At 69.7% G+C, this 224,920-nt stretch carries 223 protein-coding genes, 1 tRNA gene and 7 pseudogenes (1 of these 231 only partly in view); 129 read left to right on the top strand and 102 right to left on the bottom strand.

The annotated features are described in order from the left end of the window. Window positions 1-200 carry the 3' portion of a VOC family protein gene (locus tag OG439_RS25190; RefSeq protein ID WP_326943321.1) on the top strand. Its footprint begins 175 nt before the window's first position, so only the last 200 of its 375 coding nucleotides appear in the window; its start codon lies off the left edge, out of view; its stop codon occupies window positions 198-200. On the opposite strand, the gene OG439_RS25185 is transcribed toward OG439_RS25190, so the two are convergent. Further along, window positions 197-817, bottom strand: coding sequence for a class I SAM-dependent methyltransferase (locus tag OG439_RS25185; protein ID WP_326943320.1), 621 nt, complete (start codon window positions 815-817; stop codon window positions 197-199). The two genes, OG439_RS25190 and OG439_RS25185, sit on opposite strands and share 4 nt — an antisense overlap. A 115-nt stretch (window positions 818-932) precedes the next feature. On the opposite strand from OG439_RS25185, the gene lepA reads away from it, so the two are divergent. Together lepA and OG439_RS25175 are read left to right on the top strand one after the other, a co-directional pair. After that, entirely contained in the window at window positions 933-2,774 is a 1,842-nt protein-coding gene (gene lepA, locus OG439_RS25180) for a translation elongation factor 4 (protein WP_326943319.1), read from the top strand. Window positions 2,775-2,906: 132 nt separating this feature from the next. Beyond that, window positions 2,907-3,476 carry a Uma2 family endonuclease gene (locus tag OG439_RS25175; protein WP_326943318.1) on the top strand — a complete coding sequence of 190 codons (570 nt, stop codon included), beginning with the start codon at window positions 2,907-2,909 and terminating at the stop codon, window positions 3,474-3,476. Here the strand turns inward: OG439_RS25175 and OG439_RS25170 are convergent. The 3 genes from OG439_RS25170 to OG439_RS25160 are packed head-to-tail and all read right to left on the bottom strand — an operon-like array spanning window position 3,456 to window position 5,048. Beyond that, a complete protein-coding gene (locus OG439_RS25170; protein WP_326943317.1) occupies window positions 3,456-3,974 on the bottom strand; it encodes a PH domain-containing protein in 519 nt (172 codons plus the stop codon). The genes OG439_RS25175 and OG439_RS25170 overlap by 21 nt on opposite strands. Window positions 3,975-3,994: 20 nt before the next feature. Next, entirely contained in the window at window positions 3,995-4,576 is a 582-nt protein-coding gene (locus OG439_RS25165) for a hypothetical protein (protein WP_326943316.1), read from the bottom strand. Between the two features lie 25 nt (window positions 4,577-4,601). Continuing rightward, window positions 4,602-5,048 carry a pyridoxamine 5'-phosphate oxidase gene (locus OG439_RS25160; RefSeq protein WP_326943315.1) on the bottom strand — a complete coding sequence of 149 codons (447 nt, stop codon included), beginning with the start codon at window positions 5,046-5,048 and terminating at the stop codon, window positions 4,602-4,604. Window positions 5,049-5,143: 95 nt separating this feature from the next. Here OG439_RS25160 and OG439_RS25155 point away from each other — a divergent pair, with 95 nt between their 5' ends. Further along, complete coding sequence (locus OG439_RS25155; protein WP_326943314.1) at window positions 5,144-5,689, top strand: hypothetical protein; 546 nt, start codon at window positions 5,144-5,146, stop codon at window positions 5,687-5,689. Window positions 5,690-5,742: 53 nt separating this feature from the next. On the opposite strand, the gene OG439_RS25150 is transcribed toward OG439_RS25155, so the two are convergent. Continuing rightward, window positions 5,743-7,518 (bottom strand): family 20 glycosylhydrolase, encoded by a 1,776-nt coding sequence (locus tag OG439_RS25150; RefSeq protein WP_326943313.1) that lies wholly within the window; start codon window positions 7,516-7,518, stop codon window positions 5,743-5,745. 117 nt (window positions 7,519-7,635) lie between these two features. Here OG439_RS25150 and OG439_RS25145 point away from each other — a divergent pair, with 117 nt between their 5' ends. Beyond that, a complete protein-coding gene (locus OG439_RS25145) occupies window positions 7,636-8,685 on the top strand; it encodes an NAD(P)H-dependent flavin oxidoreductase (protein WP_326943312.1) in 1,050 nt (349 codons plus the stop codon). Here OG439_RS25145 and OG439_RS25140 read toward each other — a convergent pair. The 3 genes from OG439_RS25140 to OG439_RS25130 all read right to left on the bottom strand — a co-directional run bounded on the left by OG439_RS25140 (window position 8,682) and on the right by OG439_RS25130 (window position 12,397). Next, the gene (locus OG439_RS25140) at window positions 8,682-10,142 is read right to left on the bottom strand and encodes an amino acid permease (protein WP_326943311.1); all 1,461 of its coding nucleotides are present in this window, start codon (window positions 10,140-10,142) and stop codon (window positions 8,682-8,684) included. The genes OG439_RS25145 and OG439_RS25140 overlap by 4 nt on opposite strands. 89 nt (window positions 10,143-10,231) lie before the next feature. Further along, window positions 10,232-11,281 (bottom strand): alpha/beta fold hydrolase, encoded by a 1,050-nt coding sequence (locus OG439_RS25135; RefSeq protein WP_326943310.1) that lies wholly within the window; start codon window positions 11,279-11,281, stop codon window positions 10,232-10,234. A 150-nt stretch (window positions 11,282-11,431) separates the two neighbouring features. Further along, window positions 11,432-12,397, bottom strand: a complete 966-nt coding sequence (locus tag OG439_RS25130; protein ID WP_247055144.1) for a quinone oxidoreductase family protein — start codon at window positions 12,395-12,397, stop codon at window positions 11,432-11,434. A 58-nt stretch (window positions 12,398-12,455) separates the two neighbouring features. On the opposite strand from OG439_RS25130, the gene OG439_RS25125 reads away from it, so the two are divergent. The 4 genes from OG439_RS25125 (at window position 12,456) to OG439_RS25110 (ending at window position 14,399) form a co-directional block, all read left to right on the top strand. After that, window positions 12,456-12,659, top strand: coding sequence for a hypothetical protein (locus OG439_RS25125; RefSeq protein ID WP_247055142.1), 204 nt, complete (start codon window positions 12,456-12,458; stop codon window positions 12,657-12,659). Between the two features lie 11 nt (window positions 12,660-12,670). Further along, window positions 12,671-13,135, top strand: coding sequence for a ribonuclease domain-containing protein (locus OG439_RS25120; protein ID WP_326943309.1), 465 nt, complete (start codon window positions 12,671-12,673; stop codon window positions 13,133-13,135). Further along, window positions 13,132-13,500 carry a barstar family protein gene (locus OG439_RS25115; RefSeq protein WP_247055138.1) on the top strand — a complete coding sequence of 123 codons (369 nt, stop codon included), beginning with the start codon at window positions 13,132-13,134 and terminating at the stop codon, window positions 13,498-13,500. Before OG439_RS25120 ends, OG439_RS25115 begins: the two co-directional genes overlap by 4 nt. Before the next feature lie 77 nt (window positions 13,501-13,577). Further along, window positions 13,578-14,399 (top strand): alpha/beta fold hydrolase, encoded by an 822-nt coding sequence (locus OG439_RS25110; protein ID WP_326943308.1) that lies wholly within the window; start codon window positions 13,578-13,580, stop codon window positions 14,397-14,399. 52 nt (window positions 14,400-14,451) lie between these two features. On the opposite strand, the gene OG439_RS25105 is transcribed toward OG439_RS25110, so the two are convergent. Beyond that, a complete protein-coding gene (locus OG439_RS25105) occupies window positions 14,452-15,225 on the bottom strand; it encodes an enoyl-CoA hydratase family protein (RefSeq protein WP_326943307.1) in 774 nt (257 codons plus the stop codon). 101 nt (window positions 15,226-15,326) lie between these two features. On the opposite strand from OG439_RS25105, the gene OG439_RS25100 reads away from it, so the two are divergent. Both OG439_RS25100 and OG439_RS25095 read left to right on the top strand, forming a co-directional pair. Next, window positions 15,327-15,902 carry a helix-turn-helix domain-containing protein gene (locus OG439_RS25100; RefSeq protein WP_326943306.1) on the top strand — a complete coding sequence of 192 codons (576 nt, stop codon included), beginning with the start codon at window positions 15,327-15,329 and terminating at the stop codon, window positions 15,900-15,902. A gap of 85 nt (window positions 15,903-15,987) precedes the next feature. After that, a complete protein-coding gene (locus OG439_RS25095) occupies window positions 15,988-17,268 on the top strand; it encodes an alpha/beta hydrolase family protein (RefSeq protein ID WP_326943305.1) in 1,281 nt (426 codons plus the stop codon). Window position 17,269: 1 nt separating this feature from the next. Here OG439_RS25095 and OG439_RS25090 read toward each other — a convergent pair whose 3' ends face one another. The 9 genes from OG439_RS25090 to OG439_RS50440 all read right to left on the bottom strand — a co-directional run bounded on the left by OG439_RS25090 (window position 17,270) and on the right by OG439_RS50440 (window position 24,386). Then, window positions 17,270-17,782, bottom strand: a complete 513-nt coding sequence (locus OG439_RS25090; RefSeq protein ID WP_326943304.1) for a DUF3291 domain-containing protein — start codon at window positions 17,780-17,782, stop codon at window positions 17,270-17,272. Between the two features lie 52 nt (window positions 17,783-17,834). Then, window positions 17,835-18,467 carry a cyclase gene (locus tag OG439_RS25085; RefSeq protein ID WP_326943303.1) on the bottom strand — a complete coding sequence of 211 codons (633 nt, stop codon included), beginning with the start codon at window positions 18,465-18,467 and terminating at the stop codon, window positions 17,835-17,837. Window positions 18,468-18,660: 193 nt separating this feature from the next. Continuing rightward, window positions 18,661-19,404, bottom strand: a complete 744-nt coding sequence (locus OG439_RS25080; protein ID WP_326943302.1) for a sirohydrochlorin chelatase — start codon at window positions 19,402-19,404, stop codon at window positions 18,661-18,663. Then, window positions 19,401-20,663, bottom strand: a complete 1,263-nt coding sequence (locus tag OG439_RS25075; RefSeq protein ID WP_247055122.1) for a sulfate adenylyltransferase subunit 1 — start codon at window positions 20,661-20,663, stop codon at window positions 19,401-19,403. The genes OG439_RS25080 and OG439_RS25075 overlap by 4 nt, the downstream gene beginning before the upstream one ends. After that, window positions 20,663-21,649 (bottom strand): sulfate adenylyltransferase subunit CysD, encoded by a 987-nt coding sequence (gene cysD / locus OG439_RS25070; protein ID WP_326943301.1) that lies wholly within the window; start codon window positions 21,647-21,649, stop codon window positions 20,663-20,665. Before cysD ends, OG439_RS25075 begins: the two co-directional genes overlap by 1 nt. A gap of 12 nt (window positions 21,650-21,661) precedes the next feature. Next, the gene (locus OG439_RS25065) at window positions 21,662-22,357 is read right to left on the bottom strand and encodes a phosphoadenylyl-sulfate reductase (RefSeq protein WP_326943300.1); all 696 of its coding nucleotides are present in this window, start codon (window positions 22,355-22,357) and stop codon (window positions 21,662-21,664) included. Beyond that, window positions 22,354-22,509, bottom strand: coding sequence for an Insertion element protein (locus tag OG439_RS25060; protein WP_247055118.1), 156 nt, complete (start codon window positions 22,507-22,509; stop codon window positions 22,354-22,356). Before OG439_RS25060 ends, OG439_RS25065 begins: the two co-directional genes overlap by 4 nt. Next, window positions 22,506-24,200, bottom strand: a complete 1,695-nt coding sequence (locus tag OG439_RS25055; protein ID WP_326943299.1) for a nitrite/sulfite reductase — start codon at window positions 24,198-24,200, stop codon at window positions 22,506-22,508. The genes OG439_RS25060 and OG439_RS25055 overlap by 4 nt, the downstream gene beginning before the upstream one ends. A gap of 99 nt (window positions 24,201-24,299) precedes the next feature. Beyond that, entirely contained in the window at window positions 24,300-24,386 is an 87-nt protein-coding gene (locus tag OG439_RS50440; RefSeq protein WP_371827718.1) for a putative leader peptide, read from the bottom strand. Between the two features lie 269 nt (window positions 24,387-24,655). Here OG439_RS50440 and hemW point away from each other — a divergent pair, with 269 nt between their 5' ends. Next, window positions 24,656-25,888 carry a radical SAM family heme chaperone HemW gene (gene hemW, locus OG439_RS25050; RefSeq protein WP_442788304.1) on the top strand — a complete coding sequence of 411 codons (1,233 nt, stop codon included), beginning with the start codon at window positions 24,656-24,658 and terminating at the stop codon, window positions 25,886-25,888. A 70-nt stretch (window positions 25,889-25,958) separates the two neighbouring features. Further along, complete coding sequence (locus tag OG439_RS25045) at window positions 25,959-26,879, top strand: NADP-dependent oxidoreductase (RefSeq protein ID WP_326943297.1); 921 nt, start codon at window positions 25,959-25,961, stop codon at window positions 26,877-26,879. A gap of 3 nt (window positions 26,880-26,882) precedes the next feature. On the opposite strand, the gene OG439_RS25040 is transcribed toward OG439_RS25045, so the two are convergent. Continuing rightward, the gene (locus OG439_RS25040) at window positions 26,883-27,590 is read right to left on the bottom strand and encodes a TetR/AcrR family transcriptional regulator (RefSeq protein WP_326943296.1); all 708 of its coding nucleotides are present in this window, start codon (window positions 27,588-27,590) and stop codon (window positions 26,883-26,885) included. Window positions 27,591-27,705: 115 nt separating this feature from the next. On the opposite strand from OG439_RS25040, the gene OG439_RS25035 reads away from it, so the two are divergent. The 4 genes from OG439_RS25035 (at window position 27,706) to OG439_RS25020 (ending at window position 30,570) form a co-directional block, all read left to right on the top strand. Continuing rightward, entirely contained in the window at window positions 27,706-28,122 is a 417-nt protein-coding gene (locus OG439_RS25035; RefSeq protein WP_326943295.1) for an SgcJ/EcaC family oxidoreductase, read from the top strand. After that, a complete protein-coding gene (locus tag OG439_RS25030; protein ID WP_326943294.1) occupies window positions 28,119-28,454 on the top strand; it encodes a hypothetical protein in 336 nt (111 codons plus the stop codon). The genes OG439_RS25035 and OG439_RS25030 overlap by 4 nt, the downstream gene beginning before the upstream one ends. A 67-nt stretch (window positions 28,455-28,521) precedes the next feature. Further along, window positions 28,522-29,334 carry a siderophore-interacting protein gene (locus OG439_RS25025; RefSeq protein WP_326943293.1) on the top strand — a complete coding sequence of 271 codons (813 nt, stop codon included), beginning with the start codon at window positions 28,522-28,524 and terminating at the stop codon, window positions 29,332-29,334. A gap of 9 nt (window positions 29,335-29,343) precedes the next feature. Continuing rightward, the gene (locus OG439_RS25020; RefSeq protein WP_326943292.1) at window positions 29,344-30,570 is read left to right on the top strand and encodes a serine hydrolase domain-containing protein; all 1,227 of its coding nucleotides are present in this window, start codon (window positions 29,344-29,346) and stop codon (window positions 30,568-30,570) included. Here OG439_RS25020 and OG439_RS25015 read toward each other — a convergent pair. The 6 genes from OG439_RS25015 to OG439_RS24990 form a co-directional block, all read right to left on the bottom strand. Beyond that, window positions 30,552-31,703 carry a type I restriction endonuclease gene (locus OG439_RS25015; RefSeq protein ID WP_326943291.1) on the bottom strand — a complete coding sequence of 384 codons (1,152 nt, stop codon included), beginning with the start codon at window positions 31,701-31,703 and terminating at the stop codon, window positions 30,552-30,554. The two genes, OG439_RS25020 and OG439_RS25015, sit on opposite strands and share 19 nt — an antisense overlap. A gap of 118 nt (window positions 31,704-31,821) precedes the next feature. After that, window positions 31,822-33,276 (bottom strand): alpha/beta hydrolase, encoded by a 1,455-nt coding sequence (locus OG439_RS25010; protein WP_326943290.1) that lies wholly within the window; start codon window positions 33,274-33,276, stop codon window positions 31,822-31,824. 142 nt (window positions 33,277-33,418) lie between these two features. Beyond that, the gene (locus OG439_RS25005) at window positions 33,419-34,417 is read right to left on the bottom strand and encodes a TIGR03842 family LLM class F420-dependent oxidoreductase (RefSeq protein WP_326943289.1); all 999 of its coding nucleotides are present in this window, start codon (window positions 34,415-34,417) and stop codon (window positions 33,419-33,421) included. Between the two features lie 9 nt (window positions 34,418-34,426). After that, window positions 34,427-35,809, bottom strand: coding sequence for a dihydropyrimidinase (hydA, locus tag OG439_RS25000; RefSeq protein WP_326943288.1), 1,383 nt, complete (start codon window positions 35,807-35,809; stop codon window positions 34,427-34,429). Further along, complete coding sequence (locus tag OG439_RS24995) at window positions 35,809-36,591, bottom strand: nitrilase-related carbon-nitrogen hydrolase (protein ID WP_326951613.1); 783 nt, start codon at window positions 36,589-36,591, stop codon at window positions 35,809-35,811. Before OG439_RS24995 ends, hydA begins: the two co-directional genes overlap by 1 nt. Before the next feature lie 10 nt (window positions 36,592-36,601). After that, the gene (locus OG439_RS24990; RefSeq protein ID WP_326943287.1) at window positions 36,602-38,155 is read right to left on the bottom strand and encodes an NCS1 family nucleobase:cation symporter-1; all 1,554 of its coding nucleotides are present in this window, start codon (window positions 38,153-38,155) and stop codon (window positions 36,602-36,604) included. Window positions 38,156-38,402: 247 nt separating this feature from the next. Between OG439_RS24990 and OG439_RS24985 the strand changes: the two genes are divergently transcribed. From OG439_RS24985 to OG439_RS24975, 3 genes are all read left to right on the top strand, one after another. Continuing rightward, window positions 38,403-39,095 (top strand): response regulator transcription factor, encoded by a 693-nt coding sequence (locus OG439_RS24985; RefSeq protein WP_247055097.1) that lies wholly within the window; start codon window positions 38,403-38,405, stop codon window positions 39,093-39,095. Then, on the top strand, window positions 39,092-40,111 hold the full coding sequence (locus tag OG439_RS24980; protein WP_326943286.1) for a HAMP domain-containing sensor histidine kinase: 1,020 nt from the start codon (window positions 39,092-39,094) through the stop codon (window positions 40,109-40,111). Before OG439_RS24985 ends, OG439_RS24980 begins: the two co-directional genes overlap by 4 nt. Before the next feature lie 456 nt (window positions 40,112-40,567). Continuing rightward, window positions 40,568-41,968, top strand: a complete 1,401-nt coding sequence (locus tag OG439_RS24975) for a DUF4153 domain-containing protein (RefSeq protein ID WP_326943285.1) — start codon at window positions 40,568-40,570, stop codon at window positions 41,966-41,968. Between the two features lie 105 nt (window positions 41,969-42,073). On the opposite strand, the gene OG439_RS24970 is transcribed toward OG439_RS24975, so the two are convergent. Together OG439_RS24970 and OG439_RS24965 are read right to left on the bottom strand one after the other, a co-directional pair. After that, window positions 42,074-42,436 (bottom strand): SSI family serine proteinase inhibitor, encoded by a 363-nt coding sequence (locus OG439_RS24970; RefSeq protein WP_326943284.1) that lies wholly within the window; start codon window positions 42,434-42,436, stop codon window positions 42,074-42,076. Window positions 42,437-42,464: 28 nt separating this feature from the next. Then, complete coding sequence (locus OG439_RS24965; RefSeq protein WP_326943283.1) at window positions 42,465-44,102, bottom strand: PucR family transcriptional regulator; 1,638 nt, start codon at window positions 44,100-44,102, stop codon at window positions 42,465-42,467. Between the two features lie 145 nt (window positions 44,103-44,247). On the opposite strand from OG439_RS24965, the gene OG439_RS24960 reads away from it, so the two are divergent. Continuing rightward, the gene (locus OG439_RS24960) at window positions 44,248-45,738 is read left to right on the top strand and encodes a CoA-acylating methylmalonate-semialdehyde dehydrogenase (protein WP_326943282.1); all 1,491 of its coding nucleotides are present in this window, start codon (window positions 44,248-44,250) and stop codon (window positions 45,736-45,738) included. A gap of 75 nt (window positions 45,739-45,813) precedes the next feature. After that, window positions 45,814-46,668 (top strand): aldo/keto reductase, encoded by an 855-nt coding sequence (locus OG439_RS24955; protein WP_326943281.1) that lies wholly within the window; start codon window positions 45,814-45,816, stop codon window positions 46,666-46,668. Between the two features lie 108 nt (window positions 46,669-46,776). On the opposite strand, the gene OG439_RS24950 is transcribed toward OG439_RS24955, so the two are convergent. The 4 genes from OG439_RS24950 to OG439_RS24935 are packed head-to-tail and all read right to left on the bottom strand — an operon-like array spanning window position 46,777 to window position 49,224. Further along, window positions 46,777-47,271, bottom strand: coding sequence for a hypothetical protein (locus OG439_RS24950; protein WP_326943280.1), 495 nt, complete (start codon window positions 47,269-47,271; stop codon window positions 46,777-46,779). Further along, window positions 47,268-48,473 (bottom strand): hypothetical protein, encoded by a 1,206-nt coding sequence (locus tag OG439_RS24945; RefSeq protein WP_326943279.1) that lies wholly within the window; start codon window positions 48,471-48,473, stop codon window positions 47,268-47,270. Before OG439_RS24945 ends, OG439_RS24950 begins: the two co-directional genes overlap by 4 nt. Then, complete coding sequence (locus OG439_RS24940; RefSeq protein WP_326943278.1) at window positions 48,470-48,781, bottom strand: type VII secretion target; 312 nt, start codon at window positions 48,779-48,781, stop codon at window positions 48,470-48,472. Before OG439_RS24940 ends, OG439_RS24945 begins: the two co-directional genes overlap by 4 nt. 8 nt (window positions 48,782-48,789) lie before the next feature. Then, the gene (locus OG439_RS24935; RefSeq protein WP_326943277.1) at window positions 48,790-49,224 is read right to left on the bottom strand and encodes a YbaB/EbfC family nucleoid-associated protein; all 435 of its coding nucleotides are present in this window, start codon (window positions 49,222-49,224) and stop codon (window positions 48,790-48,792) included. A 211-nt stretch (window positions 49,225-49,435) separates the two neighbouring features. Between OG439_RS24935 and hrcA the strand changes: the two genes are divergently transcribed. The 19 genes from hrcA to OG439_RS24840 all read left to right on the top strand — a co-directional run bounded on the left by hrcA (window position 49,436) and on the right by OG439_RS24840 (window position 64,544). Continuing rightward, on the top strand, window positions 49,436-50,458 hold the full coding sequence (gene hrcA / locus OG439_RS24930; RefSeq protein ID WP_247064483.1) for a heat-inducible transcriptional repressor HrcA: 1,023 nt from the start codon (window positions 49,436-49,438) through the stop codon (window positions 50,456-50,458). Between the two features lie 31 nt (window positions 50,459-50,489). Then, complete coding sequence (gene dnaJ, locus OG439_RS24925; protein ID WP_247055076.1) at window positions 50,490-51,662, top strand: molecular chaperone DnaJ; 1,173 nt, start codon at window positions 50,490-50,492, stop codon at window positions 51,660-51,662. An 8-nt stretch (window positions 51,663-51,670) separates the two neighbouring features. Then, on the top strand, window positions 51,671-52,423 hold the full coding sequence (locus tag OG439_RS24920; protein WP_326943276.1) for a 16S rRNA (uracil(1498)-N(3))-methyltransferase: 753 nt from the start codon (window positions 51,671-51,673) through the stop codon (window positions 52,421-52,423). Between the two features lie 466 nt (window positions 52,424-52,889). Next, window positions 52,890-53,249: a histidine triad nucleotide-binding protein gene (locus tag OG439_RS24915; protein WP_326943275.1), complete on the top strand. Its 360-nt coding sequence runs from the start codon at window positions 52,890-52,892 to the stop codon at window positions 53,247-53,249. 90 nt (window positions 53,250-53,339) lie between these two features. Continuing rightward, window positions 53,340-54,416, top strand: coding sequence for a PhoH family protein (locus tag OG439_RS24910; protein ID WP_247055070.1), 1,077 nt, complete (start codon window positions 53,340-53,342; stop codon window positions 54,414-54,416). Next, window positions 54,413-54,991 (top strand): rRNA maturation RNase YbeY, encoded by a 579-nt coding sequence (ybeY, locus tag OG439_RS24905; RefSeq protein WP_326943274.1) that lies wholly within the window; start codon window positions 54,413-54,415, stop codon window positions 54,989-54,991. Before OG439_RS24910 ends, ybeY begins: the two co-directional genes overlap by 4 nt. A 9-nt stretch (window positions 54,992-55,000) precedes the next feature. Beyond that, window positions 55,001-56,347: a hemolysin family protein gene (locus tag OG439_RS24900; protein WP_326943273.1), complete on the top strand. Its 1,347-nt coding sequence runs from the start codon at window positions 55,001-55,003 to the stop codon at window positions 56,345-56,347. Then, window positions 56,340-56,678 (top strand): cytidine deaminase, encoded by a 339-nt coding sequence (locus OG439_RS24895; RefSeq protein WP_247055064.1) that lies wholly within the window; start codon window positions 56,340-56,342, stop codon window positions 56,676-56,678. The genes OG439_RS24900 and OG439_RS24895 overlap by 8 nt, the downstream gene beginning before the upstream one ends. Beyond that, complete coding sequence (era, locus tag OG439_RS24890; RefSeq protein WP_326943272.1) at window positions 56,675-57,571, top strand: GTPase Era; 897 nt, start codon at window positions 56,675-56,677, stop codon at window positions 57,569-57,571. The genes OG439_RS24895 and era overlap by 4 nt, the downstream gene beginning before the upstream one ends. Window position 57,572: 1 nt before the next feature. Beyond that, the gene (locus OG439_RS24885) at window positions 57,573-57,875 is read left to right on the top strand and encodes a CD225/dispanin family protein (RefSeq protein ID WP_247055060.1); all 303 of its coding nucleotides are present in this window, start codon (window positions 57,573-57,575) and stop codon (window positions 57,873-57,875) included. 28 nt (window positions 57,876-57,903) lie between these two features. Further along, window positions 57,904-58,227 carry a CD225/dispanin family protein gene (locus OG439_RS24880; protein WP_247055059.1) on the top strand — a complete coding sequence of 108 codons (324 nt, stop codon included), beginning with the start codon at window positions 57,904-57,906 and terminating at the stop codon, window positions 58,225-58,227. After that, window positions 58,224-58,673, top strand: a complete 450-nt coding sequence (locus OG439_RS24875) for a DUF2752 domain-containing protein (protein WP_326943271.1) — start codon at window positions 58,224-58,226, stop codon at window positions 58,671-58,673. Before OG439_RS24880 ends, OG439_RS24875 begins: the two co-directional genes overlap by 4 nt. A 185-nt stretch (window positions 58,674-58,858) precedes the next feature. Beyond that, entirely contained in the window at window positions 58,859-59,956 is a 1,098-nt protein-coding gene (locus OG439_RS24870; protein ID WP_326943270.1) for an RDD family protein, read from the top strand. A gap of 72 nt (window positions 59,957-60,028) precedes the next feature. Next, window positions 60,029-60,490, top strand: a complete 462-nt coding sequence (locus tag OG439_RS24865; RefSeq protein WP_247055052.1) for a CD225/dispanin family protein — start codon at window positions 60,029-60,031, stop codon at window positions 60,488-60,490. A gap of 52 nt (window positions 60,491-60,542) precedes the next feature. After that, on the top strand, window positions 60,543-61,346 hold the full coding sequence (gene recO / locus OG439_RS24860; RefSeq protein ID WP_326951612.1) for a DNA repair protein RecO: 804 nt from the start codon (window positions 60,543-60,545) through the stop codon (window positions 61,344-61,346). A gap of 60 nt (window positions 61,347-61,406) precedes the next feature. Then, on the top strand, window positions 61,407-62,258 hold the full coding sequence (locus OG439_RS24855) for an isoprenyl transferase (RefSeq protein ID WP_247055050.1): 852 nt from the start codon (window positions 61,407-61,409) through the stop codon (window positions 62,256-62,258). Next, window positions 62,255-62,680: a YbjN domain-containing protein gene (locus OG439_RS24850; RefSeq protein ID WP_247055048.1), complete on the top strand. Its 426-nt coding sequence runs from the start codon at window positions 62,255-62,257 to the stop codon at window positions 62,678-62,680. The genes OG439_RS24855 and OG439_RS24850 overlap by 4 nt, the downstream gene beginning before the upstream one ends. A gap of 77 nt (window positions 62,681-62,757) precedes the next feature. Beyond that, window positions 62,758-63,801: a permease gene (locus tag OG439_RS24845; protein WP_326943269.1), complete on the top strand. Its 1,044-nt coding sequence runs from the start codon at window positions 62,758-62,760 to the stop codon at window positions 63,799-63,801. Next, complete coding sequence (locus OG439_RS24840) at window positions 63,798-64,544, top strand: TIGR03943 family putative permease subunit (RefSeq protein ID WP_326943268.1); 747 nt, start codon at window positions 63,798-63,800, stop codon at window positions 64,542-64,544. Before OG439_RS24845 ends, OG439_RS24840 begins: the two co-directional genes overlap by 4 nt. Here OG439_RS24840 and OG439_RS24835 read toward each other — a convergent pair whose 3' ends face one another. Both OG439_RS24835 and OG439_RS24830 read right to left on the bottom strand, forming a co-directional pair. After that, entirely contained in the window at window positions 64,545-64,958 is a 414-nt protein-coding gene (locus tag OG439_RS24835) for a Fur family transcriptional regulator (RefSeq protein ID WP_326943267.1), read from the bottom strand. Beyond that, window positions 64,958-65,338, bottom strand: a complete 381-nt coding sequence (locus OG439_RS24830; protein WP_442792217.1) for an ArsR/SmtB family transcription factor — start codon at window positions 65,336-65,338, stop codon at window positions 64,958-64,960. The genes OG439_RS24835 and OG439_RS24830 overlap by 1 nt, the downstream gene beginning before the upstream one ends. Before the next feature lie 270 nt (window positions 65,339-65,608). Here OG439_RS24830 and OG439_RS24825 point away from each other — a divergent pair, with 270 nt between their 5' ends. The 12 genes from OG439_RS24825 (at window position 65,609) to OG439_RS24770 (ending at window position 78,395) form a co-directional block, all read left to right on the top strand. Then, window positions 65,609-66,700 carry a hypothetical protein gene (locus OG439_RS24825; protein ID WP_326943265.1) on the top strand — a complete coding sequence of 364 codons (1,092 nt, stop codon included), beginning with the start codon at window positions 65,609-65,611 and terminating at the stop codon, window positions 66,698-66,700. After that, entirely contained in the window at window positions 66,701-67,339 is a 639-nt protein-coding gene (locus tag OG439_RS24820) for a class F sortase (protein ID WP_326943264.1), read from the top strand. It begins immediately after the preceding gene. A gap of 79 nt (window positions 67,340-67,418) precedes the next feature. Next, window positions 67,419-68,078, top strand: coding sequence for a class F sortase (locus OG439_RS24815; protein ID WP_326943263.1), 660 nt, complete (start codon window positions 67,419-67,421; stop codon window positions 68,076-68,078). A 92-nt stretch (window positions 68,079-68,170) separates the two neighbouring features. Continuing rightward, window positions 68,171-69,559, top strand: coding sequence for a glycine--tRNA ligase (locus tag OG439_RS24810; RefSeq protein ID WP_247055032.1), 1,389 nt, complete (start codon window positions 68,171-68,173; stop codon window positions 69,557-69,559). Between the two features lie 160 nt (window positions 69,560-69,719). After that, window positions 69,720-70,652, top strand: a complete 933-nt coding sequence (locus tag OG439_RS24805) for an ABC transporter ATP-binding protein (RefSeq protein ID WP_326943262.1) — start codon at window positions 69,720-69,722, stop codon at window positions 70,650-70,652. Then, window positions 70,649-71,389, top strand: a complete 741-nt coding sequence (locus tag OG439_RS24800) for an ABC transporter permease (RefSeq protein WP_326943261.1) — start codon at window positions 70,649-70,651, stop codon at window positions 71,387-71,389. Before OG439_RS24805 ends, OG439_RS24800 begins: the two co-directional genes overlap by 4 nt. A gap of 27 nt (window positions 71,390-71,416) precedes the next feature. Then, window positions 71,417-72,622, top strand: a complete 1,206-nt coding sequence (locus OG439_RS24795) for a sensor histidine kinase (protein ID WP_326943260.1) — start codon at window positions 71,417-71,419, stop codon at window positions 72,620-72,622. Then, entirely contained in the window at window positions 72,619-73,224 is a 606-nt protein-coding gene (locus OG439_RS24790; protein ID WP_247055024.1) for a response regulator transcription factor, read from the top strand. Before OG439_RS24795 ends, OG439_RS24790 begins: the two co-directional genes overlap by 4 nt. Window positions 73,225-73,256: 32 nt before the next feature. Continuing rightward, window positions 73,257-73,910, top strand: coding sequence for a YdcF family protein (locus tag OG439_RS24785; RefSeq protein WP_326943259.1), 654 nt, complete (start codon window positions 73,257-73,259; stop codon window positions 73,908-73,910). 34 nt (window positions 73,911-73,944) lie between these two features. Beyond that, complete coding sequence (locus OG439_RS24780; protein ID WP_326943258.1) at window positions 73,945-75,222, top strand: deoxyguanosinetriphosphate triphosphohydrolase; 1,278 nt, start codon at window positions 73,945-73,947, stop codon at window positions 75,220-75,222. Window positions 75,223-75,489: 267 nt separating this feature from the next. Next, complete coding sequence (locus OG439_RS24775; protein ID WP_326943257.1) at window positions 75,490-76,584, top strand: serpin family protein; 1,095 nt, start codon at window positions 75,490-75,492, stop codon at window positions 76,582-76,584. A 95-nt stretch (window positions 76,585-76,679) separates the two neighbouring features. Then, window positions 76,680-78,395, top strand: a complete 1,716-nt coding sequence (locus OG439_RS24770) for a glycosyl transferase (protein ID WP_442792346.1) — start codon at window positions 76,680-76,682, stop codon at window positions 78,393-78,395. Between the two features lie 82 nt (window positions 78,396-78,477). Here the strand turns inward: OG439_RS24770 and OG439_RS24765 are convergent, their stop codons facing one another. Beyond that, window positions 78,478-79,164 carry an alpha/beta fold hydrolase gene (locus OG439_RS24765; protein ID WP_326943255.1) on the bottom strand — a complete coding sequence of 229 codons (687 nt, stop codon included), beginning with the start codon at window positions 79,162-79,164 and terminating at the stop codon, window positions 78,478-78,480. 50 nt (window positions 79,165-79,214) lie between these two features. On the opposite strand from OG439_RS24765, the gene OG439_RS24760 reads away from it, so the two are divergent. After that, window positions 79,215-79,754 carry a DinB family protein gene (locus tag OG439_RS24760; RefSeq protein WP_326943254.1) on the top strand — a complete coding sequence of 180 codons (540 nt, stop codon included), beginning with the start codon at window positions 79,215-79,217 and terminating at the stop codon, window positions 79,752-79,754. Between the two features lie 453 nt (window positions 79,755-80,207). On the opposite strand, the gene OG439_RS24755 is transcribed toward OG439_RS24760, so the two are convergent. Both OG439_RS24755 and OG439_RS24750 read right to left on the bottom strand, forming a co-directional pair. Beyond that, on the bottom strand, window positions 80,208-80,558 hold the full coding sequence (locus tag OG439_RS24755) for a VOC family protein (RefSeq protein ID WP_326943253.1): 351 nt from the start codon (window positions 80,556-80,558) through the stop codon (window positions 80,208-80,210). Window positions 80,559-80,582: 24 nt separating this feature from the next. Then, window positions 80,583-81,188: a TetR/AcrR family transcriptional regulator gene (locus tag OG439_RS24750; RefSeq protein WP_247055007.1), complete on the bottom strand. Its 606-nt coding sequence runs from the start codon at window positions 81,186-81,188 to the stop codon at window positions 80,583-80,585. Between the two features lie 102 nt (window positions 81,189-81,290). On the opposite strand from OG439_RS24750, the gene OG439_RS24745 reads away from it, so the two are divergent. The 3 genes from OG439_RS24745 (at window position 81,291) to OG439_RS24735 (ending at window position 83,491) form a co-directional block, all read left to right on the top strand. Then, on the top strand, window positions 81,291-81,992 hold the full coding sequence (locus OG439_RS24745; protein ID WP_326943252.1) for a carboxymuconolactone decarboxylase family protein: 702 nt from the start codon (window positions 81,291-81,293) through the stop codon (window positions 81,990-81,992). Between the two features lie 99 nt (window positions 81,993-82,091). Then, complete coding sequence (locus tag OG439_RS24740) at window positions 82,092-82,658, top strand: carboxymuconolactone decarboxylase family protein (protein WP_326943251.1); 567 nt, start codon at window positions 82,092-82,094, stop codon at window positions 82,656-82,658. A 62-nt stretch (window positions 82,659-82,720) separates the two neighbouring features. Beyond that, complete coding sequence (locus OG439_RS24735) at window positions 82,721-83,491, top strand: hypothetical protein (RefSeq protein WP_326943250.1); 771 nt, start codon at window positions 82,721-82,723, stop codon at window positions 83,489-83,491. Here OG439_RS24735 and OG439_RS24730 read toward each other — a convergent pair. Then, window positions 83,463-84,416 (bottom strand): sigma-70 family RNA polymerase sigma factor, encoded by a 954-nt coding sequence (locus OG439_RS24730; RefSeq protein ID WP_326943249.1) that lies wholly within the window; start codon window positions 84,414-84,416, stop codon window positions 83,463-83,465. The two genes, OG439_RS24735 and OG439_RS24730, sit on opposite strands and share 29 nt — an antisense overlap. Before the next feature lie 32 nt (window positions 84,417-84,448). Between OG439_RS24730 and dnaG the strand changes: the two genes are divergently transcribed. Genes dnaG through OG439_RS24715 form a run of 3 tightly spaced genes read left to right on the top strand, consistent with a single transcriptional unit; the run spans window position 84,449 to window position 87,702 of the window. Beyond that, complete coding sequence (gene dnaG / locus OG439_RS24725; RefSeq protein WP_247054997.1) at window positions 84,449-86,365, top strand: DNA primase; 1,917 nt, start codon at window positions 84,449-84,451, stop codon at window positions 86,363-86,365. A gap of 1 nt (window position 86,366) precedes the next feature. Next, window positions 86,367-86,891 (top strand): hypothetical protein, encoded by a 525-nt coding sequence (locus OG439_RS24720; RefSeq protein ID WP_326943248.1) that lies wholly within the window; start codon window positions 86,367-86,369, stop codon window positions 86,889-86,891. Between the two features lie 49 nt (window positions 86,892-86,940). Then, window positions 86,941-87,702, top strand: a complete 762-nt coding sequence (locus tag OG439_RS24715; protein WP_326943247.1) for a trans-aconitate 2-methyltransferase — start codon at window positions 86,941-86,943, stop codon at window positions 87,700-87,702. Here the strand turns inward: OG439_RS24715 and OG439_RS24710 are convergent. Beyond that, a complete protein-coding gene (locus OG439_RS24710) occupies window positions 87,699-87,875 on the bottom strand; it encodes a hypothetical protein (protein WP_247054991.1) in 177 nt (58 codons plus the stop codon). The two genes, OG439_RS24715 and OG439_RS24710, sit on opposite strands and share 4 nt — an antisense overlap. Window positions 87,876-88,039: 164 nt before the next feature. On the opposite strand from OG439_RS24710, the gene OG439_RS24705 reads away from it, so the two are divergent. The 3 genes and pseudogenes from OG439_RS24705 (at window position 88,040) to OG439_RS50435 (ending at window position 89,345) form a co-directional block, all read left to right on the top strand. Further along, a tRNA-Asn gene (locus OG439_RS24705) sits at window positions 88,040-88,112 on the top strand. Window positions 88,113-88,645: 533 nt separating this feature from the next. Beyond that, window positions 88,646-89,131: pseudogene (locus tag OG439_RS24700) on the top strand (TIGR02391 family protein); the annotation flags it as partial. Window positions 89,132-89,186: 55 nt separating this feature from the next. Further along, entirely contained in the window at window positions 89,187-89,345 is a 159-nt protein-coding gene (locus OG439_RS50435) for a TIGR02391 family protein (RefSeq protein WP_442792216.1), read from the top strand. 65 nt (window positions 89,346-89,410) lie between these two features. On the opposite strand, the gene OG439_RS24695 is transcribed toward OG439_RS50435, so the two are convergent. Then, window positions 89,411-89,650 (bottom strand): hypothetical protein, encoded by a 240-nt coding sequence (locus tag OG439_RS24695; protein ID WP_326943245.1) that lies wholly within the window; start codon window positions 89,648-89,650, stop codon window positions 89,411-89,413. A 675-nt stretch (window positions 89,651-90,325) separates the two neighbouring features. Between OG439_RS24695 and OG439_RS24690 the strand changes: the two genes are divergently transcribed. From OG439_RS24690 to OG439_RS24665, 7 genes and pseudogenes are all read left to right on the top strand, one after another. After that, complete coding sequence (locus tag OG439_RS24690) at window positions 90,326-91,081, top strand: IS110 family transposase (protein ID WP_326943244.1); 756 nt, start codon at window positions 90,326-90,328, stop codon at window positions 91,079-91,081. 12 nt (window positions 91,082-91,093) lie between these two features. Further along, window positions 91,094-91,396: pseudogene (locus OG439_RS50430) on the top strand (transposase); the annotation flags it as partial. Between the two features lie 228 nt (window positions 91,397-91,624). Then, window positions 91,625-91,987 carry a hypothetical protein gene (locus OG439_RS24685; RefSeq protein ID WP_326943243.1) on the top strand — a complete coding sequence of 121 codons (363 nt, stop codon included), beginning with the start codon at window positions 91,625-91,627 and terminating at the stop codon, window positions 91,985-91,987. A 111-nt stretch (window positions 91,988-92,098) separates the two neighbouring features. Next, complete coding sequence (locus tag OG439_RS24680) at window positions 92,099-92,254, top strand: hypothetical protein (RefSeq protein ID WP_326943242.1); 156 nt, start codon at window positions 92,099-92,101, stop codon at window positions 92,252-92,254. 116 nt (window positions 92,255-92,370) lie between these two features. Then, window positions 92,371-93,171, top strand: coding sequence for a hypothetical protein (locus tag OG439_RS24675; protein WP_326943241.1), 801 nt, complete (start codon window positions 92,371-92,373; stop codon window positions 93,169-93,171). After that, a complete protein-coding gene (locus OG439_RS24670; protein ID WP_326943240.1) occupies window positions 93,153-94,385 on the top strand; it encodes a hypothetical protein in 1,233 nt (410 codons plus the stop codon). Before OG439_RS24675 ends, OG439_RS24670 begins: the two co-directional genes overlap by 19 nt. Before the next feature lie 212 nt (window positions 94,386-94,597). Continuing rightward, window positions 94,598-94,732, top strand: coding sequence for a hypothetical protein (locus OG439_RS24665; protein ID WP_326943239.1), 135 nt, complete (start codon window positions 94,598-94,600; stop codon window positions 94,730-94,732). A 612-nt stretch (window positions 94,733-95,344) separates the two neighbouring features. On the opposite strand, the gene OG439_RS24660 is transcribed toward OG439_RS24665, so the two are convergent. The 3 genes from OG439_RS24660 to OG439_RS24650 all read right to left on the bottom strand — a co-directional run bounded on the left by OG439_RS24660 (window position 95,345) and on the right by OG439_RS24650 (window position 99,034). Next, a complete protein-coding gene (locus OG439_RS24660; RefSeq protein WP_326943238.1) occupies window positions 95,345-95,689 on the bottom strand; it encodes a hypothetical protein in 345 nt (114 codons plus the stop codon). Window positions 95,690-96,154: 465 nt separating this feature from the next. After that, on the bottom strand, window positions 96,155-97,657 hold the full coding sequence (locus tag OG439_RS24655) for a putative PEP-binding protein (RefSeq protein ID WP_326943237.1): 1,503 nt from the start codon (window positions 97,655-97,657) through the stop codon (window positions 96,155-96,157). 24 nt (window positions 97,658-97,681) lie between these two features. Continuing rightward, window positions 97,682-99,034 carry a lipase/acyltransferase domain-containing protein gene (locus OG439_RS24650; protein WP_326951611.1) on the bottom strand — a complete coding sequence of 451 codons (1,353 nt, stop codon included), beginning with the start codon at window positions 99,032-99,034 and terminating at the stop codon, window positions 97,682-97,684. Between the two features lie 57 nt (window positions 99,035-99,091). Here OG439_RS24650 and OG439_RS24645 point away from each other — a divergent pair, with 57 nt between their 5' ends. Together OG439_RS24645 and OG439_RS24640 are read left to right on the top strand one after the other, a co-directional pair. Beyond that, a complete protein-coding gene (locus OG439_RS24645; protein ID WP_326943236.1) occupies window positions 99,092-101,041 on the top strand; it encodes a caspase family protein in 1,950 nt (649 codons plus the stop codon). A gap of 40 nt (window positions 101,042-101,081) precedes the next feature. Further along, window positions 101,082-103,262 carry a WD40 repeat domain-containing protein gene (locus OG439_RS24640; RefSeq protein WP_326943235.1) on the top strand — a complete coding sequence of 727 codons (2,181 nt, stop codon included), beginning with the start codon at window positions 101,082-101,084 and terminating at the stop codon, window positions 103,260-103,262. A 372-nt stretch (window positions 103,263-103,634) separates the two neighbouring features. Here the strand turns inward: OG439_RS24640 and OG439_RS24635 are convergent, their stop codons facing one another. Together OG439_RS24635 and selD are read right to left on the bottom strand one after the other, a co-directional pair. After that, on the bottom strand, window positions 103,635-104,222 hold the full coding sequence (locus OG439_RS24635) for an NUDIX hydrolase (protein WP_326943234.1): 588 nt from the start codon (window positions 104,220-104,222) through the stop codon (window positions 103,635-103,637). Window positions 104,223-104,312: 90 nt separating this feature from the next. Next, window positions 104,313-105,377, bottom strand: coding sequence for a selenide, water dikinase SelD (gene selD / locus OG439_RS24630; RefSeq protein ID WP_326943233.1), 1,065 nt, complete (start codon window positions 105,375-105,377; stop codon window positions 104,313-104,315). A 1,129-nt stretch (window positions 105,378-106,506) separates the two neighbouring features. Between selD and OG439_RS24625 the strand changes: the two genes are divergently transcribed. The 5 genes from OG439_RS24625 to OG439_RS24605 are packed head-to-tail and all read left to right on the top strand — an operon-like array spanning window position 106,507 to window position 113,223. After that, the gene (locus OG439_RS24625) at window positions 106,507-107,130 is read left to right on the top strand and encodes an adenylyltransferase/cytidyltransferase family protein (protein ID WP_326943232.1); all 624 of its coding nucleotides are present in this window, start codon (window positions 106,507-106,509) and stop codon (window positions 107,128-107,130) included. After that, window positions 107,127-109,022, top strand: coding sequence for a PEP/pyruvate-binding domain-containing protein (locus OG439_RS24620; protein ID WP_326943231.1), 1,896 nt, complete (start codon window positions 107,127-107,129; stop codon window positions 109,020-109,022). Before OG439_RS24625 ends, OG439_RS24620 begins: the two co-directional genes overlap by 4 nt. A 22-nt stretch (window positions 109,023-109,044) precedes the next feature. Next, entirely contained in the window at window positions 109,045-109,980 is a 936-nt protein-coding gene (locus OG439_RS24615) for a DHH family phosphoesterase (RefSeq protein ID WP_326943230.1), read from the top strand. A 42-nt stretch (window positions 109,981-110,022) separates the two neighbouring features. Then, a complete protein-coding gene (locus OG439_RS24610; RefSeq protein WP_326943229.1) occupies window positions 110,023-112,671 on the top strand; it encodes an ATP-binding protein in 2,649 nt (882 codons plus the stop codon). Between the two features lie 57 nt (window positions 112,672-112,728). Next, window positions 112,729-113,223: a hypothetical protein gene (locus tag OG439_RS24605; RefSeq protein WP_326943228.1), complete on the top strand. Its 495-nt coding sequence runs from the start codon at window positions 112,729-112,731 to the stop codon at window positions 113,221-113,223. A gap of 269 nt (window positions 113,224-113,492) precedes the next feature. Here the strand turns inward: OG439_RS24605 and OG439_RS24600 are convergent. The 3 genes and pseudogenes from OG439_RS24600 to OG439_RS24590 form a co-directional block, all read right to left on the bottom strand. After that, window positions 113,493-113,756 (bottom strand): annotated as a pseudogene (locus OG439_RS24600) (DUF6247 family protein); the annotation flags it as partial. 776 nt (window positions 113,757-114,532) lie between these two features. Then, window positions 114,533-115,300 (bottom strand): hypothetical protein, encoded by a 768-nt coding sequence (locus tag OG439_RS24595; protein WP_326943227.1) that lies wholly within the window; start codon window positions 115,298-115,300, stop codon window positions 114,533-114,535. Between the two features lie 15 nt (window positions 115,301-115,315). Continuing rightward, window positions 115,316-115,750, bottom strand: coding sequence for an AAA family ATPase (locus tag OG439_RS24590; RefSeq protein WP_326951610.1), 435 nt, complete (start codon window positions 115,748-115,750; stop codon window positions 115,316-115,318). 439 nt (window positions 115,751-116,189) lie between these two features. Here OG439_RS24590 and OG439_RS24580 point away from each other — a divergent pair, with 439 nt between their 5' ends. After that, a complete protein-coding gene (locus OG439_RS24580) occupies window positions 116,190-116,609 on the top strand; it encodes an ArsR/SmtB family transcription factor (RefSeq protein ID WP_326943226.1) in 420 nt (139 codons plus the stop codon). A 71-nt stretch (window positions 116,610-116,680) separates the two neighbouring features. Here the strand turns inward: OG439_RS24580 and OG439_RS24575 are convergent, their stop codons facing one another. Continuing rightward, complete coding sequence (locus tag OG439_RS24575; protein ID WP_326943225.1) at window positions 116,681-118,111, bottom strand: hypothetical protein; 1,431 nt, start codon at window positions 118,109-118,111, stop codon at window positions 116,681-116,683. Window positions 118,112-118,669: 558 nt separating this feature from the next. On the opposite strand from OG439_RS24575, the pseudogene OG439_RS24570 reads away from it, so the two are divergent. Both OG439_RS24570 and OG439_RS24565 read left to right on the top strand, forming a co-directional pair. Beyond that, window positions 118,670-119,377: pseudogene (locus tag OG439_RS24570) on the top strand (hypothetical protein). A gap of 46 nt (window positions 119,378-119,423) precedes the next feature. After that, window positions 119,424-119,693, top strand: coding sequence for a hypothetical protein (locus tag OG439_RS24565; RefSeq protein WP_326943224.1), 270 nt, complete (start codon window positions 119,424-119,426; stop codon window positions 119,691-119,693). A gap of 270 nt (window positions 119,694-119,963) precedes the next feature. On the opposite strand, the pseudogene OG439_RS24560 reads toward OG439_RS24565, so the two are convergent. Continuing rightward, a pseudogene (locus OG439_RS24560) lies at window positions 119,964-120,110 on the bottom strand (IS256 family transposase); the annotation flags it as partial. A gap of 49 nt (window positions 120,111-120,159) precedes the next feature. Between OG439_RS24560 and OG439_RS24555 the strand changes: the two are divergent. Beyond that, on the top strand, window positions 120,160-121,356 hold the full coding sequence (locus OG439_RS24555) for an IS30 family transposase (protein WP_442792215.1): 1,197 nt from the start codon (window positions 120,160-120,162) through the stop codon (window positions 121,354-121,356). 8 nt (window positions 121,357-121,364) lie between these two features. Here the strand turns inward: OG439_RS24555 and OG439_RS24550 are convergent. The 4 genes and pseudogenes from OG439_RS24550 to OG439_RS24535 form a co-directional block, all read right to left on the bottom strand. Continuing rightward, window positions 121,365-122,516: pseudogene (locus tag OG439_RS24550) on the bottom strand (IS256 family transposase); the annotation flags it as partial. After that, a complete protein-coding gene (locus OG439_RS24545) occupies window positions 122,506-123,666 on the bottom strand; it encodes a tyrosine-type recombinase/integrase (protein ID WP_326943223.1) in 1,161 nt (386 codons plus the stop codon). The gene OG439_RS24545 and the pseudogene OG439_RS24550, both read right to left, overlap by 11 nt. Before the next feature lie 1,205 nt (window positions 123,667-124,871). Continuing rightward, window positions 124,872-126,092 carry a CHAP domain-containing protein gene (locus OG439_RS24540; protein ID WP_326943222.1) on the bottom strand — a complete coding sequence of 407 codons (1,221 nt, stop codon included), beginning with the start codon at window positions 126,090-126,092 and terminating at the stop codon, window positions 124,872-124,874. A gap of 200 nt (window positions 126,093-126,292) precedes the next feature. Then, window positions 126,293-126,838 carry a hypothetical protein gene (locus OG439_RS24535; protein ID WP_326943221.1) on the bottom strand — a complete coding sequence of 182 codons (546 nt, stop codon included), beginning with the start codon at window positions 126,836-126,838 and terminating at the stop codon, window positions 126,293-126,295. A gap of 150 nt (window positions 126,839-126,988) precedes the next feature. Between OG439_RS24535 and OG439_RS24530 the strand changes: the two genes are divergently transcribed. The 3 genes from OG439_RS24530 (at window position 126,989) to OG439_RS24520 (ending at window position 128,783) form a co-directional block, all read left to right on the top strand. Continuing rightward, window positions 126,989-127,408, top strand: coding sequence for a barnase inhibitor (locus tag OG439_RS24530; RefSeq protein ID WP_326943220.1), 420 nt, complete (start codon window positions 126,989-126,991; stop codon window positions 127,406-127,408). Window positions 127,409-127,522: 114 nt separating this feature from the next. Next, window positions 127,523-127,933, top strand: a complete 411-nt coding sequence (locus OG439_RS24525; RefSeq protein WP_326943219.1) for a hypothetical protein — start codon at window positions 127,523-127,525, stop codon at window positions 127,931-127,933. A gap of 406 nt (window positions 127,934-128,339) precedes the next feature. Next, window positions 128,340-128,783, top strand: coding sequence for a hypothetical protein (locus OG439_RS24520; RefSeq protein WP_326943218.1), 444 nt, complete (start codon window positions 128,340-128,342; stop codon window positions 128,781-128,783). Window positions 128,784-129,148: 365 nt separating this feature from the next. On the opposite strand, the gene OG439_RS24515 is transcribed toward OG439_RS24520, so the two are convergent. Both OG439_RS24515 and OG439_RS24510 read right to left on the bottom strand, forming a co-directional pair. After that, window positions 129,149-132,271, bottom strand: a complete 3,123-nt coding sequence (locus tag OG439_RS24515) for a hypothetical protein (protein WP_326943217.1) — start codon at window positions 132,269-132,271, stop codon at window positions 129,149-129,151. Window positions 132,272-132,837: 566 nt separating this feature from the next. Further along, window positions 132,838-133,896, bottom strand: a complete 1,059-nt coding sequence (locus tag OG439_RS24510; RefSeq protein WP_326943216.1) for an FAD-dependent monooxygenase — start codon at window positions 133,894-133,896, stop codon at window positions 132,838-132,840. Between the two features lie 83 nt (window positions 133,897-133,979). Here OG439_RS24510 and OG439_RS24505 point away from each other — a divergent pair, with 83 nt between their 5' ends. After that, a complete protein-coding gene (locus tag OG439_RS24505) occupies window positions 133,980-134,471 on the top strand; it encodes a TetR/AcrR family transcriptional regulator (RefSeq protein WP_326943215.1) in 492 nt (163 codons plus the stop codon). A 166-nt stretch (window positions 134,472-134,637) separates the two neighbouring features. Here OG439_RS24505 and OG439_RS24500 read toward each other — a convergent pair whose 3' ends face one another. The 5 genes from OG439_RS24500 to OG439_RS24480 all read right to left on the bottom strand — a co-directional run bounded on the left by OG439_RS24500 (window position 134,638) and on the right by OG439_RS24480 (window position 137,953). After that, window positions 134,638-135,054 (bottom strand): hypothetical protein, encoded by a 417-nt coding sequence (locus OG439_RS24500; RefSeq protein ID WP_326943214.1) that lies wholly within the window; start codon window positions 135,052-135,054, stop codon window positions 134,638-134,640. A 90-nt stretch (window positions 135,055-135,144) separates the two neighbouring features. Next, window positions 135,145-135,924 (bottom strand): transposase family protein, encoded by a 780-nt coding sequence (locus tag OG439_RS24495; protein WP_326951577.1) that lies wholly within the window; start codon window positions 135,922-135,924, stop codon window positions 135,145-135,147. A gap of 375 nt (window positions 135,925-136,299) precedes the next feature. Continuing rightward, window positions 136,300-136,596 carry a hypothetical protein gene (locus tag OG439_RS24490; RefSeq protein WP_326943213.1) on the bottom strand — a complete coding sequence of 99 codons (297 nt, stop codon included), beginning with the start codon at window positions 136,594-136,596 and terminating at the stop codon, window positions 136,300-136,302. Continuing rightward, window positions 136,593-137,234: a serine hydrolase gene (locus tag OG439_RS24485; protein ID WP_326943212.1), complete on the bottom strand. Its 642-nt coding sequence runs from the start codon at window positions 137,232-137,234 to the stop codon at window positions 136,593-136,595. The genes OG439_RS24490 and OG439_RS24485 overlap by 4 nt, the downstream gene beginning before the upstream one ends. Further along, on the bottom strand, window positions 137,231-137,953 hold the full coding sequence (locus OG439_RS24480; RefSeq protein ID WP_326943211.1) for a Clp protease N-terminal domain-containing protein: 723 nt from the start codon (window positions 137,951-137,953) through the stop codon (window positions 137,231-137,233). Before OG439_RS24480 ends, OG439_RS24485 begins: the two co-directional genes overlap by 4 nt. A 271-nt stretch (window positions 137,954-138,224) precedes the next feature. On the opposite strand from OG439_RS24480, the gene OG439_RS24475 reads away from it, so the two are divergent. Beyond that, a complete protein-coding gene (locus OG439_RS24475; RefSeq protein WP_326943210.1) occupies window positions 138,225-138,761 on the top strand; it encodes a GNAT family N-acetyltransferase in 537 nt (178 codons plus the stop codon). Here OG439_RS24475 and OG439_RS50425 read toward each other — a convergent pair. Next, the gene (locus tag OG439_RS50425; RefSeq protein ID WP_442792214.1) at window positions 138,712-139,725 is read right to left on the bottom strand and encodes a DUF6000 family protein; all 1,014 of its coding nucleotides are present in this window, start codon (window positions 139,723-139,725) and stop codon (window positions 138,712-138,714) included. The two genes, OG439_RS24475 and OG439_RS50425, sit on opposite strands and share 50 nt — an antisense overlap. A gap of 35 nt (window positions 139,726-139,760) precedes the next feature. Here OG439_RS50425 and OG439_RS24470 point away from each other — a divergent pair, with 35 nt between their 5' ends. Beyond that, a complete protein-coding gene (locus OG439_RS24470; RefSeq protein WP_326943209.1) occupies window positions 139,761-140,168 on the top strand; it encodes a hypothetical protein in 408 nt (135 codons plus the stop codon). 216 nt (window positions 140,169-140,384) lie between these two features. On the opposite strand, the gene OG439_RS24465 is transcribed toward OG439_RS24470, so the two are convergent. From OG439_RS24465 to OG439_RS24440, 6 genes are all read right to left on the bottom strand, one after another. Next, window positions 140,385-140,549 carry a hypothetical protein gene (locus tag OG439_RS24465; protein WP_326943208.1) on the bottom strand — a complete coding sequence of 55 codons (165 nt, stop codon included), beginning with the start codon at window positions 140,547-140,549 and terminating at the stop codon, window positions 140,385-140,387. Between the two features lie 62 nt (window positions 140,550-140,611). Continuing rightward, window positions 140,612-140,746: a hypothetical protein gene (locus OG439_RS24460; RefSeq protein ID WP_326943207.1), complete on the bottom strand. Its 135-nt coding sequence runs from the start codon at window positions 140,744-140,746 to the stop codon at window positions 140,612-140,614. Next, window positions 140,743-144,897, bottom strand: coding sequence for a hypothetical protein (locus tag OG439_RS24455; protein ID WP_326943206.1), 4,155 nt, complete (start codon window positions 144,895-144,897; stop codon window positions 140,743-140,745). The genes OG439_RS24460 and OG439_RS24455 overlap by 4 nt, the downstream gene beginning before the upstream one ends. A gap of 210 nt (window positions 144,898-145,107) precedes the next feature. Continuing rightward, on the bottom strand, window positions 145,108-146,610 hold the full coding sequence (locus tag OG439_RS24450; RefSeq protein WP_326943205.1) for a hypothetical protein: 1,503 nt from the start codon (window positions 146,608-146,610) through the stop codon (window positions 145,108-145,110). Window positions 146,611-147,360: 750 nt separating this feature from the next. Beyond that, on the bottom strand, window positions 147,361-147,585 hold the full coding sequence (locus OG439_RS24445; RefSeq protein WP_326943204.1) for a hypothetical protein: 225 nt from the start codon (window positions 147,583-147,585) through the stop codon (window positions 147,361-147,363). A 58-nt stretch (window positions 147,586-147,643) separates the two neighbouring features. Further along, entirely contained in the window at window positions 147,644-147,781 is a 138-nt protein-coding gene (locus OG439_RS24440) for a hypothetical protein (protein ID WP_326943203.1), read from the bottom strand. Window positions 147,782-148,361: 580 nt separating this feature from the next. Between OG439_RS24440 and OG439_RS24435 the strand changes: the two genes are divergently transcribed. The 3 genes from OG439_RS24435 (at window position 148,362) to OG439_RS24425 (ending at window position 152,674) form a co-directional block, all read left to right on the top strand. Next, complete coding sequence (locus OG439_RS24435) at window positions 148,362-148,565, top strand: hypothetical protein (protein ID WP_326943202.1); 204 nt, start codon at window positions 148,362-148,364, stop codon at window positions 148,563-148,565. 186 nt (window positions 148,566-148,751) lie between these two features. Then, window positions 148,752-151,265: a P-loop NTPase fold protein gene (locus OG439_RS24430; RefSeq protein ID WP_326943201.1), complete on the top strand. Its 2,514-nt coding sequence runs from the start codon at window positions 148,752-148,754 to the stop codon at window positions 151,263-151,265. 1,010 nt (window positions 151,266-152,275) lie between these two features. Beyond that, the gene (locus tag OG439_RS24425) at window positions 152,276-152,674 is read left to right on the top strand and encodes a hypothetical protein (protein ID WP_326943200.1); all 399 of its coding nucleotides are present in this window, start codon (window positions 152,276-152,278) and stop codon (window positions 152,672-152,674) included. Between the two features lie 269 nt (window positions 152,675-152,943). Here OG439_RS24425 and OG439_RS24420 read toward each other — a convergent pair whose 3' ends face one another. Next, entirely contained in the window at window positions 152,944-153,792 is an 849-nt protein-coding gene (locus tag OG439_RS24420; RefSeq protein ID WP_326943199.1) for a hypothetical protein, read from the bottom strand. Between the two features lie 9 nt (window positions 153,793-153,801). After that, window positions 153,802-154,887: a hypothetical protein gene (locus OG439_RS24415; protein WP_326943198.1), complete on the bottom strand. Its 1,086-nt coding sequence runs from the start codon at window positions 154,885-154,887 to the stop codon at window positions 153,802-153,804. A gap of 180 nt (window positions 154,888-155,067) precedes the next feature. Between OG439_RS24415 and OG439_RS24410 the strand changes: the two genes are divergently transcribed. Beyond that, a complete protein-coding gene (locus OG439_RS24410) occupies window positions 155,068-155,370 on the top strand; it encodes a YciI family protein (protein ID WP_326943197.1) in 303 nt (100 codons plus the stop codon). Between the two features lie 134 nt (window positions 155,371-155,504). On the opposite strand, the gene OG439_RS24405 is transcribed toward OG439_RS24410, so the two are convergent. Further along, window positions 155,505-156,293 (bottom strand): ABC transporter permease, encoded by a 789-nt coding sequence (locus tag OG439_RS24405; RefSeq protein WP_326943196.1) that lies wholly within the window; start codon window positions 156,291-156,293, stop codon window positions 155,505-155,507. Then, window positions 156,290-157,198, bottom strand: coding sequence for an ABC transporter ATP-binding protein (locus OG439_RS24400; protein WP_326943195.1), 909 nt, complete (start codon window positions 157,196-157,198; stop codon window positions 156,290-156,292). The genes OG439_RS24405 and OG439_RS24400 overlap by 4 nt, the downstream gene beginning before the upstream one ends. A gap of 320 nt (window positions 157,199-157,518) precedes the next feature. On the opposite strand from OG439_RS24400, the gene OG439_RS24395 reads away from it, so the two are divergent. Both OG439_RS24395 and OG439_RS24390 read left to right on the top strand, forming a co-directional pair. Further along, complete coding sequence (locus tag OG439_RS24395; RefSeq protein WP_326943194.1) at window positions 157,519-157,965, top strand: CBS domain-containing protein; 447 nt, start codon at window positions 157,519-157,521, stop codon at window positions 157,963-157,965. 16 nt (window positions 157,966-157,981) lie between these two features. After that, a complete protein-coding gene (locus OG439_RS24390; RefSeq protein WP_326943193.1) occupies window positions 157,982-159,274 on the top strand; it encodes an ArsB/NhaD family transporter in 1,293 nt (430 codons plus the stop codon). A 711-nt stretch (window positions 159,275-159,985) separates the two neighbouring features. On the opposite strand, the gene OG439_RS24385 is transcribed toward OG439_RS24390, so the two are convergent. The 5 genes from OG439_RS24385 to OG439_RS24365 all read right to left on the bottom strand — a co-directional run bounded on the left by OG439_RS24385 (window position 159,986) and on the right by OG439_RS24365 (window position 162,901). Next, window positions 159,986-160,162: a hypothetical protein gene (locus tag OG439_RS24385; RefSeq protein ID WP_326943192.1), complete on the bottom strand. Its 177-nt coding sequence runs from the start codon at window positions 160,160-160,162 to the stop codon at window positions 159,986-159,988. A 37-nt stretch (window positions 160,163-160,199) separates the two neighbouring features. Beyond that, entirely contained in the window at window positions 160,200-160,535 is a 336-nt protein-coding gene (locus tag OG439_RS24380; RefSeq protein WP_326943191.1) for a hypothetical protein, read from the bottom strand. Beyond that, window positions 160,532-161,002 carry an Asp23/Gls24 family envelope stress response protein gene (locus OG439_RS24375; protein WP_326943190.1) on the bottom strand — a complete coding sequence of 157 codons (471 nt, stop codon included), beginning with the start codon at window positions 161,000-161,002 and terminating at the stop codon, window positions 160,532-160,534. The genes OG439_RS24380 and OG439_RS24375 overlap by 4 nt, the downstream gene beginning before the upstream one ends. A gap of 386 nt (window positions 161,003-161,388) precedes the next feature. Further along, window positions 161,389-162,201 carry an arginase family protein gene (locus OG439_RS24370; RefSeq protein ID WP_326943189.1) on the bottom strand — a complete coding sequence of 271 codons (813 nt, stop codon included), beginning with the start codon at window positions 162,199-162,201 and terminating at the stop codon, window positions 161,389-161,391. Continuing rightward, window positions 162,194-162,901, bottom strand: coding sequence for a GntR family transcriptional regulator (locus tag OG439_RS24365; RefSeq protein WP_326943188.1), 708 nt, complete (start codon window positions 162,899-162,901; stop codon window positions 162,194-162,196). The genes OG439_RS24370 and OG439_RS24365 overlap by 8 nt, the downstream gene beginning before the upstream one ends. A gap of 358 nt (window positions 162,902-163,259) precedes the next feature. Between OG439_RS24365 and OG439_RS24360 the strand changes: the two genes are divergently transcribed. From OG439_RS24360 to OG439_RS24350, 3 genes are all read left to right on the top strand, one after another. Continuing rightward, complete coding sequence (locus OG439_RS24360) at window positions 163,260-164,474, top strand: PucR family transcriptional regulator (RefSeq protein WP_326943187.1); 1,215 nt, start codon at window positions 163,260-163,262, stop codon at window positions 164,472-164,474. 153 nt (window positions 164,475-164,627) lie between these two features. Continuing rightward, entirely contained in the window at window positions 164,628-166,958 is a 2,331-nt protein-coding gene (locus OG439_RS24355) for a molybdopterin cofactor-binding domain-containing protein (protein WP_326943186.1), read from the top strand. Window positions 166,959-166,967: 9 nt separating this feature from the next. Beyond that, window positions 166,968-167,444 carry a (2Fe-2S)-binding protein gene (locus OG439_RS24350; RefSeq protein ID WP_326943185.1) on the top strand — a complete coding sequence of 159 codons (477 nt, stop codon included), beginning with the start codon at window positions 166,968-166,970 and terminating at the stop codon, window positions 167,442-167,444. Window positions 167,445-167,584: 140 nt separating this feature from the next. On the opposite strand, the gene OG439_RS24345 is transcribed toward OG439_RS24350, so the two are convergent. Then, window positions 167,585-167,887 (bottom strand): hypothetical protein, encoded by a 303-nt coding sequence (locus OG439_RS24345; protein ID WP_326943184.1) that lies wholly within the window; start codon window positions 167,885-167,887, stop codon window positions 167,585-167,587. Window positions 167,888-167,911: 24 nt separating this feature from the next. Between OG439_RS24345 and OG439_RS24340 the strand changes: the two are divergent. Both OG439_RS24340 and OG439_RS24335 read left to right on the top strand, forming a co-directional pair. After that, a pseudogene (locus OG439_RS24340) lies at window positions 167,912-168,088 on the top strand (response regulator transcription factor); the annotation flags it as partial. 272 nt (window positions 168,089-168,360) lie between these two features. After that, entirely contained in the window at window positions 168,361-169,548 is a 1,188-nt protein-coding gene (locus OG439_RS24335; RefSeq protein WP_326943183.1) for a cytochrome P450, read from the top strand. A 30-nt stretch (window positions 169,549-169,578) separates the two neighbouring features. Here OG439_RS24335 and OG439_RS24330 read toward each other — a convergent pair whose 3' ends face one another. The 4 genes from OG439_RS24330 to OG439_RS24315 all read right to left on the bottom strand — a co-directional run bounded on the left by OG439_RS24330 (window position 169,579) and on the right by OG439_RS24315 (window position 175,041). Then, window positions 169,579-170,649, bottom strand: coding sequence for a DUF2855 family protein (locus OG439_RS24330; protein WP_326943182.1), 1,071 nt, complete (start codon window positions 170,647-170,649; stop codon window positions 169,579-169,581). A gap of 133 nt (window positions 170,650-170,782) precedes the next feature. Beyond that, a complete protein-coding gene (locus OG439_RS24325; protein ID WP_326943181.1) occupies window positions 170,783-172,516 on the bottom strand; it encodes a thiamine pyrophosphate-dependent enzyme in 1,734 nt (577 codons plus the stop codon). Between the two features lie 19 nt (window positions 172,517-172,535). Next, window positions 172,536-174,119 (bottom strand): FMN-binding glutamate synthase family protein, encoded by a 1,584-nt coding sequence (locus tag OG439_RS24320; protein ID WP_326943180.1) that lies wholly within the window; start codon window positions 174,117-174,119, stop codon window positions 172,536-172,538. Between the two features lie 109 nt (window positions 174,120-174,228). After that, entirely contained in the window at window positions 174,229-175,041 is an 813-nt protein-coding gene (locus OG439_RS24315) for a phosphatase PAP2 family protein (RefSeq protein ID WP_326943179.1), read from the bottom strand. 73 nt (window positions 175,042-175,114) lie between these two features. On the opposite strand from OG439_RS24315, the gene OG439_RS24310 reads away from it, so the two are divergent. The 11 genes from OG439_RS24310 to OG439_RS24260 all read left to right on the top strand — a co-directional run bounded on the left by OG439_RS24310 (window position 175,115) and on the right by OG439_RS24260 (window position 185,712). Beyond that, a complete protein-coding gene (locus OG439_RS24310) occupies window positions 175,115-175,702 on the top strand; it encodes a methyltransferase family protein (RefSeq protein ID WP_326943178.1) in 588 nt (195 codons plus the stop codon). A gap of 99 nt (window positions 175,703-175,801) precedes the next feature. Then, window positions 175,802-176,518, top strand: a complete 717-nt coding sequence (locus OG439_RS24305; RefSeq protein WP_326943177.1) for a hypothetical protein — start codon at window positions 175,802-175,804, stop codon at window positions 176,516-176,518. 128 nt (window positions 176,519-176,646) lie between these two features. Continuing rightward, complete coding sequence (locus OG439_RS24300) at window positions 176,647-179,079, top strand: tetratricopeptide repeat protein (RefSeq protein WP_326943176.1); 2,433 nt, start codon at window positions 176,647-176,649, stop codon at window positions 179,077-179,079. Window positions 179,080-179,834: 755 nt separating this feature from the next. Continuing rightward, complete coding sequence (locus OG439_RS24295) at window positions 179,835-180,002, top strand: hypothetical protein (protein ID WP_247054947.1); 168 nt, start codon at window positions 179,835-179,837, stop codon at window positions 180,000-180,002. A 64-nt stretch (window positions 180,003-180,066) separates the two neighbouring features. Then, window positions 180,067-180,573: a MauE/DoxX family redox-associated membrane protein gene (locus OG439_RS24290; protein ID WP_326943175.1), complete on the top strand. Its 507-nt coding sequence runs from the start codon at window positions 180,067-180,069 to the stop codon at window positions 180,571-180,573. Continuing rightward, on the top strand, window positions 180,573-181,076 hold the full coding sequence (locus OG439_RS24285) for a TlpA disulfide reductase family protein (RefSeq protein WP_326943174.1): 504 nt from the start codon (window positions 180,573-180,575) through the stop codon (window positions 181,074-181,076). The genes OG439_RS24290 and OG439_RS24285 overlap by 1 nt, the downstream gene beginning before the upstream one ends. Further along, entirely contained in the window at window positions 181,073-182,884 is a 1,812-nt protein-coding gene (locus OG439_RS24280; RefSeq protein ID WP_326943173.1) for an ABC transporter ATP-binding protein, read from the top strand. The genes OG439_RS24285 and OG439_RS24280 overlap by 4 nt, the downstream gene beginning before the upstream one ends. Continuing rightward, a complete protein-coding gene (locus OG439_RS24275) occupies window positions 182,881-183,309 on the top strand; it encodes a S26 family signal peptidase (protein WP_326943172.1) in 429 nt (142 codons plus the stop codon). Before OG439_RS24280 ends, OG439_RS24275 begins: the two co-directional genes overlap by 4 nt. A 109-nt stretch (window positions 183,310-183,418) precedes the next feature. Continuing rightward, on the top strand, window positions 183,419-183,970 hold the full coding sequence (locus OG439_RS24270) for a YbaB/EbfC family nucleoid-associated protein (protein WP_326943171.1): 552 nt from the start codon (window positions 183,419-183,421) through the stop codon (window positions 183,968-183,970). 15 nt (window positions 183,971-183,985) lie between these two features. After that, window positions 183,986-184,321 carry a hypothetical protein gene (locus tag OG439_RS24265; protein ID WP_326943170.1) on the top strand — a complete coding sequence of 112 codons (336 nt, stop codon included), beginning with the start codon at window positions 183,986-183,988 and terminating at the stop codon, window positions 184,319-184,321. Beyond that, window positions 184,318-185,712 carry a hypothetical protein gene (locus tag OG439_RS24260; RefSeq protein WP_326943169.1) on the top strand — a complete coding sequence of 465 codons (1,395 nt, stop codon included), beginning with the start codon at window positions 184,318-184,320 and terminating at the stop codon, window positions 185,710-185,712. Before OG439_RS24265 ends, OG439_RS24260 begins: the two co-directional genes overlap by 4 nt. Window positions 185,713-185,767: 55 nt before the next feature. Here OG439_RS24260 and OG439_RS24255 read toward each other — a convergent pair whose 3' ends face one another. Beyond that, entirely contained in the window at window positions 185,768-186,748 is a 981-nt protein-coding gene (locus tag OG439_RS24255) for a hypothetical protein (RefSeq protein ID WP_326943168.1), read from the bottom strand. 210 nt (window positions 186,749-186,958) lie between these two features. Here OG439_RS24255 and OG439_RS24250 point away from each other — a divergent pair, with 210 nt between their 5' ends. Beyond that, window positions 186,959-187,987: a LacI family DNA-binding transcriptional regulator gene (locus tag OG439_RS24250; protein ID WP_326943167.1), complete on the top strand. Its 1,029-nt coding sequence runs from the start codon at window positions 186,959-186,961 to the stop codon at window positions 187,985-187,987. Here OG439_RS24250 and OG439_RS24245 read toward each other — a convergent pair. After that, window positions 187,980-188,744, bottom strand: coding sequence for a thioesterase II family protein (locus tag OG439_RS24245; protein ID WP_326943166.1), 765 nt, complete (start codon window positions 188,742-188,744; stop codon window positions 187,980-187,982). The two genes, OG439_RS24250 and OG439_RS24245, sit on opposite strands and share 8 nt — an antisense overlap. A 95-nt stretch (window positions 188,745-188,839) precedes the next feature. Between OG439_RS24245 and OG439_RS24240 the strand changes: the two genes are divergently transcribed. Then, window positions 188,840-189,601: an HpcH/HpaI aldolase/citrate lyase family protein gene (locus OG439_RS24240; RefSeq protein ID WP_326943165.1), complete on the top strand. Its 762-nt coding sequence runs from the start codon at window positions 188,840-188,842 to the stop codon at window positions 189,599-189,601. Then, window positions 189,601-190,086: a GNAT family N-acetyltransferase gene (locus OG439_RS24235; protein WP_326943164.1), complete on the top strand. Its 486-nt coding sequence runs from the start codon at window positions 189,601-189,603 to the stop codon at window positions 190,084-190,086. The genes OG439_RS24240 and OG439_RS24235 overlap by 1 nt, the downstream gene beginning before the upstream one ends. On the opposite strand, the gene OG439_RS24230 is transcribed toward OG439_RS24235, so the two are convergent. Beyond that, window positions 190,047-190,529 carry a MarR family winged helix-turn-helix transcriptional regulator gene (locus OG439_RS24230; protein ID WP_326943163.1) on the bottom strand — a complete coding sequence of 161 codons (483 nt, stop codon included), beginning with the start codon at window positions 190,527-190,529 and terminating at the stop codon, window positions 190,047-190,049. The genes OG439_RS24235 and OG439_RS24230 overlap by 40 nt on opposite strands. Window positions 190,530-190,591: 62 nt before the next feature. Here OG439_RS24230 and OG439_RS24225 point away from each other — a divergent pair, with 62 nt between their 5' ends. After that, the gene (locus OG439_RS24225) at window positions 190,592-191,002 is read left to right on the top strand and encodes a DUF6069 family protein (protein WP_326943162.1); all 411 of its coding nucleotides are present in this window, start codon (window positions 190,592-190,594) and stop codon (window positions 191,000-191,002) included. 219 nt (window positions 191,003-191,221) lie between these two features. Here OG439_RS24225 and OG439_RS24220 read toward each other — a convergent pair whose 3' ends face one another. From OG439_RS24220 to OG439_RS24205, 4 genes are all read right to left on the bottom strand, one after another. Next, entirely contained in the window at window positions 191,222-192,094 is an 873-nt protein-coding gene (locus OG439_RS24220; RefSeq protein WP_326943161.1) for a hypothetical protein, read from the bottom strand. 61 nt (window positions 192,095-192,155) lie between these two features. After that, window positions 192,156-192,614, bottom strand: a complete 459-nt coding sequence (locus tag OG439_RS24215; RefSeq protein WP_326951608.1) for a peptidase inhibitor family I36 protein — start codon at window positions 192,612-192,614, stop codon at window positions 192,156-192,158. Window positions 192,615-192,711: 97 nt separating this feature from the next. Beyond that, window positions 192,712-193,620: an NADP-dependent oxidoreductase gene (locus OG439_RS24210; protein WP_326943160.1), complete on the bottom strand. Its 909-nt coding sequence runs from the start codon at window positions 193,618-193,620 to the stop codon at window positions 192,712-192,714. Next, complete coding sequence (locus tag OG439_RS24205; RefSeq protein ID WP_326943159.1) at window positions 193,617-194,066, bottom strand: nuclear transport factor 2 family protein; 450 nt, start codon at window positions 194,064-194,066, stop codon at window positions 193,617-193,619. Before OG439_RS24205 ends, OG439_RS24210 begins: the two co-directional genes overlap by 4 nt. Before the next feature lie 98 nt (window positions 194,067-194,164). Here OG439_RS24205 and OG439_RS24200 point away from each other — a divergent pair, with 98 nt between their 5' ends. After that, the gene (locus OG439_RS24200) at window positions 194,165-194,983 is read left to right on the top strand and encodes a LysR family transcriptional regulator (RefSeq protein ID WP_326943158.1); all 819 of its coding nucleotides are present in this window, start codon (window positions 194,165-194,167) and stop codon (window positions 194,981-194,983) included. 42 nt (window positions 194,984-195,025) lie between these two features. Here the strand turns inward: OG439_RS24200 and OG439_RS24195 are convergent, their stop codons facing one another. Next, window positions 195,026-195,943: a hypothetical protein gene (locus OG439_RS24195; RefSeq protein ID WP_326943157.1), complete on the bottom strand. Its 918-nt coding sequence runs from the start codon at window positions 195,941-195,943 to the stop codon at window positions 195,026-195,028. Window positions 195,944-196,017: 74 nt separating this feature from the next. Further along, window positions 196,018-196,878, bottom strand: coding sequence for a helix-turn-helix domain-containing protein (locus OG439_RS24190; RefSeq protein WP_326943156.1), 861 nt, complete (start codon window positions 196,876-196,878; stop codon window positions 196,018-196,020). Between the two features lie 133 nt (window positions 196,879-197,011). Here OG439_RS24190 and OG439_RS24185 point away from each other — a divergent pair, with 133 nt between their 5' ends. Then, complete coding sequence (locus OG439_RS24185; RefSeq protein ID WP_326943155.1) at window positions 197,012-198,334, top strand: alginate lyase family protein; 1,323 nt, start codon at window positions 197,012-197,014, stop codon at window positions 198,332-198,334. 1 nt (window position 198,335) lies between these two features. On the opposite strand, the gene OG439_RS24180 is transcribed toward OG439_RS24185, so the two are convergent. Further along, window positions 198,336-198,737: a hypothetical protein gene (locus OG439_RS24180; RefSeq protein ID WP_326943154.1), complete on the bottom strand. Its 402-nt coding sequence runs from the start codon at window positions 198,735-198,737 to the stop codon at window positions 198,336-198,338. Between the two features lie 139 nt (window positions 198,738-198,876). On the opposite strand from OG439_RS24180, the gene OG439_RS24175 reads away from it, so the two are divergent. Both OG439_RS24175 and OG439_RS24170 read left to right on the top strand, forming a co-directional pair. Then, window positions 198,877-201,609 carry a ricin-type beta-trefoil lectin domain protein gene (locus tag OG439_RS24175; RefSeq protein ID WP_326943153.1) on the top strand — a complete coding sequence of 911 codons (2,733 nt, stop codon included), beginning with the start codon at window positions 198,877-198,879 and terminating at the stop codon, window positions 201,607-201,609. 176 nt (window positions 201,610-201,785) lie between these two features. Beyond that, entirely contained in the window at window positions 201,786-203,240 is a 1,455-nt protein-coding gene (locus OG439_RS24170) for a glycoside hydrolase family 76 protein (protein ID WP_326943152.1), read from the top strand. Between the two features lie 9 nt (window positions 203,241-203,249). On the opposite strand, the gene OG439_RS24165 is transcribed toward OG439_RS24170, so the two are convergent. After that, complete coding sequence (locus OG439_RS24165) at window positions 203,250-204,068, bottom strand: glycoside hydrolase family protein (protein ID WP_326943151.1); 819 nt, start codon at window positions 204,066-204,068, stop codon at window positions 203,250-203,252. 98 nt (window positions 204,069-204,166) lie between these two features. On the opposite strand from OG439_RS24165, the gene OG439_RS24160 reads away from it, so the two are divergent. From OG439_RS24160 to OG439_RS24150, 3 genes are all read left to right on the top strand, one after another. Beyond that, window positions 204,167-205,699, top strand: a complete 1,533-nt coding sequence (locus tag OG439_RS24160) for an FG-GAP-like repeat-containing protein (protein WP_326943150.1) — start codon at window positions 204,167-204,169, stop codon at window positions 205,697-205,699. Between the two features lie 97 nt (window positions 205,700-205,796). Then, window positions 205,797-206,135, top strand: a complete 339-nt coding sequence (locus tag OG439_RS24155; protein WP_326943149.1) for an effector-associated constant component EACC1 — start codon at window positions 205,797-205,799, stop codon at window positions 206,133-206,135. A 1-nt stretch (window position 206,136) separates the two neighbouring features. Further along, entirely contained in the window at window positions 206,137-208,767 is a 2,631-nt protein-coding gene (locus OG439_RS24150) for a caspase, EACC1-associated type (protein ID WP_326943148.1), read from the top strand. Window positions 208,768-208,770: 3 nt separating this feature from the next. Here OG439_RS24150 and dapA read toward each other — a convergent pair whose 3' ends face one another. After that, window positions 208,771-209,655 carry a 4-hydroxy-tetrahydrodipicolinate synthase gene (gene dapA / locus OG439_RS24145; RefSeq protein WP_326943147.1) on the bottom strand — a complete coding sequence of 295 codons (885 nt, stop codon included), beginning with the start codon at window positions 209,653-209,655 and terminating at the stop codon, window positions 208,771-208,773. A gap of 73 nt (window positions 209,656-209,728) precedes the next feature. On the opposite strand from dapA, the gene OG439_RS24140 reads away from it, so the two are divergent. Next, window positions 209,729-210,661: a LysR family transcriptional regulator gene (locus OG439_RS24140; RefSeq protein ID WP_326943146.1), complete on the top strand. Its 933-nt coding sequence runs from the start codon at window positions 209,729-209,731 to the stop codon at window positions 210,659-210,661. A gap of 4 nt (window positions 210,662-210,665) precedes the next feature. Continuing rightward, window positions 210,666-211,271, top strand: a complete 606-nt coding sequence (locus OG439_RS24135) for an RDD family protein (RefSeq protein ID WP_326943145.1) — start codon at window positions 210,666-210,668, stop codon at window positions 211,269-211,271. Here the strand turns inward: OG439_RS24135 and OG439_RS24130 are convergent. Both OG439_RS24130 and OG439_RS24125 read right to left on the bottom strand, forming a co-directional pair. Then, complete coding sequence (locus OG439_RS24130; protein ID WP_256475199.1) at window positions 211,152-211,802, bottom strand: response regulator; 651 nt, start codon at window positions 211,800-211,802, stop codon at window positions 211,152-211,154. The two genes, OG439_RS24135 and OG439_RS24130, sit on opposite strands and share 120 nt — an antisense overlap. Window positions 211,803-211,815: 13 nt before the next feature. Then, window positions 211,816-212,979 (bottom strand): sensor histidine kinase, encoded by a 1,164-nt coding sequence (locus OG439_RS24125; RefSeq protein WP_326943144.1) that lies wholly within the window; start codon window positions 212,977-212,979, stop codon window positions 211,816-211,818. 180 nt (window positions 212,980-213,159) lie between these two features. Here OG439_RS24125 and OG439_RS24120 point away from each other — a divergent pair, with 180 nt between their 5' ends. After that, on the top strand, window positions 213,160-213,612 hold the full coding sequence (locus OG439_RS24120) for a hypothetical protein (RefSeq protein WP_326943143.1): 453 nt from the start codon (window positions 213,160-213,162) through the stop codon (window positions 213,610-213,612). Window positions 213,613-213,639: 27 nt separating this feature from the next. On the opposite strand, the gene OG439_RS24115 is transcribed toward OG439_RS24120, so the two are convergent. After that, the gene (locus tag OG439_RS24115; protein WP_326943142.1) at window positions 213,640-214,404 is read right to left on the bottom strand and encodes a DUF1206 domain-containing protein; all 765 of its coding nucleotides are present in this window, start codon (window positions 214,402-214,404) and stop codon (window positions 213,640-213,642) included. A 113-nt stretch (window positions 214,405-214,517) separates the two neighbouring features. On the opposite strand from OG439_RS24115, the gene OG439_RS24110 reads away from it, so the two are divergent. Next, entirely contained in the window at window positions 214,518-215,630 is a 1,113-nt protein-coding gene (locus OG439_RS24110) for a DNA alkylation repair protein (protein WP_326943141.1), read from the top strand. A 107-nt stretch (window positions 215,631-215,737) separates the two neighbouring features. Here the strand turns inward: OG439_RS24110 and OG439_RS24105 are convergent, their stop codons facing one another. Continuing rightward, window positions 215,738-216,682 carry an NADP-dependent oxidoreductase gene (locus OG439_RS24105; RefSeq protein ID WP_326943140.1) on the bottom strand — a complete coding sequence of 315 codons (945 nt, stop codon included), beginning with the start codon at window positions 216,680-216,682 and terminating at the stop codon, window positions 215,738-215,740. Window positions 216,683-216,731: 49 nt separating this feature from the next. On the opposite strand from OG439_RS24105, the gene OG439_RS24100 reads away from it, so the two are divergent. Beyond that, window positions 216,732-217,397 carry a TetR/AcrR family transcriptional regulator gene (locus OG439_RS24100; protein ID WP_326943139.1) on the top strand — a complete coding sequence of 222 codons (666 nt, stop codon included), beginning with the start codon at window positions 216,732-216,734 and terminating at the stop codon, window positions 217,395-217,397. Here the strand turns inward: OG439_RS24100 and OG439_RS24095 are convergent. Then, entirely contained in the window at window positions 217,357-217,731 is a 375-nt protein-coding gene (locus tag OG439_RS24095; protein WP_326943138.1) for a hypothetical protein, read from the bottom strand. The genes OG439_RS24100 and OG439_RS24095 overlap by 41 nt on opposite strands. A gap of 75 nt (window positions 217,732-217,806) precedes the next feature. Next, window positions 217,807-218,691 carry an RNA polymerase sigma-70 factor gene (locus OG439_RS24090; RefSeq protein WP_326943137.1) on the bottom strand — a complete coding sequence of 295 codons (885 nt, stop codon included), beginning with the start codon at window positions 218,689-218,691 and terminating at the stop codon, window positions 217,807-217,809. 157 nt (window positions 218,692-218,848) lie between these two features. Between OG439_RS24090 and OG439_RS24085 the strand changes: the two genes are divergently transcribed. Next, complete coding sequence (locus OG439_RS24085) at window positions 218,849-219,340, top strand: carboxymuconolactone decarboxylase family protein (protein ID WP_326943136.1); 492 nt, start codon at window positions 218,849-218,851, stop codon at window positions 219,338-219,340. A 48-nt stretch (window positions 219,341-219,388) separates the two neighbouring features. Here OG439_RS24085 and OG439_RS24080 read toward each other — a convergent pair whose 3' ends face one another. Both OG439_RS24080 and OG439_RS24075 read right to left on the bottom strand, forming a co-directional pair. After that, complete coding sequence (locus OG439_RS24080) at window positions 219,389-220,261, bottom strand: LLM class flavin-dependent oxidoreductase (protein WP_326943135.1); 873 nt, start codon at window positions 220,259-220,261, stop codon at window positions 219,389-219,391. A gap of 1 nt (window position 220,262) precedes the next feature. Further along, window positions 220,263-221,282, bottom strand: a complete 1,020-nt coding sequence (locus OG439_RS24075; RefSeq protein WP_326943134.1) for an aldo/keto reductase — start codon at window positions 221,280-221,282, stop codon at window positions 220,263-220,265. A 95-nt stretch (window positions 221,283-221,377) separates the two neighbouring features. Between OG439_RS24075 and OG439_RS24070 the strand changes: the two genes are divergently transcribed. Next, window positions 221,378-221,962, top strand: coding sequence for a TetR/AcrR family transcriptional regulator (locus OG439_RS24070; RefSeq protein ID WP_442792213.1), 585 nt, complete (start codon window positions 221,378-221,380; stop codon window positions 221,960-221,962). Between the two features lie 4 nt (window positions 221,963-221,966). Here the strand turns inward: OG439_RS24070 and OG439_RS24065 are convergent, their stop codons facing one another. Beyond that, window positions 221,967-222,428 carry a MarR family winged helix-turn-helix transcriptional regulator gene (locus OG439_RS24065; RefSeq protein ID WP_326943133.1) on the bottom strand — a complete coding sequence of 154 codons (462 nt, stop codon included), beginning with the start codon at window positions 222,426-222,428 and terminating at the stop codon, window positions 221,967-221,969. Between the two features lie 371 nt (window positions 222,429-222,799). Between OG439_RS24065 and OG439_RS24060 the strand changes: the two genes are divergently transcribed. After that, window positions 222,800-223,651 carry a geranyl diphosphate 2-C-methyltransferase gene (locus OG439_RS24060; RefSeq protein ID WP_247054861.1) on the top strand — a complete coding sequence of 284 codons (852 nt, stop codon included), beginning with the start codon at window positions 222,800-222,802 and terminating at the stop codon, window positions 223,649-223,651. 15 nt (window positions 223,652-223,666) lie between these two features. Further along, complete coding sequence (locus tag OG439_RS24055) at window positions 223,667-224,773, top strand: family 2 encapsulin nanocompartment cargo protein terpene cyclase (protein ID WP_326943132.1); 1,107 nt, start codon at window positions 223,667-223,669, stop codon at window positions 224,771-224,773. Window positions 224,774-224,920 lie beyond the last annotated feature (147 nt).

The following is a 224,920-nucleotide window of genomic DNA, read 5'->3' as shown; positions in this document are numbered from 1 at the left end:
CCGATCTGGTGCTCTGGGTGCAGGTCCGCGACCTGGCCGGCGAGCTGGCCGAGCTGAAGGCGAAGGGCCTGACGCCGGTGCGGGACGCCCAGCGCGAGCCCTGGGGCCTGGACGAGGCTTGGATCGCCGATCCGGACGGCACGCGCATCGTGCTGGTCGAGGTGCCGGAAGGACACCCGATCCGCACGGACACCCGCTAGGCGGGCTTGACGGCCCGCAGCTGCGCGGCGAGCGCGGTGAAGCCGGGCGGTTCCCAGGTCCACGTCTGCAGGTCGGCGAAGCCCGCTTCGGCGGCTTCGTCGGCCAGCACGTGCCTGCTCACGGGCAGCCACTTCTCGTGCGCGGACAGCAGCAGCCGGCCACCCGGGCGCAGGACGCGGAACAGCTCGGCGAAGCCGGCCGCGCGGTCGTCCCAGAGCATGACGTTGTTCACGGTGAGGACGACGTCGACGGACTCGCCGGGCTCGCCGGTGTGCGCCGCCGACCCCTCCCGGAGCTCGACCTGGTCACCGCAGCGCTCGTGGCACAGGGCCAGCATCGCGGGGGAGGGGTCGACGCCGATCGTGCGCCCGGCCAGCCGTGCGGCGGCGTGGAGGCCGACGCCGGGGCCGGGGCCGACGACCAGGACGGTCTCGTCCGGCTCGAGCTTCGCCAGGTCGACTACGCGGTGTTCGGTGGCGGAGTTGCCCCGGGCCATGAGCCGGCCGCCGAGGCGGCCGAGCAGGCCCGAAGGGTGACCGAAGACACGGTCGAGAACCCGGGCGAGGCCGTCCGGATCAGGCTGGGGAGGTGGTGCGGGCTGGTGCGATGTGCTCATACTTCGAGGGCACCACGGATCACGTGGGCTCGCATCGGGGATGACCCCCACTCGCACCCGGAGCGCCATGGGAGCATAGAGGTGGCCATCCCCGACTTTCCGAGGACTCATTCGAGTGACGACGTTCGCCGACACGACCTTCACGCCTCCGGAGCTCATCCGGAACTTCTGCATCATCGCGCACATCGACCACGGCAAGTCCACCCTGGCCGACCGCATGCTGCAGCTCACCGGCGTCGTGGAAGAGCGGGCCATGCGCGCGCAGTACCTCGACCGGATGGACATCGAGCGCGAGCGCGGGATCACGATCAAGGCCCAGAACGTCCGGCTGCCCTGGCAGGTCGACGGGCAGGACCACGTCCTGCACATGATCGACACCCCGGGCCACGTCGACTTCACCTACGAGGTCTCCCGGGCGCTGGAGGCGTGCGAAGGCGCGGTCCTGCTGGTCGACGCCGCGCAGGGGATCGAGGCCCAGACCCTGGCCAACCTCTACCTCGCGCTCGAGAACAACCTCCAGATCATCCCGGTGCTCAACAAGATCGACCTGCCCTCGGCCGACCCCGACAAGTACGCGGGTGAGCTGGCCCACATCATCGGCTGCGAGCCCGACGACGTGCTGCGGGTCTCGGCCAAGACCGGCATCGGCGTCGGCGCGCTGCTCGACGAGGTCGTGAAGATGGTCCCGGCGCCCCAGGGCGACGCGGACGCGCCGGCCCGCGCGATGATCTTCGACTCGGTGTACGACACCTACCGCGGCGTCGTCACCTACATCCGGGTGGTCGACGGCAAGATCACCCCGCGCGAGCGCATCAAGATGATGTCCACCGGCGCCACCCACGAGCTGCTGGAAGTCGGCATCATCTCGCCGGAACCCAAGCCCAGCAAAGGACTCGGCGTCGGCGAGGTCGGCTACCTGATCACCGGCGTGAAGGACGTCCGCCAGTCCAAGGTCGGCGACACCGTGACGTCCGAACGCCACGGCGCCAAGGACGCGCTGGCCGGGTACCGCGAGCCGAAGCCGATGGTCTACTCCGGACTGTATCCGGTGGACGGTTCGGACTACCCCGAGCTGCGCGAGGCCCTCGACAAGCTCCAGCTGAACGACGCCGCGCTCGACTACGAGCCGGAGACGTCGGTGGCGCTGGGCTTCGGCTTCCGCTGCGGTTTCCTCGGCCTGCTGCACCTGGAGATCACGCGTGACCGGCTCGAGCGCGAGTTCGGCCTCGACCTGATCTCCACGGCACCGAACGTCGTCTACGACGTGGTGCTGGACGACGGCAAGGAAATCCACGTCACCAACCCGTCGGACTGGCCGACCGGCAGCAAGATCGACAAGGTGCTGGAGCCGGTCAGCAAGGTCAGCGTCCTGGCGCCGTCGGAGTTCATCGGCACGATCATGGAGCTGTGCCAGAACAAGCGCGGTCAGCTGCTCGGCATGGACTACCTGTCCGAGGACCGGGTCGAGCTGCGGTACAACATGCCGCTGGGCGAGATCATCTTCGACTTCTTCGACACGCTGAAGTCGCGTACGCGCGGCTACGCGTCGCTGGACTACGAAGAGGCCGGCACGCAGGCGGCGGACCTGGTCAAGGTGGACATCCTGCTGCAGGGCGAGGGTGTGGACGCGTTCTCCGCGATCGTGCACAAGGACGACGCCTACAACTACGGCAACCGCATGGTGAACCGGCTGCGCGAGCTGATCCCGCGGCAGAACTTCGAGGTCCCCATCCAGGCGGCCATCGGCGCCCGGATCATCGCGCGCGAAACGATTCGCGCGATCCGCAAGGACGTTCTGGCCAAGTGCTACGGCGGTGACATCTCGCGTAAGCGCAAGCTGCTGGAGAAGCAGAAGGAAGGCAAGAAGCGGATGAAGACCGTCGGCCGGGTCGAGGTCCCGCAAGAGGCTTTCGTCGCCGCACTGTCCACTGAGGACTCCGGCAAGAACAAGAAGTAAGTGTTCCGCTGATGTGACACCGGCGCCTGCATTCACGCTTCCGTGTGAATGCGGGCGCCGAACCCGTGTTCGACGCCGTTTCTGTCGGTGCCCTCTGGTGTGCTCTGGTGCGAAGAGCGAAAGGAGAGCACCATGACGGTCATGGCAGACATCGAGCATCCCGCCGATTCGGGCCCCCTGACGGTGCAGGACCTCGAGGGGATGCCGGATGACGGGCGAAGATACGAGCTCATCGACGGGGTGCTCATCGTGAGTCCCGCGCCTGGTCTCAGACATCAGACAATCGGGTATCGGCTCTACGGTGTGCTCGAGTCCGTGTGTCCAGCTGAGTTCTACGTCGTCGGAGCACCGTTCGCGGTGCACTCGGGCGACAAGATCGAACTGCAGCCGGACGTCCTGGTCGGCCGGGACGAGGACTTCACCGAGAAGGATCTCCCGGCACCCCCGGTGCTGGCCGTCGAGGTGCTGTCGCCCAGCACGGCGATCTACGACTGGAACCTCAAGAAAGCCATCTACGAGCGGCTCGGTACCGCCAGTTTCTGGGTGATCGACCCTACCGAGCCCGCGTTGACGGTGTTCGAGCTGGACGTGGACGGCAACTACCAGCAGGTGGCCAAGGCGGCGGGCGACGAGATCTTCGAGGCCGAGCGGCCGTTCCCGGTGCGGATCGTGCCGCGGGAGCTACTGGGCCGGCTCGGCTGAGCCCGGCTGTTCCTGGGCCTGGCGCACGTCGCGCAGCGCTTGGACCACGTCGGTGAACTCGGTCGGCCCGAGCTTGAGCCAGCGCCGGGTGCTCACCCGCTCGCCCTGCTGCGGGTGGTCGTAGCGCACCACCTGGGTCTGGATCCGCTCGTCGGCGGCGGTGACGATCCAGAGCGCGGTGTAGGACGTGTCGGCGCCGAGGTGCTGCGCGGGCGCGGTCGTGACGTCGGCGACTTCGGACCACGGCAGCTCACGGACGGTCAGCAACCGCCGGAGGCGAAGGCCGCTCGGACCGGCCTGGATCCCGGAGAGGGCGCTCAGCGCCATCACAACGCCGGCGACGGCGATGAACACGAGGAGGAAGATGGCCTGAGGCACGTGACCGAGGGAGATCGACACCCCGGTCAGGGCGAGTCCGATGGCGCCGAGGACAACAGCGTTGCGCTTCGCGAGATGCCGGTGCGCCTCGGGAGGTGAGATGCGCTGCCATTCGCTCATGGCGGAAGTATGCCTGAGCGTCAGCGACGCCGGAGGCGGGGTTCGCCGCGGGTGTCGGCGTGCAGCCGGCGGTGGCGCAGTTCGCGGCGGAGCCGGTCGATCACGGCGTTGAACAGGGCCGGGTCGAGGATCGCGGTCTGGTCGAACTGCCGTCTTCGCGCCGGTGCCGGTTCGAGCCGGCTGCGCGGCGCGAAGCACTGCACCGAGCTCTCGACACCCTCGCCGGTGACCAGGTCGAGCCAGATCGCGTCGCGCAGGTAGCCGTCGCCGAAGCGGGCCGAGCGGCGGGCGGTGACGTCGGCGATCTCGGCCCACGGCACCAGCCGGGTGCTCATCGTGCCCGCGGGCAGGCGGATGCCTTCGTCGCCGAGGGTGAGGTCACGCAGGCCGTCGAAGCCGCGCTTGAGCACACGGGCGCGTGACGCCCGGAAGATCAGCACGGCGACGAGCACGGTCGCCGCGTAGGCGCCGGCGATCAGCCAGCCGGGCAGGCCGCGCACCAGCCCCAGGGCGAGGGCCGCGCCGAAGCCCGCGTCGATGACGGCGAGCAGGCCGATGAGGACCTTCGCCGGGATGGTGACGCGGGGCGGGGACTCGGACAACGGAAGCTCCTGGGGCCGGACGGGCTCAGCGGTTGCCGATTATCCGGTCCGCCGTGACGAACACCGCAACCCGCCGCTCTTCGGCCATCACGCGGTCGTACTCGGCCCAGTCGTCGTGGGTGCCGGTGGCGGCGATGAAGACGTCGCGAAGCAGCTTCGGCAGCCCGGCGGCGTCGAAGGCCGGGTCCGGGTCGTCGGGCCCGATCAGGTGCGTGGCGCCGGTGACGGAGTGCCAGTTCCAGCCACGCCGGAACGTCACCGTGGCGTGCCCGGCCAGCCGCAGCAGCGCGAGCTTGTGCGCCCGGCCGAGGGCGACGAACGCGACGCCGGGTGCCCCGGTCACCGGGTCCTCGTAGACCCCGGCGTTGACGACGGAGGAGTGGACGGTGCCGTCGGCGCGCGTCGTGGAGATGGTGGCGAGGCCGTTTTCCTGCAGCGACAGGGTGCGAACCTGCTCGAGATCAGCGCTCATGAACCAAGCTAACCCGGTCGCGGCGCCGGGTGTTCCGGTTTCACGGGGTGGAGTGCGGCCTTGACTGTCCGCACCGGCCGGGGAAGCCTCGTTCCATGCGGCTGGGCATCGCCCACCACTTCGGGTGGGCAGTGGCTGTCACGGCGTCGGCCGACCACCGGGTCGTGGACCGCCGGCGGATCGAGCTGGTCGAGCCCGGCGTGGCAGCGGCCCCGATCCACCACGACGGCAAACACCTCGACGACCCGGCCGCGGCGGCCCTGGTGGCGCTGGTCCGCGCGTCGGCGACCCGGGCGGCGTCGACCGAACTGGACCGCCTCGCCGCCGCACTGCCCGAACCGATCGTGTCGATGTCGCTCAGGTCGTGGCCGCCGGATTTCCCCGAGGACATCGCGGTCCAGCGCCGCGTGCCGTACGAGGCCCGCGCCGACTCGGTCATGTACCGCCAGGTTCTGGCGGAACTGGCCCACGCCCGCGGCTGGCAGGTACACCTCTACGAAGCCAAGGACGTAGAACACCAAGCGGCGGCCATCCTCGGCCCACGGACCGACGAGGTACTCCACGGCCCGCGGGCGGCACTGGGCCCACCCTGGACAAAGGACCACCGAACGGCCTTGGCCGCAACGATCATGGCCGGGTGAAGTACGCCCTCAGCCGTGCGACGTGCCGGGCGGACTGGCGTCGCCCCGCCGGCTCAGCAGGGGCCGTTGTCGGTCCATGCTCCCCACTGGCCGGTGGTTCCCGGCTCCTCGCTTTGTGTCCACCACTTCGCCGTCCACTTGTGGCCGTTGTGGGAGACCACGTTGCTGCCCGTGTACACCTGCGACGCGCTCCACGCCGGGTCCGTGCACGTGCCTGGAGTCGTTGTGCCGCCCGTGTCCCAGGCCACCTGCGATGAGCGGTAGAAGTTGATCGACTGCGCTGTCCAGCGTGGGGCCTGGGCGCCCAAGCGGGTGCGGAACGTCGTCCAGTCGTGCGTCGACCACGGGGACCAGCCCAGCTCCGCGTGGGCCGCCAAGCGGGGGAAGGCCAGGTAGTCGATGTCCGCCGGGGTGACCACCGTTTCCGCCCACAGCGGGGATTCCACTCCGCGGACCGCCGATTCGCCCACGCCCGACAGGTACGCGCCCGGGTTCCAGTTGTACGCGTCCTGGACCTCGATGTAGCCCGCCCACGACAGGCCGATCGGGGTCGAGCTGTTGTACTTCATGTCCAGGTACGCCTTGTTCGCCGGCGACAGGATCACCTTGCTGCCGCGGGAAACCGCCGTCGAGACACCCGCGTCCGAGGTGGACGTCCCCCAGAACTGCGGGGTCGCAGTCGCGGGCAAGGAAGCCTTCGCGATGTCGTGCCAGCCGATCGCCGACTTGCCGGTGGCCGTCACCAACGGCATCACCTTGTTCACGAACGTCACGTAGTCCGCCGCCGACGTCGATGACGCCTCGTCGCCGCCTATGTGGAGGTACGGGCCCGGGGTCAGGGCCGCCAGCTCGCGCAGGACGTCCGCGATGAACGTGTACGTGATGTCCTTCGAGATGCACAACGAGCTGTAGCCGACCGCCGTGTCCGTCCGCAGCGCCGGTGCGACGCCGTTGCAGTTCAGCTCCGCGTACGACGCCTGTGCCGCGTTGACGTGCCCCGGCATGTCGATCTCGGGGATGACCGTGATGTGCCGCGAGAGCGCGTAGTTCACGATGTCCGTGTACTGCGCCTTCGTGTAGTAACCGCCCGCGCCGCCGCCGACCTGGGTGCTGCCGCCGTACGTCGTCAGGCGCGGCCAGCTGTCGATCTGGATGCGCCAGCCCTGGTCGTCGGCGAGGTGCAGGTGCAGGTTGTTGATCTTGTACTGGGCCAGCTGGTCGATGTAGCGCTTGACCGTCGCCACCGGGTGGAAGTGCCGGGCGACGTCGAGCATCGCGCCGCGGTAGCCGAACCGCGGGTAGTCCACGATCGTCGCTCCCGGCACGCTCCACGGCCCCGGCTGGGCCGACGCGCTCTCGACGCTGCCGGGCAGCATCTGCCGCAACGTCTGGACGCCGGCGAAGAGCCCGTCCGCCGTCTGGGCCCGCACGGTGACCGACGACGCCGTCGACACCAGCTGGTAGCCCTGCGCGCCGACCGAGGACGGCGCGCCGCTCAGCAGCAGCGCGATGCTGTCGGCCGGCACGGACGCCGGGGCGTCGGACACCGGCAGCGCGTAGCCGGTCGACGGCCGCAGGACGCCGCCGAGGTAGGTGCCGACGTCCTTGGCCGGCGCCGAACCGGCCTCGGTGACGATCTTCGTCGTCGAGACCAGGGGGAAGCTGACGCCGGCCGCCGCGGTCACCGACACCGGCACCGGCACGATCGACTGCAGCGCGGGCGTGGCGGCCGACGCGGCCGGGGCGAGCTGGGCGGCCGTCGTACTGGCGCCGACCAGGGCCACTACGGCGAGTGCGCGGCCGAGGCGCCGCGTGCGGGCTGTCTTCACCGGTCCTCCTGGCGGGAAGGGCGCGACATCGCCGTCGCGCCTGCCCGGATCGTCGCATTTCCCAGGTTCCTGGTCTAGACCAATCTGGGTGGTTTGCGCGGGACTACGCTCGGCAGCATGTTCGACGAGCTGACGTTCCCGGTGATCGCCGCGCCGATGGCCGGTGGTCCGACCACTCCCGAGCTGGTCGCCGCGGTCACCGAAGCCGGTGGCTTCGGCTTCCTCTCGGCCGGCATGCTCACGCCCGCGGCCCTGGCCGCGCAGATCGACCGGACCGCCGAGCTGACCGGCGGCGCGTTCGGCGTCAACCTCTTCGTCCCGCAGCCGGACACCGGCGCCGACCTCACGGCCTACCGCGAACGCCTGCTCGCCGTCGCCCGCGAATACGACGTCGAGCTCGGCGAAGCGCAGTGGGACGACGACGCGTACCCGGCGAAGCTGGACGTCGTGCTCGAGAAGCGTGTCCCGGTGGTGTCGTTCACCTTCGGGCCGCCGTCGCCGTCGGACGTCGTCCGGCTGCACGAGGCCGGCAGCAAGGTGCTCGTCACCGTCACCACGCCGGAAACCGCCGTCCGAGCGGCGAGCCTCGGCGCCGACGCCTTGGTCCTGCAGGGGTTCGAGGCGGGCGGGCACCGATCGCTGTTCACCGACGACGCCGACCAGCCCGGCGGTGGCGCGGAGTACGGCGTCCTCGCGCTGCTGCGGCTCGTCGCCGCCCGCGTGGACGTGCCGCTCATCGCGGCCGGGGGCCTGGTCCACGGCGGTGACGTCGCGGCCGTGCTCGCCGCCGGTGCGGCGGCCGCCCAGCTGGGCACGGTCTTCCTGCGCGCCGACGAGGCCGGCACGTCCGAGGCGCACCGCAAGGCCCTGGTCGTCGCCGAGCGCGAGACGGCGTTCACCCGCGCCTTCAGCGGCCGGCCGGCGCGCGGACTGGTCAACCGGTTCATGGACGAGCTGTCCGCGGGCGCGCCCGCCGCGTACCCGCAGATCAACCGCATGGCCGGGCCGGTGCGCAAGGCGTCGGCGGCGGCCGGCGACCCGGAGGCCATCTCGCTGTGGGCGGGCCAGACCTACCCGCTCGGCTACGACGCCTCGGCGGCGGTGATCGTCGAGCGGCTGAAGGTCGAGGCGCGCGCGGCCGCCGCACGCCTCGACCGGATCCGCTAGTCCGTCGTCTCGACCTCGCCGCCCGTGCGGTTCATCAGGGAGTGCCGCTTGCTGTAGGCGAAGTAGATGACCATGCCGATCAGGAACCAGACGGCGAACCGCACCCAGGTCGCCGGCTGCAGGAACGTGATCAGCCAGATCGAGAACACGACGCCGACCGCGGGCACCACCGGCATGCCCGGCGTCTTGAACGTGCGCTTGAGGTCCGGCCGCTTGTAGTGCAGCACGATCACCGCGACGCAGACGACGACGAACGCGAGCAGGATGCCGATGTTCGTCAGCTCGGCGGCCTCACCGATCGGCAGCACGCCGGCGATGATCGCGGACGCGCCGCCGAGGATCCAGGTCATCCGGCTCGGCACCTGGGTCTTCGGGTGCGTCTTGCCGAACCACGGCGGGAGCAGGCCGTCGCGGCTCATCGAGTAGCCGACGCGGGTGGCGCCCATCAGGAACGTGAACAGCACGGTGAGGATGCCGATGATCGCGCCGATCGCGATCACGGTGGCCAGCCCGTCGAGGCCGACCGACTTGAACGCCGTCGAGAAGCCGCTCTTCGGGTCGATCTCGGTGTACTTCTGCATGCCGGTCAGCACCAGGCAGGCCAGCACGTACAGCACCATCGAGATGGCCAGCGAGTAGATGATCGCCTTCGGCATGTGCCGCTGCGCGTCCTTGGACTCCTCGGCCGCCGTCGACATCGCGTCGTAGCCGAACACCGCGAAGAACACCGTCGCGGCGCCGGTCACCGCGCCGCCGAAGCCGGCCGGGGCGAACGGCGTGTAGTTGCCGGTCTTGACGTAGAAGAAGCCCACCAGGATGACGACCAGCACGATCAGGACCTTGATCCCGACCATCACCGTCTCGAACCGGGCCGCGCTGCGGATGCCGCGGTTGAGCAAGTACGCGATCAGCAGGCACAGCAGCGCGGCGAACAGGTCGACCTTGTGGCCGGGCCCGGTGCCGGGCGCGCCCAGCATCCACGCGGGCAGGTCGAGCCCGAGCTGCCCGAGCAGGAAGCTGAAGTAGCCGGAGATGCCGATCGCCACCACCGACACGATCGCCGTGTACTCCAGCAGCAGGTCCCAGCCGATGAACCAGCCGACGACCTCGCCGAGCACCGCGTAGCCGTAGGTGTAGGCCGAGCCGGCCTTCGGGATCAGGCCGGCGAACTCGGCGTAGGAGAACGCGGCCGCCGCGCTGGCGACACCGGCGATGAGGAACGAGATGAGTACGGCCGGGCCGACGCCGGGGATGCCCGCCGCGTCGTCGCCGTGCGCGACGCTGCCGGCGAGGGCGAAGATCCCCGCGCCGATGATGCCGCCGATGCCGATGGCGGTCAGCTGCCACAAGCCCAGGGTGCGTTTGAGGCCCGCGGCTTCGGAGGTGTCGGGGATCTGGTCGATCGGCTTGCGCCGGAAGATGCCGGAGCTGCTGCCCAGGCCTCCTGGAGCGGACATCATCGTCTCCCGAACGTCGGTGAACGGCCCGGATCACGGACCCAACGGGGGAACCTACCGGCAACCCCGCCGGGCTACAGCGCGAGCGATCAACCCGCCGCGGTGTCCTCGCTCACGCCGTCGGCGGCACTCGCCGCGGCGCGCTTCGCCTGGGTGGTGCGGACCGCGCTCGCGGCGAAGAACGTGAGCAGCTCGGCGATCTCCGCCGGGTCGTCCAGCTGCGGGCAGTGCCCCCAGTCCTCGCGGACCAGCAGCCTGCTGTGCGGCACCAGCGTGTGCAGCTGGCGCCCGGACGCGGCGGTGACGAGCTTGTCCTTGCCGCACGCGACGACCAGCAGCGGCACCGTGACGGAGTCGAGCCGGTAGGCGTCGGCCAGCTCGGCGACGAGCTGCCGGGCCTGTTCCAGGCGGCTCTTGGTCGCGCGGTAGTCGGGGAAGAGCGCGGTGAAGCGCTGCACCTGGGCGACGTCGGCCGCGTGCGCGTCGGCGTAGAGGAACCGCGGGACGAGCTGCTCGGCCACCTTGCGCACCAGGAAGCCCGGCACCGGGACGGGCAGCGACGAGTACAGCCGCAGCGGCAGCGGGTAGCGCGCCATCGTGCGGATCAGCCACGAGTCCACGAAGCCCGGTGCGGCGATCGAGACGACGCCGGAGAGCGGCAACCGGGCGTTCTGGGCGGCGCGCAGGCTCATGGTGCCGCCGAGGGAGTTCCCGGCCAGCACGACCGACCCGAGCACGGCCTGCTCGCGGACGACGGCGGTGGTGAACGCGTCGAGCTGCGGCAGCATCGGGCCGGGCCGCAACGGCTGGGCGTCCCCGAACCCGGGGAGGTCGACGGCGATCGCCGGGATCCCGGCGGCCGCGAGCTGCTCCAGGGCGGGGCGCCAGGTGTCGGCGCTGTCGCAGTAACCGTGCAGCAGCACCAGCCTCGGCGCGGACGGCCGCACGTGCGGAGCGGCGGCCCGGCGGCGCAACGAGCGTCGCGCGGGGGACTGCTCCGGGTCCTGGACGGGATCGCCGACTTCGAGGACGCGGGTGCGGACTCCGGCGTAGCGCCGGAAGGAGACCCGGACGGGGTCCGGGTCGCTGCTGGGCCGGCCGCCCGGTTCAGCCGGAACGGGCCGCTTCGTCGCGGTCATGACTCCAGATTAGCTGGCCGGAGTGGAGTTCCGGTGGACCTTCGGTGCTAACGACCAGATCTCGATAAGAGTCCGTTGACAATTCACGAAGTAGCCGGTACAAGCGGTGACCTGGGCGGATCCACGGCGGATCCGCCCAGGTCACGGCGATCAGCGGGTGAAGACGATCTTCCCGGCGGTGTCGCCGTCCAGCATCGCCTGGAAGCCCTTGGCCGCATCGGCGAACGGAAGTTCCGCGCCGATCTGCGGCCGCACGCCGGTCAGGTCGAGGTACGCGAGCAGATCCGCGAGCTCGTCACGGGTGCCCATGGTCGATCCGGAGACGCGCAGCTGCAGGAAGAAGACGCGCTGCAGCTCCGCGTTCGCGTCGGGGCCGCTGGTCGAACCCGAGACGACGATGATCCCGCCCGGCTTGAGCGACTTCACCGAGTGCGACCAGGTCGCCTTGCCGACCGTCTCGAACACCGCGTCGACGCGCTCGGGCAGCCGCGCGCCGGACTCGAACGCCTGGTGCGCGCCGAGACTCGTGGCGAGCGCGCGCTTCTCCTCGGTGCGGCCGGTGACCCAGACCCGGAACCCGGCCGCGCGGCCGAGCTGCACGAGCGCCGTCGCGACGCCGCCGGACGCGCCCTGCACGAGCATCGTCTGCCCCGGCCGCAGCCCGGACTTCACGAACAGCATCCGGTAGGCGGTCAGCCAGGCCGTGCCCATGGTGGCGGCCTCGGCGAAGTTCAGCCCGGCCGGCTTCGGGACGACGTTGCGCGCCGGCACGACGACCTGGTCGGCGAAGGTGCCCTGGTGCTTCTCGGTGAGCAGCGTGCGCTTCGGGTCGAGGGTGTCGTCACCCTGCCAGCCCGGCGCGTTGATCACCGAGTGGACGACGACCTCGGAGCCGTCGTCGAGGGTGCCGGCGCCGTCGCAGCCGAGGATCATCGGGAACTGGTCCGGCTTGATCCCGACGCCGCGCAGCGTCCAGAGGTCGTGCATGTTGAGGCTGGCCGCCTTGACGTGCACGCGGACCCAGCCGTCGGGCACGTCGGGTTCGGGACGCTCGCCGACGACGAGCGAGTCCAAGGGGCTTTCGGCGTTGGGTTCTTGCGCGTAGACGGCGAACATGTCCAGAACGTACCGCCCCTGAAGCACGACGGCACGAGACCGCGCGTAGGCTCACACCGTGTTCAACGGGCTTGCCGACTGGTGGGACGGGGTCGAGCTGTGGCTCGCCCAGGCGTGGTTCCCCGTCCAGTTCGTGCTGGTGATGGTGGTCGTGGTGCCGCTGTGCCTGGCCGCCGCCTGGGTACTCGACAAGGTCGTCGGCCTCTTCGCCAGACGACTCACCCCGGGGCGTGACGACGACCGCCCCGACCGCTCGGCATAGGCTCGCGAACCATGTTCAACCGAAGGCGGATCACCGCCGCGCTGATCGGCCTCCTCGTGCTGGTGCTGGGGGGCTGGCTGGTCAAGGACAACCTCGGCGGCTCGTCGAACTCCTCGACGGCGCCCACCACGAGCGCCGGTTCCGCCGCGCCCGCCCAGGGTGGCTCGGCGGTGCCGGGCACGGACTCGGGCCTGCCGGTCAAGGCGCTGTCCACGCTGCCGACGCAGGCCGCCGACACCTGGAAGCTGATCAAGGCGGGCGGCCCGTACCCCTACCCCCGCAACGACGACGTCGTGTTCGAGAACCGGGAGAAGCGCTTGCCCGGCAAGCAATCCGGCTACTACCACGAGTACACCGTGAAGACGCCGGGCAGTGCCGACCGCGGCGCGCGCCGGCTGATCTCGGGCCGGGCGCACGAGCTGTTCTACACCGGCGACCACTACTCGTCGTTCGTCGTCGTGGACCCGGCCCGATGACCGCCGCGGAGCAGGCGAAAGCCGCCGCGGAAGAGGCCTTCGGGCGGGGCGCGTACCCGCACCTGGTGAACGCGCGGGCCGCGGTGGACAAGGCCGGCACGCTGAGCGCGTTCGCCGAGGCACTGTCCTTTCCGGACTACTTCGGGCACAACCTCGACGCGCTCTACGACTGCCTGACCGACCTGTCGTGGCTGCCGCCGGGCGAGCACGTGCTCATCTGGCCGGGCTCGGAGGCCCTGCGCAAGGCCGAACCCAAGACCTACCTGGCGATCCGCAGCGTGCTCTCGGACGCGCAGCGCACGCTCGGGCCGAGCGGCCCGAGCGCCGGCTCGTGGCGGCTCACGGTCGTGCTGCCGGACGCCTGACAGCGCCCGACCGCGCCTGACTGTGCCTGACAGCGCGGTACCAGCGTCGTACCAGGGCCGGCTGCGAATACTTGCGCGTGACCGAATATCGCTCGACCGACTCGCTCGACGGCACCGCGATCAGCTACGCCCATCGCGGTGCCGGGCCGGGGCTCGTGATCGTCCCCGGCAACAACCGGATGGCGCACGACTACGACCGGCTGGCCGGCGAACTGGCCGATCGGTTCGCCGTCTCGGTGATCGACCGCCGGGGGCGCGGGGCCAGCGGTCCGCAGGGCCCGGACTACACCCTCGAGCGTGAGATCGAGGATCTTCGCGCTGTCCAGCGCGCCGAAGACGCGCACCTCGTCTTCGGCCACAGCTACGGCGGTCTGGTGGCCCTGCAGTCGGCGCGCGCGGACCGGTCCCTCGACCGGCTGGTGGTGTACGAGCCGGCGGTGTCGTTGAACGGCTCGTTCGACCTGTCGTTCCTGCCCGATTTCGAGCGGCTGCTCGCGGCCGGCCGGCGAACCCGGGCCATGGCCCTGTTCCTGCACCGGACCCGCCTGACTCCGCTGCCCGGCTCGACCCCGAGGGTCGTGTTCCTCGCGCTCGCCGCTCTCCTGGTGGGTGGCAAGAGCGGCGTCGAGATGCGGGATCTCATGCCCACGACGCCACCGGAGCTGACCGAGGTCGCGCGGTACGACTCCGATGGCGCGACGTACGCCGAGGTCATGGCGAAGACACTGCTGCTCGGCGGCACCAAGACCCCGGCCTATCTCCTCGGGGTGCTCGAGCCGCTGAGCCGCGTGATCCCGCGAGCGCGGGTCGAGCTGCTCGACGGGGCGGATCACAACGCTCCCGACGAGAGCGCGCCGCGGGCGGTGGCGGAGCACCTCGCCGCGTTCCTCGCCGGGTGACGGCTCGCGCGGCCGGCGTTCGGTGCGGTGGCCGCACCGAACGCCGTACCGGCTAGTCCTGCGGGACCCAGTTCGGCTTGCGCTTCTGGGCGAAGGCCAGGATGCCCTCCTGGCCTTCCTCGCTCGCGAAGAACTTGGCCGAGAGGCCGAGCATGTCCTCGAAACCGTTCGACGGCGTCGCCGGGCGGGGGCGGCTTAGCAGCGCCTTCGTCGCGGCCAGCGCGTTCGGGCCGCCCTGGGCCAAGGCCTTGACGAACCGGGCGACCTCGCCGTCCAGTTCGTCGGCGGGGACGGCGGAGTTGAGCAGGCCGATCTCGACCGCGCGGCGCGCGTCGAACGTGTCGCCGGTGAGGAACAGCTCGTGCGCGGCACGTGCGTTCAGGCGGGGGAGCACCGTCAGCGAGATGACCGCCGGGACGACGCCGATGCGCACCTCGGAGAAGGCGAACGTCGCCTCCGGCACGGCCACGGCGATGTCGCACGCGGCGACCATGCCGATGCCGCCGGCCCGCGCGGGCCCGGCCAGCCGCGCGACAACCGGCTTCGGGCTGCTCCACAGCTGCTCGAGGATATTCGGGAACTCGTTGACGCCCTGGTCGCCCGCGCCGGCGCCGCGGGCCTCCTTCAGGTCCATCCCCGCGCAGAACACCGGCCCGGTGTGGGTCAGCACGACCACGCGCACGGCGTCGTCCTCGGCGGCCTTCGCCAGCGAGTCCGAGAGTTCGCGGCGCAGCTGCGCCGAGAGCGCGTTGCGGTTGTGCGGGGAGTCCAAGGTGATCGTGGCGGTGCCGCCCACCACGTCGTAGTGCACCAGTTCGTCAGCCATGACCGACACCTTTACACACCCCGGGCGGTGCGGCCGGTGTGAGCCCGGGCACTTGCACGAAAATACGTGCACGAAAACTCGTGCAGGACTACGGTGGTGGTATGCCCGAACCGCGGACCGCCGATCTCAAGGCGCTGAAGGCCCTCGCGAACCCGCTGCGCCAGCGGATCCTCGAACTGCTGACGGCCGGCGGCCCGGCGACGTCGACGACGCTCGCCCAGCAGCTCGGCGTCACCAGCGGCGGCACGAGCTACAACCTGCGGGTGCTGGCGGACAACGGTTTCGTGGCGGAGATCCCGGAGCGGGCGCACGGCCGGGAACGCTGGTGGCGCGCGGTCGAGCACGACATCCGCCTGCCGCCGCCCGGCGACCAGGAGGACCCGGCGAAGGCCGCGATCGGCGAGCTGCACCGGCTCTGGCTCGCCGGGGACACCGAGCTGTACGAACGCTTCGAGCGGGAACGGCCGGAGCTGGGCGAGTGGGCCGACGCCGTGCCGTACTCGCGCGGCGCGATCCGCGTCAACCTCGAAGAGCTCGCCGACTTCTTCGAGGCCTACCTCGCGCTCTTGCGGCGCTACCAGCGCCCGGACGATGAAACCCCGCCGGACGCGCGCCGGGTCGAGACGCGGCTGCTCGCGTTCCCCGCGCCCGCCGAGAAGGAGGCCGGCCTGGACTGACGAAAGGCCCTGGGTGCCGAGCGGCCACTCGGCACCCAGGAAACGGAAAACCGCTCACGATCTCCCGAACCAAGGAGAACACTTCATGCTGCCCTGGGGCAAATCGCGGCTCGCTGCCGTGGTCCTCCTGCTGGGCGCGGTCACGCCGTCGACGGCGTCCGCCCAGCCACCGAACGACCTCACCTTCACCGGCGCCGGCGGGATCCCGTTGCACGCCACGGTGTTCCGCCCGGCCGGCCCGTCGAAGTCCGCGATCGTCCTGCAGGGCGGTTCGGACTGGCAGGTGCGCGACGACCTGCGTGTGCAGGTCGAGATGTTCACCCGCCTCGGCGTCACCACCCTGGTCTACGACCGCCGCACGACCGGGTACTCGAAGACCAGCCGCGACTACGGCGTGCTCGCCGACGACCTCATCGCGGCCGTCGGCGCGCTGCGCACCCAGCCGGGGGTCGACCCGGCGGACGTCGGCGTCTGGGGCGTCAGCGAAGGCGGCTGGGTCGCGCCGCTAGCCGCCACGCGTTCGCCGGCCGTCTCCTACGTGATCACCGAGGGCTCGGCCGGGATGGGCGGCGGCCGCCAGACGTCCTGGTACTGGGGCAACGTGCTGCGCCACCAAGGGATCTCGGGCTCGCTGCTGCGGACGCTGCCGGTGCAGGGCACCCGCTTCGCCGTCGGCGCCGGGCTGTTCCCCGAGGCGTACTACGACCCGGTGCCGGTGCTCGAACGGCTGAAGCAGCCGATGCTGGCGTTGTGGGGCGACTTCGACGTCAGCCACGCGCCGGTGGAGAGCTCGCGGATCTTCGCCGACGCCCTGCGCGCGAATCCGGACCACACCATCAGGTTCGTCGCCGACGGCGGCCCCGACCTCTACGCGACCACCGACGCCGGGTTCGACCGGCTGCCGCGCGTCGTGCCCGGCTACCCCGCGGCCGTCGGGGCGTGGCTGGCCGACCGGCGCGGCGTGCACGTCGAGACGCCGTCGTTCACCCAGCGCCCGACCGAGGCGCTCGCGCCCCTGGCGTGGTGGGAATCGGTGTGGGCGCAGGGAATCGTGCTGCTGGTGCTGCTCGCCGGGTTCGTGGCCGCGCTGGTCCGGCGCGCTCGCTGGCTGGGTGGGCTCGGGCTGGTGACCGTCGCCGGGTTCCTCGCCCTGCTCGGCTGGGCGCAGGCGTCGGGGATGAAGGACTTCGGGCCGGTGCTGCTCGGCCGGCCGCTGCCGTGGCTGGCCCTGCAGGCCTTGGCTGTCGCGACGGTGGTGGTGTTCGGCTTCACGGTGGCGAAACCGGCCGGCCGCCGGGTGCTCCCGGTGGCCGCCGGTGTCGTCTTCCTGCCGTGGGCCCTCTACTGGGGACTGCTGCTGCCCTGACTCAGGCCGGGCAGAGCCAGTCCGGGTCGCCTTCGCGGGCCTCGACGACGGCCGCGTCCGGGGCGGGGAAGTGCTGCTTCAGCGTGAACGCCTCGGGCGTCGGCCCGTGGACGCGCAGGTGCTTGATCTTCTCTTCGGCGTCGGCGGGTGTCGGCCGGTAACCGGCCGGTACCCACCACAGCGCGGTCATCACGTCCTTCACGCGGTGGAACCACTCGCGGCGGCGCTTGAGGATCGCCAGGTGACCCGGGGAGTACGTGAAGGCGGCCAAGGTCTCCACCGACGTCCAGGAGGACATGTTGATCAGGAGACCGGACGTGCCGCGCACGTCCCATTCGAAGGCGCGGATCGAGATCGCGTTGTCGTCCTCGGTCTGCAGCCGCCAGACGAATCCGGGGGCGGCGTCGGCGAGGGCGTTGACGGGCTCGAGCGCGTCGACGAAGTCCTTGAAGGACGGGTCGTCGATCGGTGCTTTCATCCGGGCGATGTTGACTTCTGCGAGTTCGTACCCCATGAGGCCACCCTACGGATGGTTCGCCGTCCGCAGGGTGGCCTTTCACGCGGTGTCAGCCGATGGTCGTCGTGGTGAAGACCGGGCTGGGGTTGGGGAAGCAGGCGGTGGGCGCGGTGATGTCGCCGATGAAGGTGCCCGCCACCGCCTTGAAGGTCAGGCCGGGGTCGCTGTAGCTGGTGCCGGACAGCTTCGTCTCGATGGTGCCGGACGCGCCCGCGGTCAGGTGCGCGGTGATGGTCGGCAGCTCGAAGGTGGCGCCACCGGCGATCGGGCCGGGGAAGCTCAGGGTCGCGACGCCGCCGGAGACGGCGATCGCCGGTGCGGTGGAACCGAGGCCGGAGCCGCCGGCGAGGTCGGCGCTGACGTAGGTGGAGTTGGCGGGGATCGGGAACTTCAGCGCGAAGGTGTTGATGTTCTTCACGGTGTTCCCGGCGACCTCGCCGGGCACCTCGTTCGGTGCCGGGTCGATGACGACGTCGAAGGCGGCGCCGGGCGCGACGGTGGCGGGCGCGGTGACGTCGGCGTCCTGGTTCAGCGAGACCTGCTGCGGCCCGATGATCGGGGCGTCGGCCTGGCAGTCGAAGGCGATGGTGGTGGTGGCCGCCGAAGCCGGGACGGCGAGGGCCAGCGGGAGGGCTGCGGCCGCGGTCAGAGCGGCCAGCCGGGAAAAGTGAAGCGTTTTCATCTGTATCCACCTACCTGCGGTTTTGGAGGGGAGGAACGAGAGCTGCGCAGCGCTTAGATAGTTACCGGCAAGTTAACTAGCCCGTCAAGGATTTACCGTTCCCGGGCACGGTGGGTAACAGAAATGTGAATAAGACTCGCCTTTTGGCGGTGGTGATCTTCGCGGGTGATCGTTCCGGCGCACTCAGCGTGGTCTAGACGTACGCTCCGGCGCGCAGCAGCTCGGTGACGGCGGTGGCGTACCGGGCGATCACGACGTCCGCGACGCGCGGGTCGTCCGCCAGCGGCGACGCGAGGAACGCGCCCGGGTCCGCTTCGCGGGCCAAGCGCGCGATCCGGTCCGGCAGCAGGCCCGGCGCCAGGAACCACGACGCCACGATCAGGTGCTTCACGCCCCGGTCCCGCAGCCGCGCGGCGGCCGTGGGGATGTCCGGCTGGGTCGCCGAAGCGAACGCCTCGCTCACCGGAAGCCCGAGCCGCTCCTCCCAGCGCGCGGCCACCGCGGCGATGACGGCATTAGCGGAAGCGTTGGACGAGCCGACCGCGCTGAGCAGCACACCCGTGCCACGCCGTCGCGGCGCCGCGGAAAGCCGGTCGAGGGCGACCGCTTCCAGCGCCGGGTCCGCACCGAGCACGTCCGAGACCCGGACGCGGAAGCCGGGGCACTCGGCGGTCACCGACGACACCAGCGCCGGCAGGTCGACTCGCGCGTGGAACGCGCTGCCCAGCAGCAGCGGCACCACGACCGCCGTCCGGTGCCCGGCCGCGTACAGCTCCCGCAGGACGTCCGTGACCCGCGGCTCCGACAGGTCCAAAAAGGACTCGTGCACCGACAGTCCCGGCGCCCGCGCGCGCACGACGTCGACCAGGGCCCGCACGGTCGACGCCGAGCGGGGGTCACGGCTGCCGTGCGCGACGGCGACCAGGGGCGGGGTCACGAGAACCGCTCACCCACCAGCCCGGCGGCCAGGGTGTCGCCGTCCTTCGGGTCGATCACCAGGAACGCGCCGGTGCGCGGGCTGACGCCGTAGTCGTCGACGCTCAGCTCCTCGGCCAGCGTCAGGGTGACCAGGCCGATGTCGTTCAGCTCCAGCGAAGCCGGCCCGGCCACGCTGGCCAGCTTCTGCTCGTCGAACCGCGCGTGCAGCTCGCCGACCAGCGCCTGCACCGTGCGCGCGCCGTGCTTGACCAGCACCCGCGCGCCCGGCTTGAGCGGCTTCGACGACAGCCAGCACAGCGTGCCGGTGATCTCGTCGGTCACCTCCGGCGGCGAGTCCGCGGCCGCGATCAGGTCGCCGCGGGAGATGTCGATGTCGTCGGCCAGCAGCAGCGTCACCGACGTCCCGGAACCGGCTTCTTCGAGCGGGCCGTCGGCGGTGTCGATCCGCTCCACGCGACTGCGGATGCCTTGCGGCAGCACGACGATCTCGTCACCCGGGCGGACCGTGCCCGCGGCGATCTGACCCGCGTACCCGCGGTAGTCCGGGTACTCGGGCGTGCGCGGGCGGATGACGTACTGCACCGGGAACCGCAGCGCCGAGTCGTGCGGGTCGGGCGCGACCGGCACCTCTTCCAGGTGCTCCAGCAGGCTCGGGCCGGAGTACCACGGCGTCCGGTCCGAGCGCGACGCGACGTTGTCGCCCTCCAGCGCCGACACCGGGACCGCGAGCACCGAACCACGCTGGTAGCCCAGGGATTCGGCGTGCGTGGCGAACTCCTCGGCGATCACCGTGAACGTCGCTTCGTCGTAGCCGACGAGGTCGATCTTGTTCACCGCGAGCACCAACTGCGGCACGCCGAGCAGCGCGAGCACGGCCGCGTGCCGCCGCGTCTGCTCGATGACGCCCTTGCGCGCGTCGACCAGCAGCACGGCCAGCTGCGCGGTCGACGCGCCGGTCACCGTGTTGCGCGTGTACTGCACGTGCCCCGGCGTGTCGGCCAGCACGAACGACCGCTTCGGCGTCGCGAAGTAGCGGTAGGCGACGTCGATGGTGATGCCCTGCTCGCGTTCCGAGCGCAGGCCGTCGACGAGCAGGGACAGGTCCGGTGTGGACAGTCCCTTGTCGACGGACGCGCGGGTGACGGCGTCCAGCTGGTCGGCCAGCACGGACTTCGTGTCGTAGAGCAGCCGCCCGACGAGCGTGGACTTCCCGTCGTCGACGCTCCCGGCCGTCGCGAGCCGTAGCAGGCTGGACATCAGAAGTACCCCTCACGCTTGCGGTCTTCCATGGCCGCCTCGGACATCCGGTCGTCGGCGCGGGTGGCGCCGCGCTCGGTGAGCCGCGAGGCGGACACCTCGGCGATGACCTCTTCGACGGTGCTCGCGGTGGACTCGATCGCGCCGGTGCAGGAGCCGTCGCCGACGGTCCGGTAGCGCACGGTCCGCTCACGTACCTCTTCGCCCGGCCGCGGGCCGCCCCACGGGCCTTCGGCGAGCCACATGCCGTCGCGCAGGTACACCTCGCGCTGGTGCGCGTAGTAGATCGACGGCAGCTCGACCTTCTCGCGGGCGATGTAGTTCCAGACGTCCGCCTCGGTCCAGTTGGACAGCGGGAAGACGCGGACCTGCTCGCCCGGGCGGTGCCGGCCGTTGTAGAGGTTCCACAGCTCGGGCCGCTGGCGCCGCGGCTCCCACTGGCCGAAGGAGTTGCGGAGGCTGAAGATCCGCTCCTTGGCCCGGGCGCGCTCCTCGTCGCGGCGGCCGCCGCCGAACACGGCGTCGAACTTGTTCGCCGAGATGGTGTCGAGCAACGGCGTGGTCTGCAGCGGGTTGCGCATCCCGTCGGCGCGTTCCTCCAGGCGCCCGTCGTCGATCCAGTCCTGGACCTTCGCGACGACCAGGCGCAGCCCGTGCTGCTCGACGACGCGGTCGCGGAACTCGATGACCTCGTCGAAGTTGTGCCCGGTGTCGACGTGCAGCAGCGGGAACGGCACCGGCGCCGGCCAGAACGCCTTGATCGCCAGGTGCAGCAGCAGCGTCGAGTCCTTGCCGCCGGAGAAGAGGATCACCGGGCGGTCGAACTCGCCGGCCACCTCCCGGAAGATGTGGATCGCTTCGGATTCGAGCGCGGCCAGGTTGTCCTGTGCCGCATCAACAGCGGTTGGGGGGTCCAGGGGGGCTCGTCCCCCGGCTGGGGTCTGGGGCTTGGCCCCAGAATTCACAGCGGGCTCCAGAGTCGTCATGCGTCCCTTTCCTCAACCGTGCAGTCCGCACTCGGTCTTCGACTGGCCCGCCCAGCGGCCGCTGCGGGCGTCCTGGCCCGGCTCGACCCTGGCCGTGCAGGGCGCGCAGCCGATCGAGAGGTAGCCGATCGAGACCAGCGGGTTCTCGAGGATCCCGTGCTCGGCGATGTAGCCGTTGAACTCGTCGTCGGTCCAGGCGGCGATCGGGTTGATCTTCACCAGGCCGTTGCGGTCGTCCCAGGTGACGATCGGGGTGTTCGCGCGGGTCGGCGCGTCGACCCGGCGGACGCCGGTGATCCACGCCGAGTAGTTGCCCAGGGTCTTGCGCAGCGGCACGACCTTGCGCAGGTTGCAGCACAGCGTCGGGTCGCGGTCGTGCAGCTTCTCGCCGTACTCGGCGTCCTGCTCGGCGACGCTCTGCTCGGCCTGCGCGTTGACGATCTTGACGTTCGGGTAGACGGCCTGCACCGCGTCGCGGGTGCCGATCGTCTCGGCGAAGTGGTACCCGGTCTCCAGGAACAGGACGTCCACATCGGACTTCGCCTTCGTGGCGAGGTCGATCAGCACGGCGTCCTGCATGTTGGACGCGACGATGAAGTCGTCGCCGAACGTGTCGACGGTCCAGCGGATCGCCTCGTCCGCGGTCGCGTCCGCCAGCTCCTTCGAAGCGCGTTCGGCGAGGGTCTTGTAGTCGGCTGTGGCGGTCATCGGGACACCTCCGGGAGGGACAGTCCGAGGAACTTCACCGAGAAGACCCGGCGACAAGCGGAACACAGCCAGCCGCCGTTCTCTTCCGGGCGCAGGTCCTCGTCGCCGCAGTACGGGCAGTAGTACGGCGCTGCGCGTTCGGTGCTCGTCACTGCAAAACGCTCTCTTCGGCCCGCGCCGCCCACTGCGGGAACCGCTCGCCGGGTTCGCGCCCGGCGACGTAGGCGCGCACGACGCGTTCGACGTACCCGGTCAGCTCCGACGCGGTCACCTTGTGCCCGCGCAGCTTCCGGCCGAACCCGGCGTCGAGGCCGAGGCCGCCGCCGAGGTGCACCTGGAAGCCCTCGACCTGGTTGCCGTCGGCGTCGGTGACGATCTGGCCCTTGAGGCCGATGTCCGCGGTCTGGATCCGCGCGCAGGAGTTGGGGCAGCCGTTGAGGTGCACGCTGACCGGGGTGTCCAGCTCGGCCTGGATGTCCGCAAGCGACTTCTCCAGGTCCGTGACCAGCTGCTGCGCGCGGGCCTTCGTCTCGACGATGGCGAGCTTGCAGAACTCCAGCCCGGTGCAGGCCATCACCCCGCGCCGCCACGGCGACGGGTTGCTGTCGAGGCCCAGCTCCACCAGCGCCGCCTGCAGCGCCGGCACCTGCGCCTCGGGGACGTCGAGCACGACGAGCTTCTGCTGCGGGGTGAGCCGGACCCGGTTCGACCCGGCCCGCTCGGCGGCTTCGGCGACGGCGACGAGCGTGTCACCGGAGACGCGCCCGGCGATCGGCGCCGCGCCCACGTAGAACTTGCCGTCGACCTGCGGGTGCACCCCGACGTGGTCGATCGGGGCCGCGGGGGTCTCCGGCGCCGGGCCGTCGATCAGCTCGCGCTTGAGGTACTCGTCCTGCAGCACCTGGCGGAACTTCCCGGCACCCCAGTCCTTGACCAGGAACTTGATCCGGGCGCGGGCGCGCAGCCGCCGGTAGCCGTAGTCGCGGAAGAGCGAGATGACGCCTTCCCAGACGTCCGGGATCTCGTCGCGCGGCACCCAGGCGCCGAGGCGCTGCCCGATCATCGGGTTCGTGGACAGGCCGCCGCCGACCCAGAGGTCGAAACCGGGACCGTGCTCGGGGTGGTTCACGCCGACGAACGCGATGTCGTGGATCTCGTGCGCGACGTCGGACTGGCCGGAGATGGCGGTCTTGAACTTGCGCGGCAGGTTCGAGTAGGCCGGGTCGCCGATGTAGCGGCGCTTGATCTCCTCGATCGCCGGCGTGCCGTCGATGACCTCGTCCGCCGCGATGCCCGCGACGGGGGAGCCGAGGATGACGCGCGGGCTGTCGCCGCAGGCCTCCATCGTGGTCATGCCGGACTTCTCGAGCTTGTCCCAGATCGTCGGCACGTCTTCGATCTGGATCCAGTGGTACTGGATGTTCTGCCGGTCGGTGATGTCGGCGGTGCCGCGCGCGTGGGTCTGGGAGATCTCGCCGAGCACGGCGAGCTGCTCGGTGGTCAGCGCGCCGCCGTCGAGCCGGACGCGCAGCATGAAGTAGCGGTCGTCCAGCTCCTCCGGCTCCAGCGTCGCGGTGCGGCCGCCGTCGATGCCGGGCTTGCGCTGGGTGTAGAGGCCGAACCAGCGGAACCGGCCGCGCAGGTCGCCGGGGTCGATGGCGTCGAACCCGCGGTGGGCGTAGATGTTCTCGATCCGCGCGCGCACGTTGAGCGGGTTGTCGTCCTTCTTGGACCGCTCGTTCGGGTTCAGCGGCTCCCGGTAACCGAGCGCCCACTGCCCTTCGCCGCGCTTCTGCTTGACGCGCGCGGGGCGGGCGGGGGTATCACGCGTTGGCGAGGCCATGGGGGCGTCCTCCGAGAGGCTTTCGTGGCACCGGGGGACGCGAAAACACCTTCCCCCCGGCGCCGCTGTCCAGATTTCGTGGCAGTGGTGGCGACGCAGTCAGCGAACGGGCACGCAGAGGGCACTGGCGACCCGCAGGAGGTCGACGTGGCGGCGTGCCACGAGGAGAACACCGGCAGAAGTCACCCGCTCAGCGTGCCACGCGTCCACAATGTGGTCCAGGCCTGTCCGGATGGTGGGAGAAGGGTCACTAACCAGCGAGAATGCGCCGCCCGGCGGACCCGCGACCTGCGCCTCGGCCGCGCCGGGCCCGCCGCGGCCGGTGTCAACCGCTCGACGGCCGGGCCGGTGGGGGCCGGACAGCGCAGTGGCTCTCGTCCGGCTCGGCGCGGGCGGCGGCGCGGTGAGCGGTGTTAACCCGAACGGGCCCTCGGCTGGGGTCCGGCCGAGGCGGGGTGGACAATCGGAGGGTGCCTGACCTGCGTCCCGACCCCGCCACACCGATCGACCCGGCCTTGCCGGAAAGCGCGCTGAAGGGTCTCGGCAGCAGAGCGTTCGGCGTCTACGTGCACGTCCCGTTCTGCGCGACCCGCTGCGGCTACTGCGACTTCAACACCTACACCGCGGGCGAGCTGGACTCCGGCTCGTCACCGCAGTCGTGGCTGGAAGGGCTGCGCCGGGAGCTGGAGCTGGCCGCGAAGGTGCTGGTCGTGCCGCCCGCCGCGGAGACGGTCTTCGTCGGGGGCGGCACGCCTTCGCTGCTCGGCGCCGACGGGCTGCGGTCGGTGCTCGACGCCGTCCGCGACGTCTTCGGCCTCGCGCCCGGCGCCGAGGTCACCACCGAGTCGAACCCGGAGTCGACGTCGCCGGAGTTCTTCGCCGGGATCCGCGAGGCCGGGTACACGCGGGTGTCGCTGGGCATGCAGTCCGCGGCCCGGCACGTGCTCAAGATCCTCGACCGCGTGCACACGCCCGGCCGGCCGGGGAAGGCCGCCGCGGAAGCGCGCGCGGCCGGGTTCGAGCACGTGAACCTGGACGTGATCTACGGCACGCCCGGCGAGCGCCGCGAAGACCTGCAGGCGACGCTGGAGGCCGTGCTGGCCGCCGGGGTCGACCACGTCTCGGCGTACGCGCTGATCGTCGAGGAGGGCACGGCGCTGGCCCGCCGCGTCCGCCGCGGCGAGCTGCCCGCGCCGGACGACGACGTGCTGGCCGCGGACTACGAGATGATCGACGCGACGCTGTCGGCGGCCGGCCTGAGCTGGTACGAGGTGTCGAACTGGGCGGCCACCGACGCCGCCCGCTGCCGGCACAACCTCGCCTACTGGCGCGGTGACGACTGGTGGGGCGCCGGGCCGGGCGCGCACAGCCACGTCGGCGGGGTGCGCTGGTGGAACGTCAAGCACCCGGCGCGCTACACGTCGCTGCTCGCCGCCGGCGACTCGCCCGCGGGCGGGCGCGAGGTGCTCACCGACGACGACCAGCACCTCGAACGGATCATGCTCGAGCTGCGCGTCGCCGAAGGACTGCCGCTGGACGTGCTGGACGAGCCGGGCCTGGCGGAGGCCCGCGCGGCGGCGGCCGAAGGGCTGCTCGATCCGTCCGCATTGGACTCCCGCGGCCGCGCGGTGCTGACCGACCGCGGCCGCCTGCTGGCCGACGGTGTCGTCCGCCGGCTTGCGGGATGAGGCCGTCCCGGGCATAAATCTCCGGCGCACGTCGTTACTTGCATCAAGCAACGACGTTCGAGGAGGGCCCATGGCGCGCGCGATCAGGTTCGGCGAGTACGGCGAAGCGGACGTCCTGCGGGTGGAAGACGTCCCGCGTCCGGTGCCCGGACCGGGCCAGGTGCTCGTCGAGGTCCGCGCCGCCGGGATCAACCCCGGGGAGAGCTCGATCAGACGCGGTCTGCTGCACGACCGCTGGCCGGCGACCTTCCCTTCGGGCCAGGGCAGCGACTTCGCGGGCGTCGTCGCCGAACTCGGCGAAGGCGTCGAGGAGATCGAGGTCGGCGACGAGGTCATCGGCTTCGTCGAGACCCGGTCCAGCCAGGCGGAGTTCGTCGTGGCGCCGGCGGAGAACCTGACGCCGCGCCCCGACGGCGTGTCCTGGGAAGCGGCCGGTTCGCTGTTCGTCGCCGGTGCCACCGCGTACGCCGCGGTGCGCGCGGTGTACCCCCGCGAAGGCGAGACGGTCGTCGTCTCGGGGGCCGCGGGCGGGGTCGGCTCGCTGGCCGTCCAGCTCGCGAAGCTGTCCGGAGCCACGGTGATCGGCCTCGCGAGCGAAGCGAACCACGCGTGGCTGCGCAAGCTCGACGTCGTCCCGGTCGCGTACGGCGAGGGCGTCGAAGACCGGATCAAGGCCGCGGCGCCGAACGGCGTCCAGGCGTTCGTCGACACCTACGGCTCCGGCTACGTCGACCTCGCGCTGCGCCTCGGCGTCTACGCGGGCCGGATCGACACGATCATCGACTTCGCCGCGGCCGAGAAGTACAACGTGAAGGCCGAGGGCAGCGCCGCCGCGTCGTCGGCGGACGTCCTGCGCGAGCTGGCGACGCTGATCGCCAAGGGCCTGCTGGAGGTGCCGATCGCGAGCGTGTACCCGCTCGACGAGGTGCAGCACGCCTACCTCGAGCTGGAGCAGCGCCACACGCGCGGCAAGATCGTCCTGGTCCCCTGACGCTCACGTGTTCCTGGCCGCGACCACCTTCACCCCGGCCAGGAACACGTCGAGCGCGAACTCCAGCCGCTCGGCCGCGGTCTCCTCGGTGAAGAACTCGCCCATGAGCAGCATGTTCGGGAACGCCTCGGCGGGCAGCGACCGCATGTAGGCCAGCATCTGCTTCCCTCGCTCGGAGACGTCGTCGGCGTCGATCTCACCCCACGTCCAGCCGCTCGCTTCGTAGGCGTACGCCTTGGCGTAGAGCGAAAGCGCGTCGCCCGCGAAGCTCGCCTGCTTGAGGTCGAGCCCGCCCGCGCGCAGCAGCGCGAGCATCGCCTCGCCCTGGTGCAGTGAGCTGGGGTTGACCGGCACCGCGATGTTCCACGCCACCCGGGCGATGCCCGGGTGCGCGACCATCGCCCGGATCTGCGCCCCGACCAGCTCCTTCACCTGCTCGTCCCAGCGGGCCGGGTCGGGCTCCGGCAGCGGCAGGTCGCCCAGGACGGCGTCGAGCATCAGCTCCGCCAGCTCGTCCTTGTTCGACACGTGCGCGTAGAGCGACGCGGGTCCCGTCTCCAGCTCCTGCGCGACCCGGCGCATCGTCACCGCGTCGAAACCCTCCTTCGCCAGGATCTCCAGCGCCGTCTTGACGACGAGCTCCTGCGAGAGCGCGGGTTTCGCGGCGCGGCGGCGCGGGGCGCGGCGCCACGGCGGCGGGGGAACGGTCAACGAGCACCTCCAGGGTTCTGCTGGCGAACGTAACGAACACTGTACTTGACGCGAACGACGTTCGTATGTAGAACGGTGTTCGTAACACGAACAGCGTTCGCGAAGGGGATCTCTCATGACCACGACCACCGCCGAAGCCGACGTCCGCGCCGTGCTCGACCGGCTCACGCAGGCCTGGAACGACGGCGACGCCACCGCGTACGGCCGGCTCTTCACCGAAGACGCGGACTACATCACCTTCTTCGGGCTGAACATGCCCGGCCGGGCCGCGATCGAAAGCGGGCACCGCGCGCTCTTCGAAGGGCCGTTGAAGGGCTCGAAGCTGACCGGGAACCTCGGCGCCGAGACCAAGGTGCGGTTCGTCCGGCCGGACGTCGCCATCGCCGTGGTGGGCGGCGGCTCCTCGCTCGCCGGCGGCGAGACCGCCGACGCCGGCCGCGAATCCACCGTCGGTTTCGCGCTGGTCCGGGAGGATGGCGAATGGCTGATCACGGCGTTCCAGAACACCCGCGTCTCGGATCCGCGCGGGTGAAAACGCTTGCGGAGGCGGCCGGGGTGGTGCCGCGGCCGCCGGACGAGGTGTTCGAGCGGCTGCGCGGGTGGCTGACCGCGGGCGGTCACCCGATGCGCATGGACGTCGACGCGGACCGCGGTTTCGTCGCCGTGCAGGGGGGCTGGTGGTACCGCGGCGAGTACCGCGTGACCGCCGATCCGGCCGGCAGCCGGGTCGAGCACCGGGTGGTCAACGCGGCCGAGTGGGGCCGGTGGGGCGTGCCGCTGGCCAACCGGTTCTTCCTGGGGTACCGCGAAAAGGTGGCTGCCGGATTCGCCGGGTTGCTGCGGGAGCTGGGCGGACCGGAGTAGCCGGGGGCGCGATCCGGCGCGTAGGGTGACTTAGGTAAGCCTTAGTACCTGAGCGAGGAGTTGGCCGATGGCCGAAGCACCCCGGCGGTCCGGACGGCCCGCGGTGAAGCTGCGCGTGCTGCGCACCGAGCGGCTCACCCCGCACATGATCCGGATCGTCGCGGGCGGGGACGGCATCGCCGATTTCGCGCCCAACGCCTTCACGGACGCCTACGTGAAGGTCCTGTTCAAGGTGCCCGGCGTCGTGTACCCGGAGCCGTTCGACGTCCAGGAGATCCGGGCCACGCTCCCGCGCGAGCAGTGGCCGCGGATGCGGTCCTACACGGTCCGGGCGTTCGACCCGCAGGCCGGCGAGCTGGTCTTCGACTTCGTGCACCACGGTGACGAAGGCATCGCCGGCCCGTGGGCGGCCTCGGCGCAGCCCGGTGACGAGCTGCTGCTGTCCGGCCCGGGTGGCGCGTACGCGCCGGGCGCCGACGCCGGCTGGCACCTGCTGGCCGGCGACGAGAGCGCGCTGCCGGCCATCGCGGCGTCGCTCGAGGCGCTCCCGGCCGGCGTCCCGGCGCACGCCGTCATCCTGGTCGAGGACGCGAGTGAAGAGCAGGCGCTGGTCACGAAGGCGGACGCGCAGATCACCTGGCTGCACCGCGCGTCGGGTGGTGACGTCACCGCGGCCGTGAAGGCGCTGCCGTGGCGTGAGGGCGTCGTGCAGGCGTTCGTGCACGGTGAGGCGGGCTTCGTCCGCGACCTGCGCCGGTACCTGCTCGACGAGCGGGGCGTGCGGCGCGAGCTGCTGTCGATCTCCGGCTACTGGCGCGTCGGCAAGGACGACGAAGCCTGGCGTGAAGAGAAAGCGGCCGAGCGCGCGCGGGAGAAGTAACCTCGCTGCATGGGTGAGCTGAAGGTAGACGTCGACCCGGCCGAGGCCGGGTTCGACGCGGTGCGGCTGAAGCGGATCGACGACCACTTCGCCCGGTATGTCGACAATGGACGGTTGCCCGGCTGGCTCGCGGTGGTGAGCAGGCACGGCAAGGTCGTGCACGTCGGCCGCGGCGGCCATCGCGACGTCGAGGCCGGGCTGCCGGTCGAGCCGGACACGCTCTGGCGGATCTTCTCGATGACCAAGCCGATCACGTCGGTCGCCGCGATGATCCTCGCCGAAGAGGGTCTCCTGGAGCTGGACGACCCGATCTCGCAGTGGCTGCCGGAGTTCGCGTCGCCGCGGGTGTTCGTCAAGGGATCGGCGCTGAAGCCGCTGACCGAGCCCGCCACGGCCCCGATCCGGGTGTGGCACCTGCTGACGCACACGGCGGGCCTGACGTACGGCTTCCACCACGGCCACCCGGTGGACGCGATCTACCGCGCGGCCGGCTTCGAGTGGGGCACCCCGCCGGGTCTGGACCTGGCCGCGTGTTCCGAGCAGTGGGCGAAGCTGCCGCTGCTGTTCCAGCCGGGCGCGGAGTGGAACTACTCGATCGCGACGGACGTCCTCGGCCGCGTCGTCGAGGTGGTGTCCGGCCAGTCGCTGGACGAGTTCTTCGCCTCCCGCATCTTCGGCCCGCTGGGCATGACGGACACGGGTTTCTTCACCACCGGCACCGACCGCCTGGCGGCGATGTACCTGCCGGACCCTTCTGGCGGGATCTTGCGGAACGACGCGTTCGGGGCACTGGGCACGTCCCGCCCCTCGTGCCTCTCGGGCGGCGGCGGCCTGGTGTCGTCGGCGCCGGACTACTGGCGTTTCTCCGAAATGCTGCTGCGTGGCGGAGTTCTCGACGACGTCCGGTTGCTGTCCCCGCGGACGGTGTCGCTGATGTCGAGCAACCACCTGCCGGGCCACGTGGACCTGGAGGCGTACGGTCGCCCGTTGTTCGCGGAAATGCCGTTCGACGGGCACGGTTTCGGCCTCGGGTTCTCGGTGCTGGAGGACCCGGTGAAGGCCCGGACGATCTCGTCGGCCGGCGAGTTCGCCTGGGGCGGCGCGGCTTCCACCGCGTTCTGGGTGGACCCGGCCGCGGACATCACGGTGGGCTTCTACACGCAGCTGCTGCCGTCGAGCACGTACCGGCTACGGCCGCAGCTGCGGCAGCTGGTCTATCAAGCACTCGTGGACTGAGGTTCCTCGACGACGTCGGCGGCGATCGGGGGCGCGGCCAGGTACCGCGCCACCGTTCGTCGCAGGTGGTCGGCGTGGGTGTAAATCTCCTCCACGCTCGTGATCGGGATCCGGGTCTCGGCCTTGTTCTCGTCGAAGACGCCGAGGTACTTCTTCGAGCGGTTGAACCACAGCCGCGCGATGGGCTTGCGGTTGTTGTCGTCCAGCAGCACGCCGAAGTAGGTCTTGGTGTCGCGGGCGGCGATCCTCGCGGCCGGCACCTCGCCGCAGACGATGGCGCGGACCACCCGGTAGCCCTCCAGCTCTTCTTCGGTGGTGACGAGGTCGTCCTCCCGGTCGGGGCTCTCGGCGACCGCGGGTTCGGGTTGCGGGGTGGTGTCGGTGCCGGCTCCGGTGGAGACGCTGACGTAGGCGTCGGGCCCGCCGAGGGCGTTCTTCAGGCGGTCGTTGACCTGCTCGTTCAGGAACTGGCGGGTCGCCTTGCTCACCAGCGGGCCGAACTGCTCGCGCACGCGCTGGGTGAACGCTCCTTCGTAGACCCGCGTCGTCAGGAACTTCACCCACTCGTCCTCCGGCTCCTTGAACTGCGCCGCGAGGATGCGCTTGAGCTGCCCGATGTACTTCAGCTCGCCGGCCGCGCTGATGACCGAGTCGAGGTCGAAGTCCTCCTTCGTGAGCTTCGCCAGTTCGGGCAGGAGAGTCTCGTCGATGTCCGAGAAGTCCATCACCAGGAACGGCTTGGCGTCCATCCGGTTCGGCGCGTCGAGGTCGGTGTAGAACTGGTAGACCTGCCCGTTGGTCAGCACGGCGATCCGCGCGTTCGTGACGGCGAAGTAGCGGAAGAGCTGCGACGCGTGCTCGATCTTGAGCGGGTCGTTGATCTTCTTCGCCTCGACGAGGACCTGCACCTGCCCGTTGTGCACGATCGCGTAGTCGATCTTCTCGCCCCGCTTGGTGCTCACGTCGGCGGTGAATTCGGGGATCACCTCGGCCGGGTTGAACACGTCGTAGCCGAGCACGGTGCTGATGAACGGCATCACGAAGGCGTTCTTGGTCGCCTCTTCGGTCTCGATGCCGTCCTTGTGCTTGCGGATCTTCAGGGCGAGTGCTTGCGCGCGCTCCGCGATGTCCATGCCGGTGCCGATCTCTGCGGGAACTGATCAAGCGCCAGAGTCGCCGCGGCCATCCGGTCTGTTACAGGTCGTGAGTGAGAAACAGTGTTCTAACACTGTTTCTCACTCACGACCGGCGTCAGCCGAACGGGCCCTTGTCCGGGGCGCAGACCGCGCCTCGCGCCGGGACTGTGCCCGTCAGGAAGTAGGTGTCCAGCGACTTGTCGACACACGCGCTCTTGCCGCGGGAGCCGTGGCCGTACGTGTCGAGGGTCAGCAGGCGCGCGTTGGCCAGCAGCTTCTCCGTGCGCTGGGCGCCGTCGTACGGGGTTTCCAGGTCGCCCTGCTTGTTGGCCAGCAGGAGGATCGGGGCCGTCGGGCGGTTCCACGGGCCCGTGTAGCGGCCCGGGTCCGCGACGTCCCAGCTCGCGCACGGCAGGGTCTTGTAGACGTCGTACGGGCCGAAGCCGCGGCCGACTCGGTCGGCCGCGCGGGCGTATCCCGCCCAGACCGCCGGGTCACGCGGGTTCGCCGCGTCCGAACACAGGGTCGCGCCGCCGCCCAGCATCGAATCGACGTCCGGGGGGCCGCCGGCGGACGCCGGGGCGAGCGACGATGGGTCTGTCAGCGCGGTGAGGAACGCCGCCAGCTGCGAGGCCGCCTGGGCGTCCGTCAGGTAGTTGTGGATCTGGGCGATCGCGCTCTGGTACGTGACGGCGACCTGGCGACCGTTGGTGTCCGTCACCGTGATCGGGCCCGTCGCCAAGCGGTCGAGGATGGCGGGGTAGTCGAAGGTGCAGCGCGCGGCGCAGGCGTCCAAAAAGGACTGGAGCGCCCGCGGTCCGTCGACGTAGCCCGCCAGGCGGTAGCTCATCGGGCCCGTGCCGGTCGCCCAGCGCGAGGGGTCGTCGACGGCGTCCAGGGCCAGCGTGCCGACACGGCCGGGGAACAGGTTCGCGTACGTCTCGCCGATGTACGTGCCGTACGACTTCCCGTAGTAGCGCAGCTTCGGCTCGCCGAACGCGGCGCGCAGCCGGTCCAGGTCGCGGGCGATCGTGCCGGTGGACAGGTGGTTCGCCAGCGGTCCGGCGTTCTGCTCGCACAGGTCGGTCACGGTCCGGGTGTCCGCGATCTGCTGCTGCTCGGCGGCCGGCGTCAGCGGGAACGTCCCGAGGGCGCGTTGCAGCACCTGGATCTGCGACGGGTCCGTGAAGCAGTGGATCTTCGCACTCGCCCCGACGCCGCGCGGGTCGATCCCGACGATGTCGTAGCGGGTGTGCAGGAAGGGCGTCAACGCCGGGGCGAAGCGGCCGGACGAGCCCGGGCCGCCGGGGTTGTAGAAGATCGTGCCCAGCTTGTGGGCCTGGTCGGTGGCGGGCAGGCGGCCGATCGCCACCGACACCGTCCCGGCCGAAGGGTCCTGATAGGACAGTGGGACGTCGAGGCGGCCGCAGTCGTACCCGCCCGGCGAGCCGGTGGGGCAGGTTTCCCAGACGATTCCGGCGGGGCTCGCCTCTGCCGCGGGCGCGAGTGCGCCCACCGCGAGCGTGGCGGCCCCCAGAGCCAGCGCAGCACGGAGTTTCGGAGATTTCATGGGCCCGATCGTCCCGCCGCCGGGACCGGGGGCGCGCTGGTGCGCACCCCCGGAACCGGGGTGGGGCAAGCCCTACGAACGCCGAAAGCCGTGAAGGCCTCCTTCGCGGCCATAAGAGCCGGTAAGGAGGCCTTCACGGCTTTCAGGCGGTCAGCTTCGGGATGATCTGCGACCCATAGGACGCCAGGGTCGCCTCGCGGTCGTCGTGCATCAGGTACAGCGAGAACTGGTCCACGCCCAGCTCGGCCAGCTCCTGCAGGCGGGAGACGTGCGCCGAAGGCGGGCCCAGCAGGCAGAAGCGGTCGACGATCTCGTCCGGGACGAACTCCGTCGACGGGTTGCCCGCCTTGCCGTGGTGGCTGTAGTCGTACCCCTCCCGCTCGCGGATGTAGTCGGTCAGCTCCTTCGGCACCGCACCCGACGAGCCGTAGCGCGCGACGAGATCGGCGACGTGGTTGCCGACCATCCCGCCGAACCAGCGCAGCTGCTCGCGCTGGTGCGCCAGGTCGTCGCCGACGTACGCCGGGGCCGCGACGCAGATCGTGATGCCGCCCGGGTCGCGCCCGGCCGCGCGCGCCGCGTCCCGCACCGCGCCGATCGTCCAGCGCGCGATCGCCGGGTCCGCGCATTGCAGGATGAAGCCGTCGGCGTGCTCGCCGACCGTCTTCAGCGCCTTCGGCCCGTACCCGGCCATCCACATTTCCAGCCGGCCGTTGCGGATCCACGGGATCTGCACGGTCGTGTCGTTCATCTCGACCGCCCGCCCTTCGGCGAGCTCCTTGACCACGTGCATGCAGTCGCGCACGGTGGCCAAAGTGGACGGTGGCTTCCCGACGACCCGGTGCGCGGAGTCGCCGCGGCCGATGCCGCAGACCGTCCGGTTGCCGTACATGTCGTTGAGCGTGGCGAACGTCGACGCCATCACCGACCAGTCGCGGGTGCCCGGGCTGGTCACCATCGGCCCGACCACCAGCGACGACGTCGCGGCCAGGATCGCCGAGTAGATGACGAACGGCTCCTGCCACAGCACGCAGGAGTCGAACGTCCAGCCGTAGCGGAACCCGGCGTCCTCGGCGTCCTTCATCAGCCGCACGACGTCCCGCGCGGGCGGGTCCGTCTGCAGCACGATCCCGAAGTCCATGGACCGCTCCTAGTTCAGGTACTGGTTCAGCGAGCGGGACAGGAACTTGCCGTGCGACGTCGACCCGGTGAACCCGTCAGGCGACACGACAACCCGCCCACGGGACAGCACCGTGTGCACACGACCGGTCAGCTCGAACCCTTCGTACGCCGAGTAGTCCACGTTCATGTGGTGCGTCTCGGCCGACAGCGTCTGCGTCGCCGTCGGGTCGTAGACGACGATGTCGGCGTCCGAACCGGCGGCGATCACGCCCTTGCGCGGGTACAGCCCGAACATCCGCGCCGGCGTCGCCGAACACGTCTCGACCCAGCGCCCGAGCGTCAGCTCACCCGCGACGACGCCCTGGTGCAGCAGGTCCATCCGGTGCTCGACGCCGGGCATGCCGTTCGGGATCGCCCGGAAGTCGCCGCGGCCCAGCTCCTTCTGGTCCTTGAAGCAGAACGGGCAGTGGTCGGTCGACACCACGGACAGGTCGTTCGTCCGCAACCCGCGCCACAGGTCGGCCTGGTGCGACTTCTCCCGCAGTGGCGGCGAAGCGACGTACTTCGCGCCCTCGAAGTCCGGCTTCGCCAGGTCCTCGATGGACAAGTAGAGGTACTGCGGGCACGTCTCGGCGAAGACGTTCTGCCCCTCGTTGCGTGCCTCCGCGACCGCCGCAAGCGCTTGCGACGCCGACAGGTGCACGATGTAGAGCGGCGAGCCGGTGACCTTCGCGAGCTGGATCGCCCGTGACGTCGCCTCGCCCTCCAGCTCGGGCGGCCGGGTCAGGCCGTGCTGCACCGGGTCGGTCTTCCCGGCGGCCACCGCTTGCGCGGCCAGCTGGTCGATCGCGATGCCGTTCTCCGCGTGCATCATGATCGTGGCGCCGATCTCGCGCGCTTTCTGCATGGCCAGCAGGATTTCGCCGTCGGTCGAGTAGAACACGCCCGGGTAGGCCATGAACATCTTGAAGCTGCCGACCCCGGCGTCGACGCAGGCTTCCATCTCCTTCAGCGACTGGTCGTTGACGTCGGAGACGATCATGTGGAAGCCGTAGTCGATCGCGCAGTTGCCGTCGGCCTTGGTGTGCCACTTGTCCATCGTGGACAGCAGCGACGTGCCCTTGGCCTGCACGGCGAAGTCGATGATCGTCGTCGTGCCGCCCCAGGCCGCCGCCGTGGTGCCGGTGGCGAACGTGTCGACCGAGTGCGTGCCGCCGAACGGCATCTCCATGTGCGTGTGCGCGTCGATCCCGCCGGGCAGCACGTACTTGCCGGTGGCGTCGATCGTCTCGTCGCCGGACAGCGTGCCGGGCGCGCCGACGGCGGCGATGGTCTCGCCGTCGACCAGCACGTCCGCCAGTAGCGCGCCCGACGGCGAGACGACCTGGCCGCCCTTGATCAGGGTGGTCATCAGGCCTCCGTGAGGGGGCCGTAGGTGTCCGGCCGGCGGTCGCGGTAGAACGCCCACAGGTCCCGGACCTCGTCGACCAGGGTCATGTCGAGGTCGCGGATGACGACCTCGTCGTCGGTGTCGGACGCGGCGTCGCCGATCAGCTGGCCGCGCGGGTCGGCGAAGTACGTCTGGCCGTAGAAGTCGTTCTCGCCCAAGGGTTCCACGCCGACGCGGTTGATCGCGCCGACGAAGTACTCGTTCGCCACCGCGGCCGCCGGCTGCTCCAGCTTCCACAGGTACTGCGACAGGCCGCGGCTGGTCGCCGACGGGTTGAACACGATCTTCGCGCCCGCCAGGCCCAGCGCGCGCCAGCCCTCCGGGAAGTGCCGCTCGTAGCAGATGTAGACGCCGATGCGGCCCACGGCGGTGTCGAACACCGGGTAGCCCAGGTTGCCGGGCCGGAAGTAGAACTTCTCCCAGAACCCCTTGACCTGCGGGATGTGGTTCTTGCGGTGCTTGCCGAGGTACGTGCCGTCGGCGTCGATCACCGCGGCGGTGTTGTAGTACACGCCGGGCTGCTCGACCTCGTACATCGGCACGATCAGCACCACGCCGTGGCGCTCGGCGACCTCCTGCATGAGCTTGGTCGTCGGCCCGTCCGGGATGCCCTCGGTGTAGGAGTAGAACTCGGTGTCCTGCACCTGGCAGAAGTAGGGGCCGTAGAACAGTTCCTGCAGGCAGACGACCTGGGCGCCCTGCGAGGCGGCGGAGGCGATGTGGTCCACCGCCGCCTTGATCATGGACTCCTTGTCACCCGTCCACCGCTGCTGGATCAATGCGGCTCGGACCACGCTCACTGGCTTCCTCCTTGTTCGATGATGCGGACAGGGCGGCGAAGACGACGAACGCCGAGACGAAGCCGACCACCCAGTTGTAGTCGTAAAGCGGCTTGAGGAACGGGATGAGCCCGCTGTCGGGGAACGGCCCGCCATACGCACCACCGACCGAAAGAACGGCTCCGACCAGCGTCGCGACCAGTGCGCGCCAGTTCCAGCCGCCGCTGAACCAATACACCCCATCGGGTGTGTAGAGGTCCTTCAGCTTGAGTTTCGTGCGGGCGATCACCCAGTAGCCGGCCACCAGCACGCCGGCGACCGCGCCGAGCAGGCCGCCGTAGAAGCCGAGCCACGCGAAGATGTAGATGTTCGGGTCGGAGTAGAGGCGCCACGGCTGGATCAGGATGCCGATGACGCCGGTGATCCCACCGCCGATCGCGAAGGTGATCTTCTTCGGGAAGGCGTTGGAGAAGTCGTAGGACGGGCTGACGACGTTGGCCGCGAGGTTCGCCGAGATCGTCGCGAGCACCAGCGCGACCAGCGCGACGACGACCACGACCGGGCTGGTGAACTTGTCGGCCAGCTGCGCCGGGTCCCAGATGTCCTCGCCGTAGAGCACGTGCCCGCCCGACGTGGTCAGGATGGCGACGATCGCGATGAACGTCATCGTCGTCGGCAGGCCGAGGATCTGGCCGCGGACCTGCTTGCGCTGGCTGCCGCCGAAGCGGGTGAAGTCCGGCATGTTCAGCGAGAGCGTCGACCAGAACGCGATCATCGCCATCAGGGACGGCGCGAACACCTTCCAGAAGTCCGGGCCCCAGCCGAGCTTGCCGCCGTCGGCCAGGATCGGGCCGAGCCCGCCCGCCTTGACCAGCACGTAGCCGAGCATGATCAGGAAGCCGACCGACACCAGCGGCGCCGTCCAGTTCTCGAACCGGCGGACCGCGTCCATGCCGCGCCAGATGATCAGCATCTGGCCGATCCAGAAGACCACGAAGGACAGCCAGAGCGTCCAGTGCTGCCCGGCGATCTCCGGCGCGTCCCGCCACCACGAGCCGAGCAGGCGCCCGAGGATGACGTAGATGGCCTCGCCGCCGACCCAGGTCTGGATGCCGAACCAGCCGCACGCGATGAACGCCCGCAACAGCGCGGCCAGGTTGGCGCCGCGCATGCCGTAGAAGGCGCGGGCGAACACCGGGAACGGGATGCCGTACTTCGTGCCGGCGTGGCTGTTGAGCAGCATCGGCGCCAGCACGACCAGGTTGCCGATGGTGATGGTGATGAGCGCCTGCACCCAGTTCATGCCGAGGGCGATCAGCGACGCGGCCAGTGCGTAGCTGGGGATGTTGTGGGCCATCCCCATCCAGAGCGCGAAGTAGTTGTAGGTGGTCCAGGTTCGCTTTTCGACGGGGACGGGGGCCAGTTCGTCGTTGAAGAACCGGCTGCCTTCGAGAGACCGGACGTCACCGGGTTCGAGCTCGACCCGGCCGTCCTCGTGCACGCGCTGGTCTGCGGGTGTCGGCGCCATTGCGGAATCTTCCGCGCCGGTGCGCGCGGGTGGCATTGGCAGACTGTTCACTCTTCGCCGCGTCGGAACGCAGACTGTCGATTGCGTTCACGTCGTGGCAATGCATGACGTACGTCACACATCACGCCGTAGTCCTCACGCAACCTCCTCGCAACACGCAGGCCTCGTGACCTGCCGGTTCGCGTCTCCACAAGATCTCCACAGTTCGCGCCGACCGTCTCCACCTCCGGTGCTTAAAGTCGCCCCTATGGAACTGGGTGGGCGGCGCGTGCTGGTCGTCGAGGACGACGTCACGATCGCCGCGTCGATCGCGGCCCGGCTGCGGGCCGAAGGGTTCACCGTGGACGTCGCCCACGACGGGCCGGCCGCCGTCGAGGCCGAAGCTTCGCTCGAGCCGGACCTGGTGGTGCTGGACGTGATGCTCCCGGGCTTCGACGGCCTGGAGGTCTGCCGCCGGATCCAGGGGCGGCGGCCGGTGCCGGTGCTCATGCTGACCGCGCGCGCCGACGAGACGGACATGCTGGTCGGGCTCGGCGTCGGTGCCGACGACTACCTGACGAAGCCGTTCTCGATGCGGGTCCTGACGGCCCGCGTGCACGCGCTGCTGCGACGCGTCGAGCGGTCCTCGTCCGCGCACGGTGCGCGGATCGTGCTGGGCGACCTCGAGATCGACGTCGACCAGCGGCGCGTCGCCCGGGCCGGGGTGGCGGCGCAGCTGACGCCGATCGAGTTCGACCTGCTGGTGCACTTCGCGCGGCGGCCGCGTGTGGTGCAGCCGCGGGAACGGCTGCTCTCGGAGGTGTGGGCCTGGGACGTGCACGGCACGTCCGCGGGGACGCGAGCGGTGGACAGCCACATCAAGGCCCTGCGGCGGAAGCTCGGCGCGGACCTGATCCGCACCGTGCACGGCGTCGGCTACGCGCTGGAGGCGGGATCGTGAAGCGCGTCATCGTGACGGTGGCCGAGCTGCTGCCGCGGCCGCTCGACCGCGTCCGGTCGATCAAGCTGAAGCTGGCGATCCTGATGCTCGCGTCCGGCGGGGTCGCGTTCGCGTTCTTCAACTGGCAGATCGGCTGGCTGCCGCCGAAGACGACGATCACCGCGATGGTGCTGGCCCTGGTGCTCTCGCAGGTGCTGGCGCACGGGATGACCCGGCCGCTGCGCGAGATGACGGCGGCCGCGCGGGAGATGGCGAAGGGCGACTACACGCGTCGCATCCGCGCCACCACGCGCGACGAGGTGGGCGAGCTGGCGCAGGCGTTCAGCCAGATGGCGGGCGACCTCGGCGACGCGGACCGGCAGCGCCGCGAGCTGGTGGCGAACGTGTCCCACGAGCTGCGGACGCCGATCACGGCGTTGAGCGGAGTGCTCGAGAACCTCGTCGACGGCGTCGAGGACCCGGACCCGGCGACGTTGAAGACGGCGCTGCAGCAGACCGAGCGGCTGGCGACGCTGGTCGACGAGCTGCTGGACCTGTCGCGGCTGGACGCGGGCGCGATCCCGCTGCACAAGACGTCGTTCCCGCTGGCCGGGTTGTTGTCGGACGTCGTCGGCGAGGCGGCTTTCGCGGGCCGCGGGGTGCGGTTCGAGGTGGCGGTGACGCCGCCGGAAGCGGTGGTGACGGCGGACCGCGGCCGGCTGTTCCAGGTGGTCGCGAACCTGCTGGAGAACGCGGCCCGCCACGGCCCCGCGGGCGGCGTGGTGCGGATCCTCGCGGAGACGCGGGTGGGCGAGGTGCGCATCGACGTGTGCGACGAAGGCCCGGGCATCGCCCCGGCGGACCGCACGAGGGTCTTCGAGCGCTTCACGCGCGGCGAGCGCCCGACCGGCGGCGGCACGGGGCTGGGACTGGCGATCGCGCGGTGGGCGGTGGAGCTGCACGGCGGGTCGATAGGCGTGGTGGAGCCATCGGCGGGAACCGGCGGCCGGATCCGGGTGACCCTCCCGACGGCCTGAGTGCCGGGGGTCGTGAGTGGTAATGCGGGTTAGAACCCTCATTGCCACTCACGAGAACCCGAGCACAGCGGACTTTGACATTTGCGAACGTGAACGCGAGTGCGCGAGAAAGCAGGCGAGATGCCCAAGTCCAGTGTCGGTGGCGGCGGTGTGCCGAGGGGGAAGCGCCCGGCCGGGCCTCGGGTGGCGGAGACGCCGGAGGGTTCGGGTGATGCGGGTGGTCCGGCCGCGCCGGTTGACGCGACCGGAGCGGGGAGGGGCGGCGCGCGGCGGGGCGGAGTGGGCGCGGGAGGTGGCGGCGCTCGGCCGGGTGCAGTGGCCGGTGGCGGGCCGGGATTTGGTGCTGCCGTGGGGCCGGAACCAGGGATGGGTGGTGGGGCGGGTGCGGGTGGTGGGGTGGCCATCGCCGCGCCGCCGGTGTTGATGCGGCCCTTGCCACCGCCCAAGTCTGCTGTGGTGCCACTGCCTCCGGCCGTGTTGCCGGCCGCCGGGGTGGCTGGGGTCGTCGCCGCGCTGGTGCTGCCTGTCTGGCGGCCCGGGATCGGGTGGCTGCTCAGCGGGATCGCCGTCGTCGGGGCCGTCGTCGTCGCCGATCGGCGGGCTCGGGACGGCCGAGACGGGACCTTCACCTGGCGCAACGCCGGGTGGGCCGCCCTCGCCCTCGCGTTGCTGAGCATGGGGGCCGTCCGGGCGTCCGGGTGGCTGTTCATCCTCTGCGTGCTGGGGGCCGTCGTCAGTGGATCGCTGGCACTGGTGGGGAAGCGGACCGTCCACAGCGTTCTCTACGACGTGCTCGCCGTTCCGCTCGAAGCTCTGCGGGCGGTTCCGTGGGCCGGGCGCGGACTCGGGAAGTTCACCGCCCGCCGCGACGGTGTGGCCCGGCGGATCGCGCTCGCCGTGCTGGCCGCCGCGGTGCTCGTCGCCGTCTTCGTGCCGCTGCTCGCCAGTGCCGACGCCGCCTTCGCCGCGCTCGTTCGCGCGATGATCCCCGACCTCAGCGTCGCGACCGTCGCGCGGTGGTGTCTCGTCTTCGTCGTCGCTGCATCGGTCGTCGCCGGGTCCTGTTACTTCCTCGCCGCGCCACCGCCTCGGGCGACGTCCGACCGTCCACATCGGAGCAAATATGGTCTGGAGTGGACAGTCCCGCTCGTCGTTCTCGTGCTGCTCTTCAGCGTCTTCGTCGCGGTCCGGCTGGTGGCGCTCTTCGGTGGCACCGAGTACGTCCTGCGCACCAGCGGCCTGACCGCGGCCGAATACGCCAGAGGCGGCTTCTGGCAGCTCTGCGCGGTGACGGTGCTGACGCTCGCCATCGTCGCCGCCGCGTTGCGCTGGGCGCCGGACGTCACCCGGGCCGACCGGCTCCGCCAGCGTGTCCTGCTCGGGGCGCTCAGCGGGCTCAGCCTGGTGCTCGTCGGGTCCGCGTTGAGTCGCATGTGGACCTACCAGGAGGCCTACGGCTTCACGGTGTTGCGGCTGCTGGTCGAAGTCTGCGAGCTGTGGTTCGGCGCGGTTTTCGTGCTGGTGATCGCTTCGCTGGTCAAGCTGCGCTCGACGTGGCTGCCCCGCGCGGCCATCGGCACCGCCGCCGCGGCGCTGCTGACGCTCGCCCTCCTCGATCCGGAACGGCTCATCGCCGACGCCAACCTCGACCGCGCCGCCGCCGGAAAGCCCCTGGACCACAGCTATCTCGAGGAGTTCTCCGCGGACGTCGTCCCGGTCGTCTCGGCGCGGCTGCCCGAGCCGGTGCGCACCTGCGTGCTGCGGCGGATCCTCGCCGACGACACCCCGGACGGCTGGCCCGCCTGGAACCTCAGCCGCTCCACGGCACGCGAGGTCACCCTCGGCCGGTGCGGCTGAACCGAACGGCGCGTTCGTGCGTGGTCCATGAGGTCGAGCGGGAGCCACCGGGCCGTCGTGGGGGCGGCCCGGCGGCTCCCGCGCGCGAAAACCGATGAAACCCGCTCAGAAGGCGAACACGTCGTCGGAGTCGCGGACGGCCTCGCAGCGGTTGGCGTAGGTCGTGCGGAACGACACCGGCTTGCCGCGCCAGGTGCCGACCACCGTGATGTCGACCGGGGCGTAGATCAGCGTGCACGCCTGGTGCCGGCCGCGGATGCGGGCGAAGTCGCCGTTCACGCCTTCGAGGACGTCGCACGCCTTCCCGCGCTTCGGGTGCGTGCCGCCGGTCGGGTCGCAGGTCAGCACGACCGAGCCGATCCGGTCGGCGGTGTCGTGGCTGGTCAGCTGCAACGTCGACGCCGGCGGCTGCGCGGGCGCGAGACAGCTCAGGCTCAGCAGGCAGGTAGCGAACGGGAGGAGGGCCATATCGGTCTCATCGGCAGGCCGAAGGTGATCACTGTGCTGCACGTCCGGGTGAGTCTTCTTCGCTCGGCCGGGTGAGGTCCACCGCCAGCAGCGCGACGTAGAGCGAGAGCATCGACTCCGGCTCCTCCAGGCGGACGCCGAGGACCTGCTCGATCCGGGCGAGCTGCTGGTAGTACGCCGTCCGCGAGGTGTGCGCGGCCGCGGCCGCCGCGGACTTGTTGCCGCCCTGCTCGCAGTAGTGCCGCAGCGCCTGCACGAGCCGGCTGCCGGACGCGGCGTCGCGGTGCAGCAACGGCCCCAGCTCGCGGGTCGCGAACGCCGTCACCCGCTCGTCCCCGGCCAGCAGGTGCAGCAGGCCGCGCAGCCGGACGTCGGACAGCCGGTGCAGCACCCGCTCCTCACCCGCGCCCAGGGCGGCGGCCGCGACCTGCCCGGCTTCCAGCAGCGTCCGGCTCGCCTCGGCGGGCGAGAGCACCGTGGTGCCGACCGCGAGCACCCCCGGCGCGCTGCTGCGAGCCTCGTGGACGTCGGTGGCGAGCCGCTGCAGCACCGCGTCGGCGTTCGCCTCCGGGGACAGCGCGATCAGCGCCCGCACCCCGATGTCGTCGGTCGCCACCAGCGCCGACACCTTCGCGCGGCGCGCGGCCAGCGCCGTCGCCTCGGCCAGCTCGCGCAGCACCGGCGGGGTCGACAACGCCGGCCGTCCGGTGCCGGTGAACCGCGGCCGCACCGCGAGGCCGACCAGTTGCCGCCCGGCCAGCGGCACGGCCAGCGCGGACGCCCGGGCCAGCAGCTCCGCCGCCGGCGCGGGCGACGCCAGCAGCTCGGCGAGCACCGCGCGGTGGGCCTGGCGCTCCAGGCCGTCGGAGTCCTTGGCGACCAGCCGGTGCACGGCGAGCGCGGACGCGGCGCGTTCGGCGACCACGCGGTGGCGGTGCGGCGGCTGGTCGGCGCACACGACGATCAGCCGCGCCCAGTCGTGGCCGCGCGCGCCGACGATCGTGACCAGCCAGCCCGCGTTCGCGTGGTAGCCGGTGCGCTCGCCGACCTGGACCACCCGGGACCGCGCGGGCCAGCCGGTGAGCAGCTCGGCCGGGTCGGTGCCGGCCGCGTCGTAGGCCAGCACCTCGTGCGAGAGCGTCTCCAGCACCACCGGCTGCTCGGTGAGCCGCGCGACCTCGCCCAGCACGACGCCGGGTTCGGCGCCCGCGACCGTGAGCGCGGTGAACGTCTCGTGCACCCGCTCGGCCGCGCGCAGCTCGGCGACCTGGGCGTCGACGATCTGGCCGTTGACGGCTTCGGTGACGCTCACGAACCGCGTCTCACGCGACAGCGTGACCAGCGGGAACCCGTGCGCGTCGGCGGCCTCGACCAGGGCCGCGGGCAGCTTGTCGCTCCAGTGCCGGACCAGCTCGATCACCAGGCCGGCGGCGCCGACGCCGGCCAGGTCGGCGACGTAGCGGGCCAGCGACGGGCCGTCGTCGGGCAGCGCGACGCCGGTCGTCAGCACCAGCTCGCCGCCGCGCAGCAGGTGCGCGATGTCGGCGACCTCGGCGACGTGCGCCCAGCGCACGGGCGCGTCCAGCCCGGCGGCGCCCGCGACGACGTGCGGCCGGCCCTGACGCAGCACCGGCAGCGCGAGCACGTCGGCCACGGTCGGGTACACGGCACCTCGCTGGTGATGGTTGCGATGATCGGCAGGGGACAGACTGTACGGCCGGGGCGGCGAGTCCGTACACGTTGCCGATGGCGTCCGCGTGGCGCCCGCCCGGACACTCGCAGGGACGTCCCCGAGCGAAGGAGTGCCCGTCGTGACCGACCGCATCAGCCACTGGATCGACGGCAAGCCGTTCACCGGGACCCCGGCCCGCACCGGCGACGTCTTCGACCCCGCCACCGGCCAGGTCCGCGCGCAGGTCGACTTCGCCGGGCCGGCCGAGGTCGACCAGGCCGTGGCGGCCGCGGCCGCGGCGCTGCCGGGCTGGCGCGGGACGTCGCTGGCCGGCCGGACGCGGGTCCTGTTCGCCTTCCGCGAGCTGCTCTCGGCGCGCAAGCACGAGCTGGCGAAGATCGTCACGAGCGAGCACGGCAAGGTCGAGTCCGACGCGGCCGGCGAGATCGCCCGCGCGATCGAGAACGTCGAGTACGCCTGCGGGGCCGCGCAGCTGCTCAAGGGCGGCTTCAGCGAGAACGCCTCCACCGGCGTCGACGTCTACTCGATCGCCCAGCCGCTCGGCGTCGTCGGCGTGATCTCGCCGTTCAACTTCCCGGCCATGGTGCCGCTGTGGTTCGTGCCGAACGCGCTGGCCTGCGGCAACACCGTCGTGCTCAAGCCCAGTGAGAAGGACCCGTCGGCGGCGGTGTTCCTCGCCGAGCTGTTCGCCGAGGCCGGGCTGCCCGCGGGCGTGCTCAACGTGCTGCACGGCGACAAGGTCGCGGTCGACGGCCTGCTGGAACACCGCGACGTCAAGGCGATCTCGTTCGTCGGGTCGACGCCGATCGCGCGGTACGTCTACGAGACCGGCACCCGCCACGGCAAGCGCGTCCAGGCTCTCGGCGGGGCGAAGAACCACATGATCGTGCTGCCGGACGCCGACCTCGACCTGGCCGCCGACGCCGCGGTGTCGGCCGGGTTCGGCTCGGCGGGGGAGCGCTGCATGGCCGTGTCGGTCGTGGTGGCCGTCGACCCGGTCGGCGACGAGCTGGTCGCGAAGATCGCCGAGCGGATCGGGAACCTGAAGGTCGGCGACGGGCGTGACCCGGAGTCCGAGATGGGCCCGCTGGTCACCCGCGCCCACCACGAGCGCGTCGAGTCCTATGTGGACGCCGGGGTCGGGGCGGGCGCGGCGCTGGTCGTCGACGGCCGCGGCGTCGAGGTGCCCGGCGACGGCTTCTGGCTCGGCCCGACGCTGTTCGACCACGTGCGCCCGGAGATGTCGATCTACACCGACGAGATCTTCGGCCCGGTGCTGTCGGTGGCGCGCGCGGCGTCCTACGACGAGGCCCTGGACCTGGTCAACGCCAACCCGTACGGCAACGGCACGGCCATCTTCACCGGCGACGGCGCGGCCGCGCGGCGGTTCCAGAACGAGGTCGAGGTCGGCATGGTCGGCGTCAACGTGCCGATCCCGGTGCCCGTCGGCTACTACTCCTTCGGCGGCTGGAAGGACTCGCTGTTCGGTGACAGCCACGCGTACGGGCCGGAGGGCTTCCACTTCTTCACGCGCACCAAGGTCGTCACCTCGCGCTGGCCCGACCGGTCGCACGCCGGGGTGAACCTGGGGTTCCCGCGCAATTCCTGACGTGATCCGGGATTGTCCGGGGCGCTCCGCGGGTTGAGACCCGGTGGAGCACCCCGGACGACGATGGGACGAAAGATGAGTGCGAAGAACTCTGGCACCTTCACGATCGGTGGCGACCTGCCGGTGACCCGGCTGGGGTACGGCACGATGCAGCTCACCGGGCCAGGCGTCTGGGGTGACCCGAAGGACCCGGAGGAGGCCGTGCGCGTGCTGCGGCGCGCCGTCGAGCTGGGTGTCACGCTGATCGACACCGCCGACGTCTACGGCCCGTTCGTCGCCGACCTGCTGCTGAAGAAGGCCCTGCACCCGTACGCCGACGACCTCGTCATCGCGACCAAAGCCGGCTTCACCCGGCAGGGCCCGAACGAGTGGATCCCGGTCGGCCGGCCCGAGTACCTGCGCCAGCAGGTCGAGCTGAGCCTGCGCCACCTCGGCCTGGAGCGGATCGACCTGCTGCAGCTGCACCGGATCGACCCGAAGGTGCCGGTCGCCGAGCAGATCGGGGAGCTGAAGAAGCTGCAGGACGAGGGCAAGATCCGGCACATCGGCCTGTCCGAGGTCGGCGTCGCGGACCTGCAGGAGGCGCAGAAGACCGCGGAGATCGTGTCCGTGCAGAACATGTTCAACCTGGTCAAGCGCGACGCCGAGCCGCTGCTGGAGCACGCCACCGAGCACGGCATCGCGTTCATCCCGTGGTTCCCGCTGGCCACCGGCGCGCTCGCCGGCCCGGACAGCCCGCTGAGCACCCTGGCCAAGGAGCACGACGCGTCGCCGTCGCAGCTCGCGCTGGCCTGGCTGCTCAAGCGCTCGCCGGTGGTGCTGCCGATCCCGGGCACGTCGTCGGTCGCGCACGTCGAGGACAACATCGCGGCGGCGGACATCGAGCTGACGGACGCCGAGTTCGACGCCCTGTCCGAGGCGGCCGCCTAGCGCTCGGCTCCGGTCGTGAGTGTTCAGGGCGGTTCTAACCGCCCTGAACACTCACGACCAGCCGCGGCAGACCGCACGCCGGAACCTGCCGGCGGTTCCGGTGCCGCGTCAGGCGGGGAGCACGTTGATCAGCAGCTTGCTGCGCGGCGTGATCAGCACGGTGTTGACCCGGTCCGGCCGGATCCGCCCGCGGAGCTCGCGCTCCAGCGGGTAGGTCCGGCCGCCGGCGCGCAGGCTGAACGTCTCGATGCTCTTGAACCCGGCCGGGCTGTGGTGCAGGCCGATCGGGTACTCGTCGGTGAGGCGCGCGGTGTCGAAGTCGTGCGTCCAGCCGGTGACGGCGAGCAGCCGCCCACCGGTGGCGTCGGCGAGCCGCCGCCAGCTGATGTAGGCGAACCAGGCGGTCAGCGCCAGGATCGGGACTACGGTGCCCAGCACCTCGCCCGCGGTGTCGGCCACCGTCGCGACGAGCACCGCGACCACCACCCCGGCGACCGCCACCACCGCGGCGGCCCAGAAGTTGAGGTCGAGCAGCTTCCCGCGCTGGGCGGGGTGGAGCTGCCCGTTGCGGTTGGCCAGCTCCACCTCGGCCTGCTCGATCACTCGCCCTCGCCTTCGGGGTGTTCCTTTTCGTAGGCCTCCGTGGCCTCGTGGTTCCGGTCGATCTGCTCGTTCTCCTGGCGGCGGCCCTCGGTCACGACGCCGACGGTGTCGGCCGTGCTCCAGTGCACCTTCTCGTTCGGGTCGAGCAGCTTGTGCTGGTTCAGCACGCTACGGCCCTCCTCGGAGTACTTCTCGCCGGGACCTTCGAGCTTCTCGCGGCCGGGCACGTGCTCCTTGGCGGCGTCGCTCCACCCCTTGGCCGTTTCCTCGGCGGTCTTCGCCTCCTTGCCGGCCTGCTTCAGCTCGTTGGCCTTGCGCTCGATGCCCGCGGCCGTGTCGACGCTCTTGTCCACCAGCTTGTCGACGCCCTTGCCGACCTTCTTCAGCGCGTTGGCCGCGCCTTCGAGGGCCGCCTTCGACTTGCCGGCGCCCTTGGCCAGGCTCTCCAGCTTCTCGACGACCTTCGTGATGCGCGTGCTGATCTTCTCCGCGAGCACCCCGCCCTCGACGACGGAGTCGGCGATGAACGCCGCGATCGTGCCGCCGAAGGTGCACCACGACGCCGCGAGCGCGGCCAGCGCCTTGACGATCAGCTCGCCGACGAACGACGAGATCAGGTCGCGGATCAGCCCGCGCTCGGTGCCGACCAGCGCGGCGCCGACGTTCATCGCCGTCGACGCGCTGTCGGCGTGCGAAGCCGCTCCGCGCAGGACGCCGACGTAGCTCTCCGCCGTCCGCTGGTAGGCCTCCGCGGAGCCGCAGTCGCTGAACGACTGCCCGACCTTCGCCGCCTTCTGCTCGTACTGCTCGGCCGTCTCGGTGAGCTGCTTCGAGATGTTCGACCAGGTCACGGCCTTGGCGGTGACGGCTTCGGGCTTGCCGGCGAGCTTGTCGAGGCCGTCCTTGAGGAAGCTGATGTGCTCGATCAGCCAGCCGACACCCGCGCTGGCCAGCGTCCCGAGCGGGTCCATTGCCGCGCCGAGCAGGTCGAGGGCGTCGGTGCCGACGTCCATGGCGAGGTTGCCCCAGTCGCCGTTGCGGGCGTCGGTCAGCGTCGAGGCGGCGTCGCTGAAGATGCCGGCGCCGCCGGTCTGGGCGTTGACGTTGTCCAGCTCGCCCTTCGAGCCGTCGCCCATCCCGCTCCAGAAGCCGCCGGCCGACTCGCTCGTCGCGACGAGGGGGTTCTCCTGCGTCTCGGTCATGCCGGCAGCTCCTTGCCGATGCCTTCGATGAGGCTCTTCGTGTGCTGCTCGTGCTCGCTGAACGCCGTGTGCGCGGTCTTCACCCGGTCCGCGACGTCGTGCCCGGCGTCGACGGCGGCCTGGAGGAGGCCGTCGGCCTGGTCGACCCACCCCTGGATCGGGACGGCGAAGACCTGCCCGACGATGCCGAACGCGTCGAAGTCGAGCGCCTGGGCGGTGCCCGCGGCGTCGAGCGCCTGCTGCACCCGGCCGGCGATCTCGCGGATCTCGTCCTCGTGGCCGCCGAGGACGTCGAAGTCGACCTTCATGGCCGTCATCACAGCCCCCGGCGCAGGATCGGGCCGCCGAAGTCCTCTTCGTCACCCGGCCGCGGCGGCGGTTTCCGGGGGAAATCCCGAGGTGATTCCTCTTCGGGCAATTCGGGCTCCGGAATCTGTTCCCGGAGGAATTTCATCGCGTCGCTGCCGGCGCCGATCACCGGTGCCATCACGCTCGTCAGCTGCTGGGCCGCCTGCACCTGGGCGCGTTTCGCGGTGGCCACGACGGCGGCGGCGAGGCGGGCGCGCGGCAGCTCGTCGGCGCGCGGCCCGAAGGTGAGTTCCTGCAGCGCACCGCTGGTGTTGACGGTCACCGTGACGGCGCCGTCGGCGCTCGTGGCCGTCGCCGAGATGTGCTGGAGCCGGACCTTGGCCTCCGCGGCGCGCCGGGCGATTTCGGGCATACCGGCCGAAGCGGGTTCAGTGGTGTTCACGGCGACCTCGAAAGTCGGGGGAGGGCATGCGGATCAGAGGCAGCAAACCCCGTTTCGGTTCCGCCGACAACCCGGAAAATCTTTCCGAGAACAACGCATGGGAATTCATTTATCCGTTCTTTACCCGGGGCGAGACGGGCGGTGTTGAGCGCGACCGGCTCAGGCTTCCGTAAACTCGGCATGAGCAGCGAGCGAAGTGGGTGAGGAACGGGTGGCCAACGCGGACGAACGCCGCTTCGACGTGCTGCGCGCGATCGTCGCCGACTACGTCTCCAACCAGGAGCCGGTCGGCTCGAAGACGATCGTCGAACGGCACAACCTGGGCGTGTCCAGCGCGACCGTGCGCAACGACATGGCCACCCTCGAAGAAGAGGGCTACATCACCCAGCCGCACACCAGCGCCGGGCGGATCCCGACCGACAAGGGCTACCGGCTCTTCGTCGACCGGCTGTCCGAGATCAAGCCGCTGAGCGCGGCCGAGCGCCGCGCGATCACGACGTTCCTCGACAGCGGCACGGACCTCGACGACGTCCTGCGCCGCTCGGTCCGGCTGCTCGCGCAGCTGACCCGGCAGGTCGCCGTCGTCCAGTACCCGATGCTGACCAACGCCGCGGTGCGCCACCTCGAAGTGGTGCCGCTGACCCCGGCCCGGCTCATGCTGGTGCTGATCACCGACTCCGGCCGCGTCGACCAGCGGACCGTCGACCTCGGCGACGTCATCACCGAGGACGGCGTCGCGCGGTTGCGCACGGTGCTCAACGCCGCGATGGCCGGCCGGCGGCTCAACGAGGCCGCCGCGCGCGTCGCCGAGCTGCCCGACAAGTCGCCCGGCGAGCTGCGCGACGCGCTCATCCGCGTGTGCACGGTGCTGGTCGAGTCACTGGCCGAACACCCCGAAGAACGCCTGGTCCTGGGCGGTACGGCGAACCTCACCCGCAACGTCGCGGACTTCCCCGGCTCGCTGCGCCAGGTCCTCGAAGCGCTCGAGGAGCAGGTCGTCGTCCTCAAGCTCCTCGCCGCCACCCGCAACCCCGGTGCGATCACGGTGCGCATCGGTGAGGAAAATGAGGACGAGCAGATGCGCAGCACCTCGGTCGTCTCGATCGGATACGGCCAGGACATGGTGCTCGGCGGCATGGGGGTGGTCGGCCCGACCCGGATGGACTACCCCGGCACGATCGCCGCGGTGCGCGCGGTCGCCAACTACGTGGGTCAGATCCTGTCCGGCCGCTGAGCCGGGCAGAGCAGAAGGAGAAGCAGAGACGGTGGCGAGGGACTACTACGGCATCCTCGGGGTGGCGAAGAACGCGAGCGACCAGGACATCAAGCGCGCGTACCGGAAGCTGGCCCGAGAGCTGCACCCCGACGTCAACCCGTCGGAGGACGCGCAGCACAAGTTCGGCGAGGTGACGACCGCCTACGAGGTGCTGTCCGACCCGCAGAAGCGCAAGATCGTCGATCTCGGCGGCGACCCGATGGACGGCGGCGGCCGCGGCGGCGCGGGGGGCGGCGACCCGTTCGCCGGCTTCGGCGGCCTCGGCGACATCATGGACGCCTTCTTCGGCGCGGCCGGTGGCGGCGGAGGCGGTCGCGGGCGTGGCCCGCGCAGCCGCGTCCAGCCCGGTTCGGACGCCTTGATCCGGCTCGGCCTCAGCCTCGAGGACTGCGCGACCGGCGTGGACAAGGAGATCGCGGTCGACACCGCGATCGTCTGCGACCTCTGCCGCGGCGCGGGCACCACCGAGGGCACCGGCGTCAAGACCTGTGACACCTGCGGCGGCGCCGGCGAGGTCCAGTCCGTCCAGCGGTCCTTCCTCGGCCAGGTCGTCACGGCCCGCCCCTGCCCGGTCTGCCGCGGCTTCGGCGAGGTCATCTCCGACCCCTGCCGCCAGTGCGGCGGCGACGGCCGCATCCGCGCCCGCCGCAACGTCACCGCGAAGATCCCGCCGGGCGTCGGCGACGGCATGCGCATCCGGCTGTCCGGCCAGGGCGAGGTCGGCCCCGGCGGCGGCCCGGCAGGCGACCTCTACGTCGAGATCGACGAGACCCCGCACGAGGTCTTCGTCCGCCAGGGCCACGACCTGCACTGCAACTTCCGCATCCCGATGACCACGGCCGCGCTCGGCGCCACGGTGCCCATAGCGACCCTCGTCGACGGCGACTACGAACTCGATGTCGAACCGGGCACCCAGCCCAACGCCGAGCTGGTCCTCACCGGCAAGGGCATGCCCCGGCTGCGGTCCTCGGGCCGCGTCGACGGCCGCGGCGACCTCCACGTCCACATCGACGTCGTCGTCCCGACCAAGCTCGACGAGGCCCAGCGCGAGCTGCTCATGGACCTCGCCACGCAGCGCGGTGAGGAAGTCCCGACCCTGGCGTCCAACGGCAACAAGCACGGCGGGCTGTTCTCCAAGCTGCGCGCCAAGAACCACCGCTGAGCTGCGCTGTGCCTGACACCACCCTGCCGGTCTTCCTCGCCGAATCGGTGCCCGCGTCCGGGCGCACCGTGCTCGACGGCGAGGAAGCCCGGCACGCGGCGACCGTCCGCCGGCTGCGCGCGGGGGAGCGGCTGATCCTCTCCGACGGCGCCGGCGGCCTGGCCCGCTGCGTCGTCGACGCCGTGCAACCCGGCCGCGACGCGCAGCTGACCCTCACGATCGAAGAACGCTGGACCGAGGAACCACCCGCACTGCGCGTCGTGGTGGCGCAGGCCCTCGCCAAGGGCGACCGCGGCGAACTCGCCGTCGAACTCGCCACCGAGGCCGGCGCCGACGCCATCGTCCCCTGGCGCGCCGCCCGCAGCGTCGCCAAGTGGGACGACGGCGGCCGCGGCGACAAGGCCCTCGCCCGCTGGCGCACCACCGCCCGCGCCGCCGCGAAGCAGGCCCGCCGCGCGCACGTCCCCGACGTCACCGAACCCGTCGGCACCCGCGAGCTCGCCGGCCTCGCCGCGACGATGTCCCTGGTCATCGTCCTCGAGTCCGACGTCCCCGACCGCCTCACCGACCTGACGCTGCCCGACACCGGCGACATCCTCCTCGTCGTCGGCCCCGAGGGCGGCATCACCGACGACGAACTCCACACCCTCCGCGAAGCCGGCGCCCGGGCCGTCCGCCTCGGCACGACCGTCCTGCGCACCTCCACCGCCGCGGCGGTCGCCCTCGGCGCGCTGGGCGCCCTCACCACCCGGTGGCAGTGAAAAGATCACCCCCGAAAAAAAGGCTGGATTTTGCGCCCAGTTATGGCGCGATCACGCTCCGACCCGTTACTCTCGTTTACTAACGCGCCACACAGTGTTTCGGCGCGCTACTGGGAAAACACAGACCCCGCCGGGCACCTCCCCCCTCGGTCCGGCGGAGCCGCGCAAGCGGCGGATCGACCCCCAGGATCCGCCGCTGCGCGGCATCTTCCGCTTCGCTTGCCTCGCTTCGCTTCGGCTGCTTCGCGTTCGCGATGCCCTCTGGGGGTCAAACCCCCAGACCCCCAGCCGGGGCAAGCCCCGGACCCCCGCGGCTTTTGTGTTTCTCTCGTTCAAAAGGCGCGTTCCTTGCTCGGGCCTTCGGCCCTCGCCTCGTGTGGTCGGGTTGCTTGCTTGCTCGCTTCACTCGCTTCACTCGCATCGCTCGTGTGGTCGCCTAGGCGGCTTGGTCGCTAGGGTTTGTTCTATGAGTGAGGACGAGACGCTCTTCGAGCGGATCATTGCTGGTGAGATCCCTGCCGATGTTGTGTACTCAGACGAGGCGACCTTTGCGTTCCGGGATATTCGGCCTCAGGCTCGGGTTCATGTGCTTGTGGTGCCCAAGAAGCGGTATCGGAACCTTGGGGAGCTTGCCGCTGCTGATCCGTCTCTCTTGGGTGAGGTTGTTGCTACTGCTCGTAAGGTTGCTGAGCTTGAGGGCATCCTCGGGAGTGGGTATCGGGTGGTTTTCAACACTGATGGGGATGCCGGGCAGACTGTGTTCCACGTGCATGCTCATGTGCTTGGTGGGGAGCCCTTGGGGTTCTTCGGGGCTCATGCGGGCTGATTAGCGGAAACCCGTCTGCGTTCTGTCGGTGGGTGCCAGTAGCATCGAGGGGTCAGTAGTCCCTCACCGAGAAAGCAGGGCCGAGGCCACGTGGCCGGAACCGCACCGGGTGGAGCCGCCCGACCCGACGTCCCCGGAGACGTCCCCAAGACCGACGACAGCGCTGCCACGCAGGCGGCCCAGTCCCGGTTCCCGATCCCCGACGCCGCCGCCCTCAGCCTGCTCGGCTCCCGCGACGAGAACCTGCGTGTCGCCGAGGAGCTCCTCGCCGCCGACGTGCACGTGCGCGGCAACGAGGTCACCCTGACCGGCACCCCGGCCGACGTCGCCTTCGCCGAACGCGTCTTCGCCGAGCTCGTCACCCTCGCCACCGGCGGGCAGCAGGTCGGGCCGGACACCGTCCGGCGCACGATCGGGATGCTGAGCACCGGGGACGCGTCCCCGGCCGAGGTGCTCAGCCTCAACATCGTCTCCCGCCGCGGCAAGACCATCCGGCCCAAGACGCTCAACCAGAAGCGCTACGTCGACGCCATCGACAAGCACACCGTCGTCTTCGGCATCGGCCCGGCAGGCACCGGCAAGACCTACCTCGCCATGGCGAAGGCCGTCCAGGCCCTCCAGGCGAAGCACGTCACCCGCATCGTGCTCACCCGCCCGGCCGTCGAAGCCGGCGAGCGCCTCGGCTACCTGCCCGGCACCCTCAACGAGAAGATCGACCCCTACCTGCGGCCGCTCTACGACGCGCTGCACGACATGGTCGAGCCCGAGTCGATCCCGCGGCTCATGCAGGCGGGCACCATCGAGATCGCGCCGCTCGCCTACATGCGCGGCCGGACGCTGAACGACGCCTTCATCATCCTCGACGAGGCCCAGAACACCACGCCCGAGCAGATGAAGATGTTCCTCACCCGGCTCGGCCAGGGCTCGAAGATCGTCGTCACCGGTGACATCACCCAGGTCGACCTGCCCAACGGGCAGCGCAGCGGCCTCCGCGTCGTGCGCGACATCCTCGGCGGCGTCGAAGGCCTGCACTTCGCCGAACTGACCAGCCAGGACGTCGTCCGGCACAAGCTCGTCGGCGACATCGTCGACGCCTACGAGAAGTGGCAAGCCGTGCAGGACGCCCAGGACCAGCAGAGCAACGGCTGGAAGGGCACCCGGCGTTGAGCATCGAAATCGCCAACGAGTCCGGCGTCGACGTCGACGAGACGTCCATCGTCTCCGCGGCCCGCTACGCCCTCGACAAGATGGAGGTCAGCCCGCTCGCCGAGCTGTCCATCCTCCTGGTCACCCTCGAAGTCATGGAAGACCTCCACGAACGCTGGATGGACCTGCCCGGCCCCACCGACGTCATGGCCTTCCCGATGGACGAGCTCGACTCCTCCCGCCGCCCCGACGCGCCCGACGCGTCCCCGGCGCTGCTCGGGGACATCGTGCTCTGCCCGGCGTTCGCGAAGGACCAGGCCAAGACCGCGGGCCACCGCCTGATCGACGAGCTGCACCTGCTCACCGTGCACGGCTGCCTCCACCTCCTCGGCTACGACCACGCCGAACCCGCGGAGGAACGCGAGATGTTCGCCCTCCAGAAGCGCATCCTCGGCGAGTACCAGGACGCCGTCGCCGCCCTGGAGAAACGCAACGCCCAGCGCAACACCGACGACCGCGTCCTCGGCATCGCCGGACTCGACGCGGACGCCGGGCCGGCCGTGGACGCCGGGCCAGCCGCCGGGGAAACGTCCTAGGCGCCAGCCATGGTCCAGCTCCTCTTCGCGATCGCGCTCGTGCTCCTCGCGGGCGTGTTCGCGGCGGCCGACGCCGCCGTCAGCACCGTCTCGCAGGCCCGGGCCGACGGCCTCGCCCGGATGGGCGTGCCCGGCGCCGGGCACCTCGCCGCGGTCATCGCCGAGCGGCGCCGGCACATCAACCTGCTGCTCCTGCTGCGCCTCGGCTGCGAGCTCACGGCCACCGTGCTGGTCACCGTCTTCGTCGGCACCCGGCTGCGGCCGCTCGGCCTCGCCGTGCTGGTCACGGCGGTCGTCATGATCGTCGTGAGCTACGTCCTCATCGGCGTCGGCCCGCGCACCCTCGGCCGCCAGCACCCGTACCGCATCGGCCGCTACGTCGCCGGGCCCGTCCGCGTCCTCGGCTCGGTCCTCGGCCCGCTGTCCCGGCTGCTGATCCTCGTCGGCAACGCCATCACTCCCGGCCAGGGCTTCCGGGAAGGCCCGTTCAGCTCCGAGGTCGAGCTGCGCGAGCTCGTCGACCTCGCCCAGGAACGCGGCGTCGTCGAGGACTCCGAGCGCGAGATGATCCACTCGGTGTTCGAGCTCGGCGACACCGTCGCCCGCGAGGTCATGGTGCCGCGCACCGAGATCGTCTGGATCGAGCGCACGAAGACCATCCGCCAGGCCCTCGCACTCGCCCTGCGCACCGGCTTCACCCGGCTCCCGGTGATCGACGAGTCCGTCGACGACATCGTCGGCGTCGTCAACATCAAGGACCTCATGGCCGGGTACATGGACCCGGACGGCCCGAGCACCGTCGTCGACACGCTGATGAACGAGGCCGGCTTCGTCCCCGACTCCAAGCGGCTCGACGAGCTGCTCAAGGAGATGCAGCGCTCGCACAACCACATGGCCATCGCGGTCGACGAGTACGGCGGCACCGCGGGCCTGCTCACCATCGAGGACGTCCTCGAGGAGATCGTCGGCGAGATCACCGACGAGTCCGACGCCGACGAGCGCCCCGAGGTCGAAGAGCTCGACGACGGCGCGGTCCGCGTCTCGTCCCGGATGGGCATCGACGACCTCGGCGAGCTGTTCGGCATCGACCTCGAAGACCACGACGTGGAGACCGTGGGCGGGCTGCTCGCGGAACGACTGGGTAGGGTCCCGCTACCGGGGGCCGAAGCCGAGGTCGCCGGCCTCCGGCTGTTCGCCGAAGGCGGCAAGGATCGACGCGGCCGCATGCGCATCACCTCGGTGGTGGTGCACCCGGCCGACGCCGACGCGATGACCGACCCGGCCGACCGGACCACCCGGCGCCGCACGCGCCTGCCCCACCCCGACGAACGCGACAGGAGCGTCGAACATGCCTGACCTCGAGGCGGAGGACCAGAAGCTGGTCACCCTCGCCCGGTCCTCGCGCGCCCGGATCCAGGCCTCGGAAGGCGCGGCCGTCCGCGACACCGACGGCCGCACGTACACCGCGGGCACGGTCGACCAGCCGTCCTTCAAGCTCACCGCGCTGCAGGCCGCCGTGGCCGCCGCGCTCTCCAGCGGCGCCGAAGGCATCGAAGCCGCCGCCGTCGTCACCGGGGAGGGCCTGCTCAAAGAGGCGTCCCGGCACGCGATCCGCGACATCGCCAAGTACGCGCCGATCATCCTGGCCGACCCGGCTGGCGACGTCATCGAGGTGCTGAAGCGATGACCGAACACCGTTCCGGCTTCGCTTGCTTCGTCGGCCGGCCCAACGCGGGCAAGTCGACGCTGACCAACGCGCTCGTGGGCACCAAGGTCGCGATCACGTCGAGCAAGCCGCAGACCACCCGCCACGCGATCCGCGGCATCGTGCATCGCGAGGACGCCCAGCTCGTCCTCATCGACACCCCCGGCCTGCACCGCCCGCGCACGCTGCTCGGCCAGCGGCTCAACGACATCGTGCACACGACGTGGTCCGAAGTGGACGTCGTCGGCCTGTGCGTGCCGGCCAACGAGAAGATCGGGCCCGGCGACAAGTTCATCGCCGCCGAGCTGGAGAAGATCGCCAAGCGCACGCCGGTCATCGGCATCGTCACCAAGACCGACCTGGTCCAGCCGCAGCAGGTCGCCGAGCAGCTGCTGGCGCTGCAGAACGTGATGGACTTCGCCGAGCTGATCCCGGTGTCCGCTGTGGACGGCTTCCAGGTCGGCGCGCTCGCGGACCTGCTCGTCACGAGGCTCCCCGAGGGCCCGCAGCTCTACCCGGGCGGCGAGCTCACCGACGAACCCGAGCAGACGCTGGTCGCCGAGCTCATCCGCGAGTCGGCGCTGGAAGGCGTCCGCGACGAGCTGCCGCACTCGATCGCCGTCACCGTCGAGGAGATGCTGCCCCGCGAAGGCCGCGACGACCTCATCGACGTGCACGCGTTCCTCTACGTGGAGCGGCCCAGCCAGAAGGGCATCATCCTCGGGCACAAGGGCGAGCGGCTGCGCGAGGTCGGCGCCACCGCCCGCAAGAACATCGAGGCGCTGCTCGGCTCGAAGGTCTACCTCGACCTGCACGTCAAGGTGGCCAAAGAGTGGCAGCGCGACCCCCGCCAGCTGCGCCGGCTCGGGTTCTGACGTGACCGAGCGCCCGCGCCCGCCCGCCGACTACAACCCCGGGCCCCCGCCGTCGAGCAACCTGGCCTGGGGCATCGTCGCCGCGATCCTCTGCCTGCCCTTCGGCATCGTCTCGATCTTCCAGGCGGCCAAGGTCGAGCGGCTCTGGGCCCAGGGCGAGCCGGACGCCGCCCGGGGCGCGGCCGGCGCCGCCCGGCGCTGGGCGATCATCGGCGGTGTCGTCGGGGTGGTGTTCTGGGTGGCCCTGGTCGTCGGCGGGGTGCTGCTGCTGGGAACGCTGCTCGACGACGCCGCGTCCCACTGACGACCGTCGGCAGCAGGAGGCGATACCGGTGACCCAGCCGTACCCGCAGCAACCCCCGTACGGCTGGCAGCCGAACTACGGGCCGCCCCCGGAGAACAACCTGGTCTGGGCGATCCTGTCGACGGTGATGTGCTGCCTGCCGTTGGGTATCGTCGCCATCGTGAAAGCGAACCAGGTCAACACCCTGTGGTTCCAGGGCTACCACGTCGAGGCGCGCCGGGCCGCCGACGAAGCCCGCAAGTGGGCGATGTGGTCGGCGATCGCCTTTGGTGCCCTGATCGGCCTCTACCTGCTGTTCGTCTTCGTGATGTTCGCGATCGCCGGCGTCTCGTTCTGGGGGCTGGCGTCGTGACGACCGTCTACACGGGATTCCCGGCCCAGGGGGCCAAGGCCTGGCTGCGCGCCTTGAGCGCCCCGATGGCCGTGGTGGGCGGGCTCGGCGCGTGCTGCGTGGCCGTCTGGCTCGGCGACCCCACCACTCCCGGCGGCTGGCTCCCGGTCTGCCCCACCAAGGCACTGCTCGGCATCGACTGCCCGGGCTGCGGCGGCATGCGGATGGCCTACAGCCTGATGCACGGCGACCTCCCCGCGGCCCTGCACTACAACGCCGTCTCGCTCGTCTTCGTGCTGCTCTTCGTCTGGAGCACCGTCGCCTGGGCGGTCGGGCGGCTGCGGGGCCGGTGGGTGAACAGCTGGCTGCACTGGCGCTGGACGCCACTCGCCGTCGGCGTCGTGTTCGTCGCCTGGTTCGTCATCCGCAACCTCCCGTTCGCGCCGTTCACCGGTTTGCGCGTCTGAATGGCAACAGAGCGGAACCGGCGCGCCGTGTAACGCGTCGGACCTCCACGACGTTCACTCGGACAGCGGACGCCTGACACACGCGGGCGAACGCGAACCGAGTACGCTCCCGCGGACCGTGCCGTACATTCGGGCCGGTTCCGCATGAGGTGTGCGGTGGAGTGACCAGCGAGGGGGAGACCCACATGACCGATCCCTACGGTCAGCAGCCGTTCGGGCAACAGCCCGGCGGCCAGCAGCCGTTCGGACAGCCGCAGCCGGGACAGGCGCCGCCGCCCTACGGGCAGCAGGCGCCGTACGGTCAGCAGGCCCCGTTCGGGCAGCCCGCGCCGTTCGGCCAGCAGGGTGCTCCGTTCGGCCCGCCCCAGAACTACGCGCCCTGGGGGCTGCGCGCCGGCGCTCTGCTGATCGACATCGCCCCGCTGATCGTCATCGACCTGCTGGGGTTGATCGTGACGATCGCCGGCAGCTACACCCTCGGCTCCATGCTGTACCTGCTCGGCGCGCTCGCCGGCATCGGCTGGTCGGTCTACAACCGGTGGATGCAGCAGGGCACCACCGGCCAGTCGCTCGGCAAGCGGATCACGAAGATCAAGCTCGTCGGCGAGTCCACCGGGCAGCCGATCGGCGCCGGCATGGCGTTCCTGCGCGACCTCGCGCACTTCGTCGACGGCATCATCTGCTACGTCGGTTACCTGTGGCCGCTGTGGGACGACAAGAGCCAGACCCTCTCCGACAAGATCATCGGCACCGTCGTCATCAACGCCGACGACGCCGCGCCGCACGGGCAGCCCGGTGCGCAGCAGTTCGGCGGCGGTTACCCGCCGGCGGGGCAGCAGCCCGGCCAGTTCGGCCAGCCGCAGTCCGGTGGCTTCGGCCAGCCGCCGTCGGGTGGTTTCCCGCAGCAGCCGCAATCCGGCGGGTTCGACCAGCCGCAGTCCGGTGGTTTCCCGCAGCAGCCCGCGCAGGGTGGTGGCTTCGGCCAGCCGCCGCAGGCCGGCGGTTTCCCGCAGCAGCCCCAGTCCGGTGGCTTCGGCCAGCAGCAGGGCCAGCCGCTCGCGCCGCCCCCGGGCCAGGGTGCCTTCGACGAAGGCGCCGAGCGCACCCAGATGCTGCGTCCCGATTCGGGCGGCAGCGGCGCTTCGCCGTTCGACGAAGGTGCGGAGCGCACCCAGATGCTGCGTCCCGAGGCCCAGGGTGAGGCCGAGGCGACCCAGAAGATCCAGCCGGGCCAGTTCGGGCAGCAGCCGCCGCAGCAGCCCGGCCAGCCGCCGCAGCAGTAGCCGCGGCACCTGACTTCCGCACCACCGCCGGGATTGCCGGCGGAAGTTCACGAGTAATTGGGGTAGACGTTCATGACCAATCCCTACGGTCAGCAGCAGCCGCCTTACGGCCAGCAGCCGCAGTCCGGCGGTTTCCCGCAGCAGCCGGGTTACGGCCCGCCGTCCGGGGGCATGCCCGCTCCGTACGGCCAGCCCGCGCCCTACGGCCAGCCGCCCTCCGGCGGTTTCGGCGCCCCGGGTTACGGCATGCCCGGTGGCGGCGACATCAACCAGATCAAGGACTACAAGGGCTGGGCGATCGGCTGCATCTTCCTCTGCTGGATCCTCGCGATCTTCGCGATCATGAAGTCCAACGAGGTCCAGACGTACAAGATGCAGGGCAACTACATGATGGCGGAGCAGGCGTCGAAGACGACCAAGACGCTCTGCCTCATCGCCTCCATCATCGGCGGCCTCGGCTGTGCGTTCGCGATCATCTGGATCATCGTCGCGGCCACCGCGGTGAGCACGTACTGCAGCGGCTACTACTGCTGAACCCGGGTCGGTCCACCCCGGCGTCGTCCGATAGTGGGACGATGTCGGGGTGGTGAACCTCTACCGCGACACCGGGGTGGTGTTGCGCACGCACAAGCTGGGTGAGGCCGACCGGATCATCACCCTGCTGACCCGGCGGCACGGCAAGGTCCGCGCCGTGGCGAAGGGCGTGCGGCGCACCTCGTCCCGCTTCGGGGCCCGGCTGGAGCCGTTCGGCCACGTGGACGTGCAGTTCTACACCGGCCGCACGCTCGACGTCATCACCCAGGTCGAGACCGTGGACGCGTTCGCGCTGCCGCTGGTCGCCGACTACCAGCGCTACACCGCGGCCAGCGCGATCGCCGAAACCGCGGACCGGCTCTCGGCCGAAGAGGGCGAGCCGGTGCTCAAGCTCTACCTCCTCGTCTGCGGCGCGCTGCGCTCGCTCGCCGCGGGGGAGCGCGACGCCTCCCTGGTGCTCGACGCCTTCTTCCTGCGCGCGATGTCCTACGCCGGCTGGGCGCCCGCGCTCACCGAGTGCGCCCGCTGCGGCCTGCCGGGCCCGCACGTCGCGTTCAGCGTCGCCGCCGGCGGCTCGATGTGCCAGGACTGCCGCGTGCCCGGTTCGGTGCACCCCGCGCCCGAGGTCCTGGACCTGCTCACCGCCCTGCTGCACGGCGAATGGCCGATGGCCGAGTCGACCCTGCCCGGCACCCGCCGTGACGCGAGTGGCCTGGTCGCGGCGCACCTGCAGTGGCACCTGGAGCGTCAGCTCCGGTCCCTTCCCCTGGTCGAGCGACGCGCGCGGGAGACCACGGTGAAATCCGGGGCTTCGCCCCGGGCCGAAGGCTCCGCCACCCGGACCCCCGCAGGATAGGGAGTGCGCGGGCAGTAGGGTCGGGCCTGAATCGATTTCACCCATCCAGGGAGGCTCGCCGTGCTGCGCAGGGGACGCGAGAACAAGGCGTCGCGATCGGAGCTGCGGGTCCCGGAGCCGCACCCGACCGGTGCGGTGCCGCCGGAGATCCCGCGCGAGCTGGTCCCGAAGCACGTCGCGCTGGTCATGGACGGCAACGGCCGCTGGGCCAACCAGCGCGGCCTGCCGCGGATCGAAGGCCACAAGCGCGGCGAAGCGGTGATGATCGACGTCGCCGCCGGCGCGGTCGAAATCGGCGTCAAGTGGCTCTCGGTGTACGCGTTCTCGACGGAGAACTGGAAGCGCAGCCCCGAAGAGGTGCGGTTCCTGATGGGCTTCAACCGCGACACCATCCGCCGTCAGGTCGACTACCTCGGCTCGATCGGCGTCCGCATCCGCTGGGCCGGGCGCCGGCCCAAGCTGTGGGCGTCGGTGATCAAGGAACTGCAGGCGGCCGAAGAGAAGACCAAGCACAACACCGCGCTGAACATGACGATGTGCGTCAACTACGGCGGCCGCGCCGAGCTGGGCGACGCCATGCAGCGGATCGCGCGGGACGTCGCCGACGGCAAGCTGAGCCCGGACAAGGTCACCGAGAAGACCATCGGCAAGTACCTGTACCAGCCGGACATGCCCGACGTGGACCTGTTCCTGCGGCCCTCGGGCGAGCAGCGGACGTCGAACTTCCTGCTGTGGCAGTCGGCCTACGCCGAGATGGTCTACCAGGACACGCTCTTCCCGGACTTCGACCGGACCCACCTGTGGCGGGCCTGCCTGGAGTTCGCCAAGCGGGACCGCCGGTTCGGCGCTGCCGTCGACCAGGCTGCTGCCGATCAGGCGGCCGTCGATCAGGCTTCGGAGGCCACGTCGTGAGCTCGACCGAGGCGGCCGAGACCGCGGAACTGCTGACCAGCGCCAAGGGTGCCCTCGAGCGCTACCTCGAGGTGCACGTCGACGACGACGGCGCGCTGACGTTCTCCCACGGCGACGTCCCGTGCGTCATCCAGGCGACCCGCCTCGGCGAGGGCCTCACCGTGCTGACCCTGACCTGCGTGGTCGGCTGGGACCTGGCGGACGCCCCCGAGCTGTCGATCGCGGTCGCCGAGCGGGCCGGCCAGGGGCTGTTCGGCACCCTCGGCGTCGGGCACTCCGACAACGGCGTCGACGTCACGCTGCGGTACGCGTTCCCGGCCGTGGGCCTGGACGCCGCGGCGCTGGGGACGCTGCTGATGCTCGTGGTGTCGACGGCGTCGCAGCTGCGCACCGAACTGCCGGGGATCCTGCCCGCGCAGTAGCGGATTTCGCCGCGAACGGCGTTTTCCGGTCCGAAACGGACCGTGTCCGGCCGTTCGCGGCCTGTGCGGATCACGCGATGTCCCGGCGTCCTGGCATCATCGCCGTCGTGGACACCCTTTCCGAAACTTCCACCGAGCCCGGCCGGCGTGCCCGCCGGTTCCGGGTCAGCTCGGTCGAAGTGCTGTGCGCGATCCTGCTGGTCGCGATCCTCGGCCAGGGCTGGCTGCAACGGCTGTTCGACGTGCCCGCGCTGCGCACCGGCTCGACCGTGTTCGTCGCCGTCTGCGTGCAGGCGCTGCCGTTCCTCGTGCTGGGCGTGCTGATCAGCGGCGCGATCGCGGCGTTCGTGCCCGCGCGCGTGCTGGAGAAGGTGCTGCCGCGCCGCGCCGGTGCCGCGGTCGGCGTCGCCGGGCTCGCCGGGGTCGCGCTGCCGGGCTGCGAGTGCGCGTCGGTGCCGGTGGCGCGGCGGCTGATGGGCCAGGGCGTGGCCCCGGCGGCGGCGTTGACGTTCCTGCTGGCCGCGCCCGCGGTGAACCCGGTGGTGCTGGTGGCCACCGCGGTCGCGTTCCCGGGCAAGCCGGAGATGGTGCTGGCCCGGTTCGTCGGCTCGCTGGCCACGGCGATGGTGATGGGCTGGCTGTGGGCCCGCTGGGGCAAGCTCGAGTGGATCACCGAGCGCGCGTTGCGCCGGCTGCCGGACGTCGCGGGCGGGCAACGGTGGCGCGTGTTCGCCGAGACGGCCCGCACGGACCTGGTCGAGGCCGGCGGGTTCCTGGTGCTGGGCGCGCTGATCTCGTCGGCGCTGAACGTCCTGGTCCCGGCGAAGTGGTTCGGCGTGCTGGGGGATCAGCTCGTGCTGGGCATCGTGGTGATGGCGGTGCTCGCGGTGGTCCTGGCGCTGTGCAGTGAGGCGGACGCCTTCGTGGCGGCGTCCCTGACGGCGTTGCCGCTGCTGCCGAAGCTGGTGTTCCTGGTCGTCGGCCCGGCGGTCGACGTCAAGCTGTTCGCCTTGCAGGCGGGCACGTTCGGCCGGGCGTTCGCGGTGCGGTTCGCCCCGGTGACGTTCGTGGTGGCGGCGGTCTGCGCGGTCGTGACCGGACTGGTGGTGGGGCTGGCGTGAAACGGGAGACCCAGAACATCCTGCTGATCCTGCTCGGCGGCGCGCTGGTCAAGATCGCCGTCAACGGCGACTACCTGCGCTACGTCAAACCCGCGCAGCAGCCGTGGATCATCGCCGGCGGGGCCGTCATGGTGCTGCTCGGCGCGGTCGCCGTCGTGCGGGACCTGCTGGCCGCGCGGGCGAAAGCGGCCGAGAAGGCCGGGCACGACCACGGCCACGGCCACGATGACGGCCATTCCCATTCGGCCCGGCCCGCCTGGCTGCTGCTGGTCCCCGTGCTGGCCGTCTTCCTGGTCGCGCCACCCGCGCTGGGCGCCGACTCGGTGATCCGCACCGAAGCGCGCGTCCCGGCGAGCGCGGCCGCGGCCAACGCGGCGGCCTTCCCGCCGTTGCCCGCGGGGAACGTCGTTGCGTTGTCGGTCAACGAGTTCGTCAGCCGCGCGGGGTGGGACAAGGCCGGCACCCTCGACGGCCGCACCGTCTCGCTGACCGGGTTCGTGGTGCACACCGAAGGCCGGACCCTGCTGGCCCGCTTGGTGATCAGCTGCTGCGCGGCGGACGCCTTCCCGGTGACGGTCCGCCTCACCGGCACCGACGCCGCCCGGTACGCGAGCGACGCGTGGATCGAGGTGACGGGCCAGGTCGTCCCCGGCACCGCGACCCAGGCCAACAGTTACACGCCGGACTTCACCGAGGCTTCGGTCGCGACGGTCCCGACCCCGAAGGATCCCTATGAGTACTAGTTAGTGCTGCCCGCAGGTGCCGGTGATCTCCACGGTGTGGGAGATCTCCGAGAAGCCGTGCTCCGCCGCGATCTTCTCGGCCCAGCGCTCGACCGCCGGCCCCTCGACCTCCACCGTGCGGCCGCACAGGCGGCAGACCAGGTGATGGTGGTGGTGCGCCGAGCAGCGGCGGTAGATCGCCTCGCCCGAGTCGGTGCGCAGGACGTCGATCTCGCCGGCCTCCGACAGCGACTGCAGGGTGCGGTACACCGTTGTCAGGCCGATGCCGTCGCCGCGTTTGCGCAGCTCGTCGTGCAGGTCCTGGGCGGAGCGGAAGTCGTCGACGGCGCTCAGCAGCTCGACAACCGCGGCCCGTTGCTTGGTCGATCGGCGGCCGGGCACCGGAGCCTGGCCGCGTGGCGCGACGGGAGTCATCACTGCTTTCCTTCCTGCACGTGGGCGACGGCGTCGACGACGATGTGCGCCAGGTGGTCGTCGGCGAGCCGGTAGACCACCTCGCGGCCGCGCCGCTCGCCCTGCACCACCCCGGCGGTCTTCAGCACCCGCAGGTGCTGGCTGATCAGCGGCTGCGCGACGTCGAGGGCGTCCACCAGCTCGTGCACGCACCGGTCGGCCTCGCGCAGCTGCAGCACGATCGCGATCCGGACCGGCGCGGCCAGCGCCCGCAGCAGGTCGCCGGCGTCGGCCAGCACCGCGCTCGCCGGGTGCCGGGAGGGGGCCACCCGGTCCCGTTCGAGCTCGTGGGTGTGCGGTCCGGCCTCGTCCGCGACGCCGCTCCCCGTCACCGTCGCCATCACTGCCTCCACGTCGTCGCCGCCTGAGACCATGAATTCCGTAGTCATTTCCGATAACGGCCCGGCCCATCCTAGTGTTCCCCCGGACGGGCCCCGTCCGGTCACCGCGTCCTGAGGGGTACGGCAGGACGCATTACCCCGTTCGGGTGAGTTCGTGGGATATTGGCTCTTCGGCTTCGCATGTCGTGGCCGACGGTGCAAGGTTGTCGCGGAGCGTTGCGTCGCTTCTCGTACGACGACGCCCGCCCGAGCAGAACGCAGTGGGGAGACATGACCCGATTCGCAACGAAGGCAGCCGTCGTGACGGCCGTCCTGTTTCCGCTGGTCGGAGTGGGTGTGGCCGGGGCACAGAGCCAGGCGGTCGACGAGAAGACCGGCCCGGTTTCGTTCGCGAACGTGGCGTCGGTCCGGATCGGTGGCGAGGGCCAGCACGGCGGCTCGCTGATCACCGAGACCCAGCGCTCGCCCCTGCTGCCCGGCCAGTCGAAGCTCGGCACCGACCGGGTCGCCGTACCCAAGGACGACGGCGAGCGCGCGACGTTCGGCGGGCACTACGCGATCGACCTCGGCCGCTACAGCGGGTCGCAGGACCCGTACCCCGCGGGGATCGCGAGCCGGGACCACAACGTCGTCGCCGCGCTGCAGGCGAGCACCGTGCCCACGGCCGTCGCCGAGACCAACTACGCGCTGCGCGACACGTGGCAGGGCGGCGCCAAGCCGGTCGACGACACCGTGCTCGTGCTCGAAGGCGCCAAGACCGCGGTCGACTGCACCGCCCCGGCGAAGCTCACCGGCACCTCCTCGGTGGCCCGGCTGTGGGTGCGCCAGGCCGGCGGCGCGCTCGGCATCGTCCCGATGCCCGGCGGCAACGCAGGCCTGCAGCTGCAGAACCTGCGCCTGGGCCCGCCCGGCGACATCACGAACGCGAGCAAGGACACCACGCTCTCGGACCTCAAGCTCACCCGCGTCGCCGCGTTCGACCAGCTGATCCGCCAGGACGGCTGGCGCGGGGGCGACTTCACCGCCGTCGCCGGCTGGCGGGTCGAGATCACCACCCACGTCAAGGACGCGGCGGGGGCCGCGCTGCAGGACGTCCAGACGAACGTCGTGCTCGGCGGGGTCAGCTGCTCGGTTCCGAAGGGCTTCGTCGCGAAAGCCTCCGGCACCACCGGCGGCGGCACCAGCGCGACTCAGCCCGCGGTGCCGACGCAGGTTCCGGCCGGGTACCTCGGCGCGGCCGCGCCGGACACCGGCAGCGACCTCTCGCGCATCCCGCTCGGCATCGGCCTGCTCTTCGGCGGCGTGTTCTTCGGGAGTGTCGCCCTGCTGCTGGGCAGGCGGCGCAAGTCCGGGACGGACTAGGTGCTGCGCACCGGGCTGGCCGCCGTCTCGGGGGCGCTGGCCGTCGCCGCCTTCGCGGCCGGGGTCGTCGTGCTGACCTGGCTGCCGCCCGAGCCCACGTCGATCGCCGCGCCCGCGCCCGGCTCACTGCCGGGGGAGAACGCGGCCCCGGCCGTGCTGCCCGCCGACAGCTCGTCCACCGAGCAGCAGCGCCCGGGCACGGTCCGGCTGCCCGACGGCGCCACCGCCCGGCTGGTCCGCACCGAGCTCACCGACACCGGCGTGCTGCCGATCCCGCGCGGCCTCGGCGACGCCGCGTGGTGGGGCGCGAAGCTGGGCGCCGACCACGGTGCCGCGCTGCTGTCCGGGCACGTGAACTGGGAAGGCGACCGCGGCCCGTTCGACGAGCTGTGGCGGATGCGCGACGGCGAGGACGTCAGCGTCGTCGACGCTCGCGGCGGCCGCTGGGTCTACCGCGTCGACGACGTCGTCACGCTGCCCAAGGAGACGCTGCCCGCGCAGGCCGCCCGCTGGTTCGGCCAGGACGGCCCGCACCGGCTGGTGCTGGTGACCTGCGGTGGTGACTACGTCGGCGGCACCGAGGGCTACGACGAGAACCGCCTGGTGACCGCGACCCTGGTGACCCGCCCCGCCGGCTGACCGAGTTCGATGCAACCTCCGCCGCCCGTCGCGGCATGTGTGTCTGTGCACTGCCCACGGAGCGAAGGAGCACAGGCACATGCAGGACCAGCACCCGGTGACGGCGGAGCGCGAGAAGGGCCGCGGCCGCTGGTGGATCGTCGGCGCGGCCGGCGCGTTCGTGATCGCGGCGATCGTCGCGTCCCTGCTCGTGTTCACCGGAAAGGATGAACCTGCCAGCGCGAACGGCGCCAACACGCCCGTTCCGACGGCACCCGCCACGGCCGCGCAGGGCACCCCGCCGGACACCGGGCAGGCGCCGGCGCAGCTGTCGCTGCCCGGTGGCGGCGCCGCGAAGCTCGTCCAGGAGGACCTCGACGCGAACGGCGCGCTCAAGATCCCCGAAGGTCTCGACGAAGCCGCGTGGTGGGGCGCGAAGCTGGGCGCCGACCACGGCGTCGCGCTGCTGTCCGGGCACGTGAACTGGAAGGGCAAGAAGGGCCCGTTCGACGAGCTGTGGCAGGTCAAGCAGGGGCAGGACGTCAAGCTGACCGACGCCGCCGGCGGCGCCTGGGTGTACCGGGTCGACGCGACCGAGACCATTCACAAGTCCGAGCTGGCCGGGCGGTCGGAGCAGCTGTTCTCCCCGGACGGCCCGCACAAGCTGCTCCTGGTGACCTGCGGCGGCGAGTACGTCGGCGGCACCGAGGGCTACGAGGACAACCGGGTGGTGACGGCGTCGCTGGTCTCCCGGCCCTGACGAGGCTCACCTGCGCGGAAACCCGGTGGGCCCGGCGGATACCCTTGACGTTCTAGTCCGATAACCGTCCCCGCATGCTTCCGGAGCGTGGAGTGCCCACGAACACCATCGATACCGTAGTCAGCCTGTGCAAGCGCCGTGGTTTCGTCTTCCCCAGCGGAGAGATCTACGGCGGTACCCGCTCGGCGTGGGACTACGGGCCGCTCGGGGTCGAGCTCAAGGACAACATCAAGCGCCAGTGGTGGAAGACCGTGGTCCAGAGCCGCGACGACGTCGTCGGCCTCGACTCCTCGGTGATCCTGCCGCGCCAGGTGTGGGAGGCGTCCGGGCACGTCAAGGTGTTCACCGACCCGCTGGTCGAGTGCCTCTCGTGCCACAAGCGCTTCCGCGCCGACCAGCTGGCCGAGGACTACACGGCGCGCAGCGGCAAGGAGACGTCGGAGGAAGACCTGTCCGACGTCCCGTGCCCGAACTGCGGCACGCGCGGCCAGTACACCGAGCCGCGGGCCTTCAACATGATGCTGAAGACCCACCTCGGCCCGGTCGAGACCGAAGAGGGCCTGCACTACCTCCGCCCGGAGACGGCGCAGGGCATCTTCGTCAACTTCCTCAACGTGCAGACGACGTCGCGCAAGAAGCCGCCGTTCGGCATCGGCCAGATCGGCAAGTCCTTCCGCAACGAGATCACGCCGGGCAACTTCATCTTCCGGACGCGTGAGTTCGAGCAGATGGAGATGGAGTTCTTCGTCGAGCCGGGCGAGGACGAGACCTGGCACCAGTACTGGATCGACCAGCGCACGGAGTGGTACAAGGACCTCGGCATCAAGCCCGAGAACCTGCGCCACTTCGAGCACCCGAAGGAAAAGCTCTCGCACTACGCGAAGCGCACGGTCGACATCGAGTACCGGTTCGCGTTCAACGCCGGGCAGGAGTGGGGCGAGCTCGAGGGCATCGCCAACCGCACCGACTTCGACCTGACCACGCACTCGAACCACTCGGGCGTGGACCTGTCGTTCTTCGACCAGGCGTCCGGCCAGCGCTACCGGCCGTTCGTGATCGAGCCCGCGGCGGGTGTCGGCCGCTCGATGATGGCGTTCCTGGTCGACGCCTACCACGAGGAAGAGGCGCCGACCGCCAAGGGCGGCGTCGAGAAGCGGATCGTGCTCAAGCTCGACCCGCGGCTCTCGCCGTTCAAGGTCGCGGTGCTGCCGCTGTCGCGCAACGCCGACCTGACCCCGAAGGCGAAGGACGTCGCCGCCCGGCTGCGCAAGCACTGGAACGTCGACTTCGACGACGCCCAGGCGATCGGCCGCCGCTACCGGCGCCAGGACGAGATCGGCACGCCGTACTGCGTGACGGTCGACTTCGACTCGCTCGAGGACCAGGCCGTGACCGTGCGCGAGCGCGACACCATGGCCCAGGAGCGCGTCGCGATCGACAAGCTGGAGTCCTACCTGGCCGGCCGCCTGATCGGCTGCTGACCCGCTTTCCGAGAGGTCCGTGAAGGCCTCCTTACCGGCCATAAGAGCCGGTAAGGAGGCCTTCACGGCTTTCGGGGGACCGGCACCCCTGACACCTGTCACCCCCAGGTCGTGACGCACGGTCTGGGGACGGCGGCCCGCGAGGCGGCAGCCTGGGGGCATGCGAGACACAGACATCCAGGCGGTGGCGGCGGGGGCCGCGATCCACCTCACCGGCCTGCGGAAGCACTACGGCGACGTCCACGCGGTCGACGGCGTCGACCTGACCATCGCCCCGGGCGAGGTCGTCGCCCTGCTCGGCCCCAACGGCGCGGGCAAGTCCACCACCGTCGACATGATCCTCGGCCTCAGCACACCGGACAGCGGTGAGGTGCGGGTCTTCGGCCGGAAGCCGATCGACGCCGTCCGCGCGGGCCTGATCGGCGCGATGCTGCAGGGCGGCGCGCTGATGGACGACCTGACCGTCGCCGAGACCGTCGGCATGGTCGCGGCGCTGCACCGCAAGCCGATGCCGGTCGCCGAAGCGCTGCAGGCCGCCGGGGTGGAAGAGCTGGCCGGGCGCCGCGCGAACAAGCTTTCCGGTGGGCAGAAGCAGCGTGTGCGCTTCGCCGTCGCGCTGGTCAGCCACCCCGACCTGCTGATCCTCGACGAGCCGACCGCGGCCATGGACGTCGGCACGCGCCGGGAGTTCTGGCAGTCGATGTACTCGTTCACCGAGTCCGGCCGCACGGTCGTGTTCGCCACGCACTACCTCGAAGAGGCCGAGGAGTTCGCCGACCGGGTGGTGCTGATGCGGCGCGGCCGGATCGTCGCCGACGGTTCGGTCGCCGAGGTCCGCGCGCTGGCCGGGGGCCGCAGCCTGCGCGCCGCCGTGCCGGGCGCCACCGAAGCCGCGATCGCGGCCCTGCCCGGCGTCAAGGAGTTCGAGCTGCGCGGCGACCGCGTCGCCATCTCCACCGGCGACTCCGACGCGACGCTCTGGGCCCTGAAGGCCGCGGTGCCTTCGGTCTACGACATCGAGATCAGCGCCGTCGGCCTCGAAGGCGCCTTCCTTTCCCTGACCGCCGACGAAACCGCGGAGTCCGTCCGATGAACGCCACCTACCTGGTCACCGAGATCCGCCGGAACTTCCGGGCACCGCGGTTCCTGATCTTCGTCGTCGCGTTCCCGGTGCTGATGTTCCTGTTGCAGGCCAACGTCTTCACCAAGTCCTCCGATCCGGACCACGTGCAGATCGCCGCCGTGATCATGATCAACATGATGACGTTCGGCGCGTTCGCCGCCGCGACGAACAGCGGCGCCCGGCTCGCGCTCGAGCGGGCCGCGGGCTGGCAGCGGCAGCTGCGCCTGACCCCGCTGACCGGCACCGGCTACCTGGCCGGCAAGGGCATCTCCGGCCTGCTCGTCGGGCTGCCCGCGCTGATCCTCGTGCCGGTGCTCGCCGTGGCCGTCGAGGGTGTGCACCTCGACGCGGCCGGCTGGGTGCGCATCTTCGCCGGCGTCTGGCTCGGCACGATCCCGCTGGTGCTGCTCGGGCTGCTGCTCGGCCAGTTCGGCACGCCCGACTCGATGCAGCCGGTCAACATGATCGTCACGCTGGGCATGGGCTTCCTCGGCGGGCTGTGGATCCCGATCGAAAGCATGCCGGGCTGGATGCACGACGTCGCCCAGCTCATGCCGACGTACTGGGTGCTGCAGCTGGCGCGGCCCGCGGTGACCACCGACATGGTGGTGTCGTTCCCGCAGGCCGTGGGCGTGCTCGCGGGCTGGACGGTCGTGCTGGGAGCCCTGGTGATCAGGCGTTACCGTAAGGACAGCGCCCGGGTCTGAGGGCCGGGGACGGGAGAAGGAACGGCGATGGCGAACGACGACACGAACCGCCGGTTCGGGCTCAACACCCGGGAAGGGTGGTGGGACGACCCGCTTCCCGACCCGAAGAACCAGGGGCCGGACAGCGTGCGCTGGCCGATCATGGGCGCGGTCTTCCTGCTGCCGTTCCTCATCCCCATCACGAAGTCGCTCCTGGCCGAGACCGTCGTGACCGTGCCGCTCGTGCTCATCTGGATCCTGGTCTACGCCTACGCCGTCTGCTACCTGCTGTTCCCGTACTTCTTCCGCCAGGCGCGCCCGCTGAAGCTGGGCTTCGGGATCGTGATGGTCGCGCTGGGGCTCGGCGTGGTGGCGGCGGTCGAGGCGAGCCCGTTCATCCTGCTCTACGGCACGGCGGTGATGGTGTTCCTGGCCCCGGCCGCGTGGTCGGTGATCGTGGACGTCGTCGCGCTGCTGCTCGGGGCGCTGATCCTGCTGGTGAGCGGCCGGTTCCACGACGGCTACGGCGACCTGATCACCGTCGGCTCGGTGACGCTGGCGATGTTCTTCATGGCCAACCTCATCCGCGCCATCCGGCGGCTGGAGCTGGCCAACAAGGAGATCGCCACGCTCGCCGTGACGAACGAACGCCAGCGCGTCGCCCGCGACCTGCACGACCTGCTCGGGCACAGCCTGACCACGATCACCGTCAAGGCGGGGCTGGCCCGGCGGGTGCTGGAGAGCGCGGGCGACATCCCGCGCGCGGTCGAGGAGATCCGCGAGGTCGAGAGCCTCACCCGCAGCGCGTTGTCGGACGTCCGCGCGACCGTGTCGGAGTACCGCGAGGTGTCGCTCTCGGCGGAGCTGGTCGGCGCCCGCGCGGCGCTGCGGGCCGCGGAGATCGACGCCGACCTGCCGCACGCGGTCGACAACGTCCGGCCCGAGTTCCAGAACCCCTTCGGGTACGTGCTGCGCGAGGCCGTCACGAATGTGCTGCGGCACTCCGGCGCCAAGCAGGTGAAGGTGAAGCTGGGCGGCAACTGGCTGGAGATCGAGGACGACGGCACCGCCGCCGACGTCGTCCCGGGCAACGGCCTGCGCGGGCTCACCGAGCGGCTCGCCGCGGTCGGGGGCACGGTGCGCGCGTCCGTCCGGCCCGGGGGAGGATTGACGGTGCGAGCGGAGATCCCGCTGCCCGAACCGCGCGCGGCCGCCCCGGCCGTGCGCGCCGAACCCGCGGGAGGTCTCGCTTGATCCGGGTGCTGCTGGCCGACGACCAGGCCATGGTGCGCGGGGCCCTGGCCACCGTGCTGGGCCTCGAATCCGACATCGAGGTGGTCGGGCAGGTCGGCTCCGGCGACGAGGTGGTCGCCGCCGCCCGCGAGCTGAAGCCCGACGTCGCGCTGCTGGACGTGCAGATGCCGGGCAAGGACGGCCTGGAGGCGGCGGGTGACCTGCGGGCCGCGCTGCCGTCGTGCCGGGTGATCATCTGCACCACGTTCGGCAGGCCCGGCTACCTGGCCCGCGCGATGGCCGCGGGGGCCGCCGGGTTCGTCGTCAAGGACGCGCCGCCCGAGCAGCTCGTCGAAGCCGTCCGGCGAGTCCACAGTGGACTCCGGGTGGTGGACCCGGCGCTGGCCGCGGAGTCGCTCGCCACCGGCGCCAGCCCGCTCACCGGGCGCGAGCGGGACGTGCTGCGGGAGGCCAGGGACGGCAGCACGGTCGCCGACGTCGCCCGCGCGCTGCACCTGTCGGAGGGGACCGTCCGCAACCACCTGTCCGCCGCGATCGGCAAGACCGGCGCCCGGACCCGCGCCGAAGCGGTGCGCGTCGCCGAGGAGCGCGGCTGGCTGTGAGCGGCCGGTGACCTTCTGACAAGATGGGCGGGGTGGGTACCGCTGAACGCACCAAACCGTCGCACGCGAGCTGGGCGCGCCGGATCGCCTTCGGCACGGCCCTCATGCTGCTCGCCCTCGTCGGCGGCACGGCGTTCCGGATCTGGCAGGTCGCCCGCGAGAACGACCGCACGCAGGCCGACGTCATCGTGGTGCTGGGCGCGGCCCAGTACAACGGCAAGCCGTCGGACATCTACGCCGCGCGGCTGATCAAAGCGAAGCAGCTCTACGACGCGGGCGTCGCGAAGATGATCGTCACCGCGGGCGGCAAGAAGGCCGAGGACAACTTCACCGAGGCACGGGCCGGCCAGCTGTGGCTGACCCGCCGCGGCGTGCCGGCGGCGGCGACGCTGGCCGTCGGGGAGGGCAGCGACACGCTGCGCAGCCTGCGCGCGGTCGCCCAGCAGGTCGAGGCGCGCGACTGGCACACGGCGGTGCTGGTCAGCGACCCGTGGCACTCCTTCCGCGCCCGCACCATGGCCGACGACCTGGGCCTGGACGCCTGGACCGCGCCGACGCACAGCGGGCCGATCGTCCAGGAGCGCGTCACGCAGGTCCGCTACATCGTCCGCGAAACCGGCGCGCTGCTGTACTACCGCCTCACGAAGACCCCCGCCGACGACCTCTTCGCCACTTTCCTGGGCTGAGCGTTTTGTCGGTCCGCCCGCTTAAGCTGGGCGGGTGGACCACGGTTACAGCGAGCACGACACCGCCCGCCTCCGGCCGGAACCGGCGAAGGGCGCGGCGCTGGCCGGGGCGCGCGCGGACGGGCGCAGCGCGTTCTCCCGCGACCGCGCCCGCGTGCTGCACTCCGCGGCCCTGCGGCGGCTGGCCGGCAAGACCCAGGTGGTCGGCCCGGGGGAGGGCGCCGAGATCACCGGCGCGCCGCGCACCCGGCTGACGCACTCCCTGGAGGTCGCCCAGATCGGCCGCGGCATCGCCGAGGAGCTGGGGGCCGACCCGGACCTGGTGGACACCGCCGGGCTGGCGCACGACATCGGGCACCCGCCGTTCGGGCACAACGGCGAACGCGCGCTCGACGAGGTGGCCGCCGCGTGCGGCGGGTTCGAGGGCAACGCGCAGACGTTACGCATCCTGACCCGGCTGGAACCGAAGCTGGTCGACGAGAACGGCGCCACGGCCGGGCTCAACCTGACCCGCGCCTGCCTCGACGCGACCACGAAGTACCCCTGGCCGCGCAAGCCCGGCCGGGGGAAGTACGGCGTCTACGCCGACGATGCCGAGGTCTTCACCTGGTTCCGCGACGGCGCGGCGGCGGCGGAAACGTGCCTGGAGGCCCAGATCATGGACTGGGCCGACGATGTCGCGTACTCGGTGCACGACGTCGAGGACGGCGTGCTCGCCGGCCGGATCCGGCTGCGGGTGCTGGCCTACTCGGACGAGCGCGCCGCCGTCGCCGAGGCCGCGGCCAAGCACTTCTCCGGCCAGTCGGTGTCCACTTTGGAGAGTGCGGCCGACGAACTGCTGGCGCTGCCGGTGGTCGCGGCCCTGGCCGAGGCGGCCCCGGACGGCTCACCCGGCGCGCAGGTAGCGCTGAAGCGGCTGACGAGCGAGCTGGTCGGCCGCTTCGCGACGGCCGCCGTCACCGGAACGCGAGCCCGCTTCGGCGAGGGCCCGCTGGGCCGCTACCGGGCCCGGCTGGCCGTGCCCGAGCAGGTCGCCGCCGAGGTGGCCCTGCTCAAGGCCCTGGCCCTGCGCTACGTGATGAGCGACCGACGGCGGCTGGCGATGCAGGAAGGCCAGCGCGAGCTGCTGGGCGAACTGGTCCACGCCTTGGCGAGGCGCGCCCCGGAGTCACTGGACCCGCTGTTCCTCCCGGCGTGGAAGGCCGCAAAGGACGACGCGGGCCTGCTGCGCGTGGTCGTCGACCAGGTGGCCTCCCTGACCGACGCCCAGGCCCACGCCTGGCACTCCTGGCACGTGACCCGCCACCACTAGCCCGGGGGTCCGGCGTGATGGAAGCGCCAACACCCGTGATCAGCGCGCCGACACGCGTGATTGAAGGGTCGACACGACGCGGGGGCCTGCTCCTCACCGTGTCGACCCTCGAATCACGCGTGTCGACCTCTCGATCACGGGTGTCGACCTCCCCATCACGCGGGCCGGCGCTTCCGGCGCGGGGTGGCCGCCGCCGGGTTCGTCACCCGGTGGGGGAGTTCCGCGTGGCCGCCCGGCTGGGTGAGGGGTTCCGGTAGTCTCGCCCGCATGGCCACGGACAGCCACCTCCGGTTCGCCCTTGCCGTCCATGGGGCCCTCGGCGCCGAGGGCGGGAACTCCTGTTTCTCGCCGTATTCGGTGGCCAGCGCGCTGACGCTGGCCGCGCTCGCCGCCCGGGGGGCCACCCGTGATGAGCTGGTCGCCCTGCTCGGCGAGCCGGCCGCGCAGGCCGAGCTGCTGCGGGCGGCCACGCAGCTCGTCGAGGAGGGCCGGGGCGCCGAACCGCCCGAGATCGCCGTGGCCAACACGCTGTGGGCCGCCGACAGCCTCCCGCTCGAGGACGGCTTCAAGGCCGAACTCGCCGGGTGGCCCGGGGCGAACGTCGAGAGCGCGCCGTTCGGGGAGGACCCCGAACGCGCCCGCGCCCTGATCAACGAGGACGTCGGCCGCACCACGCACGGCCTCATCCCGCAGCTGCTGCCGCCGGGCTCGATCGACACCGGCATCGCGGCCGTGCTCGTCAACGCGCTGTACCTGAAGGCCGCCTGGAAGCTGCCGTTCCGCGAGGCCAACACCGCCGACGCGCCGTTCCACGCGCCGTCCGGCACCCGGGACGTGCCGACGATGTGGCTCGGCGAGAACGTCGGCTACGCGCACACCGGCGGCTGGCAGGCGGTACAGCTGGTCGCGGCCGGTGGCCTGCAGGCCGTGGTGCTGCTGCCCGACGGCGACCTCGCCGAGGCGGAGGCGTCGCTCGACGAAGCGGCGCTCACCGGCCTGCTCGGCAAGATCCGCTCGACGCGCGTGGAGCTGGCGCTCCCCAAGGTCTCGCTCGACGTGCCCAGCTCTCTCACCGGCGTGCTGCACGGCCTGGGCGTGCAAACGATGTTCACCGACCGCGCCGACCTGAGCGGGCTCTCCCCGGACCCGCGGCTCGCGGTGTCCGAGGTGGTGCACCAGGCCGTGCTGCGGGTCGACGAACAAGGCTTCGAGGGGGCCGCGGCGACGGCGTTGACCATGCGCCTCACCTCGATGATCACGTCCGACCCGGTCGCCGTGACGGTGGACCGGCCGTTCCTGCTGCTGGTCCGGCACGCCGGCACCGGCGCGCTCTACTTCTTCGCCAGGGTGGTCGAGCCGTGAGCTTGAAGTCCGAAGCCGTCCCCGAGCTCGTCCCACCCGCTCCCGAAGCCCCACCCGAAGGCCCGAAACGCTGGCAGTGGCCGGACTCCGCCATCATGGGCGGGTTCCTGCTCTTCACGATCCTGCTCTACAACGGCTTGTGGTTCGACCTCAAGCGCGGCTACCTGTGGAACGGCGCGTCGGACCAGAGCCAGTGGGAGTGGTACTCGACGGTCGTCGCGAAGTCCGTCCTGCACTTCCAGAACCCGTTCACCACGGACCTGCAGAACTACCCGTACGGCGTGAACATGGCGGCGAACGCGGCGATGTTCGGCCTGAACATCCCGCTCGCCCCGATTACGCTGACCTTCGGCGCCACGCTGACCTGGGCGATCGTGCTGACCGCCGGGCTCGCCGGCACCGCGATCGGCTGGTACTGGGTGTTCTCCCGGCACCTGGTGCCCAACCGCACGGCCGCCGCGATCGGCGCCGCGTTCTGCGGGTTCGCCCCGCCGATGATCTCGCACGGCAACGCGCACCCGAACTTCGTCGTGCTGTTCGTGCTGCCGTTCATCGCGCTGAAGGCGTTCCAGATCGCGCGCAACGTTCGGCCGGTGCGCAACGGCGTCGTGCTCGGCCTGCTCGTCGCGTGGCAGATCCTGCTCGGCGAGGAGCCGCTGGCGATCTTCGGGCTCACGTTCCTGGTGTTCGTGATCGCCTACCTGGTCCCGCACCGCGCCGAGATCCGCGGCATGCTCGCGCCGCTGGCCAAGGGCGTCGGCATCGGTGCCGTCGTGGCGCTGCTGATCGCGGGCTTCCCGTTGTACTGGCAGTTCTTCGGGCCGCAGAGCTTCCATTCGCTGCTGCACGGCCCGGCGGGCAACGACACCGCGGCGTTCACCCGGTTCGCGACGCAGTCGATCGCCGGCTGGCCGGAGTCGGCCGCGGACGTCTCGATGAACCGCACCGAGGAGAACGCGTTCTTCGGCTGGCCGCTGATCGTGCTCGTGGTGGTGCTGACGATCTGGCTGTGGCGCGACGTCGTGGCGCGCGCGCTCGCGATCACCACGTACGTGCTGGCGTTCCTCTCGCTGGGTGTCGAGATCACGGTGGCGCACCAGGACACCGGCATCCCCGGGCTGTGGAAGTGGCTGGGGCAGCTGCCGTTGCTGGACTCGCTGCTCGAATCCCGGCTCGCGATGGGCTGCATCCCGGTGGTCGGCGGGCTGCTGGCGATCGCGACGCACCGCGTCTGGACGGCCGCGGCCGAGCAGCCCGAACCCCTGGACGGCAAGCAGCGCTTCCCCCTGCGCCTGGTCTGGGTCGGCGCGGTGGTGGCGGTGCTGCTCCCGATCGCGCCGACGGAGCTGGTGACGCACGAGCGCCCGCTGTCGCCGCCGTTCTTCGCCGACGGCATCTGGCGCCAGTACATCGCCCCCGGCGGCTCGCTCGTGCCGGTGCCGCTGCCGAGCACCGGCGAAGCGGAACCGTTGCACTGGCAGGTGGACGCGGGCCTCGGCTACCCGATGCCCGAGGGCTACTTCGTCGGCCCGACGTCCGCGGAGGACCGCAGCGGCCGCTACGGCGCCGTCCCGCTCCCGACGTCGGACCTGTTCGCCGAGGTCGAGCGCACGGGCCAGACGGCGGAGGTCACCGAAGCCGACCGCACCCAGGCCCTGGTGGACCTGCGCAAGTGGAACGCCGACGTGCTGGTGGTCGGCCCGCGGCAGAACCAGGAAGCGCTCAAGTCCACTGTGGAGCTGCTGCTGCGCAAGCCGGCGGAGTTCGTCGGCGGGGTCTGGGTCTGGGACGTCCGCGCGCTGACGGCGTAGCCGGTCCCACGGTTCGCACGAGCCAGGCCGATGGCGTGACCGGCCACGGTGGGGCTGCTCTCGTAAGCCCCACCGGCGGCGGTCAGGCCTTCACGGCGTCGAGCAGGATCGTCGCGAGCTCCTTCGGTTGCGAGAACATCGGCCAGTGACCCGTGTTCAGCTCCACCAGGTTCCACCGGTCGCTCTTGAGCAGCTCGACGACGTCCGGGCTCGGCGTGTCGCCGTCGAGCAGGCACTTGATGTAAGTCGCCGGCAGCTCGCCGAGGGGCCGGCTCAGGACGGCCGGTTCGGTGAGCGACGCGGCCGGGTGCGGGGTCGAGCCGCCGACGATGCGGGCGATCTCGGCGCCGGAAAGGCCTTGTCCCGCATAGTCTTCCGCGGTCAGGGGCGGCCAGAAGCCGCGTTCGGTGAGGGCGGCCACCTGGGCCTCGGACCAGACGGACGTGAACGACTCGCCATCGGCCGGCACGTTGGAGTCGACGAACACCGCGCGCGCCAGCCGGTCGCCGATCCGCTCGGCGGCCTGCCCGACCGGGATGCCCGAGTAGCTGTGCCCCACCACCACGACCTCACGCAGGTCCGCGCCCTCGACGACGTCGACGATGTCCTGGACGTGGGTCGCCTGCCCGGCGGGCACCGCGCTCTTCTCGGCGACGCCGGACAGCGTCACGGGGTGGGCGCCGTGCCCGGCCGCCGTGAGCTCCGGCACCACCTCGCTCCACGCCCACGAGCCGAGCCAAGCACCTGCTACGAGTACGAATTCAGCCATGCCCGGAAACCTAGCGGAGCCCACCGACAAAATCGGTAGAGTGCCCGCTCATGACCATCGTGGACGAGCAGGGCCGGGCCGAACCGCCGGTCGACGCCGACGAAGCCGGGACTCTGCTGGGGTTCCTCGAGTACCACCGCGCGACGCTGGCGTGGAAGAGCGCGGGCCTGGACGCGGCAGGCCTGCGCGCGACCGTCGGCCCGTCCCCGCTGACCCTCGGCGGGATGCTCAAGCACCTGTCCTACGTGGAGGACCACTGGTTCTCCCGCATCCTGTTCGGCAACGAGCGGGCGGAACCGTGGAACTCGGTCGACTGGACCGCAAGCCCGGACTGGGACTGGGATTCCGCCGCGGAAGACACCCCGGAGCAGCTCCGCGAGATGTGGGAGTCGACGGTCGCCCGCTCGCGCGAGCTGGTCGCGAAGGCGATGGAGAACGGCGACCTCGCGCAGCCGGCCGTCCGCGGCTGGCCGGACGGCCGCAAGCCGAACCTGCGCTGGATCCTGGTCCACATGGTGGAGGAGTACAGCCGCCACAACGGCCACGCGGACCTCATCCGCGAGTCGGTGGACGGCAGCACCGGCGAGTAGGTCAGTGGTTCCGGGTCACCGAATCCGAGTCGACGGCCGGCTCTCCTGAGCCGTCGGCACGGTGGTGTCCGCCGCCGGTTCGACCCGGGTGAACGTCCGGGTTTCGGCGGGTGGAACGGTGAAACCACGAGGTGCGCCCAGCGCGGCACGCGTCCCCGCCGCGAGCGCCGCGGCAGTGGGGTAGCGGTCGTCCGGACTCTTCGCCATGCCTCGCGCCACCACGCCGTCGAGCGCCGCGGGCGTGCCCAGGCGCAGCAGGCTCGAGCGGGGCGGGGCCTGGTTCAGGTGGGCGTTCAGCAGGCCGCCGAGTGGGCTTCGCGGCGGAAGCGTTCGCGAGCCCCCCTGATCGGCGGCGAGAGCACTTTCAACGCCACGACCCGGTCGAGCAGGGAATCCCGTTGACCACGCGGAATCCGGTGGAGATCAAGTCACGAAGACACGAAGCAGCGCCGCTCAGTCGCGGGCGTGGGCGATCTGGAAGACGTTGCCGAACGGGTCGCGGATCATCGCCCGGCGGTCGCCGTACGGGGTGTTCGCCGGTTCCTCCAGGCTCGTCGCGCCGCAGTCGAGGGCTCGGCGGTACGTCGCGTCCGCGTCGGGCACGTACACGTACAAGAACGCGGGGAACAGCTCCCGCTCGCCCTCGGCGGAGACCAGGACGCGCGAGCCGCCGATGCGGAGGTCGGCGGGGCGGCCGCTCTCCAGCTCACCGGTCGCGCCGAACACCGTGCGCAGGAACGCGACGGCGGCGACGAGATCGCGCACCACCATCCGCGGGGTCACCGTCTGGTAGTCCTGGCTCATACCGGCCCACCCAAGTCCGTTTCGTCACGGAACACAAGGGAGGCCGACCAGCTTCGCCAGGAACCGGTCGACCTGCTCGACCGCGGGCGACCACGGCAGGTCGGGCTCGTTGATCCGTTGCGCCAGCATGCCGTTGACGGCGGTGCGCAGGTCGATGGCGACCGTCACCGGGTCGTCCGCGGGGGCCAGGCCGGCGTCCATGCACGCCCGCACGCCGTCGACCGTGCGGGCGACCATGACCTCCTTGAACGGCATCCCGAGCCGCCGGTGGACCTTGCTCTCGTGCAGCACCTTGTAGAGCCCGGGGTGCTCGCGCGCCCACGCGGCCTGCGTCAGGATCCGCGCGCGCAACGCGGCCGCCGGGTCCGGCGCCGCCGCGTAGGCGTCGTCGCCGGTCCGCACCAGCTCCTCGTGGCAGCGCTGCATAGCGGCCAGCACCAGCGCGTCGCGGTCCGGGAAGTGCAGGTAGACCGACGTCGCCGCGATCGACACCGCGCGCGCGACGGCCCGCAGCGAGAGCGCCTCGTCGTCGGCCAGCTCGTCGAGCATCCCGACGGCGGCCGTGACGATCTCTTCGCGCAGCAGTTCGCCCTTGCCGCGGGCGTTGGGACGGCGGCGGGTCTCGGTCATGGTCGTCCCACTATAGCTGGACACCCATTGCGCTACAGGTGTAGCGTAATTCGCACTACAGCTGTAGCGCTACGATCGTTCATCAACTGAGGGAGCACGATCTTGACCACCGCTGCCGCACCCACGAGCCTCGAGCGGCTCGCCGCGCTCGACCCCGCCTTCGCGCAACTGGCCGGCACCACCGCGAAGTTCGTCCGGGCGATCCCGGAGCTGACCGACCGCGAGAAGACCTTCCTGTGCGTCACGGCCGACGTCTGCCAGGGCAGCCTGGGCCTGGCGTTCACCGCGCACGTACGGGCCGGGCTGGCCGCCGGAGTGTCCACTTCGGACATCCGGGAACTGCTGCGCTTCGTCTCCTACGACTGCGGTTACCCCGCCGCGACCGCGGGCGTCGAGCGGATCACCGAGCTCGAAGCCGAACTGGGCCTGCCGCGTCCGGACGTCGAAACCCTGGCCGACGAGCTGGTCTCGACCGGCCCGGACGCCGCGCCGAGCCCGCTCCCGGACGCGGTGCGCGCCCGGCTGAGCGAGCTGGACCCGCACTTCGCCGCGTACTTCGACCTACAGTCGCGGATGCGGACCGGGCACGGCCCCGGCACGCTCACCGAGCGGGAACGCGGCCTGGTCAGCATGAGCGTCGACGTCTGCTACCAGACGCTCGCCGACACGTTCCGCATCCACGTCGGCCGCGCGCAGCGGGGCGGCGCGACGCCGGAGGACGTCCGCGCCGCGCTGCGGTTCCTGGCGCAGTTCGGCGTCACGAGGGCTTGGCACGCCTGGGAAGCGCTGAACGCGATGGGCTGACCGGCCGGGCGCAGGCCGGTGGCGTGGCTCACCCCGCCGGGTGTCACGTCCCCGGCCGCCGTCTCGTTCCTCTCCCGACCGAGACGAATGGAGACCGACATGCCCCGCATCGCCGCGAAGAAGACCACCGAAGCCGGACCGCTGCTCAAGCTCTTCTACCGCGTCGCCGGCCGGAAGTACGGCGCCGTGCCCGAGCCGATGGCCGTCGCCGCGCACCACCCCGGGCTGCTGCGCGCGAACACGGTGCACGAGCTGATGGTGCAACGCGCGTCGAAGAAGCTGCCGGCGAACGTGCGCGAGCTGGCCGTCTACCGCGTCGCCACCCGGATCGGCTGCTCGTGGTGCGTCGACTTCGGCACCATGCTGCAGAAGCACGACGGCCTGGACGTCGAACGCCTGAAGGAGATAGACGGCTACGCGACGTCGCCCGCGTTCAGCCCCCAGGAGCGGCTCGCGATCGCCTACGCCGACGCGATGTCCGCCGAGCGGGTCACGGTGACCGACGAGCAGGTCGCCGAGCTGGTGCGCGCGTTCGGCCGCGACGGCGTCATCGAGCTGACCTACCAGATCGGCCTGGAGAACTCCCGCGCCCGGATGAACAGCGCGCTCGGCATCGTCGAGCAGGGCTTCACCTCGGGCGACGCCTGCCGGGTCCCGCTCCCGTAGGACCCCGGGAACCAGACCCCGGTGGGACGCGCCCGGGGTGCCCGCCGCGGGACCGTTCCGGCATGCACCTCGTCGCCAGTGAACGGATCAAGCTCTTCAGCATCGCCACGCCGTGGGCGTGCGGCCTCTTCGCGGTCGTCGCCCTGGTCGCGCCGGCCGTGCTCACCGCGCTCACGGCCACCGAATCCCGGTTGCCGCCCACCGTCGCGAGCACCCAGTTCGGCTTCCAGCTCAGCCTGGTCGCCGTCCTGGTGCTCGCGGCCCTCTCCGTGACGAGCGAGTACCAGTCCGGCACGATCCACGGCACCTTCCAGGGCGTCCCGAGCCGGTGGCCGGCGCTGGCCGCGAAGGCCGCGGTCGTCGCCGGGTACGCGTTTCTCCTCGGCGAAGCCGCGGCCTTCCTCGCCTGGCTGGTCGCGCGGATCCTCGCCCCGGACGCCGATCTGGCGCTCGACAGCGTCGCGGACTGGACGATCGTCGCCGGCACCGGTCCGGTGTTCGCGCTCGCCGCGGTCTGCGGGGTCGGCGTCGGCCTGCTCGTGCGCCACACCGCCGGCGCGGTCGCGCTGCTCGTCGGCTACCCGCTCATGGCGGAGAACGTCATCACGCTGATCCCGCGGGCCGGGCAGGCGATCCACCGGTGGCTGCCGCTGAACGCCGTCACGAAGTTCCTCAGCGGCTCCGGCGCGGCGAACGCCGGTCGCGACGGCGGTAACGCGGCGACCCTGTCCGACTCGCCGTTGAGCCCGGGCTGGGCGTTGGCCTACTTCGGTGCCTTCGCCGTGCTCGTGCTGGTGGCCGGGATCACGAAGGCGCGGCGCCGGGACGCGTGATCCGGGTCAGCTTGTCCGGGTTGACGACGTCGTAGATCGCCACGATCTTCCCGTCGCGGACGCTCATCGCCTGGACGTGCTCGTCGAGCGCCAGGAAACCTTCACGCCCCGGCAGCGGCGGCAGGTAGAACCCGAGGTCGCCGTTGACCAGCACCGCCGCGCCGCGGGTGACGCTCTCCGGGGCGTACTTGCGCATGAGCCCGACGAAGAACCGCGCGAGCTTGTCGGCGCCGACCATGAGCTGGCGCGTGGTGCGGCCCTTGCCGTCCGAGTCGCCGATCAGCACCGCGTCCGGGTGCAGCAGCTCGACGACCGCGCCGATGTCGCCGGCGAGCAGCGCGGTGACGAACTTCTCGAGGATCTTCGCCTGCTCGTCGAGCGGCGCGCGCGGCGCCGGGTCCGCGTCGGCCAGCGCGCGGCGGCCGCGGGAGCCGTGCTGGCGTGCGGCGTCGACCGAGCAGCCGAGGATGTCCGCGATCTCGGCGAAGGGCAGCGCAAACGCGTCGTGCAGCACGAACGCGACGCGCTGCTCCGGCGTCAGCTTGTCGAGCACGACCAGCGCGGCCATCCGCAGGCCGTCGTCGCGGACGGCGAGGTCGAGCGGGTCCTCGCTGACCGGCTGCCCGAACGGCGTCACGACCGGTTCCGGCAGCCACTGGCCGACGTAGCGCTCCCGCTGCGCCGCGGCCGACTTCAGCCGGTCGAGGCAGATCCGGCCGACGACCGTGGTCAGCCAGCCGCGCAGGTCGCGGATCGCGTCCTGCCCGGCGTCGTCGAGCCCGGCCAGCCGCAGCCACGACTCCTGGACGGCGTCCTCGGCGTCGGCGCGGGTGCCGGTGAGCCGGTAGGCCACCCCGATCAGGTGGCCGCGGTGCTCGGCGAACCGCGCGGCGAGGGTGTCCTGGGCGGTGGGCGTGGAGGCCATGCCCCGAGTGTGCCGCAACCGGCGGGGATAGAGTGGGTGGCGTGGCAGGACGGATTCGGGACAGCGACATCGCGGAGGTGCGCGAGCGGAGCCGGATCGACGAGGTCGTCGGGGAGTACGTGGCGCTGCGCCGCGCCGGTGGGGGCAGCCTGAAGGGCCTCTGCCCGTTCCACAACGAGAAGACCCCGTCGTTCAACGTCCGCCCGACGCACGGCACCTTCCACTGCTTCGGCTGTGGCGAGGGCGGCGACGTGATCAAGTTCGTCCAGAAGATCGACCTGATCACCTTCGTGGAGGCCGTCGAGCGGCTGGCCGACCGGGTCGGCATCCGGCTCACCTACGAGGGCGGCGGCGCGACGATCCAGCGCGACCGCGGCAGCCGCAGCCGGCTGATCGAGGCGCACCGCGCCGCCCAGGAGTTCTACGCCGAGCAGCTGGTTACCGACGAGGCGCGCACCGCGCGGGACTTCCTGTCCGAGCGCGGGTTCGACGCCGCCGCGGCGAAGACGTTCGGCTGCGGCTACGCCCCCGGCGGCTGGGACAAGCTGACCAAGCACCTGCTCACGCGCGGGTTCGAGGTCAAGGAGCTGCTGACGGCGGGGTTGTCCAAGGAGGGCCAGCGCGGCCCGATGGACCGCTTCCACCGGCGGCTCGTCTGGCCGATCCGCGACGTCGGCAACGAGGTCGTCGGCTTCGGCGCGCGGCGGCTGTTCGACGACGACCGGATCTCGGCCAAGTACCTCAACACCGCCGAGTCGCCGATCTACAAGAAGTCCCAGGTCATGTTCGGCCTCGACCTGGCCAAGCGCGAGATCGCGAAGCGGCACCAGGTCGTCGTGGTCGAGGGCTACACGGACGTGATGGCGATGCACGCGGCGGGCGTCCCGACGGCCGTGGCGTCGTCGGGCACGGCGTTCGGCGAAGACCACATGAAGGTGCTTCGCCGGCTGATGATGGACGACGACGCCTTCCGCGGCGAAGTGATCTTCACCTTCGACGGTGACGAAGCGGGCCAGAAGGCGGCGCTGAAGGCGTTCGAGGGCGATCAGACGTTCGCCGGCCAGACCTACATCGCGGTCGCGCCGGACGGCATGGACCCGTGCGAGCTGCGCCTGGCCAAGGGCGACAGCGCGGTCAAGGACCTCGTCGCGCGCCGGATCCCGCTGTTCGAGTTCGCCATCCGCAGCACGCTGAAGAACTTCGACCTCGACTCGGTCGACGGCCAGGTCTCGGCGCTGCAGAAGACCGTGCCGATGATCGCGGCGATCAAGGACCGCGCCGCGCGTGACGGCTACGCGTCGAAGCTCGCCTGGTGGGTGGGCTGGCAGGACGTCGCCCAGGTCGTCAACCGCGTGCGCGGCAGCGCGGGCGCGACCGACAAGCGCGGTGGCGCGCCCTTGAAGCAGCCGGCCCGCGTCGGCGCTCCCGAGGTGAAGGCCCCGGAGTCCGACGTCGCCCGCCCCGCGCCGAAGGACCCGCGGTTCGCGATCCAGCGCGAGGCGCTGAAGGCCGCGCTGCAGCAGCCCGCGATCGCCGGGCCGGAGTACGACGCGCTGCCGCTGGAGGCGTTCACGCACCCGGTGTACATCGCGGTGCACGAAGCCGTGCTGAAGGCGGGCGGGGCCGGTTCGGGCCTCACCGGCCCGTCGCTGCTGGACGCGGCGGCCGCGCACTGCCCGGAGGGGACGGTCCGCCGGGTGCTCTCCGAGCTGGCCGTGGAACCGTTGCAGGCCAAGGACGAAGTCGACTCCCGCTACATCTCCTCGATCCTCGCCCGGCTGCAGGAAAGCCTCGTCGGGCGGCAGATCTCGGAGATCAAGGGGAAGCTGCAGCGGCTCTCGCCGGTCGAGGCACCGGACGACTACCGCGCCCTCTTCGGCGACCTCGTCGCGCTGGAGCAGTACAAGAAGTCGCTGGGCGAGCAGGCGTCCGCCAGCTCGTGGAGCTGACGTGAGTTTCCTGCGCCGGTTGCTCGGCGACCGCACCCCCGACGGTTTCGCCGGTTCGCTGGACGCCGGCGAGGACGTCGTGGACAGCGCCCCGGTCGAGGGCGGCGGGCACCTGGTCGTCACGCCGCTCGGGCTGTGGATCCCGGACGGTGCCGGCGGCGCGCGCCGCGTCGGCTGGCACCTGATCGGCAAAGCGGCCTGGAAGGACGGCGTCTTCACGCTGACCGAGTCGGCCGAGTCCGGCACCGCCGGGTCGGCCGTCGTGCTGAGCGACCTCGCGCCCGTGCGGTTCAGCCTGCCGGAGCCGAGCCGGGTGCCGCACCACGTGCGGCTGCGCGTCGACGGCTCGGTGCGCTCGCGGCACCGCCAGGACATCGGCGACGGCGGCGCGTGGTTCGTCCAGCGCAAGGTCCCCGGCCGCGACGGCAGCGTGCTGCAGGTCCGGCCGGACCCGGGCACGGACGTCACGCTGGTGGCGGCCATCGCCGAGCAGGTCGCCGCGAAGCTGGCTACCGCCGCCGAATAGCAGTACGCTCGTACTCAGTACACGCGTACTGTTTGTGCGGGAGGCGCCTGTGTGGGATCCGGAGAAGTACCTCGACTACGCCGACCTGCGGGCCCGGCCGTTCTACGACCTGACGTCCCGGATCGGCGCGGTGTCACCCAGGCGGGTGGTCGATCTCGGCTGCGGCCCCGGAAACCTGACGGTCGACCTGGGCAAACGCTGGCCCGGTGCCGCTTTGGAATGCAGCGACAGTTCACCCGAAATGGTGGCGGCCGCGCGTACCCGCGGCCTGGACGCCGCGGTGCTCGACGTCAACGACTGGACACCGGCGCCGGACACCGACGTCGTCGTGTCGAACGCCGTCCTGCAATGGGTGCCCGACCATCGCGACCTGCTGCGCCGCTGGGCCGGGCAGCTGCCGTCGGGCGCGTGGCTGGCGGTGCAGGTCCCGGGCAACTTCGACGCCCCGTCGCACGCGCTGACCCGCGAACTGGCGGCGTCCCCGACCTGGTCGTCACAGCTGGCCGACGTGGTCCTGCGCGAGGACGACGCGGTCTCGACCCCGCTGGAGTACGCGAACCTCCTGGCCGACGCCGGCTGCGGCGTCGACGCCTGGGAGTCGACGTATGTCCAGCCGCTGCGCGGGTCGCGAGCGGTGCTGGAGTGGATCACCGGAACGGCGTTGCGCCCGATCCGCGCGGTGCTCCAGGATGAGGCGTGGGACCAGTTCCGCGCCGAACTGGCCCCTCGGCTCGACAAGGCGTACCCCACACGCGCCGACGGCACGACGTGGTTCGAGTTCCGCCGCGTGTTCCTCGTCGCGCAGGTCTAACGCCGGCGCCCCGCCTTTTCGCTGATCTTGGCCCGGGCGACCCCGGCGGCACCCTGGACCATCGGATGGTCGACGACCCGGCGGTAGGTGCGCACGAGCTGCTCGTACCGCCCCCGGCCTGCCTTGGCGCCCAGTACGTAGCCCAGGCCCGCACCCAGCAGGAACTTCTTCATCCGTGTCCACGCCTCTCGTCGATAGGTCGTCCGACTGTCCATTGTCCAGGAAAACCGGCCGCAGGGGGCGGTTGCGCTAAGTGGGGGGTGGTGCGAACCGGGTTGCGGGGATGGTCTAAAGTTCTTCTTGTCGGGCGAGAGCGCGGCACCGGAAAGAGCGACATTCCCCTGTAGCTCAACTGGCAGAGCATTCGGCTGTTAACCGGAGGGTTCTTGGTTCGAGTCCAAGCGGGGGAGCAAAGCCCAGGTCACAGACCTGGGCTTTTTTGCTACCCCTGAGTAGGGGCGATTTAGTGTCTATCTTGATGATCGTCCAGTGATCGGCCCGCTGACCTGTGGGATCGGGCTGCCATGGTCCGCTGGCTGGCCGTGTCGGCATCAAGACGCAACCCCTGTGGGCTCGGCTGCCGGGATGCGGCATGCCGCATGTGGCATGGCGACCTGGTCCTCTCTGTGGTTATGGAGTTCAGAGTCGAAGGTCGTGAAGTCGGCCGGTGTGCTCGGTCGCGTGTGTATCTACGGCACTGCTCAGCCCGGGCCTTGAAGTTGATGTCTGTGACCGGAGGCCTGGCCGGCTGCGTTGTCGGGGCCGCCATCGTGCTGTCGAGTGCTCTGAAGGAACCCGGCGAGCAGTTCGAAGTCGGCACGAGACAGCGTTCGACGACGCAAGTCACAGAGGCGGTCAGACTGCAGCGTCGTTGCGTGTACCCGTAACAGGGTCGGCTTGGTCGACGACGGTAGATCGCGACGACGAGAGGACGCGAACTCCCATGACCTGGACGCGGCCGAAAGCCGAGACGCTGGCCCTGCCGATCGACGCTCTCGCCTTGTTGATCTTGCACGACTACAAGGCTGGAGATGGCTGGAACTGGCAGAACTGGATGAGGGGCGCCGAGCAACAGGGAACCGCCCGGGATCGTGAAATCGGCCGCGCGCTGTCAGAAGGCTGGAGTTGGTTGATGACTCACGGTCTGGTCGTACGTGATCCGTCGCAGCCGTCTGCAGACGCATATGTCGTCAGTCGCCTGGGCGAGGAGACGTTACGGTACGGCGTCGGCAAGCTCGCTGCTGCCGAACGGCTGGGGATGTCGCTGCACCCGCGCATCGCCCAGCTGGTCGAGCAGCAATTCCTACTCGGTGAGTACGACGTCGCCGTGTTCGTGGCCATGCGAGAGGTGGAGATCCGCGTCCGAGACCTCGCCGGCGCGTCGGACTCGGACCTGGGCACCAAGCTGATCGACAAAGCGTTCGCTCCCGGGGATCCCCGGGGTTTTGGTCGACCTCAAGGCCGAGCCAGGCGAACAGCAGGCGATGCTGAACCTCTTCAAAGGGGCTATCGGGATGTTCAAGAACCCGACGTCGCACCGGGCCGTGAAGTACGAGGACCCGGCGGTCGCCAGCGATGCGGTCCTGTTGGCTGATCTGCTCCTGCGGCTGCTCGACGGTGTCGAAGCCCGGCCGGCTGCTTGATCAATCGCCCTGGTTCGCGACGTTGTCTTCCGTCTGGGAGACGAGACCAGTCGCCTCGGCGAGTTTCAGGAGCTCACGTGTCTCGGCTTCGCAGCCGGGTTTCCCCATGCCCGCGCGGAGGAAGCCGAGATCTCCTCGACGACAGCGGCATCGATGCCGGGCACGCAGCTGTAGGATCCGCCATCTCGCCTGCTCTTGACGAAGATGTGCTCGCCCAGCCGTAGTTGCCACCCGATCTGGGGAACGTGGCCGATGACTTCCGTCGCAGGGCGGTTGCTGACGGTCCGCCGCTCGAGCGGATACATCGTCCACAAAGTGTGTCGTTCGGGCTCGCTCGGTGACTGCTCCCGAACTCGGGTAAGCAACTGACGGGCACGTCCTTGACCAGCGAAAACAGTGCTGGTGACCCCCTCACTGCCAGTGAGGGTCGATCATGACTCTGACCTGCGATGATAGAGAATCGCCTAGTCAAATGCTGCGCTTAATCGCCGTTTCTTGCAACCGTGTGTTGTTCAGTGCAGTTGTAACGGGGGGTCTGCCCCAGCTGTGCCCCAGTGAAATTGGTGAGAGGACTGCGCCGCGCGCGTGTCGAACATCTGGCGCATTCGGCAAGTGACGTGGGCTTGGATCCGGCCGATCAGGATCTCGCAGCCGGTGTCGTGCAGCCGGACCAACGTTACGAGCGACCTTGGCTAGCGAGCCCCGTCTCGAGCCGAGGTGCCGATGAGGTGGCTCGCCAGGGCGCACGCTATGCGGCTACTTGAGACTGGGCCGCAGGACCGGGGTCGGCCAGACTCTGGTCCAGGTGCTTGGTGAGTCGCTCCCACATTGCGGCTCCCTGTCGGTGGCATTGGCGTGGCTCTCTCATGGCATGCGTCTCGCCGAGCACCGTGCGAGGAGTGGCTGGAAAGGGGTTTGTTCTGCTCGAAGTAGCGGTGCCCTCCTTGCTGACATCGTCGCGTTGAGGCAGGGAGAACCGGATGTCGGTGATTATCGGGATAGATCCGCATAAGCGTTCGGCCACAATCGAGGTGATCACCGAACGCGGTGACGTGGTCACGGTCGGGAAGTTCGGCACGGACCAGGTCGGCTATGCGGAAATGCTGTTGGCTGGGCGTCGGTTCGCCGAGCGGGTATGGGCGGTGGAAGGTTGTAACGGCGTAGGTCGGCATATCGCCCACCGGTTGGTCCATGACGGTGAGACGGTGCTGGATGTGCCGGCGAAGTTGTCGGCGCAGGTGCGGGTGTTCGCCACAGGCAACGGCCGCAAGACCGACCCGGTCGACGCGCACTCCGTCGCCCTGGCCGCGTTGCGCGCACCGAACCTGGTCCGAGTCCAGGCTGACCCCGAGTTGGTCGTACTGGGCATGCTCGTTGATCGCCGTGAGGAGTTCGGCCGCGCCAGGACCCAGACCGTCAGCCGCCTTCACCGGCTGCTGCTGGAGCTGTTTCCCGGCGGCGCGAAGAAGTTCCTGTCCGCGGCTCAGGCCCGTGCGCTCGTGGCGACGGTCAAACCGCGAGACATCGTAGGCAAGACCCGCCGCCGTCTGGTCGTGGAGTTGATCACCGAGCTCGAAACGATCGACAGGAAGTCCAAGGCCGCCGAGAAGGATCTTCGTGAGCTGGTGATCGCCCGCGGCTCCACTCTGCTGGACCTGCATGGCATCGGCCCGTCCGGCGCCGCTCGGCTGCTGGCCGACGTGGGCGACATCCACCGGTTCGGCAACCGGGATTGATTCGCGTCCTGGAACGGCACTGCGCCGTTGGACGCATCCTCCGGGGAACAGCAACGACATCGCTTGTCCCGCGCCGGCAACCGCAGGATCAACCGGACGCTGCACATCATGGGCGTCGTCCAGCTTCGCAATCCGACTGCTGGCCGCGTCTATTTCGACTCGAAGAAGGCGGCTGGCAAGACCTCGATGGAAGCGATGCGCGCCCTCAACGACGCTTGTCGAACGTCGTCTACGCCCGCATGCTCGCCGACCAGAAACGACGTGAGGCGGCAGGTTCGGGAGGGCACTCGGGGACGACTCTGCAATCCAGCGTGACCGGCCTGGCCCCGGACACCGGCCCTTCGGACAAGCCACAACCCGAACCTGCCGCCAGCCAGCCTACCTCCGTCAGAGCGGCCCCTTGACATAAAGGGGAGCCTACTTCGCGGCCGGGGCCGGTGCGGCGCACCGGATGTACGTGATCAGCTCAGCCGCCGCCGACAGCGGCTACACGGCGGAGACCGGCTGGCGCTGCTCGACGGCAAGTGGGCCATCGACGGCACGATGTTCACCTTCGGCGGCCAGCGGTGGTTCGCCCGGTCGGGCTGGGTTGGCGACACGAACGTCGAGCAGAACCTGTACATCGCCCGCATGAGCACCCCGACCAACCCGACCGGTGCGCGGTACGTCATTTCGCAGCCGCGGGAGAGCTGGGAGCGCGTCGTCGGCAACCCGTATATGAACGAGGCGCCCGAAGCGATCAAGGACCCGGACGGCCGACTGCGCATCGTGTATTCGGCCAACGGCAGCTGGAGGACCAGTACTGCCTCGCGGACCTGCGCCTGCGCGCCGGTGGCGAACCGACCTACGTGTGGGACTGGTACAAGTCCAACGGCTGCCTCTTCGGCTCGAACCGCACGACGATGATGGCGGGCTGGGACCCCCACGCTGTACGTCATCGGCCCCGGCCACATCAGCTTCGCCCTGGCCAACGGCGACATCGCGACCAGCCCACCGGCCGGTCCGCGGTTCCCGTTCATGTTCCACGCCGTCGCCAAGGGGACGCCCTACTCGTGGGCCAACCGCTACTGTTACACCGGCATGTTCTGCTGGTGGGGATCGACGACCTACCGCCGGGCCAATTCGCCGGGCGCGGCCGTCGACACCGGCTGGGGCCTCAAATTCTTCGAATGACGGCGAAGACCGCATGCTGGCGCTTCCCGGCGCATGTCCGCCTGACGGTTCGGTGGGTTCCGGAGTAGGGTCGCTGCATCGAAGAGAATAAGGATCAGGCAACGACCCGGAACTCGATGACCGGTGAAGCGCGCAATGTCGTGCAGACGGGGAGTGCCCAGAACATCACCATTGGCGGAGCGAGCAACGACCGGCTTGGTGTCATCGGCTTGGCGATAGTAGCTGGCCTGCTGGTTGTCGCCGTTGTGGTGGTCGCTGCGCTCACTTTGCCCTCGCAACTGGACCCTGACCGGTCGGCCGCCGATACCGGTGGCGGGCGGACGACCTCGGACGCCGGTAACGCGCAGGCGTCCGGGCCTCCGGTCGCGGCTGTGTCCTCGTACCTGCCCGTGGGCTGCCGATCCGGGTGGGTTGTGCCCGATCGAGGTGACGAACCGATTCCCTACAGTCCGCGCAAACCGCCGGCAGGGGCGGTCTTGGGCAGCGGTGGCGAGATCACGGTGACGGTTCAAGGCCTCACCAGCAGGTCAGCGGTGCTTCAGTCGATGACGGTCGATGTGGTACGCCGATCCCCGGCGGTGGCCGGTGTATACCTGCCGCTCGGTTGTCAAGGGGAGGTTCCGCCCAGGAGGTCTCGACTCGACCTCGATGCGCCCGCGCCGCTGATCACGCCGGAACCCGGCAGTGTCTCGTTCCCGTACAAGGTGAACGACGTCGAGCCCGAGCAGTTCGTGATAACACCCGAAGTCACAACTGGAGACATCGAATGGCGTCTGCTCCTGAAATGGACCTCCGGGACCGATCAAGGAGAATTGGTGGTGGACGACTCGGGCAAACCGTTCCGTACCACTGCAGCCACGGCTGCGCGACAGTTCTGCTTCGACTCCAAGACCAGCGTATGGAGATCATCCTGCTGATCAGGCTCACGCTGGTCGTATTGCTCATGTTCACGACGTCCTGTACTGCTGCCACGCCGTTGGTGTCCGCACCCCCGGCGGCATCCATGTCGGCCGGACATCCGCAGCAATTCGAGCCGCCGAAATGGGTCAAATCACCGACCGCTAAGGTAATCGATGCGAGTGATTACCAGGCGGCGGGCTGGGATGGCGGATTCCTCTTGGCGACCGATAATCAAAGCGAGGGGGCCAAGGTTCTCACGTCGAAGGACGGCCATGACTGGCGTGTCACAGCGCCCGCAGGCATGGTCGAACTTAAATCTGGCCTCTCGGCTCAGGGGCGCGTAGCCGCAGGATACGGCACGGCCGGCTACCTCTTGGGTTGGTCCTCGCAAGGGTTCACCGTGTGGCGTACCGAGGACGGCGAACGGTGGGAAAGTCTTCCGCTGGACATCGGTGATCTCGACATCGGATCGCGGTCCGACCTGGACCTCACGATCACGGCCGGACCGCATGGCGTGCTCGTCGTCGGTCGTGACGCCTATTATCCGCACCGCTACAACGGTACCTATGTGTGGCATTCGCCTGATGGTCGGTCATTTGGGACCATGACCTCTGTTCCCGAGCCTGCGGAGAAGTCGCCGTACGGCGTTGATGCGGCCGCGACCCCGAGCGGCTTCCTGATCAGCATGAACGGCGAGAAAGCTGCTGTTTTGCTCTCGTCGGAGGATGGTGGGCACTGGCTGGAAATCGCCGGCGAGCTTGCCTGGACACGCATGTTCGGCCGGGTATGCAGTAATGGTTCCGTCGTGGTTGGATTCGAATTTTATCAGCGGCCTGGGCAAGTCCCGGGAGACGGAGAATTGCGACCATGGTATCGCCATGGTGGCACCTGGAGCCCTGCCACTCTGGATCCTGGGCGGCTTCCCGATGCCGGTGTCGTCCCGGCCAACGAGCGACGCATCAACGTGGTACGGAACTGGGGTACTGGTTTCATAGCAATCGGAAACACGTTCGGCGGTGACGGCCGGGAGGTCGCGGGCCTGGTCTGGTATTCTGCCGCCGGATCGACATGGACTCGTATGTCAGTACGTGAGAATGGTTTTGACAGCGCCTCTGAGCTAATGGACATCGCTGTCAGTAGACAAAAAGCCGTGCTCGTCGGGTTCTCGTCGGATGACTCCCACCAGCTTGTGATGTGGCAAGCTGACGCCCCCCCACTGCCAGGCCGCTGAACCCAGGCGGCAACGCGGGCCGGACCGCGACGGCGACCTTGTCGGCCGGTCCAGCGGGCTCGACGCAGCGCCGCGACGGTCTCGCCGGGGCAGCGACGACAGTCGTGAGGGGCAGGGCCTGGGTCCAGTTTCGAACAAACGTGTGGTCGGCACGCGATCCCGGGCTTGGAGCCAGTCGATCAGATCAAGTCGAGCGACGACGTGCTCCGTTGGTGGGTGCGTTGCACGAGTCGGGGTCGATGCGGTGGCTCGGGCCGCCGAAGACCCGGGCCTCCGCCTGGACGATCGCGTTGCCGCCGTTCCTGGTCGCGCTGCTGCGCGAGCACCTCCGCCCGGCACCGGTATGAGTTCGTGTTCACCACGCCGAGCGGGACGTGGTTGTGGCGCTCGACGTTCCACGGGCTGCGGCACAGCCACAAGACCTGGCTGATCGCGGGCGGCGCACCGGGAGATCGCCCAGGCTCGAAGGCTCGGGCATCACCTGGACAACCGAGTCATCGAGACCTACTCCCACGTCGCCCGGAAGTCGAGCAGCGGCTGCTCGACGATCTCGAGCGCCGCTGGCACACCGCGGCGCCACTACCGCCGACACCGTCACCGAGTGTGGCCGACAGGGAGCGGATGGCGCCGGTTGTCCCCCTCTTCGCCACGGTGGGGGTCACCCGCCAGCCGCGCCCGAGACCAGCGGGAACACCGCACCGCCGCCGCGCTGGAGCTGGAGCACTGCTCCAGTTCTGCGCCACCAGGAGCACAAGATCGCGCCGCAAGCCGATCACTGCTGATCGAACCCGGAATGCAGAAGACCCCTCTGAACAGCCAAAACGACTGAAATGAAGGGGTTCGCTGCGATGTGGAGCTAAGGGGACTCGAACCCCTGACCCCCTCACTGCCAGAGCGCCTTCTCCTGGCGCCGTTCTCGTCTTAGGATGGGTATCCGGCACTGCTCGACCTTTGGATCTTCACAGGTTGATGTTGCCGCGGACGTCGCCTGCTTGTACGACCTTGCCGCTGACGTTTCCGGTGACCTGGTTGTGGACACCGCCATGGGTGGTCTTGTCTTCCGGCAGTTTCCGCCACTCCTCCCGGAGGGCATCGGCGAACTCGTCGTCGTTCGATTCGGCTTCGTGCAGCCGTTCGGCGAGTGCTTCAGCCGGCTGTGAGTCGTCCGGGGCCGCTACAGCTGCCTCCAGGGCCTGGGTAGCGGCGGGGTCCTTTGCGAACTTCCGCTTGACCAGTTCGTACAGACTGGTCGCGCTTTTTCCCGCCAGTGCTGCTGCGATTGCGACCAGGATGGGTTCCGGCATAGGAGCCAACCTAGCGGCGCGTGGGCTGGGAATCCAGGTCGTTGCCCTGATTGCCGGCACTAGGGCGTACTCGCCCACGTCGACCGTAGTCGATGCTGGCGTGCAGCACCCTCGTGCCGAGGGCTTTCGCTGTCCGGCACGAGGGTGCTTGCCGTCCGTCGTCGAGCGACTTGCAGCAGAAGGCGACGTTCTCCCGAGCACGAACGGAGCGCATGAGCAATTAACGGAACTATCACGGCCGGGATCGTTGTCCGTTTGATGTCGCCAGTGGGCGAGGTTGTTGCGAGCGATCAAGGGATGGTTCGGACCGAGCACCCGTATGCTGCCGGTGAGCAGCTCTTTGCAGACGGCGGCTGCGCCGGCTGGTCGCCCGCTTAACCTCGCCACCGAGCGAGGTTGCTGCGGCCGGTCACGGTACGGGGGTGGTCGGGCCCGAGAACCCGCACACTGTTGGTAAGCAACCTTCTAGTCGGCGGCCGAACCTATGTTGACCGCTCGTTGTCCGAGCAACTGCTTCGCTCGATGCAGTCCGATCTCTAGGCGGGCGCTCTGTACGCCGGCAGCACTGGCGCTGACGTACGTTGGCCCCAGCCCTAGCAGGGCCCGAAGTGAGGACGGATCGGCGGCATGCTCACCACAGATGCCCCACGGTATGTCGGGCAGTGTGTCGGCCATAATTCGGAGCAGCCCAATAGCGCTGGCCGATTGTTCCAAGTGCATCATTGGGTCATCTGATATAAGGCCCTCGGCAACGTAGGCTGGTAACAGCGAAGTGGCGACATCGTCACGACTCATCGCTAGGCAGAACTGGATCAGGTCGTTGCTACCTACGCTGAGGAAGTCGGCTTGAGCAGCGATCTCGCGTACGCGAAATATTGCCTCTGGCGTCTCGATCATGACGCCAGTCTCAATTCCCGCACCGCCCGGTAGGTCAATAACCTCCCGCAGCCGGTGCACCTCGGTGTCGAAGTTGACAAAAGGTAGCAGCACGGCGAGCCTGCTGCGGCGTTCAGGTGGTAGGCCTGAGTGGGCCCGGCTGATCGCGCGGGCCTGCATACGGTAGATGTCAGGATGCAGCACGCCTAACCGTCCGCCGCGCACGCCCATCATGGGGTTCTGCTCACGGACTCGAACGAGGTCAGCGGGTTCGGCGAACTCGTGGACCGGTGGATCCAACAGCCGAATCGTTAACCGGCGTCCCCTGCAGGCGGTCATCAGTGCCGCGCACTTGTCGATCAGCCGTTCCTCAAGGCCCGCTAGGGCCACTGAGCGCTCGTGCTCGGTGGTTGGCCACAGCACTTGCCGTAACAGAGGCAGCTCATGGACACCGAAGAACATGTGTTCTGTGCGGGCTACGCCGACGCCCCGCGCGCCGAGCCCGAAGCACACCTCGGCCTCCTCGTCCGTGTCCGCATTGGCGTACACGGTTGGGCCGGGCAGTTCTTCCAGGGCGGCGGCACTCTTGTCGAGATTCGCGAGGATCGCGAGAGCGTCCGGGTCGCGGCGACGTGGCAGCGCTCCACGCCACACCGTCCCGGTGGTGGCGCAGACGGTGACCTGTTCCCCCGGCTGCAGGATAGTGCCGTCACCAGTAACCAGTACGCCGTCGCGAAGATCGAATCCAGCACCGACCACGCACGGCTTGCGCCAGCTACGGGCTAGCACGGCGGCATGACTTGTGCCGCCGCCCATCGCGGTCAGCAAGCCAACCGCGGCGCCAGCTGCCGCCATATCAGAGGCGTTTGTACTTAGCCGGGCGTACACATACGGTGCGCTACCAGCAGCGGCGACCGACTCCGCGTCGATGCACAGTACGCCGGAGGCGCAGTCCAGTACCACGCCAAGCCCCGTGATGACCGGGCCGGTGCCGGGAAGTGGGACGGCACGGGGCGCGGCCTGGCTCAGAACCGCCTCAGGCGTCTGGTCCAGCAATAACCGCGCGACAGCTTTCAGATGGGCGGTGCTCACGCTCAACCTCCTCGGCGATCATGCCTACTCGGCGGCACATAGCAGGACATCGCCGACCGGGTCGATCGGGGTGGCGGCCAATGGTGTGGTGTGCACTTGCCACCGGAACAGGCCGAGTTGCGTCCAGGGCAGCCGAGCCTCGTAGCGACCATCGCCGACCGGGCGTAACGGCTGGCTTACTAACACCTCGTTGGTGACTGGTTCGGACACAGTCACGGTAAGCACTAGAGCGTTGGATCTCTCCACTGAGTGCGCTGCAATGGTCCAGAGTTCACCCGGGGGCACATGATTTTTGGCGTCTACGGCGATCTCGTCGCCGGCCGCCATCGGCGTACGCGGGCGGGCTGTGAGAATGCCCTGAATCTGCATCAGTACCTCGCGTTGCTGCTGCAGGGCGGCATGCCGGCCGGCGACGAAGACTGCGGCCGCGTCGTCCCGCCATTCAGGCGGGACCGCAGAGCAACGCGGCACCGTGCCGTCACCGCGGTCGGCGAAATCCTGCGGAGCGTGCGCGAGGACGGTACCACTCGCCTCTATAGAAGCCCAGGTGACTGTGGGCTGGCGGTGGCTGAGGATGGCGTGGTAGGTCGGGCGTTGAGTACCGTTCTGGGTGATCGCTGTGTTTATGGCGGCGTGGAAGTTCAGCCCGCGCTCCAGACATTTCGTAGGCAGGTTGCGGACTATGACTTCGCTCAGCGGGTGCAACTCATTGTCTGAGGCGCCGATGCAGGCGTACGTTGGCAGCAACTCGGCCACCGACGGGAGGGATCGCATCAGCTCCGCAATGCGCAACTGCCACGGCCCGACGGCGGCTGAGCCGTTCGCGAGCACTGCTAGCGACTTGACGGCTCCACAATACGGGGTGCCGATGGTGACGATGCGCCTGGTGAGTTTTCGTTCGTCGAGGCATTCGGCGTAGTAGCGGGCGACGAGTCCGCCCATCGAGTGAGCAAGCAGCACCAGGCGGGCATCAGGATAGTCATGCCTGCGTCGGTCCAGCATAGGTTCGATCGTCGCCTGCAGTAGCCGAGCGGTGTACTCGTTGGACTGTCGCCAATCGTACGGAAACTCGATCACTGCGTCAGATGGGAATCGTCGGCGCAGGGCCGCGAGAAGATCGTCGTATCCGTCGATAGTAAATAACCCGGGAATGATACCGATAGTACGTAATGAGCCTACCGCTCGCGTTCCATCGTTATACCCCTCGCGTGGATGATCAAAAGCTTCTGGCGGCAGACTCAGGTTCTCGGTCAGGCTGCTAGCTAGTTTATGGAGGCTGCGGACGATGCTGTGGTATCCCCACGTCTGGTGACCGTCTCGGGCAAGCTTGCTTCCAAGTACTCCTGGGATGAACACGATCAAGTCTCTGTTGCTCACCTGCGCCAAGGGGGCTCCCATCCGTTGGGTGACGAGCTTGTGAGAGTATTCTATACTGTGGCGTCGCGACCGAAAGGTTCGATCTTCTCGCTGGGGATCGACTACAGTAGCAGTGTCCATCCTGACCTGCCCGAATGCCCTGCAGATGCGAAACGCATCCGGCAATTCTTCCAAGACTGGGGATTCACTCCGCCGGGGGTCTCGGATGACCTGTCTTTGGCGGACGCCGGTGCCATCCGCGATGCCATCGAGCGATGGTCCGACGAGATCCGCAGCACTGGCATCTGCAGTGCGCTGGTGATGTATCTCGGTGGCCACGGGCGGATGCACCACGGACGCCACCACACCCTGGCTGCAACGAGCCCGCCGGCGCCACCCTACGGGGGCCGCAAGTCAATCAGCGCGGACAACCTCGTCGAACAGGTTCTCAACAGCGGCGCGAAACGTGCGCTAATCCTGTTGGACGTGTGCCACGCCGGGTTCGCCGCCGCACAGGTACAGCAGTCTGTCGCCCAGGCGGCAGCCGCGCAGGCTGACCCCGTCATGGACCTCGCGATTCTGGTCTCGTGCTTGCACCACGAGAAGTCGTACAGCGGAGCGTTCGTTGACGCGCTCCTGGTCAGCTTGGAGGAGGGCTCACCGTATGGCCACTGGAAAGACGGCGACGAGTATGTCACGTTGCAGGAATTGCGCGACGAACTTCGTGACCGGCTCCAGGACACGCAGTGCGCCGAGGTCGCCGGCCGCAGCGGCTTAAAGATTGTCCCGAATCCTCGTTACCGCGCCGACGCAGCGGCCCGGTCAGCCGAGATCGGTGAACTGCTGCGAAGCCTTACACCCGCTGACCGCGAACACTTCCTGCGTAAGGCAGCCAGCACGGACGCAATCGATGTTGGCTGGTTTTTCACCGGGCGTAGACAACCGTCTCTCCAAGTCATTGAGTGGCTTCGGGAGACCAGTCGGGGTGTTCTGGTCGTTACAGGCGCACCCGGCGCCGGCAAGTCCGCGTTCATCGGCCGCATGGCGGTACTTGCCGACCGGGCTTCGCAGGCGGCCTGCCGTACCTTGGGGATGCTAGACAGCGACGAGGAGACCCGGCCGCCGGTCGGGATGTTCGATGCCGTCACTCACCTCAAGAACCGCCGAGTGGATGACGTCGCCTTGGATATAGGTCGACAGCTCAGCATCGACCTGACCAGTTCATCCAGTCCGGCTCGCGATCTTGTGCTCGCGCTCGCCGACAACGGCCGGCGGGTGACTGTGCTCGCCGACGCACTCGACGAGGCTGAGCGCGGTGAGGAGGAATTCGTCGCCCGCGATGTGCTGCGCGCGATCGGCAGCCTCGACGGATGCCGGGTGGTGGTAGGAAGCCGCCGGGACCGAGACGGTCGGCACGACGCGACGCCAGATGACCCGGGCCCGCTGGTTAACGCCCTGCGGCCACGAGGAGGCTTGTTTCAGGTCCTAGACTTGAGCACCGACGCGGCGGCGGAGGACGACATCGCACAATACGTCGCCGACCGTCTTGCCGAGCGGTGGCCAACGCCGCAGCGCCGGGCGCTGGCTGCGCGGGAGGTCGCGGTGCAATCTTCCCGTGTATTCCTGTACGCGCGATTCGCACTGCGAGTCCTGGAGGGCTTGCCAGAGACGGTCGTCGAGCAGCCGGGGTGGCATGACCGGCTGCCCAGCGACGTAGGCGCGGCCGGGCTGCATGAGGTGTTCTCGGAGGACTTGCAACGGTTTGACGACCCGACCGCTGTGCGAGAGGTGCTCTCGCCGCTAGCTTTCGCCCGCGGCGCGGGGCTACCCCGTAGGCAGGTGTGGCCTGCCCTTGCCACCGAGCTATCTGTCTCCGGGCGGGGCTACCGGGATTCTGATATTGCACGTATCATCCGCGAGGCTGGCTGGTACCTCACTGAGGCGACCGAGGACGGGCAGGCCGTCTTCCGGTTATACCACCAAGCGATCGCCGACTACCTGGCCCAGGCGGTGTGCGATGCCGACTAAGTCCGGCGTAGAGGCGGTCATCGCCAGACGGCTACAGCAGATGGCCGAGATCGACGGGTGGAAGAACGCCAATCCGTACACGACCCACTACTTGGCTCTGCACGCCCGGAGTGGCGGCGATTTGGCGGAACTCGTCTCTGATGTGAACTATCTGGTCGCGGCCGACCCGGTCGTTCTCGCCGGGGCAATGGGCACTGGTCTGGATCCGAATCTGCCGGATAGCGCACGCACTTTTTTGCGCTGTGCGCATGAGCTGCGCGCCCACGACGCCGGGGAGCGGGCTGCGACATTGCAGCTCACTGCGAGGCAGCAGGGACAGCAACTCGATCTGGACCGTCCCAGCGAAGCTCAGTGGTGGTGCCGGTGGGCGCGCAGCCGGCCGACCGCCTACCACCGTGTGCTCGAGGGACATACAGGGCCGGTGTACGCAGTGGCGGTTGGCGAGCTCGACGGTGATCCGATTGTTCTCACTGGCGGCGGCGATGCCACCGCTCGTATCTGGGACCTCCGCGCTGGCACCTCGCTGCGCGTCTTGGAAGGTCACATCGGCGGGATAAACGCCATCGTGATGAGCGAGCTCGACGGTGATCCGATTGTGCTCACTGGCGGCGGCGATGCCACCATCCGGATCTGGGATCCGCGCCGCGGCGCCCTGCTGCGCGTGCTAGAAGGACACACCTACGGTGTTCGATCGATCGCGCTCGGCCACATCGACGCGACACCGATTTGTGTTACTGGTAGCGATGACGCGTCGGTGCGGATCTGGGATCTGCGTGCCGGGGTGACGCTACGTATTTTGCGGGGACACAAGTATGGCGTGCGGTCCGTAGCTGTTGGGACGGTCGACGGTACATCGGTAATCGTAACCGGAAACCACGACGGCACTGTCCGGATCTGGGATGCGCGTCGGGGGGACCTACTCTTCACCCTCACCGGTCACGTGGGGCCGGTGAGGACGGTGGCGTTGAGCACCCTTGACGGAACACCCGTTGCCATCACCGGGGGCGCGGGAGTTCGCATATTGGTCTGGGATCTACGCACCGGGGTGCTGCGGCACGACCTAGTAGGCCACCAGTACGGAGTCAACTCGATCGTGCTGAGCGACCTAGACGGTGCGCCGGTTGCCCTGACTGGCGGTGACGATGCCATCGTACGGCTCAGTGACCTGCGTACCGGTGCGCCGTTGCGTGTCCTGGAGGGTCATCGGCTGCGGGTCCGGTCGGTAGCGCTTGGCCGTATCGATGGCGCGCCCGTCGCGGTTACCGGAAGCTATGACCGTACAGTTCGAGTTTGGGACCTCACCCACAGCCCCACGCTGCCACCGGAAGAGGGACACCTCAACTGGGTCCGTGCGGTAGCCCTGGATGAAGCTGATGGCGTACCGGTGGCACTTACCGGGGGGCACGATGGTGCGGCCAGGTTGTGGGACCTGCGCGATGGCCAGCTGCTGCGAACCCTGCATGGTCACACTGATTGGATCCGCAGCGTCGCCCTCGGTCATCTCAACGACACCCCGATCGCCTTGACCGCCGGTGACGACACAACCGCCCGCCTCTGGGACCTGCGCGACGGCCAGCTGCTGCGAACCCTGCATGGTCACACTGATTGGATCCGCAGCGTCGCCCTCGGTCATCTCAACGACACCCCGATCGCCTTGACCGCCGGTGACGACACAACCGCCCGCCTCTGGGACCTGCGCGACGGCACCGCTGTCCACGTCCTAAATGCACATATGGGGCCGATATTTGGAGTGGCCCTCGGCCAGCTCGGCGACAGGCCAGTAGCTCTCACCGGGGGGCACGATGGTGCGGCCAGGTTGTGGGACCTGCGCGATGGCCAGCTGCTGCGAACCCTGCATGGTCACACTGATTGGATCCGCAGCGTCGCCCTCGGTCATCTCAACGACACCCCGATCGCCTTGACCGCCGGTGACGACACAACCGCCCGCCTCTGGGACCTGCGCGACGGCCAGCTGCTGCGAACCCTGCGCGGCCACACCGCAGCGATCCACGCCGTGGCGCTCGACCGCCGCGGTGGAACACCAGTCGCCGTGACTGGCGGTCGCGACCGCACAGTACGCGTGTGGTATCTCACCGGGGACGGGCACTACACTATTCCGTTCGCCGGATGCACCGGGATCGCTGTCGACGGCCGGGTGCTCGCTATGACGAACCATCACGGCGTGGCGGCCCTGACCCTGCACCCTGGTGAGGATTATTAACGGGCTGCCTCAGAAGAAGTTTGGGTCGGCGAATGGCACGTCGAGGCGGAACGAAGCCCCGCATCCTCCGTCCGTGGGTGCTCCAGGATGCGAGGGTCCGTCACACTTGCATAATACGTCAATCAGATACGAGAGGGCTCCGACTGACTGCCGCTCAGCGTCGAGTGAATGGTGCGTCTGCAGAACATCGATCGGGTCCTTGCAGCGCGGACACGGCCCCCACACGTGAGTCACGACGACGTTGTCCGGCGCGACCCGGGCCCGCGCGTGCAGCAGGCCGTCTCGCATCATGTCCACAGCTTTCAGATCCAGGGCGACTCCGAGCGTAGAGGCGTACGGTAGGGGCTGCATATCCTCAGGATGCCGCATTATTCAGCAAGCGAACAAGTGTGGGAACTCCCGAGGCATCACCAAACCTAGCAGTACCCCGACGCTGCGCCACTCTGACACGTGTCCGGCCCGCACAGTGGCCAGCACCTCGACAGGACTAAACCACCTGGTGGTGATTTGCTCACCTTCTTCCGGTTGTGGACCGTCTTGCGCCTCAGCGAAATCGCGCACAATGTAGTAGTAGAGATCCCATTCAACCGTTGCGCCGGCGCGGGCGATCGTTACCAACTCGGCATCCGACACGATCAGGCCGACCTCCTCCAGTGCCTCACGCTGGACCGCGCGGCGCGCGGCAACCTCAAGGTTGCCAACAAGGCGCGCCTGCGTGAAGCTTTCGAGATCATCGAAGACCTTGCCGCCAGGAAGCCGTAGGTCGTAGCCGTTCACCTCGGAGCGGTACTCCTCAGTCAGCAACATGCGGTCGCCGTCGAGAAACACCATGCGCACGCCCGGTGGCCGACGGAACACTTCGAAGACGCGACCGTCCGCCTGGGCGAGGTGTACGACCTCGCCCAGCTTACCCGAATAAACTCGGCATTCCGCCGGAGGAGCCGCCTCCATCACATCCATCAACCCACCTTCGATCCGCATCAAAACAGGACGCTGCAACCTTAGCGGCTCACAAGCCCTGCCGCCAATTCGAATCGTTTCTGGTGTGGATCAATCAAGCCCGACTACGACCGAGCCAGCCTCGGCGTCTTCGACCATGCCGATCACGTGCGCATCAATGCCATTTGCAGCACATGCAGCGATGAAGCCAGGGGTCGTCGCCAGATCCACCGCCAGCAGGAGACCGCCGGACGTCTGTGGATCATTGAGGACCAACCGCCACGCGTGCGGGATAGCCATCCACTGAATGTGCTCGTCGAGTGAGAACATGTTGCTCTCCGCGCTGTTCGGCACCATCCCATGCTCCTCGAGCAATTCGGTGACTCCCGGGATCACCGGTACCGCATCGACCTGTAAGCGCGCCGAGCAGCCCGACGCCGTCATCATATTCTGCAGGTGACCAATCAATCCGAAGCCGGTGACGTCGGTACCAGCCACCACGCCGTGTGCAGTAGCGATTTCGGCGGTGACTCGGTTCGACAGCAGCATCACCTCTTCGGCCGTCTTCACTAGTTCAGGCGGCGCGACTCCTGCCTTCGCTGCCGCGATGACGATGCCGGTCCCCAGGGGCTTAGTCACTACCAACCGCTGACCCGGCCGGGCGTTGCGTAGTAGTATTGCCTGGTTGGTCGGCACTTGTCCGACGACGCTCAGCCCGAAAAATGGAACGGCAGACCGTACGGTGTGTCCGCCAACCAGCGGAGTACTAGCCTTGCCCAGCGCGGCCATCGCCCCGCCTGTCAGTTGCGTCATGAACTCTGCGCCGAAGGACTCGGGAACCGCCATTATGCTCAGTGCGAGAAGCGGCCGTGCACCCATTGCGAATATATCTGATAAGGCGTTCTCCGCGGATATCTGGCCCCATGTGGCGACGTTGTTGCTGACTGGTGTGCCGAAGTCGGTGGTGGCCGCGAGCAATGTCCCTGGGCTGGTCTCATAGAGCGCAGCGTCGTCGCCGTCGGTGCTGTCTACGACTACGCTAATCATTGAATTATTCGCCTTCATTGCCTGCTTAAGGCTGGCCATGAACTCTTTCATTTGTTCTAGTGGAATTTTACAGCCACAGCCGCCGGCTGGGCTCAGCTCAAGCAGGCTCGGCTGGTTATCACCTTTCATTGTGGATCCTTTCAGTCATGATCGTCGAATTCCTGCACTTCAGCTAAACATTCGCCTGGTTGCTGGCGCACGCTAGTTGCGACGTGGTCGACATATACAAGTCTGTGATCGATCAGCCTGGAGTATGTGGTCGTACTACATGCCCGATCTCCCTGCGCAGCTTCCACCTTGGCTGAGTCGCGGCGAAGCTGCTGCGAGATTTTTAACTGCGGTGCACGGGCGCGCGTCAATGCGAAGTCCAAGCTGGCGAGATGTCCGCCCGCATTGCTGTGGTCAACCGTGCAGGTCAGCACGCTGGCTGGATCCCTTCGCGTCTAAGAAAGCCCAACTTCCGAAATAGGTGATCACGTGACTCGTCTCGTCGAAGCCAGTCCTGAAAACACGACGACAGTCCCACTGCCGCGGCAAGCCAGGCCATGCTTGCGCGCTCCGAAGCGACTGCTACCTCAACCTTAGTAATCGACAAACGCGACGCAGTGTTATTGTCACCTAGAAATTGACTCTAATGGCCTAACGTGGCCGGACTAGCATGGCCTGCAGGCGCGAACCACAGGTCGCAGTCGGCGGATCCCCACCCAGTCCTCCATGTTCACACCTCAGGATCGTTCGCAGATCGGTCAAGCTTCACCCGGAACTGTCACTGTTATGGAGGTCGCCCGCTTGCCTGCTTGCGGCCTTGGTTCATTCTACCGCTGATGGCCCTCCCCTGCGGGCCGACTTGCCGACCGCTCCTAGGCAGCCTGCGTCACCGCGGTGATGGAACGAGCTCACTGGCAGAAGCCTCACGGTGTGGGCCGGCTACAACTTTCGTCTTGATGTGATCATGTGCGCAGGCGGATACCTTAGCCCGAACGAGTGAAACTTCGTCCCATGTTTAACCTATATCCCGGGCTCCGTAACCGGGAGATGATGCGCTGCGACACTCTATGCGCCACGCTTACCGCCGGTGGTTGCCCTGTCTGCAGATGGAGGTCAGTAAGTGTTCCATAACCAATTCGTCACGGCATCCTCGACGGTAAGTGTTCGAAGTGGCCGTAGTTTCGCTCCGTGCCAGATTGGGAACAAAGATGGCGAGGGGTTTGCGCAAAAACGGAACAGCTTCCGACGAACGCGTTTGGATTGATCTCCAATGGAATTCGGAGTTGGTGAAGCGAAGTGTGCGGAACCGAAGAGTGTGGAAAGATGGCGAGAAAAAGGTTCTCGCCTGGGCATTGTTTTGGGGCGATTTCAGCCAATCCACCTGGGGCATGCCGAATACCTTCGATCGGCGCGCAAGGAGTGTTCGCGCCTGGTCATCGGTATTACGAACCCCGATCTGCAAGGCCTGGTTGACACTCCTGAGGACCGTGCGCGTTCCACTGTCGGGAGCAATCCTTACACGTACTTCCAGCGGATGACAATGGTGGAAGCCGCCTGTGAGGACGATGGCTGGGGCCGATCGGACTTCATGGTCGTTCCGGCGCCAATCAACACATTATCGAGCCTTCCTCAATATCTTCCCTCGCCGGATGAGGCGAGAGTCTTCGTGACCATCTATGATGAGTGGGGTGAGGAAAAAAAGCGCAGGCTTGAGGAATTGGGTTATCACGTTGTCACGCTCTGGCGTCGTCCGATGAGCGAACGGCTGACCTCTGGCACAAGCATCCGTGCGCAGTTGCGCACGGGCACGGACGAGTGGAGAAGATTCGTGGCCCCAGGTGTCGCCGCACTGATCCATAGCTATGCTAAAGCGTCGTCGCGAGGAGGAAGATGATTCGCTCGCTCACGCCTGGCGGCGGTGTCGACCGCGACACCTGGGGTGACAAAGCATACAATCTGCACCGGCTTGACGCCCTTGGTGTCGCAGTGCCGGACGGGGTCGTACTGCCAAGCGACGTGCCGGTGCCCACCCAGGGGACATTGCTGGACGCTTTGATCACTTTATGTGGTCCCAGCAACGATGCCCGTTTTCCGGTAGCTGTCCGCAGCTCAGCTGCTGGCGAGGACACGGACACTCAGTCACTGGCGGGGATGTTTCTTACTGTGCTCGGTACCATGTCGCCAGCGGATGTCGTGGCCGCGATGGAGAGGGTTAGGGAAAGTGGTCGAGGCTTAAGGGTGGCGGTCATCCTGCAGCGATTGGTTGACTGCTCCTTTTCCGGCGTGGCGTTCTCGATGGATCCGGTCACCTTTAATGGGAGTTCCCTCCTTATCGCCGCGACTGAGGGCCGCGGTGACAAGCTGGTCGGGGGCGAGGTCAGTGGCGAGTCGCTCGTCCTCGCCCGCAGCGGTGAAATCGAGGTCGGCGAGTCGGTAATGTTTACTATGTTACGACCGCAGTTGACCGCCCTCCGCGAGGCGTGCCTGACCATCGAGCGCGAGTGGTCTACGGCGGTCGACGTCGAGTGGGCTGTCGACGCAACGTCGGGTGAGGTGCGCATCCTTCAGTCTCGACCCGTCGTTCTGCCTCAGCCGGCTGAGGTCGAGTTGGCCTCCGCTGCCGCTATCGACTCGCTACCCATCGCGGTGGCTCGACACTCGAAGATCAACCTTCGTCGCAAAGCGATGACAGTCGGAGTGCCGATGTCACGCGCTGCAGCGATCGTGCGGACCAGTCGGTATCCTGGCTCTCGGCCTGCTTTCATCCCGAGCGTCCAGGCGGCTGGGCTGAGCGTTGTCCTGCTTATCCCTGAGACGGTCAAGGGTAGCGTGGTCCGTGAGTTTTCCTCTACTCAAGGTGAGAATGTCGATCTGTTCATTCATGAGGATCGCCGCTATTCAATCCAGCGAGGCCCGAGGTACGCCGACATGATTTCGACACTCGACGCGGTGTTGGCTCAAGGGTTGGTCGAATCACACGTGGCGGTGTGCATTGTCCAGGAAATTTACGACGCGTCATGGACCGGCATCCTGCGTTCAATTGAGACCGGGTACCTGATCGAAATCGCGCGAGGGCATTTCGTGCCAAAAGGCGTAGTGGAGTCGTCCCGCTATATCTTGGACCACGACCTTGTCGTGGTGGACCGGGAAGAACGCAGCCAAGAAGTCGCCTACCGGTTCGTGGACGGTCACGTTCTGCAGGAATCTGACCCCGTCTCGGCATGGCCGAACGAGGAGCTCGTGAAGTCAACGGTCGAGCGATTGCGGCCCATGTTCGCTATCACTAAAGGCGCCCTTGAGTTCGGGCTCATCGAGACTGACGATCATGTCGTTTCCCCTTATTTGATCGACATTGCCGAAGCCGATCAAGAGAGACTGCCTCTCGGTTACGGACTTATTAGCAGTGGCGTGATCTCGCCGGGCGTCGCTAAGGGGTCGACCTCGCTTGCGGCGAACCATATCGGCATGAAGGCCATGGATATGCATCTGCGCGACTGCGGCTCGCGTGAAGTGCGCTATCACAACACGGTCTTCCTTGCGGAACGCGCGTCCACAGATCTGCTGCCGCTGATCTACCAGTGCGCCACGACTTCAGCTTTCGTTTTCACCACGGGGTCGATCCTTGGACATGTTGGCGTAGTGCTCCGCGAACTCGGCATCTCGGCCGTGGTAATCGACCGGGCGAGCTGGGTCGCGCTCGCGTCCACACCCGGCGAACTCGTCGAGGTCGACGCCCTTTCTCCCGAGCGCACCGCGCACAACCGCGTGTCGCGAATCCAGAAGTGAAGCTGAAGATTGGACGAGAGCCGTGGCGTACATCGCGACTACCTATGTTAATCCGGACACCGACGGGGTTGCAGGATGCGTTGCGCTGCGAGAGCTGTCGCGCGAGCTTGGGTTTCGCGAGCGACTGACCGTCATCCTTGATGGAACGATCAACTCCGAGACCCATGCGCTCTTCGCCCTGGCGGGATTGGAACTGCCATCGATCGGGATGGCCGCTCTCCCGCAAGGCGTTATCGCGGTAGCCCTCGTCGACACCCATCACCTGTCGCAGTTGCCCACCTGGGTCGCACCCGCTCTGGTAAAGGTCATCTTTGACCACCACTCCCACGGAGATACCAACTTCTTTCCCGCTGCGACCATCGTCAACGAGAAGGTCGGAGCCGCGTGCACGCTGATCGCCGAGCGGTACTTCGAGGCCGGCTCGCAGATTTCCCCAGCGACGGCTACGGCTCTGCAAGGAGGGATCCTGAGCAACACATTGGACTTCGTCGCGCCGTCAACCACCGAACGGGATAGGGCCGCCTTCGCGAGGCTCGACGAGATGACCGGCCGCGGCGCAGAGCTCAGGCAGGTTCTCCGTGAAGAGCGCGCCGCCTTCATCAACGGTACCACGAGCGACATCCTGTCATCGGACGTGAAGGTGTTCCGCGACAGCACCACGACAATTGGCATGAGCCAGGTCGAAGCACCGGGAGCGTCGCTGATCATTCAACGCGATGATTTCTGGGAGTCGTATGACCGCGAGTCCGCGCGCTTAGGGCTAGACATTCTAGTGGTGAACCTGGCCGACCTAACGGCATCGATGAGCGTGATCGCGGTATCCGACCGCAGATGGCAGCAAAGACTTAACCTCGAGTACCGCCTTGTGTTCGACGGTGGCCTGGCCTGGACGTCGGAGCTCTTCCTCCGCAAGTCCCATCTCGTGCCGTTGTTGACGCATAAAGACGATGGCCGGTAGTACTCCTACCGCCGCCGCGTCGGCCGGTGCATACTCGAGATCATGAGTGACTCGGGCACCGATAACACGATCAGTGGCCTGATCGTCGGGTCGGTTGTGCAAGCGGGCACCATCCACCAGGTGGTCGTGCCGCCTTCCACTGGGAGCGGCCAGTCGGACATAGCTTCGATTCCGACAACGTGGTCGGGGGTCACCAATCTCCCCCGCGACATCGCGGACTTCACCGGCCGTGATCGGGAGCTACGGGTGCTCGTGGACGCGCTTCACCATCCCGGAGGGGAAGTCGGCCAGACGATCCTGATCCACGCCATCGACGGCATGCCCGGTGTTGGCAAGACTGCGTTGGGCACCCACGCTGCACACATGCTGGCCGACCAGTACCCCGACGGCCAAATGTTCCTTGATCTTTACGGCCACACTCCGGGCCATAAGGCGTTAGCTCCATTCGAGGCACTGCACTCGCTCCTGCTTGCATTCGGCGTGCACCCAGATGTCATCAGCAACTACAAGACCGTTGAGGATCGGGCGAGCTTGTGGCGGACACTGGCCGCCGGGCGCCGGCTGTTGCTGGTCCTCGACGACGCCACGGACCACCGGCAGGTAGCTCCTCTGCTGCCGGGAAGCTCCGGCTCGCTGGTAGTGATCACCAGCCGGAACCGGATGCCTGAACTCGACGGAGTCCAGCCCCTCACCGTAGAGGTCCTCAGTCCCGACGACGCAGTTCGGATGCTGCTGCGCCTGGCACGCCGCACCTCGGACGAGGTCGATGTCGACGACGCCCGTCGGGTGGTGGAACTGTGCGGCTGGTTACCGCTAGCCATTGCAATCAGCGCGTCCCAGCTGCGGGGTCACCCGAGCTGGCCTGTCCGACATCTCTTGGACCAACTGGTCCGCGCCCACGACCGGTTGGACGAACTGAAGGCAGGCGATCGCTCGGTGAGAGCGGCGTTCGACACGTCGCTGCGAGACTTGACAGCCGATCAGCGCGAGCTGTTCGCGCTGCTCGGCGTGCACCACGGGCCTGAGATAGACGCCCACGCCGCAGCGGCATTGGCTGGCTCCTCGACCAACCGTGTGAGCCGGCTCTTCGGTGTACTCCACATTCGGCACCTGTTGCAAGAGACGGCACCTGGCCGCTATCGACTGCACGACTTGCTGCGTGCGTATGCGCGGACTCTCGCCGCACAGTTAGACGCTGACGATCGCGACCGGGCTACTGCCCGAGTCTTGGGCTACTACCTGCACACCGCGCACAACGCGACGAGCCACTTCCCGCTTTACCACACGCCGAGCATCACCATCGCGCCCACTTCGCCTGCTCAGCCTCGATTGATCGGCGACCGGGACCAGGCGATGAGCTGGCTGGCGAGTGAGTTGCCAGCCCTGGTGACCGCCATCGACCACACCTACAGCGAGTTCCCTATACAGACGATCATGCTCTCTACCGTCCTCCATCCGTACCTCCGCACTTCGGGAAATTGGGAACAGGCGTACACGATCCACCAGGTGGCGCTCACGGCAGCGCAGGCCGTAGACGACCTGCACGCCCAAGCAACCGCATTGAACGAGATCGGTATCGTGCGCAGGCGCTTTGACGACCTCGACGGCGCCTTGGAAGCGCATATCGGCGCACTTGACCTGTATACTAGGAGCGGCAGCGTTGTCGGCCAAGGGAACGCGCTCAACTACCTCGGCTTCGTTCACGAGCGCCGGGGCGACCACGACGCCGCCATCGACTCATTCAGCAATGCGCTACGGCTGCACACAATGAGCGGGAGCTCGGTGGGGCAGAGTGTAGCGCTCAACGAGATCGGGTACGTGAATCGGCTGCGTGGCAATCTCGACGGCGCGATGAATGCGCACACTCGAGCACTCGACCTCTATACCAGGAGCGGCAGCGTTGTCGGTCAAGGGAACGCGCTCAACTACCTCGGCATTGTTCACGAGCGCCGGGGCGACCACGACGCCGCCATCGACTCATTCATCAATGCACTAGCCCTCTACGAACGATGCGGCTACCTTGTCGGCCAAGGGAACGCGCTCAATTGCCTCGGCAACACCCACCAACGCTGCGATGACCTCGCCGCAGCGACGAAAGCCCACGCCCGCGCGTTTGAACTTCACCTGCGCTGCGGAAGCTTGTTGGGACAGGGCAATGCGCTCAACGGGATCGGCCATGCTTACCGGGCCGTCGGCAACCTTGACGCGGCGGTGGACTCGTTCATCCGAGCACGTGAGTTGCACACTCGCAGCGGCAGTCTCCAAGGCCAAGCGAACAGCCACCTTGGGCTGGGGATGACACACCATCTCCGCGACGATTGCCCGAAGGCGGCGGCCGACCTGAGTTGTGCGCTGGATCTTTACTGCCGCGCCGAGGACGTCGACGGTCAGGCTAGGACGCACAACGCCCTCGGTGACCTCGCCTTCGACTACCCTTCTGATGTTGACCCGCGTAACCACTACGCCGCCGCCAGGAACCTGGTTAAGACCTGCGGCATCCGCCTACACGAAGCCAATGCACAAATGGGCGAGGCCCGATGCCTGCATCGCGATGGCGCGACCGATCAAGCGATCATTCTACTGAGACAGGTGCTGAGCCTACACCGTAAGATCCGCGCGGTTGCCGAAGCAAGGAAGGTCGCCGGACTCCTTTGCTCGCTCGGTTCGGCTAGTGATCTTCACGAGTTGTGAGGCCGAATTCGGTCCGTGATGGTCCAATTAGACAATACAGCCGATGATAAAGGGCGGATGCGCGGACCTATCGCCTCCTGGCGTTGCACGATCTGCAGGACCTGCGCCACGGCCATCGCCGCCTCGTGGCAGACCCTGCTGATCGCCCTGGTGATCTACCGGTTCGCCCCCGGGTTCGTGTTGCGCCTCCTGGTAAAGTTCTATCCGAAGGACGACCGGCGGCGACACGAGCTCATCGCCGAGCTGTACGTCGTGAAGCGACTTTGGCGGCTGTTCTGGGTCGCTGACGCGCTCGGCGCCGTGCTGGTCGAAGGACTCCCCCACCGCGCGGCGGACATCCGACGCAAGCGACGCGAGAAGCGTGATTCGGATGCGGAGGCTGCCGATGCAATCGAGCTCGCCAGAGATTGGTTGAACTCTCTACCTTCGCAGAGGGACAGCGGCCGGGACGTCCTGGAAACCGGCGACGTGTCCTTGACCTTCCGCGCTGGTTCGACCTCTCGTAGCCTCGGCTACCGCCAAGCTGTAAGGATACTCAAGCGCCTCAAGTGATCGCCGGCCTGCTGCGCAAGTCAACCCAACCAGGTTACGTCGAGTACGTCAACGCGCTGCTCGTCGTCGAGCACTGTGTACGTCACCAAAGCCGCGGCCGGCGGCGAACTCCAGCATCCGCGTCGGTCTCTTCGACTTGGCGGCGGCCTACTCCAGGGTGTCAGCTCAAGGAGGTCGTACACGGCGACCAGCTCGAGCACGACGTCGTCCGGGCGCGTGCTGAGCTGGTCGAGACGCCCTAGTTCGCCTCGATGCGGTAGGCCACCGGGCTATTTGCCGAGCCGGCCCTGATCTCGGCGAGCGACACAGCCGGCGGGCGGCTCGCCGGAGGCAAGGGTGCGGTCGGCCTGCCGGAGCGTCGCGCGGTGCGCGGCTGGGTCGGCGAGTGTCTGCCGGGCGATGCGGCGCCAGCTGGTCAGCGTCTCGAGGACGTCGGCCAGGTCCAGCTTCTCTCCCGCGTCGGCCAGCGCCTGCTTGTACGCGGCGTCGGACTCGCCGCGATCCTCCGGCAGGAGGGCATCCCTGATCGCTCGGGGCGAGTCCGGCTCGCCGGGCGAAGGTCATAGCGCGCGAACCCGGGGGCTTGTAAACAGAGGGTCAGAGGTTCGAGCCCCCTTGGCGGCTCCGGAACAATCGCGTTTGACCTGCTCATTTGATGGAGCAGGGCAGGGGGCGCCGTGGTTGCGGTCCGCCCGAGCTGGGTTGCGTCTCCGTTTACGCTGGTGTGCCGAACCGACCGGTGCCAGCGGTCGGTGGGAGACCGGGGTCGGTGTATTCGGCGGCAACAGCTACCCCAGCGGCGCCGCTCAGCCCAGGCGCGCGGCAGCCGACCCCTCTGCGCCGCGGCCGACGCTCTCTGGATCTCGAAGGAGGGGCCGCGTCCGGCTCGAGCATCCAAAGCGCCCGTACCTGCGGAATCTGCGGCATCGTCGCCGACGAACCGTTCCGCACGGCTCCCGACCCTCGGTGGTTGCGCAGGAAGTCCCGGCTTTTGACGATCAGCCGCGACGTAGGCCGCCGCATGACGCTCTCTCCTCTTCAAGCATTTAAATAACACTGCCCGCTCCGGTTGCATCTTCGTTCCGGCGCCGGCGCTTGCTGCCGCTTTGCGGTTAGTGCGGGCCGCAGCTTTACCCGGAGGCCAGGGCGCCTTTGGGCGCTACCAGATACAGGCAATCCTGGCGGCTTTGTCGGCACCGCATAACCCGAGCGCTGGCAAACCAGCCTTGCCGGACGTGGCGCGTGGCTTCATATTCTCGGACTCATGGACGTTGCCGTCCGCGGCTGGTGCGACACGTCTCGGACTGAGCTATTTCCCAACGAGGACGACCTTGACCGACGCGAGTTGGTCGATGTCCTCTCCGCCGGGCAGTGTTGGAGTGCTGCGTGGGTCCGGTCCGGTCGTCGAGATATCGAGGTTCTTGTCCTTGTACTTGGAGGCGATCACGTTTCGCTGGTCGAGTTGAGCGCTGGCTATTAGCCGCTGCCCGAATATTCTAGCCTGGTCACCGTGGACACCGAGCATGTAGAAGACGACACCTTTACGCTCGTTGTCGACGAGTCTAACTTCGGCGCATGACCATGCCTTGCCATCGCGGGCGATCTGGCAAGGCCCGGGCTGCAGCAGATACGGGCCCGGGGAGCCACCTTGTGGTGGCACGTTCGCGATGACGAGCCAGAGTGTCTCGTCCACAGCCAGCGGGTGCGTGATGCCTCCGGACAGAACGACGGGGTTCTCGACCAGCGTGCCGTCGCGGTGGGAATCGATGGTGATGGCTGCCGGGCTGTCGGGATCAGGTGTCGGGAGGGACAAGGCAGCGCTGGTTGCCACGACGGCGCCGACGAGAGCCACAGTGAAACTTGTCGACAGTATCCACAGCGGAAGTGGAGAATTCTTGACTTTGAGGATTACGATCCAGAGAAAGGCGGAAATTGTCATGGTGGCGCCGAGGCCAATCCACAGCCAGGGTGGTCCGGTGTAGGGCCAGGCGTTGGAGTCGTGGGCCAATGAGAGATAGCCGATGACGGCCGAAATAATCCCGAATACGAGGCTGGCTGCAGCGATCCTGTTTCCCATGGAGTCTCCAAGGTTTCAAGGCGGTGATCTTGCTGGATGCAGTCGTTCGTGGCGTGGGATTGTTGCACGTCCGGCCTGAAATCGTTCAACGTGTGGATCCCCGGGAGTGTCGTCACCGATGGCGATGACGCTCGTGCATGTAGTGCGCCCGCCATATTCCCGTAGGGCCTCACCCAGCCGGTCCCATGACTCGCGGGTACTGAGCACTGCATAGGTCCAGGCGGCGCCTTCACCGAGTTCCGTCAGGCCCAAGCCGCGGAACGGCCGGGTCTGCAGGGGCACCTCAAGAACCTCGCTGAACCGGCGCCACAGGGCCGGGTCGAGTACCTGCTGGTGGTTGGTGGCGGCCACTAGCAGCGACGGGCCGGTGTACCGGTCGATCAGCTGCATTAGCAGGCGGCTGAGGTTACGGGCAAGCGCGACGTGGTGCTTGCTCTCTTCCTTGTCGATGATCGCTTAAGCGGCGCGACGGAACGCGGCGTGATGCTGCTGCTTACGCGTCCGCTCGCGAGTTCGTCGGCGGCCACGTCGTTCCGGATTTCACCGGAGCCGCGCGGTGACGGTGTTGTGGTTCAGCTCGCTCGGCTACTCGTGCGGTAGGTGAGAAGCCCGAGAGGGTTTGGTGCACGGCGCGCCGACCAGTGGCCGCTTACAGGCCGAATGCGCCGCCTTCGATGAGGATGAGCAGGACAATCGCTATCAGCACGACTGGCAGCAGGATGTGCCCCCACCGCGAAACCGGCCCGCGGTAAGCCACACGGCGACCAACACCAGGAACACCGCCACGTATAGGCTCATGCCCCGACGCCGGCGGTGGCGAACACGGGGACGTAGACGCCGATGTTGTCCCCGCCGTTGGCGAAGGTGACGGCTCCTTCCAGTGCGGGTGATGGATGCGCCCTCATGTCACCGCCACAAACCCACTGGAAGAATCGATAGACCGTCCGAACACCCCTCGCCTGTCGCACGACGAGGCCACCCAGGTCTCCAGCGTGTTCAAGCGCTGGCGCATCCGACCCGGGTCCAGCTGATGAACCTGTTGCTGGGCAGCCGGTTCGCGGTCTGCGCCTACGACCTGCAGGTGGCGATGGGGATGCCCCAGTCCACGATCAGCCACCACCTCAAGCTGTTGGTGGGGTCCGGGCTGGTGCACCGGCAGCAGCGCGGCATCTGGGCCTACTTCTCGATCAACACCGAAGCGATGCGCGCGCTCGGCCTGGTGATCAACCTCGACGACGCCGCACCGCAGCCGTTGTCGCCCGCGGCGTTGCGCGACCCCGCCGTCGAGCATCAGGACGAGGCCCTGTGAACCGCCCGCACGCCCGCGACCTCGTCCTGGGCGAACAGGGATGGAGCTGGCTGCGGGAGTCGGAGATGTCGCTAGTCACAGCGAGGATGGCCGACACCCGGAGGCCTGCGATGACCGCACAGCCTGCGCACGAGGATGCTACGACGTCTGCGCCACGGTGCTGGTGTTGCGGTTCCGAACGGCGCGATGACGAACTGGTCCATCTCGGCAACCACCCCGAGGTCGCGGTCTGTGTGGGCTGCGCCCGGTGGCTCCACCGGCGCGCCACTCGGCTCGAGGACGCCCAGCACCCCACGATCGCGGGCCGGTGGCGGGCGGTCGTCCACGCCGTGCGCACCTACGTCATCGACGAGGGCTGGCATCAGCGCGGAGTCCTCGGGCGGCTGCTGCGCCGGATCGACCGCTACCTGCCCTAGCGACTCACTGCGGGCACCAACTCGGCGATCGGTGAGGATGGCGTTGAGCAGTTGGAGGATGCGTTCGTGCCCCGTCAGCGTGGCGGCCATTGCTGCGAACCGAGAGATGTAGCTGGCATCGTCCACGGGGGTCTTCTGCGCTTGCTGCCAAGCATGGAGCGCGCTGGTGAATTGGGCTCGGACGGGGCGCGAAACGCCGGGTAGGTACTCGTCTTCGAGCAGGTGGCAGATCTGGGACGCCAGACCTGCCTGCTGCGGAGTCGCTCTCCGCACGAATTCGCGACCGCTACGCACCGTCGCATTCTGGCGCAGCCGCTCAAGCGGGCTCAAGTCGTCGGGACGCGAAGCCTCTATCCGGTCGATCTCGGCTCGGATTCGAGCGATCTCCTTGAGAACTGCCGGTGCGACGTGGACGGCAAGTGCGGCAGCGGGAAGTGCGATGCACTGGACCTCGGCGATCGCCGTCGGACGGACTGCCAGCGAGATCGACCCAGGCGACTCGTGAACGTTGAGGTACCGGATTCCGTCGGCGTCTCCCAGGTCGGCCCGGCTGATCTGCGCGGCCGTGTCAGAGTTCTCGTCCCGCCAGCCCGGCTCGATGACCAGGCCGTCGTGCCGGAGCGCGACCCGGTAGAGGTAGAACTGCGCCCCGCCGTCGTCCTGGTCGCACATCCGGCGCAGCATCGACTCCACGGCTGCTTCATAAGTTCCCAGGTGGAGGGCCTGGTCCTCATAGCGAAGGCGTTCTTGCTCGACGGAGTCCGCGGGCATCAGCCCCGTCCAGGATTCGATGATGTCTGCTGGCAGTGTCGTGCTGCTGGTGGGCCAGTTGGCGTGTGGACTCGTGTGGTACCAGGCGAAGTCGGCCAGGCGGCTGTCGTCGAGCGCCGGGTCGTTGACGTCGCGGAGCGTCATCACGGCCCGGCCGAAGTGGATGTCGGCGCCGCAATGCGCGCACGGGACGTGCGCTCCGTCGTCTCCCCGGTGGTAATCCTCGCTGGTGAGAAACGTGAATGACGGACAGTTCGGGCACGTCATGATGTACCCGTACTCGAACGTCACCGGTCTCTCGACAAGGTCGCGCATCTGCCTATCTTGCCTTTCATGGCAGGGCTGCGGCGTGGGGCCGATGTTCCAGGGAGGCGCCGGGTTCGCCGCCGTCGGTCTCGGTGACGCCGAATGCGGCGGCGATGTCCTCGTAGCTTGGTGGTGGAACTGTTGCGTTCGCCGATGCGGCTGGTGAGCACGGTGGTGCCGTCGGCGGCGACCGGGCCCTCACGTAGCCGTCCGCCGTCGGCCTTGGCCAGCATCGGCTCGACCCAGTCGGGCACCTGGGAGGAACTACGCGCAGCCACGGCCGGCCTCCCGGTGTCGAGACATTCATCGCCTGACTTCGACGGTAACCCGGTTGGCCTAACCGCGCTGTGTTTGCGCTGGTCAACACCCTGATCGGCGACAGTCGGTGCGAGGGTGAGTGCCCTGTGCTGCGGTGTGGTCGCGGGAGGGTGAGCTCGACCGGCTGGACTTGACAGCCCAGTCACGATCTCGCAGTATCCGAACAAGTGTTCGATGAGTGTTCGGGTTCGCTCGTGGCTTCCCCACGCGGGTGTCTCCGGTACGCGTTCGTGGTGCTGGAGGTGCGTGGTGGCCGTGCCGGAGGCGGTGGCGGGGCTCGCGGCGATCCCGGGCGTCCGCACCGCCGCCCAGCTGAAGCAACCGGGCCCTGAAGCGCCGGCTGCCGCCGGGGTACTGCCGGTGACGCCGGAGCTGTCCCAGTTGCTGCCAGGCGGTGGGCTTCGCCGTGGCAGCACCGTGTCGATCTCAGGGTCGACGGCGCTGGTCCTCGCTCTGCTCGCCGAAGCAACGCGCGAGGGATAATGGGCGGCGATCGCCGGCATGCCGGACCTCGGCGTCGCCGCAGCAGCCGAGCTGGGGGTCGACCTGGACCGGTTCGCGCTGATACCCGAGCCCGGCGCCGAATCGATCGCGGTCGTGTCGGCGTTGATCGACGGGTTCGACCTGGTCGTGCTCGGCCCAGCCGTCGCTCGGGGAGTCCAGTCCCAGCTGGCTCGCCGGCTGGCCGGGCGGGTACGCAACCGGGGCGCGGTGCTGCTGACCACCGGTACCTGGCCCGGCGTCGACCTCGAACTGCGCGTCTCGAACCGCAAGTGGCGCGGCCTCACCGAGGACGGGTTCGGACACCTGGAATTCCGCGACGTCGTCGTGTCCGCTCGGGGCCGCGGCGCAGCAGCTCGTCCGCACACGGTGGCGCTCCAGCTGCCAGGCCCGGGCGGCGCGGCTGCGGCAAGCCGCCCGAAGAGGCGGCCTGGGCTGGCCGAGGCTGCAGGATGAGCAGTCCGGCCCGGCCGCGCGCCACCGGTCTAGTACACCTCGCTCGATGATCGGCGACCAGTCCGGCAGCGCAGTCCGGTCAGGCGCGCGTAACGAGTTCGGCGAGCTGCTCCCGGTCCGGCCGGCTGCCGGCAAACCCACCGTCTGCCTACGCGGACACCGGCTCGACCTTGATCTCTACGACAAGCTCGCGCCATACAGCCGTCACTACCGGCTGCACGCCACGCTGTGCGAGGTGTGCCGCGTGTCGGAGGGCTGCGACCTCTCGGAGCGGCGTCTCGCCGAACGGGCCCACCTCGACGTCGCGCACCGCTGACCCCCTCGACGCGGCGGCCATCGAAGGACTCGTCCTCGTCGTCCGTCCGCCGGCGGCCGGGGCGTTGACCGGCCAGCTCGAGCTTCACCTCGACGGCAGCCAGGTCGCCACCGCGACGCTCACCATCTGCATCCCATGCCGCGGACTGCCACCCTCGATTACGTCCACGTCGTAGCGGGCTATCGGCGCCTGGGCTACGGCCGCACCCTCGTCGCGGCGGCGGTAGCCCGAGCGGGTCTGTCTCGTGATCGGTGTTTCCGGCGTTGTTGATCAGTAGGTTTCGGCTCCCGGCCAGCGGTCACCGAACGTGATGGCGAACGCGTTGATCACAGGCTTCCAGCGCATCGTCCATCGGGCGCGGCCGGTCCCGGTCGGGTCCAGGCTGCGGGTCACAAGATACAGGCACTTCATCGCGGCTTAGGTTCAAGGAGTCAGCGCAACACCCCGTCATGACGAGGTGTTTGCGTTGGGGCGTCCTGCGATATCGGTGGAGGTTCAGCGCTCGTTCTGGGCGTGGATCCGGAGAGGTGAGGTCATCGAGGTCGCTGCCGCGGCGGCCGGCGTGTCGAAGACCGTCGCCTGGCGGTGGTTCCGTGAGGCTGGTGGGGTGATGCCACCACAGCGGTGTGAACCCTCGCGTCGCCCGGTCCGCCTGTCGTTCGCTGACCGGGAAGAGATCGCCTGTCGCCGAGCGGGCGGCGAGGGTGTTCGAGCTATTGCGAGGGCGATCGGCCGCCCGCCCTCGACCGTCAGCCGCGAGCTCGCCCGTGGTACTCGTCGGCCCAAGACCGGTTACCGGGCGACTGTTGCTCAGGCACTGGCCGACAAGCGTGCTCGTCGTCCCAAAATGGCGTTGCTTCGCCGTGATACCCGATTACGCGCCTATGTCGAGCGGCAGCTGGAGCTTAAGCACAGTCCCGAGCAGATCAGTCAGCGGTTGCTGACCGACTTCCCTGATGCCCCGGAGATGCGCGTGTCTCACGAAACGATCTACCAGTCGCTCTACATGCAAGGACGCGGCGCCCTGAGGCGTGAACTGACGCAGTGCTTGCGAACTGGCCGCGCGCTGCGCAAACCTCACCGCAAGGCCGACGAACGACGCAGCCGGCATGCCGGTGCGGTCTCGATCAGCGAACGGCCGGCCGAAGTCGAGGATCGAGCGGTACCGGGGCATTGGGAGGGCGATCTCATCACCGGGGCCGGAAACGGCTCCGCTATCGGCACGCTCGTCGAGCGAGCCACCGGGTTCGTCATGTTGTTGCACTTGCCGAACACGCACAAGGCCTTCGACGTCCAGGAAGCGATGACGGCGACGATGTCCAGGCTGCCGCGGACTCTGCGCAGGACGTTGACCTGGGATCAGGGACAGGAGATGGCCAACCACATCCAGATCGCCGCGGCGACCGACCTGGACATCTATTTCTGCGACCCGCACTCGCCGTGGCAGCGCGGCACCAACGAGAACACGAACGGCCTTCTGCGGCAATACTTTCCGAAGTTCACCGACCTGTCCGGCTACCACTGGGACTACCTCGAGTTCGTCGCCGCGGAACTCAACAACCGGCCCCGCAAACGCCTCGGATGGCGCAGCCCAGCCGAAGCACTCGATCAGCTACTCTCACCACCAGACAGCAATTCACTCGGTGGTGCGTTGACCAGTTGAATCCACCCGGCCTGCTCGGTCGGGAAATGCCCGCGCGCGCGGATCGCCCGCCGATAACGGGCGTTCAATGATTCGATCGCGTTCGTGGAACAGATCATCGTCCGGATCTCGACGTCGTAATCGAGGAACGGAACGAACTCCTCCCAGGCGTTGCGCCACAACCGGATCATGGCGCCATATTTCTTCCCCCATTTCTCGTCGAGGTCCTCGAGCGCAGCCAACGCAGCATTGGGGCCGGGTGCCGTGTAGATGGGTTTGATGTCTCGTTTCATCGCATCCCAGTCCCGCCGCGACGCCAGCCGGAAGGTGTTGCGGATCAGGTGAACAATGCAGGTCTGCACAATGGTCCGCGGCCACACATTCGTCACCACTTCCGGCAGGCCTTTGAGGCCGTCACAGACGAGGAAGAACACATCGGCCACGCCGCGGTTCTTCAGGTCGATCAGCACGCTCATCCAGAACTTCGCGCCCTCGCCGCCGGTACCCATCCACAGGCCCAGCACATCCTTGTGACCGTCCACGGTGACGCCGATGGCGGCGTAGACGGGCCGGTTGGCGACCTGGCCGTCACGGACCTAGACGTGGATCGCGTCGATGAACACAGCCACGTACACGGCGTCGAGCGGGCGGTTGGCCCAGTCGTTCATTTCGGCGACGACTTTGTCGGTGATCCGCGAGATCGTTTCCTTGCTGACCGACGATCCGTAGATCTCGGCGAAATGCGCGGAGATGTCCCCGGTCGTCATTCCCTTCGCATACAACGACAACACGATCTCATCCACCTCGGTGAGCCGGCGTTGCCGTTTCTTCACGATCTGCGGTTCAAAGGTGCTCTCCCGGTCCCGTGGCACGTCGATACCGACCTCGCCGGCGGCATCCGAAATCACCGTTTTCGGCCGGGTGCCGTTCCGCACATTTGTCGACTCACGGTCCGGATCGGCCTGGCGCTTCTCGTGTCCGAGGTGTTCGGTCATCTCCTCGTTCAGCGCGGTTTCCAGGACGTTCTTGGTGAACAGCTTCAGCAGGCCGTCAGGGCCGGTCAGCGCCAGCCCGCGGGCCTTCGCCTCGGCCACCATCGCCGCCGCAGCGGCCTGCTCCGGCGACAGCTCCCGCGCCGGCTTCTCGTCACGCTTGCGTGGACTCACAACCTCAGATGTCATCACTCACAGTGCCCATCCCGCCGGACCTAAGCCCGGCGTGTCGGGCCGGAAACACCGATCTTGGAACAGTCCCGTAGGTCTCTTGGACTTTGTCTTGGAGGACGTGGCCGAGGCGGAGGGCTTGGGCGATTTCGGGGATGCCGTCGTCGATCATCCAGGTTTTGTGGCTGTGGCGGAGGCCGTGGAAGGTGAGGCCGGGTTTGGCGGGTTGGAGACGGATGGCCGGGTTGGGGATGTGGAGGTTGCCGTCGGCTGCGGGGCGGAAGGCTCGGCGGGAGAAGTTGCTGCGGCGGTGCCATTCGAGGGTGGGGGTGACGAAGACTTGGCGGTGGTTGTGAGTGGTGAGGTGCCAGCGTAGGAGGCGGGCGAGGAATGGGGGCAGGCTGATGGTGCGTTCGGATTCATCGGTTTTGAGGTGGCCGAGGTAGAGCGGGCCGCTGCAGGGTTCGTGGAGGGCGCCGACGTCCGGGTCGAGGTCGATAAAGCCAGTGTCGCCGTCGAAGAGCTGGACGTTGCTGCGGTCGAGGCCGGTGAGTTCGCCCCAGCGGGCTCCGGTCCAGCCCCCGGTGACGATGAGGATGGCGCCGCACACCCCGTATTTGAGGGCGGCTTGGTCGGCGACGTGGAGGACTTCGGCGGGTTCGCCCCAGATCTTGCGTGGAGTTCGCTGGGCTCGGCGGCGGCGCCCGCGGCGGCGGGCGACGAGGGGATTTGCGGCGATCAGCTTCTCCGGGACGGCGTCGGAGAGGAGAAGTGAGAAGCATTTGATGATGCTGTCGACCGTGGTCTTGGCGAGCCCGGAGGCGCGGAGTTTCTTCTCCCAGGTGCGGATTTCGAGGTTGGTGAGTTCGGCGAAGGCGGTGGTGCCCCAGCGGGGGAGGATGTGGACTTTGAGGAAGCTGCGGTAGTTCTCTTCGGTGCGTTGGTCGATGTCGAGGGAGTCGAGCCAGGCGGGGGCGAATTCGGCGATGGTGGTGCGGCCGTCTTCGGGGTCGATCCAGGTGCCGGTGCGTTGTTCGTGGAGCATCGTGCTGATGTGGTTCTCGGCGGAGGTGGCGTCGGGGAACCCGGAGATGGCGCCTTTGGTGCCGTCGGTGCGGCGGTAGCGGACTCTCCAGGTGTCGTCGCCGGCGGGTTCGGTCCAGGGCACGGTGAACTCCTGCGCTGTGGTGAGGGGGTCGCGTTGTGATGCGTGTCCAGGACCGCTCCATAGGCGACAGAGAGGAAGCTGATTCGGCGAAGAACCTCGGTGTGTGACCGGATCTGGTGCTAGCGCCGAGAATGACGGCGACGCCCTTGACTGCTCGGAGCCTGGTTCCGGTGACTCGGTCCGCGGCTGCCGGCGGCGACGATGGCGCGGAGATCCTCGTCGGTGAAGCGCAGGTGCTTGCCGACGAAGGTGCACGGGATGAGGCGCTGTCCGGCTTTGCGCCGGAGCCACGACTCGCCGATGGTCAGCCGTTCGGCCGCGGCGGCTGGCGTGTAGAGAAGACGGCCCGTGTCGCCGGTGGAGGAGTCGGTGTGCTCGGAGTGTCTCGGTGGCTGGGGCGCTACAGCGTCAGGGTGGCGAAGGAGATCATCGTCGTTCTGCATGGTGGCCTCGAAGTGCGCGACGGGTGGTGGTCGGTGCTAACTCCGCTGAGGCGTATCGGAGGAGACAGAGAGACGATGATCTGCGGCCAACCGCATCGAGGCTGGCTCAGGACAGGTGCCGGATGTTGCGGTCGATGCTGCGGAAGTGCGCGTCAGAGAACCTTTGGTGATCCACCTGTTCGGGGGACGCTGCTGGGGCACTTTTCGTGACCCCATTTCGCCGCCGTCGGCGCGGTGCCCCAGTTTTGCCCCAGCTACTCGCCGGTAGCTTAACTTCTTCTTGACGAAACTCAAAGTTTGCCGATACGAAAAAACCGCCCAACCTGGGACTTCTGTCCCGGTGAGCGATGTTTCGTCACTGTGGAGCTAAGGGGACTCGAACCCCTGACCCCCTCACTGCCAGTGAGGTGCGCAAGGCATCCTGACCTGCGGTTTTGGTGAATCCACAGGTCGGCTGGGGCAGTCTGGGGCAATTGAGTGCACTTCAGTGCGGTTGAGTGCGATTCTGGAGGGGGCTTTGCCCCAGCTGTGCCCCAGTGAAAATTAGCGAGAGAACTGTCCGCGTTCGTCTCGAACAGTTGTGCGGTCATCGCGCCCCGGGCTTGGCTCCAGCTGAGCGGCATCAAAAGTCGAGCGGCGTCGGGCCGCCGGAGCCTCACAGCAACGAGCTACGGCAGTCGCGCGGCCGGCCCGCGTTGAGTGCCGAGCGCGGCGTGCCGAGACGCACGCTCTGCGGCATGAGAGTGCATTCGCGCATCACGGTCAAACCTGACCATCGGTTCCGCTTGACCACGTCGGAGTACCCGCAGGATTCCGGCCTACCAAATTTCCGTCGTTCTGCAGCCAGAGATTGATCGTGCTGTTCGTGCCGGTCCACCACAAGGGTGTGTCGGCAGACGAATACACCACGACGTTGCCGTCCGCCTGCACCGCGATATAAGCCCCTCCTGGATGACCGCCCGTTCCCGTTGACCACAGTACGTGGTACCCCGGTCCGTACAGCACGATGTTTCCGTCGGTTTGGGCTGCGAGGAAATACCTGCCGTCCGCTGATCTGATGTACTGATCAGGGTGAATCTGATCGCCCGCTGCCAGGTGATCTGCATTCAGGTACGTCAGGGAGACCTGGCCGCCTGTGCCCGCTTGCCACTCCGCCGGACCGCCGGCTGGATAACCCACCAAGTTGCCGTCGTTTTGCACGGTGAGTGCGGTGACGCCGGTTGTTCCGGTCCACCACAGCGGTACGTTGCCCGCCGAGTAGACCACGACGTTGCCGTCGGATTGCACGACTGCGTAGGCGCCGGGATGACTACCAGTTCCGGTGTACCAGAGCGCGGTGGCGTTGGCCCTGTAGAGAACCAGGTTCCCATCGGTCTGCATCACGAGGACGGTCTGTCCGTTCGCGGACATGAGATATTCGTTGGCGTGCAGCGCTTGTCCCGCTGACAGGGTGGCCCCGCCCTTGAAGGTGGCACTGCCCACGCCCGGGTACGGGACCGCGTTGGGCGCTCCTGGCGGTGGTGTGCTTGTCGCGATGTCGCGCGCGTGGATGTAGTGGAACATCGACGCCGCGACCCGGCGCTCGTAGTAGGTGCCGTTGTAGTTGTAGTTGTACTCTTCGATCGTGACCGTGCCGTCGCCGTTCACCGCCTCTACCCAGGCGACGTGCCCGGATGATTCGGCGATCGCCCCGACCCCGGGAGTGCCGTTCACGGCGTACCCGTGCGCGGAGAACCAGGAGCCCCAGCCGCCGGCGTTGCCGATCGCCCTCGGCATTTCGAATCCGTTACGCGCGTGAAGCCGCCATGCGACGAAGCTGGTGCACTCGCGGTTGTAGTAGCCCCACGAGTCGACCGCCGAGTCCTGGGCGATGTTGCGCCACTGCGCCGGATAGTCATCCGTCCACGCTCTGGCCATCGGTGCGAACACCAGACTCACGAGCAAGGCGACGGCCAAGGTGACCAGTAACCGTTTTCGAGTCACGACATCCTCCGATCACAGGAACCTGGCTAGGGAAGGTCGCTCGCCGAGGACCGTCACGTACACCGCAGACCCGAAAATCAGCCGATCGGCCTAGCAAGTGCCCGATTCGCCGTGAAAAGTCAGCAGTAGCGCGAAAGCATGTTGTTGCTCACTACCGAAGTGGGCATGAGCAGCCGTTGTCGGTGTCGGACCTCGCGCGATCAGTGTTCGTGGTGTCCGTATGCGGGCTGAGTCGTGGGAAGCGTTGAACGCAGTGGTCGTGCGAGTGCCTGGGTGACAGGTGCGGACAGCCCCAGCGTCGGCATCGATTGCAGTTCCGCCTCGAAACCGAGGTCGACCTCGGTGCAGCCGCAATCCAGGTACTCCTCCGCGGTAAAGCATCGGCTGGCCAGGTCCGACTCGAAGTCCGGGGGCGCGAGTCCGGCAAGGAGGCGGGTCATCGGCGCGGTGACCACGGTCGGCCGGGCACGGATGTCGTCGGCCATCAGTCGGGCAAGGAGAATCGTTGACTCGTCGCAGTCGGGAACCACGATCTCGTGCCGCTCGCACGCTGCGGCCACCAGTGGTTCGGTGTCCCACCCGTTCGCCTGTCGGCTCAGGCCGGCGAGTTCGGCGATCGCGGGATCTTCAGCGCCTTCCAGTAGCAGGCTGACCGCGACATCCGGCCAGTCGCCCGGCCGCAGGCAACCGCGGGATTCGGCCGTCCTCGCCACCAGAAGCGCTGTCCGCACTGACGCATCGTCCACCTATCGACTCTAACGTCCACTCGTCGGCATGTGCGGACAGTCAACCGAACCCTCGCCTCGCGGCATGACAGCGCGTTGGCAGCCGCTGGCGGCGTCCTCCGTGGTCGGACCAAGCGAACGACTCGAATGGGGCCATGTCATGCTCGGGTTGTGGCCGACCGCAGCGACGACCTTCCCGTGCTGACCATCGACGGAGCCTGCTTCTCTGACTTCGACGGGTTCGCCCGCGAGTTCTCGCGGTTGCTCGACGGCTACACGTGGCGGGGGAACCTGGACGCGTTCAATGACATCCTCGGCGGAGGTTTCGGGACACCCGACAACGGGTGGGTCCTGCGGTGGCTCAACTCCGAGCTGTCCAGGTCCGTGCTCGGCTACGAGGCGACGGCACGAAGGTTGCAGCAGCTTCTCCGCACTTGCCACCCGTCGAACCGTCAGGCCATCCAGGCACAGCTTGTCCGTGCGAAGCGAGGCGAAGGTGTGACGCTGTTCGATGAGATTGTCGAAATCATCCGCGATCACGGCCCCGATTCCGGCGAGACTAAAGGCTGCATGCACCTCGAGTTGCTCTGACCGGCGGATCCCTTGCCGACAATCAGTAGCATCCGCCTCTCGGCATGACCGGCCGTCGATGCGCGCTAGGCGGCCTGAGAGTGCGAGACGTGGTGTCAATGGCAGACTCCGGCGGTGACCGATTTTCCGGCGGACGTGGAGGCGCATTGCCGGGGTCTGGCGGTGCAACATCGCTGGTCGCCGGAGATGGAGGCTGCGTTCCGGGCATCCGTCGCGTGGTACCGGGCTCTGGACGAGAGTTCCGAACCTCGTCAGTACTTCGAATACGTAGATCGCGAAGGCCTGGTCGACGTGGGGGCTCGCTGGCTGTGGGAGGCCGTCGTCGTCAACGACGAGACAGTGGCCATCAGGCAGATCGAGGTGGGTTCGTCCGGGGTCGTTCAGTGCTACTGGTGGCGGCGTCTAGAGGATGTTGCCAGCGGACTCACCGATCAGGCACTCGATGTCTCCGAACCCGGCGTCACTTCGGTATCTCGCTCTGTGTTCTATTCGCTGTGGAAGATCGGGTTGAGCGCACCTCGCTGAGCGCTCTCCGCGGCATGAGAGTGCGTTGGATCGTCGGCTGGCTCGCCACCGATCGCTGCGGAAGTTGCCGCTCTGGGCGTTGTCCATGGACCGGCTAGGGTGTCGGCGTGAGCGTGCCTGAGCCTCCCGCGACCCGCATGGTCGACTCCCCATGTTTCTTCATAGAGAATCACAGTGAAGAGGCGGGCCGCGGCGCCCGGGACACGATCGGTGGCCACCCGATCCTGCCGGCTTCCGAAGGCTGGCCGACGTGCCGGTGCGGCGAGCGGATGGTCCTGTTCTTCCAGTTCGACATCCCGCCGGAGATCTCGGTTTTCGGTGGCGACCACCTCCTGATGTTCCAATGTCCTGCAGACAACGAAGCGGTCGGCGTCGAAGGCAGCCGCGCCCAGCTTCCGGAGCGGTATTGGGACGTTCCGCCGGTCTGGGACGGCCCCGGGGCGTTTTGGCGCATCCTGCTGCACCGAGACGGGACCGAGCCGGCGACGACGTCGAGCCGCACCTCCTGCCGTATCGGCTCTCCCTCCGTCCCGGCACCGAGGAGGTCACCACCTGGCAAGCGAACTACGACCCCGTCGAACGCCGGGTCGGCCAGTCGGAGTTCAAGATCGGCGGCGTCCCCAGCTGGGCGCAGGACCCGGAGTCCTACCGCTGCGCCTGCGGCGCCGAATTGATGTATCTGTGCCAGGTTCCTCTGGACTTGGGCTTCGAAAAGCACGCGAACCAGCCGGAGCAACCCGATACTTTCAGCTCCGGCCATTACGGCCTGTTCCTCGGCAACGAGGTCTACATCCTCGCGTGCCCGGCGCACTGCCACCCGGCGGCGGCCTGGCCGGTGACGCAGAACTGAGCCGGCGCAGGAACCCGGCCGTCCAGCTCGAACTCGCCGAGCTGGCTTTCAACTGGTGCGGGTCCAAGCGTCACCGTCGACGGTCGATGCCACTCGGACCGTCGTCGTCGACCTGGCACCTCACCCACGCGACCTCTACGCGGCATGAGCGGACGTTCGGGTTGGGCAGTTGGCTGGTTCGCCGTCTCCCGCCGACGTGGCCGCCGAAGGCGCAGCCCTAGGTAGCGGACGTCGTTACCAGGCGCGGGCCGTTGCGAGTGTTTGAACGCGCGGTGTTGGTGAAAGCTTCGCGCGGACGGCGGGTATGACCACGGGTTCCGGCATCGGGCAAGACTGAGGCGCGGAGGGCATCTCAAATCCCCGGCTCATGATCGCCAGGGGAGGTCCGTCGCATGCTTTGGCTCGAGGAGCCCGAATCGGCGGATCGTGTCGGCCTGTTCGGCGTTGCCAAGCTGGTCGATGAAGCGTTCCGCGGCACCGAGCGTGCCGGCGTTAACTTCGGCCAGTAGCTCGTTCTCGAGGCCTCGTTGCACGAGGACGTCGAGCAGTTGTCCGGCAGCGATATGATCACCGGCATCGGCAAGGGCTCGTAGCTCGTCGAGGCGGTTGTGTTTCGCCAACAGAGCTGCGAGGTGATGGTTGGTGGTCCAATCGCCGGTGTCGGCGCGCAGCATGTCGATGGCCTCGTCGATGCGGCCCTGGTCCTCCAAGTGTCTGACCAGGTGCCCGCGTGCGTCTTTGTCTCCTGCCTGGGCACGGGCTCGTAGCTCCTCGAACTCGCTTTCGGATGCCAGGAGCTGGTTGAACCATTGCGCGGTCTGCGGGTCTCCGATAGTCAAGGGACGCAGGAGTTCGATGGCTTCGCTCAGACGGTTCTCTCCACCCCGAACGCTTGCGAGTTCGACGATCGCGTCCCGGTCGCCGGCGTCCACCCTGGCCTGCCGCTCGGCTATCAGACGACGGGTGCTCAGCGGTTCGGCCACCTCTTCGGCGGCTTCCCGGTCGCCGGCGGCGGCTCGTTCGAGCATCTGGTCCGCCCTGTCGCGATATGTCTTAGCCCATGCCAGGAATTCAGCGGCATCCGCATCGCCGCCCTCTGCCCGTGCCCGCAGCTCGGCGTACCGTGCGTCGGCTTCGTCCCATGCGGCTTCGAGACGAGACAGCTCGTCGGCAGCGTCCTGATTACCGTGGCCAGCCTGGCTTCGCAGGATCGCGGTCGCCGCCTCCTCCCGGCCTTGGGCGATCCGGACTTCGGCGAGCAGCATCGCGGCGGCAGCGTCACCGGCTTCAGCCTGTGCTGCCAGTTCCTCGATGCGGCCTGGCAGAACGAACAGGTCGACCATCGACTCCGTCATTGCCCGGTCGGCCTTGTTTCGCGCCCGCTTCGTGAGCCGGTCGGCCAGCGATTTGCCGGCGTCCTCGTTGCCCGCATCCGCTTGTGATCGAAGCACGTCGAGAATCTCGTCGTCGCGGTGCTGCTTGGTCAGTAGCCGGATCAGCCACTCGGCGATCGGCGGGTCGTCAGCGAGGGGGCGGAGCACGTCGATTGCGTCGCCTTCGCGATCGAGGTCGACCAGCACGTGGGCGTACACGAGGGCGGCGGCGCGATCGCCGGCGTCTGCACGGCCGTGCCACTCCTCCACGCGGTCATGGTCGATCAGGAATTCGACCACCACGTCGAGGGCCTCGTGATGCTCGGCAAGGAAGGGGCGCAGCACCTCGGTGGCCTCGTCGATGCGTCCTCGATCCGCGAAGAGCTCGACCAGCGGCTTCAGGACAAGTTCCTCCTCGCTGTCCAGCAGTGCGAGCAGCGCGTCGATTGTTTCCTCGGCTGGGTCATCCGCCGGAATGATCTTGGGGAGATACCAAGCCAGATACGCGTGACCCGCATCCAGGTGGGCCTGGATGATCTCGACGATCTGTTCGGTGTCGCCTTGATTGAACAGCGCGAAGACGATTTCGAGCGACGCCTGCTCCCAGCCAGCGACGACGCCGGGGCGGAGCACGTCGATCGCTTCCTCGAAGCGGTCTTGGCCGAGCAGCAGCTGTGCCCAGATGACGGCGGCATTCTCGTCAATCTCGGCGACGCGGCAGGACGCCGCTTGCGTTACGTCGTAGCGCAAGCGGCGTTTGGCGTTGTCCGCTAACCGGACGATGTCGGCCGTGGCGTGCGTGTGCTCGGCGAATGCTTGCCAGGCAAGGGTGGGGATGGGTTCGGTCCGACGGTCCGCGGTAAGGCGCTGTGTGAGAAAGTCGGTGACGGCGTAGCCGGTGATCGAGCGGCGGTCCGGGCTTGGCTCGGACAGGAGCGGTGCGGTGGCTCGGTCCTGTGGTCGTTGGTGGCTGGTCAGCTCCGCTAACGCCGATGAGAACCAGGAGTCGTCGGTGTGCGGGGAAGGCAGATAGCCGAGCGCTGCAGCGCGAAGCAGGTCCGCACTGAGCGGGGATTCGATCCCGACTCGTCTGGCGTCCACGGCGGCGTGCAGGATCGCCAGCTGGGCGGAGGTGGCGCGCTGATAGCGGGCGATGAGTTCACGCGCGCCGGCGAGTGCTTCGGTGACGTTGTAGTCGCGGTCGGCCACTGCGGCGGCGAGGGTGGGATCCTGCGCAGCGAGCGCGGCTGCTGTGGCTCGTTCGGCGCTGTTGAAGGGGTCGAGTCGGGTCTCGTGGACCCGGCTGTCGGTGAGGATGTCGACCGCGCCGGGGTAGCGCGGTCGCCGCTCGCCGGGATGGTCTGGGTCGATGGTGACGGAGCGGAGTGTTTGAGCGTAGGCGGGCCAGAGAGTGCCGAGCACGATCACCGGTGTCGGGGCGTCGAGCAGTCGTCTGATGCTGGCGGCGGTGACCGCGGTGGCCCCCTCGCCGAGGTAAGGGCCGGGCAGGAAGCGTTGCAGCTCGTCGAGCCAGATGATCAGCTTGGGAAGCCGGAAGCTTGCCTGGGCGACGGTATTGATCAGATCCCCGTCGCCGAGGTCCGGGACCAGGACGGCGAAGTCCGGCAATTCACGTCGCGCGGATTCGTACAGCATGCGTGTCTTGCCGACGCACGAGTCGCCGACCAGCAGCAGGACGCCGCCTTTCGCGCGCGCCTCTCTCAGCCGTTGGCGGATCTCGGCGCCTTTGGTGCGTTCGACGAAGGTCGGCAGCTGCAGGTCTCCGGCATCGGTCGGGCGGCGTCGCCAAGGACGCCAGGACAGGGATGGCGTCGCTGCGGTTGACGTGGCTCGGCTGGGGAGCGCGGGGTGCACTCGGAGCGCGAGCCCCGTGGCTGCTCCTGAGCCGATCTGGGGGAGAAGGGTCTTGAGACGACCGCCGTGTTGGCGCAGGCGGTCGATGGCTGCTTGGTCGCGGTCGATTTCGGTGTTCCGGCGAGTTCGCCAGCGGTCCACCGCGACCACGCACACGCCGAGGCCAGCTGCGATTGCCGCCGCAAGCCACGGTGGACACCATGCCAAGAACGGCGGTAGCCGATCCGCTTTCAGCAGCACGAGAGCCACCGCCAGCAGTGCGGCAGCTACGCCAGGAGCAACCGCTCGGCGCGCCCGAAGCCGTGTCAACGCCCAGTCGCCCCCACTCGTCTGATGTTGCCGATCCTCCCAGCTAAGGATGCGCGCCGGTCAGCCTAAAGCTTGATGAAGCCAGTCTGGTGCATTCAATGGAGTCTTTCCGCCGGTAGCTGGCGCCTCGCCATTGCCGACCGGGCGTGGCGCGACGGACCCGCGTGGCAGCGTAGGTGCGGGCACGCAGCGTGTCGTTGGTCTGCTGGAGCGCGGGGTCCTTACGGCTAGAGCCCTCTCAGTTTGGGAATGGTGGCGGTGCGGTCGGCGAGCAGCATGACCAGCGCCTGGATCGGGCCATTAGTCTTGATGCCTTCTCCGACGCTGGCGGTCACCGGATGCCGCAACTCGACCGTGTCACGAATACACGGCCACTGGGCCCGCCTGACGAAACATCCGCTCATCGGCATGACCGGACGTCGGCGCGCGCGATCGGCGGCAGAAGAGTGCCTCGCCTGAAAGTCGGGGCCGAGCGGCGGCGGGCTTGGTTGTGCTGGTTAGGCTGCGCCGCCGAGTGTCATCGCAGCCTGGCGGCCCTTTGCCTGATTGTCCGCGACGTATGGCCGTAGTTGCGTTTCGTATGCGGGGAAAGCGGTCTTGTGGTCGCCTCCGGTTGTGGCAAGGTGATGGGCGAGGGCTCGTGCGCCGATCAGTGCCTGCGAGGTGCCCATGCCGCTGGTCGGCGCGGCGCAGTACCCGGCGTCACCGACCAGCGCGACACGGCCGCGTGACCACTGGCTGAGTTGTACCTGGCAGGAGGAGCCGAAGGAGAAGTCGTCGGCGCCGGTCATCGTGTCTAGCAGGCGGGGCAGTTCCCAGTTCTGCCCGGCGAACGCCGCCCGCACCGCTCGTTCTTGTTCCGTGCGGCCGCGACGGTCCAGTTCAGGGGAAGCGGTGGCGAACGAGAGCGACACGGTGAGCCGGTCCGGGTCGCCGCAGCTGAACAGGTAGGCCGCGGTGTCCGGCCCGGGCCGCAGTAGTCCGCGGTGGTCGAGACCGAGATAGTTGGGGGTGCTGAAAGCGGCACCGGACATTCCCAGGTGTCGCAGCACTTCATCGTCGGGACCGAACCCCAGTCGGCGGACGTTGGAGTACACCCCGTCTGCGCCGAACAGCAGGTCGAACTCACCGGCCGCGCGGTGTTCGAACTCGACCGCGACACCGGACTCGTGCTGGCTCAACGCGGTGATCGAGTCACCGAACACGTAGTCCACGTCGCCGGCTGTGGCCTGGTGCAAGATCCGGGTCAGTTCCCGCTTGGGCACTTCGAGTTCGCCGGCGAACGCCGAGGCGGGCAGTTGCCCGATCTCCGCGCCGCTGCCGTCTACCAGTGTGGTGCCACGCATTCGCGTGTTGTGCTCGCTGACCTGGTCGAAAAGCTTCATCTCCCGCAGGACGTCGAAGGCCGCGCCGCGGAAGTCCACTGCATACCCGCTGTCACGGACCGCCGCCGCGCGTTCGACCACGGTGACGTCATATCCGTTGTGCTGCAGGAAGTAGGCGAGGACGGGGCCGGCCACGCTTGCACCCGAGATCAGAGCTTTCGGACGAGTCATGACCGGACCATAGCTGCTTGTTATCCAATTGGTCAATCCATATGAATAAACCTTCCGGTCAAGGCCGTGGGTATGCTCGCCGCATGGGTAACCGAGAGGACCTGCTGGCCGGGGCCAAACAGTGCCTGATCGAACGCGGCTGGGCGCGCACCACCGTGCGGGACATCGCCGCGGCCGCCGGGGTCAACCACGCGGCGATCGGCTACCACTTCGGCTCCCGGGACGCCCTGCTCACCCAGGCGCTGGTGGAAGCAGTGGACGAACTCGGTGCCGAACTCGCCGACCGCGCCACGGCCGATACCCCGGAGCAGGGCTGGCAGGTCCTGATCGACACCTTCACCACTCACCGGGCCCTGTGGGTCGCCCAGCTCGAGGCCCTCGTGCAGGCCGAACGATCCCCCGAAGTCCGCGAGCACCTCGCCCGCGGTCAACGTGAAGGGCGTGACGGACTCGGTGGCTCGGTACCCCTCGCACTCCTGACCGGCCTCATGCTGCAGTGGCTGGTGGACCCCGAGCGCGCACCCTCGGGCAAGGACGTGGTCGCCGAACTCCGCTTGCTCGCCACGAGGGTCTGACCATGCGGCGGGCGCCTCGCCGAGAGACCGCGAACCAGTGATAGTTCAAGGCACGCTCTTCGACATGACCGGACGTGAACGAGCGATCAGCGGCATGAGCGGACGTCGGGAAGGCGCCGCGTCGACCTATCCGGGTCATGCCGTTGTCCTCGGCCGTTTGCGCCGGCTAGGCACTCATGAACCTGGTTGGATGGAACGTTTTTGGAGCCTCTTCCCAGTCCGAGTACAAGGCGTCGTGCTGGAGTTTCCCCGTGACGACGTCGAAGAGGAAGTCCGCCACCGAACCCGTGTAGGTTCCCCAGCCCGGCCCGGTGTTCTCGAGGAAGACGATGGGCCAGGTGTCCGGGTCGCGGTCGCCGGACGGATCCCAAAAGTAGCAGTGGTCGTCGTCGATGCCCCAGAGGATGAGGCCGTCGAACTCCGGGTGGAACCTGTACGGAAACGTTTCGGGGGCGATGTCCCGGGCGGAGGTGAAGTAGGTGTACCAGTTCTCGGCGTTCGTCCGGAAGAGATCCAAAGTTTCGGTGTCTTGTACCGGGGAGATCACGCGGATGCCATCGGCGAGTTCGCCGGACGGGAACACTTCGAGCAGTTCGCGATAGGCGGCTGGGAACTGCAGTCCTAAGCGATGTCTCGTAACTGATCTTGTGTTTGGTGGTGCTGGTGTTGCGGATCAGTCCGTGAGGAGGATGTTGTGCAGGTGTGCGATTCCGGACACCGTGTCGTTCAGGGTGCGGGCGGCGCGGCGATAGTCGCGCAGGATCTTCCAGCACTTCATCCGAGCGAGCGCGTGTTCGACGCGGGCGCGGATCTTGCGGTGGCCGGCGTTGAGGTCTTCTTTCCAGTCCGGCAGATCGCTACCGTCACGAGGTTTGCGGTAGGGCATGATCACCTCGGGATTGCCTTGGTAGCCGCCATCAGCCATCACCGGGCGCCCTGCCAGTTCGCGTTCGATTCCGGAGTCGCGGTAGACGGTGCAGTCGTTGCGGTTGCCCGGGTGGGCGTCGCCGGTGGCGATCACCAGGCGGGTGTCGGCGTCGATCGCGACCTGCACGTTCGCCGAGTACCGGTAGTTCTTCGACGGTGCCGCCAACCGGTGGTCCCGTGTCGGCACCAAGGTGCCGTCGACGATCGCGATCGCGTCGATCCGGCGTTTGCGGACTGGTGCGAGCGCCAGCAGCGGTCCGATGGTGTCGATCACTCGATGCGCCGCGGAGTGCGACACTCCGAACAGCGGCCCGATCTGGCGCATTGTCAGGTTTGTCCGCCAGTACGTCGCGACCAGCAGCACACGATCGGCCAGGTCGAGGCGCCACTGGCGGCCAGGTCGGCCATCGGCGATCTCGTCTCCGCCACGTCTCGCCACGATCCGCACCAGCTTCCGGAACTGACCTGGTTCCAGCCCCGTGAACGGGGTAATCCACTCCGGTCGCGATGCCGAGATCACCTGCACCACACCATGATCGACTACATGCACGACCAGACCCACGCCGGGTTACGAGACATCCCTTAGCCGTTCCGCGACGTCTTGCCAGCTCAGCTCGGCTGACGCCGTTCCGGTCCACCCCACTAGGGCAGCCAGTTCATCGGCTCTCTTCACGCTGCCCAGCTTGCCACGCGTTCAGACGGACAACCAAATCTCTTGTGAAGAACGGTAAGGGCGACTTCACCGCTCAAGGCACGATGGGGTCGGCTACTCCGCCAGGCCCGAATTGCCTGCTGCGAAGCAGGCGGACAGTGCCCGCGATCCGTCAGTTGCGGACGTCGCAAGTGGGCGGTCAGCGTGCGGCTGCGACACCCTGCCTGAAGCCCGGCGATTCCTGCGCGGTCAGGGCCGCAGCGCTGCCTGCACCGCCCGGACCAGCTTCATGAACTGCACGGGACTGACGGAGTCGATCGGGCTCGGTGCCGGCGTGCCCTGGGTGCGGGCGAGGACGGTGTCGTCGGGGACGTCCCGCTGGTGCACGATGACCAGCCCGGGTGGGACGCAGAGAAGGTACTGGCCGAAGTTGCCGATCGCCAGGAACGAGCCGCGCCCCAGAATACGCGGCAGCCACCAGAGGTAGCCGTAGTCGAGCTGGACGCCGGCGCCGCGGTCGACCTGGACCGAGGTGCTCTCGGTCACCCAGGATGCGGGGACGACTTGCCGGTCGTTCCACCGGCCCTGCTGCAGCAGCATCGTGCCGAGCCGGCCGAGGTCGCGGGCGGAGAGGAAGAGGTGGTGCGCGAGGTGCTGAGAGACGTCGGGGCGGCCGAGCAGCCGCTGACGAGCCGGGTCGAAGTCCTCGAAACCGAGCGGTGCCGCCAGGTCTTCGGCCAGCGCGGCGAAATGGGCCTCCCGGTGCAGCGCTCGAAGATCGTGCCGAGGGTGTTGAAGTCCCAGTTGTTGTAGAGGAACAGCGTGCCCGGCGGTTGCGTGCCCCGGGCCGGTGCGTCGTCCTCGGGCCCGGCGGCGGCCGTCGCCGGGTGGTAGACGCCGGATCTCGAGGTCAGCAGGTCGCGTACCGTGGCGCGGCGTTCTTCCGGCAGGAGACCGCCGATGTCGTCGATGCCGAGCTCGTCGAGGGTGGCCTCGAGCCGGATGGTGCCGTCGGCGACCGCAGGTCCGTAGAGGACGGACAGGACGCTTTTGCGGGCCGAGGCCAGGAAACTGGGCGTGGTCGTCGTGCCGTGGTCGAGTACGGTGCGGCCCTGGTCGAGCACGAGGAAGGCCGTCGTCGGCAGGGATTCGAGGGTGTTGGTGACCTTTTGGAGGGCGGTCATGCCGGGTCCTGTGTCGGGCGGCCGGCGAGTCCGAGGATGTGGGCGAGCGCGGCCGGGCGGGTGATGCCGTGCGCGGTGAGGGCGTGGCCACCGGGGCTGCCGGGCGCGCGCAGGAGCGCGAGAAACAGGTGTGCCACCGCGACGTTCTGGCCGTGTGCCTCGGCAATCGCGCCGTCGATCGCCCGGCGGGCGTCCGGGCCGATTCCCGGTGGGGTACGGCTGGGGATCGTGTCCGGCTGGTCGGGCTCGTGGTCGAGGGCGGCGCGCACGGCCGACGGGTCGGTGCCGAGTGCGCGGATGACGGTGCCGGCGAGCCCGGCCGGGTCGTCGAGGACTGCGAGGAGGAGGTCGCCGCTGTCGAGTGTGTCGTGGCCGAGCTGCGCAGCGCGTGTCTGGGCGTGGCGGAGGCAGCCGAGGGTGGCGTCGTCGAAGTGCTGCAGGACGTCGGTGCGGATGAGGTCGTCGAGGGTCAGCCGCGCGAGGAGGGGCGCGTAGCGCTGTTGGGCACCCTGGCGGCTGAGGCCGCGAGGCGCGCCGATGTCGGCCCACGAACACCCCTCGGCGCGTGCCATCTCCACGAATAAGCCGACCAGGCTGTCGCCGAGGACGTCGAGTTCACCGGCGATCCGCTCGGCGGTGGCGATGTGCCGGAGGGGGTCGCGGGGCTCGGCGATGCCGTCGAGCAGGACCAGACCGACCAGCTCCGGCAGGGTGGGCACCTGATTCAGGTCAACATGATAGTTGACGCTCGATGTACGTCAATATATTCGTTGGCGCTTGCCGGCTTCGAAGCGAAGCCTTGATCAAATGAGCGGTCACCGGGGGTGGCAGTCCGTTCGAGCCGGGCCGGGTCCGGGGATCCCACGCCTCGACACTATGTGTCGGGGTCCCCGCGTCATCGCGCGCTCATCGGCAAGGGCGCGCGTCCGATGGGCGGCCGGTGGGTGCAGGAAAGCGGACAGTGCCACTTCGACCTGACAATGTTGCACCATGCAGAACAGCGATGACGAACTTCGTGGCGGCAACGTCACCTTCCGGTTGGCTGATGCCGGCCTGCGCCCGGTGGTCGAGCAGTTGGGGCAGCTGGAACGGCACGAGTTGTCGCAGTGGACGGGCGATCTGCCGGGACCTACGGGGCTGTTCGACTTCCCACGGCTGTCGCGGTTCTTCACTGACGCCGACCACGATGCCTATGTGATCTACTCTGACGGACGGCTGGCAGGCTTTTGCTTGATCCGCCCCTTCGAGGGCGCGGCCACATTCATCCACTCGTTCTTCATCGTTCGCGCTCTCCGGCGTCAGGGTGTCGGGCTGGCAGCCGCCACCAAACTCATCCGGTCACGTCGGGGACGCTGGGCCATCGCCTTCCTGGAGGAGAACGCCCCGGCAGCGCGTTTCTGGAGGCAGGTGGCGACCGAGGTCGTCGGCGAGCACTGGACTCAGGAACTCCGCCGCCATCCGGACGGTGTTCGTACCTTTACCTTCCTCCATGTCGATGTCGACCAGGACGGGCGCATCCTGCACTGAGTGCATCCGCCGATGCCGGCCGCACGCTCATCGGCATGTGTGCGCGTCGCAGCGGAGCGGTTAGCGGCAGGAACTTAGCCTGGCTGAGTGCCGAGCAGCGGACGAAGGAACCGGGCGGCCTTGCGTTGTGCCGCGGTCGAGGGGTGTAGTGGCCTAACTTCGCGATCCAGCACCGGAACATCCTCCCCGTGCAGAGCGCGCGGGCGCAGGTGAGCGTGGCCTCGTCGGTCACCTTGGGGCATCGGTCACTCGCGGTTGTCGCGGCTTTCGAATGATCCGGAGTGTCTGCTCTCCATGGCGAGCGCGCACATCCGACTGACGATCCGCTGTGCGTGCTGGGGTGGGATCCGGGCCCCGGCGGTAGCGCGTCGCAGTATTGCTGCCAGAGGCCGTGGGGTTGGACGAAGTGTGTGGCGTGGCCGGTGCCGAGTGCCTCGTCGAGGCAGAGGAGCGCGCCCAGGGCGAAGGGCTGGTCGTAGCGTAGGTCCGGGCGGAGCAGGTACCGGTCGAGGTAGGCGATGAGGTGGGCAGCGTCGGCGTCGGTGCCGAGGCGGGTCAGCGCGAGGCAGTACGCCGCGCCGGCGTAGGGGCCTTCGCCTGCGAGGAGGAGGGCGCCGAGCTTGTCGCGGAAGCGGGTCCGGTCGGATACCGCGATGAACCACGCGGCGGTCTTGCGCTCGCGCCATCCACCCTGGTCTAGCAGGACGTCGAGTTCGGTGTCGGTGATGTGTTCGGCCGCCTCGGCCAGTTCCCGCAGGAACGCGGCGCGGTGCGTGACCTCGGGCCGCGACAGTCTTCCGCCGAGGCGGAGGTAACGCCGTCCCGGAGTGACGTAGCGGGGATCAGTTCCGCCAGTGTGGGGGCGTGATCGGGGCGGTGCACAGGTGCGTCGTGCCTGGGACGCCGGGATTGTGCGAGCGGGTTTCCGCCAGCCGGATGTCCGCCCATCGGCATGAGCGCGCACTTGGCAGGGTGCGTACCATCCGGAACGATGATCCAGTGCTGGTTGAGGTCGAGCGAGGCTCCCCGAATCGTGGTGATGTCGCGCTGGTCACGCTGCGGACCTCCGTCGGGACCGTGCCGGTCTGTTGGGGTGGGAGCTGGGATGCGGCCGCGGGCGAGTACCACGTCGAGTGGGAACTGGACGAAGAGTTCCGGTGGGGATTCAACTGCTTGCCGGCGGCAGTCGAGGAACCATGCCTCTACCAGGATGGACTCGGAGTCTGCTGCCGGGGACGGCTCGGCCTCATCGGGATCGCGGAGGCGCAGCCGTTCGCGCACCTGGAGTTGGTTGACGCGGTAATCGACTTCGGTCATGTCGACGCCCTGTCGCAAGGAATGGCAGGCGCATGGGTCGAGATCCACCTCGGGCCTGAGAAGATCAAAATCTACCCCTATCAGGTATGACCTGCCGACCATCGCCAAAAGTCTTGCTTCGGACCTCGTCCGGATGCCCCCGAGTCAGTTTCCGTGCCAGACGGGCGGCGGCGAGCGCGTCTTCGACGGGACCGTGGGAGCGGTCGTGCCGTACCCGGTAGTACTCGCAAGTCTCGGCCAGCGACCTGGGGCCGTCACGGCGATCCATGGCCAGGTCGATGATGTGGGGGTCGACCACTGGGCCGGTCACCGCCAGCCCGGCGTGGAGATGGCGGCGCATTTCCCGGTCCAGCAGGTGAGCGTGCGGACGATGTCGAAGCCGACCAACGCGTAACTGCTGCCCCAGGCACCCTCGATCCGGTTTCGGATGGTCTGGAGCGCCTCGGCGGGAGCTGCTCCCTCGGCCCGCACCTGGTCGGTGGTGATGCCATGTCGGGCGGTGGCCTCGGCCGGGATCGGGACGCCGGGGTTGATCAGCAGGTATTCACAGTGGGGGGCACCATGCCGTCAATGGAGACCAACGCGATGGCCACTATCCGAGCCGTCTCCTCGTCGTCGCCAGTGGTCTCGACGCTGATGGCGCGCAGCGGGCAGTCTTCCCAGGTCATCGGGACAACTCCTCCGTGGAGGTGGCCGGGAAGCCGTCGGTGTCGAGGCCGTAGCGGGCCACCTGTCGGGCCTCCTCGTGGCGACCCAGCCAGACCAGCAGTTCGGGGAGCCACCGAGCGGCGCGGTGATCGCCTCTTTGCGTCTGTGTGAGCAGGATCCGATGGGCCTCGGCGAGTTCACCCTGGGCAACCAACAGCCGTACCAGCCGTTCGGGAGCTTGGAAGTCGTCCGGCCGCTCGCGCACTCTGGCGCGGAGCTCGGTCATCGCGCGACGATCCGCGAGGACGTCGGCGAGCGTCACTTCGGCAGCGGAGTCGCCGGCGTTGGCGCGGACTCGCAACTCCTCGAGCTCGCCGCGGTCGGCCAGCAGCGCAGCCAGCCGGCAGGCCGCCTGAGTATTGTGGTTGTCGGCGCGGACTCGCAACTCGTCGACTTCGCCGCGGTCAACGAGGATGTCCACCAGCTTGCCTGCGGCTATGTAGTAGTTGCTGGTCCGGGCCCGCAGCCGGTCGGAGTAGGAGTCCACCAACTCCCGCAGCACGTCGAGGTCCGCCCGGTCGGCAGTCATCTCGTTCCACCGGGTGACCGCACCGAGATCACCGGCGTTCGCGCGGCGTTGCAGCGCCTCCAGGTCACCCCGGTGGACGAGGAAGTTGAGCAGCCGCTCAGTGGCTCGCTCGTCGCCCCTGTCGGCCCGAATGGTCAGCTCGTCGATCCGACCGCGACAAACGAGCACCTCGGCGAGCTTCTCGGCCGCCCTGTGGTGACCCGCATCGGCGAGTATGCGCAACTCGTCGATCTCGTCGCGGTTGACGAAGGCCTCCGCGAGCTTGCTCGCGGCTGAGTCGTCGCCAAGGTTGGCCCGGGCCCACAACTGGTCGATGTCGCCGCGACGGATCAGCGCGCTGGCCAGCCGAGCGGCAGCGACTCCGTCGCCCTCGTCGGCCCGTGACCGAAGCTCCTCCAGATCGACGACCAACTCGTCGTGAATGGAAGCCACCCGCCAATGTCGGTCCTGGCCCGCCTCGCGCAGGACCCGCCAGGCACCGTCCGCGTCACCGCGGTCGCCGAGCACGTGCGCCAGTTGACGGGCGGCGTCCGAGACTCCTTGCCGTGCCCTGGCAGCCAGCTCGTCGAGGTCACCGCGATGGACGAACAGCGTGTTCAACGCCTGGTTCACCAGCTGTGCGTCAAAGCCGGACTGCTTCGACTCGAAGTCACGCAGCGCGGCCACATCTCTTTGGCAGGTCAGCACATCCACGAGTTGGCCGGCACCCCACACGTGGTCGGTGGCGAGCTGGGTGAGCCGGGCCGTCTCGCCTTGGTCGGCGAGAGCGGCTGCGAGCCTGTCGGCGGCAGGCCAGTGGTACTTGGTGAGGGCATCGAGCTCGCGGAGGGCGCCACGGTGCAAGAACACCATCGAGATCCGGTCGAGCAGCATTTCGTCAGCACACTCTGCCAGCGACAGCAGCTCCTGAAGGTCGCCTCGGTGAGCGAGCACCTGGACCAGGTCCTTCTCGATGTCACCGCCCCGCAGGTCAGCGAGCCGTCGCATCCCGGCTACGTCGCCGCGATGCCGGAGCAGAGTGAACAGGCGTCGGGTGGCCGCAGCGTCCGTGCGGGCGGCCAGCGCCGACACGTCGCCTCGGCGGGCCAGGTAGTCCGCGAGTCGCTCGCGGGCGGCCGTTTGCTCGGGTTTGTCGTAGCGCGACCGGAACCGGTCGGTGTCCGAGGCAGGCAAGACGACGCTGGTCTCGAACTGGGCACGCTCCCGCAGCTCGCCGGCGTCACCGCGCATGGCGAGAAAGTCGGCTAGCTGTTCGGCAGCGGCCAGGTCGCCACGGTCGGCAAGAGTGCGTAGCTCGTCGGCGGCCCCGCGGTCGGCGAGCACCTGAGCCAGTGCCTGATTGGTGCGCCGACTCGGACCCCATCGGTCCGCGGTAGGTCGGAACTGGGCGCGCAGCTCGTCCAGCTCACCGAGTCGGATGAGCGCTTGGCCGAGGCTTTTTGCCGCGTCCTCCGCGGCGTCGTCACCGATACGGGTGCTGGTGTCGTGGTTGGTGGCTCGGGCTCTCAGGTCGGCGACGCCGACCGGATCACCGGTGAGGATCGCCCACTGGTCGGCCGCCGCGCGAACGCCGGCGTCGGCGGCGCGCCGGTAGAGCGGCACGGCGTACCGGCACAGCAACCGCGCGCTCGCGCTTTCCGCGACCTGAACCAGGTCGTCAGGATCGGTGAGGTGATGGAGGACCGCCTCCCACGCGCTCGCCGGGATCGGCTCGGCGGCCCGGACCCGGCCAACGTGCTGTAGCAGGTAGTCAGCGATCTCGAAACCGAGTAGCTGTCCCATGCCCGGCCCGCCCACCGCGCCGAGAGCCGCGGTGGCGCCGTGCAACTTTTGTGTCGCATAGGCGATACCGCGCTCGAACCAGTCGACGGGCGCCTCGGCTCGCTGCCTGTCGGTGCAGTAACCCGGCGCCGCACTGCGCAACAACGTCTCCGGCAGCGGATGTTCGGCTCCCAACATGGTGATGTCGGCCGCGGCCAGCAACACCGCCCAGGCATACGGATGCACGGTCTTGGCGATCTCCCAATGGCTGACCAACTGCGGAGCCGCGGCCAGCGTCTGGGTCAACCCGTAGCCAACGGAGTCCAACGCGGTGGCTAGCAGCCGGTCCGTCGCCGCGACGGCCTTGGCCCGGCTCTGCTCGGCAACGCTGAACGTTTCCGGGACGACCAACACGTCGGCCAACTCCACGACCTCACGTTCATGACCGTGCAGGTCGGCGCCGTCGTAGGCGGGCGTCTCGGTGTAACGGAGATAGCGGTCCGGCCACAGCGTGCCGACGATCACCACGGGCGACGCGGCAGTTAGCAAATGGCGTACCGTCCCGCTCGTCAATCCGCGCTCGCCGCCGAAGTAACGCTGCATCTCATCCAGCCACAGCACTGTCCGTTGCGGAGGATTCGCGGACAGCGCGGCGATGTCATCCGGACTCGATGGGTGGATCAGCCACCAGTCGGGCAACACCGCTTGGACGGCCTCGTAGGCGCAGCGGGTCTTCCCGACTGAGGAACCGCCAACGAGCAACACGAACCCACCGTGGTCAGCCGCCTTCGTCAGCAGTGCCCGGACTCCCCGCTTACCGCCGTCCACATCCCGTTGGACATAAGACGGCAGGTCGCTCTCCACGCCCTCTACCTGGATCGACGCATGCACCCCGAGCCGGCGCGGATCCGCCTCGGAGACGCGAACCGCGGCCCGAACGGCTGCCGTTGTCTGTTGAACGTTCCCAACGGATATTGGTTGGTCCAGGTTGAGATCGAAACGCGCACTCAGATCACGACGCAGGAGGTCCCGGTCAACCGTCGCCGCAGCCTGGGCGTATCCGGCGGACAACTCCAACAGGTGCCGCCACAGATCAGTAGCCTGCGCCACCCCGCCGACCAACGACGTCAGCTCACCGACCGTGCGGGATCGATCGGCCGGATCGTCGCCTTCCAGGGCAAGGTGGATGAGCCGCAGCGCCCGGAGCAGATCCCAGGTCAACTCTTCCCGATCGCCGTCGACGCCAACGTGCCTGGCAGCTGCGTCGACGGCCGCATCGAAGGTACGCAATCGCGCCCGGAGCCGTGCCCGCGTCGCCTGTGGAGCGTTCAGCGCGGCCCGGAACTGGACGTGAGAACGATGCTTCCGTGCGTGCCAAGCAAGCGTGGCCACATCCGCCGAGGCGGTATGCGGCGCCGCGACGGCCAGGGCCAACCGCCAGCGGTCGGCATCGAACTCCGCTCGATGATCGACCACCATGCGCACATAGTCGGCCAGCAGACCAACGAATGACGCGCTGCTTGGCCCGATCGTGGGATTCCGCCGAACCCCCACGAACATCCGCCGCTCCCCGGTGGGGCATGACCCGACCACCACCACGTCATCTACCGGGTGGGACGCGCCCTGCTGGAACCGCACCTCGACCGGCATGACCTCAGCGCCAAGCCCGTTTACCGGGGTCTGCCGCAACAAGGCCGCCAACAGAACCGCACCGTACGCGTGCTCAAGAGCCACCCCGCCGCCACCCGTGGCATACGCACTCGCAGCCCGCTTGGCAGCCGTGTCGGCAGCTCCGTCCTTGCGATCGTTCCGGCGAGGCACGCGCCCTATCATGCTCTACCACCCCGAGGCAGATGTTCTGACACGCCTGCACACGGAACGTACGACTCAGGGTTTGAAAGCGTGACGCACGGTCGTCGGCAGTAGCGGACGTTCACAGAAGCAGGAAAGGGTCAAATATCCAGGTCTGTGTTCATCGTGGAGGTCCGTCCAGGACTTGTCTTGGACGTGTGGGGACAGGTAGGTCGTGTCCTACGAGGTGGGCCGTGCAAGAAGTTGATCGCTGAGTTCGATCGTTGCGAGATACCACCAAAAGATCCAGTCGAGGAAGGCTGGGTCGTAGTCGCCTTGCTGCTTGAGGTCTTGGTGGCGCAAGGCGAAGTTGTTGGCGATGTCGAAGAGTGCACCTTCGTCCTTCCTGACGAGATTGTCCTTCAGGAGTTGGCGGCGCTCCTCGATGATCCCGGCCAGCACAAGGATGGCGGACCGCTTGTCGTGCTCGGTTGATCCGCGCGCACGGAACAGGGCGATGCCGTGACGAACCCGGTCGGATGCCCGACCGGGCGGCTGGTTGGCGAGACGCGTGACAAGATCGGCCCGGGCGTCGTCGGTGACGGCGACGAGACGTCCGATGTCCTCGCCGTCGTCGGACAGCGTCAGGCCCAGGTCGCTGCGGTCGAGTAGCTGGTTGACCCGCCACCTGTAGAGCACTCTCGCCGGTTCGATCGCGAACTGCGAGTAGTGCCAGCCGCAGCCGCCATAGCTGTGAAACGAGCGAGATCGCGGCCGAGCGACCAGGTCGTGGAGCGCCTCTATGACATCGAATAGGGCATCCTCGACCTCCACGAGCCGGGTGGCCTGCAGCGGCCAACGCAAGTTCGGGATGCCCAGCATCTGCTGCAGTACGTCTCCTGCGTCGACGTAGACCTCGTCGTGGTCGTCGACGCAGACGGCGGGGAACGCCTGGTCGAGGTAGCCGTTCACTCGGAACGAGTCGACCGTCCGAACAAACTCACGCGCGACGGCTGATATGTCGAGGCGGCTCGGTACGGCAGCGCGCCGCCGCTGCGACCAGTACGGCCGGCGGACGGACGCCTCTCTCAGCTGGTCTGCAATTTCGACGAGCCGCGAAAGGAACTCCCTTGGACTATGAGGCAGACCGGAACGAGGGTCGCTACCCCAAGGGTCGGTAGAGGAACCGCTAGCGCGCATGGCGTCGACCGCTGATGTATCGGCGAAGGCCTCGGTAAGCAACCACTCGCACTGCGCGTCGAAGCTCTGACCCGCGTGCGCGATCAATGCCTCGCCTTCCCGGATGAGCAGTTCCCGCGGCCACACCAGTTCGAAATCTGCCACGTCATATCCGTTAGCAGTCGGACCGAAATCCCGCCCTGAGTCCTCCTGCATCCTACGCTTGGCCTCAGCTCCTACCGTATGCAGTCCTACTGCCTTCTCTGCTGCACGCCTTGCCGGGTACCACCGTTCTGTCCATGAGACACCGCCGTAAAGGGCGGGCAGATCTGGGTCGAAACGCTGATAGTTCCGGAGCTCGGGGTCGACGGCGTCCATCACGATCTGGATCGCCGGCTCCAAACGACACAGCTCATCCTCAAGTTCGCTGATCTCCCGATCGATGCCTTCGGCTTCGGGGCGATCACTACCGATCGTGTGCATCGTTCGGTAGAGCTTGGCCATCGCCTCGATCCTGGCCACGAACTTCTGCAGCTGCTCAACTGCCCACGGCTGGTCGACCACAGACCTTTCTCCGATCCTCGAATGGCCGATTCTAACTTGGACAGTTCGATCCGAGGGAGATGATTGATGGTGGAAATCCCGAGAGGACTGCAGCGCGAAGACATCACTGGGGGGCGCGACGCGTGCCTGGGTGGACCGAGTCGGTGCGCGTCAGGCACTTACTCATTGTTCGAATAGCAGGTGGAAAGGTTGCAATATTTGGTTGTCGGCTTCAGGCCGTGTCGGGGTGATGCTGGTTCTGCCTCGTTCGATCGGGTGACTTGGAGGTCGTCATGGCGTGGGTTGAGCAGACGGGTCAACATTCGTGGCGGGTCCGGTACCGCCGTGCGGACGGAACTGTTGGGTCGGTGCTGGGGTTCTCGAGTCGCCGGAGTGCGGAAGCGTACGCCGGTGACATGGAGTCTGATCAGCGACGGCAGGTGTTACCTTCGCGGAGTACATGCTGGCCGTGCTTCGTGCGGCCGCCATCGTCGTGTCGGTGGGTGTGCAGTCGACTGCGGCGGAAACCGCTGCGGTGGCGGAGGATTTGGACGCCGACGTCTTGGTGGCCGAGGCGGGCGCACGCGGAAGCCATCGGGGTCCGGGGGACCTGCGGCGGTCGCGACGTTACCGCGGCGGGCGGCTGGGGCGGCGTAGCTACTCAGTGGCGCGCGGTCGGTATGGCACCGTTCCGTGGAGTTCGGGTACTGCCGCGAGCAAGCCCGGGAGGTGAACTGCGGGCTGCGGCGGTGAGGGTTTCCATCCGGTGGCCTACTGCAGGAATCCGCCCCTGTCGCCACGTTCGTGTCTCCATAGCTTGTCCGCCACCGGCAGTTTCAGCCAGTTCAGCGGCGTGTTGTCATCGGCGTGACGCGGCCACGTGTAGGCGGAGAGGAAGTCTTCGTGTGTCGTGAGATTGAAGACATGGGCGGTGAACGGTGCTCCCTCAAAAGTGCTACTCTCTGCTCCGTCGACGAACCAGCTGATGCCCACCATGCCTGGACCGTACAACTTCTCCGCGGTCGGATCGGGGAAGTAACGTTTGGCCCAAGCTTCAGCAGATCCACGGCGTCGATTCGTCCGGGGTGTAGTTGTCGGAGATCGGGTCGCAGTGCAGCTCCCAGCTCAAATTGAGGCTGGACGTGCGAGTGTGGCCGGTCTGCTTGTTGCTGAGCTTCCACGCGTTCTTCATCGGTCATATCTCCATGTCGTCGCGGCTGGTTAGCGCGCTCGACGCCAGCCGGTCGAACCACCATGCCACGGTCCGTGGTCATCGCTGCCCACCTTGGCCCATTGGTGTGAATACCGGGCTCGGAGTGGAGGTTCTTCCTGTCGTTTGACTACTTTTGCGACTTCTTGGCTCCAGACCGCAAGGTTGTGAAGGATGTGATTCGCGACGAGGTGACATAGTCACTGTTTATCGGTCAGACAGCGGCGGACCGGGCTCGCGGCCGTACGCGGTGGGGATGTGCGCTGTGGTCGTACCTCCGGCAGTGGTCACCCCGCCCAGCGGAGTTACTGAGCATGTGTACCTTCAGTTCGGCGGACGGTGGGCGCGCGTAGTTCGCGCGGACGGTGTCGCCGTTGGCCGCAGGGGCAGGAGTCCCGAGGTTCACATCGGGCACGAGACAGGTCCGGCCAGCGGTGAGCACCCACGTCAGGGTGACCGACCGCCACGGTGGCCACTCGGCCCGGCGGCGACGGACGCCTACGACGAGGTGCGCGCGACCGTGATGTCCGGCTGAGAAGGTGAGATCCCCGGCATCGGATGGGTGATCACGCTCGGCTGCGACGGAGAGATGGATCTGGAGTTGGAAATCTGCAGCACGCTGACGGGAACGGTGAGGATGTCGGGCGAGCCAGTCCCAGACCTGCGCCTGGCGTTGCGCGACGAGAAGGGCCACCTACTTGTGGCGAGGATCGCAGACGATCTTGACCAGGGCCACTCCGGCCGCATTCCGGCGGGAAATGCGTAGTCTATGCCGAGACTTTACTCCCTCAGGCCGTTTCGTTGCAGCCAAGATGACCTCGGCTGGGCTTGACTCGTTCCGCCGTCGTGAGCTGGCTCGTCGCAATGTAACGGCTGGCCCACCTCACGCGACTTGTCGGTCACGATGCATAGTTCCCCGCCCCTTCAGTCACCTGGCCGAAGCGCCCACGATGTGAGCAAACGCGTCTTGGTTCTCTCCCTGACTGCCGACGCCGTCAGGAAGGCCGACGATCTCACGAGAAGACTGATCCAAGAGGGATATGATCGAGTATTCGCCGATCAGCTCTTCATCGAGGGAAGCTCCGGAGATATTACCGTCGAGCAACTGCACTTGCATGAACGCTACGACATTATCTTGGCTGTGTTTTCCTTACATGGCAGTCAGCAGGTTGAGAAAGGCTTTCGGCCGTCGGTTGTCTTCGCAACCCTGCGCAACTTGGCGGCTCATCGGCCTAGGATCGGTCAGAAGGTCGTAGTGGTGGCTACTTCTCGAAATGCGTTTAACCTGATTCCGGACGATCTTGCAGTTTTTCGTCGGCTTGTCGTGGAAAAGTTCGCTGGAAGAGCCTTCGGGGAACTGCTGGATGTCCTGGACTTGATTCGTCCGCCGGACCCGGTCAAGATTGCTGTTCCGGCGTTTTCTGGAGAGACGGTCAAAGGTGAGGATCTGCTCGGGATTCGAGACGACGCCACTTCGATTGCGGCATTAATTTCTTCTGTCTCGATGTCGCCGCCGCTGGCCCTCGGAGTTTACGGAGAGTGGGGAAGTGGCAAATCTTTCTTCATGCGAACGCTTGAAGACGAGATCCGGTTCTTGGCGGCTCGGGATGGTGCGTTCTGTCGGAAGGTCGTCAGTGTTTGGTTCAATGCCTGGCACTACGCCGATGGTAACCTGTGGGCGAGTCTTGTTCACCAGATCTTTTCCTCCTTGCACAACGCTGGCCCCAAGCCTGGGCAGGTGCTCGACCAGGCTTTGATGCATGTCGAGAGTCTCCGGGAAACTAAGAGCGGCGCCGAGTCGAAGCTCCACGAAGCGCAGCTCGCTGTCACTCGGCGGCGGGCCCAGCTTGCCGAACTGCAGCGTGAGCAGGAGGAGGCGCGGGTCGAAGCCGCCGAGGTGACCCTGAGGGATGCCTGGGCGGAAGTGTCGGCGGACCCGAATCTGAAGATGCAACTCAGCGAGGCGGCCGGCAGTCTCGGCCTTCCCGCTTTGGGCAACAGCGCGCGGGAACTCGTCGAGGCCGCCAAACAGGTTCGGACGATAGTCGGCCGCGCACGCCTGCTGGCGACGGCCGGACGGTGGTACAAGTCGCCGTTGGTCCTAGGTCTCCTCGTGGCCGTGATGGTGGGAGTGGCAGGCTTGGTGTTGAGCGCGGTGATCGACTGGAGTCAGAGTTGGCTCGCGCCGACTGTGGGAGCGGTGTCGCAACTGGCCGCGGTGGCCAGCGGGGTCGCTGCCTGGATCACGCGTCAAGCCGGGCTTGCTCGATCGCTCCTGGCTCCGGCGGAGCGAGTTCAACGCACGTTGGAACACAAACGCGCTGAGGCGGAAGCCCGGATCAAGCAGAGCGAAGCCGTAGTGCGCGAACGGCTGGCGTCTGCGGAGAGCGCGCTCAATCGTGCCCAGCAAGAGCTGGACTGTGCCGTTCGAGAAGAGGCTGGCGCCCAAGAAAAGGTGTCAGAACTAACTGGTCCAAGACTCCTCGAGTGCTACTTGGCCGAGCGTGCGCAGAGTGGCGACTACGGGAAGTATCTCGGGGTGGTGTCCCTCGTTCATCGAGATCTTCGCGACCTAGATCAGTATCTACGCCATTCGCTGGCGGCCTCGGATGCGGAGGGTGGCATCGACCGCATCGTCCTATACATCGACGATCTCGATCGATGTACGCCCGAGACCGTTACGCTCGTCCTCGAGGCGGTTCATCTGCTTCTGGCCTTGCCGTTGTTCGTCGTGGTGGTCGGTGTCGACGGCGAATGGCTCACGCACTCCCTTGAGCAGGTGCACCCAGTTCTAGCCGACTCAGGAGACGAGACGTCTTCGGCTTCGCCGGGCGACTACCTCGACAAGATATTCCAGCTGACCTACCGTCTTCCCGCTATGACGCCTGAGCGGAGTAGCAGCTTCCTTCGTGCCGTCGCGGGGGCTGCCCAGCTGGCTTCTGTCGAACATGCGAACGCGGAGACGTCGGCCAGCATCGGCGTACCCGGTTCATCGGAGCGTGTTCCGCCCACGAACCGGCCGACGCCCCGCGAGGACGTCGAGCTCGACTTGATCGTCTCGGCGATGCAGCTCGATGAAGACGAGTTGCAGGCCTTCGATGTAGTCGCACCCTTAGTCGGCGTCTCTCCACGACGCGCAAAGCGTTTCTTGAACATTTACCGGGTGACAAAGGCGCGTGTCATGGTCGATGCTGAGGGCCATGAATCCCTTGCCGGGCACGCTATCGAGCTGGTGATCGTCGTCGCGGTGATCACCAGCCTATCGCCTGCCGCCGGTTCCGCGCTGAGCAAGATCGAACCTTCAAGCGACCTTTCCATTCATGATTGGCTGATTGGCCAGCGTGACTTCTGCGACGTAAGGTCTCGCAGGCGAGTGGACGACCTGCTGGCAGTCTCTGCCGAGGTGCTGGAACTGCCGGTCGTCTCCCTCGTTCGCTGGCAGAGAGTGGCGAACAGATTCGCCTGAGTAGGTCGCCTTCTTCGGCGACGGTCAGAGTTGCGGCCGGGTTGATGCCTCGGCGCATCATAACTAACGGGCGTTGGCGGCGATCGCCTCTGGCGACCGCGCTTCGACCATGTGGATGAGGTCGAGCAACTGACAGAATTGAGGGCGTGCTCGACGTTGTCCGCGTTGACAGGCTCGCGGGTTCGGTGTCGCCCCGTCGGTTACGAGGTAACGCAAACTGGACCGGCGCGGCCCGTTTGCTATGTGTGGTCGAGCCGTCGTGTGATGTACCGCTGTGGGTGTGTCCGGTCCCGGCTGTCGAACGCGGGGCGATTTAAGGGCGAAATTGCAGGTCGAACGAGGTCAACTGACTTCGACTGAGAGCGTGAGCTATTGCAAACATTCCAGCCAGAGCGACTGACGTCGACCCGAAATAACTCGAACCAATAATCCGGAGGGTTCTTGGTTCGAGTCCAAGCGGGGGAGCAAAAGCCCAGGCCAGAGGCCTGGGCTTCTTTGTGTCCTGAGTCAAGAGGCCATTTACTCTCCACTTTGACGATCGTCCAACGGCAGCCCGTCGGCCGCTGACGCTGCGGCTGACGTGACCGTAGGACGGGCCAGCTCGTCACGAATCCGTAACCGTGCGTCGCATCGGCACGCTGGCCGCCCTCGGCGCGACACGCTGAAGTGCTCCGGCGTGATGATCGGTGACCGCTGCAGTCGTCGGCGGCAGCGGGAAGTTGCGGTGCCCCCTGGCGCGGCAGCTCGCCGCTGCCGGCAGCTACAGAGTCCAAGCCCTTGCGCCGGCAACGTACGAAGGGCGTCCGGCACCCTGGCTCATCGGGAACCGGCGCGACGTCAAATGCACCGCAGCGGGTCCGGGCTGTTCGTTGACGGACGGGTCCCGCGGTCAGAAGACCTTGATCGGCGCCGTTCTGAGGACACGATGGTCGTTCACGGCGCCTTGATTCAGGTGTACGCGTCACAGATGCCGGGTAGACGGGTGGAAGGGCTTTCAACCGCGAGGAGTGGTGACCGTGGGCCATTTCCCGCCCGCCATTGTCACTCTCTGCGCGTCGTCTGGTGGCCTGCTGCCTGGTGTCCCGGCCGGTGCCGAAGCGCGCCGGGTGGCCGCCGAGGTGTTCGCGGACATGTCGCCGGCCCGGTTGACCGACCTCCTCATCATGGTGGATGAGCTGGTGACGGACGCCGAACGGCACGGCAGCCGGTTGCGTGAGGTCCACTTGTGCCGGTTCGACATGCCGGCTGCAGCTCACATCGAGGTGGTTTGCACTCCGGCGGCCTCTCCGCTGCGGGTCGAGCCGGCCATCGCTGCTGCCGCACTGGGCCGCCTGATGGTCGAGGAACTGGCGGTGGCGTGGGGCGTGCAACGTGAGGGCGACGACTGGATGACTTGGGCCGAAGTTTGAGGCTCGGTCTTGCGTCTGGACACCGTGATCACCGGCAGCGCGACGCCGCAGACGACGCTCGCAGTCCGACTCACGCTGCCAGGGCCGCCGATCCGTTCGATCCGCAGCTGGGCCGAGTTCATCGAGATCCGGGATCGCTGGGACTGGAAGGCAGACGCCGAGGACGCGGTGACACCCTCCGTACTGGTCAGCGGGCCGCGACTTCGGCAAGGTCCGGGTAGCCGGCGTGGCGTGACCAGCACTCGGTGGTGCCGCCGTGCGGAAGCAGGTCACGCAACCTCGATCGTCGCCAGTACCGTCCCTCCTGCTTTCTCATGGCTGCGTAAGCGATTGCCGTTCGCGCAGTGTGTGATGCCGACCTTGTAGACGCCGCGGTCCCCGAGGTGCGGGAAGTCGATCAAGTAGACGCGATGCGGCGCGTCCGGGTCCAGTTTGGACCCGTCGCAGCGCAAGCACGGTGGGCTCCCGCCGCAGACCGCGGTCCGAGACACGGCCCGCGGCGTCGAGCAGCGGGTGCACACCGCAGACAGCGGCAGCCCGGGATCCCCGGTGAACTCGCCGACGAGGCGGAGGCCCAGCGACTCCATTCGTGTTCGGATGGTCTCCTGCGTCGGCTTGAACCGCTTCGCGTTGCATTCGGCGCAGGAAAGCCAGGACAGGCGGATTCCTTCGGAGACGCCGAAGAGCGTGTCGGCCTGGGCGGCGCCACATTCCAGGCATTCGACGTTGAGCGGACCGTTGCCGTCCTGGTCGCCGAGTGGATGCAGGGACCTCATCCCCGCCGCGGCGAGGAGCTGCTCTTGTCGTTCGACGGGCCAATCACCGACGAGGTTGGGGTACCCGAGCCGGCGGTTCTCCGCGCCGTGCTCGATCCACTTGCACATCTGGCAGACCCAGCCTCCTCGCCGGATCATCGCCAGTGAGACGTCGACGATCGCGCCGCAAGGTTTGTGCCGGGTGCGGAACCGCGCGCGAGGCGCGTCTCCGAGTGCGATCGCTGTCGCGTCGCACTTCGCGATCAGGTCGGCCAGGCAGTGATCGCAAAAGCCGATGGCCCGCCTGATCCTGGGCCATCGGGACTCGTTCTCGCACGCCGGCGTCGAGCACGTCCCGTTCAAGCGCCGTGCCTATACGCTCGCGCTTGCGGACCGAGGTCGTACGTCGCGCGTCTTGCCCACCCGGTTGAGGCCGTGCGGAGCCGCATCGAGAATGGCCGCTCCGGCACCGTCGTCGTGCCAGGCCACGCTCGCGCGGTCGACCTCGACGGCGAACAGGTGCTCGTCGGCGCCGCCGGGGCCCCGGCGGAGGCCGGTCACCTTCAGATGGGTCAGCGAGGGACCGGTGGCCCAGGTTTCCCGGACGGTGGCGAGCAGGTGGGCACCGAGCAGTTCGGCGTAGACGTTGTTGAGTTCGGTCTTGGTCCACGCCTTGCTCGACAAGCGCCCGGTGGGTGTGACGTGTGCCTTCTTGGCGGGCAGCACCTCGAACCCGGGGAGCAGGACGACCAGCTCGGCGCTGTGCCGTTCCGCGTTGACGATCCGGACCGGGGCGGGGTTGTCCGCGAACGCCGCGTCCAAGGCGGCGCGAAGCACCGGAGGCCGTCCTTGCTGCAACGCTGCCCACCACGCGTCGGCCTGGGTCTGCTGGGTCCGGCGGTGCGCCTGAGCTCGTGCGGTGAACTCCGCGGCCAGCTGAGCGCCTCGGCCGTCCGAGACCTGACGCAGCTCCCGGCGCCGCGCGCGTTGCCAGGGCCGGGCGTCGTGCTTGATCTTCGCCCACTCCTGCTGCTGGAAGGCCGCAGGATCGGCCGGGGCCGGGAGTGGGATGATCGGCCGCTGCGCCGGGCTGAAGCGTTCACGTTGGACGGCCATGAGCTCGGCGAGGTGATGGTGGGACGCTGCGCCTTCGGCGGCCCTCACATCGGTGGCGGTGACGGCGGGCGCAGCCGAACGAGTGCGCGTCGGTGCGGTGCGGGAGCGAGTACTGGCGGTCGTCCGCCGGCCGCGCTTTCGTGAGCCGGTGACGCTGTTGATGAGCAGGTTCTCGGCTGCGCCGAGAGGATTGGTGACGGTGTGGATCGCGCGGCTGACCTGCCGCACCGGTCGAGGTGTCACGGCGCGTTTCACCGTTCGAACGGGATGCGCTGCGCGCCGGACCGAGCGGGGAACGGTGCGACGCACCGCCTTGCGTGCCAGCCGCTTGCCGATGCCCATGAGCGCCGCCTCCTTCGAACACGATGACGCGAACGACCACGTCGTCGCCGCGGCGGCGCGTCCGTCCACGAGATGTCGCTTCGTCCGAAGAAGTGTTGACGAGGCTGGGTCTGTCGATTCGGGCCACACTCGTTCGTATGACGGGTGAGCGGCGGGAACCGCCCGTCGAGAGGAGTGGTCATGACCCAGTTCTTGTTGTCTGTACACGGTGTCGACGGTGAAGTTCGTGAAGAGCCCACCGCGGAGCAGATGCATCGGTCGCAGCAGCTGCTCGGCGAGGTGGAGAAGGAACTCAAGGCGACTGGGGCGTGGCTGTTCAGTGCCCGGTTGAGCGATCCGGGTGCCGCGCGGGTGGTCCGGGAGTCCGGGGGAGAGGTGCTGACCACCGACGGCCCGTTCGCCGAAGGACGGGAGCACCTCGGCGGCTTTACCTCATCGAGGCCGGGGACCTCGACGCTGCGCTGGGCTGGGCGGCCCGGGTGACCGCCGCGATCACGGTGCCGATCGAGGTTCGTCCGCTCGCGGGGTTCGAGGCGTAACGAGCGCCGACGGGAGCGGCCCGGCTGGTATGGGGCCGGATGGCCTCGGCCGGGCCGCCGAGAACGTGTGACGGCCGCTCAGCGGTCGTGGTCGGCTTGGCGCCACCAGGCCGTCGTGGCCGCGATGCCCGCAACGCCCACCAGCGAGACCAAGGTGAAGCCGAGTGCGCCGGGCGGGTCGCTGCCGGGACCGGCGAGCCGGGTGTACAGCGCGGGCACCGACCACGGGAAGTACCGCCCGTAGCCGAGCAAGGTGACGACCTGCGCGGAGAAGACCGCGGCGATCATCGCGGCGACACCGGCGAGGTAACCGCGGCCGGTGCTGGCGGCCAGCGCGAACGGCGTCACCAGCAATACGGTCAGGACCGTGGTGACCAGCAGTTCGGCCAGCCCGCGGAGGGCGATCGCGGGGGACCAGCCGGGCAGGCCGATGACGGCGCCGGCGAGCAGGCCGAGGGCGAACAGGTAGCAGGCCAGCAGCAGGGACCACACGGCGGCGACGGCGAACTTCGCGCCGACGATCGTGGTGCGCGCGGTGGGAAGGGCCAGCAGGTCCTTCACCGTGCCTTGGCTGAATTCGCGGCCGAACAGCCACACCACGATCAGGCCGAACAGGAGCGCGCCGCCCACCGCGACGGTCTGGGCGAGCAGCGCGAAGTACGCGGGCCAGTCGGCGGTGCCGCCGGTCAGCGCGGCCTTCGTGCCGAGCAGGCCCAGGGACCGGGCTCGCCGCAGGTCCTGGAGGATGAACATCACCAGGCCGCCGAACGCGGCGGCGATGGTGAACGCGCTCACGGTGACCCACGGCAGGCGGGATCGGCGCGCTTTCAGCAGTTCGGTTCCGATCGCGGCGGTCGTGGCGCTCATCGGGTGCCGACCAGGCGCAGGAAGCACGTCTCCAGGTCGTCCTCCTCGATCGCGAGACGCGTGGGCGGGCAGCCGGCGGCCACGAGCAGCGTCGCGATTTCGTCGGGATGCCCGATCGCGCGGTCACCGGTGAGCACCAGGCAGGTGCCGTGGCCCGGCTCGGCGGGGTGTCCGGCCGCCCGCAGCGCCGTCGACGCGGCGCCCAGGTCGCGCGCGCCGACGCTCAGCCGTGGCCGGGCCTGGGCCACGAGGTCGCCGGTGTCGCCCGCCCAGACGAGCCGGCCGTCGGCGAGCACCGAGATGCGGTCCGCGGTGCGGGCCACTTCGGTCAAGATATGGCTGGACAGCAGCACCGCGACGCCGTCGTGGGCGAGTTCGCTCAGCAGGGTACGGATCTCGGCGACCCCGGCCGGGTCGAGGCCGTTGGCGGGTTCATCCAGCACGAGCAACGCAGGCCGGTGGATCAGTGCCTTGGCGAGCCCGAGCCGTTGCGCGTTGCCGAGGGAGAGTGTCCGGGCGCGGACGTGCGCGTAAGTACCGAGGTCGAGCCGGGCGATCACGTCGGACACCGGTCCGGGGCCGGTCAGGCCGCGCAGCCGGGCGGCGACCAGGAGGTTTTCGGTGACGGTCAGCTCGGGGTAGGCCGCCGGGGTTTCCACGAGGTAGCCGACGCGGGCCCAGATCGCCCGGGTGCCCGGCCGGACCCGGGTGCCCAGGAGTGCCACCCGGCCAGCGGTGGGGCGGACCATGCCGAGCAGCATGCGGATCGTGGTCGTCTTCCCGGCGCCGTTGAGGCCGAGCAACGCGTGGATTTCGCCCGGTTCGACGGTGAGTGAAAGGTCTTCCACCGCGGTGACGTCGCCGTAGCGCTTGGTCAGGCCGTCGGCGTCGATGGCTGGGGTCATGGTGTGCTCTCCCGGGGTCGGCGGAATCACGCCGACCAGGCTTCCCGGCACACCGGCGTCGACGATACTCCCGGTTCGCGCGGCCCGGACCGCGGTCACCCGGACGTTCTACAGTGGACGTTCGGCGTTGTTCACCCGCGGCGGATCCGAGTTGCTCGCCGGTGGTCTTTGCGGCATCTTTACGCTCAGGTGTGCCGGGAAGTCTGGTCGGCCCTTCGCCCGGCGCGGGTGGAGGTCGCGGCTCGAGGACGGAATTTTCATGGCGCTCGTACCGGTGAAGCGTCATCGCGAACCGTCCCGGACGGTCGTAAGCTGGGCAGATGCACGCCGTGGAGATGGCCGAGGAGTACCCGGTCGTCGATCTGGACTCCGACGCACTGGACGCGGCCCGGCTGCTGGCGGAACGCCGCTTGCCGGGCCTCGTCGTGACCGACGCCGCGGGCTGCCCGCGGTCGATCCTGCCCGCGTCCGAAGTGGTCCAGTTCCTGGTGCCCGGCTACGTCCGGGACGACCCGTCGCTGGCCGGGGTGCTCGACGAGTCGATGGCCGACCGGGTCGCGGGCAAGCTGAGCGGCAAGACGGTCCGCTCGCTGCTGCCGGACAAGCCGGCGGAGCTGGCGCGGGTGCAGGCCGACGACACGATGGTGGAGGTCGCGGCGATCATGGCCCGCCTGCGCTGCCCGCTGGTCGCGGTCATGGAGGAGAAGAAGCTGCTCGGCGTGATCTCGGCGTCACGGCTGCTGGAACTGGCGCTCGCGCACCACTGAACCCGGGAGCGGCGTGATGAGCACCGTGCTCGCCGTCGTGGTGTTCGTCGTCGCCTACGTCTTCATCGCCACCGAGAAGATCCCGAAGATGGTCGCCGCGCTGGCCGGCGCCGGCGTCGTGCTCGCCCTCGGGGTGACCGGCTCCGAGGACGCGTTCTACTCGCACGACACCGGGATCGACTGGGACGTCATCTTCCTGCTGCTCGGCATGATGATCATCGTCGGCGTGCTGCGCCGCACCGGCGTGTTCGAGTACATCGCGATCTGGGCGGCGAAGCGGGCCAAGGGCTCGCCGCTGCGGATCATGGTGCTGCTGGTGGTGATCACCGCGGTCGCGTCGGCATTCCTGGACAACGTCACGACGGTGCTGCTGATCGCCCCGGTCACCCTGCTGGTCTGCGACCGCCTGGACATCAAGCCGACGCCGTTCCTGATCGCCGAGGTGCTGGCGTCGAACATCGGCGGGGCCGCAACGCTGATCGGCGACCCGCCCAACATCATCATCGGCAGCCGGGCCGGGCTGTCGTTCAACGACTTCCTGCTGAACCTGACGCCGATCGTGGCGATCGAGGTGGTCGCGTTCGCGCTGGCGCTGCGCTGGGTGTTCCGCGGCTCGTTCGACGTCGACCCGGCCCGGGTGGCCGACGTGATGCGGCTCAACGAACGCGAGGCGATCCGCGACCGCGGCCTGCTGATCAAGTGCGGCGTCGTGCTGCTGGCGGTGTTCACGGGCTTCGTCGGCCACTCGCTGTTCCACATCGAGCCCTCGGTGGTCGCGCTGCTGGGTGCCGGGGTACTCGTGCTGATCTCCCGCACCGAGCCGTCGGCCTACCTCGCCGGGGTGGAGTGGGAGACGCTGCTGTTCTTCGCCGGGCTGTTCGTGATGATCGGTGCCCTGGTGAAGACCGGGGTGATCGGCGACCTGGCGAAGCTCGCCGCGGATGCCACCGGCGGCGACGCGCTGGTGGCGGTGATGCTGATCCTCGTCGTGTCCACGCTGCTGTCCGGCGTCATCGACAACATCCCTTACGTGGCCACGATGAGCCCGCTGGTGCTCGCGCTGACGCAGGACATCCCGGACCCCGGGCATGCCGACGCGCTGTGGTGGTCGCTGGCGCTGGGCGCGGACTTCGGCGGCAACATGACCGCGATCGGCGCCAGTGCCAACGTGGTGATGCTGGGGATCGCGGCGCGGTCGGGGAGCCCGATCTCGTTCTGGGAGTTCACCCGCAAGGGCGCGCAAGTCACGCTGCTGACGGTGCTGATCGCCGCGCCGTACCTGTGGCTGCGGTACTTCGTGTTCTCGTAAGACCGCCGGAAGTCCATTGTGGATGGACCAAGGCGAGAGCGACTCCTGTTTCCCGACACGGTTAGCGCCCCGGACAACGGGGTATCCGCACCTGTCGACGGGTGCGCTCGCGAGGGGCACGCAAGGCCAGGCTCACGACAGGAGAGGGCAATGTCCCTCATCGACGGGGGTTTCTTTTCGGCTGCATCGGTTTCCGCCGCGCACGGAGTCGTGATGCGGAACAGGCCGCACGATTGCGGCCCCGCGGTGTTCGGCCGGAACGTCCGACGCGCGCCGAAGCGAGCGGCCGGTGCGTGGTCGAGCTCGGTGACCCGGCCGGCCGGGACGAGCCGCAGGCCCCCGAGCAGTGCCGGGCGTGACGCGATCCGGGTCAGCGTCCCCGTGCCGATGGCCAGGCACCCCGGACGAGTGAACGTCCACAAGAGATCCTTGCGGGTTTCCTTACCGGGGAACGCCGGCGACGTCGCTGGTGCCGCCACGGTCGTAGGGTCACCTGATGGCAGGTGACGGTTCGCTTGGCGCAGCCCTCTGCGCGGTCCGTGGCTGACGTCGGTGTTCGGCGCCGTTCTCCTGGCGGCGCTGCCTCGGTGGCCGCGCGGGCGGCGATCCGCTCGAGCGTCCGGCCGGTGATCGTGAGCCTGCCGCGTTCGTCCAGGTCCGCCGGCGCGGTCCGGGACGGGAGGCTCGGCAGGTTGCGGTGGTCACGGCGGCTCAGCCCCGGTCGCGGCCGGTCAGCTGGGACAGGTCGAGCTTGCCGTCCAGCACACGGCCGACGAGCAGGCCGAGCGCGGCGAGGATCAGCACGATCACGAAGGCGCCGAAGCCGCCGAACGCCGCGGCGAGACCGAGGGCCAGGCCGGTGAGCAGGCCGAGCTGGGTGGCGGTCATGGTTGTTCTCCTTGCTGTGGCGATCGGCCCGGGCGGCTCAGGAAAGCGGTGGCGCGGACACGGCGTCCGGGCTCTCGAGCGTGACCTCGATGGCCGTGGGGGCGGCGAAGTCGCCGATCCGGACGTGCACCGGGCGGTCGACCGGCCCGACGGCGCCGCGGACGTCGAGGGAGATCCGGGTGACGGTGGCCGGGTAGCGGCCGGTGACGCCGACGGTGATCTCGTCGGGCCGGATCCGGACGCCGGGGATCCGGCGGCCGGGCAGCAGGGTGGCGATCTCGCCGAACCGGCCGCTGTGCAGGCCCGCCACGCTCGGGAGGGCCGTCACGGCGACGGCGATGCGGTCGGCGTCGATCTCGACGCCGGCGTTCACTGGACGCGGCCGGTGACGACCGTGGTGTCGTCCTCGTTGCCGTCACCGGGGATGTGCACGTCGGAGACGTTGATGTTGACCTCGACGACCTCCAGGCCGGTGGTCTGCTCGACCGCGGTGATGACGTTGCGGCGGACCGAGCGGGCGACGTCGGAGATGGAGACGCCGTACTCGACGAGGATCTGCAGGTCGACGGCGGCCTGGCGCTCGCCGACCTCGACCGACACACCTTGCGCGACCGAGGCCGAGGCGCCGGGGATGCGCTCGCGGATCGCGCTGAACGCCCGGGCAGCGCCGCCGCCGAGGGCGAACACCCCGGAGACCTCGCGGGTGGCCAGACCGGCGACCTTGGCCACGACGGTGTCGGCGATGGTGGTGACGCCCTGCTTCGACACCAGCGCTCCGGTGGCGGCCGGCTCGATCACGGTCGAGTGGGCGGGGGTCTTGGTGACGGCGGGGTTCGTCATGGCTGCTCCTCGGATCGAGTTTCGTTGCCTGGAGCGGAAGTTCGCGGGGTTCGCCGCACTTCCACGTCACTACGACCCGGGTCGTAGTGAATCGTCACGGCCCGATCGTGTGACCCCGGTCTCCTGCAGGAATCACCGACGCGGATCTGGCGGGGTCGCCCGGACCAGGCAAGCCCGATCGGTGGCCGGTTCCCGCCGTGGACGGACACTGCTGTCGGTTCTGCGGGTACACACCCGTGGCGTTTTGTCCCGGCCCAGACCCCGCCGCCGGCTGCGTTGAGCATCAAGGAAGGCCGAGGCGTGCATGCAAGCTGACCACAGGACGACGACGATTTCCGGGGCCTGATGGCCGTCTCGCGTGGGCGGCCGAGCGCCTGGCTGGACGGTCAGCTGCCGGCGGGTTCGTGCCAGGTCAGGTCGGCGCCGAGTGCTGTGGTGAGGCGGGTGATCGTCTGGCGGCTGGTCTGGTCGTTGGCGTGCTCGGGTAGCCAGGCGCAGGCGATGTAGGCGGCGGTGACGTCGGCTGTGGTGCAGGCGGCGGCGAGGCATTCCTCGATCCGGGCGAGGGAGGGGCCGGGGCCGGAGGGGAAGCGTGCGCCGGGCAGTTCGGCGCTGTCGATGACGTCGATGTCGAGGTGGAGGTAGACGGGGACCGGGCCGAGCCGGTCGAGAGCTGCGGTGATCGCGGCGGGGTCGGCGGGCACGCGGTGGACGTGGCTGGTGGTGAGGGCGTCGCGCTCGGCGGGGTCGAGGTCGCGGGCGTCGGCGAGCACGATGCCGGCGTCGGGGACGGGTTGCAGGCCGAGTGTGTCGTCGAACAGGCCGGGTGTGCGGCCGGTCAGCATGGCCAGTGCCATGCCGCCGACGTAGCCGCTGGTCGAGATGGCGGGGGTGTTGAAGTCGCCGTGGGCGTCGAGCCACAGCACGGCCAGGTCGGGGTGGCGGCGCTGCAGCGCCGCCACCGACGCGCGGGAGGTGGGGCAATCGCCGGAGAGCACCAAGGGCTTGGCGGCCTGTGTCACCGCGTCGAAGGCGGCTCGGTGTAGCAGGTTCATCCGGGCGGGGACGGGCCCGGTGGGGAGGGGCGGACGGACGACCTGAGTCGCGGTGGCGGGGATCGGGAAGGCCGGGATGTGCTCGTCGAGGTGCCAGGGTGTGACGATCAGGTCCCACGCGCCGTCGATGCGGTGGTCAGCCACGAGGTGCCTCTTCTGCGTTCCGGTGGGTGAGCAGGTCGAGCAGCCGTCGCAGCTCGGCGGCGCCGGCGTGCAGGTGTGCGGTGAGTTCCGCCCTGGCTTGCCCGGGGCTGCCGTGCAGGGCTTCCAGTAGCCGGCGGTGGTCGTCGGTGGTGCGGCCGAGTTCACGGCGGGAGCGTTCGGCCAGTGCCAGGGCGAGGCGCTGTTCTTGCTGGAGCTGTTCGTGGATGCGGCGCAGCCGGGGGCTGCCGGTGGCCGCGACCAGGGTGGCGTGGAAGAGCCGGTCACCGTCGAGCGCGGCGGCCGTGTCGCCGCGGTCGAAGGCGCGTTCGATCTGGTCGACCAGGTCGGCCAGGGTTTGGTAGATCTCCGGGTCGCGGTGCCCGGTGAGGGCGTCGGCTGCGGCCAGTTCCACGGCGGCGCGGGCGGCGTAGATGTCGGTGATGTCCGGCCCGGTGACGTCGGCGACGACGATGCCGCGGTTCATCTGGTAGCGGACGAGGCCTTCGCTTTCGAGGGTTCGCGCGGCTTCGCGGAGGGTGCTGCGGGAGACGCCGAGTTCGGTGGCGAGGGCGGCTTCGCGCAGGGGAGTGCCTGGCGGCAGCCGGCCGGAGAGGATGGCCTGCCGGACGGCTTCGGCGGCCTGCTCGGTGGTGCTCTGTCGCCGGATGCTCGCACCCAGGCCGGTGCTCGGATCCGCCACGGTCACCAGCCTCCCCGCGGGGCATCCTCGTGCACCGACGCGATCGCCTCGGTCATGCTGACCGAAGGTCCGACGTCACCGCCGTCAAGGGTTCGCACCAGCCGACCTCCTCTTTTGACGCAGTCTGCCCTATAGGTTGTCAGATTGTCCGGCAATCCGGCAAGGCGCTGGTTCGCGGTTGGCGGATTCGCATCGGGCGGCCGATACTGCCCTCGCGGGCGTCCGGTTCGGCACGGCGATGTCCCGCGCGAGGGATGGCGCGGATCGGGTTGACCACGACCACCACACATCCGCTCATCCGATCCGCGCGGCCATCGGTTCCGAATCCCCGGGCGCGGGGCGACGACGGTGGGTGCGGATGACTGACGTGCGGGTGGACGACGGCGACACGGCGCGGTCGCTCGCGGCCAGCGTGCTCGGCGGCCTCGACCGGCTGACCGACGGCCTGGTCTCCGTGATCGGCGACCAGAACCCCGGCTACCGCTTGGTCGACGTCGTGCCGCGGGACGACCTGTGGCACTCGTGCCACGACAACCTCCGGCGCGTGCTCCAGCTCATCGGTCACGCCGGCGACGCCGAAGACTTCTACGACGCGGCCCGCGCCACCGGGCGTCGCCGCGCCGAGCAGCAGCTGCCGCTCGACGACGTGCTGCGCTCCTTCCGGCTCGGCGGGCGCCTGGTCTGGCAGGCCCTGACCGACCAGGCCCGGGCCACCGGAGAGGTGAACAACGAGGCCATGCTCGACCTCGCGACCCGGGTGTGGGAGGTCGTCGACGCGATCTCGGCCCAGGTCGCCCAGGCCTATCACGCCACCGAGCGCGGCATGGTCCGTGCGGACGAACAACGCCGCGCCTCCCTGTGGGAGGGCCTGCTGCAAGGGCGGGCTGCCGACACCGGGTTCGCCTACGAGGCCGCCCGCACCCTCCGCCTGCCGATCTCCGGGCGCTACGTGGTCGTCGCGGCGGCCGGACCCGGCGACGCCGATGCCGACTTCGCCGAACCCCTGGGAAGCGCGCTGGAGGATCTCGGGTCACCGTCGGCCTGGCAGTCGCGTGCCGACGTCCTCGTCGGCCTGGTGGCGCTACCCGGTCGCGACGTCGCCGGCGTGGTCGCGGCCGTCGGCTCGGTGCTGGCCGTACCGGCCGGGGTGTCCCTGGTCGTCGACGGCCTGGCCGCCGTGCACGCGGCCTACCGCCAGGCGGTCCTGGCGATGAGGACCGTGCCACCGGGCCGGTCCGAGGTCGTCTGCCTCGCCGAACGGCTGCCCGAGGCGCTGTTGCTCAGCTCGCCCGAACTGACCGAGTCCCTGCAGCAGAACTGGCTGCGAGGCCTGCTCGACCTGGGCGGCGACGAACGCGAACTGCTCCTGGAGACCCTCTCGACCTGGGTGGGTACCGGCGGGTCGGCGACCCGCTCGGCACAGATCCTGCACTGCCACCGCAACACGGTGCTCAACCGGATCCACCGGATCGAAGGGCTGATCGAGCAACGCCTGACCGGTGGCGACCTTTCCTTGGAGCTGGCTCTCGTGGTCCGCGCACTGCCGTTCCTCCCGCCACCGCGCGTGCCCTGACAAGCACCGGCTGTGCACCGTGCACAACGACGCTAGGCCAAACGTAGGCAGTCAGGGCATTCTTTTGGCGGCGTGATCTATGCAACACTCCGGCTCGGCGGCGTCCAGCCCCGCACTTCTCCGACACCGTCGTTCGAGAGGAACCAGCCGCTCATGGCCCACCACGTCCCCGCCGAGCAGCCACCCGAACCCGAACCGCGCACCCTCGGTCGCCGCCGCTTTCTCGGCTTCGTGCTCGCCGCGCCGACGCTCGCCGTCGCCGCGCAGATCGGCGTCGCCGAACTCGCGCCGGGCCAGGCCGAAGCGTCCATTCCGTCGCTGCCGCAGCCCGAGGACATCTTCGACCTCGGTGACCTGCAGAACGTCGCCGCCCTCCCGACCTCGGGCCTGATCACCGTCGGTGTCGGCACCGACGGGCGCGCGTCCTTCGCCGTCCCGCGGGCCGAGGTCGGACAAGGGATGACCACCGCGGTCGCGATGATGATCGCCGAAGAGCTCGACCTGCCACTGGACCGGATCGACGTCACCCTCGCCGACGCCCGGCCCGAGCTGCTGATGAACCAGCTCACCGGCGGCTCCAACTCGATGCGCAGCATCTACACCCCGGTCCGCACGGCCGCGGCGATCGCCCGGCAGCGGCTGCTCGCCGCAGCGGCCGCGCAGTGGGGCGTCCCGGTGTCGCAGCTGACCACGGCGGCCGGGACGGTCCGGCACTCCGGCGGCCGCCAGGCGAGCTACGGCTCCTTGTCGAAGGCCGCGGCGTCCGCGACGACGATCAGCGTGGTCGCCACCTTGAAGGCGCGCTCGGAGTTCAAGGTCCTCGGCACACCGCAGAACCGGCTCGACGCCCACGCCTCGGTCACCGGGACCAAGCAGTTCACCCTCGACATCGACGTCCCGAACGCGCTGCCGACCATGGTCGCCCGGCCGCCGACGATCAACGGCACGCCGCGGACGATCGCCAACGCCGCGCAGGTCAAGGCGATGCCCGGGATCACCGACGTCGTCGCGATCTCGCACGGCGTCGCGGTGCGCGGCCGGACCTTCGGTCAGTGCATCGACGCGATCCGCGCGCTGAAGGTCACTTGGGGACCCGGCACGGTGGACGGCGAGTCCGACGCGACCGTGTTCAAGAAGCTCAAGGCCGCGCAGCTGCCGATGGCTGTGCCCGGCCTGCTCGACCAGTACATCGACGCGGAGTTCACCTTCGCCGCCGCCAGCAACAGCCCGCTCGAGACCGGCGCCGCGATCGCCGACGTCCGGCCGGACCGCGCGGAGATCTGGTCGTGCCTGAAGGTGCCGATCGTCGCGCAGGAGGACATCGCCAAGCAGCTGGGGCTGCCCCTGGACGCGGTGAAGGTGCACGTGACCCAGGGCGGTGGCTCGTTCGGCCGGCACCTGTTCCACGACGCGGCCGCCGAAGCGGCGGAGGCGTCGCAGAAGATGGGCAAGCCGGTCAAGCTGATGTGGTCGCGCACCGACGACTTCCGCCAGGGCCGGATCCACCCGATGTGCGTGACGCGGGTGCGCGCGACGTACCTGCTGGGCAACGTGCTCAGCTTCGAGCAGCGGCACACCAGTGTGCAGACCGAGTTCAGCCACGGGCTGGGGGAGATGCTGACGGCGTTCGCGTCCCGGCTGCCGATCGCCGGGAACCTGAGCTTCGCCGAGTCGATCTTCCTGCTGAGCCAGTCCTCGCCCTACAACTTCGGCGTGACCACCCAGCTGCTCAACGAGATCCCGCTGAAGTTCAACACCGGCAGCATGCGCAACATCTACTCGCCGAACGTGGTGACCGCCGAGGAACTGGTCGTCGACCAGCTGGCGAAGAAGTTCGGCAAGGACCCCGTCGCGTTCCGTCGCGAGTTTCTCAAGGACGACCGGCTGCGCGCGGTCCTCGACAAGGCCGCGCAGGTCGGCAACTGGGGCCGCGCGATGCCGGCCGGTACGGCGCAGGGCATCGCGTTGCACGCCGAGTACCGCGGCGCGATCGCCGTGCTGGTGGAGATCGACTGCCGGCCCGAGACGGTCGACCGCGAGATCCCCGACGCGGTCACCGGGCCGCGGGTGACGAAGGCGCTCGTGGTCGTCGACCCGGGTTTCGCGATCAACCCGCGTGGCCTGGAAGCGCAGATGATCGGCGGCCTCAACGACGGCATCGCGATGTGCCTGACCTCGAGCGTGCACATCAAGGACGGCATCCCGCTGGAAGGCAGCTGGGACAACTACTTCTACACCCGGGAGTGGAACACCCCGCCCGAGACGCAGGTCGTCGTCATGCCGAACACCTCGGCCAATCCGAGCGGCGCCGGTGAGCTCGCGGTGGCGCCGTCGTTCGCCGCGGTGGCGTGCGCCTACGCCCGGGCCGTCGGCAAGATGCCGACCTCGTTCCCGGTCAACCACGGCACGCTCAGCTTCGAGCCGCTGCCGCTGCAGCCGTCCACCCCGCCCTCGCCCACCGACGGTCTCGACCACGCCTTCTAGGAGTCAGCCGTGCCTCAACACACCTTCAAGGTCAACGGACGGCAGGTCACCGTCGACGCCGACGACGACCTCCGGCTCCTCTGGGTCCTGCGCGACCTGCTCGGGATCACCGGCCCCAAGTACGGCTGCGGCCTCGACGTCTGCAAGGCCTGCACCAGCCACATCAACGGGAAAGCGTTCAACCCCTGCTCGGTGCGGGTCGCCGACATCAAGGACACGGACGAGATCACCACGATCGAAGGACTGCCCGCGACGGTCGGCAAGGACCTGCACCCCATGCAGGAGGCGTGGCTGCAAATGGACGTCGCCCAGTGCGGTTACTGCCAGCCGGGCCAGATCATGGCCGCCGTGGCGAAGGTCAAGCAGGCGACCGCCGCGGGGCACGCGATCACCGATGCCGACCTCGACGAGATCCGCAACATCTGCCGGTGCGGCACCTACGCCAGGATTCGGGAGGCGATCCAGGCGGGAGCCGAGAACATGTAGCCAAGCGGCGGAATCGGTCGGCGATGGGGTGCCACTCTGCGCACCTTCGACGCCGTCCAGGATTCTGTCCGGGAAGTTCTCGGCCTGAACCGGGCGGCCTGTCGAGAACGACGGTCACCGCCGCCCCGGTCGAACCCGTGTCAGCGGGGCCGTTGCTTGTCGAGAGCCAGGACCAAGTCGATCCAGGCCCGCTCGGCACCCGTTGCTTCGGGTGCCCTGGTCTGGAGGGCGACGCGGTCGGCGTGGTCGAGGTTCGTCGTGGCGGCCGCGTGCGGCAGGGTGGGTCGCCAGATCATCGCCGTGCCGTCGGCGTGGCCGGACACCGTCGTCGTGGGCGTCACCGCCAGAGCCTCCACGCGGCTGTGGGTGCGGACCGTCGCGGTGGCTGCCGTCGGCAGCTCGTACCAGGTCACCGTGCCGGCCAGGTTGCCCGTGACCGCCATGCTTTCCGTGATCCCGACGTGTACGACGCGTTCGTGCTGCGCGCCTCCGGCCTGTCCAACGCCGAGATCGCCGCCACGCTGCACCTCGCGGAGGCGACCGTGAAGTCCCACCTGGGGCGGATCCTGCACAAGCTCGAGCTCCGCGACCGGATCCAGGCCGTGATCTTCGCCTACGAAAGCCGCCTCATCCACCCGGCGTGACGTCCACGGGTCGGCGCGATCACCAGTGCGCCGGACGCACGCAGACATGTGCCGATCTCGCTCCCGAAATCGTGGCTGAAGAGGCTTTGGCAATCATGATTCACTCGCGTTTCGCCGGCTTGCTGACAGCGCATGGCGGGAGATGTTGCGATACGTCCCGTAGGCGCACGCTCTACTGTGCGCGACGATCGGGAGATCACTGCGAGGGGTCGGCAGAGCTAACTGGTGGAGGGGTCATGGCAGAGGGCGACTCGGGAAACGATTCCTGTCCCGTGGCACAGGCTTATCCGTTCAGCCCGCCGCACGCGCTCGACCTCGATCCGACTTACGCGCGGCTTCGCGCGGCCGATCCGGTGGCCCGGGTTCGGCTGCCGTACGGGCGGGACGGCTGGCTGGTCACCAGGTACGCCGACACGCGGACCGTGCTGGCCGACAGCCGGTTCAGCAGGGAAGCCGTTGTGGGCGTGGACATTCCCCGCGTGCGGCCGGAGCTGACCGACCAGGCCGGGTCGTTGCTCTCCCTGGATCCGCCGGCGCACGGCCGGTTGCGGCGGCTGGTGGCCAACGCCTTCACCAAACGCCGGGTGGACACCCTGCGCCCGCGCATGGAGCGCGTGGTGAACGATTTGCTGGACAAAATGTGCGCGGCCGGGCGGCCCGCCGATTTCGTGCGGCACGTTTCGGTGCCGCTGGCCGTGACGACGATCAGCGAATTGTTCGGCATTCCCGAAGCGGGCCGGCCGCGATTTCACGCCGGGGCCGCGGCCGCGTTGTCGACGTCGGCGATGAGCCCGGAAGAGCGCCGCGCGCACCGTGCGGACCTGAACGACTACCTCGTCGAACTGGTCGGCCGACGCCGTCGTGAACCGGCCGACGATCTGCTCGGCACCCTGGTGGCGGCCCGCGACGAGCGTGACCGCCTGTCCGAAGCGGAACTGGTGCAGCTCGCCTGGGTCGTCCTCGTCGCGGGGTACGACGCGACGATCAACCAGATCGGCAACATGGTGTGGACGCTGCTGAGCGAGCCGGACCGCTGGACCGCGGTGGTGCGCGAACCCGACCGGCTGACCGCGCGGATCGAGGAACTGCTGCGCTTCATCCCGCTCGGTGTCGCCGCCGCCTTCCCGCGGATCGCCACCGAGGACGTGGAACTGAGCGGTGTCACGATCCCCGCGGGTGACGCGGTGCTGCTGCTGGTGCACGCGGCGAACCGGGACCCGGACGTCTTCGCCGATCCGGAGGTGCTCGACCTGGACGGCGAATCGGGCGCGCACCTCGCGTTCGGCCACGGGCCGCACCACTGCGTCGGGGCGCAGCTGGCCAGGATGGAACTCGAAGTGCTGCTCAGCACGCTGGTGCGGCGGTTCGGCGGGCTCGAGCTCGCCGTCGCGGCCGGCGACGTCCCGTGGCGCGCGGGCGGGATGTTCCGCGGGCCCCGCGAGCTGCTCGTGACCTGGTGATCCGCCGGGCGCTCGAGAGCGAGCCGGCTGTCACGGGCTGAGGACGTCCGTGACGCCGGCCGGCACCGTCCCGGCGAGCAGCGCGCCGAACGCCTTCGCGATCGCCTCCGGGCCCTGCTGCCGGCGGATGGTGAGCCACGCGGTCGCCGACTCGAGGAACCGCTGCTCGGCCTCGTGGTAGCGGGCGTAGAACCGGCTCTCGCCCTCGTCCGCCACCATCCGCTTTTCCGCCCACGGGGCGAAGAAGAACTGCGGCTTCGGGTCGGTCAGCGCGGGTCCGTGCTGCTGCGAGTCCGGATGGGTGAAGCCGACCAGCGCGACGTGCCCCAGCGCGCCGGCGAACCGCTCGTGGACGTCGGTGATCACCCGGTGGGAGCCGGTCAGGTCGACCAGCACCGCCGGTGCGAGCACCGAGACCGCGGCCGGCTCGTCGTAGCGGGCCACCGAGCCGTAACAGCCGGTACCGGCGGCGAAGCCGTGGTTGGCGGCGGAGGTGAGCCCGGCCGCCGGCAGGCCGGTGTCCCGGGCCAGCAGGTGGGCCAGCCCGATCGCGGTCCGGCTGGACGCGCTCGTGATCAGCGCCGACTTGATCCCGTCGGCCGCCAGCCCGGCGACGAACGCGGCGAGGGTGAACGACGCCGGGAAGATCGGCCGGAACACCGCCCGCAGGTCGTCCAGGTCGTCCGGTTCGGCGGCCGGCTGGAACGTCCGGTACCAGGCCGGCATGAACGCCCGGTCCGGATCGGCGTCCTCGAACCCGCGGGACGTCGGCAGCGCCTCGACCGTGTGGTGCGTCCCGATCGGCACGAAGCCGAAGTACCGGCCGCCGACCGGGATGGCGGGGTTGCGCGAGTCGATCACCCGCACGAACGCCCACACCGGCACCCGGCCGTACCCCGCCGGGGCCGGAAAAGCGTTCCAGTACGGCAGAGTCTGGTCGCCGAGCCGGGCGTAGGTGACCACGTTCATGGTCAGCGCGAACTTCTCGACCTCGAGCCGCACGGCACCCGGCGCGAGCGCGGGGTGCGCCGCCGCCCGCGGGCCGCTGACCGTCAGGTCGGCCCGCCGCACCCACAGCTGCCAGTTGTCCACAGTGGACATCGACGCTCCCTGCCGGAGATCGTGCGCGTGACCGGGCGAGCGTCCGGCGCTCCAGCCCATCGTGGCCGCCGGGCGGTCCCGGTCACGTCTCGCGGGTTGCGGACCCGCCGGCCGCCGCGCCGGCCCGGGCAGGTCAGCTGTTGTCGCCCGTGCTGCGGAGGTGCTCCTTCACCTTGGCGATCGCGAAGCCCCAGCCCTGGTCCACCGTCGGCTTCGGCGGCACGGACATCTCCTCGGGGTTGGTCAGGACGTCCAGCAGGACCGGGCCTTCGGTGCTCAGCGCGCGCCGGACGGCCTCGGCCAGCTCGTCCGGGTCGGTGACCCGGATCCCCGTGATGCCCAGCGCGGTGGCGACCGCCGCGAAGTCCGGGTTGTCCAGCTCGGTGCCGAACTCGGGCAGCCCGGCCTGTTCCTGCTCGAGCTTCACCATGCCCAGGCGCCGGTTGTCGAAGACCACGAGCTTCACCGGGAGCCGGTAGGTGCGGATGGTCATCAGGTCGCCGAGCAGCATGCTGAGGCCGCCGTCGCCGCAGAACGCGACCACCTGGCGGTCGCGGTCCCGCAGCTGGGCGCCGATCGCCTGCGGCATCGCGTTGGCCATCGACCCGAGGTTGTACGAGCCGAGCAGCCGGCGCGATCCGGTCATGTGGACGAACCGCGAGAGCCACACCGTGGCCATCCCGGTGTCGGAGGTGAACACGGCGTCCGGCGCGGCGTGCTCGTCGATCAGCGCGGCCAGTGCCTCGGGGCGGATCTGGTGGTCCTGGTTGTCGAAGACCGAACGGACCTTCCCCACCAGGCTCTTGTCGTGCCCGGGGGCGGCCAGCCGCGCCTGCCCGGCGTGCCAGCGCTCGAAGTGCGCGCGGGTGTCGTCGAGGTGCTTCCGGGACGCCTGCGGCGACAGCCGCGGCAGCAACGCGGCCACGGTGGGGGCGACGTCGCCGACCAGGCCGAGCTCGACGGGGACGCGGCGGCCGATGTGCTCGGCGACGGCGTCCACCTGGATGACCTTCTTGCCGGTCGGGTACCAGGCCCGGTACGGGAAGTCGGTGCCCAGCAACAGCAACAGGTCGGCGTCGTCCATCGCCTGCGCGGCGGCGGGGTTGCCGATCAGGCCGGTCTGCCCGACCTGGAACCGGTTGTCGTCCTCGAAGCCCTCCTTGGCCTTGAGGGTGAGGACCATCGGGGCACCGAGGCGGTCGGCCAGCGCCAGCACGTCGTCACGGCCTTGGCGGGCGCCGCGCCCGACCAGCAGGGTGACCTTCTCCGCCGCGTTGAGCAGCTGCGCGGCGGCGTCCAGCGCCGGGTCGTCGGGGCGGGTGCTGCGCTCGGCGAGGGAGAACCGCGGCTCGCGGTCGGCGTCGACCTTCTTGTCGCCGATGTCGCCGGGCACGGTGAGCACGGCGGGGCCGCCGCGGCTGACGGCCGTGCGGACGGCGATCTCCAGCAGGCCGGGGATCTGCTCGGCGGAGGTCACGGTGGCGCGGAAGACGGCGACGTCCTTGAACAGCAGGTCGTTGTCGACCTCCTGGAACATGTCGGTGCCGACGTCGGCGAGCGGGACCTGCCCGGCGATGGCGAGCACGGGCGCGTGGCTCTTCGCGGCGTCGTAGAGGCCGTTGAGCAGGTGCACCGACCCGGGGCCGACGGTGCCCATGCAGACGCCGATGGTGGCGCCGAGCTGGGCCTGCGCGCCGGCGGCGAACGCGGCGACCTCCTCGTGCCGGCAGCCGACCCACTCGATGCCGTCGGCCCGGCGGATCGCGTCGGTCAGCGGGTTGAGCGCGTCTCCGACGACGCCGAACACGTGGGTGACGTTCAGCTGGACGAGGCTGTCGATGACGACCTGGGCGACGGTGCGGGTCACGGAGCTCTCCTGGGGTGGGTCAGATGGTGAAGTGGTCGGGGTCGGCCGCGGCCCAGTCCTGCGCCCAGTCCCGCGGGGGGCCGGACAGCAGCTGCTCGGGCTCGAGCCAGTCGTAGAGTTCGGCGTAGGACCGCACCCGGTGGGGATCGACGCGCCGGCGCAGCATGTGCGGCCGCAGCTCGGCGGGGAACCGGACGCCCATCGAGGCCATGATCTGCTGGGCGCCGGTCACGGTGGAACGCTGGAACCGTTCCACGCGCAGGGATTTGTCGGCGACGTCCAGTGCGCGGGCGCGGCGGGCGTCCTGGGTGGTGACGCCGACCGGGCAGGTGTTCGTGTGGCAGCGCTGGGCCTGGATGCAGCCGACCGCGAACATCATCGCCCGCGCCGCGTTGGTGTAGTCGGCGCCCTGCAGGAGGCGCTTGACGATGTCGGCGCCGGTGGCGACCTTGCCGCTGGCGCCGATCTTGATCCGGTCGCGCAGCCCGGTGCCGACGAGTGCGTTGTGGACGGTGATGAGGCCCTCGGTCAGCGGCGTGCCGATGTGGTCGGCGAACTCCAGGGGTGCGGCGCCGGTGCCGCCCTCGGCGCCGTCGACGATGATGAAGTCGGGCGTGACGCCTTCGGCCAGCATGGCCTTGCAGACGGCGAGGAACTGGCGCCGCGAACCGACGCACAGCTTGAACCCGGTCGGCTTGCCGCCCGCCAGCTCGCGCATCGACGCGACGAACCGGATCAGCTCGCGCGGGGTGGCGAAGACCCGGTGGTAGGGCGGGGAGATGACGGTCTCGCCTTGAGGGACGTCGCGGACCCGCGCGATCTCGGCGTTCACCTTGCCGCCGGGCAGCACGCCGCCGATCCCGGGCTTGGCGCCCTGGGACAGCTTCAGGGACACGCACTTCACCGCGTCGTGGGCGGCCTTGTCGGCGAATTCCGTTCTGTCGAAATCACCGTCGGCGGTCCGGCAGCCGAAGTAGCCGGTGCCGATCTCCCAGACGAGATCGCCGCCGTGGCGCAGGTGGTACTCCGAGAGGCCGCCTTCGCCGGTGTCGTGGGCGAACCCGCCGAGCGCGGCCCCTTTGTTGAGGGCCAGGATCGCGTTGGCGGACAGCGAGCCGAAGCTCATCGCGGACACGTTGAGCAGGGCCATGTCGTACGGCTGGGTGCAGTCCGGACCGCCGATCCGGATCTTCGGCGGGTCGTCCGGCGTCGCGATCGGCGCCATCGAGTGCACCAGGGACTCGTAGCCGTCGGCGTAGACGTCGCGCTCGGTGCCGAACGGCGCTTCGGCGTCGGTGCCCTTCGCGCGCTGGTAGACGATGCTGCGGATGTCGCGGTCGTAGGGGCGGCCGTCGAAGTTGCGCTCGATGAAGTACTGCTGCAGCTCGGGCCGCAGTGCTTCGAGCAGGAAACGCAGGTGCCCGAGGACGGGGTAGTTCCGCAGCACCGAGTGCTTGCGCTGGAGGAGATCCCAGCACCCCAGACCCGCGACGAGCAGCAGCGGCGCGGCGAGGAACCACCACCACGGGCCGGCGGACAGCGCGAGCGCGGCGACGCCGAGGGCGACCAGCGACAGCGCACCTACCGCAGCGAATCTGAGCACGGAACCGAAGCTATCCGGACGGCCGGTCGAGCGCAGGTCGAGCACGCCGATCAGGGCCGTTGCCTACGCCGATGGGGCATTCGTCCACCTCATCGAGGCGCCGGTGGCTTCAGGTCCGGTACGGCTGCCGGGCTCCGGCGAGGCGGCCCCACAGCGCCGCGGCGGCGATCGAGACGGCCAGCAGCGTCACGCTGCCTGCGACGTCGAGGACGTAGTGGTTCCCCGTGGTGAGCACGACCGCCACCATGAGCAGCGGGAACGACCACGACAGCGGCGCCAGGCGGGGATGCGTGCCCCGGAGCGCGGTCCACGCGGCGTAGGCGCACCACAACGCCCAGCCCACGTGCATGCTGGGCATGGCCGTGTAGTGGCTGGGGCTCGTCCAGCTTTCGCGGCCGGCCTGGCCCAGGATGTCGTACCCGGCCACGATGTCGACGGCCCCCGGCAGCGCGAACCGCGGCGGCGACATCGGCACCGCCCAGTAGACCGGCAGCACGAGGGCCGTCATCGCGACCATCGTCCGGCGGACCTTGCGGTAGACCTCGGCGTGCCGGACGAACACCCACAGCAGGGTGCCGGCGACCACCGCGTAGTACAGCCGGTACAGGTACACCGCGAGGTGCGCGAGGACGGGATGCCCGGCCAGCCAGCCGTTCGCGCTCCGCTCGACGTCGAGGTGCAGCGCGTGTTCCGCGGACTGCAGGGCCAGCGCGTGCGCGTTGGCGGCCGCGAGGTCCCGGCCCACAACGGCGTCGAGACGCGTGAAGAGCAGGAACCAGAGCAGCAGGAAGATCAGCTCGACGAGCACGCCGGGACGGCCACCGGTACCGCGGAGCAGGGTGCGCGTGAGCCGGCCGGGAGCGGCCGCCGCGCCGGCCATCGGCGGAGGACGTCGGTGGTGGCCGTCCGGCGGCGGGTTCACGCGGTCACCCTAGCCGTCCGCGGCCGCGGGAATCCGTCGGTTCCGGCGGGTTCTCCGGGGGGATGATGGCGGTGTGCGCGCGCCTTTCGAAGAGCTGCCGGACGTGGCCCGGGTCGTCCTGGTCGTCAGCGTCGCCGCCTTCGCGGCGGGTGAGCTCGTCCAGGCGTTCCGCACGCGCGGCGGCGCGAAACTCGTCAACGTGCCCGCGGAACTCGGCTTCCGGGTGTTGTTCCTCGGCGCGGTCCTGCTGTGGCCGATCGGGCGGGCGGTCGTCCCGGCCGCCGGCATCGGCGGCGGTACGGGGCTGGTCACGGTCGGGCTCGTGCTCGGGTGGCTCGGCCTGCTCCTGCGCTGGTGGTCGTTCTACAGCCTGGGAAAGTACTTCACCGTGACGGTGCAGACCAGCGAAGACCAGCCCGTCGTGGACCGGGGTCCCTACCGGGTCCTGCGGCACCCGAGCTACACCGGCCTGCTGCTGATCTTCGCCGGCGGCGGCCTGATCGCGGGCAACTGGGTCAGCGCGGCGGCCCCGGTCGTGGTGCTGCTGATCGCCCTGGTCCACCGCATCCGGATCGAGGAACACGCTCTCGGCGAGGCGCTGGGCAGCCGTTACCGGCGGTTCGCCGCCGACCGCGCCCGGCTCGTCCCTTATGTGTGGTGACCTCGCGGTCCGCGCGGTGTGCGGGCGCGCCGGAGGTTAGGCTGGCGCCCCGACGAACCGGGGCCGGTCAGCGGCCGTCCGCGAGGAGCAGCCGCCGCCATGTCAGCCGACCGTGCCGAGGCCCGTACCCGTCATCCCCGCCACCAGCGCCGCGGTGAGGCCCGGCTGCCCGCCGCCGTCGCGACGCTCGTGGCGATCGCGCTTTACCTGGCGCTGCCGGAACAGCTGCTGGTCGCGCCGCGGTTCGTGGTGCCCGCGCTGGAGATCGCGCTGCTGGTGCCGCTGATCGCGATCAACCCGCGGCGCGTCACGCGGCAGACCCGGCTCTCCCGGGTGCTGTCGCTGGCGCTGGTCGCGGTCGTCGCGCTCAGCAACCTGGGCGCGCTGGGGTTGCTCATCCACGACCTGGTCGCCGGCGCGGCCGGCGACGGCAAGGCGTTGCTGCTGGGCGCGTTGCAGGTGTGGCTGACCAACGTGATCGCGTTCGGCCTGGCCTACTGGGAGCTGGACCGGGGCGGCCCGGTCAAGCGCACCCAGTCCGGCCGAGCGGACCTGCCGCCGGCCGACTTCCGGTTCTCGCAGGACGAGAACGCCGACACCGTCGAGGAGGTCGCCGAGGGCTCCAGCGTCAAGTCCGACTGGGTGCCGGCCCTGCTCGACTACCTGTACGTGTCGGTGACCAACTCGACGGCGTTCAGCCCCACCGACACGATGCCGCTGTCCTCGCGGGCGAAGGTGCTGATGGCGGTGCAGAGCGTCGCGGCACTGCTGACGTCGTTGCTGGTCATCGCCCGCGCGGTCAGCGTGCTCAAGTAGGCGCGTTGATGGCCCGTTGAGGATCCGTTGTGCCCGGCGTGAGGTGGATCGGTGATCGTGGAGGGCCGCCTGACACCTTGCGGCAAATCCATGGTCGTGGCCGCGGATCGCGGCCACCATGGGGCGTCATGGCGTTCACCGAAGCACCTGATCCCGGCCACGCGCGCACGCTGGCCGAGCTCATCGCCCGGCTGCGGCTGCTCAAGACGTGGGCGGGCGACCCGTCGTACGCGCAGATCGCCGAGCGGGTGAACCGGCTCTGGACGGCGGCCGGGCGCCCGCCCGCCGAGCGCACCGCCCGCACCACCGTCGCCGACTGCTTCAAGACCGGCCGCGCCCGGCCCAACACCGACCTGGTGCTGGCCGTCGTCGAGGTGCTGCACCCGGACCCGGGGTACGTCGCCGGCTGGCAGGACATGCTGCGCGTCGTCCGCAGCCGCGCGGAGGCGGCGACCTTCGTGCAGGCCCAGCTCGGCCTGCCCGAGGCGATCCCGCACTTCACCGGGCGCCGCGCGGAGCTCGCGCGGCTGTGCGCGGCGCTCGGCGACGCCGCGGGCGGGCAGGCGTCGGCGATCGCGGGCATGGCCGGGGTCGGCAAGACCGGGCTGGCCGTGCACGTCGGCCACGAACTGCTGCGCACCGGCCGGTTCGACGACGCGCTCTTCGTGAACCTGCGCGGGTTCCACCCCGACCTCGGCCGGCCGCCGGTGGACCCGGCCGCGGTGCTCGACTCCTTCCTACGGCTGCTCGGCGTGCCCGGGCACGCCGTCCCCGCCGACCTGCCGGGCAAGGAACGGGTCTACCGGGAGCGCTCGGCCGGGCGGCGGCTGCTGGTCGTGCTCGACAACGCCCACAGCGAGGACCAGGTCCGGCCCCTGCTGCCCGACGCGCGGGGCGGCCCGGTGCTCGTCACCAGCCGCCTGGCGCTGCCCGGGCTGGCCGGTGCGCAGGTGCGGCTGGACGTGCTGAGCCCGGACGAGGCGCTCGCCTACCTGCGGCGCACCGTCGGCGCGCAGCGGATCGACCAGGAACCCGGCGTGGCCCGGCGGATCACCGCCGAGCTCGGCCACCTGCCGCTCACGCTGACGCTGGCCGCGTTGCGGATGACCGCGCCGGCCCACCGGTCGTGGCTGCTGGCCGACCACCTGGAGCGGCTCGAGCAGCGGCGGGCGCACCTGCGCCTGGACGACGCCGTGGACGCGTCGATCAGCCTGTCCTACGACCACCTCGGCGAGCCGGAACAGCGGGCTCTGCGGCTGCTCGCCCTGCACCCGGGCGCGGACCTGGACGTCTACGGCATCGCCGCGCTCACCGGCACCGGCCTGGACGAGGCGACCCGGACCGCCGACCGGCTCGCCGCCGCGAGCCTGGTGCGGCGCCGTGAGGCGGACCGGTTCGAGCTGCACGACCTCATCCGCGCGTTCGGGATGGCGCGGGCCGAGGACGAGGACGTCTCCGCCGGCCGCCGGGCCGCATTGGCGCGGCTGCTCGACTACTACGCGTTCGCCGCCGCCGCGGCGATGGACCACTACGCGCCGCGCGTGCGCGACCACCGGCCGCACGTCCCCGACCCGGGCCTGCCGATCCCGCCGGTGACCGACCGGGCGTCGGCGGCGGCGTGGCTGGAAGCCGAACGGGCCAACCTGGTCAGCGCCGGCCTCCACGGGGTGGCGTCGGGCCACGCGGGGCTGCTGTCGCGGATCCTGTTCCGGTACCTGCAGACCGGCGGCCACATCCGGGAAGCGCTGGCCCTGCACACGAGCGCGACGGAGTCGGCGGACCCGGTCGCCCGCGGGCACGCCCTGCTGAGCCTCGGGGCCACCCACAGCCAGGTCGGCCGCTACGAAGTCGCGACCCGGTTCGCCGAACAGGCGCTGGACTGCTTCCGCGGCGCCGAAGACCGCTCCGGCGAGTGCCGCGCGTTAGGCACGCTGGGCGCGATCGCCTCCTGGAACGCCGATTTCGCGCGCTCGGCCGGGTTCCTGCAGGGGGCACTGGCGCTGGCCCGCGAGATCGGCGCCCGGGCGGGCGAACGCACCGCGCTCACCAACCTCGGCTACGTCCACGGCCGGCTGGGCCGCTACGACGAGGCGCTGGAGAGCCACCTGAAGGCGCTCGCCATCGACCAGCAGACCGGCGACCTGAGCGACATGGGCCGCACCCTGCTCAACATCGGCGACACGCACCTGAGGTCCGGCCGGGGCGCGGAGGAGGCCTGCGGTTTCTTCCGCCACGCGACGGCCATCGCCCAGCAGGCGGGCGACCGCGACCTGCACCTGGAAGCGCTGCTGTGCCTCGCGGACGTGTCCCTGGACCTCGGCCGCACCGGCCAGGCGAGGGCGTCGCACGAGTCCGCGCTGGCGATGGCGGTGGACCTGGGCATCCTGCACCAGGCCGCCCGCGCACACCTGGGCCTGGCCCGGGCGTGGACCGCACTGGGCGACCCCCCACGTGCCCGCCAGCACTGGCTGGCGGCCCGCGACCACCACCGCGAGCTGGGCTTGCCAGAACCGGCAGAGATCCCGGAGCCCGCAGCCCGGACGGTAACCACCGGCGGCTGACGCCCGCCCGCCGCGGCTCGGCCGACCAGCCGTAGCGGAGGTCACCAAGGTGAAGGACGGTCGAGACCCGCCCCCAATCACGCGAGTCACGCCCCCAATCACAAGACACGCGCCCAATCACGCGAGATGCGCCCCCAATCACGCGAGACACGCGCTCGATCACGCGAGACACGCGGCCAGACACGTGAGATGCGCGCTCGATCACGTGAGATGCGCGGCCAGACACGTGAAATGCGCGCGCAATCACGCGAGATGCGTCCCCACTCGCGCGAGACGTGCGCCGGGGCAAGGTCGGTTCGCGTGCCTGCGGGGCCGGTTCGCGTACCCGGAGGGTCGGCTTGCGTACCCAGGGGGTCGGCTCGCGCGCCCGGCGGGTCGGCTCGGGGGCCGGAGCTGGCTGCCGGTGGGTGAGGTTTCGGGCTTTCTCCACTGCTCGCGGGGTCGGGCGTCGGCGGTGACCGTGTCCGGCTGCGGCGAGTGTGGTGATAGTGACCGCCGGTGGGCAGGCTTCCTGGTCCGTGCCGAGCGTCGGTCGGAGGCGCGGTCGCGTGCGACGGCGGCCGTGGGGTGCTGCCGGTGAGGGAAGCGGGGAAACGGTGAGGCGCGGCCGGGGCCGGTTGGTCGGTGAAGCGGGGCGTCCGGGTTCGTCCGGGATTGCTGCTCCGGTCGTCTGTGGCGGCGATGCTCGCGGCCGGTGCGGGACCACGAACGCGGTTCCGCGCCACGTCGGACACCCACCGTCGAAGGGAGACACCATGCGGCGCCTCGTTGACCGCGTGCTCGACCGGATCGTGCCCACTGCCCAGGCCTCCGCCTGTGCTGGCGGCTACTTCTGCAACAGCGCGGGCCACCCCGGGTACTGGTACCGGTTCTGTTGCCCGCAGACCGGCTGCGAATGGTCCAAGATCCGCAGCACCTGCTGAACCGGTCCCGAACGTACCGGGCGGTGTCCGCGCGAGCGGGCACCGCCCGTGGGAAAGGAGTGCCGTGGACTACCTCCGTGCGGCTTGCGCGACGCTGATCGCCGTGGTGTTCGCCGCCTCGTCGGTGTCGAAGCTCCGGGACTTCCGCGGGTTCGCGCGGTCGGTGCCCGCGCTGGTGCCGATGCCCGCGAACGCCGTGGTGCCGGTGTCGGTGGCCGTCGTGGGCGCCGAAGCGGGCGCCGCGGTGCTCGTGGTCGTGCCGGCCACCGCGACGGCGGGCTTCGTCCTCGCTTCGCTGCTGCTACTGGCTTTCGCCGCCTCCATCGGCACGGCGCTGCGTCGCGGGCGGCCCGCGTCGTGCCGCTGCTTCGGCACGGCCGACACCCCGGTCGGCCCGCGGCACCTGGCGCGCAACACCGTGCTGCTCTGCTTCGCCGTCCTCGGCGCCTTCGCGCCGGAGCACCTGCCACCCGTCGCCGGGGCCGCCCTCGCGGTCGCGGCGGGCGGGGTGGCGGCCGTCCTCGTCGTCGCGATGGACGACATCGCCGTCGTGTTCGCAAGGAGTTCCTGATGCCCTTCGTCGTCGCCGCTCTGGTGCTGCTCGGCCTGCTGTGCCTGGTGAACCTGCTCCTGACCGTCGGGATCCTGCGCCGGATGCGGGCCCAGGCGGCCGCGGGGTCCGGGCCGCTCTTCGCGCTGCGCCCCGGTTCGGCCGTCGGCGAGTTCGCCGCCACGACGACCGACGGCGAGCCGCTCACCACCGCCACGCTGGACGGCACGGTGGCCTTCTTCTCCGCCGACTGCCCCGCCTGCCACGACACCCTGCCGGACTTCCTCGCCTACGCCCGCGAGCAGGGCCGCGACCGCGTCCTGGCCGTCGTCGGCGGGGACGACGCGGACACCGTGCGCGCGCTCGCCGAGGTCGCCCGGGTGGTGCCGGCGGACCTCGACGGCGGCCCGGTCGCCGCCGCGTTCCGCAACACCTGGACGCCCGCGCTGTACGTCGTGGCCGACGGGCGGGTGGTCGCGACCGCGGGCCGGGTGCCCGAGCTGACCGTCCCCGCCGGGCGGTGACGGTGCGCGAACCGGGCCGGCTGCGCGACGCGGCCGCGGCCGCCGCCGTGCTGCTGTGGCGGTCCGGCCCGGCGCGGCTGGCCGGGCTGCTGGTCATGACGGCGGCCGCGGCCACCGCGCCGATCGCCACCGCCTGGCTGACCAAGCTCGTCCTCGACCGGCTCGTCTCGCGCACCGGCGCCGTCGGCGGCCTCGCCGTGGCGCTGGCGTGCGCCGGGCTCGCCGTCGCCGCGCTGCCCGTGGTCGTCCACTACGTCCGGGCGCAGATCGGCCGCGCGGCGAGCACCGTCGCCACCGACGGGCTGTTCGCCGCACTGGGCCGTCAGGTCGGGTTGCGCACCTTCGAGAACCCCGCCTACCAGGACCGGTTGCGGCTGGCGCAGGAGAGCTGCGGCCGGATGCCGGAGATCGTCGACGGTGTCGGCGGCACGCTCAGCGGAACCCTTTCGCTGGCCGGGTTCCTCGGCTCGCTGTTCATCCTGAGCCCGGCGATGACCGGGGTCGTGCTGGCCGCCGCGATCCCCGCGCTGCTCGCCGAGCTGCTGCTGGCCCGGCGCCGCGCCGCGGTGGAATGGCGCGTCGAGCGGTTCGCCCGGCGCGAGTTCTTCTACAGCCAGCTGCTCACCGGGATCCCCGCCGCGACCGAGATCCGGCTCTTCGGCATCGGCGCGTTCCTGCGCGCCCGGCTGATGGACGAGCGCCGCAGCGCCAACGCCGCCCAGCGCCGGATGGACGAACGGGAGCTGCGGACCATGGGCGGCCTGACGGCGCTGAGCGCGGCGGTCGCCGGGGCGGGGCTCTGGTGGGCGATCACGTCGGCGCGCGACGGGTCGCTCAGCGCCGGCGACGTCTCGATGTTCGTGGCCGCCGTCGCCGGGGTGCAGGCCGCGCTGGGCACGCTCGCGTCGGCGATCGCCAACGGCCAGGCCCGGCTGCTGTCGTTCGCGCACTACGTCGCCGTGGTCCGCGCGGAACCCGATCTGCCGAGCGGTTCCGGTGGCCCGGCACCCGCGTTGCGGCAGGGGATCGAGCTGCGCGACGTCTGGTTCCGCTACAGCGACGACCACCCGTGGGTGCTGCGCGGGGTGGACCTCACCCTCCCGCACGGCGCGGCGGTCGCGCTCGTCGGCCTCAACGGCGCGGGCAAGAGCACGCTCGTGAAGCTGTTGTGCCGCATGTACGACCCGACGCGCGGGCGGATCCTCTGGGACGGCGTCGACCTGCGCGACATCCCGCCCGCGTCGCTGCGCGAGCGGATCAGCGCGGTGTTCCAGGACCACATGAACTACGACATGACCGCGGCCGAGAACATCGGGCTCGGCGAGCCGGCCGCGATGAGCGACCGCGCCCGGCTGGTGGCCGCCGCGACGCGGGCGGGCGCGCACGACCGGATCGCCGCGCTGCCCCGCGGGTACGACACGCCGCTCACCCGGATCTTCGAGATCGGCACCGACACCGAGGACGCGTCCACCGGGGTGGTGCTCTCCGGCGGGCAGTGGCAGCGCCTGGCGCTGGCCCGCTCGCTCGTGCGGGAGGGCCGGGACCTGATGATCCTCGACGAGCCGAGCTCCGGGCTCGACCCGGAGGCCGAACACGAGGTGCACGCGCGCATCCGCGAGCACCGGCACGGCCGCACGAGCCTGCTCATCTCGCACCGGCTGAGCGCGGTGCGCGACGCCGACCGCATCGCGGTGCTCGAAGACGGCCGGGTCGTCGAGCTGGGCACGCACGAGAGCCTGCTCGCCGACGGCCGCGGGTACGCGCGCCTGTTCCGCCTGCAGGCCGGCGGTTACCAGGCCGTGCCGTGAAAGCGCTGGTCCTCGCCGTGCTGCTGGCCGCGGGCGGTGCCGTCGCCGCCCGCCGGCTGCTGATCCTGACCACAGTGGACGGTGCGAGCATGGCCCCGGAACTGGCGTCCGGCGACCGGGTCCTGGTGCGCCGGACCCGCCGTCCGCGGCGTGGCCGGGTGGCCCTGCTGCGCTACCCGCGGTTGCCGAGCGGCGCGCCGGTGGGCGAGCAGCTGCTGCTCAAGCGCGTGGTGGCGGTGGCGGGCGACCGCGTCCCGCCCGGCTGGGCCGACCCGGACGTCCACGGCCTCGGCGGCACGGTGGTGCCGCCCGGCTGCACCGTCGTCCTGGGCGACAACCGGCCGACCAGCTGGGACTCCCGGCACTACGGGTTCGTGCCGCGGGACCGGCTGGTCGGCGTGGTGGTGCGGCACGTGTTTTCTTGAGTGAGCCGCACTTCCCGCGTTCAGCTGGCGGCTCTGTCCGTGTCACCTGACGTTAAATGAGCACTGATTGACTTCACTCGTTCACGAACTTTCTCGCGACGAGGACAAATTGACCCAGTCAGTGCCCCCCGGCGACGTCGACCCGCTGGCCGCGTTCACCGCCGATCTCGAGGAACTTCAGGCCAAAGCCGCGGCTGCCCAGGAACGGCTCCAGGCCGCCGTCGCCTCCGTGCAGTCGCCGGACGGCGCGGTCTCGGTGACCGTCGGCCCGAGCGGGGTGCTGCAGGACCTCCGGTTCGGCCCGCGCGCGTACGAGCGTCCCCCGCAAGCCCTTTCCGGCCTGGTGATGCAGCTGATCGGCCGCGCGCAGCAAAAGGTCTCGGCCGAGGTCGCCGACGCGTTCAGCGGCATGGTGGGCGAGAACTCGGCCGCCCGCGAGCTGCTGACGGAGTTCCTGCCGTCGCCCGAACCGGACGAAGGCGCGCAACCGGACAACGGCTTCGCGGCGCCGCCGGAAGCCGGCGCCCGCCCGCAGAGGCCGGTCCCGCCGCCGCAGCGCCCGTCGCCGCCACCTCCACCGCAGCCGCCGCAGCAAGGTCCGCCGCGTCGTCGTCCCCGGTCCACGCCGGAAGAGGACGACGGCGAGAGCAATCCCTGGTAGTACGGAGGAGAACCAGTGGTTTCCGGAGCAGGTTTCTCGGTCGACCCGGCCGAGCTGCAGAAGTTCAGCCAGTTCCTGTCGGGCACCACGCAGCCGGCGGTGCAGGACGCCGCGAACCGGATGCAGGCGGCCAACGGGTTCGACAACGCCGCGTTCGGCATCCTGCTCGCGCAGGTGCTGGCCGTGCCGTCGCGGATCACGATGGGCGTCATCACGGGCGAGATCTCCAAGCTCGTCGGTGACATCGGGAAGTCCGCCGACGACGTGAAGAAGGCCGCCGAAACGTACGCGACCCACGACGCGAACACGGCTCAGGGGCTGCGCACGTTCGAAACGGAGCTGGGCAAGTGACCGTTCCCATCACGGCATCGAACTCGACGACCGGGGCCGGCGTCTTCGACAGCTGGAAGCAGGTGGGCGACTCGATCGGCAAGGTCCAGACGGAACACGGCGGCGACCTCGCGGCCGTCAGCGTCGAGCTGGGCATCAACGTCATCAGCGCCGCGCTCGACACCGTCGCGTTCGTGATGGACCCGCTGGCGAAGCTGATCGCGGCGGGCCTGGGCTGGCTGATCGAGCACGTCTCGTTCCTGAAGTGGCCGCTGGACCAGGTCGCGGGCAACCCCGCGGAGGTCACGAAGATCGCCAACGAGCTGCACAAGATCGGTGAGTCGCTGCGCAACACCGGCACCGAGCTGGACGACACCCTCAAGGCCACGATCACGCAGTGGGAGGGCAAGGGCTACGACAGCTTCCTGAAGTCGATCAACGACCGGAAGGGCTGGATCGACGCCAACGCCAAGGCATCCGACGTCGCCGGCTACATGGTCGAGACGACCGGGGCGCTGATCGGCGCGGTCCGGTCGCTGCTGCGCGACATCATCACGACGATCCTCGGCGACATCATCTCCACGATGCTGATCGCGCTCGCGCTGGCCATCCCCACCTTCGGCGCGTCGATCGCCGTCGGCGTGGGCAAGGTCGTCGCGCAGGTCTCGATCCAGGTGGCGGCGATGACGGCGAAGCTCGCCAAGGTCGTCGCCTACGCCGGGCGCACGCTGGCCCGGCTCACCGGGCTGTCGAAGCTGGTCAAGGGGAAGCCGGGCTCGTCCGGTGCGGGGCACGAGCTGAGCAACCTGCCGCCGCGTCCGGGTGGTGGCGTCCCGAACTTCTCGCGGCCGTTGCCCCCGCCGCCGGGCACCGCGGTCACGCGCAACGGCCCGCCCGGAGGCGGCGCCACACCGAGCACCCGGCCGCCGGGCGACGGCACGACGCCGAACTTCTCGCGGCCGCTGCCGCCACCGGGCACCGCGGTCACCCACGACGGCCCGCCCGGAGGCGGCGCCACGCCCAGCACCCGGCCCCCGGGCGACGGCACCACGCCGAACTTCTCGCGACCGCTGCCGAAGCCCGCGGACCCGCCGCCCGCGCCCAAGCCGCCGTCGCCGAAGTCGAAGCTGAGCGACCAGGACATCTCGACGATCAAGAAGCACGAAGACTGGCTGAAGACCAAGTTCGGCGACAGCTACAGCAAGATGAAGTTCGTCGACGACTGGCTGAAGAAGAAGGCACCGGACTACTACCCGATGCTGAAGGCGCTCTCGGACGCCAAGAGCTCGAAGAACTTCGTGGGCTGGGCGGGCAAGGACATCGTCCAGGTCGACCGCGGCCTCACCGACATCCAGATGCAGGCGGAGGCCGCGTGGGCCGAGGAGGACAAGAAGGAACAACAGCCGAGCTAGGCGCCCGGGAACGCCGTCCACCGCTTTCGTGGTGGACGGCGTTTGCCGTGGTGGGTCAGATGGCGCGGGCGATGGCGATGTTGCCCGCCAGGCGCTCGCCGGCCTCGTAGATCATGTACTCGTGCCCCTGATAAGTGCCGAAGCTCGGCGCCGCGCTGCGGCCGTTGTCCGGGGATCCGCTCAGCGAATCGTGGAAGACGCCCAGGTGGTTGCGCTTCGAGAAGTCGTTGCCCACCTCCGTGATCATCAGGTTGCCGCCGTGGGCGATGTCGGTGTTGTAGACGACGTACGTGCTGTTGTTGCGGTTCAGCAGGTGCGGGCCGCCGATGTCGTTGGCGCCGACGTCCGTGTGCTTCACCAACGGGGTCTGGGAGAACGTCCAGTTCAGCGCGTCGGGTGACCAGCCCCAGCCGATGTCGCGGTGGTTGGTGGTGTTGTTGAGCATGAAGACCATGACGTAGCGGGCGTTCTTCGACGGCACGTCCTGGCGGAACACCCGCGCGTAGGACGTCTCGGTCGTGCCGGCGGGCTGCAGCCGGGTGGACAGGACCTCCTTCTCGTAGGTGAAGTGGATGCCGTCGGCTGAGCTGGCCAGGCGGGTCACGGTGTTCTCGCCGTGGAAGTACAGGTAGAGCCGGTTGACGTCGTCGTTCCACAGGGCGTGCGGCGAGGAGACGTGGCTGACCGAGTACTCGCCGGGCCACGAGTTCTTGATGATCGGGTTGCCCGCGTACTCGGTGAACTCCTGGTCGAGGGTGTTCGCGTAGGCCAGGCAGATCCCGCCCGGCGCGTCGTGCGGGGCGTAGTAGAGGTAGTACGCGGCGAGCGCGTTCGGGATGCGGCCCGCGGTGCCGCGGATGCACGGGAAGATCAGCTCGCCGGTCGGGTTGTACTTCAGCTTGCTCTTCACCAGCGCGAGCCGCTGGTAGCGGTAGTCGGGGAAACCGGCCGGCGCCGCGAGGGCGGGCGCCGGCAGGAGGGCGCCCGCGCCGAGTGCGGCGGCACCGGCCAGCAGGCCGCGTCGAGTGAGGGACATGGTGCCGCTCCTTCGCCTTCGAAGTGTTCGCGTCCGGCGACGGTGGCACGCGCCGAACGGCGAAGTCAATGGAGTAATACGTATTAGTACGGTCGGGACAGGTTCGCTGGAGTTTCGGGCAAAACCGTTGACGGGCCTTCGCGCGCGTCGCACGCTGGCAACTGAACCGAGTCAGTTGACCCGAGGTGAGGCGAACCGAGCGAGGTACCGATGAGCAGGGCGCGGCGGACGCCGAGGCAGGCCGACATCGCGCGCGTCGCCGGGGTTTCGCAGGCGACGGTCTCGGTGGTGCTCGGCGGGAACCGCACCGGCGTCCGGCTGTCCGAGCGCACCCGGCTGCGGGTGCTGGAAGCCGCCGAACGGCTGGGGTACGTGCCGGACCCGGTGGCGACGCGGCTGGCGTCGGCGCGCAACAACCTGCTCGGCGTCTACACCTTCACCCCGGCGTTCCCGATCGACGTCGCCGACTCGTACTACCCGATCCTGGCCGGCGTCGAGGCGGAAGCGGCCGAGCTCGGCCAGGACCTGATCATGTTCACCGCGTCGAGCGCGGTGCCCGACCACACGCGGATCCGCCGCACCCGGCTCGCCGACGGCTGCCTGTTCCTCGGCCGGCACGTCCCGGTGGCCGCGGTCGGCGACCTGATGGCGAGCGGCTTCCCGATCGTCTACATCGGACGCCGGACCGAGCTGGGTGGCACGATCCCGTACGTGGGCGCGGATTACGTGTCGGCCTCGGCCGAGGTGGTGACGCGGCTGGTCGGCGCGGGCCACCGGCGCCTGCGCTACCTGCGCGAGCCGGACGAGGCCCCGTCGTCGGACGACCGCGAGCGCGGCGTCCGCACCGCGGCGGCCGACGCGGGCGCGGCGCTGACGGTCGTCCGCACCGACGGCACGGACCTCACCGCGGCGGACGTCACCACCTGGCTCGAAGACGGCGTGACGGCGCTGGTCGTCGAGGAGACCGACACCGGCGCGGTGTTCCACGCGACGTGGCGCGCCCTGCGCGAGGCCGGGGTTTCCGTCCCCGGCGACGTCTCCCTGGCGGTGCTCGGCCGCCCGCCCGGCGACCCGCCGGGCCCCGAGATCAGCGGCTTCGAGGTACCGCGCCGCGAGATGGGCCGGGCGGCGGTGCGGCTGCTGGCGTCCCTGCTCGACCCGGCCGCGGCCGACCCGTCGGTCCACCGGCTGCTGACGTGCCCGCCGGTGGCCGGGGCGACGATCGCGCCGGTCAGCTGACGCGCAGCGCGTCGAGGTGCCCGGCGAGCTCCGCGTCGACGCCGGCCTGGTGGTCGGCGAGGAAGAAGTGCCCGCCCGGGAAGACGCGCAGCGTGAAGGCGCCCGAAGTGTGCTCGCGCCAGGCCTCGGCCTCGGGCCGCGTCGTCTTCGGGTCGTCTTCGCCGGTCAGCACGGCGATGGGGGCCGCGATCCGGCGGCCCGGCTCGCAGCGGTAGGTCTCGATGGCGGTGTAGTCGCCGCGGATCGCGGGCAGCGCCAGCTGCAGCAGCTCCTCGTGGCCGAACACCGCCGAGTCCGTGCCGTCGAGCAGCCGCAGCTCGGCGATCAGGCCCTGGTCGTCGAGCTCGTGGACGCGCTCGTCGCGCCGGGTCGAGGGCGCCCGCCGGCCCGACGCGACCACCGCGGCCGGCGCGTTCGCACCGGCCCGCTCCAGCCGGTACGCGGTCTCGAACGCGAGCACCGCGCCCATGCTGTGCCCGAAGAACACCGTCGGCTTGGCGCTCAGCGCGGCGAGCGCTTCGGCGAGCTGGTCGGCCAGCTCGCCGATGTCCTCGACGCACGCCTCGCGCCGCCGGTCCTGCCGGCCCGGGTACTGCAGCGCCACGACGTCGGTGCCGGGGGAGAAGCGCGCGGAAACCGGGTGGAAGAAGCTCGCCGACCCGCCCGCGTACGGGAAGCACACCAGGCGGGCGGTGCTGCCGGTCGCGTCGTGGAACCGGCGGATCCACCCGGTCGTGGCGCCGTCGTCGATGCGCAAGTCGTCCGTCCTCCGCGGTCGGGATATCGTCGTCACGACCAGTCAAACACGTCGGTTCCGCCGGGTCCGCCGGTTTCGCCGGATGGGAGGCGAAGGTGGCCGCGACGACGTTCCTGTTCGTGCCCGGCGACCGCCCCGACCGCTTCGGCAAGGCCGTCGCGAGCGGCGCCGACGTCGTCGTCCTCGACCTCGAGGACGCGGTGGCCCCGGCGGACAAGGCCGACGCCCGCGCCGCCGTGTCCGCCTGGCTCGCCGGCGGCGGCCGGGCGATGGTGCGGATCAACGCCCCCGGCACGCCCTGGTTCGACGCCGACGCCGCCCTGGTGGCCGCGCGCGGTGTTCCGGTCATGGTGCCGAAGGCCGAGACGCCCGGGGTGCTCGCCGGGTTCGGTGACGTAGTCGCCCTGGTCGAGACGGCGCTCGGCGTCGAACGCGCGGGTGAGCTGGCCGCCGTGGCGTCGGTGACGCGGCTGGCGTTCGGCAGCGTCGACCTGGCCGCCGAGCTGGGCGTCGCGCCCGAGGACCCGGAGCCGTTCGCCTACGCGCGCTCGCGGCTGGTCGTGGCGTCGGCGGCGGCCGGGCTCGCGCCGCCGGTCGACGGCGTCACCACGGACCTGCACGACGAAGCGCGGCTCGCCGCCGACGTCCGCTACGCGCGGCGCATGGGCTTCGCGGGCAAGCTCTGCGTGCACCCGAAGCAGATCGCCCCGGTCCGCGCCGGGTTCGCCCCGACCGACGACGAGGTGAACTGGGCCCACCGGGTCGTCACCGCGGGCGAGTCGGTGTCTACTGTGGACGGCAAGATGGTCGACAAGCCGGTGCTGGCCCGGGCCCGCCGGATCCTCGGGGAGCGGTGATGGGCCGGAAGACGCGCCAAGCCGGGCTGCGCCAGCTGCGCTCGGGCGACGACGAGTTCTGCTACCAGCTGCACCGCGGCGCGCTCGGCGAGTACGTCGAGGCGATCTGGGGCTGGGACGAGCCGGTCCAGCGCGCCTACCACGAGAAGACCTTCGACGCGGCCCGTACGCAGATCATCACCGTCGACGGGCAGGACGCCGGTGTGCTGGTCGTCGACGACACCGGGCCCGACGTCGTCCTCGGCCGGATCGAGCTCGAGCCGCACCACCAGGGCCGCGGCGTCGGCGCGCACGTCGTGGCGGCCCTGGTCGCCGAAGCGGCGTCGCGCGGCCGGGGCGTGGTGCTCGAGGTCCTCGACGTCAACCCGCGCGCCCGGGCGTTCTACGAGCGGCTCGGCTTCCGCGAGACCGGCCGGCCGCGGCCGCACAAGATCGCCATGCGCCATCACGGTTTCAGTGACGTGGTGGGCAGCCCGAGCACCTGAACGATCCGCTCGACGGCCTCGCCCACCCCCACGAAGTCCGCGCCCAGCGGCTCGACGACCAGCCGGCGGATCATGGCGACGTGCCCGGCGGCCGACGCTCCCAGGTGCGCGCGGCCCGCGTCGGTCAGGCTCGCGACGGTGAAGCGCCGGCCCTGACCGGTGCACACCGTCCGCGTCACCCAGCCCCGGTCCTCGAGCCGCGCGACCGCGTGCGAGATCCGCGGCAGCGACCCGTTGGCCATCTGCGCGACCTCGCTCATCCGCAGCGTCCGGCCGGGGCAGGCCTCCAAGCGGGCCAGGATCATGTAGCCCAGCAGCGTGAGATCGGCGTCGCGCAGGAGCTGGCTCTCCAGCACCCCCGGCAGCGTCAGCAGCACCTTCACCAGGTTGATCCACGCGCGGTGCTGGACTTCGTCGAGCGGCTCCACCGCGTCCTCGGTCACCGCTTGACTTTAACACGCAACCCAACCTACCTTGGGTTGCACACGCAACCCAAGGAGAAGCGATGACCACCACCGCAGCCACCCCGACCTCGGCCGTCGCTCTCCGGTACGGCCTCGCCGCGCTGGCCGCCGCAGTCGTCAACACGGCCATCGGGCTCACGGCGTCCGCCCTCGACGACGGCGGCATCGGCATGGGCCTCGCCCCGGTCGCCTACCTGCCCGCGACGATCGTCGGGTTCGTGCTCGGCGTCGTGGGCTGGACCTTCCTCGCCCAGCGGTTCCCGCGGGCCCTGCGTGTCATCGTGCCGGGCGCGCTCGTGCTGACCTGGATCCCGGACGTCCTGCTGCTGACCGCGGGCGCGACGGCCGCCAACGTCGTCGGGCTGATGCTCATGCACCTGGTCGTCGCCACGGCGGTCGTCACCGTGGGCCTGCGCCGGCTCCGGGAAGCGGGCGGCGCGCCGCGCGGCTGAGCCCGCCGAGTCCGCGCTGGGACCGCCTGCCGGTTCAAGGGCAGGCGGTCCCGCGCCGGGCGGTCCCGCCCCGCTGGGGTACAGGGTGGGACACGCCGGTCAGGGTGCCCCCCGCGGCGTGGCTCCGGCGGACCCCCACGCCGTCGGAACCCCACCCGCGAGCGCACCGGTGCACCCCGTTGTAGCCGACCAGTCCGGGGACCGGTCCCCGGAACGCCGTCACCCGGCGATCCCGCGGGCCACCGCCAGCTGCCGGTCCTTGTGCCGCTGCTCGCGGGCCAGGTCGGCGGCGTGGTGCGGAACGAGCCCCTCCTGCACCACGCGCTCGAGGGCGACCCACGTCCGGACCCAGCCGGTGCGCTCCTTGCACCGCACGTCCCGGACGGCGACGGCGATCTCGTGCGCCGACGCCCGCCCCGCGCCGAACGCGGGATCCTCGATCGCGGCTTGCGGGTCGGCGTAACGGAACCCGGCCTCCGCCATGCACCGCGACCACGCCGCCGCGGCCGCGGTGACGGGCGGGGTGGTCCGGGTGATGTCGTAACTCCGTTGGCTCAGAGCGAAACCCACCGGTTCCTGGCCGGGTTTCCCGTCGGGTGCCAGGGCTCGGTCCGCCTCACCCGCGCACCCGCCGGGCGGGACGTCACGTCCTTCGCGCGTGCCGGTGATCATCGCGACGACGTCCGGCGGTGGCGGCGGCCGGTCGGCGCCGTGCGGGGCGAAGACCGCCGGGTCGCGGTAGCCGTACGCCGCCGCCTCGGCCGCGTCGACGAGACCGTGCCGCCGCGGTTTGGCGGCATCCCGCACGGGATCGACGGGCGGGAAGGTGAACGAGAGCCCGTGGGCGGCGAGGCAGCGTTCCATCAAGGTGTTGCGCGCCTTGATGACCTCCAGCTCCTCGACGGGCGTCAGCTGCGACCGGTCGAGCGGGAGGTCGAGGCCGTGCACCGTCGACAGGTCGCGGGGCACCTTCCCGAGCGCGACGGCGAGGTCGCCCGCACCGAAGTCGGACGGCGCGGCGGGCGCCGCCGAGCAACCGGCGACGATCGCCAGCACCGCGGCGAAGGCGGCCAGACGGCTGAGTGTGGCCACGACGGGACCTCCGGTTCGCGACCGGGACCGCGCCGGTGCGGCGCGGTCCCGGCCGGTGCGGCTAGAACTGATCGCGGTTCGCGCAGTCGGAGGACGCTCCGGCACTCCCCGGCCACCTGAAGCTCGCGTTCTGGTTCTTCATGGTGGCGTTGAAGTTTCCGGACGAGTACGGGGCGAACGACTGCGACGCGACACTGCCGTTGCAGCCGCTGTTGTAGTAGACCGTCGCCGTGTAGGACCAGTTGTTGGTCACCGACGCGGCGTGGTTCTTCACCTGGACGCCCAAGCCGTTGCTGGTGGTGCCGACCTTGTTGAACAGCTCGTCGCCGAGGTTGCCGTCCGAATGGAAGTAGTCGCCGTGAGCGCCGGCGTTGCCGCTGTTGAAGTAGAAGCAGAAATAGGCGCTCGGGCAGGCGGCGCTCGCCGCCGGGCTCACGGTCGCCGCCTGGGCGGCCGGGGCCGCGATGAGCCCGGCCGCGGCCAGGACGGCACCGATCGCGATTTTCCGCACCTTCGACATCATGGGTTCTCCCTCGTTCGTGGTCCTGCACCGCTTCCACGCCCGAACCGGACCCGGGTTGAGGCCGGACCACGAAGAGAACCCGGGTGGAGCAACGTCAGGGGACCAGGACGATCCGGCCCGGTGCGTGTCCCTCCGCCAGCATCTGTTGGGCCGTCGCGGCTTCCTCCAGCGGGAACGTCCGCGCCACCCGCACCCGGAGCGTCCCCGCCGCCGCCAGGGCGGCGACCGTGCGCAGGTCGGCGGGGACGAGGCGGGCGAACACCGGCGTCACGCCCGGGACGTCGAACTCGGCGACCGACGCGACCCGCGTGCCGAGGCCCGGAGTCGCCCTCAGCGTTCCGCGGCCGGCCGTGTCCAGGACGGCGTCGACGCCGTCGGAGGCGAGGGCGTGGACGCGGCCGGCGAGACCGTCGCCGTAGCGGACCGGCTCCACGCCCAGGGAACGCAGGTAGCCGTGGTTGGCCTCGGACGCCGTGCCGAGCACCCGGACGCCGCGGCTGACGGCGAGCTGTGCGGCCAGCGAGCCGACGCCGCCCGCGGCCGCGTGGACCAGCAGCGTCTCGCCGGGCTTCGGCGCGAGCGTGTTGACGGCCTGCAACGCGGTCAGCCCGGCCAGCGGCAGGCCCGCCGCCTCGGGCCAGGGCACCGCGGCGGGCTTGGGGACCAGGGTCCGGACGTCGGCGGCGACCAGCTCCGCGTAGGCGCCGTTGCGGTGTCCGACCTCGCCGCGGACGTAGCCGATCACCTCGTCGCCGGGCGCGAACTCGGGCGCCGCGGGCCCGGCGCGCTCGACCACCCCGGCGACGTCCCAGCCGGGCACGACCGGGAAGTAGGACGCGCGGAACCCGGCCAGCGCTCCTGATCGGACGCCGAGGTCGGCCGGGTTGAGCGCGGCGGCCCGCACCCGCACGAGCACGCCGTCGAGGTCGACCACGGGCTCGGGCAGCTCGGCGATCTCCAGCACTTCCGGACCGCCGTATCGGTGGTAGACCACGGCTTTCACGGCTGTGTCACCCGTATCGGCAGGTCGCCCAGCGCGTGGTGCCGGACGATCTTCCACTCGCCGTCGACGCGCCGCAAGTTGGTGTCGTAGTACCCCGACTCGACGGCCTGGATCGTGCGTTCGGGCGTGGTCCGGGCCTCGAACACGACGAACTGGGCGTTGAGGTGGGCGGTGTCGCCGTCGACGGTGATCAGGTGGTCGGCGGTGACGTGGTGGCTGGACCCGCCTTCGGGGTGCGGGGCCATGAAGTTCTCGACGGCGTACCGGACGCCGGCGCCGCCGGTCAGCGGCTCGCCGACCGGCTCGTACCGGTCGGGGCCGGCCTTCTGGAAGATCCGGACGACGGCGTCGTCGGTGAACAGGGCGCCCTGGGCGGCGCCGTCGCGCCGGTCGGTGGCGCGGACGTAGCGGGCCAGGACTTCCTGGACCGCGCGTTCGTCGGACACGGGGGTGACCTTTCGTCGGTGGTGGCTGTGCTTCCAGCCAACCGCGACGTGACCGGCGGAACGATGCCGTCCGGGCCGCCGATCATTACCTTGGAGGTATGGATCGACTGGAGACCCGCGAGCTCGCCTACTTCGTGACGGTCGCCGAGGAGCTGCACTTCGGCCGCGCGGCCGAGCGGCTCGGGATCGCGGCCCCGCCGCTGTCGCGGGCGATCGCGCGGCTGGAACGGCGCCTGGGCATGCGGTTGTTCGACCGGACGAGCCGCCGCGTGTCGCTGACCGACGCCGGCCGCGTCTTCCTGGCCGACAGCCGGTCGGCGCTGGCCGCGGTCGACCGGGCGGCCCGGCGCGCCCGGCGGGCGGGACGCTCGTCGCCGCTGACGGTCGCGGTGCGCTCGGGCACCGCCGCCGGCGTGCTGGCCGAGCTGGTCGAGGCGTTCGCCCGCGCGTACCCGGTGGAGCTGCTGTTCACCACCGACCAGGTCGGCGCGGTCCGCGGCGGCGGCGCCGACGTCGCCCTGCTCTGCGCGAGCAACGACCTCGCCGGGTTCGTCACGACCGACGTTGCCGAAGAGCTGCCGGTGGCCCTGGTCCCGGTGTCGCACCCGTTCGCCGGCCGGACGGCGGTCTCGATCGCCGACCTCCGCCGTGAGGACGCGTTCCGACAGGAGTGCCCGCAGCTGCCGCTCGACGAGATCGTGGACCGGGTCGCGGTCGGCCAGCTGCTGGCCGTCGTGGGCCACGGCGCGGTGAGCCGGGCCGGAGACACTGTGGTCGGCGTGCCGGTGGCGGACTGCCCGCCGACGCGGGTGGTGCTGGCCCGCCTGGCCGGGAACGTCAGCGCCGAGGTGAAGGCGTTCGAGCGCACGGCGAAGGACGTCGCGGCCCGCCGGCTCGCCATGGCGGCGATCGCGTAGCCGGGCCGCGCCCCCGGGAATCGGGGGCGCGGCCCGGGGAACTCAGCAGCGCGGCAGCGCGGTCCGCAGCAGGTTCGGATCCTGCTGCGTGAGATAAGCCGCGCTCAGCACGTAGACCTCGTTGCCCCGCACGGCGATCGACGTCGGGTTCTGCAGTCCGTCGGCCGCGTCCAGCACCGTCGACGCGGTTCCGTCCGCGCCGATCCGGACGACCTTGTTCGGGCTGTCGAGCGCGGCGAGGATCTCGTCGCCGCGGCCGGTGAACGTGAAGTCGTCGATGCCCGCGAGACCGGTGGCCGTGATCCGCGGCGTGCCCGCCCGGCCGTCCGGCCGGATCGGGATGCGCAGCACCGTGCCGCGGTCGAGGTTGGTCACCCAGAGGGCGCCGTCGTGGAGCTTGGCGCCGTTCGCGCCGAGGAAGCCGTTCGGCGCCAGTTCGGCTGCGGCAGACCAGGATTTTGCCACTCCACCGGCGAAAGGCACCGTCCATACGGTACCGAGCACCGAGTCGGTGACGAAGAAGCGGTGCCCGTCGAACGCCAGGCCGTTGGGCAGCCCGTTCCCGGGCAGGGCCGCGATCCGCTGCGGGGTGCCGCCCGGGCGCAGCCGCCACAGGCCGGTCAGGTCGTCGGTGCCGGTCGCGTACAGGACGTACAGGGTCCCGTCGGGCGTCCGGACCAGGCCGGTCGTCAGCGGGAAACCCAGTGCGGGGGCGCCGCCGCCGGTCGCGGGCGCGGGCAGCGTCGCCAAGATCCGGGTCCGGCCCGCCCGGTCGACTCGGGCGACCTGCCGCGCGCCGGCGAAGGTGACGTCGGCGGCACCGTCGGGTTCCAGGGCGACGTTCTCCGGCTGCTGACCGGCGGCCAGGTCGAAGTGCACGACGTTCCGCGACGCGGCGAAGGCCGGAGTGGCGGTGGCGAGGGTCGCCAGCAGGGTGAGGGTCACGAGCGTTTTCTTCATGGTTCCTTCGTTTTCTGGCGCGTTCGAGGAACGCGCGGTGGGTGAAAACCGTGCGGTGCGGGGAAAAAGCGAACTCAGTGCCGGGCGGGTTCCCGGGCCGTGACGTCCCGGGCGAGCAGCTGCAACGCGTGCGCGGACGCCGAATCCGGTTCCGCCGTCGCGACCACGACCCGTTGCCCCTGCTCGGTGTGCAGGGTCTGCTGGGTGACCGTCATGGCGCCCACGATCGCGTGGTGCATCTCGTAGACGCCGACGTCGCAGGCGCGGACGCGGTGGTCCGACCACAGCGCGGCGAACTCCGGGCTCTTCATCGAGAGTTCGCCGATCAGCGACGCCAGCAGCGGGTCGTCCGGGTGCTGCCCGGCCGCCAGCCGCAGGTTGCCGACGACGTCGCGGGCCTTCGCCGCCCAGCCGGGGTACAGCTCGCGGGTGTGCGCGTCGGTGAACACCAGCCGCGTCATGTTGGGGCGGGCGCCCGTCCGGTCCGGGTCGCCGTGGCCGAGGTGCCCGGCGTGCAGCGCGTGCCCGGTCCGGGTCCAGGCGAGGACGTCGCCGCGCCGCCCGAGCACGACGACCGGCACGTCCGCGAGCGCGGCCACCAGCTGGCGCGTCGCGGCGGTGAGCCGCTCGGGCGCCGGCCGGCGCCCGAGCGGGCGGCGGGGGCCGGCCAGGTTGTGCAGGTGCCGGCGCTCGGCGTCGTCCAGCCCGAGCGCCCCGGCGATCGCGTCCAGTACCTCGGCGGAGGCGTTGAGCGAGGCGCCCTGCTCGAGCCGCGCGTAGTACGACGCGCTCACGCCGGCCAGCAGCGCGAGCTCCTCCCGGCGCAGGCCCGGCACCCGCCGCCGGTCGCCGTACCCGGCCAGCCCGACGTCCTCGGGCCGCAGCCGGGCGCGCCGGGTCTGCAGGAACTCACCGAGCTGCCGTCGTCCGTCCATGGCTCCAGTGTCGAGCTTCCGGCGAACCCGAGCCACACCCTGGCACGGGGACCCTTGTGCATCGCCCGGCGTTCAGGTATCCAATCAAGCGTCACATGTATGTCACTAGTTCATGTACGTGAACGGAGTAGCAGTGTCGCCACTCAGAAACCTTCGCCGTCTCGGTGTCCTGGCCGTGGTGACGGCGACCCTCGGCGGGTCGCTGTCCGGAGTCGCCGCGGCCGCACCGGCCACGACCGCCGGGGTGTGCTCGCTACCCGGGATCGAACGGCTCTGCCCGCCCAAGACCGTCGTGCTCGACGGGAACCGCCTCCTGCTGAACAAGCTCGCCCTGCTGCTCGGGGACCGGACCGTCAAGACGTCGCTCGGGAACCTCGTCAAGCAGGCCGACGTCGCGGTCACGGCCGGGCCGTGGACCGTCGCCGACAAGGAGCGGGTGCCGCCCAGCGGTGACAAGCACGACTACCTGAGCCTCGCCCCGTACTGGTGGCCCAGCCAGCCGAAGACCGCGGCCAACCCGCTCGGCTGCCCGTACGTGCAGCGTGACGGCGTCCTCAACCCCGAGACGACGGCCGTGCCCGACAAGGCCGAGCGGCTCAAGGCGTTCAGCTCGATCTACCAGCTCTCGCTGGCCTGGTACTACACCGGCAAGGCCGACTACGCGCGCCGCGCGGCGCTCGACCTGCGCACCTGGTTCCTCGACGCCGCCACGAAGATGAACCCGAACCTGAACTTCGCGCAGGGCATCCCGTGCAAGAACGACGGGCGTGGGATCGGCATCATCGAGTTCTCCTACACCTTCACCCAGGTGCTCGACGCCGCCGCGATCCTCAGCACCGGCGCGCCGGGCTGGTCGAAGGCCGACGAAGGCGCGTTCAAGGGCTGGTCGAGCGAGTTCCTGACCTGGCTGCGGACCAGCCAGTACGGCCAGGACGAGGCCGCGGCCCAGAACAACCACGGCACGTTCATGGACATGCTCACGGCCGGGATCGCGCTCTACACCGGGCAGAGCGGCGTCACCAAGGACATCCTCGAGAAGGCCGAGGCGGGCCGGATCGACCACCAGATCGCCGCCGACGGCAGCCAGCCGGAGGAGATCGCGCGCACCCGCACGTTCCACTACTCGACGTTCAACCTGGTCGCGCTGACCCGGCTCGCGCAGATCGGCAGCCACGCCGGCGTCGACCTGTGGGGCTACCGGAACCCGCAGGGCGGCAGCATCACCAAGGCCGTCGACTTCCTGCTCCCGGCGGCCACCGGCGGCGCCGCGCAGTGGCACTACCCGGACCTGAACTTCACCCAGTACGCGGCCCTGGACAGCGTCCACGCCGCCGCGGACGCCGGTGACCGCCTGGCCCGGGCCGCGCTCCCGAAGGTCCCGGCGCCGCCGGGTGGTGACCTCTACCCGGTCCGGCCCGCGGCCGAGCAGCTCGACGACATCTCGACGACCGGCTGAGTCACCGGGAAAGCAGCTCGGTGATCGCCGCGGTGGGGACGAACTTGTCCGCCACCGCGGCGAGCGCCGGGTCGAGGGTGACGAACCGGTCGGCCTGCAGCTTCGCGACGGCCAGGTACTCGGCCATCCCGATATCGGGCCAGTCCAGCCGAGCGGCGATCTGCCACGCCGTCGAGCGCGAGACGCGGTCGCCGAGCAGGCGGATCTTCAGGCCGGCCAGGCGCTCCAGCAGGACCAGGCCGTCGCGGTCCGTCCGCTCGCCCCGGCGGACGCCCTCGTAGAGGTGCGCCATCGCGTGCGACCGCAGCACGCTCGGGGCGACGAGCTTGTGCTCGGGGGCCACCACGACCTGGTCTTCGGCCAGGCGCAGCGCGGTCAGGGCGTCGATGCCGAAGCGCGTCACGGGCCCAGGGTAACCGGACAGGAATCGGACGGATCTCGCCACACGCGACTTCGGTCCGTTGACTTTCCTTGCTGTGAGCCGCTTCCCTGAGGTGCGGCGCCCCGTCGCGGGGTGCCCGGCTTCGGCTGGAGGAGCACGCATGGCCCGCCTCGCCCGTCTGCTCGTGGTCCCGTTCCTGGTCCTCACCGCGCTGGTCGTCCCGGCGACCGCGGCGTCGGCGGTGACGACCGACGTCGCGGTCAACGGCGCCGCGGCGGGGAGAACCTTCGACGGCGTCGGGGCGATCAGCGGCGGCGGCGGGAACTCGCGGCTGCTCATCGACTACCCGCCCGCTCAGCGCGCGCAGATCCTCGACTACCTCTTCAAGCCCGGCTACGGCGCCGCGGTGCAGCTGCTGAAGCTGGAGATCGGCGGCGACGCGAACTCCACCGACGGCGCCGAACCCAGCCACGAGCACGTGCGCGGCGAGGTGAACTGCGACGTCGGGTACGAGTTCTGGCTGGGGGAGCAGGCCGTCGCGCGCAACCCCGGGATCAAGCTGGTCGCGCTGCCGTGGGCCGCGCCGGGCTGGATCGGCGGCGGGAACTTCTGGTCGCAGGACATGATCGACTACGACCTCTCGTGGCTCGGCTGCGCGAAGCAGCACGGCCTGACCATCGGTTACCTCGGCGGCTGGAACGAGCGCGGGCACGACACGACCTGGTACAAGAACCTGCGCTCGGCCCTGGATTCCCACGGCTACGGCGCGGTGCAGATCGTCGGCGACGACACCGGCTGGAACACCGCCGACGACATGCTGGCCGATCCGGCGTTCGGCCGCGCGGTCGGCGTCGTCGGCTCGCACTACCCGTGCGGCTACCTGTCCGACGCGACGTCGTGCGGGTCGTCGGCCAACGCCGTCGCGACCGGGAAACCCCTGTGGGCCAGCGAGTTCGGCTCGCAGGACGACAACGCGGGCGCCGTCCCGCTGATCCGCAGCATCACCCGCGGCTACCTCGACGGGCAGCTGACGGGGTTCATGAACTGGCCGCTGCTCGCCGCGATCACCCCGAACCTGCCCTACAGCACGGTCGGGCTGGCGGTGGCCGGGTCGCCGTGGTCGGGGTCCTACCAGCTCGGGAAGAGCCTCTGGGCCACCGCGCAGGTCACGCAGGTCACCCAGCCCGGCTGGAAGTTCCTCACCGGCAGCGCGAGCGGCTACCTCGGCGGCAACCGCGCGAACGGCAGCTACGTCAGCCTGAAGTCCGCTGCCGGCACGGACTACTCGACGATCTACGAGACGACCGGCGCCGCGGCCGCGCAGACGGTGAACGTCAAGGTCTCCGGCGGGCTCGGCACCGGGACGGTGCACGTGTGGTCGACCGACCTCGGCGGCACGGACTCCTTCGTGCGGCAGGCCGACGTCACGCCGCAGGGCGGGGCGTACGCGTTGACCCTGCAGCCCGGCCGGATCTACTCCGTGACCACGACGTCCGGCCAGGGCAAGGGCACCGCGGCCGGCCCGGCCGAGCACGCGCTGGCGCTGCCGTACTCGGACAACTTCGACGGCTACCCGAGCCGCACCGAGGCGAAGTACTTCGCCGACATGCAGGGCTCCTACGAAGCGCGCCCGTGCGCGGCGGGCCGGAGCGGCCAGTGCCTGCAGCAGGTCGCGCCGGTGAAGCCGATCGAGTGGCAGGACGACAGTGACGCCTACGGTCTCCTCGGCGACCCGGCCTGGCGGGACTACACGGTCAGCGTCGACGTCGACCTGCAGCAGGCCGGCACCGTCACGCTGCTCGGGCGGGCCAACACCCAGACGCGGCCGCAGAGCCGGCAGGCCGCCTACCAGCTGCGCCTGGACGACCGGGGCCGGTGGGCGATCGCGAAGAACAGCAGCGGCGGCGTTCTGACGACGCTGGCGTCCGGCACGGCCACCGCGCCGGGGCTGAACAGCTGGCACCGGCTCGGGCTGGGCTTCTCCGGCAACAGCGTCACCGCGACCCTCGACGGCGCCCCGCTCGGCGCCGTCACCGACACGTCGTTCACCGCGGGTCAGGTCGGCCTCGGCGTCGTCGGCTACCAGACCACGATGTTCGACAACCTGTCCGTCGTCGCGGCGCCGCCCGGCAACCTCGGCGGTGTCCTCAAAGGACGGGAGTCCGGGCTCTGCGCCGACGTCCCGGCGCTGAGCCAGGCCAACGGCACCGCGATCACGCTGTGGGACTGCAACGGCGGCGCCAACCAGCAGTGGACGGCGACCCCGTCCGGGCAGCTGACCGTCTACGGCGGCAAGTGCCTCGACGCGGCCGACAGCACCGCCGTCCGGATCCAGGACTGCGCGGGCACCCCGGCCCAGAGCTGGCGGCTCGACCCCGACGGCAGCGTCGTCAACACCGGCTCCGGAAACTGCCTGGACGCCGTCGCGCACGGGACGTCACCGGGCACCGCGCTCACCACCTGGGCGTGCAACGGCGGGCTCAACCAGCGCTGGGACCGCGGCGCGAGCACCGGCGTCCTCAAGGGGCAGGCGTCGGGCCGCTGCGCCGACGTCCCCGCCGCGGACCAGACCAACGGCACCCGCCCGGCGCTGTGGGACTGCAACGGCGGCGGCAACCAGGCCTGGACGTCCACCACGACCGGCCGGCTGACCGTCTTCGACACGAAGTGCCTGGACGTCGTCGGCGGCGCGACCGCGGACGGCACGCCGGTGCAGATCTGGGACTGCACGGGCGTTCCCGGCCAGCAGTGGCGGGTCCGCTCCGACGGCACCGTGGTCGGCACCGGCTCGGGGGAGTGCCTGGACGTCGCGGGCGGCGCGACGAGCGCGAGCAGCCCGCTCGTCATCACGGCCTGCTCGGGCGCCGGCAGCCAGCGGTGGTCCCGCGGCTGAGTCTTGACGAAAGCTGAGTCTTGCCGAAAGTTGTCTGGACCAAAAACGGGACAATCTGTTGACAGTCGCCCGGGTCGGGGCTCAACCTGAAACCGGTTCACCGCCGGGCCCGGGCGGGTTCTCCCTGCTCTCAGTGTGATCTTCACGCGGATCCCGTGTTCAGCGAGGAGTTCGTCATGCCCGGTATCTGGATTTCCGCTGCCCTCACCGCCGCCGCGCTCGTGGCCCCGGCGGCGACGCCACCCCCGTCCGCGACGCCGTCGAGCGCGCTCGCCACCATCTGCAACAAGCTCTGCGACGCCGCCGATCCGGCGAGCTCGCCCGGCGATCGCCGGCCGGTGACGTCGACGCTGTTCTCGCGGACGATCGCCCTGCACTTCGACGACTCCGACGCGATGGGCTGGGCGTCGATCGAGAACGGCAGCCCGGGCGACGAGGTGTGGCTCGACCGCTCCTTCGACGGCGGCCGGTCGTGGGCGTCGGGCAGCAGGCTCGGGGCCACCGCCGTCCCCGCGAACAACCGCGGCTGGCGCACCCTGATGTACAACGTGGACGACTGGAACAACACCGGCGTCGGCGCGCTGCGGGCGTGCGGGAAGGCCGTGGACCGCGCGGACGTCGCCTGCACGACGTGGGCCCGGACCACCTGGAACGCCGGGGAGCGCCGGACGGCCGCGGCCACCGCGGAGATGATGTTCTACAACAACTCCACGGGGTTGTTCGACACCACCGGCTGGTGGAACTCGGCGAACGCGCTCACCGCGGTGATCCGCAACGTCCAGGTCACCGGGATGCCCAGCTACCGCTACGCCATCGCGCGGACCTACGACAAGAACATCAACGCCGCGCAGGGGCAGTTCCGCAACGAGTACATCGACGACACCGGCTGGTGGGGCCTCGCCTGGGTGCTGGCCTACGACGTCACCGGTGACAGCCGCTACCTGAACACCGCCCGCGCCGACGCCGACCACATGGCCGCGTACTGGGACGGCACGTGCGGCGGCGGGGTGTGGTGGAGCACGGCGAAGACGTACAAGAACGCGATCGCCAACTCCCTCTACATCCAGCTCAGCGCGGCCCTGCACAACCGGATCTCCGGCGACAGCACGTACCTGAACCGGGCGAAGAGCGGCTGGACGTGGTTCCAGGGCACCGGCATGGTGAACGGCTCGTCCCTGGTCAACGACGGCGTCGACCTCGGTTCCTGCCGCAACAACGGCAGCACGGTCTGGTCGTACAACCAGGGCGTGCTCATCAACGCGCTGACCGAGCTGAACCGGGCGACGGGCGACGCGGGGCTGCTCACGACCGCGCGCCGGCTGGGCGACGCCAACGTCACGTCGACGTCGCTCAACACGGCGGACGGCATCCTGCGCGACCCGTGCGAGAACGGCGACTGCGGCGGCGACGGCCCGTCGTTCAAGGGCGCCGACGCCCGCGGCCTGGCCGCCCTCAACGCGGCGCTGGGCGACCACCCGTACACGGCTTACCTGCGCCGCCAAGCGGATCGGGCGTACTCGGCCGACCGCAACCCCCTCGACCAGTACGGCCTGCGCTGGTACGGCCCACTGGACAAGCTCGACGCGGCCCGCCAGCAGAGCGCACTGGACGTCCTCAACGCGGCGTCCTGAGTGGACGGTTCACGCGGCCCGGTAGGCGACACCGCTCGCGTTCGGCGAGGTGCCGGTGTAGAGGCCGGTCGGCGTGGTCGACGTCGACAGCGAGAACCAGGCGTAGCGCTCGACGAACGACAGGCCGTTGAGCATCGCCGTCGACCGGCTCACGAAGTCGGCCTGCTGGGCCGAAGACGGGTAGCGCGGCGTCGAACCGGAGAAGTCGATGAGGGCGTACTCGGTGACCCAGATCGGGCGGTGGTAACGGTTGTAGACCGCCTGGACGTAGGACTGCAGCTGCCCGGCGGCGGCCGTCGAGAAGTCGCCGCCGTACCAGTGCAGCGGGATGAAGTCGACGCGGTAGCCGCGCGCCGCCGCGCCGCTCATGAACCGGTCGAGCCAGCCGCCGGCGACGTCCCCGCCGTACGCCACGGCCGGGGCGCTCAGCCGCAGCCCGGTGTTCTGCAGCTGCGGCCACAGGTTCAACGCGGTGTCGACGGACATGGCCGCCTGCCCGGCCAGGTCCGGCTCGTTGAACGCGAGCAGCGTGCTGCCGTTCGCTTTCGCCTGCGCGAGCTGCGCCGCGGTGACGGAACCACTGCCCCAGATCATCGGGACGAACTCGGTCCCGGCGGGCGCGGTGATGCCCTGCTTGTCGGAGGCCCAGGTGTAGAACCACTTCGCGCCGACGTCGCTCAACGCCGTGGTCACGCCGGAGAAGGAAGCGGCGCTGACGCCTTTCTTGGTGTTGGCGGCGGCTGCGTTGGCGGCGGTGGCCGGCGCGGCCAGGCCGCCGAGCGCGGCGACGACGACCGCCGCGGTGACGAGGATCTTCCTGAAGTTCACGGGTGCCTCCGGATCACGAGTGCACGAACGACCGGGTCATCGAGATCGTACCCAGGCCGGCTGGGTGCCGCCCGCTGCGTTTCTCACGGAGGTTTCCCTTGCTGCGCCGTCTCTTCGTCGTCATCGCCCTGCTCGTGTCCGGTGTCTTCCTGGTGCCCGCGGCGTCCGCCGCCACGCTCGGTCCCGCCGTGCGGGTCATGCCGCTCGGCGACTCGATCACCTGGGGCGTGGGCAGTGCCACCACGTCGTCCTACCGCGCGCCGCTGGCCCGGTTGCTGGCCGGGCAGTCGCGGTATTCCGCGCGGTTCGTCGGGACGCAGGCGTCGGGCAGCCTGCCCGGCCCGGCCAACGAGGGTCACAGCGGCTATACGATCGACCAGCTGACGGCGGGGATCGACGGCTGGCTCGCGTTCGACCGGCCGGACGTGGTGCTGCTGCACGTCGGGATCAACGACCTGGCCCGCGGCATCGACGTCGCCGGTGCGCCGCAACGGTTGCGGACGCTGGCCGACCGGATCTTCGCGGACCGGCCCGGGGTCGCTGTGCTGTTCCTGGGCCTGATCCCGACCACGCCGGGGCTGGAGAGCGCGACGGCGTCGTTCAACAGCGGTGTGAAGGCGATGCAGGGGAGTGAACAGCAGGCGGGGCACCGGTTCCGCTACGTCGACCCGCCGGCGTTGACGTCGGCGGAGATGGCGGACAACCTGCACCCGGACGACGCGGGTTACCAGCGGATGGCGCAGAGCCTGTACGGGCCGCTGGACCAGGCGTTCACGGACGGCTGGATCGCCACGCACCCCGCACTCGGCGCGGCCACCGAAGCCGGCGGCTCGGGCAAGGTCCGCTGGGCCGACTTCGACGGCGACGGCCGGGCGGACTACCTGACGGTGGCGTCGAACGGCGCGGTGTCGGCCATCCTGAACCGCGGCGGCGACGGCCGTGGCGGCTGGTCGGTCCTGGGTCAGGTGGCGACGGGCACGACCACGGACCCGACGCGGGCGAGGTTCGCGGACTTCGACGGCGACGGCCGCGCGGACTACCTGACGATCGCCGCGAACGGTGCGGTGACGGCGTTCCTGAACCGCGGCGGCGACGGCCGAGGCGGCTGGCTGAGCCTCGGCCAGGTGGCGACGGGCACGACCACGGACCCGGCCCAGGTCCGGTTCGCCGACCTGGACGGCGACGGTCGCGCGGACTACCTGACGATCGCCCCCAACGGTGCGGTGACAGCGTTCCTGAACCGAGGCGGCGACGGCCGAGGCGGCTGGCTGGGCCAGGGCCAGGTGGCCACCGGAACAACCACGGACCCGGCACAGGTCCGCTTCGCCGATTTCGACGGCGACGGCGCGGCGGACTACGCGACACTGGCCACTTCGGGCGCGGTAACGCTGTACCTGAACCGAGGAGGCGACGGCCACGGCGGCTGGCTCCCGTACGGCCAGATCGCCACCGGCCTCACCACGACGGCAAGCCAGGTCGCCTTCGCCGACTTCACGGGCGGCGGCAACGCGGACTACGTCCTGGCCGACCCACCCACCAACGCGGCAACGATCTACGCCTGGCAAGGCGGCGACGGCCACGGAGGCTGGACGAACCTCGGAAAGGTGGCCGCCGGAGTCCCCATCGGCTGACGCCGTTGCGGGATCGAGACCGCGATCCGGGGAGAAACCGTTACAGGTGGACGCTCGAAAGCGACTGTGGGTGGTGTCCCTTTCGAGCGGAGGTCCTGTGGAACTGACGATCAGCGCCGACGGCGACGAACAAGCACTCGAGCAGTTCTACCACTGGCTCCGCCAGGACGTGGATGTGGTGCGTTCGGCCAAGATCAGCACGGCCGGCTCATCGGGCTCCGGTCACATGGGCGCGTTCGAGGTCGTCAGCATGTCTATCAGCTCGCTGACCGGTCTGGCCAACCTCGGCATCGCGTGGGCGAGTTTCCGCAGGTCCAAGAAGGACGTGCCGCCCCTGACGATCAACATCGCCGGCCCGTGGTCGGCAGAGCAACTCGCCGCATTGATGAGCCAGGACCTCCCGCTGGGGCCGACCGCTTCGAGTGGCGGCGAATGACATGAGCGTTCCGCGAGCCGGGCTGCCCGATCCCCGCGCCTCACGAGCTGTGCTCGTCGGGGTGTCCGGCTACTCCACGCTCGAACAGCTGCCCGCGGTGGACAACAACATCGCGACGCTGCGCCGGGTTCTCACCGACCCGGACCTGTGGGGTCTGACGGACGAACACTGCGTGGCACTGATCAACCCGACTTCCGTCGACGAGGTGCTGGACGCCGTGCACGTGGCGGCTTCGGAAGCGTCGGACGCGCTGGTGTTCTACTTCGCCGGGCACGGCCTGCTCGACGACCGCTCCGACCTCTACCTGGCGCTGCCGGAAGCGGCCGGCGACCGGCTGTACCGGTCGGTCCGGTACGACGACATCCGCCGGGAGATCGTCGAAACCGCCCGGGGCTGCTACGGCAAGGTCGCGCTCCTGGACTGCTGTTTCAGCGGCCGGGCCCTCCAGGGCGGGATGAGCGGCTCCGTCGAGCTGGCGGACCACGCCCGCGTGGACGGCACCTACCTCATGACCGCCACAGCGGAGACCAATCTGGCGCTCGCGCCACCCGGCGAGCCCTACACCGCGTTCACCGGCGCGCTGGTCGACAAGCTGGAGCACGGCGTGCCGGACGGGACCGACCTGCTGGACATGGAAACGCTGTTCTACCACGTGCGATCGGACCTGCAGGCCCGGCACTTCCCCGTGCCCCAGCAGCGAACCCGCAACGACGGGCAGGCGATCGCGCTGGTCCGCAACCGGCACGGGGCGGGCAGACGCACGTCGGGAGATCCGATCGAGGCTGCGGTACGAGTACTGCCGCAGCCACCGATCGGCTTGGAGGCACTGCTCCGGCGTCGTCCGATCGACATGTACACCGAAGTCCAAGCCCTGCGGGCCGATGGCGAGGAGGCGCGAGGCGAGCAGGTCTTGGCCGCGTCGGCCGCCCTGCGGCCGGACCAGGAGGTCGCCGCGATCGTCGACCTGCTCCACCGGCAGGCTGCGGCCGCGGACGTGCGGACGGTGATCGCGGCCGCGGCCCGGCGCCCGCCGGACGAGGTGCTGCGGATCGTGGACGCGTTGCACGACACGGATCTGCCCGGCGAGGCGACCCGGCTCGTGCGGGCCGTCGGCACCGGAGCCTTCTCCGACGCGGCGAACCTGGCCCGCCTCCTGCAGATCGGCCGGCGAGCCGACGAGCTGGTCCAGCTGCTCGACGCCGCGTTCGACGCCGCGCAGGCGCAGTCGTCGCTGATCGGGCTCGTCAACGCTCTGTGGGTGGCGGGTCTGCGCGAAGAAGTGGACCGCTTGATCATCCGTGCGGTGAGCAAACTTCCCAGCGCGTCTGTGGCCGCGTTGGCCGACGAGCTGCGCGAGGTGGGCCGCGAGGACGCCGCGTTCGGTCTCTACGCGGCGTCCGCGGAGGCCGTGGCCAACCGGCCGCGCGAAGTCGTGGCACAACTCTGCAAGGCGATGACCGAGGCCGGCCGAGTGGACGACAGCGCCCAGGTCGCGCAGGGCGTCATCGAACGGGCCCACGACGTCGAGTCGCTGCTCGAGGTCGCGACGACGTTCTGGAACACCGACCAGGCACCGCACGCCGACCGGACGCTGAGCCGGGCGGCCGAGGTGCTGTCGAACGCGGGCGTCACCACTCTCGCAGCGGCACTGCGCCTGCGCGACCACGACGGAGCGGCGTACCAGCTCTGCCTGCGTGCTGCGGTGTCCCGGCCAGGGGCGGCGGTGCTGGAGATCGTCACCGCGCTGCGCGAGGAAGGCCGCCCGGTCGACGCGCGGAAACTGCTCGAAGAGTCCGCCGGCCAGGCAGCGGTGGGCACCGTCGTCGAGCTGCTCGGCAGGTATGGCGAGGGAGATCAGCAGCGGATTCTCCGGAAGGCCGCCGGGCGTGAACCGGGCTACTGCGCTGATCTGCTGGCCGCTCTGATCATGACGCAGCCGGTTCTCGCGCGGCGGTTCACCGATCTCATCACGGAAGCAGCCGAGAAACAGCCTGAGCTCACCCCTGTCATCATCGATCAGCTCGAACCGCAGGCGAAGGCACAGATGTTCGGGAGCATCGTCAACAGCGGTGACGTCCAGGCACTCGTGTCCTTGCTCCGCGTCTTGCCCGCTGACGATGCCAAGAACCTGATGTTCATGGCGATCGAGGGAGGAAAGCCGCCGCTCGCGACGATCGTCGGCCATCTGCTGGAGGCCAGCTCGGATGGTTCGGCCCTCCGCTCTTTGTTGAGCCAGCCGGTGGCACGGCTGGCGGTACTGGTCGACCGTCTCGGCGCCGCCGGGTTCCGGTCGTACGCCGATGCCGCGGTGGACGCGGCTGCGCAGTCCGGACGTGGCGTCCACACCATCGCCCACGACATAGCGTTCCTCTTCGACTCCGGCGAGTCGGAGGTCGGGAAAGACGTACTCCATCGGGCACTGGCAGGCCGCTCCAACGACGACCTCAGAGGCATGATTGCCGCCCTCCGGCAGAAGAACCAGCCCGATTCCCTGATCGCCGCGGCGGAGTGGGTCAAGAAGACCTACGCCAGGATCGGGCCGTCCAACGTCGACGGCATCCTTCGCCAAGTGGGGCTCGGCAACTACACCAGTCGCAAGTCCTGGTTGCAGCGACGCCGTCAGAACACCTGACTCTCAAACAGGAACCGCCATGCTCGCCAGGGCTTCCGTGAGCCGCTGGAGGTGGGCCGGTGGGGACTGCAGCAACGGTGAGCGCACGGCCGCGCTCGGGATGACTCCCAGCGCCGCCAACGTGGCCTTCGCCATGATCGCGCCCTGGGATGTCCGCATGATGGCCTCCACCAACGGAAGCAGCGCTCCCTGGATCGCCCGCGCCGTCTCCAGGTCGCCGCGGCGGACCGCGTCGATCAGCGACGCGTTGCGGTCGGCGAACGCGTTGCCCACGACGCTCACCACTCCCGCCGCGCCGCTCGCGAGGTACGGCAGGTTCAGCTCGTCGATGCCGCAGTAGTACGCCAGCGACGTCCGCGTCATCACCGTCATCGCCTCGAACAGGTCGCCCTTCGCGTCCTTCACCGCGCGGATGCGGGGGTGCTCGGCCAGTGCGAGCAGCGTCGGCAGCTCCATCGCGACGCCGGTGCGCGCGGGGACGTCGTAGAGCATCACCGGCAGCGACGTCGCGTCGGCGACCGCGGTGCAGTGGGCGACGATCCCGGCCTGCGTCGGCCGCGAGTAGTACGGGCAGACCAGCAGCAGCCCGTCCGCCCCGGCCGCCTCGGCTTCGCGGGCGCGGCGGACGCTCGTGGCCGTGTCGTACGTGCCGATCCCGGCGATCACCCGGGCGCGACCGGCTGCCCGCGCGGCGACGTCGTGGACGAGCCGGGCCGGCTCGGCGTCGGTCAGGGTGGGCGACTCGCCGGTGGTCCCGCCGACGACCAGGCCGTCGCAGCCGGTGGCCAGCAGGTGGTCGACCAGGCCGGCGAGGCCGGCGTCACTGAGCGTGCCGTCCGGGTGCATCGGGGTCACCATGGCGACGAGGTTGGTGCCGAAGAGCGTCATGGGCCGAGCCTGCCGCGGCCCGACTACCCCGGTCCAGCGATGCTTTCTTGCCGATAGTGCGTAGCGTGGCTTCATGGTTGACGTCGGAGCCCTGCGGGCGTTGCGGTCGGTGGCGGCACTCGGGACCCTCGCGCGCGCGGCCGACGAGCTGGGGTTCACGGCCTCGGCCGTGTCGCAGCAGCTCAAGCGGCTCGAACGGCAGCTCGGCGTGCCCGTGCTCGCGCCGGCCGGCCGCGGGGTCGTGCTCACCCCGGCCGGGCAGGCGCTCGTCGACTCGGCGCCCGCCGTGTTCCAGGCCCTCGAACGCTGCGCCGAGGCCGCCCAGTCGGTCTCGGCCGGCGCGCCGCGCGGTGTGCTGCGCGTGGTGGCCTTCTCGACCGGCATCCGCGGCCTGCTCGCGCCGGCCTTGCGGCGGCTGTCCGAGAGAAACCCGCACCTGAGCGTCAGGATCACCGAACAGGACCCCGGCGAAGCGCTCCACAGCGTCGACGCCGGGACCGCCGACCTCGCCCTCGTCCACGACGCCGACGGCCTGCCCGCCCCGCTGCCGCCGTCCCTGACCGGGCGCCACCTGCACACCGACGTCGGCGACGTCGTCCTGAGCGGCACGCACCCGCTCGCGACCCTCGAAAGGCCGCTGGACGACGCCGACCTCGCCGGGCACACGTGGGTGACCAGCCCGCCCGGCACGGTCTGCCACCAGTGGTTCCGGCGGCTCGTGCCCGGCGATCCCGACGTGCGGCACCTCGTCGACGATTTCGCCACGCAGCTGGCCCTGGTCGCCGCGGGCGACGTCCTCGCGCTGATTCCGCGGCTGGCCCGCCCGCCGCTGGGGGAGCACCTCGTCGCGCGGGCGCTGAGCCGGCCCCCGAAACGCGAGGTCCACGCGGCGTGGCGGCGCAGCGCCGACGCCAGCCCGGCGATCCGGGCGGTGCTCACCGAACTGTCCACAAGAGACAAGGAGCGCGACCCGGCGTGCGCCCGGCCGCCGGGGCCGACATCATAGGGTGATGACCGGTTCCCCGCCCGAGGATCGCCCCGGGCCCGGCATCATCGGGCGCAGGCTCGTGCAGTTCTTCCTGGACGAGATGCTCGTCTTCGTGCCGATGCTGCTGCTCGCCGTGCTGGTGATCGTGCTGTTCCACCCGAGCGGCCTGGTGTCACTCCTGCCGTTCCTCAAGGTCGTCGTCTACACCATGCTGGCCCTGGACCTCGTCGGCCTGTGGTTCGTCATGACGTGGTGGCCCTACCGGCACGGCGGCCAGACGCCGGCGATGCGCTGGCTGCGGCTGCGCGTAGTCATGCTCGACGGCTCGCACCCGCCGTTGCGGCTGTTCCTGGTGCGCCAGGTGCTGATGCTCATCGACGGTTTCGCCTGGGGCCTCGCCGGGGTCGTCGTGATGCTGTGCACCCGCCGGCGTCAGCGGTTCGGCGACGTCGTGGCGCGCACGGTCGTCGTCCGGGTGCCCAAGCACAGCCCAGCGGACTCCGAGGAGTCAGTGGACGAGGCCGCTTTCCCAGGCCCAGATGGCTATCTCGGTGCGGTTGCGGGCCCCGAGCTTGCGCTTGGCCGCGCCGATGTGCGTCTTGACGGTGGGCAGCGAAACCACGAGTGAGCGGCAGATCTCGTCGTTCGTCGCGCCGCGGGCGACCGCGCGCACGACGTCGAGTTCGCGGGGTGTCAGCGGGCTTTCGGGCGCGACGGCCTGCCGCGGGTCGCGCCGCGCGTAGTGCGCCAGCAGCCGGGTCGTGATCGCCGGCGACACGAGCGCTTCGCCGTGGGCGGCCGCGTGCACCGCCTCGATGAGCAGGTTCGGCCCGGCGTCCTTGAGCAGGAAGCCGCAGGCGCCGGCGCGCAACGCCGCGTGGACGTTCTCGTCGAGGCCGAACGTCGTGACCATCACGACGTGCAGCGGGTCGGGCACGTCCGGGCCGGCCAGCAGCTCCGTCGCGCGCAGACCGTCCACGCCGGGCATCCGGATGTCCATCAGCGTCACGTCCGGGCGCAGTTCCCGGGCCGCGCGCACGGCTTGCTCGCCGTCGGCGGCCTCCCCGACGACCTCGATGTCCGGTTCGCCTTCGAGGATCAGCCGGAATCCCGCGCGGACCATCGCCTGGTCGTCGGCGATCAACACTCGCGTGGGCAACGGGTTCTCCTCCTCAGCCGGGGTCGAGCGGCAGCCGCGCCGCCACCCGCCAGCGCTGTCCGGCGGCCGGTCCGGCCTGCACCGTACCGCCCACCGCCGCCACCCGCTCGGCCATCCCGAGCAGGCCGTAACCACCGCGGCGGGCGGGCCGCGCGGCGCCGTCGTTGACGACCTCGACGCGCAGCTCGCCGCGGGGTTCGTGGCGCACGAGCACCCGGACCTCGACGGCGTCGGGCGCGTGCCGGCGCACGTTGGTGAGCGATTCGGTGAGCAGCCGGTGCGTGGTCGTCACGACCTCGGGCGTGACCGGGAGGACCGCGAGGTCGTCGCTGACGTCGAGGTGGATGCGGGTGTCGTCGGGCACCGCGCGGTCGACGGCGGTGGCGAGGTCGGCGGGCGGGACGAAGAGGTCCTCGCCGTCGGTCCGCAGCGCGCCGACGAGCCGGCGCATCGCGGAAAGCGCCGCCGCACCGGCGGTTTCGAGCTCGGCGAACGTCTCGGTGTCGCCGCCACTGCGTTCGGCGACGCGGTGCGCGGCCTGGACGCGCACGACGATCCCGGTGATCTGGTGGGCGACGAGGTCGTGCAGCTCGCGCGCGAGCCGAAGTCGTTCGGTGGTGCGGATTTCGAGGACGTCGGCGCGGCTGCGGACCTCGGCGTCGCGCAGGATCAGCCCGACGGCCAGCGCGCCGCCCCAGAGCAGCGCGGCCCCGGCGGCGAAGAGCGCGGCCGGGGTTTCGGCTCCGTAGCGCAGGATCGGGGCGAGCGTGGTGGCCGCGCCGCCGAGGATCGCCAGCGCGGCCGCCGCCCGTGGGGCGAGCCGGTGGCAGCAGGCCCCGACCATCAGCGCGATGGCGAGGGCCTCGGCCGCGCTGGGCTGCGGCGGGAGCTGCCGGCCCGCCGTCGCCGCGATGACGGCGGCGATCGCCGTGCCCAGCAGGGAAAGCCCGGACACGGCGGCGGCCAGCGCGGCCGTGTGGTCGGGGAACCGCCGGCGCAGCACGGCCAGGAGCGCGACGACCGGGCCGAGCCCGGGCGCGAACTCCAGGGTGATCGTGGCGAGCTGACCCTGCACCGGTCCGGGCCGGACGGCGAGGGTCATGTCGAGCGCCACCAGCGCGCCGAGGACGACCGACTCGGCCACGAGCAGCCCGCGCCGGCCCGGCAGGAGGATCACGTGCTCGTTCCGGGAGTCATCTCCCGATCGTGCCTCACCCGAAGTCGGCGCGCTCCACCACGGCGACATCTCATCCCCAGGTACGAGACGCCCGGCGAATCTCGTACCGCCGGTTGATCGCGGCCGCGGTGAAGTTCGCCAGACTCGGGACGGAAGACGAGGCGAGACGGAGGGAATCCGATGCAGGAAACCGCGTTCGTACCCGGCCCGCGGCCCGTGAACGGGAAGGTAGTCGGCTTACCGGGCTGGTACTTCCTGCTGGTCGGCCTGCTGGTGGCCAGCAACGACCTGACCCAGCAGTTCGCGGACCGCTATTCGTGGGTGTCGCTGCTGCCGCTGGTGCTGGTGGCGGTGCACGTCGTCCTGTGGTTCACGATGCTTTCCCGGCGCCGGCAGTACTTGCGGGCGGTGTGGCGCAGCAAGCAGGCGCTCGGCCTGGTCGCCGTGCTGTTCGCGGCGCGGCTGCTGCTCCAGCTGGGGCTGGCCGCGCTGACCGACCGCGTGGCGCCGTTGCACAGCTACACGCACCTGATCCTCGGGCTGACCATGCTGGTGCTGACCACCGCCGGGGCCTGGTTCGACCAGTGGCTCGTGCTGCGGGTGGTGAACAAGCAGCAGCACCCCGGCTTCTGAGCCAGATCCGGGCGTCGGATCCGGGCGTCAGATCTTGCGGAACCGCGCGTCGAAGAGCGCGAACACCCCGAAGGCGGCGATCCCCGCGGCGAGGACGAGCAGCAGTGGCTGCCCGTAGGGCTGCACGGCCAGCGTCTTCAACGCGGGGTCCAGGCCGGCCGCCTTCGCCGGGTCGTAGTTCACCGCGGCCAGCACGAACATCACGCCCACCGCGGCGTAGGCCACCGCGACGGCGCACCAGCCGATCTGGCCCAGGCGTTCGGTCGAGCGCCGGACCGTCCGGGGCGCCTTGCCGAACTCCAGCTCGCGCAGGAACGTCTTGCGGACGCCCCGGTGGACGAGGAAGGCCGCGACGCCGATCACCGCGATCCCGGCCGCGATCACCACGACCGCGCCCCACGGCTGGGCGAGCAGGCCGGCGACCAGGGACTTGCCCTGGCTCGGCGCGCCGAGGGCGGTCTTGCCGGCGCTGTAGGCGACGAGGCCGTACAGCACGACCTCGATCCCGCTGGTCACCCGGCGCAGCAGCCGGCGGCGGGGCGGGGCGTGCCGGTGGCCGGTGAGGACCTCGGTCACCTGCCAGAGCGCGAGCACCGTCGTGCCCACGGTGACCAGCCACAACAGCCAGACACCGGCGCCGTCCGCGACGAGCTGGAGGGCGCCGGCCTTATCGGCTTTCTCGTTGTCGCCCAGCGCCACCTGGGCGGCCAGCCAGGCCACGACGAGGTGCACGATCGCGTAGCACGTGAGCCCGATCCGGGCGATCAGGGTGAAACCTTTGAAATCGGGCATCCGCCGATCCTTGTCCCCCGAGGCCGGATTGGCCAGGACCTTTTTGTCGGTCCCCTTGCGTACGGTCTCGGTGATCGGTCGAGGACGGCCGATCACCCGAGACCGGAGGACCCATGCCCTTCGCCGATGAACTGATCGGCACCCCCGCGGTGCGCGCGCTGATCGCGTCGCTGCACGTCGCCGCCCCGAAGGCGCGGCTGACGAGGTTGCGCGCGGCGGAGGCCGCACTCGGGCCGCTGTCCCTGCGCGAACGCAGCGACCTGCTGCGGGACGCCCTGCTGGAAGACCTGCCGGGCGACTACGCGTCCTTGGCGGCGGTGATGCGGACGGCGGCGGCAGAGGCCCCCACGTTCACCGGCTGGCTGATCTGGCCGGTGACCAGCGCGATCGCGGTCAAGGCGGTCTCCGACGGCGGCCCGAAGGCCTTCGACGACGCCCTCGCGCTGCTGGCGGGGCTGACCCCACGGCTGACGGCCGAGTTCGCGCTGCGCGTGCTGCTCAACCACGACCTGGACCGCGCCCTGGCCAAGATTTCCGGCTGGACAGCGTCGGACAACCACGACGTGCGCCGGCTGGCGTCCGAAGGAACCCGCCCGATGCTGCCGTGGGCCGTCCGCGTACCGGCCATCCTCGCGTCGCCGAAGTCGACACTGCCGATCCTCGACGCGCTCTACCAGGACGAGAGCGAGTACGTCCGCCGCTCGGTGGCCAACCACCTCAACGACCTGAGCAGGCGCGAACCGGACCTGGTGGTCGAGACGGCGTCGGCGTGGCTCGCCGCCCCGGGCGCCGACCCGGCGGTAACCACCCGCCTGGTCCGGCACGCCCTGCGCACGCTGGTCAAACAAGGCCACCCGGGTGCCCTGGCCCTGCTGGGCTTCACCCCGGCCCGGGTCGACGTGACGGGCCCGCGGCTGGTCTCGGACACGGTGCTGATCGGCGACGCCCTGGCGTTCACGGCCTCGATCCGCAACCTGGCCCCGGAGCCGGCCCGCCTGGCGATCGACTACGTGGTCCACCACCGCAAGGCAAACGGCGGCTCCACGACCAAGACGTTCAAGCTGACGACCCAGGTGGTGCCCCCGGGCGAAACGTACGAGCTGACCCGCGAGCACTCGTTCAGGCTGATCACGACCCGCCGCTACCACCCGGGCCCACACGCACTGGAACTACAGATCAACGGAGTGCGAAGCGGCCGAGCAGACTTCAACCTCCTGGCCGAGTAGTGCCGGTCCGCTCGGGACGGGCGGCGAGGGTGCCCGTGAGCGGAAACCGTGCCGCGCCCAAGAATCGCCGCCTACCGCGCGGGCGCGGCGGCCGGAGTGCCCAGCGATCAGTGCTGCAGCACGATCTTCCCCCGTGCGTGGCGGCTTTCGCTGAGTTCGTGCGCGGCCGCGACCTCGGCGAGCGGGAACGTCGCGGCCACCGGGATCCGCAACCGCCCCTCCGCAGCGAGCGTGACCGCGACCGGAAGCCCGTGCAACGCCAAAGGATCCGCGCCCGGCGTGTTCGGGGCGCTGTGCGACATGTGCACCCCGTGAGCCGCCGCGGCGAAATCGGCGATGGTCACCACAGAAGCGGCGCCCGCAAGAGCCACGAGGTCCGGCAGCGCGCCGCCCGCGCAGTCGAACACCGCGTCCACTCCGGACGGTGCCAGGGCCCGGACCCGCTCGACCAGCCCCGGGCCGTACGTCGTCGGCTCCGCGCCCAACGAGCGCAGGAAGTCGTGGTTTGCCACACTCGCCGTGCCGATGACTCGCGCGCCGCGGGCGGTCGCGAACTGGACGGCCACCGAGCCCGTGCCGCCCGCCGCGCCGTGGATCAGCACCGTCTGGCCGGCGCGGACCGCGAGCCGGTCCAGGACGCGGGTGGCCGTCTCGACCGCGCCCGCCGCGCCGCCCGCCTCCGCCCAGCTCCACGCCGGCGGCTTCGGGGCCCACGCCGCCAAGACCGCGAAGTCGGCGTTCGCCCCGCGCGTGGCCGCCGGCGCCATGCCGAACACCGGATCACCGAGCGAGACCCCAGAGAGCCCAGAGACCCCCGTGACGCCGGCGCCGATCTCGTCGACCACCCCCGCGGCGTCGAACCCCGTGCGGAACGGGAAGCGCACCGGCACGACGTCCCGCAGCTCGCCCGAGCGCAACCTGATCTCGCCCGGCGAGATCGCGGACGTCCGGACGGCGATGCGGATCTCACCCGCGCCGGCGTGCGGCGGCGGAACCTCGGCGACCTCCACCACGCTCGGCGGGCCGTACGCGGAAAACCGGACAGCTCTCATACGGGCGAACGTAACGGAGCACCCCGTCCGGTTGGCTAAAGTGAGAGCGGTGACGGCCGAAGTGAGAGCGCCCCTGCGCTCCGACGCCCGCGACAACCGCGGGCGCATCCTGGTGATTGCCCGCGCGGCCTTCGCCGCCGAGGGCCTGGACGTGCCGATCCGCGAGATCGCCCGGCGCGCCGGGGTCGGCGTCGCGACCGTCTACCGGCACTTCCGCACCAAGGAAGCCCTGCTCGCCGAGGCCTTCGCCGAGCAGCTGGCCTCGTGCCGGGCGGTCGTCGAAGACGGCCTCGCGGCGGCCGACCCGTGGCGCGGGTTCTGCCTGGTCATCGAACGGCTCATGGAGGTCCACGCCCTCGACCGCGGCTTCGCCCGCGCGTTCACTTCGCAGCTGCCCGGCATCACGCACTTCGCCGCCGACCGCGACCGGACCCTGCGCCTGCTGCTCCGGCTGGTCCGGCGGGCGAAGGAAGCCGGCGACCTGCGCGACGACTTCGTGCTGGAGGACGTCAGCCTCGCGCTGATGGCGAACGAGGGCATCCGCGCCGAGACGCCCGAGCTGCGGGTGGCGGCGTCCCGGCGGTTCGCGGCCCTGATGATCCAGTCGTTCCGGGCGGACCCCGTCCTGACGCCGTTGCCGCCCGCCGTCCGGCTGCCGCTGTCCCGGGTCGAGCTCAGCAGGGCCCGAAGTAGCGGCACTCGATCAGCACCCTGAGATCGAGCGCCGCGGCGCGCGGTTCGAGGTCGTCGAGCAACGGGCCGACGCCGCCGACGGAGACGACCCGCTCGGCCGTGTCGTGCTCGGCGCAGCCGCTCCCGTGGAGGTTGCCCGCCGGGAGGACGCAGAACACCTCCGCGCCGCCGTCGTCGTAGCTGAAGTAGGCCTGCAACGGGACCGGCGTGGCGTCGGCGACGTCGTTGCACCGCACGCCGCCGAAGCTGCCGGGGAACTCCCAGCCCGGGTCGTCGGCGGTGCGCTCGTCGGCGCGCCAGCCGCGCCCGGTGAGGAACTCGTGCACGCGCTGCCGGTCGGACGCGGTCTGGGCCATCGAGGGATCCCTTCGAACGAGGCGAGGAACCTCCAGTGTCTCGGGACCCCGTCCGCCACGAATGGGTGACCGGGGTCAGCGGCGGAGCGTGGTCTCCGCCGCCATCCGCGACAGCTTCTCGGGGTTGCGCACGGCGTAGACACCGGTGACGAGACCGCCGTCGATCCGCAGCGCCAGCACGGTGTCGAGCTCGCCGTCGAGCGACATGACCAGTGCCGGGTGGCCGTTGACCTGCGCCGGGCGCAGCGTCGCCCGGCCCTCGACCCGGCCCAGCCCGCCGGCCAGCACCCGGCCGACGCGGTCGGCGCCGACCACCGGCCGCAGCACCGCCTGCTTGACCCCGCCGCCGTCGCCCACCAGGACGACGTCCGGGGCGAGGACGTCGAGCAGGCCCTGCAGGTCACCCGTCTCGATCGCCCGCTGGAACGCCTCGAGCGCGGTGCGGGCGGCGGCGCGCGAGACGTCGCCGCGCGGCCGCCGCGCCGTGACGTGCGAGCGGGCCCGGTGCGCGATCTGGCGCACGGCGGCCGCGGACTTGCCGACGGCGTCCGCGATCTCGTCGTAGGGCAGGTCGAAGACGTCACGCAGCACGAACACCGCCCGTTCGGTCGGTGCCAGCGTCTCCAGCACCAGCAGCATCGCCATCGAGACGCTGTCGGCCAATTCGACGTCCTCGGCGACGTCGGGCGCGGTCAGCAGCGGCTCGGGCAGCCACGAGCCGACGTAGGACTCCTTGCGGCGGCCGAGCGTGCGCAGCCGCTGCAGCGCCTGGCGGGTGGTGATCCGGACCAGGTACGCCCGCTGCGCCTGCACGGTCGCCAGGTCGACGCCGACCCACTTCAGCCAGGTCTCCTGCAGGACGTCCTCCGCGTCGGCGGCCGAGCCGAGCATCTCGTAGGCCACCGTGAACAGCAGGTTGCGGTGGGCGAGGAACACCTCGGTGGGGTCGTCCCCGGTCATGTGGTCCCCCTTCGCGGTCGGCTGCGTCCCCCATCAGATACCGGGCGACGCCGTTCTGTGACAGGGCGCCGCTGTGGCGTGGGTCACTGTCACAACGGCCGGGGGCACCGGCATCTGGTGGTCGTCAACGCACGATCACGAGATGAGGACACACACCATGGAAGCCCGATTCGACATGCTGGACAACGAGTTCGCGGCCAAGTTCGGCAAGCGGTTCGCCGGCGTCAGCCTGCTCATCGACCGGTCGCCGCTGCCGAAGGTCGTCCAGGAGCTGGTCAAGATCCGCGCCAGCCAGATCAACGGCTGCGGCTTCTGCACCGACATGCACACCAAGGACGCCACGGCCGACGGCGAGACCTCCGTCCGGCTCAACCTGGTCGCGGCCTGGCGCGAGGCCACCGTGTTCACCGACGCCGAGCGCGCCGCGCTGGCCCTGACCGAGGAGGGCACCCGGCTCGCCGACGCGCACGAGGGCGTGTCCGACGAGACGTGGGCCCGGGCGCGCAAGCACTTCGACGACGACCAGCTCGGCGCGCTCGTCTGCCTGGTCGGCCTGATCAACGCGGCCAACCGGATGAACGTGATCGCCCGCACCCCGGCGGGCTCCTACGAGGCCGGCATGTTCGCCGACTTCGTCCCGGAGGACTGAGCGCCGCGGCGGTGCCCGACAAGTCCACTGTGGACACCGCCGTGGCCGTCAGGCCGACGTCACCGGCCGGATCACCTCGTCGGCCAGCCACTTCGCGACGCCGTCCGGGTACGGCGACGCCACGCTCAGGACGAAGTGCCCGAAGCCCGCGTCCCGGGCTTCGCGGATCGCGTCCCGGGTGGTGCCGGGCTCGTCGTAGGACACCGGCAGGTGGATCGAGCGGGTGATGGCCGCCGGGTCGCGGCCGACCTCGCCGCAGTAGCGGTCCAGCAGCGCGCTGCGGCTCACGACGTCCGCGAGGTCGCCGCCGGGGATGTTCCACACGTCGGCGTGCTCGGCGACCACGCGCAGCGTCGCGGCCGCACGCCCGCCGACGACGATCGGCGGGTGCGGCCGCTGGACCGGCTTCGGGCTGCCGAACGCCCCGGTCAGCCGGTGGTGGACGCCGTCGAAGTCGAACGGCTCGTCCTCGGTCCACAGCCGCTTGATCAGCGTGCAGGCCTCGGCGAAGCTCGCCACGGCGTCCGCGGTCTCCAGGAAGGGCAGGCCGTGGGCCGCGTACTCGCGCCGGGCCAGGGGATGGCTGGGCCGCGAGCCGACGCCGATGCCGAAGTCGAGCCGGCCACCGGACACGACGTCGACCGTCGTGGCGATCTTGGCCAGCACGGCCGGCGGCCGGAAGCGGTTGCTGGTCACCAAAAGGCCCAGGCGCAGCCGGGACGTCTGCGCGGCCAGTGCCGAAAGCAGCGTCCAGCCCTCGAAGATCGGGCCGTCCGGGTCGCCGAAGATCGGCATGAGGTGGTCGAACAGCCAGGCGTGCTCGATCTCGGGGATCGCGTCCGCCTCGCGCCAGACGCGCAGGATTTCGGGGTAGGAGACCTGCGAAGGCGCGGTCATGATGCCGAATCGCGGAGCGGACATGTCAGCGGCGCCTCAGGGTCGGGTCGAGCAGGGCGGGCGGGGTGTCGAACTTCTCGTCGGGGGCCAGGTCGAGGCCCGGCGCGACGATCGCGTCGATCTCGTCGAGCACGTCGGCGGGCAGCACGGTGTCGGCGGCGGCGAGCTGCGAGTGCAGGTGGTCGAGCGTGCGGGGGCCGATGATCGCGCTGGTCACGGCGCGGTGCGCGGTGACGAACCCGAGCGCGAGCTGGATCAGCGTCAGCCCGGCCTCGTCGGCGACCTTCACCAGCCGCTCGACGGCGTCGAGCCGGGCCCGGTTGGCGGGCAGGGCGAGGTCGAAGCGCTGCGGCAGGACCCGCGACCGGCTGGTGGTGATCTCCCGGCCTTCGCGGACCGCGCCCGAGAGCCAGCCCGACGCGAGCGGGCTCCACGCCAGCACGCCGAGGCCGTACTCCTCGGTCACCGGCAGCACGTGGGTCTCGACCCCGCGCTGCAGGATCGAATAGCCGGGCTGCTCGGTGACGTAGCGGCTCAGGTGGTGCTCGCGGGCGGCCCACTGGGCCTGCACGATCCGGTACGCGGGGAAGGTCGACGAGCCGAAGTAGCGGATCTTGCCCGCGCGCTGCAGGTCGGTGAGCGCGGAGAGCGTTTCCTCGTCGCCGGTGGCCGGGTCCCACCGGTGCATCTGGTAGAGGTCGACGTGGTCGACGCCGAGCCGGCGCAGGCTGTGGTCCAGCTCGGTGACCAGCCAGCGGCGGGAGCTGCCCCGGTGGTTGCGCTCCTCGCCGATCGGCATGGTCGCCTTGGTGGCGAGCACGAGGTCGTCGCGGCGCCCGGCGATGGCCTTGCCGACCATCACCTCCGACTCGCCGTCGCCGTACATGTCGGCGGTGTCGACGAAGTTGATCCCGCCCTCGAGCGCGGCGTCGACGATCGCGGTGGCCTCGTCCTGGGTGGTGCGCCCGATGGCACCGAAGTTCATCGCGCCGAGCGCGAGCGAGCTGACCTGCACACCGGTGCGGCCCATCGTGCGGTACTGCATGAGACTGGTCCTCCATGGCATCATGGATAAGCGGAACGTTGCTCCACTAACGATACGGAGCATTGTTCCGTTTTGCAACCGACGGGAGGAACGGCGTGGTGGACGAGGGCGCCCAGGGGCAGGCACGGCCGAAGCGGGCCGACGCCCGGCGCAACCAGGAGACGCTGCTCGACGCGGCCGCGGCGGTGTTCGTCGCCTCCGGCGTGGACGCGCCGGTGCGGGACATCGCGGCCAAGGCCGGCGTCGGGATGGGCACGATCTACCGCCACTTCCCGACCCGGGCGGACCTGGTCATCGCCGTCTACCGGCACCAGGTCGAAGCCTGCGCGGAGGCCGGCCCGGCCCTGCTCGCGGCCGCCGAAAGCCCACACGCCGCGCTGGCAGAGTGGATCGACCTGTTCGTCGGCTTCCTGGTGACCAAGCACGGCCTGGCGGGGGCGATGCAGTCCGACCAAGCCGGCTTCGAGACGCTGCACGCGTACTTCCTCGACCGGCTCGTGCCGGTGTGCACCGAGCTGCTCGACGCCGCGGTGGCGGCCGGCGAGGTCCGCGCCGACGTCGCGGCCCTGCAGCTCATGCGCGGCGTCGGGAACCTGTGCATCGGCGCGGACACCGACGCCGGTTACGACGCGCGCCGGCTGGTCGAGCTGCTCATCGCGGGGCTGCGGGTGCCGCGCTGAGGCGTCACTCGGCGACGAACGCGCGCTGCTCCTCGGTGATGTCGGTGAACATCCGCTTGAACCGCGCGTAGTCCTCGGCGCCGAGGCGCTGCGCGTGCCGCCGCTGCATGTCCGCCATGATCGCGTCCGCCGTGCGCATCTGGTCGAGCCCGCGCGCGGTGGGGCGGATCAGCTTCGCGCGGCGGTCGCTCGGGTCGGGCCGGCGCTCGACGTAGCCGAGGGCTTCCAGCTCGTCGACGAGCGTGCCGACGATCTGCTTGTGCTGGCCGGACAGGCGCGACAGCTCGGTCGCGCGCACGCCGGCGGGATCCAGGTGGGCGAGCACGGCGCCGTGGCGGGGGTTCAGGTCGCCGAAACCGCGCGCGGCCAGCGTGGTGAACAGCTCCCGCTGCACCGCGAACAGGAGCCGGCCCGCCAGGACGCCCAGATCGGGGTCCGTCGCGGTGCGCTCGGCTCGGGTGACCATCCGCCCAGCCTACCGAGCGGGCATCGCGCGGCGCGAGCACCGCGGCCGGTTCCTCCACAGTGGACCATCGGTGCGCGGGAACCCGAAACCGGTGTTGGCCGTCCGTCAAGCCGGCGGCGGCGCGTTCACCCGCTGTCGTCCGGCGTCATCCGACCAGGGAACGCAATCGGCCGCCCGGGTTGTTCCCGCCGTCGCGATCCGGTCCGCTCGCGGAGTCGGATAGGCCGATCAGGCCGCGGAACCGGACGTCTTCCGTTTACCGGAGTGAACGTTCTTGTGACCCCCGACAACGGGCCGCTAGCGTTGCTCATCGGGCCGAGGGAAATCGTCCGGCCCATTTATTTCCGGCGTGGGAAAAGAAGGAGCCGCCCGTGATTTCCACCGACCAGCCCGTGATCCGCAGCGCGTACCAGCAGTCGATCGCCGACTACTGGAACCGGGAAAAGGATCCGGTGAACCTCCGGCTGGGCGACGTCGACGGGCTCTACCACCACCACTACGGCATCGGCGAATACGACCCCGCGGTGCTGGAGGCACCCGAAGACGTCCGGGACGCCACGATCATCGCGGAAATGCACCGGCTGGAAACCGCGCAGGCCGAGGTGCTCCTCGACCACCTCGGCGCGATCGGCCCCGGTGACCGGCTGCTCGACGCCGGCTGCGGCCGCGGCGGCAGCAGCATCATGGCCAACCACCGCTTCGGCTGCCGGGTCGACGGCGTGTCCATTTCGGAGCAGCAGGTCGCGTTCGCCAACGAGCAGGCGGCCAAGCGCGGGGTCGCCGACCAGGTGCAGTACCACCTGCGCAACATGCTCGACACGGGCTTCGAAACCGGTGCCTTCAAGGGCATCTGGAACAACGAGAGCACGATGTACGTCGACCTGCACCAGCTCTTCGCCGAGCACGCCCGCCAGCTCGCGCCGGGCGGCCGGTACGTCACCATCACCGGGTGCTACAACGACGTGACCGGCGGCCGGTCGCGCGCGGTGAGCCAGATCGACCAGCACTACATCTGCAACATCCACGCCCGCGGCGACTACTTCAAGGCCTTGTCCGCCAACGGTTTCGTGCCCATCAACGTCGTCGACCTCACCGCCGCCACGATCCCGTACTGGGAGCTGCGCGCGCAGTCGTCGGTGGCCACCGGGATCGAGGACCCGTTCCTCACGGCCTACCGCGAAGGCAGCTTCCACTACCTGCTCATCGCCGCCGACCGGATCTGAGCGAGGGGATTCCCGATGACCGGCACCGTTCCCGAGTGTCCTCTGTGGACGCTGGACGACGCGCTCGCGTTCTCCGCGGGCCCGTCGGGGATCGGCACGTCCGCGGCCCGGATCTCGGCGCAGCTCGCCGACGACCCGGTGTACGTCGAACGGCAGTGGGGTGACGGGACGGCGTCGCCGCTGTACGTCCCGGTGGTCGAACGCGTCGACGAGCCGCTGGCCGGGGAGGTCGACCGGCGGCTCGTCGCGTGGGCACTGGAGTGCGGGTTCACCGGGGCGGGGCTCGAGCAGATCGCCAAGGCGGGCTTCGGGCGCCTGGCGATGCTGGCCCACCCCGACAGCGCGGACCCGGACCTGCTGCTGATCGCCGCGCAGCTCAACGCCGTGTGGTGGGCCGCGGACGACTACTACGCCGACGACAGCGCGCTCGGCGCGTCCCCGACCGAGCTCCCGCCGCGGCTGGCGCTGGTGATGGCGGCGATGGACCCGGTCGCCCCGGCGGGCGAGTTCACCGACGCGCTCGACGAAGCCCTGCGGGCCGACCCGATCCTGGTCGGGCTGAACTCGGCGATCGGGCACCTGGGCCGGCACGCCACGCCGACGCAGGTCCAGCGCGTCTGCTACGCGACGTTCTCGATGTTCGTCAGCTGGGACGCGTACGCGGCCTGGCGCTACACGGCGAAGTACCCGCCGGCGTGGGAGTACCTCGCCGCGCGCCAGCACGACAGCTTCTACACGTCGATGACGCTCTGCGACCCGGTCGGCGGCTACGAACTGCCCGCCGCGCACTACTACGACCCGCGCGTGCGCCGGGCGATGATGCGCGCCGGCACCGCCTGCGTGCTGGTGAACGACCTGTACTCGGTGGCGAAGGACGCCGCCGACGAGAACCCGGTGTGCAACATGGTCCTGCAGATCGCGGCCGACCGGGGGTGCTCGATCGAGGAGGCCACCGAGGCCACCGTGGAGCTGCACAACAAGCTCGTCCGCGAGTTCGAGGCGGGGCACCGGGAACTGCTCGCGGTGCCCGCGCCGGAACTGCACCGCTTCCTGAAGGGGGTGCGATCCTGGATGGGCGGCGGCTACGAGTGGCACGCCACCAACCCGCGCTACCGGACCTGAGGGCATCCGAGCCTGCCGGGACCTGTTCGGGGGCAGGTCCCGGCGGCCCGGAAAATCAGGCGCCGGCCGAGACCTCGACGACGAACGGTCCCGGGTGGCCGGCGAAGATCAGCCGGCCCGCGCGCCGACCGCGTTCAGCTGCGCGGT

It is taken from the genome of Amycolatopsis sp. NBC_01307 (assembly GCF_035975215.1).
Lineage (GTDB): Bacteria > Actinomycetota > Actinomycetes > Mycobacteriales > Pseudonocardiaceae > Amycolatopsis.
Note: the sequence above shows the minus strand (reverse complement) of the source record. Positions and strands in the feature narration are given on the sequence as shown.

Bases quoted from the DNA above. Each gene is read 5' to 3' on its own strand.
- era (WP_326943272.1), top strand. From the start codon at position 56,675: ATGACCGAACACCGTTCCGGCTTCGCTTGCTTCGTCGGCCGGCCCAAC.
- OG439_RS25175 (WP_326943318.1), top strand. From the start codon at position 2,907: ATGACGGTCATGGCAGACATCGAGCATCCCGCCGATTCGGGCCCCCTG.
- OG439_RS24295 (WP_247054947.1), top strand. From the start codon at position 179,835: ATGCGGCGCCTCGTTGACCGCGTGCTCGACCGGATCGTGCCCACTGCC.
- OG439_RS24580 (WP_326943226.1), top strand. From the start codon at position 116,190: ATGGATGCGCCCTCATGTCACCGCCACAAACCCACTGGAAGAATCGAT.
- OG439_RS24815 (WP_326943263.1), top strand. From the start codon at position 67,419: ATGCAGGACCAGCACCCGGTGACGGCGGAGCGCGAGAAGGGCCGCGGC.
- OG439_RS24760 (WP_326943254.1), top strand. From the start codon at position 79,215: ATGACCATCGTGGACGAGCAGGGCCGGGCCGAACCGCCGGTCGACGCC.
- hydA (WP_326943288.1), bottom strand. From the start codon at position 35,809: ATGACCACCCTGATCAAGGGCGGCCAGGTCGTCTCGCCGTCGGGCGCG.
- OG439_RS24300 (WP_326943176.1), top strand. From the start codon at position 176,647: ATGGCGTTCACCGAAGCACCTGATCCCGGCCACGCGCGCACGCTGGCC.
- OG439_RS24775 (WP_326943257.1), top strand. From the start codon at position 75,490: ATGGCCACGGACAGCCACCTCCGGTTCGCCCTTGCCGTCCATGGGGCC.
- OG439_RS24795 (WP_326943260.1), top strand. From the start codon at position 71,417: ATGGCGAACGACGACACGAACCGCCGGTTCGGGCTCAACACCCGGGAA.
- OG439_RS24390 (WP_326943193.1), top strand. From the start codon at position 157,982: ATGAGCACCGTGCTCGCCGTCGTGGTGTTCGTCGTCGCCTACGTCTTC.
- OG439_RS24140 (WP_326943146.1), top strand. From the start codon at position 209,729: ATGGTTGACGTCGGAGCCCTGCGGGCGTTGCGGTCGGTGGCGGCACTC.
- OG439_RS24085 (WP_326943136.1), top strand. From the start codon at position 218,849: ATGGAAGCCCGATTCGACATGCTGGACAACGAGTTCGCGGCCAAGTTC.
- OG439_RS24250 (WP_326943167.1), top strand. From the start codon at position 186,959: ATGAGCAGGGCGCGGCGGACGCCGAGGCAGGCCGACATCGCGCGCGTC.
- OG439_RS24135 (WP_326943145.1), top strand. From the start codon at position 210,666: ATGACCGGTTCCCCGCCCGAGGATCGCCCCGGGCCCGGCATCATCGGG.
- OG439_RS24955 (WP_326943281.1), top strand. From the start codon at position 45,814: ATGAGTGCGAAGAACTCTGGCACCTTCACGATCGGTGGCGACCTGCCG.
- OG439_RS24565 (WP_326943224.1), top strand. From the start codon at position 119,424: ATGATCGGCGACCAGTCCGGCAGCGCAGTCCGGTCAGGCGCGCGTAAC.
- OG439_RS24680 (WP_326943242.1), top strand. From the start codon at position 92,099: ATGTTCCACGCCGTCGCCAAGGGGACGCCCTACTCGTGGGCCAACCGC.
- OG439_RS24055 (WP_326943132.1), top strand. From the start codon at position 223,667: ATGACCGGCACCGTTCCCGAGTGTCCTCTGTGGACGCTGGACGACGCG.
- OG439_RS24690 (WP_326943244.1), top strand. From the start codon at position 90,326: ATGTCGGTGATTATCGGGATAGATCCGCATAAGCGTTCGGCCACAATC.
- OG439_RS24395 (WP_326943194.1), top strand. From the start codon at position 157,519: ATGCACGCCGTGGAGATGGCCGAGGAGTACCCGGTCGTCGATCTGGAC.
- OG439_RS24750 (WP_247055007.1), bottom strand. From the start codon at position 81,188: ATGACCGAGACCCGCCGCCGTCCCAACGCCCGCGGCAAGGGCGAACTG.
- OG439_RS24865 (WP_247055052.1), top strand. From the start codon at position 60,029: ATGACCAATCCCTACGGTCAGCAGCAGCCGCCTTACGGCCAGCAGCCG.
- OG439_RS24065 (WP_326943133.1), bottom strand. From the start codon at position 222,428: ATGGTCACCCGAGCCGAGCGCACCGCGACGGACCCCGATCTGGGCGTC.
- OG439_RS24090 (WP_326943137.1), bottom strand. From the start codon at position 218,691: ATGACCGGGGACGACCCCACCGAGGTGTTCCTCGCCCACCGCAACCTG.
- OG439_RS24805 (WP_326943262.1), top strand. From the start codon at position 69,720: ATGCGAGACACAGACATCCAGGCGGTGGCGGCGGGGGCCGCGATCCAC.
- OG439_RS24695 (WP_326943245.1), bottom strand. From the start codon at position 89,650: ATGTATCCGCTCGAGCGGCGGACCGTCAGCAACCGCCCTGCGACGGAA.
- selD (WP_326943233.1), bottom strand. From the start codon at position 105,377: ATGAAAGGTGATAACCAGCCGAGCCTGCTTGAGCTGAGCCCAGCCGGC.
- OG439_RS25120 (WP_326943309.1), top strand. From the start codon at position 12,671: ATGTTCAACCGAAGGCGGATCACCGCCGCGCTGATCGGCCTCCTCGTG.
- OG439_RS24670 (WP_326943240.1), top strand. From the start codon at position 93,153: ATGGAGATCATCCTGCTGATCAGGCTCACGCTGGTCGTATTGCTCATG.
- OG439_RS25065 (WP_326943300.1), bottom strand. From the start codon at position 22,357: ATGACCGCCACAGCCGACTACAAGACCCTCGCCGAACGCGCTTCGAAG.
- OG439_RS24445 (WP_326943204.1), bottom strand. From the start codon at position 147,585: ATGGTGGGCATCAGCTGGTTCGTCGACGGAGCAGAGAGTAGCACTTTT.
- OG439_RS24190 (WP_326943156.1), bottom strand. From the start codon at position 196,878: ATGGACGGACGACGGCAGCTCGGTGAGTTCCTGCAGACCCGGCGCGCC.
- OG439_RS24830 (WP_442792217.1), bottom strand. From the start codon at position 65,338: ATGGCGACGGTGACGGGGAGCGGCGTCGCGGACGAGGCCGGACCGCAC.
- OG439_RS24285 (WP_326943174.1), top strand. From the start codon at position 180,573: ATGCCCTTCGTCGTCGCCGCTCTGGTGCTGCTCGGCCTGCTGTGCCTG.
- OG439_RS24235 (WP_326943164.1), top strand. From the start codon at position 189,601: ATGGGCCGGAAGACGCGCCAAGCCGGGCTGCGCCAGCTGCGCTCGGGC.
- OG439_RS24360 (WP_326943187.1), top strand. From the start codon at position 163,260: ATGACTGACGTGCGGGTGGACGACGGCGACACGGCGCGGTCGCTCGCG.
- OG439_RS24845 (WP_326943269.1), top strand. From the start codon at position 62,758: ATGTCCCGGCGTCCTGGCATCATCGCCGTCGTGGACACCCTTTCCGAA.
- OG439_RS24825 (WP_326943265.1), top strand. From the start codon at position 65,609: ATGACCCGATTCGCAACGAAGGCAGCCGTCGTGACGGCCGTCCTGTTT.
- OG439_RS25015 (WP_326943291.1), bottom strand. From the start codon at position 31,703: ATGGACATCGCGGAGCGCGCGCAAGCACTCGCCCTGAAGATCCGCAAG.
- OG439_RS25045 (WP_326943297.1), top strand. From the start codon at position 25,959: ATGGCGCGCGCGATCAGGTTCGGCGAGTACGGCGAAGCGGACGTCCTG.
- OG439_RS25085 (WP_326943303.1), bottom strand. From the start codon at position 18,467: ATGAAAACGCTTCACTTTTCCCGGCTGGCCGCTCTGACCGCGGCCGCA.
- OG439_RS24305 (WP_326943177.1), top strand. From the start codon at position 175,802: ATGTCAGCCGACCGTGCCGAGGCCCGTACCCGTCATCCCCGCCACCAG.
- OG439_RS24105 (WP_326943140.1), bottom strand. From the start codon at position 216,682: ATGAGAGCTGTCCGGTTTTCCGCGTACGGCCCGCCGAGCGTGGTGGAG.
- OG439_RS24895 (WP_247055064.1), top strand. From the start codon at position 56,340: ATGCCTGACCTCGAGGCGGAGGACCAGAAGCTGGTCACCCTCGCCCGG.
- OG439_RS24990 (WP_326943287.1), bottom strand. From the start codon at position 38,155: ATGGCGCCGACACCCGCAGACCAGCGCGTGCACGAGGACGGCCGGGTC.
- OG439_RS24195 (WP_326943157.1), bottom strand. From the start codon at position 195,943: ATGAAGAAAACGCTCGTGACCCTCACCCTGCTGGCGACCCTCGCCACC.
- OG439_RS24175 (WP_326943153.1), top strand. From the start codon at position 198,877: ATGGCCCGCCTCGCCCGTCTGCTCGTGGTCCCGTTCCTGGTCCTCACC.
- OG439_RS24995 (WP_326951613.1), bottom strand. From the start codon at position 36,591: ATGATCAAGGCGGCGGTGGACCACATCGCCTCCGCCGCCTCGCAGGGC.
- OG439_RS24075 (WP_326943134.1), bottom strand. From the start codon at position 221,282: ATGCAGTACCGCACGATGGGCCGCACCGGTGTGCAGGTCAGCTCGCTC.
- OG439_RS24940 (WP_326943278.1), bottom strand. From the start codon at position 48,781: ATGAAGGTCGACTTCGACGTCCTCGGCGGCCACGAGGACGAGATCCGC.
- OG439_RS24575 (WP_326943225.1), bottom strand. From the start codon at position 118,111: ATGCGCGACCTTGTCGAGAGACCGGTGACGTTCGAGTACGGGTACATC.
- OG439_RS24170 (WP_326943152.1), top strand. From the start codon at position 201,786: ATGCCCGGTATCTGGATTTCCGCTGCCCTCACCGCCGCCGCGCTCGTG.
- OG439_RS25155 (WP_326943314.1), top strand. From the start codon at position 5,144: ATGCGGCTGGGCATCGCCCACCACTTCGGGTGGGCAGTGGCTGTCACG.
- OG439_RS24095 (WP_326943138.1), bottom strand. From the start codon at position 217,731: ATGGCCCAGACCGCGTCCGACCGGCAGCGCGTGCACGAGTTCCTCACC.
- OG439_RS25075 (WP_247055122.1), bottom strand. From the start codon at position 20,663: ATGTCCAGCCTGCTACGGCTCGCGACGGCCGGGAGCGTCGACGACGGG.
- OG439_RS50435 (WP_442792216.1), top strand. From the start codon at position 89,187: ATGCTGAACCTCTTCAAAGGGGCTATCGGGATGTTCAAGAACCCGACG.
- OG439_RS24120 (WP_326943143.1), top strand. From the start codon at position 213,160: ATGCAGGAAACCGCGTTCGTACCCGGCCCGCGGCCCGTGAACGGGAAG.
- OG439_RS25005 (WP_326943289.1), bottom strand. From the start codon at position 34,417: ATGGACTTCGGGATCGTGCTGCAGACGGACCCGCCCGCGCGGGACGTC.
- OG439_RS24150 (WP_326943148.1), top strand. From the start codon at position 206,137: ATGAGCGTTCCGCGAGCCGGGCTGCCCGATCCCCGCGCCTCACGAGCT.
- OG439_RS24740 (WP_326943251.1), top strand. From the start codon at position 82,092: ATGCCCCGCATCGCCGCGAAGAAGACCACCGAAGCCGGACCGCTGCTC.
- OG439_RS24870 (WP_326943270.1), top strand. From the start codon at position 58,859: ATGACCGATCCCTACGGTCAGCAGCCGTTCGGGCAACAGCCCGGCGGC.
- OG439_RS24115 (WP_326943142.1), bottom strand. From the start codon at position 214,404: ATGCCCGATTTCAAAGGTTTCACCCTGATCGCCCGGATCGGGCTCACG.
- OG439_RS24900 (WP_326943273.1), top strand. From the start codon at position 55,001: ATGGTCCAGCTCCTCTTCGCGATCGCGCTCGTGCTCCTCGCGGGCGTG.
- cysD (WP_326943301.1), bottom strand. From the start codon at position 21,649: ATGACGACTCTGGAGCCCGCTGTGAATTCTGGGGCCAAGCCCCAGACC.
- OG439_RS24800 (WP_326943261.1), top strand. From the start codon at position 70,649: ATGAACGCCACCTACCTGGTCACCGAGATCCGCCGGAACTTCCGGGCA.
- OG439_RS24400 (WP_326943195.1), bottom strand. From the start codon at position 157,198: ATGACCCCAGCCATCGACGCCGACGGCCTGACCAAGCGCTACGGCGAC.
- OG439_RS24660 (WP_326943238.1), bottom strand. From the start codon at position 95,689: ATGCCGGAACCCATCCTGGTCGCAATCGCAGCAGCACTGGCGGGAAAA.
- OG439_RS24605 (WP_326943228.1), top strand. From the start codon at position 112,729: ATGCGCGGACCTATCGCCTCCTGGCGTTGCACGATCTGCAGGACCTGC.
- OG439_RS24635 (WP_326943234.1), bottom strand. From the start codon at position 104,222: ATGGATGTGATGGAGGCGGCTCCTCCGGCGGAATGCCGAGTTTATTCG.
- OG439_RS24640 (WP_326943235.1), top strand. From the start codon at position 101,082: ATGGCCGAGATCGACGGGTGGAAGAACGCCAATCCGTACACGACCCAC.
- OG439_RS25020 (WP_326943292.1), top strand. From the start codon at position 29,344: ATGGGTGAGCTGAAGGTAGACGTCGACCCGGCCGAGGCCGGGTTCGAC.
- OG439_RS24770 (WP_442792346.1), top strand. From the start codon at position 76,680: ATGGGCGGGTTCCTGCTCTTCACGATCCTGCTCTACAACGGCTTGTGG.
- OG439_RS25160 (WP_326943315.1), bottom strand. From the start codon at position 5,048: ATGAGCGCTGATCTCGAGCAGGTTCGCACCCTGTCGCTGCAGGAAAAC.
- OG439_RS25185 (WP_326943320.1), bottom strand. From the start codon at position 817: ATGAGCACATCGCACCAGCCCGCACCACCTCCCCAGCCTGATCCGGAC.
- OG439_RS24440 (WP_326943203.1), bottom strand. From the start codon at position 147,781: ATGAAGAACGCGTGGAAGCTCAGCAACAAGCAGACCGGCCACACTCGC.
- OG439_RS24110 (WP_326943141.1), top strand. From the start codon at position 214,518: ATGCCCTTCGCCGATGAACTGATCGGCACCCCCGCGGTGCGCGCGCTG.
- OG439_RS24475 (WP_326943210.1), top strand. From the start codon at position 138,225: ATGCAGAACAGCGATGACGAACTTCGTGGCGGCAACGTCACCTTCCGG.
- OG439_RS25115 (WP_247055138.1), top strand. From the start codon at position 13,132: ATGACCGCCGCGGAGCAGGCGAAAGCCGCCGCGGAAGAGGCCTTCGGG.
- OG439_RS25025 (WP_326943293.1), top strand. From the start codon at position 28,522: ATGGCCGAAGCACCCCGGCGGTCCGGACGGCCCGCGGTGAAGCTGCGC.
- OG439_RS24945 (WP_326943279.1), bottom strand. From the start codon at position 48,473: ATGACCGAGACGCAGGAGAACCCCCTCGTCGCGACGAGCGAGTCGGCC.
- OG439_RS24255 (WP_326943168.1), bottom strand. From the start codon at position 186,748: ATGTCCCTCACTCGACGCGGCCTGCTGGCCGGTGCCGCCGCACTCGGC.
- OG439_RS24595 (WP_326943227.1), bottom strand. From the start codon at position 115,300: ATGGGAAACAGGATCGCTGCAGCCAGCCTCGTATTCGGGATTATTTCG.
- OG439_RS24225 (WP_326943162.1), top strand. From the start codon at position 190,592: ATGACCACCACCGCAGCCACCCCGACCTCGGCCGTCGCTCTCCGGTAC.
- OG439_RS24345 (WP_326943184.1), bottom strand. From the start codon at position 167,887: ATGGCGGTCACGGGCAACCTGGCCGGCACGGTGACCTGGTACGAGCTG.
- OG439_RS24375 (WP_326943190.1), bottom strand. From the start codon at position 161,002: ATGACGAACCCCGCCGTCACCAAGACCCCCGCCCACTCGACCGTGATC.
- OG439_RS25135 (WP_326943310.1), bottom strand. From the start codon at position 11,281: ATGACCGCGACGAAGCGGCCCGTTCCGGCTGAACCGGGCGGCCGGCCC.
- OG439_RS24835 (WP_326943267.1), bottom strand. From the start codon at position 64,958: ATGACTCCCGTCGCGCCACGCGGCCAGGCTCCGGTGCCCGGCCGCCGA.
- OG439_RS24730 (WP_326943249.1), bottom strand. From the start codon at position 84,416: ATGGCCTCCACGCCCACCGCCCAGGACACCCTCGCCGCGCGGTTCGCC.
- OG439_RS24510 (WP_326943216.1), bottom strand. From the start codon at position 133,896: ATGACTCGTCCGAAAGCTCTGATCTCGGGTGCAAGCGTGGCCGGCCCC.
- OG439_RS24505 (WP_326943215.1), top strand. From the start codon at position 133,980: ATGGGTAACCGAGAGGACCTGCTGGCCGGGGCCAAACAGTGCCTGATC.
- OG439_RS25145 (WP_326943312.1), top strand. From the start codon at position 7,636: ATGTTCGACGAGCTGACGTTCCCGGTGATCGCCGCGCCGATGGCCGGT.
- OG439_RS24765 (WP_326943255.1), bottom strand. From the start codon at position 79,164: ATGGCTGAATTCGTACTCGTAGCAGGTGCTTGGCTCGGCTCGTGGGCG.
- OG439_RS25170 (WP_326943317.1), bottom strand. From the start codon at position 3,974: ATGAGCGAATGGCAGCGCATCTCACCTCCCGAGGCGCACCGGCATCTC.
- OG439_RS24460 (WP_326943207.1), bottom strand. From the start codon at position 140,746: ATGACCTGGGAAGACTGCCCGCTGCGCGCCATCAGCGTCGAGACCACT.
- OG439_RS24410 (WP_326943197.1), top strand. From the start codon at position 155,068: ATGACCCAGTTCTTGTTGTCTGTACACGGTGTCGACGGTGAAGTTCGT.
- OG439_RS24405 (WP_326943196.1), bottom strand. From the start codon at position 156,293: ATGAGCGCCACGACCGCCGCGATCGGAACCGAACTGCTGAAAGCGCGC.
- OG439_RS24080 (WP_326943135.1), bottom strand. From the start codon at position 220,261: ATGTCCGCTCCGCGATTCGGCATCATGACCGCGCCTTCGCAGGTCTCC.
- OG439_RS24610 (WP_326943229.1), top strand. From the start codon at position 110,023: ATGAGTGACTCGGGCACCGATAACACGATCAGTGGCCTGATCGTCGGG.
- OG439_RS24330 (WP_326943182.1), bottom strand. From the start codon at position 170,649: ATGTCCACTGTGGACAACTGGCAGCTGTGGGTGCGGCGGGCCGACCTG.
- OG439_RS24685 (WP_326943243.1), top strand. From the start codon at position 91,625: ATGTTCACCTTCGGCGGCCAGCGGTGGTTCGCCCGGTCGGGCTGGGTT.
- OG439_RS24620 (WP_326943231.1), top strand. From the start codon at position 107,127: ATGATTCGCTCGCTCACGCCTGGCGGCGGTGTCGACCGCGACACCTGG.
- OG439_RS24385 (WP_326943192.1), bottom strand. From the start codon at position 160,162: ATGACCGCCACCCAGCTCGGCCTGCTCACCGGCCTGGCCCTCGGTCTC.
- OG439_RS25055 (WP_326943299.1), bottom strand. From the start codon at position 24,200: ATGGCCTCGCCAACGCGTGATACCCCCGCCCGCCCCGCGCGCGTCAAG.
- OG439_RS25140 (WP_326943311.1), bottom strand. From the start codon at position 10,142: ATGTCCGCTCCAGGAGGCCTGGGCAGCAGCTCCGGCATCTTCCGGCGC.
- OG439_RS25090 (WP_326943304.1), bottom strand. From the start codon at position 17,782: ATGGGGTACGAACTCGCAGAAGTCAACATCGCCCGGATGAAAGCACCG.
- OG439_RS24735 (WP_326943250.1), top strand. From the start codon at position 82,721: ATGCACCTCGTCGCCAGTGAACGGATCAAGCTCTTCAGCATCGCCACG.
- OG439_RS24625 (WP_326943232.1), top strand. From the start codon at position 106,507: ATGGAATTCGGAGTTGGTGAAGCGAAGTGTGCGGAACCGAAGAGTGTG.
- OG439_RS25130 (WP_247055144.1), bottom strand. From the start codon at position 12,397: ATGTTCGCCGTCTACGCGCAAGAACCCAACGCCGAAAGCCCCTTGGAC.
- OG439_RS24200 (WP_326943158.1), top strand. From the start codon at position 194,165: ATGGATCGACTGGAGACCCGCGAGCTCGCCTACTTCGTGACGGTCGCC.
- OG439_RS24985 (WP_247055097.1), top strand. From the start codon at position 38,403: ATGGAACTGGGTGGGCGGCGCGTGCTGGTCGTCGAGGACGACGTCACG.
- OG439_RS24970 (WP_326943284.1), bottom strand. From the start codon at position 42,436: ATGGCCCTCCTCCCGTTCGCTACCTGCCTGCTGAGCCTGAGCTGTCTC.
- OG439_RS24355 (WP_326943186.1), top strand. From the start codon at position 164,628: ATGGCCCACCACGTCCCCGCCGAGCAGCCACCCGAACCCGAACCGCGC.
- OG439_RS24485 (WP_326943212.1), bottom strand. From the start codon at position 137,234: ATGACCGCCCTCCAAAAGGTCACCAACACCCTCGAATCCCTGCCGACG.
- OG439_RS24675 (WP_326943241.1), top strand. From the start codon at position 92,371: ATGACCGGTGAAGCGCGCAATGTCGTGCAGACGGGGAGTGCCCAGAAC.
- OG439_RS25035 (WP_326943295.1), top strand. From the start codon at position 27,706: ATGACCACGACCACCGCCGAAGCCGACGTCCGCGCCGTGCTCGACCGG.
- OG439_RS24415 (WP_326943198.1), bottom strand. From the start codon at position 154,887: ATGGGCATCGGCAAGCGGCTGGCACGCAAGGCGGTGCGTCGCACCGTT.
- OG439_RS25100 (WP_326943306.1), top strand. From the start codon at position 15,327: ATGCCCGAACCGCGGACCGCCGATCTCAAGGCGCTGAAGGCCCTCGCG.
- dapA (WP_326943147.1), bottom strand. From the start codon at position 209,655: ATGACGCTCTTCGGCACCAACCTCGTCGCCATGGTGACCCCGATGCAC.
- OG439_RS24915 (WP_326943275.1), top strand. From the start codon at position 52,890: ATGAGTGAGGACGAGACGCTCTTCGAGCGGATCATTGCTGGTGAGATC.
- OG439_RS24710 (WP_247054991.1), bottom strand. From the start codon at position 87,875: ATGAAGAAGTTCCTGCTGGGTGCGGGCCTGGGCTACGTACTGGGCGCC.
- OG439_RS25010 (WP_326943290.1), bottom strand. From the start codon at position 33,276: ATGAAATCTCCGAAACTCCGTGCTGCGCTGGCTCTGGGGGCCGCCACG.
- OG439_RS24755 (WP_326943253.1), bottom strand. From the start codon at position 80,558: ATGAGCCAGGACTACCAGACGGTGACCCCGCGGATGGTGGTGCGCGAT.
- OG439_RS24215 (WP_326951608.1), bottom strand. From the start codon at position 192,614: ATGTCGAAGGTGCGGAAAATCGCGATCGGTGCCGTCCTGGCCGCGGCC.
- OG439_RS25095 (WP_326943305.1), top strand. From the start codon at position 15,988: ATGCTGCCCTGGGGCAAATCGCGGCTCGCTGCCGTGGTCCTCCTGCTG.
- OG439_RS25105 (WP_326943307.1), bottom strand. From the start codon at position 15,225: ATGGCTGACGAACTGGTGCACTACGACGTGGTGGGCGGCACCGCCACG.